This window comes from Streptomyces sp. NPDC030143, assembly GCF_055573695.1.
Genome location: NZ_JBVIAY010000003.1, coordinates 291,338 through 503,279, shown reverse-complemented (window position 1 = coordinate 503,279; position 211,942 = coordinate 291,338). Strand labels below are relative to the sequence as shown.

Genomic DNA, 211,942 nt, shown 5'->3' with positions numbered 1-211,942 from the left:
CCCCCCCCCCCCCCCCCCCCCCCCCCCCCCCCCCCCCCCCCCCCCCCCCCCCCCCCCCCCCCCCCCCCCCCCCCCCCCCCCCCCCCCCCCCCCCCCCCCCCCCCCCCCCCCCCCCCCCCCCCCCCCCCCCCCCCCCCCCCCCCCCCCCCCCCCCCCCCCCCCCCCCCCCCCCCCCCCCCTCCGGCCACCTGGGCTCACATCCCGCTACGTGCCCCCGGCAGGCTCGCCCGTGACCCCGCGTACGCGTCGCGCGCGTGGTCGGCGAGCGCGGCTGACGACGCCGGGTTCGCCGCGCCCATCGCTCCCGCACCGGCGCTCGCCGTGCGGCGGACCTGCGGCGGTACCCCGCTCTCCGGATGCAGCGACGGTACCGGGCTCCCGGAGGAACCCGCTGCCACCGGTGCCGACGGCTCGCTGTCCACCGGTGAGCGCTCCGCCTGCGGTCGGCGGGCCCGGTACGCCGCCCGGTACGCGGCCGGGGACGATCCCAGCTGGCGCCGGAAGTGACCACGCAGGGCCACCGGCGAGCGGAAGCCGCAGCGGCCGGCGACCTCGTCGACCGAGTAGTCGGAGGTCTCCAGCAGACGCTGCGCCTGCAGCACGCGCTGTGTGATCAGCCACTGGAGCGGGGCGCTGCCCGTCAGGGACCGGAACCGGCGGTCGAACGTCCGTCGGCTCATGTACGCGCGCGCGGCCAGCGTCTCCACGTCGAACTGCTCGTGGAGGTGCTCCAGCGCCCAGGCGACGACCTCGGCGAGCGGGTCGGCGCCGATCTCCTCCGGTAAAGAGCGGTCCAGGTAGCGCTCCTGGCCCCCGCTCCGGCGCGGCGGTACGACCAGGCGCCTCGCCAGCGCGCCGGCCGCCTCGTTGCCGTGGTCCGTCCGCACGATGTGCAGACAGAGGTCGATCCCGGCCGCCGTACCCGCCGACGTCAGCACGTCGCCGTCGTCGACGAACAGCTCCCTGGGATCGACGTGCACCGACGGATAGCGCTTGGCCAGCGTCGGTGCGTACATCCAGTGCGTCGTCGCGGGCCGGCCGTCCAGCAGGCCCGCCGCGGCCAGCACGAACGCGCCGGTGCACAGACCCACGATGCGGGCACCCTCCTCGTGCGCCCGGCGCAGTGCGTCGAGCGCCTCCGCCGGCGGCGGTGAGGTGATCGAACGCCAGGCCGGCACGACGACCGTGCCCGCCCGGGAGATCGCCTCCAGCCCGTGTGGTGCGGTGAGTTCCAGGCCCCCTGTGGTCCGCAGCGGGCCGTCCTCGCCGGCGCACACCAGTAGGCGGTAGCGCGGCACGCCGGCGTCCTGGCGGTCAATCCCGAACACCGACAGTGGAATGGAACTCTCGAAAATGGGGCCGCCGCTGAACAGCAGCACCGCGACGATCTCCTTGCGACGTCGCCCGGACAGTTTCCGGGCCGCGGCTTCCGGCGCGGCAGCGGAGTCGTGGCTCATACTGCTAAGCCCCCCTCGGTGGTCGCGGCTCCTCGGTTGTGTCGCTCCTGCACGTTTCCCCTCGGTCCTGCACGAGTCCCCCGCCGTAGACAGTCAAGATCGAATCTACTGTGTCGCGCGATGCCGGAGTGGCCAGTTCAGCACCCGGCATATTGTCGACATGGCAACTTGGCGTGAAGCATTCGATCACGAAGCGTTGCACTCGTGGGTCGTGCAGGGAAGTGCGCCTTGTGGCAGTGGCCAATCTCCGTAGGGTGCGCAGGGCCCCTGAGGCCCTTTCCGTGCAGGTCGAACGGGGGGTGGGGGGTGCTCACGGCAAGGGGGGCGCGGTATCCGGAAGTTGGCTGAAAACAGGTGGGCGCGTGCGTGAAAACCGGTCAGCCGACCGGTGTGGTTCCGCCGGGGTGACGACCGCCACGGTGCGACCCCGTTCCGGTGCGCTGACGCCGTCCGCGGTGCGGTGCGTGCGCCTCGTGGTGTTCGGTGAGCGGCCGGGCGGCGCACCGCTCGGAGCGGCGCAGCAGCAGCCGGCAGACGGCGGTGACGGCGGCGAGGCCGAGGGCGGTCCCGGCCGCGCCGGCGAGGGAGGTGCCGTACCAGAGGAGGACCACCGGGACGAGGACGCAACTGAAGGCCGCCCAGCGGATCAGGTCGGTCGTCCTGTCGTCGCCGACGGGGCCCTCGGGGTGGGGGCGGGACGGCGGCATGGGGCGGGCTCCTCTGTGGGCGGTGGTGCACCGTGATCAACGCCCGTTCGGCGGGTCGGTCACTGTCTCTGGCGGGCCGGTGTGAGTGAAGTCCGTGCAAACCGCCTGTACGGGACAGCAACCATTGCGTTACGGGCGCCCCCTCGTGCATGCTCCCTGGAACCCCCACGGACCACACGCGGGATCTGGGCGGACGAGGCGTGCCGCCGTACCCTGGAGGGTATGGGGTTGGGAAGATGATTCCCGGACAGCTCCGCCGCTCCAGCTCGTCCCACCCGTATAAGGATCGATACGCCGAGACAGCCATGGCCGGTCACGAATTCTTCGAACCCGCGGACCGCAAGCGGCCGGTCGCCGACCCCACGGCGGCCGATCCCCTGGCGGCGGAAGAGGCACGCCCCAGCTGCGATCCCGCCTTCAAGCACGGCGTGGTCGTGGGTTTCGACGGCTCCACCTCCAGCGAGCGCGCCCTGGCCTACGCCATCGGCATGGCCCACCGCTCCCGCGCGGGGCTGATCATCGTGCATGTGGCCAACCGGCTGCCCACCACGGTGTGGGCCGGCTGCGAGCCGCCGGTCTTCGTCGACGTGCCGGACCACCGCACCGAGGTGCTCGGGCTGGAGCTGGCCTGTGCGGACTACCTCGCCGAGGTGCCCTGGATCCTGGTCGAGCGCGGCGGTGACATCTGCCACGAACTCGAGGAGGTCGGCCGCGAGTACGAGGCCGACGCGATCGTCGTCGGCTCCACGCACGGCATCGTCGGGCGGATCTTCGGTTCGGTCGCCGGCCGGCTCGCCAAGCGGGCCAAGCGGCCCGTCGTCGTCATTCCGTAACTCGGCGTCCTCCCAGGTGAGATGAGCCCTGGGCACCCCCTCACCCCACTTGCCGCGACGCATGAACCTACTCGCGCGTAGAAGTGTTTGTGCCTTTGTGAAGGGCATATACCGGTCACCGCACCACAACTGCACACCGCATGAAGGGAGCCCGCCGTGGACAACGACGTCTCTGCGGGAAGCACCACCGCGACCGTCGGCCGACTCGCCCTGGGTGTCACCCTGTTGGCGTTCGGACTCGGGTACACCGACCTGATCGACGGCGTGACGGCGGCGGACGCCGTGCCCATCGCCCACTACATCGGCGGCGTCGCGCTGTTCGTCGCCGGTCTTCTCGCCCTGCGCGACCGCGACGCCGCCGACGGCACGGCGTACGTGGTCCTCGGCGCCTTCTGGTTCACCTGGGCGGTCTCCGCCGGAGCCCGGGTCTCCGACAACGCCGCGGGACTCTTCCTGCTCCTGTTCGCCCTCGTGGCGCTCTCCCTGACCGCGGCGGGCGGCGACCAACTCACGCGGGGCACCTACGGGTTGTTCCTGGTCGCGCTGGTCCTCATGGCCGTCGCCCGGTTCGCCGGCGGCGACGCCCTCACCAAGGTCGGCGGCTGGTTCGCCGTCGCGGCCGGGGCGGTGGCCTGGTACGCGGCGACGGCGGCGATGGCCCACTGGCCGACGGCGCTTCCGCGACGCGCTGCCCGCCCGGGGGTGACGGCCACGGGCTGACCGGCAGCCGTCGCCGGGGAGTCGGGCGTCCCCGGTGACAGGACGGACCCCCGCGTGACGGTCGGCATCACGCGGGGGTCCGTTGCGGTGGTCGGCCTCGGCGGGCGCGTCCTACTCGACCGTCACCGACTTCGCGAGGTTCCTCGGCTTGTCGATGTCGCGGCCCAGGGCCTTCGCCGTGTAGTACGCGAGGAGCTGGAGCGGGATGCCCATGAGGATCGGGTCGAGTTCGTCCTCGTTCTTGGGGACGACGATGGTCTGGTCGGCCTTCTCCTGCTCCTGGTGGGCGACCGCGAGGATCCTGCCGCTGCGGGCCTTGATCTCCTCCAGGGCGGCGCGGTTCTTCTCCAGCAGGTCGTCGTCGGGGACGATCGCGACCGTGGGCAGGGCCGGCTCGATCAGGGCGAGCGGACCGTGCTTGAGCTCGGAGGCCGGGTAGGCCTCGGCGTGGATGTAGGAGACCTCCTTGAGCTTCAGGGAGGCCTCGCGGGCCACGGGATAGCCGCGGACGCGGCCGATGAAGAGCATCGAGCGGGCCTCGGCGAACTGGTCGGCCAGCTTCCTGATCTCCTCCTCGCCCTTCATGATCTCGGCGATCTGGGCGGGCAGCCGGCGCAGGCCCTCGATGATCCGCTTGCCGTCGCGGACCGAGAGGTCACGGGTGCGGCCGAGGTGCAGGGCGAGCAGCGCGAAGGCGACGGTCGTGTTGGTGAAGCACTTCGTCGAGACGACGCAGACCTCGGGGCCGGCGTGCACGTAGATGCCGCCGTCAGCCTCGCGGGCGATCGCCGAGCCGACGACGTTCACGACGCCGAGGACGCGGGCGCCCTTGCGCTTCAGCTCCTGGACGGCGGCCAGGACGTCGTACGTCTCACCGGACTGGGAGACGGCGATGTAGAGGGTGTCGGGGTCGACGACCGCGTTGCGGTAGCGGAACTCCGAGGCGGGCTCGGCGTCGGCGGGGATGCGGGCCAGCTCCTCGATCATCTGGGCGCCGATCATGCCCGCGTGGTAGGAGGTGCCGCAGCCCAGGATCTTGACGCGGCGGATCTGGCGGGCCTCGCGGGCGTCCAGGTTGAGGCCGCCGAGGTGCACGGTGGAGAAGCGGTCGTCGATGCGGCCGCGCAGCACGCGGTCCACGGCGTCGGCCTGCTCGTGGATCTCCTTGTGCATGTAGGTGTCGTGGCCGCCCATGTCGTAGGAGGCGGCCTCCCACTCCACGGTGGTGGGCTCCGCGGTGGTGCGGGTGCCCTCGGTGGTGTAGGTGCGGAAGTCGTCGGCCTTGAGGGTGGCCATCTCGCCGTCGTCGAGGGTGACTATCTGGCGGGTGTGGGCGACCAGGGCGGCGATGTCGGAGGCGACGAACATCTCCTTCTCGCCGATGCCGAGGACGACCGGGGAGCCGTTGCGGGCGACGACGACGCGGTCGGGGAAGTCGGCGTGCATCACGGCGATGCCGTAGGTGCCCTCGACCACGCGCAGCGCCTCGCGGACCTTGTCCTCGAGCTTCTCGGCCTGGGAGCGGGCGATGAGGTGGGTGAGGACCTCGGTGTCGGTCTCGGAGAGGAACTCGACTCCGTCCGCCTCGAGCTTGCGGCGCAGGTCGGAGGCGTTGTCGATGATGCCGTTGTGGACGACGGCGACCTTGTGGTCGGCCGACAGGTGCGGGTGGGCGTTGACGTCGGAGGGGGCGCCGTGGGTGGCCCAGCGGGTGTGGGCGATGCCGGTGGTGCCCTTGAAGCGGGCCGGGACCCTGGCCTCCAGGTCGCGGACGCGTCCCTTGGCCTTGACCATCTTCAGACCGGCCGACTTCGGGGAGGAGACGACGATGCCCGCGGAGTCGTAGCCGCGGTACTCCAGTCGCTGGAGGCCTTCCAGGAGGAGGGGGGCGACGTCACGCTTCCCGATGTATCCGACAATTCCGCACATGTAGAGGTATCCCCAAGCTTCGGTTCAGCCGTAGACGATCCGCCGCAGTTGCCTGAGCGACAGCTCGGGCGGGGCGACCGCTCGGTATTGCAGGTCCGCCCCGATCCGTTCGAAGATCTCCGCGTTGACCAGGCCCTGGGCCTGGAGTTCGCGGTGGCGGCGACGGACGTAGTCCTCGGTCGTCTCGTCGAAGAAGGCGAGCACGTCCTGGACCACCCGTAGGGCCTCGCCCCGGTTCAGCGGTGTGGACCGCATCAGATGATCAAGGAGTTCGTCGTGCACCCGGTAGATCCTGGGGTACTGGCGCGACTTTCGCAAGAAACCTGCCCGATTTCGGGCAGACGTCTGAGGGGGATCTTTGGCGGAACATTGAACCTCTCATGAGTGCCTGTTCGTGAGCCGTCCATCCGGCGGCCCGCGGCTCGTCGCCCGGGGGGACGAGTTTCAGACGCCATGGACATTCCCCGCATGGGCGTACCCGCCCGGCTCGCCGAGCGCATGAGCATGGCCGAGCAGCACGAGTACCTGCGCTCCACGTTCTCCCGGCGCACGATGATCAGAGGCGGCGCCGTCACCCTGGGCGCCGTCACCGGTGGCGCGTTCGTGACGGGCGCCACCGCCCAGGCCGCGCCGCGCACCGCCCCGCGCGCCGAGCGGGTCGACGGAGCCCTCGTCGCCCCCTTCGGACGCCACCTCGCCTACGGCACCGACGCCCGCACCGAGATGACGATCTCCTGGCAGGTCCCGGTCGCCGTGGAGAAGCCCTTCGTCCGCATCGGCGCCCACCCCTGGGACCTCTCCCACAAGATCCCTGCCGAGATACGTACGCTCCACACCCCGGCCGGCGTCGGCGCGAGCGGCGACCACACCCAGTACTACGTCCACGCCGAGCTCACCCGCCTGCGCCCCGGGCGCACGTACTACTACGGCGTCGGGCACGCCGGGTTCGACCCGGCCGCCCCGCACCTGCTCGGCACCCTCGGCACCTTCACCACCGCCCCGGCGAAGAAGGAGCCGTTCACCTTCACCGCCTTCGGCGACCAGGGCGTCAGCTACCACGCCCTGGCCAACGACAGCCTGATCCTCGGCCAGAACCCGGCCTTCCACCTGCACGCCGGAGACATCGCCTACGGCGACCCCTCGGGCCAGGGCCTGAAGACCGACACCGGGTTCGACGCGCGCACCTGGGACCAGTTCCTCGCCCAGACCGAGACGGTCGCCAAGCAGGTCCCGTGGATGGTCGCGTACGGCAACCACGACATGGAGGCCTGGTACTCGCCCACCGGCTACGGCGGCGAGGAGGCCCGCTGGGTGCTCCCCGACAACGGCCCCGACCGGGCCCGCCTGCCCGGCGTGTACTCCTTCACCCACGGCAACACGGCCGTCGTCTCCCTCGACGCCAACGACATCTCCTTCGAGATCCCCGCCAACCTCGGCATCTCCGGCGGCACCCAGACGACGTGGCTGGAGACGCAGCTGAAGCGGTTCCGCGCGTCGCAGGACATCGACTTCGTCGTCGTCTTCTTCCACCACTGCGCCTACTGCACCTCCACCTCCCACGCCTCCGAGGGCGGCGTGCGCCAGGAGTGGGTGCCGCTGTTCGAGAAGTACGGCGTCGACCTGGTGATCAACGGCCACAACCACGTCTACGAGCGCACGGACGTCATCAAGGGCGGCCAGGTCGCCAGGAAGCTGCCGATCGGCGGCACCGCCTACCCCGAGACCGACGGCGTCGTCTACGTCACCGCCGGCGCGGCCGGCCGCAGCCTGTACGCCTTCAGCGCCGACCAGTCCTACGAGGGCCACGAGAAGGACGTCGAGTCCGTCCCCTCCTACGTCGTCCAGAAGGGCGGCAAGCAGAACGAGACCGTCGACTGGTCGCGCGTGCGCTACCTCGACTACTCGTTCCTGCGCGTCGACGTCACCCCGGCGCCCCGCGGCCACTACGCCACCCTGAAGGTCAGCGGCATCGCAGAGACCGGCGACCGGATCGACCACTTCACGGTGGCGCGCCGCGCCAAGTAGCACCGGGTGTGCCCGGAAGGCGGGGCACACCGCCTCGGGGGGCGGTCCTCACAGGCGTCCGAGGACCGCCTGCTTGGCGAGGGCGAACTCCTCGTCGGTCAGGACACCGTCGCGGTGCAGTTCGCCCAGCTCGCGCAGCCGCCGCAGCAGCGCGTCGTGCCCGTCGTCGGCGGGGGCGGCGGGCCCGGGGAGCGGTACGGCGTCCTCGGGGGAGGCGAAGGGGTGGGGGAGGCGGGCCTGGACGGCCGCCGCGACCAGGGCCATCAGGGGGTCCTTGCGGAAGCCCCACAGTTCGACGGCGTTGGGGTCGTACTTGGGCGGGGCCTTGGTGGCCGCCCCCCGCACGGTGAAGCGCAGATGGCCGTTCTCCAGGCCGACGGCCGGGTGCCAGTCCACGGCCGTGATCTCGGCGAGGGGCAGGGTGCGGGTGCCGGCGGCGGCCTTGGCCTCCTCGGTCTTCCAGTTCCACTCCAGCCGCACCCGCTCGCCGTCGAAGCTCGCGGTGCCGTCCCCCGCGGACGCCGACAGGGGAACGGACGGGCCCGGCAGCAGATAGGAGTCCACCGGGTCGGAGGGAACCCGGTCCAGCAGCAGCGCGTTGCGGACCTCGTCGACGAGGTACTCGGCGACCCCGTACCGGTCGCCCTCCACCAGCAGCCCGTAGGGGTCGTGGGTCTCCGGCAGCCGGCCCCCGGTCGCGTGCAGCAGCGGATCGGCGCCGTCCCGCAGCCGCAGCCTGAGCCGCCCCGACCTCTTCCCCTGCTCCAGGGAGATCCCGGCCAACGCCCCCAGGGGGACGACGAGTTCGCCGAGGGTCCGGCGTAACAGGCTGACGTTCTTGTCCCTTCCCGGGGTCAGCCGCACGGCGTCGCCGTCGAAGACCCAGGTACCGTCCTTCTGGATGATTTCCGCCATGCGGGGATTCTCGCACCGCCGGGCAGGGTGACGGGCGCCCCCGAGGACCGTACTCGGGGGCGCCCGTCCGTCCGGTTCAGAACCCGGCGATGGGGTTCCTCAGGGTGCCGACCAACTGGAGCGCCCCGGAGGGGTCCGCCAGGTCCACCATCTGCCGGTTGTCGCGCAGTTGCAGGCGGTTGAGGCAGGACAGGGCGAACTCGGGGGCGAACATGTCGTACTGGCGGAACCTGTCGGCCAGCTCGGGGTGCGCCTCCTGGTAGGCGCGGGTGACCTCGGCGACCGTGCGCCAGAAGCCGTCCTCCTCCAGGATTCCCTCGGCGGCCAGGTCCGCGGCGAGGAAGCGGAAGAAGCAGTCGAAGACGTCCGTGAAGATCGACAGGAGCTTCATGTCCTCGGGGACCTCCACGCGGATGCGCCGCACCTCGGGCGGCAGCACCGCGTCCGGGTCCATCACGGCGATCTCCTCGGCGATGTCCTTGTAGATCGCCCGCTGCACGACCCCGTCCCTCAGCACGAGGATCGTGTTCTCGCCGTGCGGCATGAAGACCAGGTCGTAGGCGTAGAACGAGTGCAGGAGCGGCGTGTAGTACGCCTGGAGGTAGTGGCGCAGCCACTCCCTCGGCGGCAGCGCCGACTGCTCGATCAGCGCGCCCGCCACAGAGCGGCCCTCGTGGTCGACGTGGACCAGGGAGGCCATGGTGGCGAGGGACTCGCCGTCCCGGAGCGAGGGCACCGGGCTCTCCCGCCACAGCGCCGCCAGCATCTTGCGGTAGGGCGAGTAGCGGTCCGTCGCCGCCTCGTACTCCAGGTGCCGGTAGCCGACGGCCGCCCGCTCCCGGATGATCGACAGGCCCGTCGACCTCAGCACCGGGTCGTTGTCGATCAGCTGGGCCAGCCAGTCGTTGATCGCCGGCGTCGCCTCCATGTACGCCGCCGACAGGCCGCGCATGAAGCCCATGTTGAGGACGGACAGCGCCGTCTTCACGTAGTGCTTCTCGGGGTGCGAGGAGTTGAAGAAGGTGCGGATCGACTGCTGCGCCAGGTACTCGTCGTCGCCCTCGCCGAGGCACACCAGGTTCCGCCGAGCGACCTCGGCGGCGAAGGTGACGGTGAGCTTGTTCCACCACTGCCAGGGGTGGACGGGGATGAGGAGGTAGTCGGCCGGGTCCAGGCCCTGCGCGCGCAGGGTGCCGTGGAAGCGCTCGACCGTCGCCGCGCCCAGCTCCTCCCGCAGGAACGCCTCGTACTCGATGCCGACGCCCGCCGTGAACGCCGCCCGCGAGCGGTGCGCGGCCAGCCACACCAGCCGGACCGGGCTCGCGGTCTCCGGGGCGTACGACAGGTACTCGTGGATGCCGAAGCCCAGCCGGCCGTTGTTGGCGACGAAGCAGGGGTGGCCCTCGGTCATCCCGGTCTCGATGGCCTGGAAACCGCTCCTCACCAGCTCCGCCGACGGGATCTGCGGTTTGGCGAGCTTGTAGCAGGTGCCGGAGAGGGTGGAGGAGATCTCCTCCAGGTAGACGGGGAGGATCTCGTCGCTCAGGCCGAGCGTCTTCCTCAGCTCGACGAAGAAGTCCAGCGCGGCGAGCGGGAGGTCGGCGCCGTCCCGGGTGCGGGTGAGGGAGTCGGCGTCCACCTGCCAGTGGTCCAGGGCGCGGCGCACGGCGGTGAAGCGGTAGGCCGTCAGGCCGTCGTCGCTGCGCACGACGTACCGTCCGCCCTGCTGTTCGGGGGTGATGAGCCGCTCGTGGGCGAACTCGGCGAGGGCCTTGCGGATCAGCAGGCGGTTGGCCCTCTCCCAGCGCTCGGGGGAGAGGTGGGACACGGCGTCGGCGAGAGTCACGCGCCCACCCCCGTCGCGGCGGCGAACTGTTCCCGCGTGCAGAAGCTCAGCAACGCCTTCTTCTCCGGCTTCTGGATCGCGCGCTCGGGCACGAAGCCGACGGCCTCGTTCAGCGCGTGGACGGCCGTGTTGGCGACGTCCGGCTCGACGACGACGCGGTGCGTGGCCGGGTCGGTGAACAGGTGCGCCATCACGGCGGTGATGACGGCGCGGGTGAACCCGTGCACGGGCCGGTCGGTGGGGGCGACCAGGAAGTGCATGCCCACGTCACCGGGCCGCGGCTCGTACAGGCCGACCAGCTCTCGGTGGCGCGGGTCGTAGTACTCCATCAGGAAGGCCGGCTCGCCGTCGTGCAGACCCAGCAGGGCGTGGTGGTGCTCGTCGGCCGCGATCTCCCTGTAGGCGCGCTCGACGTCCTGCGGTTCGGCGTCCTGCATCATCCAGTAGGCCGCCTTGGGGTGGGTGACCCAGCGGTGCAGCAGTGCGCCGTCCGCCGACGGGTCGAGGGGACGCAGGGTGAGACGGCCGACGGCGGTGTCGGCGGGGGCGGCGCGGAGCCCCTCGTCCGGGGCGGCGGTGGGTGACGGGTGGGCGCTCATGCGCTGAACTCCTGGAACGCGATGGTCTTCTCGACCGGGTAGTACTCGCTGCCGAGCAGCTCACGGATGATGTAGCTGTTGCGGTAGGCGCCCATGCCGAGGTCCGGGCTGGTGATGCTGTGGGTGTGCACGCCCGCGTTCTGCAGGAACACCCCGCGGCCCGTGGTGTCGATGGAGTAGTTGCGGGCGACGTCGAAGTTGCCCCGGGAGTCGTAGCGCAGTCTGTCGCGCACCGGCGCGAGGAACTCCGGCTCGGTGTAGGCGTAGCCGGTGGCCAGCACCAGCCCCTCGGAGGTCAGCTCGTAGTCCTTCTCCTGCTCCTCCTGGCGGAAGGACAGGGTGTAGGTGCCGTCGTCGTACGTCGCACCCTGGAGGGAGGAGTTGGTGAGCAGCCGGGTGGGCACGGGGCCGCCGAGGTTCTTCTGGTAGAGCAGGTCGAAGATCTCGTTGATCAGATCCCCGTCGATGCCCTTGAACAGGCCCTTCTGCTGGGCGGTGAGCCGGTAGCGGGTGGCCTCCGGCAGCTCGCGGAAGTAGTCGATGTACTCCGGCGAGGTCATCTCCAGCGTGAGCTTGGTGTACTCCAGCGGGAAGAAGCGCGGGGAACGGGTGACCCAGTTCAGCCGGTAGCCGTGGACGTCGATCTCGTCGAGGAGGTCCAGGTAGATCTCGGCGGCGGACTGGCCGGAGCCGACGATGGTGATCGACTGCTTCTTCTGGAGCTCCGCCTTGTTCTGCACGTAGCGGGAGTTGTGGAAGAAGTCGCCGCCCAGCCCGGCGACGGCCGCCGGGTAGTGCGGCGAGGTGCCGGTGCCCAGGACCAGCCGGCGGGCGCGCAGGACGTCGCCGGCCTCGGTGCGCACGGCGTACAGCTCGGCCCTCTCGTCGTACGTCACCTCGGTCACCGTCGTGGAGAACCGCACGCTGCTCAGCTTGCCGGCGGCCCAGCGGCAGTAGTCGTCGTACTCGACGCGCAGCGGGTAGAAGTTCTCGCGGATGTAGAACGAGTAGAGCCGGCCCTTCTCCTTCAGGTAGTTGAGGAAGGAGTACGGCGAGGTCGGGTCGGCGAGGGTGACCAGGTCCGACATGAACGGCGTCTGGAGGTGGGCGCCGTCGAGGAACATGCCGGCGTGCCACTCGAAGTCGGGCTTCGACTCCAGGAAGACGCCGTCGAGTGCGTCGATGGGCTCGGTCAGGCAGGCGAGGCCGAGGTTGAAGGGGCCGAGCCCGATGCCCACGAAGTCGTGGGTCTTTTCCGTGGTCTCAGCAAGCGCGGTCAAGGGACTCTCCCAGGTACTGCTCGGCGTGGCCGGCGATCAGGTCGAGGACGGCGGCCATGTCGTCGGCCGTGGTCTCGGGGTTGAGCAGGGTGAACTTCAGGTAGTGGCGGCCGCCCACCTTGGTGCCCGCGACCACCGCGTCACCGGAGGCGAACAGGGCCTTGCGGGCGTAGAGGTTGGCGCGGTCGATCTCGGCCGGGTCGGTGACGGCCTGCGGGATGTAGCGGAAGACCAGGGTGGACAGCGACGGCTCGACGACGACGTCGAAGCGCGGGTCGGCGGCCAGCAGTTTCCAGCCCTCCACCGCGAGGTCGCACACCTCGTCGAAGAGCTGTCCGATGCCGTCGGCGCCCATGACCCGCAGCGTCATCCACAGCTTGAGCGCGTCGAAGCGGCGGGTGGTCTGCAGGGACTTGTCCACCTGGTTGGGGATGCGTTCCTGCACCATCCTGCGCGGGTTCAGGTACTCGGCGTGGTAGGTGGCGTGCCGCAGCGTGGCGGCGTCCTTCACCAGCACCGCCGAGGAACTCACCGGCTGGAAGAAGGACTTGTGGTAGTCGACGGTGACCGAGTCGGCGCGCTCGATGCCGTCGATGCGGTCGCGGTACTTCACGGAGGCGAGCAGACCGCAGCCGTAGGCGGCGTCGACGTGCATCCAGGCGCCGAACCGCTCGCACAGCTCGGCGATCTCGGGCAGCGGGTCGATGGAGCCGAAGTCGGTGGTGCCGGCGGTGGCGACGACGGCCATGGGGACCAGTCCGGCCCGGACGCAGCGCTCCAGCTCGTGGGCGAGGGCGACGGTCTGCATGCGCTTGTCGTGGTCGACGGGGACGGAGACCACCGCGTCCTGGCCGAGGCCCAGCAGTTTCGCCGACTTCTTCACGCTGAAGTGGCTCGCCTCGGAGGCGAAGACACGCAGTTTCGCCAGGGAGGCCACACCTTCCCACCCGTCCGGCCCCGGCTTGGCCTCCTCGCGGGCCAGCAGCAGTGCCTGGAGGTTGGACTGGCTGCCGCCGGAGGTGAACACGCCGTCGGCGGCCGGACCGAGGCCGATGCGGGCGGCCGTCCAGTCGATCAGTTTCCGCTCGATGAGGGTGCCGCCGGCCGACTGGTCCCAGGTGTCCAGGGAGGAGTTGACTGCGGAGAGGACCGCCTCGCCCAGCACGGCGGGGATGACGACCGGGCAGTTGAGGTGGGCGAGGTAGCGGGGGTGGTGGAAGTAGATCGCGTCGCGGAGGTAGACCTCCTCCAGCTCGTCCAGCACGGCGGCGGTGTCACCCAGGGGCCGGTCGAGGTCGATCCCCTCGATGCGGGGCGCGAGGGCGTCGACCGTGACGCCGGTGAACGGACGGTCGGTGGCGGCGAGTTTGGCGGCCACCCGCTCGACTCCTTCGGTCACGGAGCGGCGGTACTGCTCCGCGGTGGTGTCATTGAGCAGGTGCGAGCGCATGGTGGGGGTCCTCCGGGGTGGGGACGGGTCCGCTGCGGAACGGACTCAGGGGCGGAGCCTCAGATTGAACTTAGGTAAGCCTAACCTAAGTCGGTTGGTCGGAAGTCGGCCCTCGCCGTGACGGTGATCACTTGGAATTCCGAACAGCAGGGGGGAGCTTCTTTGGTTCGGAGCTCTCGACCCGTCCCGGTCGTCACTCCGTCTCGCGGAGCTGCTCCTCCGTCAGGCCCCGGCGCCAGTAGCCGACGAAGGTGACCCGGCGCCGGTCGATGCCGCGCTCGCCGACGAAGTGCCGGCGCATCTGCTTCACGCACCCCGACTCGCCCGCGATCCAGACGTACGGACGCTCCGCGGGCGGCAGAGGGGTCTCCCGCAGGGTGCCGAGGGCCAGGGGGGCGGAGCTCTGGCCGCCGGTGCCCTCGCCCACCAGCCACGTCACCTCGGCGTCCGCCGGCGTCGCCAGGTCCTGGACGGTCCCGGCGTCGCGCACCTCCAGCCAGGCCCGCGCGCGCAGGCCCGCCGGCAGTGACTCCAGGATCGACGAGATCGCCGGAAGGGCCGTCTCGTCGCCCCACAGCAGCACCAGGTCGGTGTCCTCGGGCGCCCGGAACCGGATGGCCCGGTTGTCGGCGATCGCCGGCCCCAGCAGCACGACCCGGTCCCCGGCGACGGCCCGGGCCGCCCACGCGGAGGCGGGCCCGGCCGGGGTGTGCAGCACGAAGTCGACGTCGATCTCGTCCGTGCGCCCCAGGGGATCCCGGCGAAGGGCCCGCAGCGTGTACGACCGCATCACGGCCCGTACGCCGTCCGGCAGTTCGCGCCAGGCCTGCCACCACCCGTCCCCGAGCTCGTACGGCACCCGCGGCTCGCGCTGGCCCGGGTGCGGCAGGAACAGCGACAGGGACTGGTCGTACCCGTCGGAGAGGAAGTGCTGAAGGTCCTCCCCGGCGAACGTCACCCGCACCAGAGACGGCCCGAGCCGCCTCGTCCGTACGACCTGGAGGGAGAAGAAGCGGAACGGGGCGGCTACGGCCGTGGTCATGGGTGCTCCTGGGAGGTGGGGCAGGGGTGGCCGACCTCAGGGGCGCGGGGCGGTGCCGGTCTGCGGCTGCGCCGTGGGGCGCGGCCGCCCGCGAACGGCCCGCAGCCGCCCGTGCCCTTCGGCCGCCGAGGGAGTCAGGCGACCTTCTTCGCGCTCTCCAGCGCCTTCGCGAGGTTCTCGAGAAGCGGTACGCACTTGTCGTAGGACAGGATCGGCTCCGGCGACCGGGCGATGACCTGCCCGGCCTTCACCGCGGGCAGCTGCTTCCACGTCGGCTTGGTGATCGCCGCCGGCTGCAGCGCCTGCGAGCGGTCGTCCAGCATGATGATGTCCGCCGGGTACTTGTCGACGTTCTCCCAGCTGAGCGACTCGAACCAGCCGCCGCCGGCCGCCTTCGCGCTCTCCGGGGGCTCGACGAAGTTCACGCCGAGCGCCTTGAAGTACTCCAGGTCGATGGAGAGGTTGGTGCCGGAGACGTAGAAGAGCTGGTCGGCGGCGGAGCCGGCCAGGACCTTGATGTCGGGCTTGGCCTTGGCGGCCGCGCGCAGCCGGGTGGCCGCCGCCTCGAAGCGCTTCTTGGCGTCGGTGACCGCGGCCGCCTTCATGTCGGCGCCCAGCGACGCGGCCAGCTCCCACATGCGCTCCAGCGGAGCGGTGAGCTGACGGTCGTAGACGGAGATGCCGACGCTCGGGGCGAGCTTGGCGATCTTGTCCTTGGAGGCCTCGGGGACGTACCAGAGGGTGCCGGTGTTGTCGAACATCGTGGAGATGAGGACATCGGGGGCGAGTGCCGCGTACTTCTCGACGTTGAACTCGTCCCAGACGTTGCCCAGGATCTGCACCTTGGTGATGTCCATGTCGCCGGCCTGGACGTCGGGCTTGCCGTCGGTGGTCCTGGTCGGGCCGAAGACCCCCTTGACCTGGATGCCGTAGTCGTACAGGGCGGCGCCGACACCGGTGAACGCGACGATGTTCGCGGGAACCTTGTCGAGCTTCACCGTGGTGCCGCGGTCGTCCTTGAACGTCCAGGGACCGGACGGGGCGGAGGCGCTCGCCGACGCGTCAGAGCCACCGCTTTTCGCGTCGTCGTCCCCGCAGGCCGCGAGCGCGGCACCGAGGCCGAGGGCGCCGCCGGCGGCCAGGATGCCGCGTCGGGTGAGGTGGGTGGCACTGGCGTTGGACATGAGTGTGGTTGCCTTCGAACAGGGCGGATCACCGCCGGACAATTCGAAGATAGGTTAGCCTAACCTCAGCTCTTGTCCAGGGAGTGGGGGCCTTCTGTTCGAACCTGTGCGGGTCCTGTGATCTTTGAGGATGGGGGCGAAGCCCCCGATCCCCCTTCGATGCAAGGGAGTTGACGGATCAGCCCGCCAGTCCCAACTCCCTTGCGATCAACATCCGTTGGACCTCGCTCGTGCCCTCGCCGATCTCCAGGATCTTCGAGTCGCGCCACATGCGGGCGACCGGATACTCGTTCATGAACCCGTAGCCGCCGTGGATCTGCGTGGCGTCGCGGGCGTTGTCGACCGCGACCGTCGACGAGTACAGCTTGGCCAGCGCCGCCTCCTTCTTGAAGGGCTCGCCCGCCACCAGCCGGCTGGCCGCGTCCCGCCAGGCGAGACGGGCGGTGTGGGCCCTCATCTCCATGTCGGCGATCTTGAACTGGATGGCCTGGTTGGCGCCGATCGGACGGCCGAACGCCTCCCGCTCCTTGGCGTACTTCACCGACTCGTCCACACAGCCCTGGGCGAGCCCGGTCGCCAGCGCCGCGATGGCGATGCGGCCCTCGTCGAGGATCCGCAGGAACTGGGCGTAGCCCCGGCCCTCCTCGCCCAGCAGGTTGGCCGCCGGCACGCGGACGTCCGCGAAGGCCAGTTCCCGGGTGTCCGAGGCGTTCCAGCCGACCTTGGAGTACGGCGCCGCGACGGTGAAGCCCGGGGTGCCGGAGGGCACGATGATCGCGGAGATCAGCGGCCGGCCGTCGGGCTTGCGGCCGGTCACCGCGGTGACCGTGACCAGACCCGTGATGTCCGTGCCGGAGTTGGTGATGAAGCACTTGGTGCCGTTGATCACCCACTCGTCCGTCTCCGGGTCGAGACGGGCCGTCGTGCGCGTCGCGCCCGCGTCGGAGCCGCCGCCCGGTTCGGTGAGACCGAAGGCGCCCAGGATCTCGCCGGAGCACAGCCGCGGCAGCCACTGCCGCTTCTGCTCCGGCGTGCCGAACAGATGGACGGGCATGGCGCCCAGGGAGACGCCCGCCTCCAGGGTGATCGCCACGGAGGAGTCGACCCGGGCGAGTTCCTCCAGTGCGACGGCCAGCGCCAGGTAGTCACCGCCCATGCCGCCGTACTCCTCCGGGAACGGCAGCCCGAACAGGCCCATGCGGCCCATCTCGCGGACGATCTCGTAGGGGAACTCGTGCCGCTCGTAGAAGTCGCCGATCTTCGGCGCGACGACATCGTGCGCGAACTCCTCGACCGTGCGGCGGAGTTCTTCGAGTTCGGGGGAGAGACGGTGGTCCATCACTGCTCCTTGGGGTCCTCGTCGGCCTTGTGGGCCAGGGCTCGGACGGTTCGGGACGGGCTGGGCCGGCCCAGGTGGGCGGCCATCCACACGCTGGTGGCGGTGAGACGGCCGAGGTCGACTCCGGTGTCGATGCCGAGCCCGCGCAGCATCCACACGAGGTCCTCGGTGGCGAGGTTGCCGGTGGCGGACCTCGCGAACGGGCAGCCGCCGAGGCCGCCCGCGGAGGCGTCGACGGTGGTGACGCCGTGCTGGAGCGCGGCCAGGGTGTTGGCGAGCGCCTGCCCGTAGGTGTCGTGGAAGTGAACGCCCAGCGCGCCGACGGGGATCCCCTCCTCGTCGAGGGCCGCGAGCAGCGCCCCGACATGGCCCGGGGTCGCCACCCCGATCGTGTCGCCGAGGCTCAGCTCGTCACAGCCCATGTCCAGCAGGGCCCGGCACACCCGGACGACCTGCGGCACCGGCACGGCGCCCTCCCACGGATCGCCGAAGCACATGGAGAGATAGCCGCGGACGTGCACACCGTCCGCCTTCGCCCGCTCCACCACCGGGTGGAACATCGCCAGCGACTCGTCCACCGTGCGGTTGAGGTTGGCCTTGGCGAAGGACTCGGTGGCGCTGGCGAACACCGCGATCCGGCGCGCGCCGAGCGCCAGCGCCCGGTCCAGGCCCCGCTCGTTGGGCACCAGCACCGGCAGCTCCACCGGCAGGTCGGCGACGAGCGGGTACAGCTCCTCGGCGTCCGCGAGCTGCGGCACCCACGCGGGGTGGACGAAGCTGGTCGCCTCGATCGTCGTCAGTCCCGTGCCGGAGAGCCGGCGCAGGAACTCCGCCTTCACCGCCGTCGGCACGGTCGCCTTCTCGTTCTGCAGGCCGTCGCGCGCGCCGACCTCGTGGATCCGCACCCGGGTCGGCAGCCCGGGCGCCGGGACGGTCATCGGAAGTCCTCGCACGGTCATCCCTCCTCCTCGTGCGGCGCGATCACGGCCAGCACCTGGTCCATGGCGACGGTCGCGCCGGGGGCGACGTCCAGTTCGGCGACCGTGCCGGCGTGGGGGGCGGAGATGACGTGCTCCATCTTCATCGCCTCCACCACCAGCAGGCTCTGACCGGCGGCCACCTCGTCGCCGACGGCGACCTTCACCACCGTCACCGTGCCCGGCATCGGCGCGGTCAGCGAGTCGGCGCCCGCGTGCGCGGCTCCGGTCAGGGACGCCGCGACCGGGTCGTGGTCGCGCACCTGCCAGGCGTCGCCGTCCCGGCCGAGCCAGTCGCCGGCCCGGTGGAAGGTGTGCCGCACGCCGTCGAGGGTGACGTGGACATGGGTGTCGGTGACGGCGTGGGTGCCGCGCGGGACGTACTCCACGGGGTCCTGCACCCGCAGGTGGAAGCCGACCGGCTTCGGTTCGCCCCCGAGCCGCCACCCGCTCGGCACCGAGAAGGGATCCGTCCACCCCTCGCCCCGGGGCCGCAGCGCCTCCAGACGGACGGCGGCGGCGGCCTCGTAGACCTCCTGGGGGACGTCGGCGGGGGCCAGCTCGTCCACCACCCGCTCCACCAGCCCGGTGTCCAGGTCGCCCGCGACGACCGCCGGGTGGGCCAGCAGCCGGCGCAGGAACCCGGCGTTGGTCGCCACGCCCAGGGTGACCGTCTCCGCGAGGGCGGCCCGCAGTCTGCGCAGCGCCGTCGGCCGGTCGGGGCCGTAGGCGATCACCTTGGACAGCATCGGGTCGTACAGGCTGCCGACCTCGGTGCCCTCGTCGAGCCCGGAGTCGGTGCGGACGCCGTCGCCCTGCGGCTCGCGCAACCGCAGCACGGTCCCGCCCGACGGCAGGAAACCGCGCGCGGGGTCCTCCGCGCACAGCCGCGCCTCGATCGCGTGCCCGGTGAGCCGCACGTCGTCCTGCCCGAAGCCCAGCGGCTCCCCGGCGGCCACCCGCAGCTGCCACTCGACCAGGTCGAGCCCGGTGACCAGCTCGGTGACGGGGTGCTCCACCTGCAGGCGGGTGTTCATCTCCATGAAGTAGTAGGAGGAGGGGTCGCCGCCGGGCACGATGAACTCCACCGTGCCCGCGCCCCGGTAGCCGCAGGAGCGGGCCGCCTGCACCGCCGCCTCGCCCATGGCCGCCCGGGTGGCCTCGTCGAGGAGCACGCTCGGCGCCTCCTCGACGACCTTCTGATGCCGCCGCTGCAGGGAGCACTCGCGCTCGCCCAGGTGCACCACGTTGCCGTGGCCGTCGGCCAGGACCTGGATCTCGATGTGCCGGGGGCGGTCGACCCACCGCTCGACGAGGAGCGTGTCGTCGCCGAAGGAGGCGCGGGCCTCGCGGCGGGCGGCGGCGATCTCCTCCTCCAGCCGGGTCAGGTCCCGCACCAGGCGCATGCCCTTGCCGCCGCCGCCCGCGGAGGGCTTGAGCAGCACGGGCGCGCCGAGCTCGCGGGCGGCCTCGGCGAGGTCCGGGTCGCGGCCGCCGGGCACCACCGGCACCCCGGCCGCCCGCACGGTCTCCTTGGCGCGGATCTTGTCGCCCATGAGGGAGATCGCGTCCGCCGGCGGGCCGATGAACACGAGCCCCGCCTCGGCGCAGGCGCGCGCGAAGCCGGCGTTCTCGGCGAGGAAGCCGTAGCCGGGGTGGACGGCCCGGGCGCCGGTGCGGGCGGCGGCCTGAAGCAGCCGCTCCACCGACAGGTAGCTCTCGGCGGCCGGCGCCGGCCCGATCCGTACCGCGGTGTCGGCCTCCCGGACGTGCCGGGCGTCGGCGTCCGCGTCGGAGAACACGGCGACCGAGCGCACGCCCATCGCGCGCAGGGTGCGGATGACGCGGACGGCGATCTCGCCGCGGTTGGCCACGAGCACGGTGTCGAACATCATCGGTCCAAGTCCCCCTGTCACATCCGGAAGACGCCGAACTGGGGGTCACCCAGTGGCGCGTTGGCGCACGCGGTCAGGGCCAGCCCGAGCACCTGCCGGGTCTCCATCGGGTCGATGACGCCGTCGTCCCAGAGGCGGGCGGTCGCGTAGTAGGCGTTGCCCTGACGCTCGTACTGGGCGCGGACCGGCGCCTTGAAGGCCTCTTCCTCCTCCACGGACCACCGCTGGTCGCGGGCCTCCAACTGGTCCCGCTTGACCGTCGCGAGGACGGAGGCGGCCTGCTCACCACCCATGACGGAGATCTTGGCGTTGGGCCACATCCACAGGAAGCGGGGCGAGTACGCCCGTCCGCACATGGAGTAGTTGCCCGCGCCGTACGACCCGCCGACCACCACCGTCAGCTTCGGCACGCGCGTGCAGGCGACGGCCGTGACCATCTTGGCGCCGTGCTTGGCGATGCCGCCGGCCTCGTAGTCCCTGCCGACCATGAAGCCGGAGATGTTCTGGAGGAACAGCAGCGGGATGCCGCGCTGGTCGCACAGCTCGATGAAGTGGGCGCCCTTCTGGGCGGACTCGGAGAACAGGATGCCGTTGTTGGCGACGATCCCGACCGGGTGGCCGTGGATCCGGGCGAAGCCGGTGACGAGGGTCTGTCCGAACTCGGCCTTGAACTCGGCGAACCGGGACCCGTCGACCACGCGCGCGATGACCTCCCGCACGTCGTACGGGGTGCGGGAGTCGACGGGGACCGCGCCGTACAGCCCGGACGGGTCGACCTTGGGCTCGACCGCGGGGCGCACCTCCCAGGACGGGCGCCCGCCGGACGGGAGGGTGGCGACGACGTTCCGCACGATCCGCAGGGCGTGGGCGTCGTCCTCGGCGAGATGGTCGGTCACGCCCGACACCCGCGCGTGTACCTCGCCGCCGCCCAGTTCCTCCGCGGTGACGACCTCGCCGGTGGCGGCCTTCACCAGCGGCGGACCGCCCAGGAAGATCGTGCCCTGGCCGCGGACGATGACGGCCTCGTCGCTCATCGCGGGGACGTACGCGCCGCCCGCCGTGCACGAGCCGAGGACCGCGGCGATCTGCGGGACGCCCGCCCCCGACATCCTGGCCTGGTTGTAGAAGATGCGCCCGAAGTGCTCCCGGTCGGGGAAGACCTCGTCCTGCATCGGCAGGAAGGCGCCGCCGGAGTCCACGAGGTACAGGCAGGGCAGCCGGTTCTCCAGCGCCACCTCCTGCGCCCGCAGGTGCTTCTTCACCGTCATCGGGTAGTAGGTGCCGCCCTTGACGGTGGCGTCGTTGGCGACGATCACGCACGCGCGTCCGCTCACCCGCCCGATCCCGGCGATGACACCGGCGGCCGGGGCCTGTCCGTCGTACATCCCGTCGGCGGCCAGGGGCGCCAGCTCCAGGAAGGGCGAGCCCGGGTCCAGGAGGGTGTCCACCCGGTCCCGCGGCAGCAGCTTCCCGCGCGCGGTGTGCCGTTCGCGCGCCTTCTCCCCGCCGCCGAGCCGGGCGGCCGCCAGCTTGCCGCGCAGCTCCCCGACGAGGGCGAGGTGGGCTTGCTCGTTGGCCCGCCAGGCCTCCGACGCGGGGTCCGCCGCGCTCGTCAGCTCCGGTGCCTGATCCATCCTTGCGGTCCCCTCACCCAGTGATCGACTGTTAATGAGCGTTAACCATTTCCTCCAGGTTAACGAGCGCTAACCTCCCTGTCTAGAATTGTTCTCATGGCCACCAGAACCGACGCCCCCACCCGCCGCGAGCAGATCCTCAAGGAGGCCGCGAGGCTCTTCGCCGAGCGCGGGTTCCACGGCGTCGGCGTGGACGAGATAGGGGCCGCCGTCGGCATCAGCGGCCCCGGCCTCTACCGCCACTTCCCCGGCAAGGACGCGATGCTCGCCGAGCTGCTGGTCGGCATCAGCGGTCAGCTGCTGACCGGGGCGAAGCGGCGCCTGGGGGAGTCCGACGGGGTCGCTCCCGAGGCGGTCCTCGACTCGCTCATCGAGGGGCACATCGACTTCGCGATCGACGACCGTCCCCTGATCACCCTGCACGACCGGGAGCTGGACCGCCTCCGCGACAGCGACCGCAAGCTGGTGCGCCAGCTCCAGCGGCAGTACGTCGAACTGTGGGTGGAGGTGGTCCGGCGGGTGTATCCGGCCCTGTCCGAACCGGCGGCCCGCTCGGCGGTCCACTCGGTCTTCGGTCTGCTGAACTCCACTCCGCACCTCGGCCGTCCGGGTGTCCTGCCCGGCCGCGCGGCCACGGCGGAGCTCCTGCACCGCATGGCCCGGGGCGCGTTCACGGCGGCTGCGGCGGAGTGACGAGCGTTACGGCCGACCCCCTCTGGACTCCTCTCCCTACCCGCCGGTACGGTTGTCCCTGAGCAAGCGCTTAGCCAACGGGGACCGCGATGACCCATCGGGGAACCCGCACGGCGAGCAACCAGGTACGCGAGAGCGGCGCCGGTTCAGGCGCACAGAAGGGTGGCGGCGGTGCGCCGTACGGTGTTCAACGAGGATCACGAAGCGTTCCGGGAGACCATCCGGGCCTTCATCGAGGCCGAGGTCGTCCCCGTCTACGACGAGTGGTTCGCCGCCGGCCAGGCGCCGCGCGACTTCTACTACAAGCTCGCCGAGCTCGGCGTCTTCGGCATCCGCGTCGACGAGGAGTACGGCGGCGCCGGCATCGACTCCTACAAGTTCGAGGCCATCCTCTACGAGGAGACCGCCCGCGCGGGCGTCTCCTTCGGCGGCTCCGGCGTCCACGTCCTGCTCGGCCTGCCCTACATCAAGCTGCTCGCCACCGACGAGCAGAAGAAGCGCTACCTGCCGAAGTTCGTCTCCGGCGAGGAGATGTGGGCGATCGCGATGACCGAGCCGGGCACCGGCTCCGACCTCGCGGGCATGAAGACCACCGCCAAGCTCTCCGAGGACGGCACCCACTACGTCCTCAACGGCGCCAAGACCTTCATCACCGGCGGTGTGCACGCCGACCGCATGATCGTCTGCGCCCGCACCTCCGCGCCCACCGCCGAGGACCGCCGGCACGGCATCTCCCTCTTCGTCGTGGACACCAAGGCCGAGGGCTACTCCGTCGGCCGCAAGCTCGACAAGCTCGGTCTGAAGACCTCCGACACCGCCGAGCTGGCGTTCGTCGACGTCAAGGTCCCCGTCGAGGACCTCCTCGGCGAGGAGAACAAGGGCTTCTACTACCTCGGCCACAACCTGGCCTCCGAGCGCTGGGGCATCGCCTTCGGCGCCTACGCGCAGGCCAAGGCCGCCGTCCGGTTCGCCAAGGAGTACGTCCAGCAGCGCACCGTCTTCGGCCAGACCGTCGCCTCGTTCCAGAACACCAAGTTCGAGCTGGCCGCCTGCCAGGCCGAGGTGGACGCCGCCGAGGCCGTCGCCGACCGCGCCACGGAGGCCCTCGACGCCGGTGAGCTGACGCCCGCCGAGGCCGCCAGCGCCAAGCTGTTCTGCACCGAGGTCGCCCACCGCGTCATCGACCGCTGCCTCCAGCTGCACGGCGGCTACGGCTTCATGAACGAGTACCCCATCGCCCGCCTGTACGCGGACAACCGCGTCAACCGCATCTACGGCGGCACCAGCGAGATCATGAAGTCGATCATCGCGAAGGACATGGGCCTGTAAGCCGCCCGCGACCGCCGGCCGGTACAACCACCCCATGAGCCAGGCACTACAGGATCTCCTCGATCTGCTCGACCTCGAGCAGATCGAGGAGAACATCTTCCGCGGCCAGTCCCGCTCGGCCGTCGTCCCGCGCGTCTTCGGCGGGCAGGTGGCCGCCCAGGCACTGGTCGCCGCCGGGCGCACGGTCCCCGCCGACCGGCTCGCCCACTCCCTGCACGCGTACTTCCTGCGCATGGGCGACCCGGGCGCCCCCATCGTCTACAACGTCGAGCGCATCCGCGACGGCCGGTCCTTCACCACCCGCCGGGTCGTCGCCGTCCAGCACGGCCGGCCGATCTTCGCCCTGTCCGCGTCCTTCCAGACGGACGAGGAGGGCCTCGACCACCAGGCCCCGATGCCGCCCGCGCCCGACCCGGCCACCCTGCCCACCTCGCAGGAGCGGCTGCGCGGCTACGACCACCTCGACCAGGAGGTCGTCGAGCGGTTCCTCGAGGCCCGCGAGGCGATCGACCTCAGGTACGTCGACGAGCCGCCGTACGGGAGGTTCGGCGAGCCGCGCGAGCCGCACTCCCAGGTGTGGTTCCGCACCAACGGCAAGCTCGCGGACGACCCGCTGCTGCACGTCGTCCTCGCCACCTACGTCTCCGACATGACCCTCCTCGACTCCGTCCTGCTCGCGCACGGACGGGGCGGCTGGGCGGTCGGCGACGTCGTGGGCGCCTCACTGGACCACGCGATGTGGTTCCACCGGCCCTTCCGCGCCGACGAGTGGCTCCTGTACGACCAGGAGTCCCCGTCCGCGTACGGCGGCCGGGGACTCGGCCAGGCCCGCATCCACACCCAGGACGGGCGGCTCGCCATCTCCGTCATCCAGGAGGGCGTGGTCCGCGTCCCCCGGTGAGGGATCAGGCCAGCCCCGCCTCCGCCAGCAGGTACGCCGTCATCGGGTCGTAGTGGCGGGGGCTGACGACGTGGTCGTCGAGGGGCACCGTGACCTGCACGGTGCCCTCGGCCTCCGCGAGGAACAGCGCCGGGTCGTTGCAGTCGGCGTACCCGACGGAGTCCACGCCGTGCTGCCCGGCGTAGCCGGCCCAGCCGTGGTCGGCGACGACCAGGTCCGGCAGCGGGCGGCCCTCGCGCTCCAGCCCGGTCAGGATGGCCTTCATCGGCTCACCCGAGTGCGTGTGCCACAGCGTCGCCCCGTGCTCCAGCACCGCCACGTCCGCGAACTGCATGACGTACCCCTCGTCCGTCTGCAGCCCGTCCGGGATGACGACGATCTCGCAGCCGGCCGCACGCAGGGCGGCGGCGGTGGCCCGGTGCACGTCGAGCAGGCCGCCCGGGTGGCCGGTCGCGAACAGCACCCGCTGCCTGTCCTCGGCCGCCTTGCGCAGCCGGCCCGCGAGCCGGTCCAGGGCGTCGACCGTCAGCTCCGGGTCGATGGTGTCCGGCCCGTACCGGTACTCGGGGTCGTCGTTGACCCCGACGCGCTCCGCCATCACCGCGAGCACGTCCTGCTCGTCGCTCCAGCGGTCGCCGAGCTCCAGGCCCAGCCAGAAGTTTCGGACGCCGTTCGCGAGCTGGCGGTAATGGGAGAGGTTGTTCTCGCGCGGTGTCGCGACGTCCCCGGCGATGCGGGTGCGGACGAGGTGGTCGACGAGTTCGGCGCGGCTGGGCGTCCCGGGTATCGGCATGGGGTCCATTGTGGGGCAGTCCTCCGGCGCCCGTCTGCGCTGTTCGGGACGCTGGGACGTGGGTCACTCACTGTTCCGGGCGTGATCGCGCAGCGCGAACCACAACTCCATCCGTACGTCCGGATCGTCCAGGTCCGTCTCCAGCAGCGCCGCGCACCGCGCGATCCGCTGGCGCACGGTGTTGCGGTGCACGCCCAGCGCCACCGCCGTACGGTCCCAGCCGCCGTGCAGCGACAGCCAGGCGCGCAGGGTCTCCGTCAGGGCCGGGACGGCGGCGACCGGCGCGAGCAGCGCCCGCGCGTGGGCCCGGGCGTCCTCGGGGGCGACCAGGTCGGCCAGGGCGGGGCGCGCCCCGTGCCGGACCAGGGGCACCCGGGTGGCACGGGCCCGGGCCAGAGCCCGGGCGGCCTGGACGTCGGCGGCCGGCCAGCCGGCGGGCGCGGCGGGCGCGCTGAGGCCGACGACCCAGCCGGGCTGCGGGCCCGGCGCCCGGTCGGCGGGCACCAGCACCCGGACGACCCCCTCCGCGAGGTCGACCAGCGGCGAGCCGAGGGCCGCCCCCAGCGCCGAGGCGGCCACCGCGTCCGGCGGCCGGGGATGACCGGGAAGGGCGTGCACCACGACCCACCGCCCCTCGCCCAGCAGCGGGGCGACCTCCTCCGGCGACGCCCCCAGCAGCAGCCGGACCAGCGCCGACGACCGAGCCGCTCCCGAGCCGCCGTGGTGCTCCCCGGTGAGCAGGGAGAGCAGCACGGCGGCGACGGAGGCGATGGTGTGGTCGCCGGGCCCCCGGTGCGGGGCGGCGATCCCCAGCGTGAAGCCCCGGTCCGCGCCCAGCGCGTAGGCGGTGAGACGGGTCCCGGCGGCCGTCGTCTCGCCGGCGGTGGCCGAACCGCGCGCGCCCAGCACCCGCACCAGCTCGGCCAGCGGCCCGTCCACCGCGTCCTGCGGCCGGCGCCCCGCCCGTGCGACCGGCGCGCCCTCCGGCCCGTACACCACCGCCCACCCTCCGAGCCGCCGCGCCAGCTGCCGCAGCACCGAGGGCACCGGGTCCGGCCGGGAGGCGGCGGAGGCGAGACTCTGCTGGGCCTCGGTGACCCGGCGCAGCTCGGCGAGGCGGGCCTGCGCCATCAGCTGCCACACCGCGCGGGCCACCCTCGAGAAGGTGGTCCGCTCGGCCACCTCCAGCAGCGGGAGGCCGTGGGCGTCGCAGGCGGCGACCAGGGCCGGCGGCACGGTGTCGTGCACGGGCGCGAGCCCGAAGCCGAGCGCCGCGCCGCCCGCCGCCACGATCCGGGCGACGTACGCGTCGAACGTCCCCGCGCCGGCCCCCTCCGCGACGTGCGCACCGGCCGTCAGCAGCAGCTCACCGCCCAGCAGGTACGGGTACGGGTCGGCCATCTCCGAGGCGTGCGCCCCGTGGACGACGGTGCCCGCGTCGTCCGGCCCGGCGATCAGACGCAGGCCGAGGTCCTCGCGGGCCAGCAGCGCGGCGAGCGGCACGGGGGGCGTGGGGGGAACGGAGGGGTCCGGCATCGTGGACGTTTCTTCCGGTCGGTCGGTCTGATATGGAGGAAACGTACACTTCTGGCGCGCTCGCCGACCCTCTAGGGTCCGAGGAGAGTCGTGTCGGAAGAGCACCCGGCGCGGAGCGCACGGCGGTACGCCGGCGAGGAAGCGAAGGAAAGAAGGCAGACCCCATGAGCAGCAACGACACGCCCCGCGGCCCGGTCGACTCCTCGCGGATCCCCCGGTACGCCGGCCCCGCGACCTTCGCCCGGCTGCCCCGCCTCGACGAGGTCGGCCGCGCCGACGTCGCCGTGGTGGGCGTGCCGTTCGACTCGGGCGTCTCCTACCGCCCCGGCGCCCGCTTCGGCGGCAACGCCATCCGCGAGGCGTCCCGGCTGCTGCGCCCCTACAACCCGGCGCAGGACGCCTCCCCCTTCGCGCTCGCCCAGGTCGCCGACGGCGGCGACATCGCCGTGAACCCCTTCGACATCAACGAGGCCGTGGAGACGGTCGAGGCGGCCGCCGACGAACTCCTCGGCACGGGCGCCCGTCTGATGACCCTCGGCGGCGACCACACCATCGCCCTGCCGCTGCTGCGCTCGGTCGCGAAGAAGCACGGCCCGGTCGCCCTGCTCCACTTCGACGCCCACCTCGACACCTGGGACACCTACTTCGGCGCGGAGTTCACCCACGGCACGCCGTTCCGCCGGGCGGTGGAGGAGGGCATCCTCGACACCGAGGCGCTCTCCCACGTCGGTACGCGCGGCCCCCTGTACGGCAAGCAGGACCTCACCGACGACGAGAAGATGGGCTTCGGCATCGTCACCTCGGCCGACATCTACCGCCGCGGCGCCGACGAGGTCGCCGACCAGCTCCGCCAGCGCATCGGCGACCGCCCGCTGTACATCTCCATCGACATCGACTGCCTGGACCCGGCGCACGCGCCCGGCACCGGCACCCCGGAGGCGGGCGGCATGACCTCCCGCGAACTGCTGGAGATCCTGCGCGGCCTCGCCTCCTGCAACCTGGTCTCGGCGGACGTCGTCGAGGTGGCCCCCGCGTACGATCACGCGGAGATCACGTCGGTGGCCGCGTCCCACACGGCGTACGAACTGACCACGATCATGTCCCGTCAGATTGCGGAGGCCCGCGCGCAGTGACCCACGACCACGACCTGGTGCTCCGCCCGACGCCGGCCCAGACGGAGGCCGCGCTGAACCCTCCCCCCGGCCGCATCGGCGCGGACCTGGTCGTGGAGACCCTGGCCGGGCTCGGCGCGACCACCGTCTTCGGCCTGCCCGGTCAGCACGCCCTCGGCCTGTTCGACGCGCTGCACCGCTCCGACCTGCGGTACGTCGGCCTGCGGGTGGAGAACAACGCCGGCTTCGCGGCCGACGCCTACGGCCGGATCACCGGCGAGGCGGCCCCCCTGCTGCTGTCGACCGGTCCGGGCGCGCTGACCTCGCTGGCCGCGCTCCAGGAGGCGGCGGCGGCCAGCGCGCCGGTACTGGCGATCGCCGGCCAGGTCCCCACCGCCGGACTGGGCGGCGGCCGCCGCGGCTACCTGCACGAACTGCCGGACCAGGCGGCCTCCTTCCGGGGCGTGGTCAAGTCCGTCCACACCGTCCGCACCCCGTCGCAGATCCCCTCCGCCCTCGCACAGGCCTGGAAGTCGGCGCTGACCGCACCGCACGGCCCGGTGTGGGTGGAGATCCCGCAGGACGTGCTCATGACGCGGACGGCGATCCCGGTGGTGACGGCCCCGGACGCCACCCCGGAGGACCTGCCGCCGCGCCCCGAACTCACCGCCGTCGCGGCCGACCTGCTGTCCCGGGCCGCCCGGCCGGCGATCATCGCGGGCGGGGGCGTGGTCCGGGCGGACGCGTCGAAGAAGCTGCGGCAGCTCGCCGAGCGGCTCCGGGCCCCGGTGGTGACGACCTTCGGCGGCAAGGGCGCGTTCCCCTGGACGCACCCCCTGTCCCTCCAGTCCTGGCTGGAGGACCGGCACACCACCGACTTCTTGGAGGACGCCGACGTCCTGCTGGTGGTGGGGTCGGGCCTCGGCGAGCTGTCGTCCAACTACCACACGTTCAGGCCCCGGGGCCGGGTGATCCAGATCGAGGCCGACCTCGGCAAGCTGGAGTCCAACCACCCGGCCCTCGGCATCCACGCGGACGCGCGGCTCGCGCTCCAGGCGCTGCTGGAGACGGTGGGGGAGCGGGAGGACGAGACGGCCCCGCAGCGGGTCCGCGACCTGCTCGCCCGGGTCTCCGGACGCATCGCCGCCCAGGAACTCACCCTGGAACAACAGGTGCTGGCCTCGGTCCGCCGGGCCCTGCCCGCCACCTCCCCGTCCTTCTGGGACATGACGATCCTGTCCTACTGGGCGTGGTCGGCGTTCGACGCCATGGCCCCCAACACCATGCACTCCGCCCAGGGTTCCGGCGGCCTCGGCTACGGCTTCCCGGCCGCGCTGGGCGCGGCGGTCGCCGACCCGACCCGCCCGGTGCTGGCGGTCTCCGGCGACGGCGGAGCGCTGTACTCCGTCGCCGAACTCGCCACGGCCCGGCAGTACGACCTGAACGTCACCTGGCTCATCGTCGACGACGGCGGCTACGGCATCCTGCGCGAGTACATGACCGACGCCTTCGGCCGGGCCGCGGCGACGGAGCTGACCCGCCCGGACTTCGCGGCGCTCGCGGAGTCCTTCGGTGTCCCCGGGGTGCGGACGACCCCGGAGCATCTGGAGGCGGACCTGGCGAAGGCGCTGGCGGAGCCGGGACCGTCGGTGGTCGTCCTCCCGGCGGTGCTGCGGATGTTCGCCCCCACGCACCTGGGGTGAGGGGGCCGGCCCCGTGGTGGGCCCGGCCCCGTGGTGGGTCCGGCCCTGTGGGAAGTCTGGCCCCGTGGTGGGGGGCCGGGACCACCGGGACGAGCGCCGTCCACCGGACGGGTCCGGCCCCGTGAGGGGCCGGGACGGGACGCGCGCCGTCTACCAGATCGCCTCGACCCACTCCGGGTGGTCGACGAACGGGTTGCGGTTGTGCTGGTAGGTGTCGTAGATGACCTGGTTGCGGCGCTCCTCGAAGGCGTCCGGCGGGTCCTCGTCGTTCCAGGCCTTCAGCACGGAGAGGCGGCCGTGGTACGGGACGCTGCTGTTGGTGACGAGGTCGTTGGGCTCCAGGTTCGGCCAGCCGTCGCCGCCTTCGTAGCGGACGGCCATGTAGAGGATCATGCGGGCCACGTCGCCCTTGACGGCGTCGCGCGGCTCGAAGGAGTTGGAGTCGGTCAGGCTGCCGCCGGAGTTGGTGAAGCTGCTGCCGCCGTTGTCGAAGTCCTTGTTGCCGCGGATGGAGTTGACCGTCACGTCCTCGGGCCGGATGTGGTGCAGATCGGTGCCGGGACCGGCCGAGGTGCCGAAGTCTCCGTGCGACTGCGCCCACACGTGCTCACGGTTCCAGTTGCCGCTGTTGCCGCCGTTGAGCGACTTGCTGCGGGAGATGCCGGAGTACAGCAGCTTCACGTTGCCGCTGTTGTTCGGGTCCTGGTCGGTGACCTTCAGCGCCTCCCAGAGGGCCGAGTACGACAGCTTCGTCTGGGGGGTGATGATCGTGTGCAGGGCCGACTTCAGGCTGGTGCCCGTCTTGCCGACCGCGTTCTTGTAGTACGTCGAGTCGTAGGCCGTCGTGGTCGCCGCGGCGGGGGTCGCGGTGAGGGCGGGGGCGGTGAGGCCCACCATGACGGCGGCGGTGGCAAGGGCCACCGACTTCCATCGTCGGATGCGTGTCGCCAGCATGTGGGGTGTCCGATCTACGCGGGTGGACGGGAGGCGGCAATCGGGAGAGTGACATGGACATGCGACCTTGTAAATGAATCCGACATGTCGATCGGATGACGGGAACCGGCAAGTCGGGCGTTGTCTACGCGAGTTGACCCCCGGGGGCGGAGAAGCGGCCCCCGACCGGTGGGGCCGGGGGCCGCCGAGAGGGCGTCTCGCAGGGGTCAGTCGACGCCGGAGGGGTCCAGGCGGTAGACCGTCGACCGGCCGGTCTGCACGGAGGGGTCGGTGCCGGAGGCCGAGGTCGAGGTCGAGGACGAGGTCGAGGACGAGGTCGTGGTCCTGGTCGAGGTCGATGAGGTGGTGCTGTGGTCGCTCTCCTTCACCGCCGTCCCGTGCTTCTGCATCCACGCGGTCACCTCGGCGCTGACGGTGGAGCCACCGCCGGGGCCGCCGCCGGGGCCGCCCCCCACGCCCCCGCCGCCGATCTGGAGGTAGTGCAGCTCGCCGTACTACGACCGATGCCGGGCCCGCGGGAAGACCCACGCCCAAACCCTTCTCCGCCTGGCCCGCCAGTGGATCAACGTGCTGTTCGCGATGCTCCGCGACGGCACCTTCTACGAACCCGGAACCCCACGCCTCGCTTGACGAAAGACATAGAGGCACTCCCCGCACCCGCGGACGTGATCCTGGCGGGCTCGACGAGGCCGACGGCGACGGCATCCTCGTACTGGAGGCCTGCGCAGTGCACAACGGCGGTTCGACCTGGGCGAGTTGGGTCGCCCGACGGGGGAGATCCTCTGAGGCGAGGCGGTACCGGGTCCGTCCCCTGAAGAGTCCGATCGGGGCGCGTTCGTTTCTCCGTGACGAACCTGACGACTCGTACAACCTTTCACCCGAACTCGTGTGTCAACACGGACATGAATCACGGGATATCCAGACGGGCCAGACTTCTCGCGGCCGGCCTCACCGCCGGTGTCCTCGCCACCGGTGTGGCCGCCGCCGCCCCCGCCTCGGCCGCACCGCCGGCCGTCACGTGCACCTCGGCGAAGGCGGGGCTGGCCGCCAAGCTCAGGACGGACATCACGGCCGCGCTCGCCGGCCGCAAGGGCACCGTCGCCGTCGGCCTCTACGACCGCACCACCAAGACGACCTGCACCCTGCGCGCCTCCACCGCCTTCGACTCGGCCAGCGTCGTCAAGGTCACCGTGCTCGCCGCGCTGCTGTGGGACGCGAAGAAGCACAACCGCTACCTGACGGCCACGGAGAACTCGCTCGCCAAGGCCATGATCACCAAGTCCGACAACGCGGCGACCAGCAGCCTGTGGCGGCAGCTCGGCCTGACGAAGATCAAGGGTTTCCTCGCCGCCGCGAAGATGACGCAGACCAAGCCAGGGGCGAACGGCTACTGGGGTCTGACCCAGATCACGGTGACCGACGAGCAGAAGCTGCTCCAGCTCATCACCGCCAGGAACACCGTCCTCAGCGACAGTGCCCGCGCCTACATCCGCACCCTGATGAACCAGGTGGTGGCCTCGCAGCGCTGGGGCACGCCCTACGGCAAGCCCGCCAACGCGAACCTGCACGTCAAGAACGGCTGGCTACAGCGCGCCACGAACGGCTGGCGGGTGCACAGCGTCGGCACGTTCGACGGCAACCGCCACGACTACATGATCACCGTGCTGACCCACGGCAACAGCACCATGAACTACGGCATCACGACCATCCAGGGCGTGGCGAAGGTCATCCACCGGGACCTGGTGGCCGCCGGCGGCTGATTCTTGAACTCGTGTCCCACCCCGCTTCACCCGCGCGTCCTACGGTGACGGTCATGCGCCTGCGATCCGTACTCGCCACCGTCACCGCCTGCCTGGCGGCGGCCACCTGTCTGGCCGCCGCCGGGCCCGTGAACGCCCGGGAGAACCGGGACTGTTCACCGACCGTCAGCCTCGCCGGCTTCTCCGACGCCCTCGACAAGACGACCTACGACGGCACCTTCGTCGGCAACCTCTCCGCGCTCGCCGTGGACCGCCCCCACGCCCGGCATCGCTCGACCGGGGAACCCCCCACCGGGTCGCTCGCCACCCTCTCCGACCGCTCCGCGCTCTTCGGCCTGGACGCCCGGACCCTGAAGCCGACGGCCGCCGTGACCCTCGCCGACGAGAGCGGCGCCGCCCTCGACGCCGAGGGCCTCGCCGTCGACCGCGACGGCACCCGCCTGGTCACCTCGGAGACCGAGCCGTCCGTGCGCCGCTACTCCCGCACCGGCGCGATCCTCGAGCGGCTGCCAGTCCCGGACCCCCTGCGGGTCGCCCCCGCCGGGCGGGCCGTGTCCAACGGCACCTTCGAGGGCCTGACCCTGCTGCCCGGCGGCCGCACCCTGCTGGCGTCCATGGAGTACGCCCTCGCCGGCGACACCCCGGGCACCGTCCGCTTCCAGACCTGGCGGCGCGCGGGCGGCGGCCCCTTCCGGCTCGGCGCCCAGTACGCCTACCGTGCCGACGCCGGTCTGGGCGTCCCCGAGGTGCAGGCGATCCCCGACGGCCGTCTCCTCGTCCTGGAACGCGGCTTCACCGCGGGCGTCGGCAACACGGTCCGCCTCTACCTGGCCGACCCGCGCCGCGCGACGGACACCTCCGGCGTCGAGAACCTGACCGGCCAGGACGGCGTGCGTCCGATCGGCAAGACGCTGCTGACGGACCTCGTGACCTGCCCGTCACAGGGAGCGACGGCGAAGCAGCCGCAGCCCAACCCGCTCCTGGACAACATCGAGGGCATGGTGGTCACCGGGCGCTCCCAGGGCCGTCTGCGGGTGCTCCTGGTCAGCGACGACAACCAGAACGCGGTCCAGACGACCCGCTTCTACGACCTCCGGGTGCGTGTGTGACCCGCCCGCGCCCGGTGACGGAGGGATGAAATCCGCCCCGATCCCTGTTGGTGCCTTCTGGCAGATCAGGACCGACGGAAGGCACCGGCGTGGGACCGCAACGGGGATGGGCACGGAGACTGGCGAGCTACGCGTGGCGCCACCCGGCGGACGTCGTCCTCGCCCTCGGCTCCTCCCTGGCCGGGATGGCCGTCATGGCCGTCGTCCCACTGATCACCAAGGTGATCATCGACGACGTGATCGGCGGCCACAGCCGGGCCATGGCCCCCTGGGCGGGCGCCCTCATCGGCGCGGCCGTCCTCGTCTACGTCCTCACCTACATCCGCCGCTACTACGGCGGCCGGCTCGCCCTCGACGTCCAGCACGACCTGCGGACCGAGATGTACGGCACGATCACCCGGCTCGACGGCCGCCGCCAGGACGAGCTGTCCACCGGCCAGGTCGTCGGCCGCGCCACCAGCGACCTCCAGCTCATCCAGGGCCTGCTCTTCATGCTCCCGATGACCATCGGGAACGTCCTGCTGTTCCTGATCTCCCTGGGCGTCATGGCCTGGCTGTCCCCGCCGCTCACCCTGGTCGCGCTGGCCGTCGCACCGGCCCTGTGGTGGATCGCCAGGCGCAGCCGGACCAAGCTGCACCCGGCGACCTGGTACGCGCAGGCCCAGGCGGCGGCCGTCGCCGGCGTGGTCGACGGCGCCGTCAGCGGCGTCCGCGTGGTGAAGGGCTTCGGACAGGAGGACCAGGAGACCGGGAAGCTGCGGGAGGTCGGCCGGCGGCTCTACGCGGGGCGGCTGCGCACCATCCGGCTGAACTCCCGGTACACCCCGGCCCTCCAGGCCGTGCCCGCCCTCGGACAGGTGGCGATGCTCGCCATCGGCGGCTGGCTCGCCGTCGGCGGCCACATCACCCTCGGCACCTTCGTCGCCTTCTCCACCTACCTCGCCCAGCTCGTCGGCCCGGTCCGGATGCTCGCCATGGTCCTCACCGTCGGCCAGCAGGCCCGCGCGGGCACCGAACGCGTCCTGGAGCTGATCGACACCGAGCCGACCATGAAGGACGGCACCAAGGAGCTCCCCGCCGACGCCCCCGCGACCGTCGAGTTCGACGACGTCTCCTTCGGCTACGACGACGACCGCCCCGTCCTGCGGGGCCTGTCCTTCGAGATCCGGCCCGGCGAGACGCTTGCCGTCGTCGGCTCCTCCGGCAGCGGGAAGTCCACGGTCTCCCTGCTGCTGCCGCGCTTCTACGACGTGACCCGGGGCGCCGTCCTCATCGGCGGCCACGACGTCCGCGAGCTCACCCTGGACTCCCTGCGGTCCGCGATCGGATTGGTCCCGGAGGACTCCTTCCTCTTCTCCGACACCGTCCGCGCCAACATCGCCTACGGCAACCCGGACGCCACCGACGAGGAGATCGAGGCCGCCGCCCGCGCCGCCCAGGCCCACCGCTTCGTCGCCGAACTGCCCGACGGCTACGCCACCAAGGTCGGCGAGCACGGCCTGACCCTCTCCGGCGGCCAGCGCCAGCGCATCGCGCTCGCCCGCGCCCTGCTCACCGACCCCCGCCTGCTCGTCCTCGACGACGCCACCTCCGCCGTCGACGCCCGCGTGGAGCACGAGATCCACGAAGCCCTCACCCACGTCATGGAGGGCCGCACGACCCTCCTGATCGCCCACCGCCGCTCCACCCTCAACCTCGCCGACCGCATCGCCGTCCTCGACGACGGCCGCCTCGCCGACCTCGGCACCCACGAGGAGCTCCAGGAACGGTCCGCGCTGTACCGGCGCCTGCTCACCGACCCCGACGAGCTGGGCGGCGTCTCACCCGGCCACGCCCGGCCCGCCGCACCCCGCGAGGACACCTCCGTCCGCGAGGAGCTGGACGCCGAGTTCGACGCCGAGCGCGGCGTGACCCCCCGGCTGTGGACCGGTGACCGCGAGCCCAAGGACACCGCCCTCGCCGGCACACCGGCCACCCCCGAACTCCTCGCCCAGGTCGAGGCGCTTCCTCCCGCCACCGACACCCCCGACGTCGACGAGGCCCGCGCGGTCACCGCCGAGGAGTCCTACGGACTGCGCCGCCTGCTGCGCGGCTTCGGCCTGCCCCTCCTCGTCAGCCTCGGCCTCGTCGCCGTCGACGCGGGCATGGGCCTGCTGCTGCCGGTGATGATCCGGCACGGCATCGACGACGGCGTCACCCGGACGGCGCTCGGCGCGGTGTGGGCGGCCTCGCTCCTCGCGCTGCTGGCCGTGCTCGTGCAGTGGGCCGCGCAGACCGGCGAGACGCGGATGACCGGCCGCACCGGCGAACGCGTCCTGTACTCCCTGCGCCTGAAGATCTTCGCGCAGCTCCAGCGCCTCGGCCTCGACTACTACGAACGCGAGCTGACCGGCCGGATCATGACGAGGATGACCACGGACGTCGACGCCCTGTCGACGTTCCTGCAGACGGGCCTGGTCACGGCGTTCGTGTCGGTCGTCACCTTCTTCGGCATCATGGCCGCCCTGCTGGTGATCGACGTGCAGCTCGCCCTCGTCGTCTTCGCCACCCTGCCCCCGCTGATCATCGCCACGTTCTTCTTCCGCCGGGCGAGCGTGAAGGCGTACGAACTCGCCCGCGAGCGGGTGTCGACGGTCAACGCCGACCTCCAGGAGTCGGTGGCCGGGCTGCGGATCGTGCAGGCCTTCCGCCGTGAGCGCGACGGCGGGGCGCGGTTCGCCGAGCGCAGCGACAGCTACCGGCTGGCGCGCATCCGCGGCCAGTGGCTGATCTCGGTGTACTTCCCCTTCGTCCAGTTCCTGTCGTCGGTCGCCGCGGCGGCCGTGCTGATCGCCGGCGCGGGCCGCATCGACGACGCGACGCTGACCACCGGCGCACTGGTGGCCTACCTGCTCTACATCGACCTGTTCTTCGCGCCGGTCCAGCAGCTCTCCCAGGTCTTCGACGGCTACCAGCAGGCCGCGGTCTCCCTCGGGCGCATCCAGGAACTGCTGCGGGAGCCGACGTCCACGCGGTCCGCCGACGAACCCCTCCAGGTGCTCTCCCTGCGCGGCGAGATCGCCTTCGAGGACGTCCACTTCGCGTACGCGGACGACGAGGAGGCCCTGACCGGCATCGACCTGCGCATTCCCGCAGGTCAGACCGTGGCGTTCGTCGGCGAGACCGGCGCCGGCAAGTCGACCCTGGTCAAGCTGGTGGCCCGGTTCTACGACCCCACCTCGGGCCGGGTCCTGGCCGACGGCACGGACCTGCGCTCCCTGGACCTCACGTCGTACCGCCACCGGCTCGGGGTCGTCCCCCAGGAGGCGTACCTGTTCCCGGGCACCGTCCGAGACGCCATCGCCTACGGCCGCCCCGACGCCACCGACGCCGAGGTGGAGGCGGCGGCGCGGGCGGTGGGCGCCCACGAGATGATCGCCACCCTCGACGGCGGCTACCTCCACGAGGTCGCCGAGCGCGGCCGCAACCTCTCGGCCGGCCAGCGCCAGCTGATCGCCCTGGCGCGCGCCGAACTCGTCGACCCGGACGTCCTGCTCCTCGACGAGGCGACCGCCGCTCTCGACCTGGCCACCGAGGCCCAGGTCAACCAGGCCACCGACCGCCTCGCGGGCCGCCGCACCACCCTGGTGGTCGCACACCGGCTGACGACCGCGGCCCGCGCGGACCGCGTGGTCGTGATGGACCACGGCCGGGTCGCGGAGGACGGCACCCACGAGGAACTCCTGGCCCGCGACGGACACTACGCCCGGCTGTGGCGCACGTTCGTCGGGGAGGCCGAGCCGGAGGAGCCGGTCGGCGCGTCCCGGTGACGCCCGCGCAACCAACCGACACACCCCCTGCGTCCGTACATCAGTACGGGACGTCGTACGGCACATGCGGGAGGGACCGTGGGCAGGGGCGAGCGAGGTGGCATACACCGGCGGGTGGCGGGCGGACTGGCCGTGCTGACGGCGGCCGGGGTGCTCGCCGTCGCGGTGCCGGGCAGCGCCCAGGCCGCGCCCTCGACGTGCGCGGGACGCAAGGTGCGGACGCTGTCGTTCTCCGCCGGCCACGTGCAGGTCTACCGCAACAGCGGCAACGTCTGCGCGATCACCTTCCAGAAGAGCCCCGGCACCGAACGGCCGATCACGGTCAGTGTGCAGGCGCGCGGCCACGTCGCCGTCACCCGCACGCGGAACCACAGCCGCAGCTCCGTCCCGGTGACCGTCCGCGCCGGTCACCGCTGGGTGCTGATACGGGGCTGGGTGGGGCGATCCTCGGTCAGTTCGGGCTGGATCCGCTGCTGATCCGGGCCGCGTGACGCAAGTCCCTCTGGTGTGACGGGTGTTGCTCCGATAGCTTCCGGCGCACATCTGTCTCACAGGGAAGGGTGCACGCGCATGCGCAACGCGCTCAGATGGCTGCTGGCGTTCACCGTGCTCATAGGCACGCTGAGCACGGCGGGAGCCGCGACCGCGGCCGAGCCGGAGGCCACGGACATCAAAGACCGGCTGCTTTCCGTACCGGGCATGAGCCTGGTCCAGGAGAAGCCGTACCCCGGCTACCGCTTCTTCGTCCTGAACTACACGCAGCCGGTCGACCACCGGCACCCGGCCAAGGGCACGTTCCAGCAGCGGATCACCGTGCTGCACAAGGACGTCAGCCGCCCGACGGTCTTCTACACCGGCGGCTACAGCGTCTCCACCAACCCCGGCCGCCGCGAGCCCACGCAGATCGTCGACGGCAACCAGGTCTCCATGGAGTACCGCTTCTTCACGCCGTCCCGCCCCGACCCGGCCGACTGGTCCAAGCTGGACATCTGGCAGGCGGCCAGTGACCAGCACCGCATCTTCGAGGCCCTGAAGACGATCTACCCGAAGAACTGGATCTCCACGGGCGGCTCCAAGGGCGGCATGACGGCCACCTACTACGAGCGCTTCTACCCCAGGGACATGGACGGCGTCGTCGCGTACGTCGCCCCCAACGACGTCGTCAACCACGAGGACTCGGCCTACGACCGCTTCTTCGCCACCGTCGGCACCAAGGAGTGCCGCGACCGTCTGAACGCCGTGCAGCGCGAGGCGCTGGTGCGCCGGGAACCGCTGGAGAAGAAGTACGCCGAGTACGCGGCGGCCGAGGGCCTCACCTTCGCCACCATCGGCGGCCTGGACCGCGCCTACGAGGCCGTCGTCCTCGACTACGTCTGGGGCTTCTGGCAGTACAGCCTGCTCTCCGACTGCGACTCGATCCCGGCGAACGCGGCGGCCGCGACCGACGACGAGATCTGGACCTCGATCGACACGATCTCGGGCTTCTCGTTCTACGCGGACCAGGGCCTGTCGCCGTACACGCCGTACTACTACCAGGCGGGCACCCAACTGGGCGCGCCCACCATCCACTTCCCGCACATCGAGAAGAAGTACATCCGCTACGGCTACCAGCCGCCGCGCAACTTCGTCCCGCGCGACATCTCGATGCGGTTCCAGCCGTGGGCGATGCGCGACATCGACACCTGGGTCCGGCACAACGCCCGCCACATGCTGTTCGTCTACGGCCAGAACGACCCGTGGGGCGCCGAGCCCTTCCGCCTCGGCCAGGGCGCGAAGGACAGCTATGTCTTCACCGCCCCCGGCCTGAACCACGGAGCGAACGTCGCCGGACTCGTCGCCGACGAGAAGGCGCTGGCCACGGCCCGCATCCTGGAGTGGGCGGGCGTCTCGGCGTCGGCCGTCTCCCGGGCCAGGCCGCTGGCGAAGTTCGACGCCCGGCTGGACGTGCGCGACGTGGAGCGCGAGCCGACGCTGCGCCCGTGACCGCGTGACCGCGTGACCGCGTGACCGCGTGACCGCGTGACCGCGTGACCGCCCCGCGGGACGCCGCGCACCCGTGCGGCGTCCCGCCCCGCCGCCGCCCCGATTCCCGGTTGTCCGCCGTTCCGGCGCGGCACTACCGTGCCGCGGTGGACCTCTTCTCACGCGCCTGGACCGCACTGCTCACGGCCGTCGCCGACACCCCGGACGAGGACTTCGAGCGGCCCTCCGGCTGCACCGGCTGGCTCGTGCGGGACCTGGCCTGCCATCTGGTCATCGACGCCCAGGACGTCCTGATCACCCTGGTGACGCCGGCCGACTCCGCACCCACCGTGGACGCGGTCACCTACTGGGAGCTCCTGGAGGGACCGCCGACCGGCGAGGACCCGCTCGACGCGCTGATCCCCCGGCTGGCCGCCGCGTACGGGGAGCCGCGGTGGCTCAGGTTCCATCTGGACGACGTCGGGTCCGCCGCGGGCCGCGCCGCCGCGCTCGCCGACCCCGCCGCCCGCGTCGGCACCCGCGACCAGGTGCTGACCGTCGGTGACTACCTTTCCGCGTACGTGCTCGAATCCACGCTGCACCACCTGGACCTGATCGCGCACCGGCCGTCGGCCGACGGGCCGCCCGCCGAGACCCTCGCGGCGTCCCGCACGGCGCTGGAGAAGATCGCCGGGTCGCCGTTCCCCGCCTCCTGGTCCGACGGCGACGTGCTGCTGGTGGGCACCGGACGGCGCCCGCCGACCGGCGCGGAGCGGGCCGCGCTGGGCACGCTCGCGGCACGGCTCCCCCTCGTCCTGGGCTGAGGGGCCTTGCACTGTGCCCGCCCGGGCCGCGCGGACTGATCAGGCGCTCGTCGCGCAAGGACCCCTGAGCGGGACCGCCCGTACTCACCCGTACGTCAGGCCGTGGCCCATCGGGTACAGCACCCGCGCCGGGTCGTCCGCGCGCGGCACCGGCACGGGCAGTCTCCCGCGCGGCGCGACCGCGCCCGCGATCACCCGGGCGGCGGCGCGGAGTGCGACGTCGGTCCAGCAGTAGGTCGCCAGGCAGGCGTTCACCCAGGGGAGCCGCGCCGCGTCGTACGGGTTGCGGACCGCTGCCGCGACCACCGGCCGTCCGGTCGCCGCCAGTCGTTCCACCAGGGTCCGCTGGGGGCTGTCCGCCGTGACGTTGTACGTCGTGACCACCACGGCGTCGGCCTCGCGCGCTGCCGCCTCCGCCGCCGTGACCGTCTCGGGCGCGGGCGCCGTGCCCGTGGACAGGGCCGTCGCCGTGAAGCCCAGGTCGGTGAGGGCGGCGGCGAGGACCTGGGTGGGCGGGCCCGTGGTGCCGGAGGGGGAGGCCGGGTCGGCGCCCAGCACCAGGAGCCGCGGGTGGGTGCGGGGGGAGAGAGGGAGCACCGGTCCGTCGTTGACGAGCAGCGTCGTCGTCCGCTCGGCGAGCCGGTCGGCCGCCGCGAGGTGCGCCCGCGCGCCGACCGTCCGTCCGGCGTCGGCCACACCGACGTACGGCTCGTCGAACAGGCCCAGCCGCGCCTTCAGCCGCAGGATCCGCAGGACCGCCTCCTCCAGCCGCTCCCGCGGCAGCTCCCCCTCCCGTACGGCCGTCAGGACGGCGTTCCAGGCGACGGCCAGGTCGGGCGGGTTGAGGAGCTGGTCGACGCCCGCCCTGAGCGCGAGCACGGGCACACGGTCGTCGCCGTACTTCGTGCGCACGCCCGCCATGTCGAGGGCGTCGGTCACCACGACCCCGTCGTAGCCCAGGTGTTCGCGCAGCAGGCCGGTGACCACGGGACGGGAGAGGGTGGCCGGGTCGCCGGTGGCGTCGAGCGCCGGGACCAGGAGGTGCGCGGTCATGATCGAGTCGACGCCGGCCGCGATCGCCGCCCGGAACGGCGCCGCGTCCAGCTCCTCCCACACGGCGCGGGTGTGGGTGATGACGGGGAAGCCGAGGTGGCTGTCGACGGCCGTGTCGCCGTGACCCGGGAAGTGCTTGGCGGTGGCCGCGACCCCCGCCGAACGGTAGCCCTCGACCTGCGCGGCCACCAGGGCGGCCACGGCCCGCGGGTCGGCGCCGAAGGAGCGGACGCCGATGACCGGGTTGGCCGGGTCGACGTTGACGTCGGCGACGGGGGCGTAGTCCTGTCGGATGCCCATCGCGCGCAGCTCACGGCCCGACAGGGCGCCGAGCGTGCGGGCGTCGTCGCGTGAGCCGCCGGCACCGATCGCCATCGCGCCCGGGAAGAGCGTGGCGGGCCTGCCGACGCGGGCCACGGCGCCGTGCTCCTGGTCGGTGGAGATCAGCACCGGCACGCCGCGCGGCTGTCGGAGCGCGGCCCGCTGGATGCCGTCGGACAGGTCCGCGATCCGGAGCGGGTCGCGGGTGTTGTGCGCCCAGGCGAAGTAGATGATCCCGCCGACCCGGTAGCGGGCGATCAGCTCGGCGGCCGTGCGCACGCCCAGCTCCCGGAGGTTGGCGTCGGCGTCGGCCGGATCGGGAGCGGTGGCGGAGTGGCCGAAGACCCGGCTGACGAAGACCTGGCCGACCTTCTCCTCCAGGGTCATGCGGGAGACCAGCTCGCGCAGGCGGCGGTCGTCGGCGTGCGCGGTGCCGCCGAGGGCGAGGGCCGTGCCGAGTCCGGCGGTGGCGGCGAGGACGGTACGTCTGGAGGGCACGAGCGCTCCTTCCGGGCCGGTCGGGGAGCCTGCACGGTACCCGCGGGAGGGGCCGTCACCGGCGCATTGGAGGGGGGCGCGCCGATGACGGCGTGCTGCCGGCCCCGGTACGGCGGAGAGGGTGGTCAGCGATCGCAGCCAGCAGCGAGGGCCGACACCGCACCGAGGAGACTCGTCCGACAGCTCGCGGATGGGACGGTCGGAGGGCGACGCGGGTTCCCCCAACCGGCCGGCCGCCTCCGCCGAACGCACCGCCTTCCGCCGAGGCGGTCGTCCTGCGCAGGGTCGGGTGTCCTGCGCCGGGTCGGGTGTCGTGCGCGGGGTCGGTCGTCCTGCGCCGGGTCGGGTGTCCGGCGCGGGGTCGGGTGTCGTGCGCGGGGTCGGTCGTCCTGCGCCGGGTCGGGTGTCGTGCGCGGGGTCGGTCGTCCTGCGCCGGGTCGGGTGTCGTGCGCCGGGTCGGGTGTCCTGCGTCGGGTCGGGTGTCCGGCGCGGGGTCGGGGGTCGGTCGTCCTGCGCCGGGGCGGATGTCCTGCGCCGAACCCGCCGCCTCAGTCGAAGGCCGGTGTTCGTGGGCGAGTCGGTGAGCGGCCTGCGCTGGTGTGCGGCGGCCCTGCCGGCCCAGCTGGTCGGCGGGGTGGCCCTTGACCTTCCCGGCGCCCGCCCGCAGGCCCCGCCCCGCGCGTCCGGCCCGCTCCCGCGGCCCACCCCGCCCTCCGTCCATCCCGTGGACGAGCCCGCCCCGCGTGTCCCCGTCGCGGGATCATGAGGGCCATGCCCCTCGTCGACATCCCCGGCTCCAAGTCCATCACCGCCCGTGCCCTGTTCCTGGCGGCCGCCGCCGACGGAGTCACCACCCTCCAGCGGCCCCTGCGGTCCGACGACACCGAGGGCTTCGCCGAGGGCCTGGCCCGGCTGGGGTACCGCGTGGGGCGGACGCCGGACACCTGGCAGGTCGACGGACGCCCGCAGGGCCCCGCGGTCGCCCAGGCCGACGTGTACTGCCGTGACGGCGCCACCACCGCCCGCTTCCTGCCCGCCCTGGCCGCCGCCGGCCACGGCACCTACCGCTTCGACGCCTCGCCCCAGATGCGCCGCCGGCCCCTGCTGCCGTTGACCCGCGCCCTGCGCGACCTGGGCGTGGACGTGCGGCACGAGGAGGCGGAGGGGCACCACCCGCTGACCGTCAGGGCGGCCGGAGTGGAGGGTGGGGACGTCGTCCTGGACGCCGGCCAGTCCTCCCAGTACCTGACCGCCCTGCTGCTGCTCGGGCCGCTCACCCGCACCGGCCTGCGGATCACCGTCACCGACCTGGTCTCCGTGCCGTACGTGGAGATCACGCTGGCGATGATGCGGGCGTTCGGGGCGGACGTCGTCCGCGAGGGGAACGTCTTCGTCGTTCCGCCGGGCGGCTACCGGGCCACCACCTACGCCGTCGAGCCCGACGCGTCGACGGCGAGCTACTTCTTCGCGGCGGCCGCGGTGACACCGGGCGCCGAGGTGACCGTGCCCGGCCTCGGCCGGGGCGCGCTCCAGGGCGACCTGGGCTTCGTGGACGTCCTGCGGCGGATGGGCGCGCGGGTGGAGACCGGCGCCGACCGCACCACCGTGACCGGCACCGGCGAACTGCGCGGCGTCACCGTCACCATGCGGGACATCTCCGACACCATGCCGACCCTCGCCGCCCTCGCGCCCTTCGCCTCCGGGCCGGTGCGCATCGAGGACGTGGCCAACACGCGCGTGAAGGAGTGCGACCGGCTGGAGGCCTGCGCGGAGAACCTGCGGCGGCTGGGCGTGGACGTCACGACCGGCCCCGACTGGATCGAGATCCAGCCCGGCCCGATGGCGCCCGGCGCGCGGATCAAGACCTACGGCGACCACCGCATCGTCATGTCCTTCGCGGTGACCGGACTGCGCGTCCCCGGAATCTCGTTCGACGACCCCGGCTGCGTCCGCAAGACTTTCCCCGGTTTCCACGAGGCGTTCGCACGGCTGCGGAAGGACATCATCGGGTGAGTGCACCGCCTGAGGCGCCGGTTCTCCAGGGCGCGCTGGTGCGTCTGGGGCCGCTGGAGCGACGGCACGCGGCCGAACTGGCCCGGGCGGCGGAGGAGGACCGGGGCTCGTACGCGTACACCTGGGTCCCGCGGGCCCACGAGGTCGGCGCCTGCATCGACGCCCAGCCGGCCCGCGCCGCGACCGGACGCCTCGCGCCCTAACTCCTGGGCCCCGGGCGAGGACGGCCGCCTCCGCGACTCCGCGATCTTCTCGATCACGTCGCAGGAGCGGCCGCAACGGCGGGCGCGACTGGAGGAACGGGTGGCGCGCTACGCGGCGCGAACGGCACCCCGGCACCCGTCGCGCGGTGGGGCCTGAGGGGCGCCGGTACCCGTCGCGCGGAGGGGCCATGAGAGGCGTCGGTACCCGTCGGGCTGTCGGGCCTGAAGGTCGTCGGAACCCGCTGGCCGGCGAGATCTGGCGGGCGTTGGAACCCGCCGCCCGGCAGGAGTCAGGGGTCTCGGGGGCCCGACGTCGGGTGGGATCCGAGGAGTCGTCGTCGGCGGGTCACGGTGTCAGCGCGCCCGCCGCCGCCCGCAGTTCCTCCCGCACCGCCGCCACCACCGGATCGCCCTCCGACCCCGCCCGTACGGCGACGAAGACGTTCCGCGACGGCGGCTCGCCCTCGGCCGGGCGCAGCGCCAGGTCCCGGTGGGCGTACAGCGAGCGGACCAGACGGGGGACCAGGGCCACCCCCAGACCCGCCTCGACCAGACCGGCCAGTGCGGCCCAGTCGTCGACGGCGTGCCGGATCTCGGGCGTGAAACCGGCCGCCGCGCAGACCGAGCGGGTCACCGCACCGCAGCAGCTCAGCGCGTCGCCGACGATCCACGGGTCCCGGGCCAGCGCCCGCAACGGCACCTCGGACCGGGCGGCGAGCGGGTGGTCGGGCGGGAGGGCGACGTCCAGGAAATCGGTGAGCAGGTCCTCTCGGGCGTAGCGGCGGTCGGTGGACGGCGGCGCCGCCGCGAAGTCGACGGCCACCGCCACGTCGACCCGGCCGCCGTCGAGCGCGGTGAACAGATCGGGCGGCTCGGCCTGCACGACGTTCACGCGGAGGCCGGGGAGGCGGGCGCTCAGGGCGCGCAGCGCGGGCGGCAGCAGACCGAGGATGCCGCTGGAGAAGCAGCCGACGGTCACCGTGCCCCGGTGGCCCTCGGCGTAGGCCGCGAGGTCGGCGCGCGCCCGTTCGACCTGCGCGGCGATCACCTCGGCGTGCGCGAGCAGCACCCGCGCCTGTCCGGTGAGGCGCACACCCCTGCCGTGGCGTTCCGTCAGGGGGACGCCCAGGTCGCGGGCGAGCCCGGCGAGTTGCTGGGAGACGGCGGACGGGGTGAGGTGCAGGGCCTCGGCGGTGCGCGCCAGACTGCCCCGGCGCTGGAGCTCGCGCAGGACGGTGAGGCGACGCAGATCTATGGTGAAGGCAGGGCTTAACGGTTCCACGCCGGAAGATTAACTGGACCTTCCGTCCCGTCGCCGGGGATCATCGGCGCATGACCGATTCCGGCCTCTCGTCCGCCGCGTACCTCATCCTCCACGGCTGGCAGAACCACCGTCCCGCGGCCCACTGGCAGCACTGGCTCGCCGACCGGCTCGCCGGGCGCGGTCACTCCGTCACCTACCCGCAGCTGCCCGACCCCGACGACCCGTCCCTGGAGGTGTGGCTGGGCGAGCTGGCCCGCCACCTCGACGGGCTGGGCGTCCGGGCCGCCGCCGGCGAGCGGGTCGTCGTCGCCCACAGCCTCTCCGTCCCGCTCTGGCTGCACGCCGTCGCGCGGGGCGTGCCGGGGACCGACGCCGTCGACCGGGTGCTGCTGGTGGCCCCGCCGTCCGGCTCCGTCCTGGCCCGTCACCCCGAGGTCGCCGAATTCGCCGTCGCCCCGCTCGAGAAGCTCACGTCGCCCGCCCCGACCCGGCTCGTCGCCGGCGACGACGACCCCTACTGCCCGGAAGGCGTCCAGTCCGTCTACGGCGATCCGCTGGGCCTGACCGCCGAACTCCTCCCGGGCGCCGCCCACCTCGACCTGGACGCCGGCTACGGTCCCTGGCCGTCCGTGCTGGAGTGGTGTCTGGACGCGGACGCGCGGCTCACGGTCCGGCCGGGGCCGTAGCCGGGGGCTCCGGGGCGGACGAACCCTTCCGGTCCTCGTCGTCGTCCGCCGCCCCCCGCTTCCGCAGTTCCGGCGTGGTCGCGGCCACCGCCGTCACCGCGAGCAGGCACAGCAGCCCACCGGTGATCAGGGCGGTCGCGCCCGAGGACCACCCCGCCACCAACCCGCCGCGCAGACTGCCGAGGTGCGGGCCGGCCTGGCCGACGACGGTCTCGGCCGCCGTCACCCGGCCCAGCAGGGCGTCCGGGGTGCGGGTCTGCACGATCGTCGTCCGGGACAGGACGGCCACCGCGTCCGCCGCGCCCGCCAGGACCAGCATCCCGAGGCCGGCCCACGCGTTCGGCATCAGCCCGAACAGGGCCAGGGCCACGCCCCAGGTGGCGGAGGCGCACAGCATCACCGGCCCCGGACGGGCCGACCGGGTCACCGGACCGGAGAACGCGGTCGCGGCGACCCCGCCCACCGCGAGCGCCGACAGGAACAGGCCGAGGGTGTGCGGGTCACCGCCGAAGCGCTCCGCGTTGACCAGCGGGAACAGGCCGGTCGGCATCGCGAGGACGGTCGCGGCCAGGTCGGTCAGCAGCGCGCCGCGCACCACCCGGTGGCCGGTCAGGAAACGCAGTCCGTCCAGGACGCCGTGCAGCCCGGGCCGGGACTTCTCGCCCTCCGGCGGCAGCGCGGGCAGACCGAAGGCGCCGTAGAAGGACAGACCGAAGCTGAGGGCGTCCAGGAGGTAGCAGACGCCGATGCCCCACCAGCCGAGGACGACGCCGGCGACGGCCGGGCCGAGCAGCATCATCGCCTGCCCGGTGACCTGGTTCAGGGCCAGGCCCGCGGCCACCTGCTCCTTGGGCAGCAGCCGCGGCACGAACACGCCCGCCGCCGGCGCCCCCACCGCTCCGAACGACGCCTGCGCCGCGACAAGCGCCAGCACGACGGTCACCGGGACATGCCCCGTGAAGCCCTGCACGGCCAGCAGCACCGAACAGACCGCCTGCCCGACGGTGGCCGCCAGGTAGACCCGGCGCCGGTCGGCCCGGTCCACCCAGGCCCCCGCGAACAGCCCGAAGCCGATCATCGGCAGCGCCTGCGCCAGCCCGACCGCGCCGCTCCAGACCGCGCTGTGCGTCATGTCCCACACCTGGTACATGACGGTGACCATGGTCATGAAGCCACCGAGCGTGGACACCGTGCGCCCGATCAGCAGCCGCCGGAAGACGGGGGAGGAGCGAAGGGGCCGGACGTCGAGAAGACCCCGACGAAACCTCATGACTCCGACGACCCGACGACGCACGCGATACGCGCCCCACTCTGCTGATCCACGGCGCGGAGGCTATCCCGGCGCACGACGACCCCGCCAACGGATTTCGCCACGGGGCAGCGCCACCGCCGACCGGTGACGACCGCCCCGCCGCGACCGCCCTCGCCGCGGCCGCCCCGCCGCGACCGCCCTCGCCGCGGCCGCCCCGCCGCGACCGCCCTGCCGCGACGCGGCCCCACCACGTCCCGAGCTACCGGCCACACCCGCACCCGCACCACCGTGACCACGGGCGTCTGCGACCGTACGGCCGTGTCCGCCGACAGCGGCCGTGCTGTCGGGGCCGTCGGCGTCTGCGGCCGTGCCGCCGTGCCCGTCGGCCTCCGCGGCCGCGCCGCCGTGCCCGTCGGCCTCCGCGGCTGTGCTCTAGTGCCGGCCCGCGGCTACGGCCGCGCTACCGCTACCGCGAACCGATCACGCCGGCCGATGGCAGCCACCCCGCAACCGCGGAACAGCCCACGACCGCGGGCCGTCTCACGACCGCGGGCCGGCCCACGACCGCGGGCCGGCCCACGACCGCGGGCCGGCCGACGACCGAGGCCGCGAGCACGACCCGGGGAGCGCGAGCACGACCGCGGTCTGGCCCACGACCGGGGCCGCGCGAGCACGACCGCGGTCTGGCCCACGACCGGGGCAACGCGAGCACGACCGCAGGGAGACCGACGATCGCGCCGACCCCGGTCGCCCCGCTCACGCCGCTTCGTTGAGCAGGCGGGCGAGGTGTTCCCGTCCCGCGCTCAGGAGACCCTCCAGGGGTTCGGCGGACTCGTACCACCGCTTCTCGTACTCCCAGCACAGCCAGCCGTCCCAGTCGTGGCGTGAGAGCACCTCCACGCACTCGCCGAGCGGCAGCACCCCCGCGCCCAGCGCCAGCGGGGTCGTGTCGCCGGCCGAGGCGATGTCCTTGACCTGCACGTACCCGAGGTGGGGCGAGAGCGCGGCGTAGGTGTCCAGCGGCTGCTCGCCGCCCCGCCAGGTGTGCATGACGTCCCACAGCGCGCCGACCTGCCGGTGGCCGACCAGGCCCAGGACGCGCATCGCGTCGGCGCCGGTGGGGTGCGAGTCGTGGGTCTCCAGCAGGACGCGGACGCCGAGGTCGGCGGCGTACTCGGCGACGACCCCGAGCCGCCGGGCGGCGACCGCGTCGGCCTCGGCGGGGGACTGGTCCTCGGAGCCGCCGGGGAAGACGCGGACGAAGGGCGCGCCGAGGTCGCGCGCGAGCCCGACGAGCTCTCGCGTCTCCTCGATCACGGGTTCGTCCTCGCCCGGCGCGGCCATGCGCGCGTACCCCGCGACCCCGAGGATCTCGACCCCCGCCTCCTTGAAGGCGGCGGCGACACCTGACCGTTCGTCCGGACTGAGGCCGGGGTGGACCGGCTCCTCCGGGTGGGCGCGCAGTTCGACACCGTGATAGCCGTGCGCGGACGCGAGCCGCAGCACGTCGGCGAGCGGCAGACCGGGAACACCGAGGGTGGAGAAGGCGAGCTTCATGGTCACCACTGTGGCGCCGGTGGGCGGTACCGGTCCAGTCAGGGGCGATTTCCGCCGCTCCGCGACCCGGCCCGAGAGCCGCTCTTCCGCCGACCCGGCCGCCCGGGAACGCGTTCGTCACCCTCCCCCGGAACACCTCGGCCGACCGCTCCCACGGGGGCGGCAGGGCCCGACCGCCCGCCGCGACGGTCCGCGCCGCGACGGCCCGCGCCGTGACGCTCCGGCCCGTCCGGGGCCGCGCAACGACCCTCAGTCCCGAGGCCCCCCGGTCGACCCCCGCACCGTCAGCTCGCCCCGCACCACGGCGATCCCGCCGGGCGGCGCGCGACCGCCCCCGCCGCGACGCTCCGGCCCGTCCGGGGCCGCGCAACGACCCTCAGTCCCGAGGCCCCCCGGTCGACCCCCGCACCATCAACTCGCCCCGCACCACGGCGATCCCGCCGGGCGGCGGCTCCTCGCGGCCCATCGCGATCCGGCCGGCCCGTGCCCCCGCCTCCGCCAGCGGCAGCCGTACCGTCGTCAGCGCGGGCACCGCGTCGACGCTGAAGGGCAGGTCGTCGAAGCCGGCCACCGACACGTCCTCGGGGATCCGGAACCCGGACTCCCGCAGTGCCGCGCACGCGCCCAGCGCGACGGAGTCGTTCGCGGCGACGACCGCCGTCAGGGACGGGTCCCGCCGCAGCAGCTCCAGTGTGGCCTCGTGGCCCGCCCGCCGGTCGTAGCGTCCGTGGACCGTCCAGCGGGGGTCCTCCTCGATACCGGCGGCGGCCAGCGCCGCGCGGTGACCCTCCAGCCGGTGCCGGGTGGTGGTCCGCTCCTCCGGTCCCGCGATGTACCCGAGCCGCCGGTGGCCCAGCCCGATCAGATGGTCGGTGAGTTCCCGGCCGCCGCCCCGGTTGTCGAAGGTCAGCGCGATCGCCCCGGTGTCCGGCGCGGGCGGCCGCCCGCACAGCACCACCCGCGTCCCCGCCTCCGCCAGCTTGCGCAGCTTCGCCGCCACCGCCGCCGCGTGCGGCTCGTTCTCCATGGCACCGCCGGTCAGCACCACGGCCGCGGCCCGCTGCCGCTGCAACAGCGTCAGATACGTCAGTTCCCGCTCCGGCGAGCCCCCGGTGTTGCACACCACCGCCAGCCGCTCGCCGCCGGCTCTGCCGCCCGGCCCCCCGATCTCCGACTGGATCGCGCTCGCCATGATCCCGAAGAAGGGGTCGGCGATGTCGTTGACGAGGATGCCGACCAGGTCGGAGGTGGCCGCGGCCAGCGCGCTCGCCGGGCCGTTCAGCACGTAGTCGAGCTCGTCCACGGCCCGCAGCACCCGCTCCCGGGTGGAAGCGGCCACGGGATAGTTCCCGTTCAGTACGCGCGACACCGTCGCGGGGGAGACCTGCGCGCGGGCCGCCACGTCCGCCAGGGTCACCGTCATCTCGTCGTCCTCCGGTCGCGCATCTCGTCGTACGTCCGTTCTCGTACGACCACGTAGACAGCCCCGCCCGGGGCATGGTTCCGGGCGTGCCGAGCAGACCTTACGGCCCAGCACCCCGTTTGTTCGCCCCCTCGAACAACTCGGGATGGACACGGTCTTGTCCGGACCGCTGGTCAGAGGCTAGCTTCTCCCTGGATAGAAAGCGCTTGCTGTCACGCTGATCAGGAAGAGGCGTACGTGCGGCGCACTCACCGACGTACACGCCTACGAAGGGACCGACGTGACACGCAAGACGGTGCGTATCGCCATGAACGGCGTGACCGGGCGCATGGGCTACCGCCAGCACCTGGTCCGCTCCATCCTGGCCATCCGCGAACAGGGCGGACTCGACCTCGGTGACGGCACCGTGCTGTGGCCGGAGCCGATCCTCGTCGGCCGCCGCGAGCACGTGCTCAGGGCGCTCGCCGAACAGCACGGCCTGGAGCACGTCTCCACCGACCTCGACGCCGTCCTCGCCGACCCGAGCGTCGAGATCTACTTCGACGCCCAGGTCACCTCCGCCCGTGAGGAGGCGATCAGGAAGGCGATCGCGGCGGGCAAGCACATTTACACCGAGAAGCCCACGGCCACCGGCCTGGAGGGCGCCCTGGAGCTGGCCCGGCTGGCGACCGAGGCCGGCGTCAAGCACGGCGTCGTCCAGGACAAGCTGTTCCTCCCCGGCCTGCTCAAGCTGAAGCGCCTCATCGACGGCGGTTTCTTCGGCCGGATCCTGTCCGTCCGCGGAGAGTTCGGCTACTGGGTCTTCGAGGGCGACTGGCAGGCTGCCCAGCGCCCCTCCTGGAACTACCGCGCCGAGGACGGCGGCGGCATCGTCGTCGACATGTTCCCGCACTGGGAGTACGTCCTGCACGAGCTGTTCGGCCGCGTGAAGTCCGTCCAGGCCATCGCCACCACCCACGTCCCGCAGCGCTGGGACGAGAACGGCAAGCCCTACGACGCGACGGCCGACGACGCCGCCTACGGCATCTTCGAGCTCGAGGGCGGCACCATCGCCCAGATCAACTCCTCCTGGGCGGTCCGCGTCAACCGCGACGAGCTCGTCGAGTTCCAGGTCGACGGCACCGAGGGATCGGCCGTCGCCGGTCTGCGCAACTGCCGCGTCCAGCACCGCTCCGCCACCCCCAAGCCGGTCTGGAACCCCGACATCCCCGCCACCGAGGTCTTCCGCGACCAGTGGCAGGAGGTCCCGGACAACCAGGACTTCGACAACGGCTTCAAGGCGCAGTGGGAGCTGTTCCTGCGCCACGTCCACGCCGACGCCCCCTACCAGTGGGACCTGCTGGCCGGCGCCCGCGGCGTGCAGCTCGCCGAGCTGGGCCTGAAGTCCTCGGCCGAGGGCCGCCGCCTCGACGTCCCGGAGATCTCGCTGTGACCATCCGACTGCCGGACGGCGGGGGGGCCCTGCGGACCTACGACCCCCGCCCGGAGCCCCTCGCCCTCACCCCGGGCGCCGCCTTCACCTCCCGTACGGTCTTCTCGGCGGCGCACGTCGTTGCCGACCCGTACGCCGACGTGTCCCCCGACGCGCCCGCCGCCGTCGACTGGGACGCCACCCTCGCCTTCCGCCACCACCTGTGGTCGCACGGACTCGGCGTCGCCGAGGCCATGGACACCGCCCAGCGCGGCATGGGCCTGGACTGGGCCGGCGCGGCCGAGCTGATCCGCCGCAGCGCCGCCGAGGCCCGCAGCGTGGGCGGCCGCATCGCGTGCGGCGTGGGCACCGACCAGATCACCTCGGGCACGCTGGAGGAGGTCCGCGCTGCCTACGAGGAGCAGCTCGCCGTCGTCGAGGAGTCCGGCGCCCAGGCGATCCTGATGGCGTCCCGCGCGCTCGCGGCCGCCGCGTCCGGCCCCGAGGACTACCTGGAGGTCTACGGCCACCTGCTGCGCCAGGCCGGCGAGCCGGTGGTCCTGCACTGGCTGGGCCCGATGTTCGACCCGGCGCTGGAGGGCTACTGGGGCTCGTCCGACCTGGACACGGCGACGGACACCTTCCTGGAGGTGATCGCTGCGCACCCCGACAAGGTCGACGGCATCAAGGTCTCCCTGCTGGACGCCCAGCGCGAGGTCGACCTGCGCCGCCGCCTGCCCGACGGGGTGCGCTGCTACACCGGCGACGACTTCAACTACCCCGAACTGATCGCCGGCGACGCGCAGGGCTTCAGCCACGCCCTGCTCGGCATCTTCGACCCGCTGGGGCCCCTGGCGGCGCAGGCGGTGCGGGTGCTCGACACGGGCGACACGGCGGGCTTCCGCGCCCTGCTCGACCCCACCGTCGACCTCTCCCGCCACCTCTTCCAGGCGCCCACCCGCTTCTACAAGACGGGCGTGGTGTTCCTGGCCTGGCTGGCCGGCCACCAGTCCCACTTCACGATGGTCGGCGGACTCCAGTCGGCCCGCTCCCTGCCCCACTTCGCCCGCGCCTACGAACTCGCCGACGGCCTGGGCCTGTTCCCCGACCCGAAGCAGGCCGAGGAGCGGATGAAGACCCTGCTCGCCCTGTACGGAGTCACCCAGTGAGCAACCCGGACCTGTCCCGCTTCTCCATCAACCAGATGACGGTGAAGCAGCTGTCGATGCCCGAACTGGTCGACGCCTGCGCGGACCTGGGCGTGCCGGGCGTCGGCCTGTGGCGCGATCCGGTGGCGGCGTACGGCCTGGAGGAGACCGCGAAGCTGGTCCGGGACACCGGCCTGACGGTGACGACCCTGTGCCGAGGCGGATTCTTCACGGCGATCGACCCGGACGAACGCGCCGCGGCCCTCGCCGACAACCGCCGCGCGGTCGACGAGGCGGCCACCCTCGGCACGGACACCCTGGTCCTGGTCTCGGGCGGCCTCCCGGCGGGCTCGAAGGACCTGCACGGCGCCCGCGAACGCATCGCCGACGCGCTCGCGGAACTCGGCCCCTACGCCGAGTCCCACGGCGTACGGCTGGCCATCGAGCCCCTGCACCCCATGTACGCCTCCGACCGCTGTGTGGTCTCCACCCTCGCCCAGGCCCTGGACCTCGCGGAACGCTTCCCCGCACACCAGGTCGGCGTCACGGTCGACACGTACCACGTCTGGTGGGACGACCGGGCCCCCGAGCAGATCGCCCGCGCCGGGGCGGGGGGCCGCATCCACGCCTTCCAGCTCGCCGACTGGACGACCCCCCTGCCCGAGGGCGTCCTCAACGGCCGCGGCCAGATCGGCGACGGCGCGATCGACATGCGCGAGTGGAGGGCCCACGTGGAGGCCGCCGGCTACACCGGCCCGATCGAGGTAGAACTGTTCAACGACGCCCTGTGGGCCCGGGACGGACGCGATCTCCTCACCGAGACCGCGGAGCGGTTCGTCCACCACGTCCTCACGTGAACGACCACTGAGGTCCCCACTCGGCACCCACACCCCACCGGCCCCGTCGACGGAGAACTCGTCGAGATTCCCTTGGGGGCAGCCCGAGGGGCCCGGTCGGCAGACCGGGCCCCTCGCAGCGTCCCAAGGTCGTCGACCACACGTCACCCCACCGGGTGGCGGCACGTCGGCCCGGCCGCGGAGCCGGGCGACCGGGCATCACCCTCACCCACGCCCCGCTGACCACATGTCAGAAGAACACCCCGCACCGCAGCAGCACGTTCGCGTACGGTCGCGCCTCGCCCGTCCGGACCACCAGCCGCGCCCCCGCCGACAGCTCCTTCAGCCGCTCGTGGGGGACGAGCGCCAGCTCGGGGAAGTGTCCGTCCAGCAGCGCCGCGGCCGCCGGGTTCGCGGCCCGCACCTCCCGCGCCGCCGTCGCGCCCTCCACGACCAGCTCGGCGAGCAGGCCGTCGACGACCTCCGCGAACGACGGCACCCCCGCCCGGAAGGCCAGGTCCACGACCCGCGGCCCGTCGGGTATCGGCATCCCGGCGTCGCACACCAGCACCCCGTCGCCGTGCCCCAACTCGGCGAGCGCGCCCGACAGATGACGGTTCAGGATCCCCGCCCTCTTCACTGCGCGTCACCTCCCCGCAGCGCCTCGGGCGCGCTGTCCGGCCTCCCGCCGGGGGTCCGGAGGCCGCCCCGCGAGCCCAGGGCCTCGACCTCCTCCGCCGTCGGGAACGACTCCTGCGCGCCCCGCCGGGTGACGGCCACCGCCCCGACCCGGGCCGCGTAGGCCGCCGCCTCGGTCAGGGAGGCACCCGCGCCCAGCTTCCACGCCAGCGCCGCCGTGAAGGAGTCGCCGGCACCCGTGGTGTCCACGGCGTCCACCGCCACCGACGGCACGCGTGCGACGCCCCGCGCGGACGCCACCAACGCGCCCTCGGAGCCCAGGGTCACCACGACCGAGCGGGGACCCTTCGCCAGCAGCAGCCGCGCCCAGTCCTCCGGTTCCCCGCCGACGGCCGCCGCGCCGAGGACGACCTTCGCCTCGTGCTCGTTGACGATCAGCGGGTCGCAGGCCGCGAGCACCTCGGCCGGCAGGGGGCGCGGCGGGGAGGGGTTCAGCACGAACCGGCCGCCCGGTGCCAGGCCGCGGACGACCTCCACGACCGTCTCCAGCGGGATCTCCAGCTGGGCGGAGACCACTCGAGAGGCGTGGAGGAGGGCGGCCGCCGCCCGCACGTCCGCCGGGGTGAGCCGGCCGTTCGCGCCGGGCGAGACGACGATGCTGTTGTCGCCCGACGGGTCGACGGTGATCAGCGCGACCCCGGTCGGCGCCCCGCCCACCAGCACGCCCCCCGTGTCGACCCCGGCCGCCCGCTGCGAGTCGAGCAGCAGGCGCCCGTGGGCGTCGTCGCCGACCCGGGCCAGCAGTGCCGTGCGGGCACCGAGGCGGGCGGCCGCGACCGCCTGGTTGGCTCCCTTGCCGCCGGGATGGACGGCCAGGTCGGAGCCCAGCACCGTCTCCCCGGCCCCGGGCCTGCGCTCGACGCCGATCACCAGGTCGGCGTTGGCCGACCCTACGACCAGTAGGTCGTAGTCGTACATGAAAGAACTCCCCTGGTACGTGACGTGGGGCGGGCGGTCCCAGGACCGCCCGCCCGCTCGCCCATGTCAGCCGCTGAAGCCGGCCACGTTCTCCTTGGTGACCACCTTCACCGGCACCTTCACCGTCTGCTCGACCTTCTTGCCCTGAAGGGCCTTCAGCGCGTTGTCCACGGCGATCCTGCCCAACTGCGACGGCTGCTGCGCCACGGACGCGTACAGCGTGCCGTCCTTGACGGCGTTCAGTCCGTCCGGGGTGCCGTCGAAGCCGACGACCTGCACGGACCGGCCGGCCCTGGAGCCGAGTGCCTTGATCGCGCCGAGTGCCATCTCGTCGTTGGCGGCGATGACGCCTTGGACGTCCGGGTGGGCCTGGAGCAGGTTCGACATCACGTCGAGGCCCTTGGTGCGGTCGAAGTCGGCCGGCTGCTGGGCCAGGACCTGGATGCCGGGGTACGCCTTCAGCCCCTTGGCGAAACCTTCCGCCCGCTCCCGGGCGGCGGAGGTGCCCGCCTGGCCCTGGAGGATGACGATCTTGCCGGCGCCGCCGAGCTTCTCCGCGACGGTCCTGGCCGCCAGTTCACCGCCGGCGACGTTGTCGGAGGCCACCAGCGCGTCCGTCGTCGCCTTGTTGACGCCGCGGTCGACCGCGATGACCGGGATCTTCGCCTGGTCGGCGGCGCGCACGGCCGGACCGGCCGCGTCGGAGTCCACCGGGTTGACGATGACCGCGTCGAAGCCGGAGCTGGTGAAGTTCTGCAACTGGTTGGCCTGTTGCGAGGCGTCGTTCTGCGCGTCGGTGACGGTCAGGTCCACGCCCAGCTTCTCCGCCTCGGCCTGCGCGCCCGACTGGATCTGCACGAAGAACGGGTTGTTGAGCGTCGACAGCGCCAGACCCACCTTGGGGTTCGAGGCCGACGAGGAACCGCCGTGCAGGAAGGAGGTCGCGCCGACGATCGCCACGGTCACCACCGCCGCGAGGGCGTACGTCGCCCCCTGCTTCCCCTTCGCGCCGCCGGCGCCGGCCGCCGCCGGGGTCGCCCCGGCCTTGCGGCGCACGGTGTCCAGCAGCACGGCCAGCGCGATGACGACGCCGATGACGACCTGCTGCCAGAAGGCGGAGACGGACAGCAGGTTCAGTCCGTTGCGCAGCACCGCCAGGATCAGCGCGCCGATCAGCGTCCCGGACGCCTTGCCGGTGCCGCCGGCGAGCGAGGCGCCGCCGATGACGACCGCGGCGATGGCGTCCAGCTCGTAGCCGTCGGCGGCCTGCGGCTGGGCGGAGGACAGCCGGGCGGCGAGCACGACGCCCGCGGCGGCGGCGAACACACCCGACAGGGCGTAGATGGCGAGCTTCTGCCTCTTGACCCGCAGACCCGACAGACGCGCGGCCTCCTCGTTGCCGCCGATGGCGTACATCGAGCGGCCGATGTACGTCCGGCCGAGCACGAACGCCGCGATCAGACCCATCACGACCATGACCAGTACGGGCACCGGCAGCCAGCCGCCGAGCGTGTCGCCCAGGTGCGAGACCGAGTCGGGGAAGGCGATCGGGGAGCCCTCGGAGATCACCAGTGACAGACCGCGGCCCACCGACAGCATCGCGAGCGTCGCGATGAACGGCGGCAGCTTGCCGTACGCGATGAGGAACCCGTTCACCAGGCCGCACGCGATGCCGGTGACGACCGCCAGGACGACCGCCGCGGCGACCGGCACCCCCTGCTCGGTGGCGCTCCACGCCAGTACGGTCGCCGACAGCGCCGCCACCGAGCCGACCGACAGGTCGATGCCGGCCGAGACGATGACGAAGGTGACGCCGAAGGCGAGGACGGCGGTCACGGCGGCCTGGACACCGACGTTGAGCAGGTTGTCGGTGGTCAGGAAGTCGCCCGACAGCGCCGACATGGCGATGACGAGGACGATGAGCGCGGTGAGCGCCCCGTTGTCGAGGAGCAGACGGCGAACCGCCGCGGCGCCACCGGCGCCCGTTGTGCTCCTGAGCGTGTCAGCGGCCACGGCCGGCCTCCATCTCGGTTGGGGTGGGAGTACTGACGGCGAGCGCCATGACGGCGTCCTGGGTGGCCTCGTCGGCGGGGAGTTCCCCGGCGATCCGGCCCTGGGCCATCACCAGCACCCGGTCGCTCATGCCGAGCACCTCGGGCAGGTCGCTGGAGATCATCAGGACCGCGGCGCCGGCGGCCGTCAGCTCGTTGATCAGCTGGTAGATCTCGACCTTGGCGCCGACGTCGATCCCGCGCGTCGGCTCGTCGAGGATCAGCACCCTGGTGTCGGCCAGCAGCCACTTGCCGATGACGACCTTCTGCTGGTTGCCGCCGGAGAGCGTGCGCACGTGCTGGCCGAGGCCCGCCATCCGCACACCCAGCTGCTGTGCGATCCGGTCGGCGGCCGCGTGCTGGGCCCGGAGGTCGACGAGCCCGGCCCGGGTGGCGGACCGCATGGTCACCAGCCCGAGGTTCTCCTCGACGGAGGCGTCGAGCACCAGCCCCTGGCCCTTGCGGTCCTCCGGCACGAGCCCGATCCCGGCCGCCATGGCCGCGTTCACGTCGGACCGGGGGAGCCGTGCGCCCCCGACCGACACCGTCCCGCGGTCGTAGGGGTCCGCCCCGAACACCGCCCGGACGACCTCGGTGCGACCGGCGCCGACCAGACCCGCGACGCCGACGACCTCGCCCGCCCGCACCTCGAAGCTCACGTCGTGGAAGACGCCGTCGCGGGTCAGCCCCTCGACGGACAGCAGGACGGTGCCGGTGCCGGCGCGCTCGCGCGGGTACTGCTGCTCGATGGAACGGCCCACCATGAGCCGTACGAGCTCGTCCTCGGGCGTGGTGGCGGGCACCTGGCCGACCGACCTGCCGTCGCGGATCACCGTGACGCGGTCGCCGAGGGCGGCGATCTCCTCCAGGTGGTGCGTGATGAAGACGACGCCGACGCCGTCCTCGCGCAGCCGCCGCACGATCGCGAAGAGCTTGTCGACCTCCTCCGAGGTCAGCACGGCGGTCGGCTCGTCCATGATCAGCACGCGCGCGTCCAGGCTGAGCGCCTTGGCGATCTCGACCATCTGCAGGCGCGCGATGCCGAGTTCCCGCACCCGCGCGCGGGGCGAGACGCTGACGCCGACCCGTTCCAGCAGGACGGCGGCCTCGGCCTCCATCCGCTTGCGGTCGATCATCCCGAAGCGGCGCGGCTGGCGCCCCAGGAAGATGTTCTCGGCGACCGTCAGATCGGGTACGAGGTTGAACTCCTGGTAGATGGTGGCGATCCCGAGACGCTCGGAGTCCTGCGCCCCGTGGATGCGCACCTCCTCGCCGCCGACCAGGATCCGCCCGGCGTCGGGGCGGTAGGCGCCGGAGAGCATCTTGATCAGGGTGCTCTTGCCCGCGCCGTTCTCACCGAGCAGCACGTGCACCTCGCCCCGGCGCAGGTCGAAGTCGACGCCGTCGAGCGCGACCACGCCCGGGAAGGTCTTGCGTATGCCCTCGATGCGCAGCAACTCGTCCGGGTTGCTCACGACTGGCTCCTTTGTACGGGGGGCTGCACAGCGGGGTCCTGTGCAGGGTTCTCGCCGCACGAGCGGCGCACGACGAGACGGGCGGGGAGGGTGACGGACCGCGGGGTCCTTCCCTCGATGCGGTCGACGAGGGCGCGCACGGCGGCCCGGCCCAGCTCGCCCGTGGGCTGGGCGATCGCGGTGATCGGCGGATCGGTGTGCACGAACCACGGGATGTCGTCGAACGCGGCGAGCGCGATGTCGTCGGGGACGCGCAGCCCGCGCGCGCGGACGGCGTCCAGCGCGCCCAGCGCCATCAGGTTGTCCGCGGCGAAGACGACGTCGGGCGGCTCGGGCAGGTCGAGGAAGCCCTCGGTGACCCGCCGTCCGCTCTCGGCCTGGAAGTCGCCCTGCCCTGTGTGCGCGTCGGGCAGGGGGAGTCCGTAGGCGGCCATGGCGTCGCGGAAGGCCGCGACGCGCTCGCTGCCGGTGGTGGTGGCGGCCGGGCCCGCGATGATGGCGAGCCTGCGGTGCCCGAGCCCGTGCAGATGCGCCACCAGGTCCCGTACGGCGGCCTGCCCGTCCGCGCGGACCACCGGCACGTCGAGGCCCGGGATCCACCGGTCGACGAACACCATCGGCGTTCCCCCGCGCGCGGCGTCCAGCATCAGCGGCGAGCCGCCGTCGGTGGGGGAGACGAGCAGACCGTCGATCCGGCGGTCCAGCAGGGTCCGTACGTGGTGGTCCTGGAGGTCGGGCCGCTCGTCGGCGTTGCCGATGATGACGCTGTATCCGAGCGCACGGGCCTCCTCCTCGACGGAGCGGGCCAGTTCGGTGAAGTAGGGGTTCATCACGTCGCTGATGACCAGGCCGAGGGTGCGGGTCTGGTCGGTGCGCAGCGACCGGGCGACGGCGTTCGGGCGGTAGCCCAGCGTCTCGACGGCGGCCAGCACGCGGGTGCGTGCGTCCTCGCTGACCGACGGGTGGTCGTTCAGGACGCGGGACACCGTGGCGACGGAGACCCCCGCCTCGGCGGCGACGTCCTTGATGCCCGCCATCACCGGTCACCTCCTCGTGAACGAATGGAATCGATTACATCGACGTGCAAGGAGGATTGGAATCGATTACACGGGGTGAGATCAAGCCCCTGGAGTGGCCGAAATCCGATCGTGATGAAAGGCCGCTCGGACGAACGTGGTCGCGGGCCGGCGGCAGCGGGGTCACGCTGGAAGCACGAGGAGGTTCCCGAGGTCCCGACGGACCGGAAGAGGAGGAGCCATGACGTCCGCGACGCGCGACGACGTACCCGTGGCACTCGAGGGCGGCGGGGTGGAACTGCGGATGGAGCCGATCGGCGGGGGCATGTCCGTCGGCTACATCAGCCTTCCGCAGGGCGCCGACATGGGCCCGGCGCTCAAGGGCCTGCCCGACGACGCCTGCCCGTGCCCCCACTGGGGTTACGTCCTGAAGGGCCGGCTGCGGCTGCTCACCGCCGAGGGCGAGGAGGTCTACGAGGCGGGCCAGGCGTACCACTGGCCGCCCGGCCACGTCCCGGTGGTCCTGGAGGACTGCGAACTGGTCGAGTTCTCCCCGACCGAGGACTTCGAAAGGGTGATCGACCACGTGGTCGCCCGGTCCGGCTGAGTTGTCGGTGCCGGGCGGTACCGTCGGACCATGACCGATCAGGCGGGGGCCTCCCGGGCGGGAGAGCGGCGACTGGCCACACTCGAAGGCGTCCTGGAGCGCATCACGTACGCCAACGAGGAGAACGGCTACACGGTCGCGCGCGTCGACACCGGCCGCGGCGGCGGCGACCTGCTCACGGTCGTCGGCGCCCTGCTCGGCGCCCAGGTCGGCGAGTCCCTGCGCATGGAGGGCCGCTGGGGCTCGCACCCCCAGTACGGCAAGCAGTTCCTGGTGGAGAACTACACGACGGTCCTGCCGGCCACCGTCCAGGGCATCCGCCGCTACCTGGGGTCCGGCCTGGTCAAGGGCATCGGACCGGTCTTCGCCGACCGCATCACCCAGCACTTCGGGCTGGACACCCTGCAGATCATCGAGGAGGAGCCCAAGCGCCTGATCGAGGTTCCCGGCCTGGGCCCCAAGCGCACGAAGAAGATCGCCGACGCCTGGGAGGAGCAGAAGGCGATCAAGGAGGTCATGCTCTTCCTCCAGACCGTCGAGGTCTCCACGTCCATCGCGGTGCGCATCTACAAGAAGTACGGCGACGCCTCGATCTCGGTGGTGAGGAACCAGCCGTACCGGCTGGCGGCCGACGTCTGGGGCATCGGCTTCCTGACCGCCGACAAGATCGCCCAGTCCGTCGGCATCCCGCACGACAGCCCGGAGCGCGTCAAGGCCGGTCTCCAGTACGCCCTGTCCCAGTCCGCCGACCAGGGTCACTGCTACCTCCCCGAGGAGCGGCTGATCGCCGACGCGGTCAAGCTCCTCCAGGTCGACACCGGCCTCGTCATCGAATGCCTCGCCGAGCTGGCGCGGGTGCCGGAGGAGGGCGAGGACCCCGGCGTCGTCCGCGAGAAGGTGCCCGGCCCCGACGGCGGGGACCCGGTGACCGCCGTCTACCTGGTCCCCTTCCACCGCGCCGAACTCTCCCTCGCCGCCCAGCTGACGCGGCTGCTGCGCACGGGAGAGGACCGTATGCCCGGATTCGGCGACGTGGCCTGGGACAAGGCGCTGGCGTGGCTGAGGGGCCGTACCGGGGCGGACCTCGCGCCCGAGCAGGAGGCGGCCGTGAAGCTCGCGCTGACGGAGAAGGTCGCCGTCCTCACCGGTGGTCCCGGCTGCGGCAAGTCCTTCACCGTGCGCTCGATCGTGGAGCTTGCCCGCGCCAAGAAGGCGAAGGTCGTCCTCGCCGCCCCCACCGGCCGGGCCGCCAAGCGCCTCGCGGAGCTGACCGGCGCCGAGGCCTCCACCGTCCACCGCCTGCTGGAGCTCAGGCCTGGCGGCGACGCGGCCTACGACCGCGACCGCCCCCTCGACGCCGACCTCGTGGTCGTCGACGAGGCGTCCATGCTGGATCTGCTGCTGGCCAACAAGCTGGTGAAGGCCGTACCGCCCGGCGCCCACCTCCTCTTCGTCGGCGACGTCGACCAGTTGCCCAGCGTCGGCGCCGGCGAGGTGCTGCGCGACCTGCTCGCCGACGGCAGCCCGCTGCCGGCCGTGCGCCTCACGCGCGTGTTCCGTCAGGCCCAGCAGTCGGGCGTGGTGACGAACGCGCACCGGATCAACGCCGGGCAGCACCCGCTCACCGACGGCCTGAAGGACTTCTTCCTCTTCGTCGAGGAGGACACCGAGGAGGCCGGCCGGCTCACCGTCGACGTCGCCGCCCGCCGCATCCCCGCCCGGTTCGGTCTCGACCCGCGCCGGGACGTCCAGGTGCTCGCGCCGATGCACCGGGGCCCGGCCGGCGCCGGCACGCTCAACGGCCTGCTCCAGCAGGCCGTCACGCCCGGCCGGCCCGATCTGCCGGAGAAGCGGTTCGGCGGGAGGGTTTTCCGCGTCGGCGACAAGGTCACCCAGATCCGTAACAACTACGAGAAGGGGGAGAACGGCGTCTTCAACGGCACCGTGGGCGTGGTCACCTCGCTGGACCCGGTCGACCAGCGCCTGACGGTCCTGACGGACGAGGACGAGGAGGTGCCGTACGAGTTCGACGAACTGGACGAACTGGCCCACGCGTACGCGGTCACCATCCACCGTTCACAGGGAAGTGAATATCCCGCGGTGGTGATCCCCGTCACCACCGGGGCATGGATGATGCTGCAGCGCAATCTGCTCTATACGGCCGTGACGCGGGCCAAGAAGCTCGTCGTGCTCGTCGGTTCGCGCAAGGCGATCGGCCAGGCGGTGCGGACGGTCTCGGCCGGCCGGCGCTGCACGGCCCTCGACTTCCGCCTCGCAGGCCCGTCCGGCTCACCGCGCTGACCCCGCACGGGAGAAATGATCGATCAAACGAGTCGTGAAGGTCACAGAGCACTTCCGGAAGGCGGACGGAGGCGGCAGGATGAGCAAGTTGGCGGCACTGAGTGCCGTCGATAAGCCCAATGGTCGACCCCGAGTGCACTCACCTGCGCCAAATGGGGGATGGTAGAGACAGTCAGGGCAACCTCGAAGAAGAGGCACAACGTCGGTGAGGGATGACGTGAGCGACAACTCTGTAGTACTGCGGTACGGCGACGGCGAGTACACCTACCCGGTGATCGACAGCACCGTCGGCGACAAGGGCTTCGACATCGGGAAGCTCCGCGCCCAGACCGGTCTCGTGACCCTGGACAGCGGATACGGGAACACCGCCGCCTATAAATCCGCCATCACCTACCTGGACGGCGAGTCGGGCATCCTGCGGTACCGCGGCTACCCGATCGAGCAGCTGGCCGAGCGTTCGACCTTCCTGGAGGTCGCCTACCTGCTGATCAACGGTGAGCTGCCGACCGTCGACGAGCTGGCCTCCTTCAAGAACGACATCACGCAGCACACCCTGCTGCACGAGGACGTCAAGAACTTCTACCGGGGCTTCCCGCGCGACGCCCACCCGATGGCCATGCTGTCGTCGGTCGTCTCCGCGCTGTCCACCTTCTACCAGGACAGCCACAACCCGTTCGACGAGCGTCAGCGCAACCTCTCCACGATCCGGCTGCTCGCCAAGCTTCCGACGATCGCCGCGTACGCGTACAAGAAGTCGATCGGCCACCCGTTCGTCTACCCGCGCAACGACCTCGGCTACGTCGAGAACTTCCTGCGCATGACCTTCTCGGTCCCCGCCCAGGAGTACGACCTCGACCCGACCGTCGTCTCGGCCCTGGACAAGCTGCTCATCCTGCACGCCGACCACGAGCAGAACTGTTCGACGTCCACGGTCCGCCTGGTGGGCTCCTCGCAGGCGAACATGTTCGCCTCGATCTCCGCCGGCATCAACGCCCTGTGGGGCCCGCTGCACGGCGGCGCCAACCAGTCGGTGCTGGAGATGCTCGAGGGCATCCGCGACGCCGGCGGCGACGTCGACTCCTTCATCCGCAAGGTGAAGAACAAGGAGGACGGCGTCCGCCTGATGGGCTTCGGCCACCGGGTCTACAAGAACTTCGACCCGCGCGCCAAGATCATCAAGGCCGCCGCCCACGACGTGCTGTCCGCCCTCGGCAAGTCCGACGAGCTGCTGGACATCGCGCTGAAGCTGGAGGAGCACGCGCTCTCCGACGACTACTTCGTCTCGCGCAGCCTCTACCCGAACGTCGACTTCTACACGGGCCTGATCTACCGCGCCATGGGCTTCCCGACCGAGATGTTCACGGTCCTCTTCGCCCTGGGCCGCCTTCCGGGCTGGATCGCCCAGTGGCAGGAAATGATCAAGGAGCCGGGTTCCCGCATCGGCCGCCCGCGCCAGATCTACACGGGCGTGGTCCAGCGCGACTTCGTCCCGGTCGAAGAGCGCTGACGTACGTCGGCGGGGGTGCCGCGAGGGCGGTGCCCCGCGCCGGCGGTGACTCGCTGCCGCGCCGGCGCGCCCGGACAGCGTGAAGAGGGGCCGTCCGTTGCGGGCGGCCCCTTCCGCGTGCCGGGCGGCGTGGCCGTGCGCGGGCAGCAGAAGGCGCCCTGGTGCCTCGGTCCCCCCACGGGCCGACGACCAGGGCGCCTTCCCATGTCCCGGTGCGGATTCCCCCCACGGGATCCGGCCGGGCGTCTGCGAGGACACAGCGCCTGAATTCGCTGATGCCATATGCGGTTGTGGAGCGGCGACGGTGGCGGTCGAGCAGAACGAGCAGAACTCGTCGTACCCATGCCGTCGTGTGCGATCTGCCGGGACAGCGCACGCTGGGAGGGCCGCTCAAAGCTTCCCGGTGTGCGTGCCCCGGCAACGCATCTCTGAGGAAGTCCCCCAAGACATCCTCAGATGCCAGTCGGCGCCCCCCAAGACGCTTCCTGACACCGCCAACTTAGACCTTCGAACCCCTTCGATGGTTACGTTCACATCACTGTGATCTGCGTCTCTTGCGTATGTCCTGATAGATACGCAAGAGCCCGGATGCGGCGATCGACGTCCCCAGCGTAAGGAAGATGCGCAAGCCTTGTGAAGAGCTTATGTGAGGCTCGCGCAGGACTCCAGGGGCTCCGTCGTTCCGGATTCGCCTAACCCTCGGTAACTTCCGGCGGCTCCGGTCTCCACGTCAGCGGAACGTCCGCAGTCGCAGACTGTTCGTCACCACGAAGACGGACGAGAACGCCATCGCCGCCCCCGCAAGCATCGGGTTGAGCATCCCGGCGGCGGCCAGCGGCAGCGCGGCCACGTTGTACCCGAAGGCCCACACGAGGTTGCCCTTGATGGTCGCCAGGGTCCGCCGGGACAGCCGGATGGCGTCGGCGGCGACCCGCAGGTCCCCGCGCACCAGCGTCAGATCGCCCGCCTCGATCGCCGCGTCCGTCCCCGTCCCCATCGCGAGACCCAGATCGGCGGCGGCGAGCGCGGCCGCGTCGTTGACGCCGTCGCCGGCCATCGCGACGACCCGCCCTTCGTCCTGGAGCCGCCTGACGACGGCGACCTTGTCCTCGGGCAGCACCTCGGCGATCACCTCGTCGATGCCGACCTCGGCGGCCACGGCCGCGGCCACCGTCTTGTTGTCCCCGGTCAGCAGCACCGGCGTGAGCCCGAGCGCGCGCAGCTCCCGCACCGCCTCGGCGCTGCCGTCCCTGACCGCGTCGGCGACGGCGAGCACCCCGCGCGCGGCCCCGTCCCAACCGACGACGACCGCCGTGCGGCCGTCCCGCTCGGCCTCGGCCCGGGCGCGGGCCAGCTCCTCGGGCAGCGCGTCGAACAGCCGCCCCACGGTCACCTCCCGGCCCTCCACGCGGCCGCGGACACCGCGCCCGGGCACGTTCTCGAAGTGCTCGGCCGCCGGCAGGTGTCCGGTCCGCTCCTCGGCGCCCGCGGCCACCGCCCGGGCGACCGGGTGCTCGGAGGCGTGCTCCACGGCGCCCGCGAGTCGCAGCACCTCCCGCTCGTCGGTGCCGTCGGCGGCGTACACCTCCTGGAGGGTCATCCGGCCGGTGGTGACGGTGCCGGTCTTGTCGAGGACGACGGTGTCGACGCGGCGGGTGGACTCCAGGACCTCGGGGCCCTTGATCAGGATCCCGAGCTGCGCGCCGCGCCCGGTGCCGACCATGAGCGCGGTCGGTGTGGCGAGCCCGAGGGCGCACGGGCAGGCGATGATCAGGACGGCGACGGCGGCGGTGAACGCGGCGACGGCGTCACCGGTGATCCCGAGCCAGGCCCCGAAGGTGGCGGCCGTGATCAGCAGCACCACGGGGACGAAGACCCCGGCGACCCGGTCGGCCAGGCGCTGCACCTCGGCCTTGCCGCCCTGCGCGTCCTCGACCAGCTTCGCCATGCGCGCGAGCCGGGTGTCGGCGCCGATCCGGGTGGCCTCGACGACCAGCCGCCCGCCGACGTTCACCGTGGCACCGGTCACCGGGGACCCGGCCGTCACGTCCACCGGCACGGACTCGCCGGTCAGCATCGAGACGTCCACGGCGGAGACGCCCTCGACGACGGTCCCGTCCGTGGCGACCTTCTCCCCGGGCCGCACGACGAACCGGTCCCCGACGGCAAGCCGGTCCACCGGGACGCGCACCTCGCGGCCGTCGCGCAGCACGGCGACGTCCTTCGCGCCCAGTTCCATCAGCGCCCGCAGGGCCGCCCCCGCGCGCCGCTTGGAGCGGGCCTCCAGATAGCGGCCCAGCAGCAGGAACGCGGTGACGCCCGCGGCGACCTCCAGATAGATCGCGGAGGCGCCGTCGGTGCGGGAGACGGTCAGCTCGAAGGGGTGCCGCATGCCCGGCATGCCCGCGTCGCCGAGGAACAGCGCCCACAGCGACCAGCCGAAGGCGGCCAGCGTGCCCAGCGAGACGAGCGTGTCCATGGTGGAGGCGCCGTGCCGCAGGTTGGTCCAGGCCGCCCTGTGGAAGGGCAGCCCGCCCCAGACGACGACCGGCGCGGCGAGGGTCAGCGACAGCCACTGCCAGTTGTCGAACTGCAGGGCCGGGACCATCGCGAAGAGCACGACGGGCACGGCGAGGAGCGCGCAGACGAGGAGGCGGTGACGCAGGACCGCCGGCTCGGGACCGGTCTCGTCGGGAGTCTCCTCCCGTGCCGCCGGGGCGGGTTCCTCGGCCGTGTAGCCGGTCTTCACGACGGTCGCGATCAGGTCGGCGACTTCGATCCCCGCGGGATAGGCGACCTTCGCCTTCTCGGTCGCGTAGTTGACCGTGGCGGTGACGCCCTCCATGCGGTTGAGCTTCTTCTCCACGCGGGCCGCGCAGGAGGCGCAGGTCATCCCGCCGATGATCAGCTCGACCTCGGCCTGCTCGGTGGGTATCGGTGTGTCGGCGGTGGTGCTGGTCATGTCCGGACTCCAGGCGACGGGCCGGACCGTGCGGATCCGGTGTCAGCCGGTCCGCACGGCCCGGTCGACGAGCGCGTACGGGCTGTGCTCAGGCCCTGCCGACCAGCTCGAAGCCGGCCTCGTCGACGGCGGTGCGGACGGCCTCCTCGTCCAGGGCGGCGGCGGAGACCACGGTGACCTCACCGCTGGAGGCGACGGCCTTCACCGAGCTGACGCCGTCGATCCGGGAGATCTCACCGGAGACGGCGCCCTCGCAGTGGCCGCAGCTCATGCCGCTCACCTTGTAGACGGCGGTGACGGATCCGGGGGTGTCGGTGGGGGCGGTCATGTCGTTACTCCTCGTCGAGGCGGGTGGGGCTGAGGGTCCGCGGGGGCCCTTCCACTTCTCACGACATTATACCCCTAGGGGGTATTACTCCAAGGAGGGTCCTGTCGGCGCCCCGCCGCGCCGGGCTAGCGTTCGCGGTGATCCCGGGCGGTGGCGGAACGAAGGGCGGGGTGACGACCCATGCGGGCTGTGGTGTTCGAGCGGTACGGCGAGCCGGCCGAGGTGCGGGAGGTGGCCGACCCGCGGGCCCCCGGGCACGGGGTGGTGGTGCGCGTCGAGGCCACCGGTCTGTGCCGCAGCGACTGGCACGGCTGGATGGGCCACGACCCCGGCATCAGCCTGCCGCACGTCCCGGGCCACGAACTCGCCGGCGTCGTCGAGGAGGCGGGCGCCCGGGTGACCCGCTGGAGGCCCGGTGACCGGGTCACCGTGCCGTTCGTGTGCGGCTGCGGCGCCTGCCCGTCCTGTGCGGCGGGCGACCACCAGGTGTGCGAGCGCCAGACCCAGCCCGGGTTCACCCGATGGGGCTCCTTCGCCCAGTACGTGGCGCTGGACCACGCCGACGTCAACCTTGTCGCCCTCCCCGACGGGCTCTCCCACGGCACCGCCGCCTCGCTCGGCTGCCGGTTCGCCACCGCGTTCCGGGCGGTCGTACGGCAGGGCCGGGTCGCGGCGGGGGAGTGGGTGGCCGTGCACGGCTGCGGCGGCGTGGGTCTGTCGGCGGTGATGATCGCGGCCGCCTCGGGGGCGCGGGTGGTCGCGATCGATGTCTCGCCGCGCGCGCTGGACCTGGCGCGGACGTTCGGGGCGGCCCTGTGCGTGGACGCGCGCGACACCCCGGACACGGCGGCGGCGGTCCGCGAGGCGACCGGCGGCGGCGCGCACCTCTCGCTCGACGCCCTCGGCTCCCCCGCCACCTGCGCCGCCTCGGTGAACGGCCTGCGCCGGCGCGGCCGGCACGTCCAGGTCGGCCTGCTGCCCTCGGCGGACGGCACGACCCCCGTCCCGCTGGCCCGTGCCGTCGCCCTGGAACTCGAACTGCTCGGCAGCCACGGCATGGCCGCCCACGCCTACCCGCAGATGCTGGAGCTGGTCAGGGCGGGCGTGCTCCGCCCTGACCTGCTGGTGACGTCGACGATCACCCTGGACGCCGTACCGGACGCGCTGTCGGCGATGGGTACGGCGCCCGGGTCGGGGGTCACGGTCATCGAGCCGTGGTCCTGACGGTGGGAGCGGTCAGGAGGGTCTGCGCGCCCGGTTGCCGGGCCGGGAGGCGACCCAGGCGTGGACGGTGGCGGCGTACCAGTAGGGCTTGCCGCCCTCCACCCGGTCGGGCGGCGGCAGCAGTCCGTGTTTGCGGTAGGACCGCACGGTGTCCGGCTGCACCTTGATGTGCGCCGCGATCTCCTTGTAGGACCAGAGCCCTCGGTCGGTCATGGATGCACCTCCCTGGCCGCGCGGGCGGCGGCCGGGAGGCCGCCGGGGGGAGCCCGACGCTGCGCCGGCGATCACCCGGCCTGTGCCCGTTCGGCGACGCAGGGTGACACCGTGGAGGCGTCTGTGGGCGGCATGTGACACGAACGGGACTTTTGTGACAGGGGTGACTTCTGGGGCGGGAGGGCCCGGCCGGTCATGACCGACCCGTGCCGACCCGTGCGCGGGGCACGGCCCCCGATATCTCTCGAGGTTCCCCGCTCGCCCGCGGGGGCTACGCGCCGCAGGACCGCAGAAACGCCCGGGTCCGCCGCGCGATCGGCAGCGGCGCGTCCGGATCGCACGGGTACATGTCCTGCTCGACGATCGCGAACAGGTCGACGTCCAGCTTCTGCGCGGCCTCCAGCACGGGACCCAGCTCCGGCACGCCGGACGGCGGCTCGCACATCACGCCCTGCGCCACGGCCGGCCCGAACGGCGTCCCCTTCGCCCGCACGTCCGCCAGGATCCGCGGGTCCACCTGCTTGAGGTGCAGGTACCCGATCCGCTCGCCGTACGTCTCGATCAGCTTGACGCTGTCGCCGCCGCAGTACGCGTAGTGCCCGGTGTCCAGGCACAGCGAGACCAGGTCGGAGTCCGTGCCGTCCAGGAACCGGACGACGTTCTCCTCGCTGTCGACGTGGGTGTCGGCGTGCGGGTGGACGACGATCCGCAGCCCGTACCGCTCCCGCACCTGTCGCCCGAGCCGCTCGGTCAGCGAGGTCAGGTTCCGCCACTGCTCGGCCGTCAGGGTGTCCGGCTCCAGCACCTCGCCGGTCTTGTCGTCCCGCCAGAAGGACGGGATGACCACGAGGTGCGAGGCACCCATCGCCTGGGCCAGCGCCGCGTTGTCCGCGACGTGCGCCCACGTCTTCTCCCAGACCGCCTCGCCGTGGTGCAGCCCCGTGAAGACCGTGCCGGCCGACACCTTCAGGCCGCGCCGGGAGGTCTCCTCGGTGAGGACCGCCGGATCGGTCGGCAGATAGCCGTACGGGCCCAGCTCGATCCACTCGTAGCCGGACTGCGCGACCTCGTCGAGGAAGCGCCGCCAGGGGACCTGGGCGGGGTCGTCGGGGAACCAGACGCCCCAGGAGTCGGGGGCCGATCCGATCTGGATGCGGGACAGCGAGGGCTGAGGTGACAACGACGTCATGGCCGCCAGACTGAGGGCCCCCGCAAGGGGTGTCAAGGTCTGGTCCGAATGTCTGGACAAAACATTGACAGGGCTCGGGGTGCGGCATTACAACCGGGGGGAGTCGAAGCGAAGGGAACCCGATGGCGTACGACCTGATCACGATGGGGCGGATCGGAGTGGACCTCTACCCGCTGCAGACGGGTGTGCCGCTCCCGCAGGTCACCTCCTTCGGGAAGTTCCTCGGCGGCTCGGCGGCCAACGTCGCCGTCGCGGCCGCCCGCCTCGGCCGCAGCACGGCGGTGATCACCCGTACCGGCGACGACCCGTTCGGCGTCTACCTGCACGAGGCCCTGCGCGGTTTCGGCGTCGAGGACCGCTGGGTCACCCCGGTCCCCGGCCTGCCCACCCCGGTCACCTTCTGCGAGGTCTTCCCGCCGGACGACTTCCCGCTGTACTTCTACCGGCGGCCCAAGGCGCCCGACCTCGAGATCGACGCCCACGAGCTTGAGCTCGACGCCCTGCGCGACGCCCGGATCTTCTGGGTCACCGGCACCGGCCTGAGCGAGGAACCCAGCCGCACGGCGACCCTCGCGGCCCTCGCCCACCGCGCCCGGGCCGATACCACCGTCTTCGACCTCGACTGGCGCCCCATGTTCTGGACCGACCCGGACGCGGCCCGCCCGTTCTACGCCGAGGCCCTGAAGCACACCACCGTCGCGGTCGGCAACCTCGACGAGGTGGAGGTCGCCACCGGCGTACGCGAGCCGCACGCCGCGGCGCGCGCCCTGCTCGACGCCGGCGTCGAACTCGCGGTCGTCAAGCAGGGCCCCAAGGGCGTCCTCGCCGTCAACAGCGCGGGCGAGTCCGCCGAGGTCCCGCCGCTGCCGGTGAACGTCCTCAACGGCCTCGGCGCCGGCGACGCCTTCGGCGGCTCCCTCTGCCACGGCCTGCTCGCCGGCTGGGACCTGGAGACGACCATGCGCCACGCCAACGCGGCCGGCGCCATCGTCGCCTCCCGCCTGGAGTGCTCCTCGGCCATGCCGACCCCGGACGAGGTCGAGGCGGCGCTCGCGGCAGGAGCCGTCCGGTGACCGTCGACCTCGCGGAACTCGCCCACACCCGCAGCCGCCACCCCGAGGCCGTCGCCGAGGCCGCCGCCCGCCGCACCCGCCGGCCCCTGCTCGACGGGGACGGCCGGCTGATGATCGTCGCCGCCGACCACCCCGCCCGCGGCGCGCTCGGCGTCGGCGGCCGCAGGATGGCCATGGCCAACCGCGCCGACCTGCTCGAACGCCTCTGCCTGGCACTTTCCCGGCCCGGCGTCGACGGCGTCCTCGCGACCGCCGACATCCTCGACGACCTGCTCCTGCTCGGCGCCCTGGACGGCAAGGTCGTCATGGGATCGATGAACCGCGGCGGCCTCCAGGGCGCCCGCTTCGAACTCGACGACCGCTTCACCGGCCACCGCGCCGAGGACATCGAACGCCTCGGCTTCGACGCCGGCAAGCTGCTCCTGCGGATCGACTACGACGACCCGGGCTCCCTCGACACCATGGAGTCCACCGCCCGCGCGATCGACGCCATGGCGGCCCGCCGGCTGCCCGTCTTCGTCGAGCCGTTCATCTCCCGCCGCAGCTCCGAGGGACGGCTGCGCAACGACCTGTCGGCCGAGGCCGTCACCCGCTCCATCGCCATCGCCTCGGGTCTCGGCGGCAGTTCGGCCTACACCTGGCTGAAGGTGCCGGTCACCGACAACCCCGACGACATGGCCGAGGTCATGGCCACCTCCACCCTGCCCGCCGTCCTGCTCGGCGGCGAGGTGGGCGAGGACCAGGACGGCGCGTACGAGAAGTGGCGCGGCGCGCTGCGACTGCCCACCGTCCAGGGCCTGGTGGTCGGACGTTCCCTGCTGTACCCGGCGGACGGGGACGTGGCCGCCGCCGTGGACACCGCCGTAGGACTGCTGTGAGGGCCGCATGAGCGACGACCTGTACATCCCGCGCGGCGCCACCGCCGACGCCCACCACCTTCTGGACATCGACCCGAAGCGGGCCGGCTGGACCCACAGCAGCCTGCGGATCGTCGCCCTGGAACCGGGCGGCAGCCACAGCTTCACCACCGGTGACAGCGAGTGGATCGTGCTTCCGCTGGAAGGCGCCTGTACCGTGCGAACAGCGGATGAAGAGTTCCAACTCCTGGGCAGGGAGAGCGTGTTCGCGTCGGTCACCGACTTCGCGTACGTTCCCCGCGACGCCCGGGTCCAGATCGCCTCCGGCGCGGGAGGCCGCTTCGCCCTGGCAGGAGCGAAGTGCGAGCGACGACTCCCCGCCCGCTACGGCCCCGCGCCGGAGGTCCCCGTCGAAGAACGCGGCAGCGGCACCTGCGCCCGCCTGGTGCGCAACTTCGCCTCCGCCGACGCCTTCGACTGCGCCAAGCTCATCGCCGTCGAGGTCATCACCCCCGGCGGCAACTGGTCCTCGTACCCGCCGCACAAGCACGACGAGCACCGGCCGGGCGAGGAGTCGGAGCTGGAGGAGATCTACTACTTCGAGATCGACGGCCCGAACGGGTTCGGCTACCAGCGGGTGTCCCCTTCGCGCGCGGGCGGATCCGACGTCCTCGCCGAGGTCCGCTCCGGCGACGCCGTCCTCGTCCCCGACGGATGGCACGGCCCGTCGATCGCCCAGCCCGGCCACGCCATGTACTACCTGAACGTCATGGCGGGGCCCGGCGAGACGCGGGAGTGGCGGATCTGCTTCCACCCCGACCACGTGGAGACCACAGGGGGTTACCGATGACCGTCAGGCTCACCGTCGCCCAGGCCCTGGTGCGCTTCCTGGCCGCCCAGTACACCGAACGCGACGGCGTACGGCAGCGGCTGATCGGCGCCACCTGGGGCATCTTCGGCCACGGCAACGTCGCCGGCCTCGGCCAGGCGCTCGTCGAGTACGCCGACGTCATGCCGTACCACCAGGGCCGCAACGAGCAGTCCATGGTCCACGCGGCCGTCGGCTACGCCCGCCAGTCCAACCGTCTGTCCACGCACGCGGTGACGACGTCCATCGGCCCGGGCGCGACGAACCTGGTGACCGGCGCCGCCCTGGCCACCGTCAACCACCTCCCGGTCCTCCTCCTGCCCGGCGACATCTTCGCCACCCGCGCCCCCGACCCCGTCCTCCAGCAGCTCGAGGTGCCCTACGCGGGCGACGTGTCGGTCAACGACACCCTGCGCCCCGTGTCGAAGTACTTCGACCGCGTCACCCGCCCGGAGGCACTGATCCCGGCGGCCCTCCAGGCGATGCGGGTGCTCACCGACCCGGTGGAGACCGGCGCGGTCACCCTCGCGATGCCCCAGGACGTCCAGGCCGAGGCCCACGACTGGCCGGAGGAGTTCTTCGCCGAGCGCACCTGGGCGGTCCGCCGCCCCGGCGCCGACCCGGCCGAGCTGGCCGAGGCGGTCCGCGCGATCCGCGCGGCCCGGCGTCCGCTCCTCGTCGCGGGCGGCGGCGTCCACCACAGCCGCGCCGAGGAGGCCCTCGCCGCGTTCGCCGAGGCCACCGGCATCCCGGTCGCCTCCACCCAGGCCGGCAAGGGCTCCCTGCGCTGGGACCACCCCCAGGACGTCGGCGGCATCGGCCACACCGGCACGGCCACGGCGGACGAACTGGCCCGCACCGCCGACCTGGTGATCGGCGTGGGGACGCGCTACACCGACTTCACGACCGCCTCCCACACCCTGTTCGCGGGCGACGGCGTCCGCTTCCTCAACCTCAACGTCGCCGCGTACGACGGCCACAAGCTCGCCGGCCTCCCGCTGATCGCGGACGCCCGCAGCGGCCTCCAGGAGCTCACCCGGGCTCTGCGGACGCCCGCCCACCGGGTCGCGGACGCGTACGTCACCGAGTACACCGAGGACAAGGAGCGTTGGGAGCAGCGCGTCGACGCCTGCTACGAGGCCGAGGAGCCCGACGTACGGCCCACGCAGCCGCAGGTGCTGGGGGCGCTGGACGCGGTCGTCGACGAGTCCGACGTGATCATCAACGCGGCCGGGTCGCTCCCCGGCGACCTGCACAAGCTGTGGCGGGCCCGTTCCCGCGACCAGTACCACCTGGAGTACGGCTACTCCTGCATGGGCTACGAGATCCCGGCGGCGCTCGGTGTGAAGCTCGCCGCGCCCGACCGGCCCGTGTGGGCGCTCGTCGGCGACGGCACGTACCTGATGATGCCGACGGAGATCGTCACGGCCGTGCAGGAGGGCATCGCGATCAAGGTCCTCCTCGTGCAGAACCACGGGTACGCCTCGATCGGCGGTCTGTCGGAGTCGGTGGGCGGCGAGCGGTTCGGCACCGCGTACCGCTTCACCTCGGACGACGGCACCTTCACGGGCGCTCCGCTCCCCGTCGACCTGGCCGCCAACGCGGCGAGCCTCGGCATGCGGGTGCTGCGCGCGAAGACCGTGCGGGAACTGCGCGAGGCGCTGGCCGAGGCGCGCGCCGCCGACACTCCCACATGTGTCTACGTGGAGACCGAAACCGCAGACACTGTGTCGGGGGCGCCCCCGGCACAGGCCTGGTGGGATGTTCCTGTGGCCGAGACCGCGACCCGCCCGTCGGCGGTCAAGGCCCGTGAGCTGTACGAACGGCACGTGTCTACCCGACGCCGCCATCTGTGAAGGAGCAACTGGGCATGACGAAGATCGTCAACCACTGGATCGGCGGCAAGACCGCCGAAGGCGCGTCGGGTACGTTCGGGCCGGTCACCGACCCGGCGACCGGCGCCGTCACCACCAAGGTCGCGTTCGCGACGGTCGACGAGGTCGACGCGGCCGTCGCGGCGGCCAAGGAGGCGTACGCGACCTGGGGCCAGTCCTCGCTGGCCCAGCGCACGTCGATCCTCTTCAGGTTCCGGGCGCTGCTCGACGCGCACCGGGACGAGATCGCCGAGCTGATCACCGCCGAGCACGGCAAGGTGCACGGCGACGCGCTGGGGGAGGTGGCCCGCGGCCTGGAGATCGTGGACCTGGCCTGCGGCATCAGCGTGCAGCTGAAGGGCGAGCTGTCGACGCAGGTCGCGAGCCGCGTGGACGTCGCCTCCATCCGCCAGCCGCTGGGCGTCGTCGCCGGCATCACGCCGTTCAACTTCCCGGCGATGGTCCCGATGTGGATGTTCCCGATGGCCATCGCGTGCGGCAACACGTTCGTGCTGAAGCCGAGCGAGAAGGACCCGTCGGCGTCGGTCAGGATCGCCGAGCTGCTGGCGGAGGCCGGTCTGCCCGACGGCGTCTTCAACGTCGTCCACGGCGACAAGGTGGCCGTCGACCGCCTCCTGGAGCACCCGGACGTCAAGGCGGTCTCCTTCGTGGGCTCCACGCCCATCGCCCGCTACATCCACACCACCGCCTCCGCGAACGGCAAGCGCGTCCAGGCCCTGGGCGGCGCGAAGAACCACATGCTGGTCCTGCCCGACGCCGACCTGGACGCGGCCGCCGACGCCGCGGTGTCCGCCGCCTACGGCTCGGCGGGCGAGCGCTGCATGGCCATCTCGGCCGTCGTCGCCGTCGGTGCGATCGGCGACGAACTGGTCGACAAGATCCGCGAGCGCGCCGAGAAGATCAAGATCGGCCCCGGCAACGACCCGACGAGCGAGATGGGCCCGCTGATCACGGCCGTGCACCGCGACAAGGTCGCCTCGTACGTGACGGGCGCGGCGGCCGAGGGCGCGGAGGTGGTGCTGGACGGCACCGGCTACACGGTCGACGGCTTCGAGGACGGCCACTGGATCGGCATCTCGCTCCTCGACAAGGTGCCGACGTCCGCGAAGGCCTACCAGGACGAGATCTTCGGCCCCGTGCTCTGCGTGCTCCGCGTGGACACCTACGAGGAGGGCGTGGCGCTGATCAACAGCTCCCCCTTCGGCAACGGCACCGCGATCTTCACCCGCGACGGCGGCGCCGCCCGCCGCTTCCAGCTGGAGATCGAGGCCGGCATGGTCGGCGTGAACGTCCCGATCCCGGTCCCCGTCGGCTACCACAGCTTCGGCGGCTGGAAGGACTCCCTCTTCGGCGACCACCACATCTACGGCAACGACGGCACCCACTTCTACACCCGCGGCAAGGTCGTCACGACCCGCTGGCCGGACCCGGCGGACGCGCCGGCGGGGGTGGACCTGGGGTTCCCCCGCAACCACTGACGCGGACCGGCGAGCACCGCTCGCCCCGTGAAGCCGTCCGGGCTCCGGACGGCTTCACGTTTTTTCGGTATCCGGCCTGCGAATGCCGCACCTCCCAAGCCACCGAAAGAACCAGCCCCCTGCTGCTGTTTCCGCGATTCGAGCGGGATTCGATCTACGGATTCCGTAGCCAGACACCCTAGTTGACGTGCTGGTTTTTGTCGGGTTTCCATGCAGCCGCCGGGAGCGGACCACGTGATGCACCACCCAAGCCGCCGGAGGCGACAGCTCCCGAACGAAGCACCCCGTACACGCCCGCCTGGCGCACGCCCCTGTGGCCGGCCGTCCCGGTCCTGCTGATCGCGGTCCTCGCCTGCATCCTCACCCGGCAGGAGACCACCCACCTGCTGTGGACCGGGGGCATCGTCGCGACCGTCACCCTCTACTGGGCCCTCTGCCCACGCCCCCACCCGGCCACCCGCTGGCTGGTGTCGATCCCGGAGGACGCCCGCACCTGACCGCCGCCGACGTCCGCACCCCGCCCACGCGGGCAGCCGGGGGAAGCGTCGCCCGGCCGCCAGCGGACCGCTCCTCGGCGGACGGGCGGGCCCGCGCTGCCGCCCCCGGCGGCTTCCGGCCCGGGACCCGGCCGCGCAGCCCGCCCCGCGACGCCGGCCGGGTGCGGGCCCCGGGCCCCGCGATACCGCGACCGCGGTACGCCGCCCCCGCCGCGTACGCCCGCAGAAGCATGCGCACCTCGCTCTCCGGTCGACATCATCCCGACAGTTTCACCCCGTACCGTTGACGCATGGATCTTCGACTGTCCGGCCCGCGGAGACCGCGGCGGCTGCTGGCCGCCGCGGCCTCCGTCGTCGTCCTCGCCGGTGCCGGCACGTGGACGGCCGTCGCCTCCGACGACGGCGGACCCGCGGTGCGCCGCACCGACCGGGTGATGGCCGTGGACGGGGTACGCCTCGACACCTCCTACTTCACCGCCGCGGGCGACGGACGCCGCCCCGCCGTCCTCCTCGGACACGGCTTCGGCGGCAGCAAGGACGACGTCCGGCAGCAGGCCGAGGGCCTCGCCCGGGACGGCTACGCGGTGCTCACCTGGTCCGCGCGTGGCTTCGGCGGGTCGACGGGCCGGATCGGGCTGAACGACCCGAAGGGCGAGGTCGCCGACGTCTCGAAGCTGATCGACTGGCTGGCCCGGCAGCCCCAGGTGCAGCTCGACAAGGCCGGCGACCCGCGCGTCGGCGTGGCCGGCGCGTCCTACGGCGGCGCGATCGCCCTGCTGGCCGCCGGCCACGACGCCCGCGTCGACGCCATCGCCCCGGCGATCACCTACTGGAACCTCGCCGACGCGCTCTTCCCCGACGGCGTGTTCAAGAAGCTGTGGACCGGCATCTTCTTCAACACCGGCGGCGGCTGCGCCAAGTTCGAGCCGGCGCTGTGCGCGATGTACGAGCGGGTCGCCGAGTCCGGCACCCCGGACGCGGCGGCGCGCCGGCTCCTCGAGGAGCGCTCGCCGTCCGCCGTCGCCGACCGCATCAAGGTCCCCACCCTGCTCGTGCAGGGCCAGAGCGACTCCCTCTTCACGCTCGCCCAGTCCGACGCGGCCGAGAAGGCGATCGAAGCCAACGGCGCCCCCGTCGACGTCGACTGGATCGCCGGCGGCCACGACGGCGGCGACATGGAGACCGGCCGCGTCCAGGCCCGCGTGACCTCCTGGTTCGACCGGTACCTCAAGGACGACGCAAGCGCCGACACCGGCCCCGCCTTCCGCGTCACCCGCACCGGAGGCGTCGACTCCACCGACGGCGAGGCCCAGTTGCGGGGCGCGAGCGCCGACACCTACCCGGGCCTGGACAACGGCGACCGCTCCATCGCCCTGACCGCCCGCCGCGCCGAACAGAGCGTCACCAACCCGCCCGGCGCCAACCCGCCCGCCGTCTCCGCCCTGCCCGGCCTCGGCGGCGCCGGCGGCCTCGCCCGGCTCTCCTCCCTCGGCGTCGGCATCTCCCTGGACTTCCCCGGCCAGTTCGCCGCCTTCGAGTCCGCGCCGCTCACCGACGACCTGCGCGTCACCGGCTCCCCCACGGCCACCGTCCACGTGCGGTCCACGACCGACGAGGCCGTCCTCTTCGCCAAGGTGTACGACGTCGCCGCCGACGGCACCCGGCAGGTCCTGCCCTCCCAACTGGTCGCGCCGATCCGCGTCGAGGGCGCCCGGGCCGGCAAGGACGTCACGATCAGCCTCCCGGCGATCGACCACGAGGTCGACGAGGGCCACCGGCTGCGCCTGGTCCTCGCCTCCACCGACCTCGGCTACGCCTCCCCGGCCGCCCCGGCGATGTACACCGTCTCCCTGAAGGGCGACCTGAAGGTGCCCACCGCCCCCGCGGTGAGCACCGCCGCCGCCCCACTGCCGTCCTGGGTGTGGTGGCTGCCCCTGACGGCCGCCGCCGTCGCCCTCGGCCTGCTGCTGACCGGCCGCCGCCGCACCGCCGGCCCGGCCCCCGACCCGAAGCTCGCCGAGGTCCCGCTCCAGATCACCGACCTCGGCAAGAAGTACGCGAGCGGCGACCGCTACAGCGTCCGCGACCTGTCCTTCCGCGTGGAGAAGGGCCAGGTCCTCGGACTGCTCGGCCCCAACGGCGCGGGCAAGACGACCACCCTGCGCATGCTGATGGGCCTGATCACCCCGGACGCCGGTGAGATCCGCGTCTTCGGCCACGCCGTCCGCCCCGGCGCCCCCGTCCTGTCCCGCGTCGGCGCCTTCGTCGAGGGCGCCGGCTTCCTGCCCCACCTCTCCGGCCGGGAGAACCTGGAGCTGTACTGGCGGGCCACCGGCCGTCCGCCCGAGGACGCCCACCTCGACGAGGCCCTGGAGATCGCCGGCCTCGGCGACGCCCTGGCCCGCGCGGTCCGCACCTACTCGCAGGGCATGCGCCAGCGCCTGGCCATCGCCCAGGCCATGCTCGGCCTGCCGGACCTGCTCATCCTCGACGAGCCGACCAACGGCCTCGACCCGCCCCAGATCCGCGAGATGCGCGAGGTGATGATCCGCTACGCGGCCGCCGGCCGGACGGTGATCGTCTCCAGCCACCTGCTGGCGGAGGTCGAGCAGTCCTGCACCCACCTCGTGGTCATGGACCGGGGGCGCCTGGTCCAGGCCGGTCCGGTCGGGGAGATCGTCGGCTCCGGCGACACCCTCCTCGTCGGCACCGCCACCCCCGTGGAGGAGCCGGTCGCGGAGAAGGTGGCCGCGCTGCCCGGCGTCGCCTCCGCCGTCCGCACCGACGACGGGATCCTCGTGCGCCTCGAACCGGACGGCACCCCCGAGCGCCTGGTCGCCGACCTCGTCCGCCTGGACGTGCCCGTCCGCTCCGTCGGCCCGCACCGCCGCCTGGAGGACGCCTTCCTCACCCTGATCGGAGGTTCCGCATGAGCACGCTCACCGAGGTCGCCTCCGGCTACCGGGCAGGCCACACCCTGCCGCTGCGCGTCGAGCTGGTCCGCCAGCTCAAGCGCCGCCGCACGCTCGTCATGGGCGGCATCCTCGCCGTCCTGCCGTTCGTCCTGGTCGTCGCCTTCGCGATCGGCGGCGAGCCCGGCGGCCGCAACGACCGGGTGACCCTGATGGACACGGCGACCGCGTCCGGCGCCAACTTCGCCGCGGTCAACCTGTTCGTGTCGGCGGGCTTCCTCCTCGTCATCCCCGTCGCCCTGTTCTGCGGGGACACGGTCGCCTCGGAGGCCGGCTGGTCCTCCCTGCGCTACCTGCTGGCGGCGCCCGTGCCCCGGGCCCGCCTGCTGTGGTCCAAGCTCGTCGTCGGACTCGGCCTGAGCCTGACCGCGATGGTGCTGCTGCCCGTCGTCGCCCTCGCCGTCGGCACCGCCGCCTACGGCTGGGGGCCCCTGCACCTGCCCACCGGCGGCGCACTCGACTCCGGCACGGCGGCACAGCGCCTCGTGATCGTCGTCGCGTACGTGTTCGTGTCCCAACTGGTCACCGCCGGCCTCGCCTTCTGGCTGTCGACGAAGACGGACGCCCCGCTCGGCGCGGTCGGCGGCGCGGTCGGCCTGACCATCGTCGGCAACGTCCTGGACGCCGTCACCGCCCTCGGGGACTGGCGGCACTTCCTGCCCGCGCACTGGCAGTTCGCCTGGGCCGACGCCGTCCAGCCCACCCCCGAGTGGTCCGGCATGATCCAGGGCACCGCCGTCTCGGTCACGTACGCGCTCGTCCTGTTCGCCCTGGCCTTCCGCGGATTCGCCCGCAAGGACATCGTGTCGTAGGTCACCGGAAGATCACCCACCGGTCTCGAAGGGGGCCCGCCGTGCCCGCTTCGAGACCCATCCGCAACACCCCGTACCGCACGTTCGGGCCCCCCGCGCCGTCACAGTCACGTACACGACGCCGACGACCAGGGGGTACGAGAGATGGAGACCCGGCGGATACGACGACTGATCGCCTGCACCGCCGCGGCGGCGGTGCTGGCCACCGGCTGCGGCGCGGCCGGTGACTCCCGCGGCGGCAGCGCCGACGGCGCCCGCCGCGACGAGGGCTTCCCGGCGCCGAGCCGACCCCGCGGGGACACGGACGGCACGGCCCCCGACCCGTCCCCCGACCACCTCTCCACCTTCGCCCTCGACGTCGACACCGCCTCCTACGGCTACGCGCGCCGCACCCTCGCCGAGGGCCGCCTGCCCGACCCGTCGACGGTCCGCCCCGAGGAGTTCGTCAACAGCTTCCGCCAGGACTACGAACGCCCGGACGGCAACGGCTTCTCCGTCACCGTCGACGGCGCCCGCACCGGCGAGGACGGCTGGTCCCTCCTGCGCGTCGGCCTCGCCACCCGCGAGGCGGAGGAGGAGGGGGAGCGCCCGCCCGCAGCCCTCACCTTCGTGATCGACATCTCCGGCTCGATGGCCGAACCCGGCCGCCTGGACCTCGCCAAGGAGTCCCTCGGCACGATGACGGACCGCCTGCACGACGACGACTCCGTCGCCCTGGTCACCTTCAGCGACGAGGCCGAGACGGTCCTGCCCATGACCCGCCTCGGCGACCGCCGCGACGACGTCCACGACGCGATCGCCGGCCTGGACACCGAGTCCTCCACCAACCTCGGCGCCGGCGTGGAGACCGGCTACGACACCGCCGTCGAAGGTCTGCGCGAGGGCGCGACCAACCGCGTCGTCCTCGTCTCCGACGCCCTCGCCAACACCGGCGACACCGACGCCGACACCATCCTGGGAAACGTCTCCGACGCCCGCCGCGACCACGGCATCACCCTCTTCGGCGTCGGTGTCGGCAGCGACTACGGCGACGCCCTGATGGAACGCCTCGCCGACGAGGGGGACGGCCACACCACGTACGTGTCCACCGGCCAGGACGCCGAGCGGGTCTTCTGCGAGGAACTCCCGCGTCACGTCGACCTCACCGCCCGCGACGCCAAGGCGCAGGTCGCCTTCGACCCCAACACGGTCGCCGAGTTCCGTCTCGTCGGCTACGACAACCGCCGCGTCGCCGACGAGGACTTCCGCGACGACCGCGTCGACGGCGGTGAGATCGGCCCCGGCCACACCGTCACCGCCCTCTACGCCGTCCGCACCCGGCCCGGCGCCGAGGGCCGCCTCGCCACCGCCACCGTCCGCTGGCTCGACCCCACCACCCGCACCCCGCACGAGACCTCCGGCCGGCTGGAGACCGGCGCCCTGTACGACACCCCCGCCGACGCCCCCCTGCGGTTCCAGGTCACCGCCACCGCCGCCTACTTCGCCGACGCCCTGCGCCACGGCGAGGACGGCCCCCTCCCCGGCGCCCCCACCCTGACCGAACTCGCCGGCCGGGCAGACGCGTTGGCGCGGCGGACCGACGACCAGGAGGTGCGGGACCTGGCGAAGGCGATCACCCGGGCAACCCGCTCCGGGGACTTCTAGGGGGTGTTTCGCAAGTCCCGCACCGCACCCACGGCGCCCGCCACCCCCTCTCGCCGCACCGGACGAAAGCCCGAGTACCTCCAGTACGAGCACTTTCGTCCGGCACGCCGAGAGCACGCACCGGACACCGCGGGCACCGCACAGGACTTTCGGAACACCCCCTGGTACAACTTCTTACTTGCGAGTAAGTTGGCTTCACCGCTCGCAGCCGATGTCGCCACCGGGAGCCGTCATGGGCGTACGCAAGGATCTGAAACGGGCCGCGCGACGCGCCGACCTGGCCGACCGGGCGCAGGTGGAGGTGGTCCGGGACGCGACCGGCACCGTACGCGAGGCCCGCTCCGCCCCCCTCGTCCCGCCGCCCACCACCGGCAGCATCGCCGACCTGCCCCACACCAACGCCGCCGAGGCCCCCGACGCCGTGATCCTGCGCCGCCGGGCGGCGGACGGCAGCTGGCGGCCCGTGACGGCGGCCGCCTTCGCCCGTGAGGTCACCGACGTCGCCAAGGGGCTGATCGCGGCCGGCCTCGAACCCGGCGGCCGCGTCGCCGTGATGTCCCGCACCCGCTACGAGTGGACGGTCCTGGACTTCGCGATCTGGGCGGCCGCCGGCCGGAGCGTGCCCGTGTACCCCACCTCCTCCGCCGACCAGGTCGAGTGGATCGTCCGCGACTCCGGCGCCCGGTACGTCGTCACCGAGACCGCCGGGAACACCGCCACGGTCACCACGGGCACCGCCGGCCACGCGGCCGCCCCGACCGTCTGGGAACTGGACGCGGGCGCCCTCGACCGGATCACCGCCCTCGGGAGGGACCTTTCCGACGAGGAGGTCGCCAAGCGCCGCGCCGCCCTCACCCCCGACACGGTGGCGACCATCTGCTACACCTCCGGCACCACCGGCCGCCCCAAGGGCTGCGTCCTCACCCACGGCAACCTGCACGCCGAGTCCGCCAACCTCCTCGAACTGCTCTACCCGATCTTCCAGGCGGTCACCGGCGAGACCGCCTCCACCCTGCTGTTCCTGCCGCTCGCCCACATCATGGGCCGGACCCTGCAGATCGCCTGCCTGACGGCCCGCATCGAGACCGGCCACTTCCCGAGCGTCAAGCCCGACGAACTCCGGCCCGCCCTGAAGGAGTTCCGCCCGACCTTCCTCGTCGGCGTCCCCTACCTCTTCGAGCGCATCCACGACGCCGGCCGCGCCACCGCCGAGAAGATCGGCCGCGGCGCCTCCTTCGACCGCGCCGAACGCGTCGCCGTCCGCTTCGCCGAGGCCTACCTCGCCCGGTTCCTCGGCACCGGCAAGGGCCCCGGCCCCGGCCTCTACGCCGCCTGGGCCCTGTACGACCTGCTGGTCTACCGCAGGATCCGCACCGAACTCGGCGGCCGTCTGCGCTACGCCATCAGCGGCGGCTCACCCCTGGACCGCACCCTCAACCTCTTCTTCCACGCGGCCGGCATCGTCGTCTACGAGGGGTACGGCCTCACCGAGACCACCGCCGCCGCCACCATCGTCCCGCCCCTGGGGCCCCGCCCCGGCACGGTCGGCCAGCCGGTCCCCGGCACCGCCGTCCGCATCGCCGACGACGGCGAGGTCCTGATCCGGGGCGGTGTGGTCTTCGGCGCCTACTGGAACGACCCGGCCGCCACCGACGCCGTCCTCACCGACGGCTGGTTCACCACCGGCGACCTCGGCTCCCTCGACGAGGACGGCTACCTCACCATCACCGGCCGCAAGAAGGACCTCATCGTCACCTCCGGCGGCAAGAACGTCTCCCCGGCCGTCCTGGAGGACCGCCTGCGCTCCCGCACCCCGGTCGGGCAGTGCCTGGTCGTCGGCGACAACCGCCCCTTCGTCGGCGCCCTGATCACCCTGGACCCCGACGCGGTCGCCCACTGGCTGTCCGTGCGCGGTCTGCCCGCCGACACCCCGCTCGCCGAGGTGATCCACGACCCCCGCATGCGCGCCGACGTCCAACGCGCCGTCGACTACGCCAACGAGGCCGTCTCCCGCGCCGAGTCCATCCGTGCCTTCACCCTGGTCGAGGGCGCCTTCACCGAGGACAACGGCCTGCTCACCCCGTCACTGAAGGTCAAACGCCACGAGGTGACGGCCGTCTACGCCGAACAGATCGAGGAGCTGTACCGGAGGTGAAACGCCCGACGGCGGGTCACCGGGGAAACCGGTGACCCGCCGTCGGCGGCACGCGCGTGGGGGCTCAGCTGTCCTGCGCGCCGTTGCCCGTGAGGACCGAGATGTCGTCCAGGATGTGCGACAGCGGCTCGTCGCCCTTGGCCTGGGTGCTGTTCTCGACACACTGCTGGGTCTGCGGGGCGGACAGGATCGGGACGTCCTGGAGACCGATGTTGGCGACTCCGACGAGGTTCTGCACGTTGGCCTTGACCGGCAGACCGACGCACGGCTTGTTCAGCGAGCCCTGGACCAGCGACAGCTGCGGGCTCTGGTCACCGAAGGTGGCCGAGTTGCCGAACTCCGACGAGGCGCCGTTGCCGCTGGCGGACGTGGTGCCGCTGTCGTCGCCGATGGCGAGCGCCTGCGGAGCGGTCATCGCGGTGAGACCGGCCACCGAGACGGCGACAGCCGCGCTTGCCCACAGCTTCTTCATGTTCGTTCCCTTCGAAAAGAGCGTGCTCCGGGGGAGGAGTCGCATGATCGTCAACGGTGCGGACCCGCCGCTGGTTGCGGTGGTTGCCCCGATCGGCGCAGCGCACCGGCCCTGAGGTCCGCGCGCCCCTCACGCCCGTCGGACGCGCTCCCGCCCGCCCGGTCGCCGTCGCGCACCGGGCACACGAGACAGCGGGCCGCCGGAGGTCCGGCGGCCCGCTGCGGGGATGGAGAGCCCACCCCTGGGCTCGGCTCGGAAGGTGGGTGCCTTCGTCGCGTGGGGGCTCAGCTGTCCTGCGCGCCGTTGCCCGTGAGGACCGAGATGTCGTCCAGGATGTGCGACAGCGGCTCGTCACCCTTGGCCTGGGTGCTGTTCTCGACACACTGCTGGGTCTGCGGGGCGGACAGGATCGGGACGTCCTGGAGACCGATGTTGGCGACTCCGACGAGGTTCTGCACGTTGGCCTTGGCCGGCAGGCCGATGCAGGGCTTGTTGAAGGAACCCTGGATGAGCGCCATCTGGGGGCTCATGTTGCCGTAGGTGGCCGAGTTGCCGAACTCCTGGTGGGCACCGTTTCCGCTGGCCGACGTGGTGCCGCTGTCGTTGCCGATGGCGAGCGCCGGGGCAGCGGCGGCGGCGGATGCGCCGACGACGGAAACGGCGACCGCGGCGGAGGCCAGTACCTTCTTGATCACGTGTATGTCCCTTCTGGAGAAACCCCGTCCACCGGAGCGCCTTGGTCAACTGCGTCGGGCGGACTTGGTTGCTGGCGTTCACTCCGATGGCCCAGAGCGCGGGCGGGCCCCCGTCTGCTCGACAGCGCCGCGGCCCTTCCGTGCGCTCACCGGACCGCCGCACCGATCGAGTGAAGCGCCGCAACCAATTCCCGCGCCCCGGGTTGATGCGGGGGCGGGACCAAGCGTTCCGGCCCGGATCCAGGAAAGGAAAGCGAAATGCTGAAGAAGGCCATGGCTGCGGCGGCGGCCACCGCCTCCCTCGTCGGTGTCGCGGCGGCTGCCGCCCCCCAGGCGCTCGCCATCGGAAACGACAGCGGCACCACGTCGGCCAGTGGGAACGGCGCCCGCGAGGTGTTCGGCAACCAGGTGACGAAGGGGGACATGAGCCCTCAGGCCACCCTGGTCCAGGGCTCGCTGAACAAACTCTGCGTCGGCCTGCCGGCCAAGGCCAACGTGCAGAACCTCGTCGGTGCGCTCAACATCGGCGTCCAGGACGTCCCCGTCCTGTCGGCCCCGCAGACCCAGCAGTGCGCCGAGAACAGCACCCAGGCCAAGGGCGACGAGCCGCTGTCGCACATCCTGAGCGACATCTCGGCCGCCTCGGGCAACGGCGCCAGCGGCAGCTGACCCCGGCCGCCTCCGCGAACGGACGGCCCGTCCCTCGGGGACGGGCCGTCCGTCGTGTTTCCCCGGTGCGTCCTTACGTGTGGATTCTGCGAAGTCGTTCGAGTGAATTCGCTCGCGCCACGCGTTCGTCGGCTTCTCCCGCGTCAATCACTCGTTCTGCAGCCCGCAGGTCATGGCGCGAGCCCCTCCGGCTGTGCTCGCTCGGTTTTCGACCGTCATCGAGGCATGACCGCGGAGAAGGGAAAGTCATGAAGAAGACCGCTGCTGTCGTCGCGGGCCTGGTCCTGGCCCTCGGCGGGGCCGCTCCGGCCTTCGCCGACGCCGGTGCCAACGGTGCCGCCTTCGGATCCCCGGGTGTCCTCTCCGGAAACGTGGTGCAGATCCCGATCCACTTCCAGGCGAACGTCTGCGGGAACACCGTCAACGTGGTCGGCGTGCTGAACCCCGCGAGCGGCAACGTCTGCGTGAACGCCTGACGGCGCGTCCCACCAGCCGCACGGCTGAGTCGAGGCCGGCCTCGGGTTCCACGTTCCGGGGCCGGCCTTTCCCACTTCTTCAAGCAGGAAGACCACGAGATTGCGACAGACCCTGAGCAGGGGAATGGTCGCGGCGGCCGCCGCGACGAGCATGCTGTCCCTGTGCGGTGGCGCCGCCCTCGCCGACGCGCACGCGAACGGGATCACCGGGAAGGCGCCGGGCGTGACCGCGTGCGGTGGCCCGGCAGGCGGCGCCACCGCCTCGCCCTTCGGCGCCTGCGCGCACACCTCCGTGAGGGACGCGGACGACCACCGGCACCGAGGACGCCTCGACGACGGGGACTCCGGTTACGGCTCGGACGAGGAGGACTCCGGTTACGCCCCGGACGAGGAAGAGTCGGGTTACGGCTGGGACGAGGAGTCCGAGTACGGCTCGCACGAGGAGTCCGGTTACGGCTCGGGCGGCTGGGGCCACGGTCCGGAGGGCGAGGAGTCGGATCACGGCTCGGGCGACTGGGGCTACGGCTCGGACGAGGAGGAGCCGGGATACGGCCCGGGTGACGGGGACTCGGGTCACGGCTCCGGCTCGGGAGGCACGCCCCCGCCGTACGGAGGCGAGGAGACCCCGCCGACGGAGCCTCCGGCGAAGCCTTCGCCCAAGCCCCCGACCAAGCATCCGACGAAGCCTCCGACCAAGCATCCGACGGCTCCGTCCACGAAGCCGCCGACGGAGCCGCCGACGGAGCCGCCGACCAAGCATCCGACGAAGCCGCCGACCAAGCCGTCCACGAGTCCGTCCACGAGTCCCCCGACCAAGCATCCGACGAAGCCTTCGACCAAGCATCCGACGGCTCCGTCCACGAAGCCGCCGACGGAGCCGCCGACCAAGCATCCGACGGAGCCGCCGACCAAGCATCCGACGAAGCCGTCCACGAAGCATCCGACCAAGCCGCCGACCAAGCCGCCCACGACTCCTTCGACGAAGCACCCGACGAAGCACCCGACGGCTTCACCCACCACGCCGTCGGACCACTGGCCCAGCAAGCCCACGAAGCCTGCCGGGCGCCCGGAGCTGTCCCACACCGGTGATGACGGGGAGGTCCTGCTCGCAGTCTCCGGTGTCAGTGCCGCGCTGATCGCCGGCGGAGCGATCCTGTACCGACGAGGCAGGGCCGCGTCCCGTCGGTGACCGCACCGGTTCCACGGCGCCCGCCCGCGGCCGACGATCTCGGCCGCGGGCGGGCCGCTGCGTGAACCGCAACGATACGGCGGGGGCGCGAGCGTCGAACGGCGACACAAGGATGCCCCCGCGCCTCTTTTCTCCGGATTCTTTCGAGTCCGTCGCCGGCGTGCGCCGTCCGGCCACCCGAAAGCCCCAACGGCGGTGGCGCGACACTTCTTCGTATGACTTACATATGACTGAGTGTCAGTGGATTTCGTGAGAGCGGAGAAAGGAGCAGGTATGGCCCCACAGCAGCGACGCGGCCGGTTCCGTCGGTCGGCCGTCGTCGCGGCGGCGGTCCTGACGACGGCCGCCCTGGCATCCGGTTCCGGATTCGCCCCGGGCGCGGGGGCGGCGCGGGCCGTCGATCCCGCCGTCCCGACCCCGACCGCCGCACCCGCCGCCCCCGCCGCGGCCTCCACCGCCGCCCCCGTCCCGACCCCGACCGCCGCCCCCGCCACCCCTGCCCCGGCCTCCACCGCCGCCCCTGCCCCCGCCCCGACCCGGGGCGCCCCTCCCGCCTTCGGCGCCTACCTCGACTACGGAGCAGGCGGCGTGGCCCGGATGGCCGAACTCAGCGAGTGGCTGGACGGCACCGAGCTGCGGGTCGGCCACACCTACCTGCCGGGCGACCGGTGGAGCAACATCGAGGGCCGGCCCGGCTTCCTCGACGTGTGGGCCGACTGGCGCACCGAGAAGACCGACCGGATGCTCGTCCTCAACGTCCCCATGCTGGAGCGCAACGAGGCGGGTCTGTCCGACTTCCGGGTGCGCAGACTGCTGCGTCAGGGCGCGGCCGGGTGGTTCGACCACCACTTCCGCGCGCTGGCCGAGCGGCTCGTCGCGCTGGACGTGCCGGACACGGTGCTCGTGCTCGGCTGGGAGATGAACGGCCTCACCTACAGCCATCGCTGCGGGCCGGACCCTGAGGCGTGGAAGGCGTACTGGAGGCGGATCGTCACCACCATGCGGGCGGTGCCGGGCCAGCGGTTCCTGTTCGACTTCACCCCGAGCCGCGGCCGGGACGCCGTGCCGTGGACGCAGTGCTACCCGGGGGACGACACGGTCGACATCGTCGGGATGGACTCCTACGACCAGCCGGCCGGTCTGTCCTTCGCCCAGCAGGTGGCGGAACCGTACGGGCTCCAGGACCATGTGGACTTCGCGAGGAGCCACGGCAAGGCGATCTCGTATCCGGAATGGGGGCTCTTCCACAACGGCGACAACGCCGAGTACATGCGCGGCATGCTCGCCTGGATGGACGAACACCGGCCGCTGTACCACACCGTGACCGACTACTGCCCGCACGGCATGTGGCAGTGCGGGCAGAACCCGAGGGCGTCGGCGGTCTACCACGCGATGCTGGCCGGCCGCAGCGACGACCCGGGTACCGGACCCCTCACCCCGGCTCCCCTCACCCCGGCACCCGCCACGCCCGAACCGGTCACCCCGGTGCCCGGCACCGCGCCGCCGGCGGCTCCGAGGCCCACACCGGAGCCGGTGGTCCCGCCGCCCGCCGCTCCGCCGCCCCCGCCGGACTGCTCGCCGCTGGACCTCGGCGACTGGGTTGAGTACTGGCTCGGCGGCCGGGTGTGCCTGCGCCTGGACTGGTGGTCGCGCCGCTGAGGGGTCCTTGCACTGTGCCCGCCTGGGCCGCGCGGCGTGGTACCGCACCTCGCCGCGTTGCCGGAGAGCCCTGGTAGCTCCGCTGGCTCCGCTACCAGGGCTCTCCGGCGCCTTGCGATGCACGGCACCGGACCACGCGGCCTGACCAGGCGCTCACAGGGCAAGGAACCTTGAGCCCGCGGCGCCCGCGGCGCCCGCGGAGGCGGCGGGTCTGCGTCAGGACCCGCCGCCGCCTTCCCGCGTTCGTCCCTCTCCGCGCTCCTCCCAGCGCCGCACCAGCTCCTTGCCGCGCCGGCGCGCGGCCACCTCGCACACCACGGCCGACAACAGCGGGGCCGTGGGCCGGCGGGCCAGCAGCAGCCGCTGGTTGACGACCGGGTCGGGACGCCAGTGGTGCTTGTACGGCTCGTCACCGCGCAGCAGGCTCAGCGTGCGGCGCCCGCCGTCCCGGGTGTGCTGGGCGCACGCGTCGAGCAGCATCACCGCCACGTCCGCCTTGCGCTCACGCAGCCGCGGATGGGCGCCGTACAGGTAGCCGCCCGCGAGGCGGCGTGACAGCAGGGTCAGGTCGACGGCCACGACGTCGTCGTCGAGACGGAACTCGGTGACCACCGCGTCCCCGGAGCGCACCATCGGGCCGGCCGAGCGCACCAGGTGTTCGCAGAACCGCGACCGCAGGTGCTCGCCGGTCACCTTCCGGCCCTGCCACTGCAACCGGTGCAGGTCGAGGAGGCGGTGCAGGGCACCGTCCACCTCCTCGGGGCGGACCGCCTGGCGCTCGACGCCCAGCGCGGTCAGCTTGCGCAGCTTCGCGCGCACCCGCTGGGCCCGTGCCGACGGCAGCCGCGCCACCAGCTCGTCCATCGGAACGGCCGGCAGCTCCAGGCACACCGAGTCGCTCACCCGCCGCCGCGGTCCGCGCCAGCGCTCGTACACCTGCTCCACCGCGCCGCCCGGCCGTACCTCGCGGAAGTCGATCAGCGCGGTACGGGCGGCCGCCGCGAGGGCGTCGGTGAGCGCGGCGACGGCCCGCTCCCCGTGGGCGTCGTCGACCAGCACGTCCGCGTAGTCGGAGATCGCCCCGCCGAGCGGCACCAGCGCCGGCAGCGGACGGCGTACGGCCATCAGCGGGGCGGCCGCCACGAGGTCGGCGCCGCAGCGCACCAGCAGCAGCCGCAGCCGGCCGCGCCCGCCGTACGACAGCCACCACGAGTGCAGCCAGGCATGGCTCTGGAACGGGGTGGCCGTCGCGCAGCCGCGGTACAGCCGCTGCCAGGCGGGGGCGAGGGCGGCGAAGTCCTGTTCGTCGGTGACGAGTTCCGTCGTGTACACCGGTCTCACAGTGCTCCGTGGGCGTCGGCGGCCAGGGCCGGGCCCGGTACGGCGGCCGGCCGGCCGGGCTCCTCGCGGGCGCCCCGGGGCCGCACCAGCAGAGCGAGACCGCCGAGCAGCCCGCCCGCGCTCACGCCCACCAGCCCGGTCACCGCCGGGGACGCCGACGACGGCTCGGCCGGCTCGAGCGCGCGGGCGAACTGCTGGAGCCGGACGTGGGTGGCGGCCCGGCTGTCCTCGGCGTGCCGGGTCAGTGCCCGGGCGACCGCGTTGGCCATGTCGGCGGCCGTGTCGGGGCGCGAGGAGGTCGCGCTGATCGCGACCATCGGCGCGTCCGGCGAGGTCGCCGCCCGCACGCCCTCGCGCAGGGTCTGCGCCGGCACGCCCGCCGCCACCTGGGCGTCCGCCAGCACCGCGAGCTGGGTGGCGACCCGGCCGTAGGCCTGCGCGAAGCCCAGCGCGGACGCCGGGTCGGACTTCTCGGTGGGGACGGCGACGACGTACGCGGTGGCCGTGTAGACCGGCGGCTTCAGGATGCCGTACGTGCCGCCGAGGAGGCCGCCGGCGAGGGCGCCGACGGCGAGGAGCGACCAGGGCGGGAGCGCCGTGGCACGGCGCCGGGTGCGCGCCGGGCGGTCGGGCCGGGTGAGGTTGTCGGTCATGAGGAGGGGACTCCCTGGGTGGACGGGGACGACAGGGGCCGGCGGGCCACGGTGGCCGTGTACACGTCCATGAGCCGGTCGGCGCTGCGGGTGATGTCGTAGTGGTGGGCGGCGTCCGCGGCGGTGCGCGGGCGGGGGCCGCGCGCACGGGTCTCGGCGAGCGCCCGGGCGAACGCCTCGGCGCCGCCCGTCACGCGGTGCGCGCCGGGCGCGGTGTGCGCGGGCAGGTCCTCGACGGCGGGGCAGGAGGCGTACAGCACGGGCAGTCCCGACGCGAGGGCCTCCACGACCGCCAGTCCGAAGGCCTCCTCGGGGGAGGGGGAGGCGAGCACGTCCATCGCACAGACGAGGGAGGCCAGGTCTGGGCCGGGGGTGCCGTCGGGCACGCTGGGGCGTTCGCCGGTGAACAGGACGCGGTCGGCGACCCCGGCCTCGTGCGCGGTGCGGCGCAGCACCTGCTCCTCGGGCCCGCCGCCGACCAGCAGCAGCCAGTGGTCGTCGGGCAGCGCGGGCAGGGCGCGGACCAGGACGTCGAAGTGCTTGCCGGGGTGGAGGCGGCCGACGGCGCCGACGACGTGGGCGTGGTCGGGCAGGCCCAGGTGGTGGCGGGTGCGGTGGCGCCGGACCGGGTCGAAGCGGAAGCGGGCCAGGTCGATGCCGTTGGGGACGACCTCGATGCGCGGCGCGGGGACGCCCCACCGCTTGAGGCGGTCGGCGACCGTGGCGGAGACGGCGACCGTGGTCCGGCCGAGCCGCTCGCTGGCGAGGTAGAGGGAACGGACGCCCCGGGTGAGCGGCCGGCCTTCGACCTGCGAGTCGCCCAGGGAGTGTTCGGTGGCGACGATCGCCCGCACTCCGGCGAGGCGCGCGGCGAGCCGGCCGTAGACGCAGGCGCGGTAGAGGTGGGTGTGGACGAGGTCGTAGCGGCCGCGGCGGACGAGCCGGGCGAGGCGGGGCAGGGCCGCCAGGTCGCGGTTGCCGCCCATGCCGAGGTGGGTCACGTGCACGCCGTCGTCGGCCAGCCCGTCGGCCACCGCGCCCGGGTTGGTCAGTGTCACGACGTCGCAGTCGACCGGCAGGTGCCGCAGCAACAGCCGCAGTTGCTGTTCGGCGCCGCCGACGCCGAGCCCGGTGATGATGTGCAGCGCCTTCACCGCAGCCCCTCGACAGGACGCCGGCGCAGCCGGTGCAGCCGGTACTTCAGGAACAGCCGGGCGGGGGTGTCGTGCTGGCCGACGTGCACGCGGGGCAGGGCCAGCAGGCCGTTCAGCGGGTCCGGGTCGATCGCGCACGCGTAGGCGTACCCAGCGTCGCGGACGGCGTCCACGGCCCGGCGGTCGATCGCCCCGTACGGGTAGCAGAAGCCGTCGACGCCGCCGCCCAGCAGGTCCTTCAGGGCGGCGCGGCTCTCGGCGGTCTCCGCCGCGAGGGTGGCGTCGTCGGCCCGGGTCAGGTCGGTGTGGGTCATGCCGTGCGAGCCGATCTCGACGCCCTCGGCGGCGGCCGCGCGCACCCCGTCGGCGGTCAGCAGCGGTTTGCGCGGACCGAGCGGGTCCCAGTCGTTGTCGGCGCCGAGCCGGCCGGGCAGCACGAACAGGGTGGCGGTGCAGCCGTGCCGGCGCAGCACGGGCAGGGCGTGGGTGAGGAAGTCGGCGTAGCCGTCGTCGAAGGTGAGGGCCACCAGGTCGCGGCCCGCGCCCCGGGCCCGGGCGGCGAGCAGTTCGGCGACGGAGACACCCCTCAGCCCGCGGTCGCGCAGCCAGCCCAGCTGCCCGTCCAGCCGTTCGGGCGTGACGGTGATGCGGTACGGGTCGTCCGTGCAGTCGCCCACGGAGTGGTACATCGCCATCCAGGGGACCGGGCCGGGGCCCCGCGCCGGACGTCTTGCGGTGTCGACGGGATCGGGATCAACGGGATGGGACATGCGGCAGCCTTCGCGTCGCGGAACGGAGGAATCGGAGTGCGGTGGCGATGCCCTGGGCGCCCAGGGCCCAGCCGAGCAGGACGAAGACGGCGGTCACGGCGAGCGTTCCCGCGGCGAGAGCGGACAGCGGGCCGGTGACGCGGTCGGTGGCGAGCGTTCCGGCCGCCGTCGCCCCCGCGGCGGCTCCCACCGGCCGGCTCAGCTCGCGCAGCACCGACCGGACACCGATGGGGACGCAGCGCGTTCTGCCGTGCCGGGCGGTGCGCGGTGCGGCTCCGGCCAGCAGTGCCAGCGCGGTGACGGTGATGCCGGCGGCGTTGGCGGCGGCGATGCCGTGGACACCCCACGGCCCGACGGTCAGCGCGCCGAGCCACGAGGTCACGACGAGCCCCACGGCCATCGCGCCCAGCGGGTACCAGGAGGCGCGGCCCGTCGAGAAGTAGGAGCGGGCCAGCACGCCGACCAGGGTCTGGCCGAGCAGCCCGAGCGCGTACACCCTCATCACGCCCGCCGTCGCCGCCGTGTCGCCGGCGGTGAACGCGCCCCGCTGGAAGAGGAGTTCGATGATCTGCGAGGCGCAGGAGACGACCACGGCGGTGCCGAGCAGCACCACGCACGCGGCCAGCGCCAGGTCGCGCTCTACCCGGCTCCGCGCCCGTTCGGTGTCCCCGTCGGCCAGCGCGCGCGCCACCACCGGGAAGGTGACCGTGCACAGCATCAGTGACAGGATCATCGGCATCTGCGCGACCTTCTGCGCGTAGTTGAGGTGCGAGATGGCTCCGGCCGGCAGCTGAGAGGCGAGGAACCGCTCGATGAGGACCTGCGACTGCCGGCACAGCGCGAACAGCAGCACGGTCGCCACGACGGCCGCCCCGAGCGGCCGCGGCTCCTCCGCCGCCTCCGGCCCGTCCGGATCCGGTCGCCGCCTCAACTGCCGTAGGAGCGACGGCAGTTGCACGGCGACCATCAGGCACCCGCCGGCCGCCACCCCGGCCGCAGCCGAGCGCACTCCCCAACTGCCGCCGAGGACGACCATCCCCGTGACGATGCCGATGTTGTAGACCACGTAGATCGCGGCCGGCGCCACGAACCGCCGGTGCGCGCGCAGGGCCGCGCTGCAGTACCCGGCGAGCCCGAAACTCACCACGCAGGTCGCGGTGAGCCGGGTGCAGTCGACGGCGAGCCGGGGGTCGGGCAGACCCGGGGCGAGCACCTCGACCACCTGGGGCGCGAGCCCGACGACCAGGACGCCGACGGCGACGAACGCGCACGACAGCCGCGGCAGGGTCCCCGCCACCAGCGCGCGCACCGGGTCCCCGGAGTCGCCCCTGGCCCGCCGGGCCAGGGCCATGCTGAACGCCGGGATGAGGGCGAACGCCAGCCCGTCCTCGATGAGCAGCGTCGCAGCGAATTCCGGCACCGTCCACGCGACGAGGAAGGCGTCGGTGTCGCTGCCCGCCCCGAACAGCCGCGCCAGCGCCTGGTCCCGCACCAGTCCGAGCAGCGCCCCGGCCACCGAGAGCGCGGCGGTCACGAGGGCGGCCTTGACGAGGAACCGCCTGGAGGGCGCGCAGCGGTGCGCGTCGAGGTGCGCGCGGACGTGCGCGCCGCCGTCCGCGTCCGCCGCGTCGGCGCCGGGCGCCCCCGCGGGCTGGTCCGCGTTCGCTCGTGGGGCTCGCGAAGGAGTGACCGTCATCGGGGGAGCACCTCCTCGCGCCCGGGGCCGCCGATCAGCGCCCACCAGCCGGCGAGGCCCAGGCACACGGCGGTCAGGACGGTCGACGGGCCGCCGATGTCGGCGTACAGGAAGTCGGTGAGCTGCCACACCAGCAGGCCGCAGGCGACGAGGGCGCAGTCCAGGCCGGGCCGGCCGTCGCGGCGCACCCGGAACAGCCCGCGCAGCGCGCACACCAGCAGGGCCAGCCAGCCGCCCGCCAGCGCCAGCAACCCGACCAGCCCCTGTTCGCCGAGCACCAGCAGGTACATGTTGTGCGGCGACAGCAGCGGCTGCTTCCGGTACGAGGCCCCGGCGCCGTCGGTGTCGCTGCCGGCCGACAGCGCCAGCGAGGCGTGTGCGTCCCGGTGCTCGGGGAAGCCCTTCAGCCCGACGCCGGTCAGCGGCTGTTCGCGCCACATGCCGACCGCCGCCGCCCACATCGTGTACCGGTCGGTGACCGACCGGTCGGGGGCGTCGGCGACCTGCGTGATGCTGTTGACGCGCTCCTGGAGCATCGCCGTGCCGACTCCGAAGCCGCCCACCAGGACCACGCCCGCGGCGGCCGCGACCGCGACCGCCTTGAGAGCCCGCCGCAGTCCGGCCAGCGCCAGTTGCACCGCGCAGGTCACCGCCGTCGCGATCCAGGCGCCCCGGCTGAAGGACAGCGCGAGCGGCAGCAGGAGGGCGAGCGCGCAGGCGGTGGCGATTCCCCGCTGTCGCACCGGGCCGCCGCCGAGGGCGAGGCCCACCGCGCAGACCAGGCCGAAGGACACCACCGTCGCCATGCCCATCACGTCCTGCGCCCCGAAGGTGCCGACCGCGCGGATCGTCTCGCCCTGGTAGGAGGCGCCGGTGCCGGTGACGTACTGGTGGACGCCCACCGCGCCCTGCCAGCCCGCGAGCCCCACGAGTGACCACGCCAGCAGCCTGAGGTCGCAGCGGTCGCGGATCAGCAGCAGCACGGCCGCGGGGACCAGCACGAACACCTGGAGGTAGCGGCCCAGGCCGCCGATGCCGGCGCCCGGCGAGGACGCCCCCATCGCGGCGAGCGCGAGCCCGACGACGGGCAGGCCCACCACCACGGCCGCCGTACGGGACAGGGGACGCCGCCGCTGCCGCAGCAGCCGTACCGCGCAGAACAGCACGACGAGCGCGGAGAGCGCGTCGGCCGGGCCGGCGCCCTCGCCGCCGGCGGAGACCGGCAGCGCGAGCACGGCGACCACGGCGACGACGGGCAGGACCGGCGAGAGCGTCCGGGCGCGGGCCTGCGGCGGGGCGAGACTCATCTGTCGGTTCAGCTCCCGGTCGGCCGCACGACGGCGGCCGCGGTGCGCAGCAGGATGCAGACGTCCTGCCACAGCGACCAGTTGTCGATGTAGGCGTTGTCGAAGCGGGCCCGGTCCTCGATGGAGGTGTCCCCGCGCAGCCCCTGCACCTGGGCGAGGCCGGTGATGCCGGTCCGCATGCGGTGCCGGGCCGCGTAGCCGGGGTAGGTCTGGCTGAACTGGGTGACGAAGTAGGGGCGTTCGGGGCGCGGGCCGACCAGGCTCATGTCGCCCTGGAGGACGTTCCACAGCTGGAGCAGCTCGTCCAGCGAGGTCTCGCGCAGGAAGCGGCAGAACCGGCTCATGCGCACCTCGCCCGCCACGCTCCAGCGGGTCGCGGACTCGTGTGCGTCGACCGGGCGGTGGGTGCGGAACTTCAGCAGCGTGAAGGGGCGCCCGTCCTTGCCGATGCGCTCCTGCCGGAACACCACCCCCGGCCCGTCGGTCAGCCGCAGCACCACCGCGCACACCAGCAGCAGCGGGCTGACCACCAGCAGCAGCGTCGCGGAGACGGTGACGTCCAGCAGCCGCTTGCCGAGGCTGCCCCGGCGCCGCAGGCCGAGATCCAGACGCCGGCAGGAGAACCCGGCGAGTTCCTCGCGGCTCGCGCGGCCGGGGGTCTCGGCGTCGACCTCCCACACCGTGCAGCCCGACTCGGCGAGCGCCCGCAGCAGCGGGCCCTGCGCGGTGCGCACAGAGGGGTGGACGCACAGCACGTCCCGCACGCCGTTCTGGATCAGGGCACGCTGCACCTCCTGACCGGTGGTCAGCACGGGCAGTCCCTCGGCGCCGGTCGCGCGCCCGGGCCGCTCGGCGACGACACCGACCGGCTGCACCCCGTAGCGCGGGTGCCGCAGCACGGCCGCCGCCACGCGCTGAGCGGTCGCCGCCGGACCGACGACGAGCGCGGCGCGCGGGTGCCGCAGCAGTGCCCGGCGGCGCCGCAGGTGGACGACCGCACGGCCGGCGCATCCCGCGACGGTCTGGGCCGCGCACCCGAGGAGCAGGGTCCCCGCGGACAGGGCGTGCGCCGGCTGCCATGCGGCGACGAGCGCGCCGAGGGCCAGCCAGGTCACGACGACCCGGCCGCACACCAGGGGCAGTTCGTCCAGCACCCCGTGCACGGGCCGCGCCCGGTACGGGCGCACCAGCAGGGTCGCCGCCACCAGCAGGGCCGGCAGCGACGCGGGGCGCTGAGCTCCGGTCAGGACCGTCGCGGCCGCCAGCGCGGCGAGGCCGTCGGCCAGCAGCAGGGGCAGCGGCGAGGCGGGCCGCGCCGGGGGCCGCCGCGCCGGGAAGTGGAATCCCGCCGCGCTCTCGCGCCGCGGGATCACCGAGACCGGTGAGAACCCGGGCTGCGCGCCGGGGGAGGGAACGGTGCTTTCCGCAGTCACGAGTGGATGGACTCCCTGCACTCGGAGGGCACGACCCGCGGCACGGACCCTCGGCCCAGCAACTCGCGGTACACGCCCGCGACCGCCTCGGCCGTGCGCCGCACGTCGTGCGTGGACAGGACGTAACGGCGCCCCTGGTGGCCGAGCGACTCGCGCAGCAGCGGATCGAGCAGCAGGTCGGCGACGGTCGCGGCCAGCGCGGCCGGATGGCGCGGGGGCACCAGGCAGTGGGGTGCGAGCGCGGCCGGCAGGCTCTCCCGCGCGCCGTCCACATCGGTCACCACCACGGGCCGGCCGCAGGCCAGCGCCTCCAGCGGGGCCAGCGCCATGCCCTCCCAGCGCGAGGGCAGCACCACCAGGTCGGCGGCCTGGTACCAGGGGGCGGGGTCGGCGACGGCACCGGCCAACACCACGGACTTCGGCGCGCGGGCCCGCAGTTCCTCGCGGTCGGGGCCGTCGCCGACCAGCACCAGCCGCGCCCCGGGCACCCGGCGCAGGACCGCGCCCCACGCCCGCAGCAGCACGTCCTGCCCCTTCTGCCGGCACAGCCGCCCCACGCACACCACCAGCGGGGCGGCCGGGTCGGCGTCCGGCAGGAGCGCGGCGCGCACGGTGTCGACCGGCGCCGGGTGGAAGCGCGCGGGGTCGATGCCGTTGGGCACGACGGCCCACGGTCCGGCGATCCCGGCCCGCACCCCGGTCGTGCGCTCGGCCTCGCTGACACACACCAGCCGGTGCGCCCAACGGGTCGCGAAGCGCTCCCACTTCAGGGCGAGTGCGGAGGTGGTCCCGCCGACGGCCTCGAAGGACCAGGCGTGCGGCTGGAACACGGTCGGGATCCGCCCGCGCACCGCCAGCCGTCCGGCGAGCCCGGCCTTCGCGCTGTGGGCGTGCACCAGGTCGGGGCGTACCGTGCCGAGCAGGCGTGCGAGGCGCCGCACCTCACCGGGGAGCGCGCCTGTCGGAGCCCTGGTCGCCTCCCATCGCCGCACGTCCGCGCCCAGTGCGCGCAGGGTGTCGGAGAGGGGGCTGTCGGGGCAGGCGACGGTGACGCGCAGCCCGGTGGCGAGCTGGGCTCGCGCCAGGTCGGTCACGACGCGGGCGACCCCGCCGTCGACGGGCTGGGTGAGGTGCAACACCCGCGGTCCGACGTCGGTCTCTGGCTGGTGCATTGCGCGGTTTCCTCGCTCACGGTGACGCTCGGGACGGGCGGGAACGCGCGCCTACGGCTTCCGTGTGTCGACGGCGACGAAGAGCGCGCCGGCCCACGCCGCGTCCCGCTGGGGAACGAGCCGAACGGGTGGCTGGTCACCACCGCGACGCAAACCCGCGCCGGGATCGAACACGGCGAAGGCGGGGCCGGGGACCTGCGCGCACGCCGGTACACGCGCCTCGGGAGCCGCCCCGGGGCCGCTGATCTTTGTGTTCAGCGGATCGTCGGATGGGTCGACCGGTTCGCCGGGCGCCGCGGCGGGCCCGGAGCCCGGTCGAGCACTTGAGCGAAGCATCCGAACGGCCGCCGTCGTGGACGCGCCCACGACGGCGGCCGTCACTGCGATGACGCATCACCGGCGTCGCCCTTCCGCAAAGGTGTGATTTGCTGGCAATAAGGGTGTTGAGGGTGATCCGCAACTCTAGTGGCTATCTGGATCAATGCGGAGAAATCGGGTGAGTGTGTCGGATTCGTCAATCCCGGCCGGGGGTCGGTTCACTCCATCGGCCGCACAACCCCCGGCCGTGGCGCGCGTTGACACAGCGCCGGGCATCCCCGCCCGCGTGTTGTTGTCGAAATCCCAAGGAGCACCTCTCCATGTCGCGTATCGCGAAGGGCCTGGTCCTGACCTCCGTTGCCGCCGCGGCCGTCGCCGGAGCCTCCGGCATCGCCGCCGCCGACAGCGGCGCGCACGGTGTCGCCGCGCACTCCCCGGGCGTGCTGTCGGGCAACGTCGTCCAGGTTCCGATCCACATCCCGGTCAACGTCTGCGGCAACACCGTGAACATCGTCGGTCTGCTGAACCCGGCCTTCGGCAACACCTGCGTCAACGCCTGACGTCACCCCCCGACCGACGTCCCGACGCGCACACCGGCGAACGGCCGTCCTCCGTCCAGGAGGGCGGCCGTCGTCGTTGCCCCGAACGGGGGGAGGCGGCGACGGCCCGCCGGGTACGCCTCCGCAGGCCGTCCCACCAGCGCGGATGCGGACATCACGCCTGCCACGTGCGGTGACGGTTCGGTTGCGGAGGGTGGTGATGGCTCACACGGTGGGCTCAAGACCTGACGCAATCGAAAGGAACCCCCATGCGTGGTCTGCCCGTCCGGCGTGTCGCGTCCACCGCCCTCTGCGCCGGCTTCGTTCTCGGCCTCGCCGCTCCCACCGCCCTGGCGGCCGACGACGCCACCCGTGAGCGCACCCGTGCGGCGTCCCGTGCACCCGTCCCCGGCGCGGACACGCTGCTCGCCCGGGACACCTCCCTGAACGCCGTCGAGGCCGCCCTCGCCCCGGTCGTCGACCTGTTCGACACGGGTGTGACGGCGGACGACGGCCGGCTGACGACCATCGAGGCGCACCGGCTCGGCGCCGCCGTCAAGGAGGCCATCGCCCGGATCACGGCGACCACTTCCGCCACGGTGGCCACGGCGATGACCCCGGTGACCCCGCTCGCCCCGCTGCTCCCGGCCACCCCTGTCGTGGTCCCGGCCACCCCTGTGGTCCCGCTGCTCCCGGCGGCTCCGGAAGCCTCCGCGGCCCCGGCGACTCCGGCGCCCCCGGTGGTCACCCCGGCGCCCGGCACGGCGGAGATCCCGGCCACCACCCTGCCCGCCGACTCGGTGATCGTGTCGGCCAGCACCCTGCCCGCGCTGGACCGCAGCGGCGCCGCCGGTGCGCAGACCCGCGCCGCCGACGTCACCGACGCGGTCACCGCCCTGCTCCAGACGGTCCAGGACCTGATCGAGGACATCACCTCCGACGCCCTCGGCCAGGTCGTCCCCGCGATCACCGAAGTGATCGGCGGCCTGCTCGACCTGATCAACGGGCTGCTCAGCGGACTGACCACCCCGGCCGCGGCCGAGCCGCCGCAGTCGCCGGTGCTGCCCGCCACCTGACGGCCGGGCGGAAATGTTCCGCCCACGGGGTTTCCGCATCCGACGGGGATCGTTAGGCACGGCGTCAGAATTCCCCCGGAAAGGAACCCGATGAAGTCCCTGAAGGCTGCCGCTGTCGTTGCCGGGTCCATGGTGCTCGCCGGTGCCGCCGCACCCGCGTTCGCCCACAACCCCGCCGACCTCACGCCCACCAGCCTCAACGGCGCCCTGAACACGCTCACCCAGGGTCCCCTCAGCACGGCCGACGTGATGCCGCTCCAGCACCAGTCGCACGCGCTCGACACGGAGAACAAGGGTTCCGTGCTCAGCGCCGTCAAGGAGGCGACCGCCGCTCTCAACAACGACACCCCGCTCCTGGGCGGGCTGCCGCTGCAGAGCTGACGCGCTGTTCGGACGCCTTCCGGAGGGCCGGTCCCGTGCCGCACGGGACCGGCCCCCGGCGCTGTTCGAGCCCCCTGTGGGGCCGCGTCCCTCGTTCGTGTGGAGCACCGGCGTGGCGTCCTCCGCGCGGGTGAGAAGCCGCCGGGAGGCCCGCCACCGCGCCGATAGGGTCACGCGGTGACCTCAACCCCAAGCGCAACCCGCCCCTTCAACGTGGCCGACCTGGGCACCCTCGTCGTGATGCCGTGGAGCGGCGAGGCTCCCGACGGCAGCGACATGCCGTACCTGCTCGCCTACTCCCTCGGCGACGCGGCGGGCGGCCCCGGGACCACCACCGCCGCCGTCGAGCGCCTGCTCCGCGACCACGGCCTGAGCGTCGGCGGTGACGTCGTCGACGGCACCGAGAAGCCCAGCCTGCCGGTCAGTCTGCTCGTCCAGTCCGGTGCGGCCGTCCTCACCCTGCCGGGTCTCACCGCCCAGTGCGTCCCGCCGGCCGAGTGGCTCGACGCCGTCGGGAAGCGCGGGTACGCCTACCTCGTCCTCACCACCCGCCCCTGGCCCGAGGCCACCCCCGGCAAGGCCGTCGAAGCCGAGGCGCTGGCCGCGTTCGCGGGCGCCGAGGAGACCCTCACGGCCGCGGCGCACCTCGTCCTGCCCGCACGCCGCCTGCGCTGATGACCGCACCGGCCGCGGGCGCCGGACGCGGCCTCGCCCTGCTCCTCGTCCTCACGGGAGCGGCCGGACTGCTGGCCTCCTGGATCCTCACCCTGGACAGGTTCAAGCTGCTCGAGGACCCCGGCTTCACCCCGGGGTGCAGTCTGAACCCGGTGCTCTCCTGTGGCAGCGTCATGGAGAGCGACCAGGCCTCGGCGTTCGGGTTCCCCAACCCGATGCTGGGCCTGGTCGCCTACGGGACCGTCGTGTGCGTCGGAGCCGGCCTGCTGGCCGGCGCGGCCTTCCCCCGCTGGTACTGGCTCACCTTCACCGCCGGCTGCCTCTTCGGTGTCGGCTTCGTCAGCTGGCTCCAGGCCGAGTCGCTGTACCGCATCGACGCGCTGTGCCTGTGGTGCTGCCTGGCGTGGATCGCCACGATCTGGCTCTTCTGGTACGTCGTCTCCTTCGACGTACGCCGCGGCTTCCTGCCCGCGCCGCCCTGGCTGCGGACGTTCCTCGCCGAGTTCACCTGGGTGCCGCCGACGGCGCACCTCGGGGCCGTCGGCATGCTGGTCCTGACCCGCTGGTGGGATTTCTGGACGAGCTGACCATGCACCCGTCCCACTACTGAGGCACCCGGGGGAATTGTGCGCTGGTGGCGTTTCCCGGCTCGTTACCCGATACGCACGCACCGCCCGCCCCCGATCGCGAGAGGCCTGTACCCAGATGAAGCCGACCACCCGAGGAACCCTGGCCGCCGTGCTCACGTGCGTGGCGGCCGCGGCCGGCGCCGCCGCCGCGACCCCCGCCGCCGCGACCGGCACCGTCCCCGTCCCCGTCCCGCTGGGCGGCGTCGAGCACGCCCTCGGCGTGCAACTGCCACGGGTCGGCGGTGAGATCCCCCTGCCGACGACGGGCTCCCCCGAAGGCCCGCGGTACGTCGAGGGCCGGCTCCTCCCCGAGCGTGCGATCCCGCAGCTGCCGGTCGCCGCCGGGCTGCCGGGCGCGGAACTGCGCGCGCCCCTGTCCGAGGTCCTCGGGGACGACGTCCAGCCCGTCGGCGTCGACGTCCCCACCTCCGACCTGCTCGCCCTCGGCCCCGGTCTGGGCCTCGACGCCCCGCTCACCGCGCCCCGCCCCGACCACTTCGGCCTGCCCGGGGTGCAGCTGCCGCAGGCCGCCCCCGTCCTCCGGGCGGTCCGGACCGCCGACCTCGGGCTCGGCCCGGGACGGTAGGACCGCGGCACGCGCAGCCCCCGAGCGCGCGAGCCGCGCACGTCCCGCGGACCCCGCCGTGCGGGTGAAGGCCCGGCCACAGGCCCGGAAACCCCCGTCCGGGCCTGTCGACTTTTCGTGACCCGGCGGGCCGCCGGTCGGTTACCGGGGTGGACAACCGAACCGGACGAGGAGCACGCCCATGGTCGTCAGAGCCGACGCCGCACCCGACAGCGCACCGCCGAGAAGGAGAACCAGAGCCCGGCGGGGCCTGCTGCGCGGCGCGTTCGGTGCCCTCGCGGCCCTCGCACTCGCCCCGGTCGTCGCCGCCTCCCGGCCCGCCCGCCGCGCCGACGCCGCCGAGACGCCCGTCCGCGGCTCCTTCGACGAGATCTACCGGGGGCGCCGCGTGCAGGGCATGCTCGCCGCGACGGTGCACTTCGCCGCGGGCGGCGAGCGCTGGCAGATCACCATCGACGGCCGCCCGCTGCACCTCATGCGCCGCGCGGACGGCACCTGGCTGACCATGGTCGACCACTACCGCTCGTACGCCACCCCGCTGGAGGCGGCCCGCGCCGCCGTCGACGCGCTGGGTCCCGGCGAGATGCTGCGCTCCATCGCCGCCGCGGGCGGCCACCTGCACCCGGGGGGACACCATGGCCTACACCCGTAAGGACGTCAGCACCCTCACCGCCACCGAGCGGCGCCGCTTCGTCACGGCGCTGCTGGAGGTCAAACGCCGGGGCGAGTACGACGAGTTCGTGCGCATGCACATCAACTACTACGTCTCCGACGGCGAGGGCGGCCTGCGGACGGCCCACATGGCGCCGTCCTTCCTGCCCTGGCACCGCAGGTTCCTGCTGGAGCTGGAGAAGGCACTGCGCCGGGTCGACCCCTCGGTGACCGTGCCCTACTGGGACTGGACCCGGGACCGCACCGCCACCTCCGCCCCCTGGGCCGAGGACCTCCTCGGCGGCAACGGCCGTCGCTCCGACCTCCAGGTCACCACCGGGCCGTTCGCGTACGCCACCGGCAACTGGACCATCAGGGACGGCGTCACCGACCGCGAGTTCCTCACCCGGGACCTCGGCCGTGCCCGCGACCCGCTCGACCTGCCCACGCGGGCCGACGTGGAGTGGGCGCTGAAGGACCCGGTGTACGACGTCTCGCCCTGGGACTCCACGGTCACGCAGGGGTTCCGCAACAAGCTGGAGGGGTGGGGGAGCGGCCGGGGCAGTTCCGCCTGGCGCAACCACAACCGGGTGCACCGGTGGGTCGGCGGGGTCATGGTGGGCGGTGCCTCCGTCAACGACCCCGTGTTCTGGCTGCACCACGCCTTCGTCGACCTGCTGTGGAGCCGCTGGCAGGCCCGCCACCGCGACCACCGCTACCTGCCCGCCGAGCCGCCGATGCGGGGCAGCCGGCAGTACCGCCGGATCGTCGCCCGGCACGAGAAGCTGCCTCCGTGGGACGTCACCCCGGACCAGATGGAGGACGTCGGACGGATCTACCGGTACGCGTGAGGTCCGGCGCGGACACGGGGAGAGCCCCGGCGCTCGAGGTGCCGGGGCTCTCCAGGGGGCTGTGGGGCGCGGGTCAGCCGCCGTAGCCGGCGCCCGAGTGGTGCTCGCCGCCCTTGTCCTCGCCGCCCTTGTCACCGTGCTCGCCGTCGCTGATGTTGGCGCAGGTGTTCCCGAAGGCCGGGTTGAGCAGGGCGATACCGTTGACGGTGTTGCCGCAGATGTTGACCGGCACGTGGATCGGGACCTGCACGACGTTGCCCGAGAGGACACCGGGCGAGCCGACGGCCGCGGCGCCGGCGCCCGCGTCCGCCGCGGCCAGGCCGGCCCCGCCGACCATCACGGCACCCGTGCCGAGGGCGACAGCGGCCGCCTTCGCGATGCGAGACATCACGTTCTCCTTCTACTGACTCGGAACGTGCGGCGGCAGGACGCGCCCCCGCACTCCCCCTTCAACGCCGCCACCCGGGGCAGGTCACGGCGCCTTCGCCCGGATCACCCCTCGTGAACGGCGAGAGACCCGAGTGGAGTCAGTGACGCGGGAGGTGCCCGGTGACGAAATCGGTGAGCGTGGCGATGGACTGGAGGCTGTCCAGGCTCAGGTCCAGGGCGGCCACGTCGACGCCGTACCGCTGGTCGACGGCGCCCAGGAGCGCCACACCGGCCAGCGAGGTGAGGCCGATCCGCGGGCCGAACAGGTCGGTGTCGGCGGGGAGTTCCGCCACCACGGCCGGGTCCAGCCGGGCCGCCTCGGCGAGCATCGAACGGAGCTCCCGTTCCACCGTCGCCCGGTCGGTGGAGGAAGGGGTGCGGGGGGCGTCCGTCACGCTTCGGCGTCCTTTCGGGAGGAGACGTGCAGCCAGGAGGGCGGCTGGGGGAGATCGCCGTGCAGGGAGCGGGCGAGGACCGCCGAGTCCGCCGCGGGCCGTTCCACGGCGGTGGTCGCGGTGTCGTCCGCGCGGCGCATGCCCGCCTGGCGGAGCAGGAGGCGCATCTCCAGGTTGGCGTCGGTGGGGCGCAGGGTCACCCGGACGTCCTCGGCGCCGGCCGTGCGGGCCCGTTCCATCAGCCAGAACAGGAAGGCCGCCGCCGCGCCCCGGCCGGCCACCCGGCAGGACAGCGCCAGCAGCGGGACCGACCAGGTGCCGGGCGTGGCCCGGTCGACCAGCGCGGCCCCGATGATCCCGTAGTCGCCGAAACGGTCGCTCATCCGGGCGCAGTACAGCTCGTGTCCGTCGGACGCGGCCAGCGCGCGCAGCCGCTCGGGGCTCAGGCCGGAGGAGTTGAGGCGGTGGGTGCGGGCGGCGAGCTCCAGGGCGCGCGGCACCTCGGCGGGGCCGGCCGGGCCGACGGTGAGGCGCATGTCGCACCAGCGCAGGAACTCCTCGCGGGTGCCGTGGAAGCGTTCGCCCTCGGCGCGGCGGGTCTCCTCGGTGCGGTAGCGGCGCACCCGCTCGCGCGACTCGGGAGTGACCTGCCGGCCTTCGAACGCCGCGAGCAGCGCGGGCACCTCCCGCGGATCGAGGGTGCGCACGCCGGGCAGCAGGGCTTCGACCTCGGCCCGCTCGTACGGCGAGTCGTCGACCAGGACCAGCGCGTCGACGGCGATCCCGAGGTCCCCGGCGATCCGGCGCAGCGACTCGCTCTTGTCCTGCCAGGACACCTGCGGCGCCAGGAACCGCTCACGCAACTCCGGTACGGCGCTCAGCCGGTCGAGGACGGCCGGCGCGCTGCGGCTCGCGAGACTGCTGAGCACGCCGTGCGCCGCCAGCGTGTCGATCGCGGCGAGCATCTCGGGGCGGGGTGCGGGCAGCTCGTCGGTGGGCGACTCGACGGCGATCTCGTCCCAGAGAGTGCCGTCGAGGTCCCACACGACGCACTTGACCCGGTCCGGGTCGTACGAGGTCATGGCGTGTCTTCCTGGGGGAGACGCAGCTTCATGGTGAGGGTGGCGGGGTCGAAGCCGAACTTGCGGTAGACCGTGCGCATCGGGAGGTTGCCGACGTGGACGCGGCCGACCACCTCTGTGATGCCGTTCGCCGCGCAGAACTCCAGGCCCGCGGTGAGCAGGAGTTCCGCCACGTCGCCGCGGTTGTCCAGCGGTGCGACCGCGAGGGAGCGGAAGTTCGCGTAACGGTCGCCGGTCATCGCGTTCTGGTTGATGCTCACCCACAGCCAGCCGACGGCGTCCTCGCCCGGACGGTGGGCGACGAACATGCCCTCCTTCGACTTCTCCATGGCCCGGCCCAGCCGGGACGCCCACCGCGCGGGATCGTCGACGGCGTCCTCGCCGAAGGAGACCCGGGCGATCTCGGCCTCGAACTCGCCGATGGCGGGCAGGTCGCGTTCGTCGGCCCGCCGGATGGTGTAGGGCTGCGCCCGCTGTTCGAGGGCGGCGCGGTCGTCGGGAGCGGGGGGCTGCCAGCCGGCCGCGGGAGCGGCGGGGGTGGTGGCGGGCACGGACGCGGGGGCCGGCGCCGGAGCGGGTTGCGCGGCCGGGGCGGGAGCGGGTTGCGGGGTCGGGGCGGGTGTGGGGGGTTCCTCCACCGGTACCAGGCGGCCCGGGCGGAAGGGGCCCTTGCCGCAGTGCGGGCAGCCGTCGGCGCGCAGGGCGGCGACGGACGTCCAGCGGGCGCCGGGGCCGACGCGGACCTGGGCGCCGCACGCCACGCACGCGTACTCGCGCTGCCGGGTCCGCTTGTCGCCGGTGTAGAGGGGACCGCCGTAGTCGCCCTGCCGGGAGGCGGTCGAGCTGGTGGTGAGGAGGTGCTGGAAGAAGCCGACCCCGCCGAGGATGCCGCTGCCCTCGTACTCGTTGAAGTTGCGGATGTAGCCGTTGGTGACCAGGCCGAGGGCCATGATCTCCCGCTGGACCTCGAGCATCTCGTCAGGGCTCTTGCCGCCGAAGGAGAAGAAGACGCTGTGCGCGGGCCCGGGACGCAGGCCCTCCACGGCGCGCGAAAGGAACAGCCGGGCGCCTTCCGGCGTGTAGGGCGGGTCGGTCATCGCCACGTCGAAGCCGTCGTGCAGCTCGGCGGGGAGCGGCTGACGCAGATCGTGCTCGACGGTCTCCACGCGGGTGCCGAGGCCCGCCGACACCTTCCTGATGTACGCGAGGATCTCCGGGGAGATGTCGACGACGGTCACCCGCTCGACGATCGGGGCGCCGAGGACGTCGCCCACGACGGCGACCGCCAGGGAGATCAGGTCGTCGTCGCCGACCAGCAGCAGCGAGCCGCCGGGCAGCGCGCCCGCCGTGAGCAGCGCCAGGACCCGGCGGACCTTGGTCTCGGGCGTGCAGTGGGACTGGTCGATCGACATGTCGGCGGCGGGGCCGGACTCCATGACGGCGCGCAGCCGCAGCACGGCCTCGTCCAGCACGTCGGGGATCACCAGCTCGCGCCCGTCGCAGGTGGTGCAGGTGGCGTCGAGGGTGAGGTCCATGCCGAGACGGGCGACGAGGTCCAGGCCGGCCGGGGTCAGCCGGGAGGGACGCTCCTTGGTGAGCAGGTCCCGGCGGCGAAGCTCGTTGCCCAGGGCGGCCACGATGGGGACGGGCAGACCGGTGGCCCGGCTGATGTCCTTCGTGGAGGCGGGGGCCAGCCGGCGCAGGGCGCGCAGCACGGAACGGACCCCGGGCGGTCCCTCCTGGAGCCGGACGGCGTCCGCGACTTCCGTGAGCACTTGATCGACGGGGGTACTCCGGCGGTGTCGAGGCGCGTTTTTCACAAAGCTGCTCCGGGCGGGCTGACGGAATCCAGGACTATCGAGTATACGGGCTGGTCGGACGGCGGTCGGACCGCCCGCGGCCCCGGGAAATCAACCTGCGGAAAGCGAGGGCCGAACAATTCTTTCCGGATGGAATTCCGCAATGCCCGGCACATGTCCGGAAGACGGAACGGAAAGGGCCCGGGGTCCCCTTGTCGGCGTACGGAGGCGAGCCCCGGAGGTGCCCCGGATGCTACGCTGGACACGGCCGAGTGCCGGTTATAGGCCTCTCGAGCTTCCGCTTCATCCGTACGGACCAGCGCAGATCTATGTGAAAGGAGACGGGGGCAACGGCTCGCGACCCCCGGTTCCCCATGACCAACTCCTCCGACCTCGCCACCGAGGGCATAAACGTCGACGATTTGTGCTCCTACGCCGTAGACGTGTGGGTGAGCGACCACAGCATCCTCACCGACGAACAGCGCCTGCTCCAGGTGCTGCGCACGGCCGCCGAAAAGGGAAACGCCCAGGTGCTCGGTGAGGCCTCGCACGTTTTCCCCAATGGTGCCGTCACCGCCATTCTGCTGCTTTCCGCTTCCCATCTGAGCATTCACACCTGGCCGGAATTCAGCCTGGCCAACGTCGATCTGCTCGCCTACGGCCGTCTGAACGGCGAGCGGATGATGCAGAGCGTGGAGGTCGGTCTGTCGCCGACGAAAATCAATGTGACGCGAATGCTGCGCGCGGTTCACTGAACCGTCCGGCTCGAATGCGCATTCCATCCGCCCGGGGATCGCACGGGGATCGCACGGGGATCGTCCGGGGATCGTCCGGGGATCGTCCGGGGATCGTCCGGGGATCACAGCCATCCCGAGAGGGACGCGACGAACGCGTCGAATCGGTCCCGGTGGATGGCGTGCGGCGCGTCCGGCACCGTCCGCACCTCGAAGCCCCTGCGCACCAGTTCGGCCCGGGCCCGCGCGCTGACGAGGGTGCTCGGGTCCGACACCTGGACCAGGGAGGGGACCAGGGGGCGCGCCGGGGTGTGGTCGACGTGCCGGTAGGACGACAGGGCGAGGGCGCTGTTCTCGTCCCAGGAGTCCAGGGCCCGCCGTTCGGTCGACAGCCGCTCGGTGGTGCGGGCGGAGGCGTGCAGGAAGCTGGTCAGCAGGCGGGGGGAGCGCTTGAAGAGGGTGAAGACGGCCGGGTCCAGCGTGCCGTTCTCCCCGCCCAGCCGCCAGGCCGGCTCCGAGTAGACCGCGCGGGCCGGCGCCAGCTCCTCCACCGCGAGCGCCAGGGCCAGCGCGCCCAGCGAATGGCCCAGCGCCAGTTCGGGGCCGCGCGGGAGGGTGTCCAGGAGGTCCTCGGCGAACAGCCGCGGCGCGTACGCCCCGCGCGCGCTGGCTCCGTGGCCGCGCAGATCCACGGCGACGACCCGGTAGCCCCGTCCCGTCAGCACCGGGACCAGTTCGTGCCAGGTGCGGTGGTCCGCCATGATGCCGTGGACGAGGACGGCGAGACGCCCGCCCGTTCCCCACTCCCGTGTGTGCAGTCGCATCGGGCCGCAGTCTAGGGCGTGAACCGATCATCGGACCGGAGCGAGGGCTGTGACAGGGCACGCGGTACACGTCTGGTGGGCGCGGACGGGTGACGCCCACCCGGGGCTGCTGCGGCTGCTGGACCACGTGGAGCGCCGCCGGTACGAGGAGACCGCCGGCCCCGGCGACCGGGCCCGCTTCCTGGTCGGCTGCGCCCTCTCCCGCCACGCGCTCGGCGACCTGCTCGGCCTGTCTCCCTCCGAGGTCCCCCTGCGCCGGGTGTGCCCCCGCTGCGGCGGCCCGCACGGCAAACCCCGGCCGGCGCCGCCGACCGCCGCGGACGTCGACTTCTCCGTCACCCACAGCGGCGCACTGGTCGGCGTGGCCGTCTGCGTGGGGGCCACGGTGGGCTTGGACGTGGAGGAGGCGGTCGGGGGCGGTGTCGTTCGGGGCGCGGCGGAAGCGGGCGGGGGCGGTGTCGCGCCCGGCGTGCGGGGGGAGGACGAGGGCGGTGTCGCGCCCGGCGTGCGGGGGGTGGACGAGGGCGGAGGTGTCCCGGACGTCGACGCGGCGGCGCGCGTCGCCCTCTCCGACGCGGAGCGCGCGGCGCTCCTCGCCCGTCCGGCCGAGGAGCGGCGCTCCGCCTTCCTGCGCACCTGGACGCGCAAGGAGGCCGTGCTCAAGGCGCTGGGCCTGGGACTGCGCGCGCCGTTGCGCCGCCTGGAGGTGTCCGCCCCCGACGCGCCGCCGGCGGTCCTCACCTGGCCGGAACGGATCGCCGTGCCGGCCGCGCTGAGCATGGCGGACCTGACCGTCGACGGCGTCCACCCGGCGGCGGTCGCGGTGACGGCGGAGGGCGGGGTGCTGCTGCTCCGGCACACCGGGCGGCTCCGCGCGAAGTGACCTCGGGACCCGCTCCGAACAGCGAAAAGCCCTCCCGGAGGGAGGGCGGAGACTGGCGCCCCCGGCAGGACTCGAACCTGCGGCCAAGCGCTTAGAAGGCGCCTGCTCTATCCACTGAGCTACGGGGGCCGGGTGTGGTGGCCTCGTCCCTGGTGCCCGGGTGTGGGCTGATCCGTGACGTTGCCGGGGACAAGGATAGGGCTCCCGGTTCCTTGACCCTGTTGCTTCGCCTCCGTGGCTCGATGTGGAGGTTCAGTGAAGCGGTCCTGATAATCGCAGGCAGGTGCGAATCGTGCATCGCTTTTGGCGCCTCGGGCCCCGGGTGTTGTGCACTCGTTATGCCTGGGCTGCGCCCTTGTCCCAGTCGTACCTTCCGTCCCTTGTGTCCTATCGGCGCGCAGGCATGCCTATATGCTTCATAAATCCCCTGAAATTGGGCATTCTTCGCATGTGGTGACCTTGGACGTACGGCCTCAGCTGCTCGACGCACTCTCCGCCCTGCGCGACCGTGTCGCCGCCGCACGCTTTCCGCTGCCCCTCCCGGGGGCTCCACGCGCGCGTGCCAACCGCGACGAACTGCTCGCCCAACTAGACGACTACCTGGTGCCCCGCCTGCGGCAGCCCGAGGCTCCGCTGCTGGCCGTCGTGGGCGGCTCCACCGGTGCCGGCAAGTCGACGCTCGTCAACTCCCTCGTGGGGCGGCGCGTCAGCGAGGCGGGGGTACTGCGGCCCACGACACGGACTCCGGTGCTGGTCTGCCACCCGGAGGACCATCACTGGTTCAGCGGCATGCGGGTGCTGCCCGACCTCACGCGCGTGTGGGTGCCCCAACAGGAGACGTCGGAAGACCTGTTGCTCCCCGGTGAGGACGGCAGACGGGTCCTGCGCGTCGAGACGGCCGAGACGCTCCCGCCCGGCCTCGCCCTCCTCGACGCGCCCGACGTCGACTCGCTCATCGCCGACAACCGCGTCCTGGCCGCCGAACTCATCTGCGCCGCGGACATCTGGGTCATGGTCACCACGGCCGCCCGCTACGCCGACGCCGTCCCCTGGCACCTGCTGCGCACCGCCAAGGAGTACGACGCCACCCTCGTGACCGTCCTGGACCGCGTGCCCCACCAGGTGGTGGGCGAGGTCTCGCGGCAGTACGCCGCCCTGCTCACCAAGGCCGGCCTGGGCGACGTACCGCGCTTCACCGTGCCCGAACTGCCCGAGTCCGCCTGGGGCGGAGGGCTGCTGCCGGCCACCGCCGTGGCACCGCTGCGGGCCTGGCTCGTCCATCACGCCCAGGACCACGCCGCCCGCCAACAGGTGATGGCCCGCACCGCGTACGGCGTCCTCGACTCGCTGAAGTCCCGCATGCCCGAACTGGCCGGCGCCGCCGCCGCGCAGTACGCGGCCGCACTGCGGCTCACGTCGGCCGTCGACGGGGCCTACGACAGCGAGTACGCGCGCGTGCGGGGCCGGTTGCAGAGCGGTGCCGTGCTCGCCGGTGACGCCCTGAAACGCTGGCGGGCCTTCCCGCTGGACTGCACCCCCCGCGAACTCCTCGACGCGCTCGTGGAGAGTCTGGCGGCGCTCCTGGTGTGCGCGGTCACCGCGGCCGACGAACGCATCGACCAGGCCTGGCGCCGCGAACCGGCCGGGGGCGACCCGGCCCTCCTCGACCGCGAGATGTCCCTGGAGACCGCCGAACACCGCATCGGCATGGCTGTACGACGCTGGCGGCGCGAGGTGGAGGAGTACGCCGAGGAGGAGGTGCGCGACCTCGAACGCGGGGTGGCGCCCGACCCCGAGGTGGTCGCCGCGCTCGTCGTCACCGCCCTGCTGGGCGGTCGCCGGGCCCGGTCGGCGGGCGAGGGGCTCGCCGACCGCATCGGAGCCCACGGCGCGCTGCGGCTGCGCGACCGGAGCGGGCGGCTCCTCGCCGAGTACCTCGACCGCGTCATGCACGGCGAACGCGAACGCCGCCTCGCCCCGCTCGACGAACTCGACGTCCACGCCGAACCCCAGGCCGAACTCATCGCCGCGCTGTCGGTACTGCAGAAGGAGAGGTGACCGGTGACCGCCGTCACTGACCAGGACCAGACGGAACACCCCGACCGCACGGGGGACGAGCCGGCCCCCGGCGAACCGGCCACCGGAGACGCGGGGAGAGGCTCGGATGCGGAGGGGGGCGACCAGCCTGCGGCGGGGGCGTCCGTGGGAACTGCCGAGGAGCGGCGTCCTGCGCAGGGTCATCCTCGTACGGAGGCTGAAGCGGGCGGAGACCGATCCGGGACGTCCGAGGAAAGTGCGGTGCAGGGGAAGAGCACGGACAGCGGGGGAGAGAGGGCCGGTGAGGCCGGCGGGGTGGGGGAGAGAGCTGCGGTCGGCGGGGGCAGCGGGGACGGCAGTGACGGGGACGGCGGGAGAAGCGGCGACGGGGGGAGCCGGAAGGGCGGGGACGGTGACGGGGGCAGCCGGCACGGCCGGGACGGTGACAGGGGTAGCCGGCACGGCCGGGACGGTGACGGGGGGCGGGCGCCGGCTGACGCTGCTTCGGGGGAGGGGACTCCCGCGCGTGCGTCGGCGGAAGGCGCTTCGGCAGGTGGGCCGGTAGCAGGGGTCTCTTCGCGTCCGCCGGTGGAAGGGGGTTCTGCGCGTCCGCCGGTGGAAGGGGGTTCTGCGCGTGGTCCGGCTGAGGCTGATGCCGCGCGTGCGTCGGGGGAGTCTGCCGCGGGTGGGCCGGCGGCGGCACCAGCGCGTGGTCCGGTAGAGGCTGGGCCCGCGCGTGCGTCGGGGGAGTCTGCCGCGGGTGGGTGCGCGTCGGGGGAGAACGGTTCCCACGGTGTGGGGGCCTCGTCCGGTTCCGCCCGTACGGCGCCGGAGGGTTCCGGGCGCGGACGTGAGGCGCGAGAAGAGGGCACGCGCGCGCGTGCGCGAGCGGGGCATCGGGAAGGCCCCCGCGCGCGTGCGCGAGCGGACACGGCTTCCCGGCCGCACACCCGCGAGGCCGCGCCGGCCCCGATCGCCCCATCCGCCCCGCCGCCCCCGATCGCCCCGCCGGCTTCGCCCGCCCCGCCTGCCCCGTCGGCTTCGCCTGCCCCGCCGGTTCCGATCGCTCCGCCGGCTCCGACCGCCACACCCGCCCCACCGTCCTCTCCGCCTCCGACTCCCGCTGCAAGCCCCGCTCCCCCTCCTCCACCGTCCGCTCCTCCACCGTCCGCTCCTCCACCGTCCGCTCCTCCGCCCTCCGCTCCTCCGCGTTCCGCTCCTCCGCGTTCCGCTCCTCCGCGTTCCGCTCCCTTCCCTCCTCCACCACCCGTTCCTCCCGTTCCTCCGGTTTCTCCCGCTCCCGCACGCGTGCGGGCCGCCGCCCCCCGTCCGTCCGCTTCGCGTGTGCACGGGGGCGACCTCGCCGCCACCCCCCGTACCTCCGACTCGGGCGAGACCTGGGACGACGGTCTGATCGCGCGGCGGGTGAGCGAGTCCGATGCCGAGCAGGCCCTTGTGTCGGTGGAGGTCCGGTCCGGCGGGAGCGGCTCCCAGGCCGTGACCCCGCTCGCCTACGACGGCCCCCTGCGCTCCCGGCTGGAAGCGCTGCGCGAACTCGTGGGCCTCTCCCGGGCCCGCCTCGACAACAGGACGCTCGCCGAGGCGGGCCGGGTCCTCGAGGAAGCGTCGGCGCGGCGCAAGCTCTCCGGGCAGCACACCGTCGTCGCGATCGCTGGAGCGACCGGCAGTGGTAAGTCCCAGCTGTTCAACTCGCTGGCCGGGGTGACCATTTCGGAGACCGGCGTACGGCGCCCCACCACGGCCGCGCCCATCGCGTGCAGTTGGAGCGACGGCGCGGCGAGCCTCATCGACCGGCTCGGCATCCCGGGGCGGCTGCGGCGGCGCCCGGTGCAGAGCCCGGAGGCGGAGGCGCAGTTGCGCGGGCTCGTCCTGGTCGACCTGCCCGACCACGACTCGGCGGCCGTCCAGCACCGCGAACAGGTCGACCGCATCCTGGCCCTCGTCGACGCCGTCATCTGGGTCGTCGACCCCGAGAAGTACGCCGACGCCATCCTCCACGAACGCTATCTGCGGCCCCTGGCGGGTCACGCGGAGGTCATGTTCGTCGTCCTCAACCAGGTCGACCGGCTGCCCGGAGAGGCGGCCGACATGGTCCTCGACGACCTGCGGCGACTGCTCGACGAGGACGGCGTCGCCCTGGGCGAGTACGGCGAACCGGGTGCGACTGTGATGGCGCTGTCCGCGCTCACCGGGGACGGTGTCGACGAACTACGCGACACGCTGGGCCAGTTCGTCCGTGAACGCGGGGCGGCCGCCCGGCGCATCTCGGCCGACGTCGATGCCGCCGCGTGGGGGCTGCGGCCCGTGTACGCCACGGGACGCCGCGCCGGCCTCAGCGAGGAGGCGCGGGACGAGTTCGCGGCCCGGCTCGCGGACGCGGTCGGCGCCACCGCGGCGGGCGAGGCGGCCGAACGGGCCTGGCTGCGCAACGCCAACCGTGCCTGCGGGACGCCGTGGCTGCGGCTGTGGCGCTGGTACCAGGACCGTTGTGACCCTCCCACCGGCCGGATCCAGATCCGTCCGCAGGCCGACGAGGAGGCCACGGCACGCCAACGCGTCGAACAGGCGGTGCGGACGGTGGCCGACCGGGCCTCGGAGGGGCTGCCCGCGCCCTGGGCGCAGGCGGTGCGCGAGGCGGCCGTCCGCGGTTCCCAGGGCCTGTCCGAGGCGCTGGACGAGCTGGCGGCGCGGGCCGGGCTTCCGCCGGGCCGTCCGCCGCGGCCGGGCTGGTGGCCGGCGGCCGTCCTGGCGCAGGCGTCCATGACGGTTCTCCAGGTCATCGGCGGTCTGTGGCTGTTGGGGCAGATCGTCGGGGTGATGGGGCCGAACCTGGGCGTCCCCGTGCTGTTGATGGTGGCCGGCATCGGCGGCGGCCCGCTCGTCGAGTGGGCGTGCCGGATGGCGGCCCGCGGCCCGGCCCGCAGATACGGCCAGGACGCGGAACGGCGCCTGCGGGAGGCCGCCGCCGGATGCGGCCGGGCGCGGGTGCTGGACCCGTTGGCCGCGGAACTGTTGCGGTACCGGGAGGTACGGGAGCAGTACGGGCGGGTGACGGGGGTGGGCGTGGGATGAGCCGGGGCGGGCGCCGGGCACGCGGCGGCGGACCGGGGGTGTGATCTACAGGCGGGTCGGCGGGAGTCCCCCGTCCGGGTGACGATGTTGTCCCCACCGCGCCGGTGATCCACAGCGCCCGGCGGGCCCCGCCCGACGGAGGCAGTCTGGCTGCGCGGCGACCGCGAGGGACGCGGTCACCGCGACGGCGGCGGTGCGCTACGGCGCGACCGCGGCCGGCGGCGGTACGCGCTGACGCGGCCGCCGCGACGGACGCAGCCGTACGGGAGGGGCCCGTAGGCGTATCCGCCCGGCGTGCGTGCCGGGACGAGGGAGGGGTTCTCGATGAACGAGACGATGGTCTGCGCGGTGGGCAACGTGGCGACGCGGCCGGTGTACCGGGAGCTGGCGTCGGGTGCGTCGGCGAGGTTCCGGCTGGCGGTGACGTCGCGCTACTGGGACCGCGAGAAGAGCGAGTGGACCGACGGACACACCAACTTCTTCACCGTGTGGGCCAACCGCCAACTGGCCGCCAACGCCATGGCGTCGCTGAACGTCGGCGACGCCGTGATCGTGCAGGGCCGGCTGAAGGTGCGCACGGAGACGCGCGAGGGGCAGAACCGGACGTCGGCCGACGTCGACGCCGTCGCGATCGGCCACGACCTCGCGCGGGGCACGTCGGTCTTCCGCCGCGCTGGCAGGGCCGAGCAGGTCGCGGCCGGGTCCCCGGCGCAGCCGGAACCCGACTGGGAGACGCCGGCCGGGGCGGCCGGGGAGCACGACGCGTCCGAGCGGCGCGAGCCGGTCGCGGTGACGTGATGTCGGCAAGCGCCCCGAAGTGACCGGACAGCGGCTTATCGGCGGACCCGTCCCGAACGGCCGGGTGGATTTGTCGATAAGCCCTGCTCGCAGACGATCTTGGGGATAACGATTCCGAGTCGGATCGTCCATCGGATGATCTGACCGGGAAGCGTGGCACGCCGCCTCCATAGGATGCCGGACGTGGCTCACGGGGCTTCTGATTCTGCTGGTGGGACCGTACCCCCCACGTCAACCGGTCCTGCTCGAAGGGGAATTACGTGATTTCTTCGTTCTCCGCGTCGTTCGCGCGCAGGCGAGGGGCGGTCCGCCTCGCTGCCGGGGCGCTGGTGTCCGCACTCGTCACCGTGGGCGTCGTCGCCTCCACGGGCACGGCCGTCGCCGACGGGACGGCACAGGGTCAGGACGGGGCGACGGCGACCATAGGCGGCCTCAAGACGTACGGCGCGGCCGTGATCCACGGGGACGGCGGGGACCAGGAGGTCTCGGCGGGCCTGTTCGAGATGTCCGTCGAGGGCGGCGGCACCCTGCAGACCTACTGCGTCGACCTGCACAACCCCACGCAGAAGGACGCCAAGTACCACGAGACGCCATGGAGCGGCACCTCACTGGCCGTCAACGAGGGCGCGGGCCGGATCCGTTGGATCCTGCAGAACTCCTACCCGCAGGTCAACAACCTGGCCGCGCTGGCGAAGAAGGCCGGGATCAAGGGCGGCGGTTTCACCCAGCAGGACGCGGCGGCCGGCACCCAGGTGGCCATCTGGCGCTACTCGGACGGCGCGGACGTCGACGCGGTCGACCCGCAGGCCGAGCGGCTCGCGGACTACCTCCAGAAGGCCGCCCGTGACGTGGCCGAGCCGGCGTCCTCGCTCACTCTCGACGGGGCGGCGGTCTCCGGCCACCCCGGTGAGCTGCTCGGTCCGGTGACCGTGCGCACCGGCGCGAGCGTGGTGACCGTCTCGCCGCCGCTGGACGCCGCCATCAGCGGCGTGCGGATCGTCGGCAAGGACGGCAAGGTCGTCACGTCCGCGCGAAACGGCAGCCAGCTGTTCTTCGACGTGCCCGCCGACACTCCCGCCGGTTCCGCGGAACTGACCGTGCAGGCCTCCACCACCGTCCCCGTGGGCCGCGCCTTCACCTCCGACAGCCGCAGCCAGACGCAGATCCTCGCCGGCTCCAGCGAGTCGACCGTGTCCGCGACGGCGACCGCGACCTGGGCCGCGCAGGGCGCCGTCCCCGCCCTGTCGGCGGAGAAGAACTGCACGCGGTCCGGCGTGGACATCACCGCCGCCAACCGGGGCGACGCGCCCTTCACCTTCGAGCTGATGGGCCTCCAGCACAGCATCCCGGCCGGCGCCTCGCGGACCGTGACGCTCCCGCTGCAGGAGGACCAGGCCTACGACTTCACGATCGACGGCAGCCGCTTCACCGGCGTCCTCGACTGCAGGACCCGGGCCGCCGAGACGACCGGCCTGACCACCCAGACCCTCGCCGAACCCAGCCCCGCCACGGTCGGCGGCACCACCCCCACCGACACCAACCTCGCCGCCACCGGCAGCTCCCACGCCACGTCCCTCATCGCGGGCACCGCCATCGGCCTGGTCGTGATCGGCGGAGCGGCTCTGCTCCTGCTGGGCCGCAAGGAGAACGGCGCCCGCGACTGACGGGATCGCAGGGGGGCGCCCCCACCGCCCCTCCGCCGCCGTCAGACCCCAGGAGGAACCGGCTCGGCCCGGACGGCGCCGAGCCCGTCACCCCACGACGCCGCCAGCTCCCCCAGCGGAAGTGAGGCCAGCGACGGGACGACGAGGTCGGCCCGCGTCGCTGGCCGTCCCCGGGCCGTGGCAGGATGCCCGAGGCCACCCGGCGGTGACCGGCAGTGAGCGGTGGCATGTACCGTTCCGGCGCTAAAACCCCAGGTCACAGCCGCCCGCCCATACGGGTTTCCCCCCAGGGGTAGCCGTCCGGCAAGATGGGCTGTATCTGCCCACTGCCAGATTTCAAGCTGCCGGACGGTTTCTCTTGGCTGAGTACATCTACACCATGCGCAAGACGCGCAAGGCACACGGCGACAAGGTGATCCTTGACGACGTCTCGCTGAACTTCCTGCCCGGCGCGAAGATCGGTGTGGTCGGCCCGAACGGCGCCGGTAAGTCGACCGTTCTGAAGATCATGGCCGGGATCGAGCAGCCGTCGAACGGCGACGCGTTCCTGGCGCCGGGCTACAGCGTCGGCATCCTGCTGCAGGAGCCGCCGCTGAACGAGGAGAAGACCGTCCTGGAGAACGTCCAGGAGGGTGTCTCCGAGGTCAAGGGCAAGCTCGACCGGTTCAACGAGATCGCCGAGCTGATGGCGACCGACTACTCGGACGCGCTGCTCGACGAGATGGGCAAGCTCCAGGAGGAGCTCGACCACGCCAACGCCTGGGACCTCGACGCCCAGCTCGAGCAGGCCATGGACGCCCTCGGGTGCCCGCCCGGCGACTGGCCCGTCACCAACCTCTCCGGTGGTGAGAAGCGCCGCGTCGCCCTGTGCAAGCTGCTGCTGGAGGCGCCCGACCTGCTGCTCCTCGACGAGCCCACCAACCACCTCGACGCCGAGTCCGTGAACTGGCTGGAGCAGCACCTCGCCCAGTACGCCGGCACCGTCGTCGCCATCACCCACGACCGGTACTTCCTGGACAACGTCGCCGGGTGGATCCTCGAGCTCGACCGCGGCCGCGCCATCGGCTACGAGGGCAACTACTCCACCTATCTGGAGACCAAGGCCAGCCGTCTCAAGGTCGAGGGTCAGAAGGACGCCAAGCGGCAGAAGCGGCTCAAGGAAGAGCTGGAGTGGGTGCGGTCGAACGCCAAGGGGCGTCAGGCCAAGTCCAAGGCGCGTCTGGCCCGCTACGAGGAGATGGCCGCCGAGGCCGAGAAGATGCGGAAGCTGGACTTCGAGGAGATCCAGATCCCGCCGGGCCCGCGCCTGGGCAACGTCGTCGTCGAGGTCGAGAACCTCAACAAGGCCTTCGGGGACAAGGTCCTCATCGACGACCTGTCCTTCACGCTGCCGCGCAACGGCATCGTCGGTGTCATCGGCCCCAACGGCGCCGGCAAGACGACCCTCTTCAAGATGATCCAGGGCCTCGAGGAGCCCGACTCCGGCACCATCAAGGTCGGCGACACCGTCAAGATCTCCTACGTCGACCAGAGCCGCGAGAACATCGACCCGAAGAAGACCCTCTGGGCCGTCGTGTCGGACGAGCTGGACTACATCAACGTCGGCCAGGTCGAGATGCCCTCGCGCGCCTACGTCTCCGCCTTCGGCTTCAAGGGCCCGGACCAGCAGAAGCCGGCCGGCATCCTCTCCGGCGGCGAGCGCAACCGTCTGAACCTCGCGCTCACCCTCAAGCAGGGCGGCAACCTGCTGCTCCTCGACGAGCCGACCAACGACCTGGACGTCGAGACCCTCAGCAGCCTCGAGAACGCGCTGCTGGAGTTCCCCGGCTGCGCCGTGGTCGTCTCCCACGACCGGTGGTTCCTGGACCGCGTCGCCACGCACATCCTCGCCTACGAGGGCGACTCCAAGTGGTTCTGGTTCGAGGGCAACTTCGAGTCGTACGAGAAGAACAAGATCGAGCGGCTCGGCCCGGACGCCGCCCGTCCGCACCGCGCCACCTACAAGAAGCTGACCCGGGGCTGATCGATCTTGCGGCACATCTACCGCTGCCCGCTGCGCTGGGCGGACATGGACGCGTACGGCCACGTCAACAACGTCGTCTTCCTCCGCTACCTGGAGGAAGCCCGTATCGACTTCCTGTTCCGACCGGAGAAGGACTTCCAGCAGGGGTCCGTGGTGGCGCGCCACGAGATCGACTACAAGCGACAGCTCGTCCACCGGCACCGGCCCGTGGACGTCGAGCTGTGGGTCACGGAGATACGGGCCGCGTCCTTCACCATCGCCTACGAGGTGAAGGACGGCGACCAGGTCTACGTCCGCGCGTCGACGGTCATCGTGCCGTTCGACTTCGCGGCGCAGCGGCCCCGCCGGATCACCGCCGAGGAGCGCGCGTTCCTGGAGGAGTACCGGGACGACGACAAGGAGGCCGTCGCCGCATGACGGTGCTCCACCTCGCCGACGAGGGGGAGGCGGCGGACCTCGCGGCCTTCCTCTCCCGGTTGCTCCACTACGACCGTGGAGCCGCGGTCCGGCTGCAGGCGGCCGGCACCGCGCTGGCCGTCTTCGGACGGCCCCCGTCCTTCGAGGTCCTGGCGATCCGCGCGGTACGGCTGGCCAAGCCGTACGAGGACGGCCTCGACGCCGTGCTGGACGTCACCGTCTCCGCGGGCGAGCTGCTGGAGGCCGTCGACGAGAAGGCGGCGACGGCCGCCGTGCCCGCGGAGGTCACCGGACCGCCGTGGGCGGGGGTGCTGCCGCCGCGCGGCGGCTGGCGCCCGGAGACCGGGCTGCCCGCCCCGGACGCGCTGCGCGCGACGGTCGGCGCGGCCGTCGTCGAGTTCCGCCGCCGCACCGAGGAACTGCCGCCCGAGCGTCGCACCCGGGCGGAGCTCGACCGGATCGGACGCGACATCTGGACCAGGACCGTCGGCGACACCCGCCTGCCCGTGCGGGCCGTGCACGCCGCCCAGTCACTGGGCTTCCTGCGGCCGGCCGCCGGTGCCGCCCCGCGACAGGAGGAGGCCGCCCTGTTCTCCTCCGGCGCCTGGCTGCGACTGCGCACCCCGTACGGGTCGATCGCCGTGCGACGGACGGGACTCGGCGGGCTCGACGTCAGCGTCCGCTGAGCGCTCCCGGCGGGTTTCGGCGTCAGTGCGCTGGCCCCCCGAAGAGTCTCGGCGTCAGCGTGCGCCGAGAGCCCCCGGCGGGCACGGATCAGTCCGGCGCGTTCACCATCGTCGCCGCCGCGTACGTCAGGTAGTTCCACAACTGCTGCTCGTGCTCCTCGGACAGGCCGAGTTCGTCGACCGCGTCCCGCATGTGCCGCAGCCAGGCGTCGTGCGCCTCGCGGTTCACGGTGAACGGGGCGTGCCGCATCCGCAGCCGAGGGTGGCCGCGGTTGTCGCTGTACGTCGTCGGGCCGCCCCAGTACTGCATCAGGAACAGCACCAGCCGCTCCTCGGCCGGGCCCAGGTCCTCCTCGGGGTACATGGGCCGCAGGACCGGGTCCTCGGCGACGCCCTGGTAGAAACGGTGGACCAGCCGACGGAAGGTCTCCTCCCCGCCGACCTGCTCGTAGAAGGTCTGCGTCTGAAGCGTGCCGCGCCGAATCTCATTCACGCCCCCCATGCTCTCAGACGCGGCGACCGAGGTCCCAGGACTTAGGACCCCTGAGAGCTCAGTCGGGATGCGAGCTCCGTCGGAATGCGGCCACTCGCTTCCCGCAGCCCCGCGCCGCACAGTGGACGTATGGGCACACACGCGCTCGACGGGGAACTGGAGGAGGTCGCCGCCTCCGCGCGGGCCGCCCTGGTGCGGGAGATCGAGGAGAGCGGGGCCTTCGCCGCAGACCCGCTCTGGAAGGACGCCTTCGCGAACGTCCCCCGTCACCTCTTCGTGCCCTATTACTACGTGAGCGGCGTGGGCGGCTACGAACGGCGCTGGGGCGAGAGTCCCGACCGGGACACCCGGGAGCGCTGGGTGCGCGGGGCCTACGAGGACGAGCCGCTGGCCACCCGGCTGCGCGACGGCGAACTGGTCTCCTCCAGCAGCCAGCCCTCGCTGATGGCCCTGATGCTGGCCGAGCTGCGGGTGGAGGAGGACAGCCGGGTGCTGGAGATCGGCGCCGGCACGGGCTACAACGCGGCGCTGATGGCGTACCGCCTGGGGGACGACCGGGTCACCACCGTCGACCTGGACCCGGAGATCACCGAGTCCGCGCGCCGGCACCTCGCCGACGCCGGGTACCACCCCGCCGTCGTCACCGGGGACGGGGCGCGCGGAGTGCCCGAGCGCGCGCCCTTCGACCGGATCATCGCGACCTGCCGACTGTCGTCGATCCCGCCCGCCTGGCTCGCCCAGTGCCGTCCCGGCGCCCGCATCCTGACACCGCTGGCCACCGGCCTGGTCGCGCTGACCGTCCGGGATACCGGGCACGCCGAGGGGAACTTCCTGCACACCCCGGCCTTCTTCGTGCCGCTGCGCGGGTCCGACCGGGCCGAACCCGAGCCGGTGGCCCTCGGCGGCGTACCGCAGCGGGCCAGGGGCAGCGACCTCTTCCGGTTCCTGCTGGCCCTGACCCGGGAGAGCCTCGAGCCGCAGGAGACGTACGCCCTGTGGGAGCGCGAGGGCATGCCCGGGCGGGACCGCTACGGCATCACCGTCGGCGGTGAACACGCCTGGGCGTGGCTGGACGATCCGGAGGGGCCGTACGCCTGGCCCCTGCCGGGATCGTCCGGCCTCTGACCCGGCCGGGCGGGCTCAGAAGCCGGGCTCCCTTTCTGTTCGGAGCTCTCAGCCCCGTCTGATCGTGATCGTCGTCCACGCGCCGACGTGGACCCGGTCGCCGTCCTGCAGCGGCACGGGCACGAAGGGCTGGATCGGTTCGTCCGAGCCGTTGACCGTGGTGCCGTTCGTCGAGTTCTGGTCGACGACCGCCCAGCCGCCGTCCGGCTGCTGGACCAGCACGGCGTGCTGGTGCGAGACACCCGGGTCCTCCGGCGGGACCGACAGATCGATGTCGGGCGTCTCGCCGGTGGAGTGGCGACGGCGGCCGATGGTGATCTGGTTGCCGGTGAGCGTGCGCTGCTGTTCCGGCGAGTACGCGGGCAGGTTCAGGCCCGCGGCCTCGGGGCCGGAGCGGTGCATCATCGCCATGAAGTACTCGCGGTCGGGGCCTATCGTCGCCGTCCAGGTCGTCGGCTGCTGCGGGAAGGCCGGGCCGGGCGGGGGCGGCGCCTGCGTGGCACCTGACTGCGGGTAGCCGTAGTTGCCGCCCTGTGCGCCACCGGGGCCGCCGGGCGCGCCCGGAGCGCCGTGCGACGGCGGGGAGATCACCCAGTCGTCGTCACCGCCGCCGAAGGCCGGACCGGACGGACCGCCGTGGCCGCCGGGACCGCCCGGCTGCGGGCGGCCGGTCTCCTGCGGGTAGCCGGGAGGGGCCGGCGGGCCGGACGGCTGGAAACCCTGCGCGACACCGGGCCCGTTGGGCCCGTTGGGGCCACCGTGGCCACCGGGCCCGTTGGGTCCGCCGGGGCCACCGAAGCCACCCGGGCCACCGGGCGGGCCGGGCGGCGGGGGAAGCGGCCGGGACGGGTCGCCGCCGAAGCCCGACGGACCCGCAGGACCGCCGGGACCGCCATGGCCACCCGGACCACCCTGACCACCGGGACCGGGCGGCGGGGCCGGCGGCCCGGGGGGACGCCCGCCCGGGCCGGACGGCTCGCGTCCGAAGGGGTCGGCGGGTGCCCCCGAGGGCTCACGCCGGAAGGGGTCGCCGGGCGGGGGACCCGAGGGCATGCGTCCGAAGGGGTCGCCGGGTGCACCCGACGGCTCGCGCCCGAACGCGCCCGCGCCGGGACCGCCACCGGGGCCTCCCGGACCACCGGGACCATGTCCGCCGGGACCGCCGGGTCCCGGACCGCCGGGACCACCCGGACCGCCCCCGGGACCCCCCGGCCGCGACGGATCGCCGCCGAACGGCGGGCCCGGCGGGATGGGTTCCGCGGGACGGTTCACCTGGGACGGGCGGCTGCTCTGGTACTCGAAGGAGTCACTGCCACCGAAGGACGGGGGCGGCGGCTGGAACCGCCCGCCCGGACCGCCCGGACCACCGGGGCCGCCGGGGCCGCCATGACCGCCGGGAGCGCCATGACCGCCCGGGCCGCCCGGACCACCGGGAACGGCACCCGGACCGGGCGCCGGAGGGCGCGGTGCCGCCGGGGTGTACGAGGTCGCGGTGTTCGTCAGGAAGTTCCACCGGCACTCCTCGCAGAACGGCGCACCGCCCTCCCGGGGCGTGCGGCACTGCGGGCACAGCTCCGGCTCGGCGTTCGGTACCGCGGACACGTGTCGGCCGTCGGGACGGCCGCCGGGGCCGGGCGGGGGCGGAGGGAACCCGTACCCGCCCCCGCCGGCCGTCGGAGGCGGCGGGGGAGGGGGCGGAGGTACGGCACCGGCCATGCGGTGACCGCAGACCTCGCACCAGTCGTCGGAACCCGACTGGTGTCCGTTCGGGCAGGTCGGCATGTCGGCGCGTCCCCCTTTCCTTCCGTGTCCCACTAGGGTCCTTGTGTGGCCTACCAGGTCACTTCTTTACACGAACTGTCTTTGTGGACCGGGTCTCGAGGGTCATCTCGTCCGCCTCGGCGACCTTCGCCTTCAGTCGCACAGTACCTGCCGTGGCATCGACCACGTCCACCACCTTCGCAAGCAGTTTCGCAGTATCGGCGTTCCCCGAGGCGCTGGCGAGCTGAACGGCGCGGCCCAGTTTGGCCGTTGCCCCGTCCATGTCGCCCGCTTTGCGAAGATCCAGCCCCTGCTGGATGACCTGGGCCAGTTCCGCCTGGCCCGTGTAGTGCGCGACCTGCGGGTTGATCGAGGTGGAGGCCGCCATGTCGTCGGTCCACACGGCCCGTACCAGCCCCTGGGCGCCCAGGTTCTGCACGCTCCCTCCCCCGCTGTCGGCTCCGCCGGTGCGGGGGGTGCCCCCGGGCTGCGGGATGACCAGGGAGACACGGGCGGCCAGCATCTCCTGGCCGACGCTCGCCGCCGGGACCTCGACGCACACGTGGTAGTCGCGGGACTCGTCGCCCCAGGAGCCGGTGGGGTAGTCCCCGGAGCGCGGGCCGGACTCGGTGCGCCGGCCGGTCAGCTCCTCGACCGTCGGGGCGACCTGCTTGACGAACTTGATCGTGGTGCCGACCGGGGTCCACAGCCGCAGCGCGACGTCCGCGACCTCCTTGCCCATGGCCGTCTCCATCATCTGCGCGAAGTCGGCGGTGAGGCCGGCCGGGTCGGCGACGATGTCGGCGGTGCCGAGCAGGGCGGAGGCGATCCCTGTGACTTCTTTCACTTCCCAGTCGGTGCCCACGCCACGGGCGTCGCAGGTGAACCGGCCGGCGCAGGAGTCCAGGGCGGCCTTCAGGTCCTGCGGCGACTCGTGCTCGTTGCGGCCGTCGGTGAGCAGGATGCCGTGCCGGATGGCGACGTCCGTGGTGGACAGCAGCCGGTCGGCCAGGCGCAGCCAGGTGCCGATCGCCGTGCCGCCGCCCGCGCTGAGCCGGCGCAGCGCCTCCTTGGCCTGGGCGCGGGTGCTCGCGTCGGCGACCGCGAGGCGTCCGCCGCCCGGGTAGACCTCCTTGGCCACGTGGGTGCCGCCGATCACCGCGAAGTGCACGCCGTCGCGCAGGGTGTCGACGGCGGCGGCCGTGGCGTCCCGGGCGTTGCGCATCTTCGTCGGCGGGTAGTCCATCGAGCCGGAGCAGTCGACCATGATCGCCACGGCCGCGGACGGACCCTGTCCCGGCGAGTACAGGTGCGGTGCGGCGACGGCGGTGCCGATGGTGCCGCCGCCGGTGGCGGTGACCGTCACGATCGCGTTGACCTCGCGGCCGCCTTCGGGCAGGTACTCGTTCTGGTAGACGTCCACCGAGAACTGCGGCACGTTCGACTTCGAGAAATTGGCCATGCCTACTCAGATCCCCCTACGGAACCCACCGGGCGGTGGGTGCTGACAGTGGCCGGACCGGTCCCCTCCGGTCCGGTGAGGTTTCCCCGCTGTGCATGCCTCAGGCCGATCCTGCCCCCTGGGCGGGGGCCGGGAACGGCAGGAGGGCCACTGTTACGTTGTCGTGCCCGCCGCCGTCCAGGGCGTGCCCGACGAGGACCCGGGCGCCGTGCAGCGGCCGTACGGCGGCGTCCAGGGGAACCGCCTCGGCCATCTCCTCGGCGGCCTCCGCGTAGTTCCACAGGCCGTCCGTGCAGACGACGACCACGCCGGGCCGGTCCGGCTTGAAGGCGGCGGTGTGCGGATCCAGTTCGTAGGCGTCGGCGCCGAGCCAGCCGGTGATCGCGTGGGCGCGTTCGTCGGCGTAGGCCTCGGCCTCGCTCATCAGTCCGGCTGCGACCATCTGCGCGGCCCAGGAGTCGTCCTCGGTGAGCCGCGCCGGGGGTGAACTGCGGTCGGCCGGCACCCAGTAGACGCGGCTGTCGCCGACCCAGCCGACGACCAGCAGCCCGGCGGTGACGACCGCGCCGACCAGGGTGCAGGCGGGCGCGTTCTGGTGCGGGGCGTGCTCGTGGGCGGTGGCCGGTTCCCCGGCGAGCGCGTTGACGGCGTGCGAGGCGGCGACGATCGCCTCGTGCATCGCCTGCTGCGGGTGGACACCCTGGGGCAGGGCGGCCAGCAGCGACTCGCTGGCCGCCCGGGACGCGGCGAGCGAGGCCTCGTCCGGGCGGGTCGCGGAGGACACGCCGTCGCAGACGATCGCCACGAGCGCGGGGGAGCCGTCGGGCAGCGCGGTCCGTCCGATGCCGAAGGCGTCCTCGTTGCGGTGGTGGCGCAGGCCGCGGTCGCTGACGGCGGCGACGGGCCCCGACTCCCGCTCCATGTGGTCGCGTTCACGCGGCTGGGCGTGCCCACAGTTCTCGCAGTAGCCGTCGTCGTCCACACGTCCCGCGCGGCAGGCCACGCACACCTTCCCGGTCTCCGCGGGGACCGCGGCCTCGGCGGCCACCCGGGGGTCGGGCGCCTGCAACGGGTACTCCTCCGGCTCCGCGGGCCGGTCGAACCGCACCCCGGAGCCGGGAGCGGACACGTCGGGAGCGGCGGGAGGCGGGGGCGGAGGCGGCACGGACCCACCGGAGGGCACGGGCCCGCCGGGAGGCACCGGCCCACCCGGGGACACGGGCCCGCCGGGCGGAGGCACCGAGCCGGAAGGGGACACGGGCCCGCCGGGCGGAGGCACCGAGCCGGAAGGGGGCACGGGCCCGCCGGGAGGCACCGGCCCGCCGGGGGAGGGCACCGGCCCGCCAGGAGGCACCGGGCTGCCATGGGCGTACCGGTCGGAGGGGGACACGGGCGGAGGCACCGAGCCGGAGGGAGGCACGTGCGCGCCGGAGGGAGGCATCGGCCCGCCGGCCGGCGGCGCGGACCGCCCGGGCGGTGGCACCGGCCCGCCCGGCGGCGGCACGGAACCGGCCGCCGACACATGCGGCGCGGCCGACGGCGGCAAGGGGACGCCGGGCGGCGCCGGAACACCCGGAGGCGCCGGAACCACTGGCTGCGCCGGGAATCCCGAGGGCGCCGGAAGCACTGGCTGCGCCGGGAATCCCGAGGGCGCCGGAACCGACGGCCGCAGCGGTGGGCCGCCCGTCTCCGGTGCCCCGTGCATGGTGAGCGTGGGTCGGTCCTCCGGGCGCGGCGGCACGGCGGACAGGTCGAAGCCGCACGCGCCGCAGAAGCGGTCGCCCGCGTCGAGCGGTTCCGCGCAGCTCGGACAGGTCGGCAGGGCGGCCTGCCGGGGCATCTGGGACATCAACTACACCCACGTCCGGGGGCGGTAACGATTGGCACGTTCCACCAGGTCGATCCTCTCCTCACCGCCGGTCGCCAGCCGGGCCAGCGTGCGGTACGAACGCTCCAGGCCGAAGCGCAGCCCCCGCTCGTCCAGCTCGCTGCCGAGCAGCACCCGGCGGGCTCCCGGTCCGGAACCCCCGCCACCGGCGAGTATCCAGTCCAGGGCGCTGCCGAGGACCTCGGCGGACAACTGCTCACGCCGCGTCGGGTCCAGCCCGTACGCCTCCAGCGCCTCGACCTGGGCCGCACCGGCGGTCAGGTCCTCCAGGAAGGGTACGTCGGCGGCGGCCGCCGTCCGCTGCCGGAGCCGGGCGCGGACGGAAGCGACCCGGGCGGCCGTGTAGTGGATGGAGGACTCGGGCACCGACTCCAGCGTCCGTACGGCACCGGCGCGGTCACCCGCCGCCAGCTGGACGCGGGCCAGACCGAACGCGGCGCTCACATAGCTCGGGTCGGTCGACCACACCAGCCGGTAGTACTCGGCGGCGTTGTCCAACTGGCCGAGCACCTCCGCGCACAGGCCGAGCGCCAGCTTCGGCGAGGGCTCGCCGGGGAACGCGTCGTAGATCGCGTCGAAGGCCAGCGCGGCGCCCTCGTGGTCGCCGGTGACCAGACAGGCCACGCCGCGGTACCACACGACCCGCCAGTCGTCGGGCCGTTCACCCTCCAGCTTGGCCAGGGAGGCGATCGCGGCGTCGGAGTCGCCGTTCTCCAGCCAGGCGCGGACCTGCCGCAGCCGGGTCTCCACCGACGGCGCGGGGGCCGCCGTCAGGGCTGTGATCAGCTCGGCGGGCGCGGAGGCCAGCAGCCCGGCGAGGAAACCGGCGTTGGGGTCGGTGGGGTCGACGTGCGGCACGGGCAGCGCCAGGGCGGCGGCCGGGGCGTCGACGGGTCTGACCAGACCGGGGGCGGTGACGACCGTCGGCGTCCGGGTGCCCGCGCTCCTGGGCGCCGGGAGCGCCTTGGTCACACGCGCCCCCAGCCGGGAGACCTCCCCGTCCAGCCGCGGGAACAACTCGGTGTCGGTGACCCGCACTTCGGGGCCGAACAGCGTCGACAGGGCCGGCCGGGCCCGCCCGGACTGGAGGGAGACGACCTCGCGCAGCACCCCCGTCAGCTGTTCCGCCATCTCCTGCGCGGACGCGAAGCGGCGGACCGGGTCGGGGTCGGTGGCGCGGACCAGCAGCCGGTAGAAGGACTCGTACTGGCGGAAGACCTCGATGGAGTCGGGGTCGGGCAGGGAGTCGGCGTAGACCGTCGTGTAGCCCTGGAAGTCGAACGTCAGCACCGCCAGCGTCCGCCCGACGGTGTACAGGTCGGAGGCGACGGACGGGCCGAGTTCGGCGACCTCCGGCGCCTGGTAGCCGACCGTGCCGTAGATGGCCGACTCGTCGTCGTCCAGTCGGCGCACCGCGCCCATGTCGATCAGCTTGAGCTGGTCCTCGGTCTGGATCGCGTTGTCGACCTTGAAGTCGCAGTACAGCAGGTTGCGGCTGTGCAGGTGGCCGAGGGCCTCCAGAGCCTCGATGCCGTACGCGCAGGCCTGCTCCACCGGCAGCGGGTCGCGCTTGCCCTCGGGGGTGCGGCGGGCGTTGGCGATCTCCTTGAGGGACTTGCCGCCGACGTACTCCATGACGATGTAGCCGTCGAGCGAGCCGGTGCGCTGGTCGAGGTGTTCGACGAAGTTGTAGATCCGCACGATGTTGGCGTGCTCGATCTCGGCGAGGAAGCGCCGCTCGGAGATCGCGGCGGCCATCGCGTCCTGGTCGCCCGTGTCGAGCAGACCCTTGAGCACCACCCAGCGGTCCGACACCGCCCGGTCCACGGCCAGGTAGACCCAGCCGAGGCCGCCGTGCGCCAGACAGCCCACGACCTCGTACTGGCCGTGCACCACGTCACCCGTGTTCAGCTTCGGGACGAACGAGTACGGGTGGCCGCACTTGGTGCAGAACCCCTCGGTGCGGCCCGGGCGCTCACCGCGCGAACGGCCCACCGGCGCACCGCAGTCGGAGCGCGAGCAGAACCGCTTGCGTTCGGGCACCTCCGGGTTGTCGAGGACCATCACGCGCGGGTCGGGGCGCGGCACCTGCGGCACCGAGACCAGGCCGACGCCGAGCCGGGCGCGCGCGGAGGACCCGGCCGTCGAGCCGGAGCTGCGCACCGACATCGAACGGCCCGTCGACTTCCCCGACAGCGAGCGCGAGAGCCGCCCGGAGACCGAGCGGCGCGACTTCGCCGACTGGGACGACGTACGCGAACTGCGGGCGCTGGCGCGGGAGCTGCCGCTGCCCGCCGAGCCCCTGCCGCCGCCGGTCACGCCGGTCGGCGGCGACCCGACCAGGCCGCTCGAGGAGACGACCGGGGCCAGTCCGCAGGTGTCGCAGTACAGCTCGCCGCCGCCCACGTCCTCGTACGACCCGTCGCAGCCCGGCCGCTGGCACGTCTGTCCTGCCTGACTCATGACCCGTACTCCCCCCTGAGGTCCTGCCGTCCGCCCTGCTCGGGCACGCGCGGGGCGGTGAGCAGTTCGGCGGCCGCCTGCTGGTAGCGCAGGACGGCCTGTTCGGCGACGCGCAGGTCGCACGGCGCGCTCCACAGCATGCGGCGGGCGGCGTCGTACCGCTCGATGAGGAACGGGTCCTCCGCCAGACCGTGCCGGGCGACCTTCGCCTTGTACGCGTCGAGCCGGCCGCGCAGTTCCGCGCGGACCGCGAGCGGCGCGGTGACCGCGGTCAACGACTCGCGGGCGCGCAGCAGTTCGTCCTCCGCCTTCTGCTCCAGGGACTCCAGCAGCGGGGACAGCCGGTGCCACTGGGCCTGCCGGCGGTACTCGGCGGCCGTGGCGAGCTGCTCCTGGAGCGCGGTCGGCGGTCCGCTGACCACCGGCACCTCCGTCGCGGCGATCTTCGCCAGGACCTCGCCGCGCGCGGTGCGCGCCTCGGCGAGCGTGCGGTCCGCCCGCGACAGCACGTCCCGCAGCCGCACCAGCCGCTGCTCGGCGTCCTGCCGGACCGTCAGCACGGCGTCGATCTCGCGCCGTACGTCCTCCAGGGCGCGCGCCTCACGGTCGTACACGGTGGTGTCCGGGCGTCCGCCGCCCGGTGCCGAACTGCCCTGCGCGGGCACCCAGAAGGCGAGCGGGTCGGACACCACCTGCGCGCGCAGCCGGGTCAGCGTCCGCGTGATGCGTTCCAGGTCGTCGCCCGCCGGGTGCTCGCCCGGGCGGACGCCGACGGAGTGCGCGAGCTGCCGGGTGCGCTGGAGCTCCGCGGCCAGTAGGTCGATCCGGGCGGGCAGCGCCGACCACACGGCGTCGGCCGCGACGATCACGTCCAGCGAGGACGCGTACAGCTCGTTCATCCGGTCGACGAGCGCGGTCAGCGAGAAGCTCTGGCTGAGCTTGCCCGTGCCGTGCTGCGTGGGCGCGTGGGCGAGCGCCGACCCGGCGACCGTGACGGACTCGCCGCGCAGCAGCTCCGTCAGCTCCGCCAGGTCCTCACGGCTGGACCAGCGGCGGCGCGAGCGGATGTCGCGGGCGCCGCGCAACGCGTCCGCGTACGCGTCGAAGTAGGCCCACAGCAGGGTGATGGACACCTCCGCCGCCGCCCAGCGCTCCCGGGTGACGCCGGTGAGATCGGCCCCTTCGAGGAGTCTGCGGCCCGCGTGGTCCTGGAGGGCCAGCAGCGAGGTCTCGATCGCCTCGTGCTCCTGGCCGAGCCGCGCCAGCGCACGGTCCACCTCGTCCCGGTCCATCACCGGCCCGGGGGGTCCCGTGACGCCCATCGATCACCTCTCGTCGCTGTGTCGTTCTCTCGCTCGGTCCGTGGCCCGTCCGGCGGTCCGTCAACCGGTGCGCAGGTACTGGGGAGCGGGCGGCCTCGACGCCGTCGCGTCGCCCCCCAGTGTCGCCGACAGCCAGGTGTCGTACGACGCCTGCCAGCCGGCGGCCCGGTACTGCACGAGGATCTGGTTGACCCGGCGCACCAGATCGTCCGCGTCCTTCTTCATCGCCACCCCGTAGTACTCGGTCGTGAACGGGGTGCCCTTGAGTTCCACCGTGGGGTCCTGGGCGGCCTGGCTCGCCGCGAGCGCGCCGTCGGTGACCACCGCGTCGACCTCGCCGAGCTGCAACCGCACCAGGCAGTCGAGCTGGTTGGGGACGGTGGTGTCGATGTCGGTGTCGGCCGGCAGCCGGCCCGTCTTCCTGTCGTCGGTCAGCTGGGTGTTGGCGGTGGAGCCGGCGGCCGTGCACACCTTCTTCTTCGCCAGCGTGCCGTCGTATCCGGTGATCGTCGACGACTTGGGGGCGAGGACGGTCTGGCCGGTCCTGAAGTACGGCGCCGAGAACGCGACGTCCTTGATGCGGGCGCAGGTGATCGTCATGGTGCGCACGACCATGTCGACCCGGCCCTCCTGGATCGCGGGGATGCGCTGGTTGGTGGGGATGGCCTTGAACTGCACCGCCTTCGGGTCGCCGAGGATGTCCTGGGCGATGCGGCGCACCAGGTCGATGTCGAAGCCCTCCAGTTCGGCGCCGGAGTTGTTGGGGTCGCGGTAGCCCCAGCGGTAGCTGTTCTGGTCGACGCCGACGACCAGCTTGCGCTTCTCGCCCTGCCGCGCCTTGATCGCGGCGATCGTCGGGCCGTCGGCGGCCGCCGGGGGGAGGGTCTGCTTCTCCGGGGCCTCGCAGTCCGGGTCGGCCACCCGGCTGCCCTGGGCGACCCCCGCGCCGCCGACCCCGCTGCTGCCGTCGCCCTGGGACTGCGTCCGCGGCAGCAGCAGCACGAAGGCGAGCGCGAGGGCGCAGACGACCGCCATCGCCCCCACTCCGCCCCAGCCCTTCAGGCCGGCCCGCATCCGTCGCGCATGCATCGTCACGCCCCCTTTCACCGGTACTCCGACAGCCTGCGGCCGATGCCGAGGACCGCGCCCGCCGCGCCCAGCACGGCGAGGACGGCCGCGCCCAGCGACAACCCGCCCATCGCGTCCAGCCCGTCGCCGGCCGCCTTCTTGAACTCGCTCTGCTCGTGGTCGAGCGCGCTCGCCAGGTTGGCGTCGACCCCGTCGAAGCACTCGCCCGTCGCGTCCTTGCCGCCGATCACCAGGGCCAGCGCCTGCTCGTAGTTGCCGTTGTCGTCCTGGGAACGGGCCGCGGTGTGGCGCTTGCGCCACTCGGCCATGTTGCTCTCCGCCGAGGCGACCGGCTGCTCGCCCGCCCGGTCGTCGGCGAGCTTCGCGGCGGCGGCGAGGCCCTTGCCGAGGGTGGCCATGTCGGCCGTGAACTCGTGGTCGTACCTGTCGACCGTCAGCTCCTCCCCGTCGGCCGTCACCTTCACCGTCTCGGCGCCGCGCGCCACCAGGGTGAGGTTCTCGTTGCCGCGGGCCTTGAGGGAGGCGATGCGGGCGTCGTGCAGCACGTTCAGCGAGCGCACGCCGTGGTCGTAGGAGTCGTTCAGCCCCGCGCGGGCCACGCTGTGGCCGACGACCAGCCACAGCAGGACGACCGTGGCGGCGGCCGTGGCGGCGACCAGGCCGTGGTTCAGCACGCGGTTCGTCCGGCGGTAGTTGCGGTGCTGCGCCCAGGCGAGCGCGGCCAGCGCGATGACGCCCAGCGCGATCGCCGCCCACGGGTAGGGCGTGGCGTCCGCGTAGTCGTCCTTCAGGCGCTGGTTCTCCTTCTTGTAGAGGTCCTCCGCGGCCGGGAGCATCTCGTCCTGCATCTTCTGGTTCGCGTACCGCAGATAGGCGCCGCCGACCGGGAAGCCCTGCCGGTTGTAGGTGCGGGCACGCTCGACGAGGCCCTTGTACTCCGGCAGCAGCTTGTTCAGCCTGGTGATCGCCGCCGTGGAGGGGGAGCCGGGGTCGGCGTTGTTGGCCGCCGTGACGAGCTTCGCGGCGGCCGTGTCGATGTCGTCCTCGTAGCGCTCGCGGGACTCGGGCGTCTCCTGTCCGCCGGCCAGGAAGCCACTGGAGGCGGCCGTGTTGGCGTCGGCGAGGGAGCGGTAGATGTCGGCCGCCGCGGTGGTCAGCGGCTGGCTCTTGTGCAGCACGTCGTCGGCGGCGGCCGACCGGTCGGACGTCTGCCAGGCGGTGACGGCGCCGAACGCCACGACGAGGAGGGCGAGCAGGGCTCCGATGATCCGGAGCCGCCCCGGCTCTGTCGTCGCGGCGGCCCGCACCTGGTCGACGCCCTCCGCGAAGGCGGTGCGGCGCGTCGGCGGTGGCACTGTGCTGCTCGGTACCGGGTCTGCCACGTCTTCTGACCTCCCCCATGGTCATCTGTCACCGCAAGTATCGCTGGCGGGAGTGACATTCCGCACCGTGCTTCACGGGATCTTGATCAGATCGCAGTCACCTACGGTGGTGAATACGCGGTGGGTGTGTGTTCGGTTCCGTCGTGCGCCCCCCGTCCGGCGAAGAAGTCCCGCACCGTCGCCTGCGCCTCGGCGCCCGCCGCCACCTTGTCCAGCCCCAGCAACGCCGCCCCCAGCACCGGCCGTTCGCGGACCACCCGGGCCACCGCCCTGGGCGCGCGTGCCGCCATCAGGTCCCGCACCCGGTCGTCGAGCCCGGTGTGGCCCGCCGTCAGCACGCCTCCCCCGAGCAGCACGGGGGTCTCCTCCCTCAGCAGGTCCAGGCGGGCGAGGGCGACGGTGGCCATCGTGACGACCTCCTCGGCCAGGCGGTCGACCAGGGTTCGGGCCACCAGGTCCCCGTCCGCCGCCGTGGTGAAGAGGACGGGGGTCAGCTCGTGGCGGCGGAGCGGGGGGAGGTGCCGGAGGTGGAGGGCCTCGACGAGCGCGTACACGGAGGGCAGGCCGAAGTGGGCCGGGAGGGTGCGGGACAGGGCGGTGGGGGCGCCGCGGCCGTCCTCGGCGCGGGCCGCGTGCCACAGGGCCTCCTCGGCCAGGCCCCAGCCGCCGCCCCAGTCGCCGGAGATGCGGCCGAGCGCGGGGAAGCGGGCGGTGCGGCCGTCGGGGCGCATGCCGACGCAGTTGATGCCGGCACCGCAGACGACGGCGACCCCGCGGGGCTCGGCGACGCCGGCCCGCAGGAGTGCGAAGGTGTCGTTGCGGACCTCCACCGTCGCGCCCCACGCGCGCGCGTGCAGCGCGGCCGCCAGCCGTTCCTCCTCCACGGGGAAGTCGGCGTTGGCCAGGCAGGCCGACACGTGCGCGGCGGCGTCGGCGCCCGCGGCGGCGAGGGCACGGGTCACCGTCTCGGCGAGGGCGTCCACGGCCGCGGTGACACCCACCGTGGGCGGGCGGAAGCCGCCGCCGCGGGCCGTGGCGAGGACGTGTCCGTCGGCCGCCACGACCGCGACGTCGGTCTTGCTGTTGCCCGCGTCGATGGCGAGGACGCCTGCCGTCAGGCCCATGTGAGGTGCTCCCGGTTGTGGGCGATCAGCCGGTCGGTCAGGGTGTCGGCGTAGGCGTGCTGACCGACCAGGGGGTGGGCGAGCAGCGCGCGGTAGACGCGGTCGCGGCTCCCGTGCAGCGCCGCCCGGAGGGCCAGGTCCTCGTAGGCGGTGACGTCGGCCATGAGGCCCGCGAAGAGGGGGTCCGGTGGCCGGACGGGCAGCGGTGCGGCGCCCTTCGGGCCGACCGCCGCCTGGACCTCGATCACCGCGTCGTCGGGGAGGAAGGGCAGGGTGCCGCCGTTGCGGGCGTTCACGACCTGGCAGGGGCTTCCGGTGCCGGTGAGCAGGGCGGCTGCCAGGTCCACCGCCGCCTCCGAGTAGTAGGCGCCGCCGCGCCGGGCGAGCAGGTCCGGCTTCTCGTCCAGGGCGGGGTCGCCGTACATCTCCAGCAGCCGTCGTTCCATCGCGGCGACCTCGGCCGCCCGGGAGGGCTTGGTGCGCAGTTCCCGTACGACCTCGTCGTGCGCGTAGTAGTACCGCAGGTAGTACGACGGGACCACGGCCAGACGGTCCAGCAGGGTGCGGGGCAGCCGGAGGTCGGCGGCGATCCGGTCGCCGTGGCCGGCCAGCAGCTCCGGCAGGACGTCCTCGCCCTCCGGGCCGCCCAGACGGACCCCCGTCTCCCAGGTGAGGTGGTTGAGGCCGACGTGGTCGAGGTGGACGTCGGCGGGGGAGACGTCCAGCATCCCGGCGAACCTGCGCTGGAAGCCGATCGCCACGTTGCACAGGCCCACCGCCCGGTGGCCCGCGCGCAGCAACGCGCGCGTGACGATGCCCACGGGGTTGGTGAAGTCGATGATCCAGGCGCGCGGGCTGCGGCGGCGGACGCGTTCGGCGATGTCCAGGACCACCGGGACCGTGCGCAGCGCCTTGGCCAGACCGCCCGCACCGGTGGTCTCCTGGCCGACGCAGCCGCACTCCAGGGGCCATGTCTCGTCCCGTTCGCGGGCCGCCTGCCCTCCGACGCGCAGTTGGAGCAGGACGGCGTCGGCGCCGTCCACGGCCGCGTCCAGGTCGCCGGTGGTGACGATCCGTCCGGGGTGGCCCTGGCGGGCGAAGATCCGGCGGGCCAGGCCGCCGACCGCTTCGAGACGGTCGGCCGCCGGGTCGACGAGGACCAGTTCCTCCAGGGGCAGCCTGCCCCTCAGGCGGGCCAGGCCGTCGACCAGTTCGGGTGTGTAGGTCGAGCCTCCGCCGACCACGGTGAGTTTCATGAACGGCTCAACCCTTCACTCCGGCCGGGGTGACGGCCTCGACGAACGCTTGGGGTGGGTTCACGGGGCCCGAGGGACCCGCGGGGGGCGGCGGGCCCGGGTTCCGCGGCTCAGCGCGAGGTATCGAAGACCTCGTCGCGGGTGGCGGCGAGGGCGCTCTCCAGGGCGCCGCGCAGCACGGGCCGCTCGGTGACGTCGCCGACGACCAGCCGGGGCCGTGAGGCGGCCGGCTCGGCCAGCTCGGCCTCGACGAGGGCGCGCAGCACCTCGCCGCCGGCGGTCAGCGAGGCGCCGGCGAGGACGACCAGTTCGGGGTCGAGCATGGAGACGAGCGAGGCGAGACCGGTGGCGATCCGGGTCGCGTAGGTGCGCAGCAGCAGGCCGTGCAGCACGGTGTCCTCGGTGGCGGCCCGCCGTACGAGCGCGGCGGCGGCCTGCGCGTACGGCCCCGACGGGACGTCCGTCATGCCGAGCTCACGGGCCAGCCGGGGGATCGCCTGTGAACCCGCCAGCTCCTGGAAGCCGCCACTGTTGGCTTTGCTGACCCGTCGCACGAGGGGGGCGCCCGGAACGGGAAGGAAACCCACCTCCCCCGTGCCGCCGGTCCAGCCGCGGTGCAGCCGGCCGCCCAGGACGAGGGCGGCGCCGAGGCCGCCCTCGTTCCACAGCAGCACGAAGTCCTCGTGCCCCCGCGCCGCTCCGAGCCGGTGTTCGGCGACGGCGACGGCGACGACGTTGACGTCGTTCTCGTACTCGACCGGCATCGGCAACGCGGCGGCGAGGTCGTCGAGCAGCGCGGGGGAGTGCCGGCCGGGCAGGTGGGAGGCGTGGCGCAGGCGGCCCGTGGTGGGGTCGAAGGCGCCCGGGGTGGCCACCACGAGCCGCCGAACGTCGTCCCGGGTGAGCCCCCCGGCCTTCACCGCGCCGTCGAGCGCCTCGGTGACCTGCCGTACGAGGGCCTTGCGGCCGGGTGTGGGCACGATCGTCCGGCGATCGCCGGACGATTACGGTGAGGAAAGTTTCCTGTCTGAGTTTGGGCGCGTGAAGGTAGGTCCCTGGCCAAGGAGGCGTCAAGAGGGGGCGTCGACGAGAGGAAGGGGCGGCACCCTCATGGGTGCCGCCCCTTCCGCCGTTCCCGTACGCCGGCGGAGCCGACGAGGCGTGTCGGGAGGGGAGGGGCGTCCCCGGGCTGCGGGCGCGGCGATCCGGTCGGCGCCCGGGCCGTGGGAGGCATCGGCTGTGGGCGCGCGTGAGGGGCGGCAGGGCTGCGTGCGCAGCGAAGAGGTTGCCGGCGGGCGCGCGCAGGCGAAGGGCGGCCGGGGCGCGTATGCGAAGAGGTGGGCCGGGGCGCGCACAGCGAAAAGGCGGCGCCCGGGGAACCCCGGGCGCCGCCTTCAGCTTCCGTGCGCTACTTGGGCGCGCTCGGCGGGGCCAGGGGCGAGGCCGCCGCCGACTGCGGGGACCCCGAGTTGGAGTACACCGACGGGGCCGCGACGCCCGCCGTCGGGTCGGCGTCCGAGGGCTCCTCCGCGGGGACCGTCGCACCGCCGACGATCCGGATGTCGGCCGCGTCGAACGCCCGCTTGACGCGCCAGCGCAGCTCGCGCTCCACGGAGAGGGACTTGCCCGGCATCGTCTTCGCCGAGACGCGCACGACCATCGAGTCCAGCAGCACGCTGTCCAGGCCCAGCACCTCGATCGGGCTCCACAGGAGCTCGTTCCAGGGCTCCTCCTTGCTCATCTTGTCGGCGACCTCGTCGAGCGTGGCCTTGACCTTGTCCAGGTCCTCGGTGGCCTTGACGGTGACGTCGACACCGGCCGTCGCCCAGCCCTGGGAGAGGTTGCCGATCCGCTTGACCTCGCCGTTCCTGACGTACCAGATCTCGCCGTTGTCGCCGCGCAGCTTCGTCACGCGCAGGCCGACCTCGATGACCTCGCCGGTGGCGACGCCCGCGTCGATCTGGTCGCCGACGCCGTACTGGTCCTCCAGGATCATGAACACGCCGGAGAGGAAGTCCGTGACCAGGTTGCGGGCGCCGAAACCGATCGCCACGCCCGCCACACCGGCCGAGGCCAGCAGCGGGGCGAGGTTGATCTGGAACGTGGCGAGGATCATCAGCGCGGCCGTGCCGAGGATGAGGAAGCTCGCCACCGACCGCAGCACCGAGCCGATCGCCTGCGAGCGCTGACGGCGCCGCTCGACGTTGACCAGCAGACCGCTCAGGGCCGTGCCGTCGACCGACGCGACGGTGCGGTTCATCCGGTCTATGAACTTGGTGATCGCCCGCCGCACCATCACTCTGAGCACCGCCGCGATGACGAGGATCAGCAGGACCCTCAGTCCGATCGCGAGCCACGTCGACCAGTTCTCCTCCACCCAGCCGGCGGCGTTCGTCGCGCTCTCCTGGGCGTCCTGGAGCGTCGGGACCGTCACGGTCGGCGACTCCGAGGGAGACGGCGACGGCGACGGGCCGGCGGCCAGTAGGACGGCGGACAAGGACACGGCAGGTACCTCCAGGTGCAGCACTGCTCCGTCCGGCGCGGCGGTCAGGGGCGCGACGGCATCCAAGGTCACGAAAAGGTCACCGGACAGGCAGGACCACCACACTAACGGGGCATTGTGTGTGCTTCGCCGAGATACGTGAAGGTGGCCGGAAGGAGAGACGCCCCTCACCTGTGCTTGAACCGGTTGTCAAGTTGGGGAGGGTTGCGGTGTGGTCGAAAACACTCCCGGCCCGTTACCGGGAGATGGTGGCGCGTCCACCAGGCCAGAGGGGAAACTGACTGCAGATCGTCCCGGCGCGAGCCACGCGCCGCCGACGCCCAAGGAGGCATCCGTGCCGCATGTCCTGGTCCTCAACGCGTCGTACGAGCCGCTCGGCGTCGTACCGCTCCGCCGCGCGCTCGTCCTCGTCCTGGAGAACAAGGCCGTCTCCCTGGAAGAGTCGGGCGCCTTCCTGCACAGCGCGACCGTCACAGTCCCCGCACCCAGCGTGGTCCGGCTCAAGCGGTTCGTCCGGGTCCCCTATCGGGGGCCCGTTCCACTGACCCGCCGGGCGCTGTTCGCCCGCGACGGGGGCCGGTGCATGTACTGCGGTGGCGTCGCAACCAGCGTCGACCACGTCATCCCGCGCAGCCGCGGGGGCAAGCACGTGTGGGACAACGTGGTGGCGTCCTGCCGCCGCTGCAACCACGTCAAGGCCGACCGGCATCTCGTCGAACTCGGCTGGCGGCTGCGCCACAAACCCGCACCGCCGACCGGTCTGGCCTGGCGCATCATCGGGACCGGCCATAGGGACCCGCGCTGGCTGCCGTACTTGCAGCCCTACGGCGCGGACGACGCCCTGGCCCGGATCGACGGCATCTCCGCCTGACGGTCCGGGCTTTCGCGTGCCCCGCGGCGCGGCGCAGGCCCGGGCCGCGGGGCGGCCGCCCGGTCCGGCCCGCGTGTCCCGCCGGGACGCGCTCCACGCCCGGGACGCCATGCCATGATTGTCCCGTTCTGTACGGTTCATCCGGGCGTCGTGCCGGTCAGGAGATCCCCGGTGGGTTCCGGGGCATTCACGGGTGAGAAATGTGACGAGACGCGTGTGGTCCGCCTCCCGGACGTCTGCGGTCGCGCCCGCTGGGTAGGGCTGCGGTAACCCGTCAGACTCCGACACCCGACAAGGAGGCCACCGTGGCCGCGTCGATCCACCCCCTGCTCCCGGTCCGCTCCAAACGCCCGGCGGTGCCGACCGCCCGCTTCGAAGAACCGCGCCTGTGCGTGTTCAGCGCGGAGGGAACCTGCGCCGAGGCCCCGCTGACCAGCGAGCCGCCGCTGCCCGACGCCGAACCCCTCACCAGCGAGCCGCCCCTCGCCGCCGCGGACCACGACTCCACGAGGCCGTAGATGACCGAACCCCTCGGAGAGGACCTCACCCGGCTGGCCGCCCTGCACGGCGTCGCCGTCTCCTACCGGCCCTCACCGGAGCGCACGGTCATGGCCTCGGCCACCGCCGTCACCCGCGCACTGGCCGCCCTCGGTGTCGACGCCGGCACCCCGCAGGCCGCCCGGGCCGCGCTCGCCGCCCGGGAACGGGAGCTGGCGGCACGACTGCTGCCGCCGACGGTGGTGTCCTTCGGCGGCGGCCCGTCGGACGCCCTGGCCGCCCTCCCCGCGGGAACCCGACTGCGGATCGCCACCGAACAGGGCGAGACCCGTACCACGGCGGAGCGGCTCCCTCCCGGCGTCCACCGGCTGACCGCCACCGCCCCCGACGGCCGCGTCGGCGAGGCCCACCTGGTGGTCGCCCCGCCCCGGCTGCCGACGCCCGAGGGACGCTCCCACGGACTCCTCGTCCAGCTCTACTCCCTCCTGTCCCACCGCTCCTGGGGCATGGGCGACCTCGGTGACCTCGCCGAGCTGGCCGCCTGGGCCGGGCGGGCGCTCGGCGCCGGATTCGTCCAGGTCAACCCGTTGCACGCGGCCGTGCCCGGCGCCCCCACCGACCCCTCCCCCTACCGGCCCTCCTCGCGCCGCTTCCCCGACCCGGTGCACCTGCGCGTCGAGGACGTCCCCGAGTTCGCGTACGTCGACGAACCCGACCGCGTGCGGGGGCTGCTGGAGCGGGCCGGACGGCTGCGGGAGGCCGTTCTCGCCCAGGGCGCGCTCATCGACCGGGACGCGGTGTGGGAGCTCAAGCGCGAGGCGCTGGAGCTGGTCGCGCGGGTACCGCTCGGCCCCGGCAGGCGCGCCGCCTACTGCGACTTCCTCGCCGAGGAGGGCCAGGCGCTGGAGGACCACGCCACCTGGTGCGCCCTGGCCGAGGTGCACGGCTCCGACTGGCACAGCTGGCCGGAGGGTCTGCGCGACCCGCGGTCGGCGGAGACGGCCCGCGCGCGGGCCGCCCTCAGGGACCGGGTGGATTTCCACTGCCGTCTCGCCTGGCTCACCGAGGGCCAGCTCACCGCCGCCCAGCGCACCGCCCGCGAGGCGGGCATGCCCGTCGGGATCGTCCACGACCTCGCCGTCGGCGTGCACCCCGGCGGCGCCGACGCCTGGGCCCAGCAGGAGTACTTCGCGGCCGGCATGTCGGTCGGCGCGCCACCGGACGCCTTCAACGCCCGCGGCCAGGACTGGGGCCTGCCGCCCTGGCGTCCCGACCGGCTCGCCGCGTCCGGCTACGCCCCCTTCCGCCGGCTGCTGCGCGCCCTCTTCCGCCACGCCGGCGCCCTGCGCATCGACCACGTCATGGGCCTGTTCCGCCTGTGGTGGGTCCCCGAGGGCGAACCGCCCACCCAGGGCACCTACGTCCGCCACGACGCCGAGGCCATGCTCGCCGTCCTCGTCCTGGAGGCCTCCCGGGCGGGCGCGGTGGTGATCGGCGAGGACCTCGGCACGGTCGAACCGGGCGTGCGCGAGGCCCTGCGTGAGCGCGGGGTGCTCGGCACGTCCGTGCTGTGGTTCGAACGCGACTGGGACGGCGACGGACGCCCGCTGCCCCCCGACCGCTGGCGCGCCGACTGCCTCGCCACGGCCACCACCCACGACCTGCCGTCCACCGCCGCCCGCCTCACCGGCGAACACGTCGACCTCCGCGACCGCCTCGGCCTGCTCACCCGTCCACTGGAGGAGGAACGCGCCGAAGCCGCCGCCGACACCGGCGAGTGGCTGGAGCTGCTGGCCCGGCTCGGCCTGCTGAGGTCCGCCGGCGAAGACGGCGGCACCTCCTCGGAGGAGGCCGAGATCCAGGCCGTCCACCGCTTCCTGCTGCGCACCCCCGCGCGCATGATCGGCGTGTGGCTGCCCGACGGCACCGGCGACCGCCGCCCCCAGAACCTCCCCGGCACCTGGGACCAGTACCCCAACTGGCGCCTGCCGATCGCGGACGCCGAGGGACGTGCGGTGACGCTGGAGGAACTGGCGGCCTCGGCGCGGGTGCGGGCGCTGACGGACGTGTTCCGGGAGACGGCGGACGGATCCGGCCCGTCCGGCGGCTGAGGGGTCACCTCCGGCGCGTGAGGTGCCACGTCCGGTGGGTGGGGGCCTGGTCCGGCGGGTGAGGGGCCTCGTACGGCACCCCGACCGCGCGGCGCCGTCGGCCGTTCGCTAACTTTGACACCGTGGACAAGAAGAACGCCCTGCGCGCCGGCGCCCTGGCTGCCGGTACGACGCTGATGATGCTGCTCATGTCGTCCCCCGCGCTCGCGCTGACCCGCGACGACGGCGACGACCCCGGCCCGGGCCTGAGCGTCATCGAGACGCTGGGGCTCTTCGTGGTCGCCCCGATCGCGCTGTTCGCCCTCATCTTCGGCCTGGTCTGGGTGCTCGACCGCTCCAAGGACCGCCAGGACCCCACCAGCTCCAACATCACCGTCAGGGGCGAGAAGGCCAAGGCCAAGGCCTGACCCGGCCGCACACCGTCGAGGGCGCCGCCCCCGTCGCCGTACGCACCCTCGTACGGCGACGAGGGCGGCGCCCTCACGCATGAGGGAGGACCATGAACGGCGCCGTCCGCACCACCGCCTCCGTGATCGTCGTGGGCTGCGGCCCGACCGGTCTCCTCCTCGCGGGCGACCTCGCCGCCGCCGGGGTCGCCGTCACCGTCCTGGAGAAGCGCCCGCACCGGATCAGCAACCTGTCCCGGGCCTTCGTCCTGCACGCCCGCACCCTGGAGCAGCTCGACGCCCGCGGCCTGGCCGACCCCCTGGAATCCGTCGGCCGCCGCCTCGACCGCCTCCGCCTGTACCGCCGGCTCGACCTCCGTCTCGACACGCTCCCCTCCCGCTTCAACCACCTCCTGGTGATCCCGCAGTACGAGGTGGAGAAGGTCCTTGAGCGGAGGGCGGTGGAGGCGGGGGCCGAGTTCCGGTACGAGACCGAGGTGACGGGCCTCGACCAGGACGCGGACGGCGTCACCGTCCACACCCGCGCTCCCGCCGGGCGGACGGGGTCCCTGCGCGCCGGGTACGTCGTCGGCGCGGACGGCATGCGCAGCGCCGTCCGGGACGCCGTAGGCCTGCCCTTCCCCGGCCGTTCGGCGATCCGGTCCGTCGTCCTCGCGGACGTGCGGCTGGCCGAGGAGCCGGAGACCCTGCTCACCGTCGACGCCGTCGGCGACGCCTTCGCCTTCCTCGCGCCCTTCGGCGACGGCTACCACCGGGTGATCGGCTGGCACCGCGGCAGGAACGTGCCCGACGACGAGCCGCTCGACCTCGACGAGGTCCGGCGGATCACCCGCCTCGCCCTCGGCCGTGACTTCGGGATGCACGACGCGCGCTGGCTGTCCCGCTTCCACAGCGACGAACGCCAGGCACCCGCCTACCGCGTGGGCCGCGTCTTCCTGGCCGGCGACGCCGCGCACGTCCACACCCCGGCCGGCGGTCAGGGCATGAACACCGGCCTCCAGGACGCGGCCAACCTGAGCTGGAAGCTCGCCCAGGTGCTCCACGGCCGCGCGGACGACGCCCTCCTCGACACCTACCAGGCCGAGCGCCACCCCGTGGGCCGCACGGTGCTGCGCAGCAGCGGCGGCATCGTGCGGCTCGCCATGGCCAGGAGCCCCTGGACGCGCGCCCTGCGCACGGCGGGCGCCGTCGTCGTCAACGCCGTCGGGCCCGTCCGCCGCCGGGCGCTCGGCCAGGTCACCGGCATCGGCTACCGCTGTCCCGCCCCGCGCGGCGCCCACCGGCTCACCGGGCTGCGCGTCCCGGACGTCGCCCTCGCCGGAGGCCGCCGTCTCCACGAGGCCCTGCGCGGCGGCCGCTTCGTGCTCGTCACCCCGAAGGACACGGCGTACGACGGCCGAACCGACGCCCGCCGCGCCGGCCGGCTGGCCGGGGAGCACTGGGCGAGCGACCGGCGCACGGCGCTGCTGGTGCGACCCGACGGCTACGTGGCCTGGGCGGCCGACACCGCCGACCCGGCCGCGCTCGAGACCGCCCTCGCGGCGCACGTGGGCTGACCGGCCGTCGAGACGGGGCCGCGCTCCTGGTGCGAGGACCCTTCAGGGGAGGCGGCGCACGTACCGCACCCCGGGGCGGCCCGCGAGGTCGTCGATGTCCCCCACGGCGGTGAAGCCGTTGCGGGCGAGGACGGTCCGGGACGCCAGGTTGTCGAGCGTGGTGACGGCGGTGAGCTCGGTGAGGCCGTACTGCGTCGAGGCGAGCGCGCACACCTGCGCGACGACGGCCGTCGCGACGCCCTTTCCCGCCGCGTGCTCGCCGATCCGGTAGCCGAGTTCGGCGGAACCGCCGGCGACGTCGACCAGGTTGACGCGGCCGATGAGACCGCCGTCCCGGTCGAGGACCACGTGGAAGTGGCACGCGCCGGTGGCCTGCTCGGCGAGGCGGGCGGCGTGCAGGGCGGCGAACTCGGCGAAGTAGGCGTCCCCGCGGTCCGGGATCGACGCGGCGAAGTAGGCGCGGTTCTCCAGTTCGAACGCCAGCAGGGCGTCCGCGTGGTCGGCTCGAAGACGCTCCAGGCTTGTCACGCACGCCAGCATAGGAGGCGGGGAGCCGCGCCGCCCCGCCTCACCCGTCGGCCCCGACGCGCCTCGTCCTCCGACGCCGACGGGCCCGATGCGCGTCGCCCGGGGCACCCCGGGCGTGGAAGGATGGCGCAACCCACTCATATCGAGGAGATGACCGCGTGCCTGGCACAAACCTGACTCGCGAAGAGGCGCAGCAGCGGGCGAAGCTGCTCACCGTTGACTCGTACGAGATCGATCTCGACCTCTCCGGCGCGCAGGAGGGCGGCACCTACCGGTCCGCGACCACGGTGCGCTTCGACGTCGCGGAGAACGGCGCCGAGTCCTTCATCGACCTGGTGGCCCCGACCGTCCACGAGGTGACCCTCAACGGGGACGCCCTCGACCCGGCCGAGGTGTTCAAGGACTCCAGGATCGCGCTCCCGGGCCTGCTGGAGGGCCGCAACGTCCTGCGCGTCGTCGCCGACTGCGCCTACACCAACACCGGTGAGGGCCTGCACCGGTTCGTCGACCCCGTCGACGAGCAGGCCTACCTGTACACGCAGTTCGAGGTGCCGGACGCCCGCCGGGTCTTCGCCTCCTTCGAGCAGCCCGATCTGAAGGCGACCTTCCAGTTCACGGTGAAGGCGCCGAGCGGCTGGACCGTCATCTCCAACTCGGCGACGCCCGAACCCCAGGACGACGTCTGGGTGTTCGAGCCGACGCCGAGGATCTCGACGTACATCACCGCGCTCATCGTCGGGCCCTACCACTCCGTCCACAGCGTGTACGAGAAGGACGGCCAGTCGGTCCCGCTCGGCATCTACTGCCGGCCCTCGCTCGCCGAGTTCCTCGACTCCGACGCGATCTTCGAGGTGACGCGGCAGGGCTTCGACTGGTTCCAGGAGAAGTTCGACTACGCCTACCCCTTCCAGAAGTACGACCAGCTGTTCGTCCCGGAGTTCAACGCGGGCGCGATGGAGAACGCGGGCGCCGTCACCATCCGAGACCAGTACGTGTTCCGGTCGAAGGTGACCGACGCCGCGTACGAGCTGCGCGCGGAGACCATCCTGCACGAGCTGGCCCACATGTGGTTCGGCGACCTGGTCACCATGGAGTGGTGGAACGACCTGTGGCTGAACGAGTCGTTCGCCACCTACACGTCCATCGCCTGCCAGGCGTACGCGCCCGACAGCCGCTGGCCGCACTCCTGGACGACCTTCGCCAACTCCATGAAGACGTGGGCCTACCGGCAGGACCAGCTGCCGTCCACCCACCCGATCATGGCCGAGATCCGCGACCTCGACGACGTGCTCGTCAACTTCGACGGCATCACCTACGCCAAGGGCGCGAGCGTCCTCAAGCAGCTCGTCGCGTACGTCGGCATGGACGAGTTCTTCAAGGGCGTCCAGGCGTACTTCAAGCGGCACGCGTTCGGCAACACGCGCCTGTCCGACCTGCTCGGCGCGCTGGAGGAGACCTCCGGACGCGATCTGAAGGCCTGGTCGAAGGCGTGGCTGGAGACCGCCGGGATCAACGTCCTGCGCCCGGAGATCGAGACCGACGACAGCGGCGTCATCACCTCCTTCGCGATCCGCCAGGAGGCCCCCGCCCTGCCCGCCGGCGCCCAGGGCGAGCCGACCCTGCGTCCGCACCGCATCGCCGTCGGCTTCTACGTCCTCGACGGCACGAGCGGCAAGCTGGTGCGCGACGAGCGCGTCGAGCTGGACGTCGACGGCGAGCTGACCGCCGTACCGGAGCTGGTCGGCCGGCGCCGCCCGGACGTCGTCCTGCTCAACGACGACGACCTGTCGTACGCCAAGGTCCGCCTCGACGAGGCGTCCCTCGCGTTCGTCACCGAGCACCTCGGCGACTTCGAGGCGTCCCTGCCGCGCGCCCTGTGCTGGGCCTCGGCCTGGGACATGACCCGCGACGCCGAACTGCCCACCCGCGACTACCTCTCCCTGGTGCTGTCCGGCATCGGCAAGGAGTCCGACATCGGTGTGGTCCAGTCGCTGCACCGGCAGGTCAAGCTCGCCATCGACCTGTACGCCGACCCGACCGCCCGCGAGACCCTGCTGACCCGCTGGACCGACGCCACGCTGGCCCACCTGCGCACCGCCGGGGCGGGCAGCGACCACCAGCTGGCCTGGGCGCGCGCGTTCGCGGCCACCGCCCGCACCCCCGAGCAGCTCGACCTCCTCGAGGCCCTGCTGGACGGCTCGCAGACGATCGAGGGCCTCGCCGTCGACACCGAGCTGCGCTGGGCGTTCGTACAGCGGCTCGCGGCCGTCGGCCGGTTCGACGAGACGGAGATCGCCGGCGAGTACGAGCGTGACCGGACGGCCGCCGGCGAGCGCCACGCGGCGACCGCCCGCGCCGCCCGTCCGACGCCGGAGGCCAAGGCGGAGGCCTGGGCGCAGGTCGTCGAGTCCGACAAGCTGCCCAACGCCGTCCAGGAGGCCGTCATCGGCGGCTTCGTCCAGACCGACCAGCGCGAGCTGCTCGCGCCGTACGCGGACAAGTACTTCGAGGTCGTCAAGGACGTCTGGGACTCGCGCTCGCACGAGATCGCCCAGCAGATCGCGGTCGGCCTCTACCCCACGGTGCAGGTGTCCGAGGAGACGCTGCGCCGCACCGACGCGTGGCTCACCTCCGCCGAGCCGAACGCGGCCCTGCGCCGCCTCGTCTCCGAGTCCCGCGCGGGCGTGGAACGCGCCCTGAAGGCCCAGGCGGCCGACGCGCGGTAAGTCCCTACGGTGACAGGGGCGTCCGGTGCGACACCGGGCGCCCCCTCCGTGTCCGAGCACCACGTCCGGAACCCGCCGGTGGGTGGGGCGGGTGCGCGCGAGGCTGGACACATGGCCACCACCACGTACGCGCGCCCCGTCGCGCCCGCCGCCCTGAAGGAGCTGCGCGTCGCCGACGACGCCGGCCGCCCCGCCGTCCCCTTCACCGACGCCGAGGGCGGCGCCCCGCTGCGCTGCTGTCTGCGCCACAGCGAGCCGGGGGAGCGGATCGCCCTCGTCGCGTACGCGCCCCTGCGCCGCTGGGCGGCCGGCACGGGCGCCGACCCCGGCGCCTACGACGAGCAGGGTCCCGTCTTCGTCCACGCCGGCCCCTGCCCGGGCCCGGCCGACGACACCTTGCCCTTCACGGCGAGCCGCCGCACGGTCCGCCGCTACTCCGCCGAGGGCCGCATCCTGGGCGGCCGCCTCGTCGAGGAGCCCTCGGCCGAGGAGTTCGAGGAGGCCTTCCGGGAGGCGTTCGACGACCCGGCCGTGGCGCTCGTCCACGTCCGGGCCGTCGAGTACGGCTGCTTCCTCTACGAGGTCCGCAGGGAGGATCTCGCCGGGAACCGGGCGCCGGCGCGGCGAGAGGGCGCGCCGGGCGCCGTGGGTGCCGTGCGGGGCTTTCGATACGCCCCCTAGCCCTTCAGCTCGGCCGCCACCAGCTCCGCGATCTGCACCGCGTTCAGCGCCGCGCCCTTGCGGAGGTTGTCGTTGGAGATGAACAGGGCGAGGCCGTTGTCCACGGTCTCGTCCCTGCGGATGCGGCCCACGTAGGACGGGTCCTTGCCGGCCGCCTGGAGCGGGGTCGGGATGTCGGTGAGGACGACGCCCGCCGCCTCCGACAGCAGCTCGGTCGCGCGCTCGGGGCTGATCGGGCGGGCGAACCGGGCGTTGACCTGGAGGGAGTGGCCGGAGAAGACCGGGACGCGCACACAGGTGCCGGAGACCTTCAGGTCGGGGATCTCCAGGATCTTGCGGGACTCGTTGCGGAGCTTCTGCTCCTCGTCGGTCTCGTGCGTGCCGTCGTCGACGAGGTTGCCGGCGAGGGGGAGCACGTTGAAGGCGATGGGCCGCTTGTAGACCTGCGGCTCGGGGAAGTCGATCGCCTCGCCGTCGTGGGTGAGCCTGTCGGCCTCGGCGACGACCTTCTGCGCCTGGCCGTGCAGCTCCGCGACGCCCGCGAGGCCCGACCCGGACACGGCCTGGTAGGTGGCGACGACGAGGGCCTCCAGGCCCGCCTCGGCGTGCAGCACCTTCAGGACCGGCATCGCGGCCATGGTCGTGCAGTTCGGGTTGGCGATGATGCCCTTGGGGCGGTTCGCGACGGCGTGCGGGTTGACCTCGGACACCACCAGCGGCACCTCGGGGTCCCTGCGCCACGCCGACGAGTTGTCGATCACGACCGGGCCCTGGGCGGCCACCTTCTCGGCCAGCGCCCGGGAGGTCGCGCCGCCCGCCGAGAACAGCACGATGTCCAGGCCGCTGTAGTCGGCGATCGCGGCGTCCTCCACCGTCACGCCGTCCAGGACCGTCCCCGCGGAGCGGGCGGAGGCGAACAGGCGCAGCTCGGTGACCGGGAAGTTGCGCTCCTTGAGGATGCTGCGCATGACCGTGCCGACCTGACCGGTGGCTCCGACGATTCCGACCCTCACGGCGACTCCCTGTGTCTCGTTACGTACGCACTGCCTGGCCGAGGCCTTTCCATCATGCGGCCGACCCCTGGCAACCTGTCCAATTCTTTGGGTGCCATGCCCGAGGTGTGGGACGCCACGTTGTGACAGCCGGTTGCGGAACTGCCGCCCGCACCCCCGCTGAGCTGGAGAAATTCGTCCGGTGGCGGCCCTCGGCCGCAAGCTGTGCTGCCGTGCGCGGCGGTGTGACGTACACCTCTGAACGATTTCCGGCTGTGGTGCCGAACGTTTTCGCGCGCCACGACGTCCTAGGAGAAACGCGGCGAGGGGAGGGGTGGCCGTGCTGCGCAGAACGGTCCGCCGCGCCCAGGGGGACGGCCACGACGATCCTCTGGACGCGGCGCAGGAACGACGGGTGCGGGCGGTGCTCGCGCTCGGCGGGGTGCCGCAGGCGGACCTGCCGGACGGGGTGCAGCAGGTCCGTCTGCGGCTGCTGGAGCGCGCGGCGAGGGGCCACGAGGCGCCGCGTGATGTCTCCGCGTGGGCGGCGGTCGTCGCCTCCAACCTCGCCATGGACTGGCACCGCGCCAAGCGCCGCCAGGAACGCCTGGGCGAGCGGCTGGCCTCGCTGCGCCAGCACGAGCACCCCTCCGGCGAGGAGACCAGCGTGCTCTCCGTCGCCGTGGCCCGGGGCCTGGACGAGCTGCCCGACGCCCAGCGCCAGGTCGTCGTCCTGCGGTTCTACGCCGACCTGCCGGTGCGCTCGATCGCCGAGGAGCTCGGCGTCCCCGAGGGCACGGTCAAGAGCCGCCTGCACACGGCGGTCCGGGCCCTGCGCGCCCGCCTGCACGAGGACGAGGTGGTGTGACATGCCCGCCGGACACGAGGAACACGAGACGCACGACGGCCACGGCGCGTACGACGGCATGGACCCGCTGATGGCCGTGCTCTCCGACGCACCCCTGTCCCGGGAGGCCCGCGCCGACCCCGCCTACCTGGCCGGGCACCGCGCGGCGGCGGCCGACCTGGCACTGCTGCGCGAACAGCTCGGTGTCGTCGCGAACGCCCTGACGGCCCGGCCCGCCGGCGAGGAACCCGCCCCCGTGCGGCGGTCGCGGCCGGCCCGGCGCCGTCTGCGCCCGCTCGCCCTGCGGACCGTCGGGGTGGCCGCCGCCGGTGCCCTGGTCGCCGGGGCCGGCTGGCTGGCCGTCCAGGTGGGGCAGCAGGTGTCCGGTGGCGGGGACTCCGGCGCCTCCGACAAGAGCGCGGCCGACGAGCGGGCGTCGGCGACGAACCCGGAGACAGGCGCGGGCGCCGACGCGACCAGTCCGCTCGCCGACCCCGGGTACCTGGCCTGCGTCGGACTCGTCGTCGAGGGCGAGGTGACGGGCGTCGACCCGGTGTCCGGCAGCGCGCGGGAGCGGATCACCCTGCACGTCACCCGCGCCTACAAGCCGCAGCGGCCCGCGGAGCCCGACGTCTCCCTCGTCCTGGAGGAGGGCGCGGACCCGCGGGTGGCCGAGGGCGACCGGGTCCTGGTCGCGCTGGCGCGGGGCGCGTCCGCCCCGGACGTGTGGGCGGTCGGCGAGCGGGAGATCGCCGCCGAACGGGCGGCCCTGGCCGGGGCGCTGCCGCAGGCGCAGGGCACGGCCTGCGGGGAATGAGGAAGGGGCGGGCGTCCGCCGTCCGGACGCCCGCCCCCCACCCGGGGCACCTGGGTGCTACGGGGTGACCTTCTGGATGGCCACGCTGCCGACGCCCGCGACCGTGCCGCGCGCGTTCACCAGCTGGACCTGGCCGAAGAAGGACCGGCCCTCGGGAGCGGGGGCCGCGGCCGTGACGGTCGCGGAGACCGACGTCGAGGCGCCCGTGGCCAGCTTCACCGGCGTCGAACCGTCGACGGAGACGGTGCCGAGCGAGGACGAGAAGAACACGTCCTGGTAGTCGTACGCGGTGGTGCCGGCCGGAACCGCGTAGCCGACGACCTCGATGGTGTAGGTGCCGGCGGCCGGCTTCGGGATGGAGACCGACTCCTCCGAGTCACCGTCGGCGGACTGCGCGACCTGGGCGCCGTTCGCGTCGTAGACCGTCAGGTCCAGGTCGGCGGAGGCGTCGGAGACCTTGCCGATGGCGACGTCCAGCGACGTGGCGCCCGCGGGCACCTCGACCGTGGTGGTCTGCGTCTCCTGGTCCTTGATGGTCGGCCGGGCCGTCTTGGCCGAGCCGAGCGGGCCGCCCGCCAGCTTGCCGTCGACGGCGGCGAAGTTGTTCGTCACCTTCCAGGAGACGGCGGCCGGCTGTCCGACCTTCGCCTCGGGCACGGTCACGGTCTCCGGGTCGAAGGCCGCGCCGAACACGGTGACGTCCAGCTTGTAGGGGTTGTCGAGCAGCGGCGAGGTACGGCGCGACTCGACCTCGATCTCCCAGACGCCGGGCTGCGGGTCGAGGTACGACCGCGCGTCGGGCCGGCAGCCGTTGCCGTCGAGGTAGTTGTTGTAGCACTTGGTCGTGGCGCTGTCCTCGACGGCGACACCGTACGGGTGGAGGGAGATGAACCGGGTCTGGCTCTTGTCCTTCAGCCCGCCGATCGCGACCTCGAGCGACTTGGCGCCCTCGGGCACGGTCACGAAGTAGTGCTGCGAGCTGTTGCGCTGCACGGTGTTCTTCGCGGTGAACGTGTACGCCACCGGGGTGGAGACGACGACCGTGTTGAGGACCTGCTTGTCGACGCCCTCGGTCTTCGGGTCGTCCACCTCGAGGATGACGCTCTTGATGCCCGCGGACTTCGGCGCGGCCTGGACCTTGACGGTCACCGGCTTGTTCAGCGGCAGCTTCACCTCGTTCGGGCCGAGGATGCGGAAGGTGCCGGCCGCGTTGTTCTTCAGGCGCAGCTTGTGACGGACGTCCTTGTCGGCGCCGGACGTACGGGTGACGGTCACGTCGTACGTCTTCTTCTGACCGGCCTTCAGGCCGCCCTCGCGGTCGTAGACGCCGGTGCCGAAGCCCGGGGTCTTCAGGGCGAAGTCGAGCGCGGTGTCGACCGGGGCCTTGACCGTGTAGTCGTGGGCGGTGGCGCCGTCGACGATGGCGTCCCAGGCGGCCACGATGTCCATCGCGCCCGCGCCCTCCTCGTAGGCCTGCACGTCCTTGATGTGCTTGGCGGTCGAGGTGAGCGCCGTGCGCAGGGTGGCGGGCGTCAGCGCGATGCGCTTCTGCTTGGCGGCGCTCAGCAGCAGCGCGGAGGCACCGGCGGCCTGCGGGGAGGACATCGAGGTGCCCTGGAGCATGGCGTAGCCGGCCGGCAGGGTGTAGCCCGCCTCGGCGATCGGGGCGCCCGGCAGCCAGGTCTGGATCGTGTTGATCGCGGCACCCGGGGCGACCAGGGTCGGCGTGAAGCCGCCGTCCTCACGCGGGCCGCGCGAGGAGAAGGGCAGCAGCGCGTACTTCTTCTTCACCGCGGAGCCGTAGTTGGCGGCCCAGGTCTCCTTGGAGATGGCCGCGCCGACGGAGATGACCTTGTCGGCCAGGCCGGGGTCGCCGATGGTGTTGGCGCCGGGGCCCTCGTTGCCCGCGGAGATGACGAGCTGGACGCCGTAGGTGTCGATGAGGCGCGTGTACAGCTCGGCGCGCGCGTTGTTGCCGTCGTTCAGGCCGGGCAGACCGCCGATCGACATGTTGACGATGTCGACGCCGCGGTTGGCGACGAGGTCGATCATGCCCTCGGTGAGCGCGACGTTGGAGCAGCCGGGGCCGAACTCGCAGGCGCGGGAGGAGACGATCTTCGCGCCGGGCGCGGCGCCGTCCATCCGGCCGCCGAACAGGCCGTTGGCGGCGGTGATGCCGGCGACGTGCGTGCCGTGCTCGCTGGAGATGAGGCCGATGTTGGCGAAGTCGGCCTTCTTGCCGACCCAGTCGCCGCCCAGCGGGTCCATCGGGACGTCCTTGCGGATCTCCACGACGAACGGCTGCCGCTCGGCGACGTCGGTCGCCGGGTCGTCGGTGCCGAAGTACCCGATCTGGAAGCCGTTCTTGTACGGCTTCATGGCGGTGTCGTCCGTGAAGTCGCCGTTGGCGTTGACGTCGACGGTGACCGTGCCGGCCGCGGCGTCGTAGAGCACCCCCCAGACGTCGGTGGTGTCGCCGTCACGGTTGACGTCGCCCTGGGCGTCGCCCTCCGCGGTGGCCGACTCGCGGAACAGGTTGATGGAGTAGGCGCCCGCGGGCGCGGTCCAGGTGCGGCCGCCGTAGCTGAAGCTGGGCCCGGCCACCGAGTTCACCATCGCGCGCCAGCTGGCGTCGCCGTCGGTGAGCGGGTCGGTCGAGGTCACCCAGTCGACGATCTTGCGCTCGCCGGTGGTGGTCTTCTGCAGCGCGGGGTGCGCGAGGTCCACGCCGGAGTCGAGGACGCCGATGGTGATGCCGCGGCCGTCCGCCTTCGGGTGGTCCTCGACGAACTCCACGGCGCCCGTCTCGAAGGACGGGTTGTACGGGTTCTCGGCGGGGGTCCTGCGGTTGGGTGCCGGGTAGGTCTTCGCCGCGGCGGCGGCGCCGGCGCCCTTCGCGGTGTCCGCGCTCGGCGTCGGGTCGTCGAGGATGATCTCCTTGCGCAGGTCGATCGCGTGCACCGAGGACAGCTTGGCGGCGGCGGCGATCGCCGAGTCGGCCTTGGCGGTCGGGACGGTGGCGCGGACGTAGCCGAGCTTGTCGTAGGAGCGGCCCACGGAACCGCCCTTGACCGCGTCCAGCTCCTCGGCGACCTGCTCCGTCTGGCCCGGAGCGGTCGCGACCATCAGCGTGACGTTCTTCTCGCCCGCGGCCTTGGCGTCGGCGAGGAGGTCGGCGTCCTCGGAACCGAGCTTGTCGGCGGCGGACTTCACGCCCGGGTCGGCGGCGGCCGGGGCCTGGTCGGCCGCGAAGACCATCGGTATCGGCCCGGCCGCGGACAGCGCGGCCACCAGACCCGCGGCAACGGCTATGCGGGCCGCTCGTCTTGCGCCCGGTATCGGTTCGCGCTGGGGGGTGTGGGTCATCGGCATCCCTTGTTGGTAAAGGAACGAGCATCACGCGACCCGGCCGTTCCTGCCTGATCGCGAGCGTCCGGAATGTGAACCCGGACGACCGCACAGCTTTACCCAAGGGACGGATGTTTGGAGATAGTTGACCGAATCGATATGGATGTATGGGGAAAACCCGCGATGGACGAACAGGGCACGAGGGGACACCGGGGAGGAATACGACCACAGGGCCCCCGAACCCCATACGCGCACCAAGCCACCCGGTCTTTTTCCTGACGGCCGGGCCGGAACGGGTTAACGTCCTTGGGTGCGGAAGAAGTTGAGGGTGGCGGCCTACGCCGTCTGCGTCCAGGACGACCGGATTCTGCTGGCCCGTTCGCCCGGCCCCGACGGCACCCCGGAGTGGGTGCTGCCCGGCGGTGGCATGGAGCACGGCGAGGATCCCCACGACACCGTCGTGCGGGAACTGGAGGAGGAGAGCGGCTACCGGATCGAGGTGACCGGCCTGCTCGGCATGGACACCTCTCACCGCACCTTGCCCCGCGAGGGCCTGCGCGGCCCCGTCGACCACCACAGTCTGCGGATCGTCTACGAGGGCAGGGTCGTCGGCGGTGAACTGCGCAACGAGGTCGGCGGCTCCACCGACCTGGCCGCCTGGCACAACCTGTCCGCCGTACCCGCCCTCACCCGGGTGCGGCTGATCGACGTGGCGCTGCGCCTGTGGCGGGAGCGGCCGGTGAACGGGCGGGTGGGTGTGGCGCCGGAAGGCTGAGCGGCCGAAGGGCGGGCGGGTGAACCGGCGGCGGAAGGCTGCGCGGTTGGTGGGCTGATGGGTGGGCCTGCGGCGGAAGGCTGTGCGGCTGGTGGGCTGGTGGGTGGGCCTGCGTTGGAAGGCTGCGGCGCGGGGTGGCCGTGGCGTCACCCGGCCGAAGGGCGCGGCGTACGAGGAGGGGCCGCCGGGCGGACAGCCCGCGGCCCCTCCTCTCCCCTCCTGATCCCGCCCCGGGCCCGCCGGCCGCGGACTACCGGGGCAGCACCACGACGTACGCGGCCGGGTCGCGGTCCCCGGACGCCATCAGCGCCGTCCGCACCACCGTCGCCTGCTGCTCCATGAAGTCCCGCAGCTTCTTCGGCGTGATGTACACGACCGTGATGCCCAGCCGCTCCAGGTGCTCGCGTTTGCGGGCGTACTCCGACCACAGGGCGTCGTCGTCCTGGCGGGGCACGCGGGTGTCCAGCTCCACCGCCACCGCCTGCTCCGGCCAGTAGGCGTCCAGTCCGCCGAGATGAGGGCCGCCGGGCAGCCGGAGGTCCACGTTCCACACCGGGTCCGGCAGACCGTACTCGCGGACCATCGTGTACAGGCGGTCCTCCGTGATCGCCCGGCCCTCGGCGAGCAGGGAGTCCACGGCGTCCACCACGTGCGGCCGGGTCAGCAGCTTCGCCTGGTTCAGCTCCCGCACCACCGACGCCGGATCGCAGTGCCCGCCGCGTACCGCCTCCGACAACAGCCGCCGGACCGTCCCCGCGTCCGTCAGCCGCGCCACCGCGTCGGCCAGCGCGCGCGGCACCGGCGCCACCGGGACGCCCGTCGCCTGCTCGGGGTCCGGCAGCACCGCGGTGCGAACGACGTGCGCGCAGCCCGCGGAGCGCAGCCGGCGCAGCCGGGGGACCAGGACGTCGATCCGCTCCAGGGTGAGCAGCGCGGGCGAGGAGCTGAACCCGTGCAGGGTCAGCGCCGCGAGGCCCGTGATCATCGCGTCCACGTACACCGGCCGGTGCGGCTGCCCGGCGCCCGGCTGGACCGGCACGCCGGACGTCGACACCTCGCGGGCCGCGTACAGCAGCACCGCGTGCAGCCGCTCCTCGCTGGTCGGCGGTCCCGGGTGGAGCAGGAACACGCCCGGGAGGATCTGCTGCCAGGGCCCGCCGGGACGGCACTGCTCGCCAGTCTCGGCGGGCGAGACGCCGTGCGAGCGCAGCTGGGCGGCGGTCATGACGCGGCGCTGCACGTCCGAGAGGTGGCACACCGGGCGGGGGGAGGCCGGGGGGAGCGGGGTGTTGTGGTTCATGCTCCCGGCATTCCCGCCCCCGCTCCGCCCTTTAACCGCTGTTACACGCCCGTCGACAAATCCGGACAAGCTCGTCCTAAAGGACGGGTGTTCGGATGCCGAGTAGGGCCGAAACCCCCTGGTCCACCAGGTCGAAGCCGGGGGTTACGGTTCCGCCTGACCGAATTTCGTAACGGTCACCGACGGCAGAATCCCTGGCCAAAGCTGCCCGCCGAGGGCGCCCGCCCCCCGAGCGACCCGCCCGGCGTCCGCCCGAACGGCCCGCCGGCGGCGCCCGCCGACGAGCCTGCCCAAGGTGTCCGCCGACGACGCACGCGGACGACGCATGCCGAAGGCGTCCGCCGGAGAGGGCGTCCGGAGCGGTCAGCCGGCCTCGGCCCGCGCGTCACACGCCTGTCCGCGCAGCCCGCGCGCCAGGTCGTCCCACGCCTCCAGCACCAGCCGACGCAGCGCCGGCGGCGCCGAGTCGTGGGCCGCCAGCCACACGTCCGTCGCCACCAGGGTGGCCGGGGAGTCCTGGAGGGCGGGGTACAGCCCCTTGACGACGTTCATCGCGATCTGGATGGAACGCTCGGACCAGATGTGGGCGATCGAATCGAAGTACTTCTCGGCGTACGGTGCGAGCAGCTCCCGCTGCGAGGGCTGGTTGAAGCCCGCGATCGTCGCCTCCACCAGGGCGTTGGACAGCACGTCGGACTCCACCAGCTGGGCCCACGCCTGCGCCTTGACCGCCGCCGAGGGGCGGGCGGCGAGACAGCGGACCTGGTGGCGCTTGCCGGACGCCGTGTCGTCACGGGCCAGTTCTGCCGCCAGGGCGGCCTCGTCCGCGAAGCCGTGGGCCGCCAACGGCTCCAGGAACGCCCAGCGCAGCTCCTGGTCCACCTCCAGGCCGTCGACCTTCGCCGTGCCGTCCAGCAGGCCCTGGAGCAGCTCGAAGTCGGAGGCGGAGGACGCCGTCGACGCGAAGAAACGCGCCCACGCCAGCTGGTGCTCGCTGCCCGGCGCGGCCGCCCGCAGCTCCTTCAGCGCGCCCTCGGCCAGCAGTCGCTCGCCGGTCGCGCGCAGGGGCGGCGCCACGTAGTGCACCAGCGCCGACTCCGCCCACGCGTGCAGCATCTGCACCACGCCGATGTCCGACTCGCGGCCGCCGAACCGCAGCACCAGACCGATGAAGTCCCGCGCCGGCAGCAGCGCGTCCCGGGTGAGGTTCCACAGCGCCGACCAGCACAGGGCGCGGGCCAGCGGGTCGGTGAGGTCGCCCAGGTGCCCGCGCAGCGTGTCCAGTGACGTCTCGTCGAAGCGGATCTTGCAGTACGTCAGGTCCTCGTCGTTGACCAGGACCAGCTCCGGCGCCTCCCGGCCCGCCAGCTCCGTCACCACCGTCCGCGGGCCGTCGACGTCCGCCTCCACGCGCGCGTAACGCACCAGACGGCCCTGCTCCCGGCGGTACAGCCCGATCGCCACCCGGTGAGGCCGCAGCTCGGGGTGCTCCTCCGGCGCCTCCTGGAGCACCGTCAGCTCGCTGATGCGGCCCGCCGGGTCCAGCAGCACCTGCGGGGTCAGCGCGTTCACCCCGGCCGTCTGGAGCCAGGAGCGGGCCCACGCCGCCATGTCCCGCCCGCTGGTCTCGCCGAGCACCGACAGCAGGTCGCCGAGGCGCGTGTTGCCGTACGCGTGCCGCTTGAAGTAGCGCCGGGCGCCCTCCAGGAACGCGTCCTGACCGACGTAGGCCACCAGCTGCTTCAGCACCGACGCGCCCTTGGCGTAGGTGATGCCGTCGAAGTTGAGCTTGGCGTCCTGCAGGTCGCGGATGTCGGCGGTGACCGGATGAGTGGAGGGCAGCTGGTCGGCGCGGTAGGCCCACGCCTTGCGCCGGTTGGCGAAGGTGATCCAGCCGTCCGTGAAGCGGGTCGCGCCGACCAGCGCGAAGGAGCCCATGAAGTCGGCGAAGGACTCCTTCAGCCACAGGTCGTCCCACCACCGCATGGTGACCAGGTCGCCGAACCACATGTGCGCCATCTCGTGCAGGATCACGTTGGCCCGCGCCTCGTACGACGCCTGCGTCACCCTGCCCCGGAAGATGTACTCCTCCCGGAAGGTCACCAGGCCCGGGTTCTCCATCGCCCCCAGGTTGTACTCGGGCACGAACGCCTGGTCGTACTTGCCGAAGGGGTAGGGGTAGTCGAAGTGGTCGTGGAAGAAGTCCAGGCCCTGCTTGGTGACCAGGAAGACGTCGTCGGAGTCGAAGTGGGGGGCCAGCCCCCTGCGGCACAGCGCGCCCAGCGGGATCTCCAGCCGGGTGCCGTCCTCGAGCACCCGCTCGTAGGAGTCCGTGACGTAGTGGTACGGCCCCGCGACCACGCACGTGATGTACGTCGAGATGGGCTTCGTCTCCGCGAAGCGCCACACCCCGTCGGCGCGCTCGCCCACTCCGTTGCTCCACACGACCCACTCCTCGGGCGCCCGCACCTCGAACCGGAAGGGCGCCTTGAGGTCGGGCTGCTCGAAGTTGGCGAAGACCCGGCGCGAGTCGGCCGGCTCGTACTGGGTGTAGAGGTAGACCTCGCCGTCCTCGGGGTCGACGAAGCGGTGCAGGCCCTCGCCGGTACGGGAGTAGGCGCACTGCGCGTCGACGACCAGCTCGTTCTCCGCGGCCAGGTCCTCCAGCAGGACCCGCGCGCCGTCGAAGACCTGACCGGGGTCCAGATCACGGCCGTTGAGGGTGACCGCGGTCACCCTCGGCGCGACGAGGTCCGCGAAGCTCGACGCGCCCGGCTCGTTGCAGCGGAACCGGATCGTGGTGACCGAGCGGAAGGTGCGCGGACCCTCCCCGTCCCACTCGTCCATCGCCGACCGCACGTCGAGGGACACGTCGTACCCGTCGACGGACAGCAGGGCGGCCCGCTCCCGGGCCTCGTCGCGGGACAGGTTCTCACCGGGCACGGGCGCTTCTCCCTCAGAGGTGGTCGATACGGCTGATCAGGACCGATCCTGCCACGCGCACCTGACACAGACCGTCGGGAATGGGGTGGGCGGGGTCGGTGTTGCCCGGGGAAACACCGCGTTCCGAGGAGACCCATGTCCGAGACCGCCACCGCCGGCAAGACTCCCGTCGACTTCTGGTTCGACCCGCTGTGCCCCTGGGCCTGGATGACCTCCCGTTGGGTCCTGGAGGTCGAGAAGGTCCGGAACATCGAGGTCCGCTGGCACGTGATGAGCCTCGCCGTCCTCAACGAGGACAAGATCGACGAGCTCCCGGAGGAGTACCGGGAGATGCTCGAGACGCACGCCTGGAAGCCGGTGCGCGTGGTGACCGCCGCCTGGCAGAAGCACGGCGCCGACGTCCTCGGCCCGCTCTACACCGCGCTCGGCACCCGCTTCCACAACAACGGCGAGGGCCCGACCCTGGAGGCCATCGCCGGCGCGCTCGCGGACGCCGGCCTGCCCGCCGACCTCGTCGACTACGCCGAGCAGAAGGACTTCGAGTTCGAGGCCGAGCTGCGCGCCTCCCACAAGGAGGGCATCGACAAGGTCGGCCAGGACGTCGGTACCCCGGTCATCGCCGTGCCCGGCCCCGACGGTGAGCAGCTGGCCTTCTTCGGACCCGTCGTCACCCCCGCCCCGAAGGGCGAGGAGGCGGCCCGCCTGTGGGACGGCACCCTCGCGGTCGCCTCCGTGCCGGGCTTCTACGAGATCAAGCGCACCCGCACCAAGGGCCCCGACTTCAGCAACCTGTAGCCGGCGCCCGGGCAGCACCCTGTCGATGACCTGTCAGAGCTCCTCCGGCAGGGTGGCGCCCACCTTCCAGTTGTCCTTGCGCTGCACCCGGCGGCAGCCGTCCTTCGCGCAGCGCTGGTAGGCCGCCGCCACGAAGACCTCGTTCTTGCGCAGCGTCGGCCGCAGCACCTCCTCGGCCGCCGCGCTCTCCGCCCCGCTCACCAGGTTCCGGAAGTCCTGCATGGTGTCGTCGCAGTTCGGGCACCGCACATACGCCATCAACGCCTCCTCGGTGGACGACCTCGGCCGCCGACGGCACCGGACGACGCGCCGTGCGGGCCGGGAAGGCGTCCATGATGCCCCCGGCCGGCCGCCACGGCTCCCGCCACGCGCGCACGAACCCGTGAAACGGCCTGATCGGTGAGTGGGAGCGGCCGACCGGACGTATCCGCCCCAACGGCAGACGGCAGACGGCAGACGGCCGGCAGAGGGTTCGCCGCCGCCGGTCCGCGGCGGCCCGCGGCGTTCCGGTCGGACCAGGTCGGGCACCCCGGGTCTTCGCCCGGCCGGACGGCGGTGCCCGGGTGACATCCGTGGGGAGGGATCGGACACGGCGCTCGTGTCGTTCCCCGCGCCCCGCGCCCCGCGCCCATGCCCAGCGCCCCGCGCCCCGTAGACCATCCGTGCCCCACGACGTCGCCCCGCCGGGCTGCTTCCGCGGCCACCCCTACGGCGCCCACCACGCGAGTGTCCGCTCGGCGGCGCTCCGTTCCTTCGGTGCCGGCCGGGACGAGTGCCCGCCGGGCTGCTTCCGCGGCCGGTCCGTTCTCGTCGGCATCGGCCGGCGGGACGGACCGGCGAATCCCCCACGTGATGCCACGTGGGGGATTCGCCGGGGAAGCGGGGCCGCTCAGGCCCTCGCGCGCGTGCGCTGCCAGGCGTAGCCGACGGCCGCCAGGGCCAGCGTCATCCCGCCCGTCGAGTACAGCTGCACCCGCGTGTCGGGCTCCCGCGCCATCAGCACGAACACCGTCACCATCCCGGCCAGCGCGATCCACGTCAGCACCGGGAACGCCCACATCCGCACGACCAGCCTCTCGGGCGCCTCGCGCTCCAGCCGGCCGCGCAGCCGCAGCTGCGACACGGCGATGAAGATCCAGACGACCAGGATGACCGCGCCGATCATGTTCAGCAGCCAGGGGAAGACGTCGTCCGGCCGCCAGTAGCTGAGCAGGACGCACACGAAGCCGAAGGCGCAGGACGCGAGGACCGCGATCCTCGGGACGCCGCCCGACACCCGGCCCAGCGCCTTCGGACCCTGCCCGCGCTCCACCAGCGAGTAGGCGATGCGCGAGGAGCCGTAGATGTTGGCGTTCATCGCCGACAGCAGCGCGGCCAGGACGACCACGTTCATCAGCTGGCCGGCGCCCGGGATGCCGAGCTGGTCGAGGGCGGCGACGTACGGGCCCTTCGCCACGACCTCCTCGGAGTTCCAGGGGACGAGGGTGACGATGACCGCCATCGAGCCGATGTAGAACAGCGCGATGCGCCACATCGCCGTGCGCACGGCGCTCGCCACCCCGCGCACCGGGTCCTGCGACTCGGCCGCCGCGATGGTGACGGTCTCCAGACCGCCGTAGGCGAACACCGAGGCGAGGAGCCCGACGACCAGGCCCTCGCCGCCGTTGGGCAGGAAGTCGGTCAGGTGCGAGGCGCCGGGGGAGTCGGTGCCGGGCAGCAGCCCGGCGATCGCCAGCACGCCCAGGACGAGGAACAGGGTGATCGCGCCGACCTTCAGTGCCGCGAACCAGAACTCGAACTCGCCGAAGTTCTTCACCGCGGCCAGGTTCGCCCCGCAGAAGACCACCATGAACAGCGCCACCCACGCCCACTCGGGCGTGCCCGGCAGCCAGCCGGTGACGATCTTCGCGGCGCCGATGCCCTCCAGGCCGACGGCCGTGCAGAGCAGCACCCAGAAGGACCAGCCCGCGGTGAAGCCCGCCCACGGTCCGATCGCCCGCTCGGCGTGCGCCGAGAACGAGCCCGACGACGGGTACGCGGCCGACATCTCGCCCAGCATCCGCATCACCAGCATCACGAGGACACCGGAGAGGGCGTAGGCGAGGACGATCGACGGGCCGGCGGCGGCGATGCCCGCCCCGGAGCCGACGAACAGGCCCGCGCCGATGACGCCGCCGAGGGCGATCATCGACAGATGGCGCTGCTTGAGACCGTGGGACAGGGTGGCGTCCGGCTCCCGGGGAGCCTGGGCGGTGGTGCTGGGCATGGGCGCGGCTCGTCCAATGCGTAGAGGGCAAAAACGTCCACAGTCTGGGCGGCCCCTCCGCTCGCACGGAGGGGCCGCCCAGCATCCGGACACCTCGGACACGGTACGTGTCTACGCCGCCACGGACGTGTAGTGCGCCGCGTCCCCCTCCACCGACCAGCTCTCCTTGCCCTCGACGCCCACCGGCACGTCACCGGCGACGGTCACCCGGTGCAGACGGCGCGGCAGCCGGTCGTAGTTGTCGACGGCGTAGTGCTGGGTGATGCGGTTGTCGAAGACCACGAGCTGGTTCGGTGACCAGCGGTGGCGCAGCACGTTCTCCGGCCGCGTCACGTACGACTGGAGCAGGTCCAGGACCCTGCGCGACTCGCCCACCGACAGCCCGACGATCCGCTGCGCGAACCCCCCGATGAACAGCCCGCGTTCACCGGTCAGCGGGTGCACGCGCACCACGGGGTGGGCGGTGCGGTACGTGATGGACGTGAACCGGGCGCGCTGGGCGGCCCGCGCCTCGTCGATGTCCTCCGGGGGCACCGCGTAGTCGTGGTCGTTGGTGTGCTCCGCCCACAGTGTGTCCGCGAAGCGCCGCAGCGGTTCCGGCAGCTGCCGGTAGGCCGCGGCCGCGTCGGCGATCAGCGTCTCGCCGCCGTACGGCGGGAGCGTGATGCTGCGCAGGGTGCTGACCTGCGGCGGGTTCAGGACGAAGGTGACGTCGGTGTGCCAGTGGTTGGCGCTGCCCTGCTCGCTGTCGACCGGCAGCACGTTCGGGACGCCGTCGACGGCGGGCACCGTCGGGTGGGCGGTGGTGAGGTCGCCGAAGTGGCGGGCGAAGGCCTGCTGGCCCTCGTCGTCGAGGTCTACGTCGTCGAAGACCAGCGCCCTGTGCGTGTTGAGGGCGGCGCGCAGGGCGGTGACCGTGTCGTCGTCGAGCGGTTTCGCGAGGTCGACGCCGAGGACGTGGGCGCCGATGTGCGCGGTGACCTTGCGGATGTCGAGCGTCATGGGACGGTCCTTTCACAGCTCCGGACAACAGGGGAGGCCGAGCCGGGCTCCCCTGTTGTCCGGAGCTCTCAGACTCGGGCGGGTGCGGGCGTGACGTACTGGTTGGCGGGGCGCGGCAGGCCGTAGCGCTCGCGCAGGGTCTGCCGGGGGCCGTACTCGGTGCGCAGCAGGCCACGGGCGCGCAGGATCGGAACGACATGGTCGACGAAGGCGTCGAGACCGGAGGGCAGGACCGCGGGCATGATGTTGAAACCGTCGGCGGCGCCCCGTGTGAACCACGTCTCGATCGTGTCGGCGACCTGCTCGGGCGTCCCCGCGACGGTGAGGTGCCCGCGCCCGCCGCCGAGCCGCCCGATCAGCCGCCGCACGGTGAGACGCTCGCGCCGGGCCAGCTCCACCACGAGGGTGTAGCGGCTCCTGGCGCCCTCGATGGCGTCCTCCGGCGGCAGGTCGGCGGGCAGCCGCGCGTCCAGTTCGAGGGTGCCGGCCGGAAGGTGCAGCAGCCGCTCCAGGTGGGCCACGCCGTGCGTGTGCACGATGTGCTCCTCCAGAACCCGCTCGCCGGCCCGCGCCTCGGCCTCCGTGGAACCGACCACCGGCACGATCCCGGGCAGCACCTTGACGTGGTCGGCGTCGCGGCCGGCCGCGACCGTACGGGACTTCAGGTCGGCGTAGAAGGCCTGTGCGTCCTCGAGGGTCTGCTGCGCGGTGAACACCGCCTCCGCGTGGCGCGCCGCGAACGCCTTGCCGTCCTCCGAGGAGCCGGCCTGCACCAGCAGCGGGTAACCCTGCGGCGACCGCGGCACGTTGAGGGCGCCCTCGACCCGGAAGTACGTGCCCCGGTGCCGGGGCGGGTGGATCTTCGCGTCGTCGCCCCAGACGCCGGCCGCCTTGTCGGCGACGATCGCGTCGTCCTCCCAGCTGTCCCACAGCTTGAGGGCCACGTCGAGGAACTCGGCGGCACGGGCGTACCGCTCGGCGTGGGCGGGCTCGGCGTCCAGCCCGAAGTTGCGGGCGGCCTCCACCCCGGCGGTCGTGACGACGTTCCAGCCCGCCCGGCCACCGCTGACGATGTCCAGCGAGGCGAACTTCCGGGCCAGGTTGAAGGGGGAGTTGTAGGACGTGGAGGCGGTGGCGATCAGCCCGATGTGCTCGGTCGCCGTCGCCAGCGCCGTCAGCAGCGTCAACGGCTCCAACGCACCGGCCGGACGCTGGGCGACGCTGTTCCACAACTGAGGCCCGTCGGCGAGGAACAGCGAGTCGAAGGTGCCGCGCTCGGCGATCCGCGCCAGGCGGACGTAGTGCTCGAGCTCCACGTGCGCGTACGGGTCGCTCTCCGGGAGCCGCCAGGACGCCTCGTGGTGGCCGGTGTTCATCAGGAAGGCGTTGAGGTGGAGCTTTCTCACGGTCATCGGTGGTCCTCCGTGACGCCCAGCGCGCCCAGCAGCCGTTCCCGGTACGTGCCGAGCAGCGGGTCCCGGTACGAGCGCGGGTGCGGGCGGTCGATGGTCAGGTCGAGGCCGATCCGGCCGTGGTCGAGGACGAGGACGCGGTCGGCGAGCACGATCGCCTCGTCCACGTCGTGGGTGACGAGCAGCACGGAGGGCCGGTGCCGCTCCCACAGCTCGCGCAGCAGGGTGTGCATCCTGATGCGGGTGAGTGCGTCGAGGGCGCCGAACGGCTCGTCGGCGAGGAGCAGTTCGGGTTCGCGCACCAGGGAGCGGGCCAGGGCGGCGCGCTGGGCCTCACCGCCGGACAGTTCGCCGGGCCAGGCCCGCTCCCGCCCGGCGAGTCCCACCTCGGCGAGGGCCTCGCGGCCCTTGCGCTCGGCCTGCGCGCCGTCGAGCCCCAGCAGCACGTTGGCCAGCACCCGCCGCCAGGGCAGCAGCCGGGAGTCCTGGAAGACCACCGACACCCGCTCGGGGGCCGTGAGCCGGCCGCTGCCGGTGACCTCGTGGTCCAGTCCCGCGACCGCCCGCAGCAGCGTGCTCTTGCCGGATCCGCTGTGCCCCAGCAGCGCGACGAACTGGCCGGCGGGGATGTCCAGGTCGATGCCGTCGAGCACGGTACGGCCCTCGAAGGACCGGGTGAGCCCGCGGAGCCGGACGGCGGGACGGGTCAGTTGTTCAGTGTGCGGCGCCACGACAGCACCCTCCGTTCGACGAGACGGACCGCGCTGTCGGAGATCAGGCCGAAGACGCCGTAGACGACCAGGCCGACGAGGATGACGTCCGACTGGCCGTAGTTCGTGGCCTGGAACATCATGTAGCCGAGGCCGCTGGTGGCGTTGATCTGCTCCAGGACGACCAGGCCGAGCCACGAGCCGGTGACACCGAGCCGCAGCCCCACGAAGAAGCCGGGCAGCGCGCCCGGGACGACGATCTCCCGGATGAAGCGCGGCCTGGACAGACCCTGCACCTCGGCGAGCTCCACGAACCGGTGGTCGATGCCGGACAGCGCGGCATGCGTGTTGAGGTAGATCGGGATGTAGACGACGATCGCGATGATCGCGATCTTGAAGGTCTCGCCGATGCCCAGCCACAGGATGAACAACGGGATGAGACCGAGGGTGGGGATGGCCCGGTTGAGGTTGACCGTCCCGTCGATCAGGGCCTCGCCGGTGCGGGTGAGCCCGGACGCCAGCGCGAGCACGACCCCGGCGGTCAGACCGATCGCGAAGCCGTAGCCGGCCCGCTCCAGCGAGGTGAGGACGTCGGTGGTGAGCGTCCCGTCCGTCCACAGGTGGACGCCGGTCCTCAGGACCGTCCAGGGCGCCGGGATCGCGGCGGGGTCGAGCTGTCCGGCGGCGGAGGCGGCCGCCCACAGCGCGAGCAGCAGCAGCGGGCCGGTGAGCCGGGCTGCGGGCAGCCGCCTGCCCGGGGACAGGGACCGGCGCCGGCGCGGCCGGTCGTCGCGGTCGACGGCGACGGGGGCCGCCGTGGTCAGGATGGTGGTCATGGGAACGTCACTTCCGGTACTCGGCGGGTACGGACCGGGCCGCGATGCCCTCGAAGCGGTGGTCGAAGAGGACGCCGACGTCGAACTTCCTCACGAAGCCGCCCTCCGCGAGCAGATCGGCGGTCTCCTGCTCCCACGCGATGGCCTCGGACCAACTCGGCGGGAAGAGCGGCTTGTTGGCGAGCGCGCTGATCGACTTCGCCTGGGCGGGGGACAGGTTCTGCGTCTTGACGTAGAACTCCTCGTTCCAGACGTCCGGGTTCTCGTACTGCCAGACCTGGCCCTGCGCCCACTGCGGGATGTACGCGGCGATCGCCGCCGCCTGGGCCCGGTCGTTCAGCACCGACACCGGCGCCCACAGCAGGTTGAGCAGGTCGACGACATCGGTGGTGATCGTGCGGGCCCCCTCGGCCCGGTACTGCTGGAGGTAGGCGGGCGACTGCTGGTTGCCGAGCGGGGCGACGTCCACCTGGCCCGACTGCAGGGCGGTGAGGAACTGGTTGCTGGTCAGCGGCACGAGGTCCACGTCGTCGTAGGCCAGCCCCGCCTGCTTCAGCGCCCGCAGCAGGACCACGCCCTGCGCCTGCCCCTGCGAGAAGGCGAGCTTCTTCCCCCGGAAGCCGTCGACGTCCGTGATGTCGCTGCCGGGCTTCGTGGCGAAGACGTAGTTCGGCCTGCGCGTGACGTTGATCGCGACGATCTTCGCGTCGAAACCCTGGAAGTGGGCCTGGATCGGCGGGATCCCCGCGTTGTTGGCCAGGTCGAGGGAGTGCGCGCGGAAGGCGTTGATGACGTCCGGGCCGGCCCCGATGTTCAGCCAGCTCGACACCGTGAACGGCAGCTTCGGCAGACCCGCCAGCCTGAACTGGAGCTGCTGGGTGTTCTGGAAGGACGCGATCTTCAGGCTGGTGCCCGGCGGCACCTTGTCGGCGAGCGGCGCCGTGGAGGCCCCCTCGGCGCCGGTGGCCGCGCTGCTCTCGGCGCAGCCGCTGAGGCCGGCCACCCCGGCGGCGGCACCGAGCAGCGAGGCGAGGAAGAAGCGCCGGTCGACACCGGGCGCACGGGAAGCAGGCATGGGAGGACCCCCTGGGAAAAGCGGCGGAAATACCGTGGAAAGGTCGCAGAAAGGCTGCGGAAACGCCGCGGACAGGCTGCGGTGTAAGCGGGTGGCAGGACGCGCGGAATTCAGGGCGCGGGCAGGGCCCGGGAAAAGGAACTCACGCGGGAGAAGCCGGGGAGAAGGGCGCGCTCCCGGCGCGCCGGGGCGTCAGCAACAGAAGGTGCGACAGCTCATGGGGACGATGTTCCAGGTCACGCTCGACTCCTGTCAACATTCCGAGTTTCTGAATTAAGTCGACTGAGGTGACACGGTGAGCGGATCGCGGTAGAGCACGTCCAGGGCCACCGCGCCGCCCGCCACGGCCAGCACGGAATCCGGGAAACTCGTCGGCGTCACCGACGCGGCGCGCGCCGGCCCGACCTCCTCGCGCAGCGCGGCCAGGCAGTCCTCCCGGAACATCGCCCCCACCTCGGTGACGACCACCCGCTCCGGGTTGAGCACGTCCAGCAGCAGTGCCGCCGCCCGCCCCACCGTCCGTGCCCGCTCCCGCAGCAGCCGCGCGGCCACCGCGTCGCCGTCGGCCGCCGCCGCGACCACGTGCATCGGGTTCGCCCCCTCGATCACCCCGGCCTCCCGGGCCCGCCGGCACAACGTGCGCTCGCCCAGCTCCGCCTGGAGGCAGCCGGTCCGCCCGCAAGCGCACGGCTCGACCCCGCCGGCCAGCGGCAGATGCGCGATGCTGCCGGACTGCGACCGCGGCCCGTGGTGGACCTCGTCATGGGTGGCGAACGCCGCGTCGACGACATCGCCCACGAACAGGTGCAGCAGACTGCGGCTGCCGCGCGCCCGCCCGAACAGCCGCTCCGCGTTGACCAGCGCCCGCGCATGCCCGTCCACCTGGACCGGCAGCCCGGTGCGCGCAGCGACCGTCGCCCGCACCGGCACCTCCCGCCAGCCCAGCAGCGGATGCTCCACCACCGTCCCCGAGTCCCGGTCGACCCAGCCGCCCACGGCCACGCCCACCCCCAGGGGCCGGCGCCCCGGCGCCCCCGCCAACAGCGCGTCCAGCCCGTCGGCGGCCCGCCCCAGCACCTCGTCCGGATCGGTCCCCCGGTGCCTCGACTCCCGCCGCGCCACCACCCGCCCGCGCAGGTCGAGCAGCGCGACCGTGGTGTACGGCACGGCCACGTGCACCCCGCCCACCACGAACCGCCCGTCGTCCAGGTCCACCGGGACGTGCGGCCGGCCGACGCCGTTGCTGCGCCGCGGCGCAGCCGACTCCCGCACCAATCCCAGCGCGGCGAGCCGGGAGCAGTGGTCGGTGACCGACGCCGGGGACAGCCCGGTCAGGCGGGCGATGGTGCTGCGCGCGACCGGCCCGTGCTCCAGCACGGACCGCAGGACCACGCTGGCGCTGGTGCGCCGCCGGTCGCTGTCCGCGATCCGGGGAACGGGGGACGGGGCAGGCAGGGGAGCTGTTGCGGTACGGGACATGGGAACTTCCTCGGGGCCGGGCCGACACTGCGCCGTCTTCGTCCGTGCGGGACGTCTCGGAGGCGGCGTGCCGGACCGGCCGGCCGCCTCACACCGGACGGCGACAGGCGGCAGCGCCCACGCGTCGCAGGTCGACGTGGCGACGCGACGAGAAGTTCCGGGCCTGGGCAACCATGCGCCCGAAGCTAGCAAAGCGGCCCATGGCTGCCCAGACGGCGACCGACGGGCGAGACGGCCCCCGTCCACGCCCCGGCCGCGATTGGCGAAACCCTATAGACGCCCCTCACCCCTTCCTCGTATCCCGTGCCACGCCACCTGGGTGACCAGGGTCACGTCGTACCGGGTGTAACGCCCATCCTTTGTCCGGAGCCCACCACACCACCGAACAGCCGTTTGTCGACCACTGACGGTGATCGGCCCGCACACCCTGGGATAGCGTCACCGTGTCCCCGTACCGTCCGACCCCCGCGGAGTCCCCATGAGCACCGCCGCCGCCACCCCCGTCCGCACCGGACAGGTCCTCGCCGACCTGATCCCGGCCTCCCGCGTCAGGGACGCCGCGCTCGTGCTCGGCGGTGCCGCGCTCACCGGCCTCGCCGCCCAGATCGTGGTCCCCGTCCCCGGGTCCCCGGTGCCGGTGACCGGCCAGACCTTCGCCGCGCTGCTCGTCGGCACGGCCCTGGGCGCCGGCCGCGGCTTCCTCGCCCTCGCTGTCTACGCCCTGGCCGGCATCGCGGGCGTCCCGTGGTTCGCCGCCGGCACCTCCGGCGCCACCGCCCCCTCCTTCGGCTACATCCTCGGCATGATCCTCGCCTCCACCGTCGTCGGTGCCCTGGCCCGTCGTGGTGCGGACCGCACGGTGTGGCGCACGGCGGGCGCGATGCTGGTGGGCGAGGCGATCATCTACGTGATCGGCGTCCCCTACCTGGCCTACGCCGCCGACCTCTCCGCGTCCGCCGCGATCGCGGCCGGCCTCACCCCGTTCCTCATCGGTGACGCCCTCAAGGCGGCCCTGGCGATGGGCCTCCTGCCGACGGCCTGGAAGTTCGCCGACCGCTGAGATTCCGCCGCGCCGGACTCCCCGCGGGGGAGCGCGTTCGCCGGGGGCCGCACGAGACGCGGCCCCCGGCGACTGTCTCTGCGGTGCGGCGCGGTGCCGTACGGCCGACCGGGTCGCCGGTCGGCCGTACGGCCGTCCTCCCTCGCCACCGAGCCGGCCACCCGGACCCTCGTCACACCCGTGCACAGGCTGATCCGGCGGCCGTTCAGCCGTCCGTCCGCTCCGGGCGCCGCCGGGACCACCGGGTTCGTCGTCCCGAACGGCACCGGACCCTGCTGCCGGAACCGGCTGGTCCCGTCCTGGCTCTGCACGGGCAGACAGACTTTTCCGGTCCTGCCGAGATCGAAGGAACTCGGCAGGCGCGGAGAATTCGGGAAGCGCGGAGAATTCAGGAGGCGCGGAGAATTCAGGAGAGTCGCGGGAAACCCGGGGGCTACGGGAAATCCGAGGGATACGAGGACCGGCGGTGTTCCCGGTCTTCCGGTGGCAGGCCGCTACCGGCTGGCAGAAAGCACCGGCAAAAGGGGAATGGGACGGGTGTGGCGGGCCGCCGACGACATGCTCGACCGGCAGGTCGCCGTCAGGAAAATGCGCATCGACGGCCACGGCACGAGGACGCACCCGCCGCGAACGCACCCTGGGCGAGGCCAGGGCCACCGCCCGCATCGACCGCCCCCGCGTCGTCCGCGTCCACGACGTCGCGACGAGGGCGAAGGCCTGTCGACCGGCGTGGAGTCGGTCGCCGGCTGCGCAGGTACCAGCAGGCCAAGGGCAGCTTCACCGTCCTGTGAGCCGGTGCTGCGGCGGTACGCGAAGGGGGGCCCGCACAAGGCGGGCCCCCCGACGAGCCGACCGGCCGGGAAACAGGCCGGGTGCGGGACGGCTACTCGACGGAGTCCTCGACCCCACCGGAGACGGCCGGCGCCGGCGCGCCGCCCTTCACCCGGTTCTTCACCAGGGCGATGACCAGGACGACGGCGGCGACGAGCAGCGACAGCAGAACGGTCGAGCGGCCGTCGTGCTCGGTGTCGGTCAGCATGTAGCCGAGCACGAACACGATCAGCGCGGCGGTGGCCCAGGTCAGGTACGGGTACAGCCACATCCGGACGACGAGCTTCTCCGGCGCCTCGGCCTGGATGATCTTCCGCATGCGCAGTTGCGAGAAGCAGATGACGAGCCACACGAACAGGGCGACGGCACCGCTGGAGTTGACCAGGAAGAGGAAGACGGAGTCGGGGAACTTGTAGTTGAAGAACACCGCGACGAACCCGAAGACCACCGAGGCGATGATCGCCGCCATCGGCACGCCACGGCTGGTCGTGCGGGCGAACGCCTTGGGCGCGTCCCCGCGCTCACCGAGCGAGAAGGCCATGCGGGAGGCGGTGTACAGCCCCGAGTTGAGACAGGACAGCACGGACGTCAGCACGATGAAGTTCATGATCTGACCGGCGTGGGCGATGCCGAGGGAGTCCAGGGCGGCGACGTAGGAACCCTTCTCCTTGATGGAGGGGTCGTTCCACGGCAGCAGCGCCACGACGACGAAGATCGAACCGAGGTAGAAGACGGCGATGCGCCAGATGATGCTGTTGGTCGACTTCGTGACGGCCCGCTGCGGGTCCTCCGACTCGCCGGCCGCCAGGGTGGCGATCTCGCTGCCCATGAAGGAGAAGACGACGAGCAGCACACCGGTGAGGATGGCGCCGGCCCCGTGGGGCAGGAAGCCGCCGTGGTCGACGAGGTTGCCGATGCCCGCCTTCTCGCTGTCGACGCCCGGCAGCACACCGAAGACGGCGAGCCCGCCGACGACGATGAACGCGCCGATGGCCACGACCTTGATCCCGGCGAACCAGAACTCGAACTCGCCGTACGACCCGACGGAGACCAGGTTGGTGGCGGTCAGCACCACCATCACGATGAGCGCCCACCCCCACTGCGGGACGGCCGGTATCCACGACTCGAGGATCGCGGCCCCGGCGGTGGCCTCCACGGCCAGCACGACGACCCAGAAGAACCAGTACAGCCAGCCGATGGTGAACCCGGCCCACGGGCCGAGCGCCCGGTCGGCGTGCGCGGAGAACGAACCGGAGGTCGGGTTGGCCGCCGACATCTCTCCGAGCATCCGCATCACCAGCACCACGAGCGTGCCGACGAGGGCGTAGGAGAGGAGGATGCCGGGTCCGGCGGTGGCGATGCCGGAGCTGGAGCCGACGAACAACCCGGCCCCGATGACACCGCCGATGGCGATCATCGACAGGTGACGGTTCTTGAGTCCCGCCTGGAGTCCGGAACCGGGATCACCGGTGTTTCCGGGGCCGTTGTCGGCCTTCGTCAAGGTCGGCTGCGAGGTCATGGATGGAATTCCTTTGCGCCGCGTGAGGTCCTGCCCCGTACGAGCGGTGTACGGGTGATGACGTGGGGATGAGTGGGGGGTGTACGAGCCGGTCCAGTGAATCGGAGGCCCAGGAATTCGGAAACCTTTGATTCCGGATTGTTACCTGAGCTTTTCCTGAGGTTCTGTTGATTCGCTCACGCTTTTCGGGCACGGCACCCCGGGCTGCTACCCGGAGACCCCCGTGTCACACTCATCCCATGCGCGTGTATCTCGGCTCGGACCATGCCGGCTTCGAACTCAAGAACCACCTCGTCGAATGGCTGAAGGCGGCGGGTCACGACCCGGTCGACTGCGGCCCCCACATCTACGACGCCCAGGACGACTACCCGCCCTTCTGCCTCCGCGCCGCGGAGCGGACGGCCGCGGACGCCGACTCCCTCGGCATCGTGATCGGCGGCTCGGGCAACGGCGAGCAGATCGCCGCCAACAAGGTCAAGGGCGTCCGCGCCGCCCTCGCCTGGAGCGAGGAGACGGCCGCCCTCGGCCGCCAGCACAACAACGCCAACGTCGTCGCGGTCGGCGCCCGCATGCACACCCAGGACGAGGCGACGAAGTTCGTCGAGGCCTTCCTCGCCACCCCGTTCTCCGGCGACGAACGCCACATCCGCCGCATCGACATGCTGACCGCCTACGAAACCACCGCCGACCTCCCCCCGATCCCCCCGCACCACCCCCAGCAGTAACCCGCCCGCGGCGGGCGGACCCTTGCAGCGCCCGCCCCTGGGCTGCGGCGTCCCGGCGCACAGCGGTGACGTCGCAGCGGCGCAGCCGACGTGGGGCGGAGCCCCGGTTCTCCCTTCGTCCCACCGAGTCCGGTGGTGGGGCGCGGAGCCGGGGCGCAGGGACGCGGAGCCGGGGCGCAGGGGTGCGGAGCCCCGGCCGGGGGCCGGGACGGAGACCCAGAGGCTCCGTCCGCCATGACCGACCGAGTCGGGTGGGCCGGTGGGCAGGCCCCGGGGGCAGACCCCGCAACCCCCGCCTCGCGGCCGACGGCACAATGGACGGAGCCCCGCCCCCTGCCCCGCCCCCGGAGGACCCCGTGCCAGAGGGCCACACCATCCACCGCCTGGCCCAGGACTACGCCGCCCGCTTCTCCGGCCGAGCCCCGCACGTGACCAGCCCTCAGGGCAAGTTCTCCGACGCCGCCGCCCTCCTCACCGGCACCCCCCTCACCCGTACCGAGGCCCACGGCAAACACCTCTTCCTGGGGTTCGGTGACGCCGACCCGCACGAGACGCTCGACCTGTGGGTCCACATCCACCTCGGCCTCTTCGGCAAGGTCGCCTTCGGTGACGCCCCCGCACCCCCGCCCACCGACACCGTCCGCCTCCGCCTCGCGGACCGCACCGCCTACGTCGACCTGCGCGGCCCCACGACCTGCGCCCTGATCACCGACGCCGAGAAGCAGGCGATCCACGACCGCCTCGGTCCGGACCCCCTCCGCGCGGACGCCGACCCCGAGGCGGCCTACCACCGCATCTCCCGCAGCCGGACGACGATCGCCGCCCTTCTCATGGACCAGAAGGTCATCGCGGGCGTCGGCAACGTGTACCGCGCCGAGGTCCTCTTCCGGCACGGCATCGACCCCTACCGTCCGGGCAGGGACATCACCCCCACTCAGTGGAGGGCGATCTGGTCGGACCTGGTGGCCCTCATGCGCGAGGGCGTCCGCAACAACCGCATCGACACGGTCCGCCCCGAGCACACCCCGGAGGCGATGGGCCGCCCGCCCCGCGTCGACGACCACGGCGGCGAGGTCTACGTGTACCGCCGCACGAACCTGCCCTGCCACCTCTGCGGCACAGACGTCCGCACCGCGGACCTGGCGGCCCGCAACCTCTTCTGGTGCCCGACCTGCCAGAAGCCCTGACGCTCGCCAACGGCCCGGCCCCGCCGGGGACCCCGCCCTGCCCCCGCCGGCGACCCCGCCCCGACCCCGTCAGGACCTGTCCTGACCTCGCCCTGTCCCCGCCGGCGGTCTCACGCTGCCCCCGCCGGCGATCCCGCCCCGACCCCGTCAGGACCTGCCCTGACCTCGCCCTGTCCCCGCCGGCGGTCTCACGCTGCCCCCGCCGGCGATCCCGCCCCGACCCCGTCAGGACCTGCCCTGACCTCGCCCTGCCCCCGCCGGCGGTCTCACGCTGCCCCCGCCGGCGATCCCGCCCCGACCCCGTCAGGACCTGCCCTGACCTCGCCCTCTCCCCGCCGGCGATCTCACCCTGCCCCCGCCGGCGACCCTGACCACCAACGGCAGCTCTCCCGACCGGCAACGGTCAGGACTCCTGGCCACCCCTCAGAACCCGTGCGGCATCCAGGCCGCCCGCAGCCCCGGCCCGAACGCCACCGCCGCCTCCGCCAACGCCCCCCGCCGCAGTTCCCGCACCAGCCCGGCCGCCGCGAGCGACCCGAGGCTCACCCCGCCGAGATACGCCGACCCCAACTCCCGTACCGACACGACGAGATCGGCGGGGTCCGTCGTCCGCGCGCAGCTCGCCCCCTTCGTGTCCCCGCTCAGCCGCCAACGCCCCGCGTTCCACGGGCAGAAGGCGTCCTCGACCTCCAACACCACCTCCACGGGCGCCTGGTACGTCCGCGCCTCCAGCGCTGCCCCGACGTCCACCAGCCGCACGTGCAACGCGTCGCGCACCCGCAGCTGACACCGCCGGATGTCGGAGACCAGATGCCGCCACCCCTCGTCGACGGGCCGCCCCCGCACCTTCAACGAACTCGTGAGGTCGATCCCGAACAGGAAGCGCCACAGCGCCGCCTCCGCCACCGCGTCCACCGCGGCCAGGTCCTGGAGCAGCACCTGCCCGTTGTGCCCGGCGTGCGACCACCGTGGTTCGACCCGGAAACGGGCGTACCCGACGACCTCCCCGTCCCGCTCGCCGACCACGCACTGCAACGGCGACGCCTCACCGCGCTTGCTCGCCGGGTCCAGCACCCCCAGCCGCTCCCACCCCGGCCGGCGCGCCAGCATCCCGGGCCGCAGCGGCACGGTCCGCGCGTACACCGCCTCGCACGGGGCGAGGAGGTCGACGGGATCGGCGTACCGCAGCCGTACGTCGTCCGTGCCGTCCGGGACGGACAGCCGCACCCGCCCGGTGTCGATCTCGGCGTGCAGTCCGAAGGTCGCCGTGCCGTACCCGAACCGCCCGTAGATGCCGGGCTCGGAGGCGGTGAGGACCGCCAACGGCTCGCCCCACGCGCGGACGTCGTCCAACTGCCGCCGCATCATCGACGTCAGCACCCCGCGCCGCCGGTGCGTGGCGGCAACGGAGACCATCGTCACGCCCGCCGCCGGCACCGACGCCCCGCCGGGCACCGTCAGGCGGAAGTCGAACGCCCCGGCGGTGCCGACCACCTCGTCCCCGTCCCACGCCCCGAGGGACCGCTCGCACGGGGTGAGCCCCTTCCATAGCTCACGTTCCTCCGCCGCCTCCTCGACCCCGCCGAAGGCCCGCAGCAGAACGCCGTACCACCTGTCCCAGTCATCCGGCCGCAGGACCCGCAGGTCCGCCGCGAAGGAACCCTTCCGGTCGGTCACCTCAGTCGTCATGGATCCATGCCTAGCAGCCCAATGCGGGACGAGCCAGGGAATTTCTCCCTCTGCACGGCGCGAGCGCTTTCCGTGCCGTTCACTGTGAAGTTGAACCTCGGACGGGGGACAAGTGGGACCTCCCGTGCCAAGCGGCGGGTTGGATGGATAGGGTCCCGATCTAATGGCAGAAGGACGACAGCGGCGCGCGGAAGCCGAGACGTCGGCGGCCCGGTTGAGGCATCTGATGCACCGGGTCCGCACCGGCGTGCGCAGAAGCGCCGTCGACTACTTCCGCGGTGACGGGTCCGACTGGATCGCGCTGGCCGGCCTGCTGCTCACCGTCCCCCTCATCGCGGCCACCACGCTCGCCAACTCGGTGTGGTGTTCACCGGCCGCGCTGGTCCTGCCGATCGTCGCCGGCGGCCTGCTGCTGCGCCCCGCGAGCCTGCTCGGTCTGTACGCGGCGGCCGCCACGGCGCTGATCGTGGAGTCGGTACGGCTCGGCCCGTACACCGAGGGCCCCTCCCGGGTCACCCCCGGTGTCGTCCTGGTCGTCGCCGCCTGCGGTTTCTTCGGCCTGCTCATCGCGCAGTTCCGCAGCCGGGTCGGCGTGCCGTGGCGGCGCGGCGGCACCATGCTCTTCGACCTGCGCGAACGCATCCGGGTGCAGAGCAAGCTGCCCAAGCTGCCGCAGGGCTGGCATCGGGAGATGGCGCTGCGGCCGGCCGGGGGCCAGTCGTTCTCCGGTGACTTCGTTGTCGCGGCCCGCACCAACGGCGGCCGCACCCTGGAGGTCGTCCTGACGGACGTCTCCGGCAAGGGCATGGACGCCGGCTCCCGGGCCCTGCTGCTGTCCGGCGCCTTCGGCGGCCTCCTCGGCAGCCTGCCCCCGCACGCCTTCCTCCCCGCCGCCAACGGCTACCTCCTCCGCCAGGACTGGGACGAGGGCTTCGCGACCTCCATCCACCTCGTCCTGGACCTCGACTCGGGCGACTACGAGCTCTACTCCGCCGGACACCCGCCGGGCCTCCAGCTCAGCGCGGGCAGCGGCCGCTGGGAGGAGAAGGCGGCCGAGGGCCCGCTGCTCGGCGTGTACGAGGGCGCCCAGTTCGACCCGGTGAAGGGGGCCCTGCGCCCGGGTGACGTGCTGATGCTCTTCACGGACGGCCTGGTGGAGACCTCCGACCGGGACATCGTCGAGGGCATCGACCGCCTCACCGGCGAGGCCGACCGCTACGTCGCCGGCGGCTTCCAGGGCGCCGCCTGGCACCTGATCGAGGCGGTCGCCCGGGACGTCAACGACGACCGTGCCCTGCTGCTCATCTGCCGCGAAGGCCCCACGGCCCAGACGGCCCCACTCCGCTGACCCCCGAGAACCCCGAAAGGCGGTCCGCGTGCTCACCCTCGCCGAGACCGAAACGCTGGCCCGCGCCGCCCACGAGGGCCAGACCGACAAGGCGGGCCGCCCCTACGCCGAGCACCTCCAGGCGGTCGCGGAGGGCGTGCGGGCCCGCGGCGGCGACCCCGACCAGATCGCGGCCGCCTGGCTGCACGACGCCGTCGAGGACGACGCCCTCTCCGCGACCTGGCTGCGCGAGGCGGCCCTGAGCGAGCGGACGAAGGCCATCGTCCGCGCGGTCACCAAGCAGGCCGGGGAGGCACCGGAGGCGTACGCGCAGCGCATCCTCGCCACACCGGGCGCGCTGCTGGTGAAGGAGGCGGACCTGGCGCACAACGCGGACCCGGCCCGCCTGGCCGTCCTCGACGCGGCCACCCGCACCCGCCTGACCGAGAAGTACGCCCGCATGCGCGCCCTCCTCGGCCTCACGGACAGCCGGGGCGGCCAGGTGGCCGGACTCCCCGTGCGGTCGGACCCCTAAGCGTTCACCTTCTCGTACCGCCCCTGTTCCCGGGGCTGCCGTTCCCGCTCGCGGGCGAGTGCGGCGGGGTCCCGCCGGAACGCCCACTCCATCCGGGGCTCGGTCACGCACCGGAAGACCCGCCGGACGGGCGCGGTGCACAGCAGCGTGACGGTCGCGGCCGCCGCCACGGTGACCGCGACCGCCCCGAGCGGACCGTGCAGCCAGGCGTGGTCGTACCAGCCGAGCTTGTCGGCGGCCTTGATCGGGAAACCGTGCAGCAGATAGCCGTAGAGCGTGCCCGCGCCGAGCGCCGTGCACCACAGCGTGCGACCGGGCACCCAGGACAGGAAACAGGCGGTCAGCAGCAGCGAGCAGCCGAACAGGGCGAGTTGCATGACGGGCCCGGTCCACCACGGGGCGCCCGTCTCCTGCGCCGCGTCGCGGTGGTAGAGCCAGGCGACGTCCATCCGCGGCACCGCCCACCAGGCGAAGGCCAGCGCGAGGGCGAACACCGGTGCGGCGGCGGTGCGCACCGAGCGGCGGCGCACCAGCCGGAAGTGCTCGGGCTTCAGGCACAGCCCCAGCACGAAGAACGGCAGGAACTGCAGGACACGCTGGAGGTCGAGGTCGTTGCCGATGTTCGGGGAGACGGACGCGAGCATGGCGATGCCCAGCGCGAGCGGCAACGGGTGCCGGACCAGCTTCCACAGGGGCGTGGTCAGCCGCCACACGAACAGCGCGCACAGGAACCAGGTGAGGAAGAAGGGGTCGAGGAGGCTGACGTCCTGCCGGGGGTCGTGGGTGAGGTACCGCAGGAAGAGGGAGTAGGCGGTCTCGAAGACGACGTACGGCACGACGACGCCGGTGACCAGCCGCTTCAGCCGCTCCGGGCCGGCGTCGAAGTTCCGGGAGAAGAAGCCGGAGACGACGATGAAGGCCGGCATGTGGAAGGCGTACACCACCAGGTACGCGGCCTGCAGGGCCCGGCTGTCGCCCTTCAACGGCTCCCAGGCGTGGCCCACGGCCACCAGCACGATGGCCAGGAACTTGGCGTTGTCGAAGAACGCGTCGCGCCGCCGGGCGGGTCTGTCCTGCGACGGCCTGGGCTGGACTTTCCGGCTCGTGGACGAACTCGGACTCGGCAGGAGAGACGAAGGGGCGCGGAACATCTGAGGCACCCTAGCGTCGCCCGTGGGGATCGGTAAAACACTCCACGTCATAGCGTCGACGTGTGTGAATTCAAGGAAGTTGACGGTTTCCCTTCGCTCCTTCCGTCGCCCTGGATGTCACACTTCATCCCGACTGAAAGGTGCATAACGCCGGTTGTCGCGGGAGTCGCGAAAGGAGTTGACGCCCGCGTGTCGGCAATTCGAATCAGCTGCGCGCGAGTTGTGAATTTCCGTGGGGATTACGTCACCGAATTGTCGTCCGGCGCTCAGTCGAGAGGTGTACGGCCCCGCCCGTCGCGGCCGGTCGGTGTGGTCGATGCGTCACCGGCCGCATAGGGAGGCCGGGTTGGTGGCACGATGGTCTCGGGCGGGTGCGCGGGGTCGCGCCCCCGGGCCGGCAGAGCGGACCGACCGAGGGTGTGTGATGAGTTGTGGCCATTTCACTGTCAGTGGTGCTGCTGTTGGCGATCATCCTGGTCGTGATGATCAGAGGAGGGTCGATCAAGGCCGGCCCGGCCATCGTCGCCATCCTCTTCGGCTTCTTCCTCGCCTCCACCGGCATGGCCCCGTCCATCAACCGCTTCATGAACTCCCTGGCGGAAACGATCAACTCGATCAACTTCTGAGGAGGAACGGTCGGGCTCCGGCGCCGCGACATGTGGCGAAGCCGCCGCCCCGCGACCGGCGACCGTGCGCCGCCGTCGTCAGGGCCACCGTTGCTGATGGGACACGATCACCCTGTACCGGGATGCCGACCCCGGGTCGGCGGGGGCCTGGCGGGACCAGGCCTGCCTCGTGGGCGGAGATGGCCGCCTCCACCCTGTTGCGAGCGCCCAGCCTCGCGAATACCGAGCTGCCGTGGGCCTTCACCGTGCCTTCGCCGAGGTAGCCGGCTCGCGATCTCCGCGTTGGACAGCCCCGTCCCGAGTCCGGCCGGCACCTCGCGTTCCCGTTCCGTGAGCTGCTCTAGCGAGCGGTGGGTGCGCCGCCCGGTGCGCGCGCAGCCCCGCGATGACCCGGTCCGGCGACCCGCGGGGACAGACAGGCCCCGCCGCCTGCCACCGCCTGTACCCGTTGAGGAGTTCCCTCGGGTCGCGGGAACGGGAGATCGCCGACGCGGTGGACGACATGATCGTCAAGGTGTTCGAGCGCGGTCCCGGCCGGAAGGGGCACGCCAGGGCACGGGCGGCTGATCCGACCCCTTGAACGACTCAGGCCCAGGAGGCGGGGAAACACCCTCGCACCTGGGCCGGAGCCATGCTGGAGCGGGCGACGGGAATCGAACCCGCGTAGCCAGTTTGGAAGACTGGGGCTCTACCATTGAGCTACGCCCGCACGGACGCGCCGCAGGTCAGGTGACCGCGGCACTTCAGGCATCGTAGCGGGTCGGCCCCCGTCGCCGCACACCCCGTTTCCGGCCCGTGTCTCCGGACGCCCCCGCGCTCGGCGAATGCGGGGGTCGCGAGGCCTGCGGGCATGTACCCTACGTGTCGCACCAGACGGGGTGTGGCGCAGCTTGGTAGCGCGTCCGCTTTGGGAGCGGAAGGCCGTGGGTTCAAATCCCGCCACCCCGACCACCTGCGCGATCACGCCCGGCGCCTCGCCGGTGATCGTCTTTTGGGCCGTTCCTCGGCTGCGGTTACTATGCAAGCTGCGCGCCCGTGTGTCCCGGCCCACTCGGCCTCGAACTCTTCCGGGCGGCGAATCGCCGGACCTGTCTGGCTCCGGCGAAAACCAAGAAGTCAGCCACAAGGAGACCGAACCGTGAAGAGCGCCGTGGAGACCCTGAACCCGACTCGGGTTCGGCTCACTGTCGAGGTGCCCTTCGAGGAGCTCAAGGACAGCCTCGACGCGGCGTACAAGAAGATCAACCAGCAGGTCACGGTGAAGGGCTTCCGCAAGGGCAAGATCCCCGCCCGGGTCATCGACCAGCGGTTCGGCCGTGGGGCCGTGCTGGAGGAGGCCGTCAACGACGCGCTGCCGAAGTTCTACACCGAGGCGGTCAACGAGGCCGAGATCGACGTCCTGGGGCAGCCCGAGGTCGACATCACCGAGCTGAAGGACGGCGAGACGCTGAACTTCACCGCCGAGGTCGACGTCCGCCCCGCCCTGGAGCTCCCCGAGGACTTCTCCTCCATCGAGGTGGAGGTCGACGCCGTCGAGGTCACCGACGAGGACGTGGAGAAGTCCGTCGAGCAGCTGCGTGAGCGGTTCGCCTCCACCTCCCCGGTCGAGCGCGCCGCCGAGGACGGCGACGTCGTCACGGTGGACCTCGAGGCCAAGGTCGACGGCGAGATCCTGGAGGACGGCGTCGCGAGCGGCGTCTCCTACACGATCGGCTCCGGCGAGCTGCTCGACGGCATCGACGACGCCGTGAAGGGCCTGGAGGCCGGTGGCGAGGCCACCTTCACCTCCGAGCTCAAGGGCGGCTCGGCGGCCGGCAAGGAGGCCGAGGTCACCGTCAAGGTCACCCAGGTCGCCGCGCGCGAACTGCCTGAGCTGGACGACGAGTTCGCGCAGCTCGCCTCCGAGTTCGACACGCTGGAGGAGCTGAAGGCGGACAGCCGCAAGCGCCTCGCCAACATGAAGCAGTACGACCAGGCCACGCAGGCCCAGGAGCGCGTCCTGGAGAAGCTGCTGGAGCTCGTCGAGGTGCCCGTCCCCGAGAAGCTGCTCGAGGACGAGATCAACACCCGCAAGCACAACCTGGAGCACCACCAGCTCGGCCAGATGGGTCTGACCCTCGACAAGTACCTGGAGATCCAGGGCAAGACCGCCGAGGAGTTCGAGACCGAGACCCGTGAGGCCGCGGTCAAGGGCATCAAGACCCAGTTCGTCCTCGACGAGCTGGTCAAGCGCGAGAAGCTCAACGTCAACCAGGAGGAGCTCACCGAGCACCTCATGCGCCGTGCCGCCTCCTCCGGCATGTCGCCCGACCAGTTCGCCCAGGCGGTCGTCGAGGGCGGCCAGGTTCCGCTCCTGGTCGGCGAGGTCGCCCGCGGCAAGGCCCTGGCCCACGTCGTCGAGTCCGCCACCGTGAAGGACTCCAACGGCGAGGTCATCGACCTGGACGACGAGGAGGAGACCGAGGAGGCCGCCGCCGGGGCGGAGACCTCCGAGGCCTCCGAGGAGAAGAACGAGGCCTGAGCCTCGTCCCACCTCTGACGTGCGCCTCGACGGGCCCCGGGACTCCCTGTCCCGGGGCCCGTCGCCGTACCCCGGAGGGTGCGGCGAGTACGCCCCCGGCGAACACCCACCTCTCCGGGATTCCCCGAAGGGACCCGCGCGTTAGGGTCCATGAATACGGGGGCAGGGGAGTCCTCTGACGCCCCCCGGCAGGAACACGTGAGACGGCCCGGACGCCGTCGTAAGACGAGCAGGTGGATACGTGACGAATCTGATGCCCTCCGCCGCCGGCGAGCCTTCCATCGGTGGCGGCCTCGGTGACCAGGTCTACAACCGGCTGCTCAACGAGCGGATCATCTTCCTCGGCCAGCCGGTCGACGACGACATCGCGAACAAGATCACCGCACAGCTGCTGCTCCTTGCCGCCGACCCGGACAAGGACATCTACCTGTACATCAACAGCCCTGGCGGTTCGATCACGGCCGGCATGGCGATCTACGACACCATGCAGTTCATCAAGAACGACGTGGTGACCATCGCCATGGGCCTCGCGGCTTCGATGGGCCAGTTCCTGCTCAGCGCGGGTACGCCCGGCAAGCGCTTCGCGCTGCCGAACGCCGAGATCCTGATCCACCAGCCCTCCGCCGGCCTGGCGGGCTCGGCCTCCGACATCAAGATCCACGCCGAGCGGCTGCTGCACACCAAGAAGCGCATGGCCGAGCTGACCTCCCAGCACACGGGCCAGTCGGTCGAGCAGATCACCCGCGACTCGGACCGTGACCGCTGGTTCGACGCCTTCGAGGCCAAGGAGTACGGCCTCATCGACGACGTGATCCCCACGGCCGCCGGCATGCCGGGCGGCGGCGGTACCGGGGCGGCCTGACAGGGCCGGCAGGGCCCCGGGACCCCCACCCGCCGTACCCGCCGTCCGGTGGGCCTCCGAGGCCGTCACAGCCCCCTCCAGACCCCTCCAGTCACCGCCTCAGCCCTCTCTCCAGGAGACACCGTGAACGACTTCCCCGGCAGCGGCCCGTACGGCCGCGCGCATGCCGAGTACACCGGCCCGACGGCCGAGTCCCGCTACGTCATCCCGCGCTTCGTCGAGCGCACCTCCCAGGGCATCCGCGAGTACGACCCGTACGCGAAGCTCTTCGAGGAGCGGGTGATCTTCCTCGGCGTCCAGATCGACGACGCCTCCGCCAACGACGTCATGGCGCAGCTGCTGTGCCTGGAGTCGATGGACCCCGACCGGGACATCTCGGTCTACATCAACAGCCCCGGCGGCTCCTTCACGGCGCTGACGGCGATCTACGACACGATGCAGTTCGTGAAGCCGGACATCCAGACGGTCTGCATGGGCCAGGCGGCCTCCGCCGCCGCCATCCTGCTGGCCGCCGGTACGCCCGGCAAGCGCATGGCGCTGCCCAACGCGCGCGTGCTGATCCACCAGCCCTACAGCGAGACCGGCCGCGGCCAGGTCTCCGACCTGGAGATCGCCGCGAACGAGATCCTGCGGATGCGCTCGCAGCTGGAGGAGATGCTGGCCAAGCACTCGACCACGCCGATCGAGAAGATCCGCGAGGACATCGAGCGCGACAAGATCCTCACGGCCGAGGACGCCCTGTCGTACGGCCTGATCGACCAGATCATCTCGACCCGCAAGATGAACAACGCCTCGCTGCGCTGACGCGCGAGGGGGAGTATCGTCTGCCGCCCCTTGGCAGGGTGTGACACGGTCCGCGTGACGAAGCGCGGACGTGAACCGTGCCAAGGGGGGCCCGAACGGGGGGCCCGGCAAGGTACCGTCGACATAAGGCAGCACCAGGAGCCGCTGGACTCGAAAGACGTCCAGGCGTCTCCCAGGCGAAGGGGAAGCACACCGTGGCACGCATCGGTGACGGCGGCGATCTGCTCAAGTGCTCGTTCTGCGGCAAGAGCCAGAAGCAGGTCAAGAAGCTCATCGCAGGGCCCGGTGTGTACATCTGCGACGAGTGCATCGACCTCTGCAACGAGATCATCGAGGAAGAACTCGCGGAGACCAGCGAGGTCCGCTGGGAGGAACTCCCGAAGCCGCGCGAGATCTACGAGTTCCTCGAGGGCTACGTGGTCGGCCAGGAAGCCGCCAAGAAGGCCCTGTCGGTCGCGGTGTACAACCACTACAAGCGCGTCCAGGCCGGTGAGAACGGCGGCGCCCAAGGCCGTGACGACGCCATCGAGTTGGCGAAGTCCAACATCCTCCTGCTGGGCCCCACGGGATCCGGCAAGACCCTCCTCGCGCAGACCCTGGCGCGCATGCTGAACGTGCCGTTCGCGATCGCCGACGCCACGGCGCTCACCGAGGCCGGGTACGTCGGCGAGGACGTCGAGAACATCCTGCTGAAGCTGATCCAGGCCGCCGACTACGACGTCAAGAAGGCCGAGACCGGGATCATCTACATCGACGAGATCGACAAGGTCGCCCGGAAGAGCGAAAACCCGTCGATCACGCGTGACGTCAGCGGCGAGGGCGTCCAGCAGGCCCTGCTGAAGATCCTGGAGGGCACCACCGCCTCCGTCCCGCCGCAGGGCGGCCGCAAGCACCCCCACCAGGAGTTCATCCAGATCGACACGACGAACGTGCTGTTCATCGTGGGCGGGGCCTTCTCGGGTCTGGAGAAGATCATCGAGTCCCGGGCCGGCGCCAAGGGCATCGGCTTCGGCGCGACGATCCGCTCCAAGCGCGAGCTGGAGGCCAAGGACCAGTTCGAGGACGTCATGCCCGAGGACCTGGTCAAGTTCGGCATGATCCCCGAGTTCATCGGCCGTCTGCCGGTGATCACCTCGGTGCACAACCTGGACCGCGAGGCCCTGCTCCAGATCCTGGTCGAGCCGCGCAACGCACTGGTGAAGCAGTACCAGCGCCTCTTCGAACTCGACGGTGTGGAGCTGGACTTCGAGCGTGAGGCCCTCGAGGCCATCGCCGACCAGGCGATCCTGCGCCAGACCGGCGCGCGCGGCCTGCGCGCCATCATGGAGGAGGTCCTGATGTCGGTGATGTACGAGGTCCCGTCCCGCAAGGACGTGGCCCGTGTCGTCATCACCGCCGACGTCGTCCACTCCAACGTCAACCCGACGCTCATCCCGCGCGACGCCCGCGGCGGCCGCGGCCCGGGGGAGCAGAAGACGGCGTAACCGCCACCCGCGGACGACGAGGGGCCCCGGTCGACCGACCGGGGCCCCTTCGCGTCGCAGAGGTCACGCCTTGACGCGGACCTCGCCCCGCAGCTTCGTGGTGATGTCGATCGCCACGTCCTTGGTGATGCCCTTCGTGGCGTCACCCGGCGAGACCATGGCGATGGTGCTGTAGTCGGCCCACGCGCAGAACCAGTCGGTCTTCTCCTGCTTGGTGGTCGGGTCCGTGCCCTTGGCCGCCTGACACTTCATCACCGCGCCGTCGAGGTCGGCCTCCTCGGGCTCGCCGATCAGCTCGGTCTTGCTGCCCGAGGAGCTGTTGTTCGAGGAGCTCTCCTGGGAGGACTTCTTGAAGTTGGCGAAGAACGTGTCGAGCGCCTTCTCGGGGTCGGCGATCTCGCCGTACGCACCGGCGAAGGTGATGCCCTTGGCCGTCGCGAGCTCCGCCGCGTCGGGCATTGTGCTCGGGTCCTTGGGGTCGTAGCCGGTCAGGTCGGCCGTCGAGTAGACGCCGAGGACGGACTTGCCGTTCTTGACGCCGCTCTTCTCCAGGTCCGTCGCCGAGTCGTCGCCTGCGGTCGCGCCCTCCTTGGAGACCCGCTTGTAGTCGGTGACCACGGTCGCCGGCGTGGTCAGCTTGTGCGCTCCGTCGTCCTCCAGGCCGCCGCCGCCCCCGCCGATCACGAAGTACGCGCCCACCCCGATCGCGGCCACGACCGCGACCGCTGCGACGACGATGCCGGCCGTCTTCTTCCCGCCGCTCGGCGCCGGGGGCTGGGGAACGCCGTAGGGGGCCTGGCCGTAGGGCGGCTGCTGGCCGTACGGGGGCTGCTGGCCGTAGGGAGCCTGCTGGCCGTAGGCAGGGGGCTGCTGACCGTACGGCGGGGTCTGCGGCGGGGCGGCCTGCGGGGGCTGCTGGGGGTAGCCGTAGCCGGGCTGGGGGGCCTGCGGCGGCTGGCCGTACGGTCCCGGCTGGCCGTACGGGCCGGGCTGCTGCGGCTGCTGCCCGCCGTACGGGCCCGGCTGGTTGTAGCTCATTTCTGGGTTCCCCTCCAGATGCTTATGTGGTTTTCACATCCTGGCTCACCGGTGGGTGGCCCATGGCGGCGGGGCCCCCACCGTTACAGAACAAACGCGTTTCGGGACGGCGTCGTGACACCTCTAAACTGAGCCCGTGACCGAGAACGCTCAGCAGCAGCCACCCGCGCCCACGACCGAACTGCCGACCCAGTACGCGCCGGCCGACGTAGAGGGGCCGCTGTACGAGCGCTGGGTGGAGCGCGGTTACTTCGAGGCCGACGCGAAGAGCGACAAGCCTCCGTACACCATCGTCATCCCGCCGCCGAACGTCACGGGCAGCCTGCACCTCGGGCACGCCTTCGAGCACACCCTCATCGACGCCCTCACGCGCCGCAAGCGCATGCAGGGCTTCGAGACGTTGTGGCAGCCGGGCATGGACCACGCCGGCATCGCCACGCAGAACGTCGTCGAGCGCGAGCTGGGCAAGGAGGGCAAGTCCCGCCACGACCTGGGCCGTGAGGCGTTCGTCGAGCGCGTCTGGCAGTGGAAGGCCGAGTCCGGCGGCCAGATCTCCGGCCAGATGCGCCGCCTCGGTGACGGCGTCGCCTGGTCGCGCGAGCGCTTCACCATGGACGAGGGCCTCTCCCAGGCCGTCCAGACCATCTTCAAGCGGCTCTACGACGACGAGCTGATCTACCGCGCCGAGCGCATCATCAACTGGTGTCCGCGCTGTCTGACGGCCATCTCCGACATCGAGGTCGAGTACCAGGACGACGACGGCGAGCTCGTCTCCATGAAGTACGGCGACGGGGACGACACCATCGTCGTCGCCACGACCCGTGCCGAGACGATGCTCGGTGACACCGCCGTCGCCGTCCACCCCGAGGACGAGCGCTACAAGCACCTGGTCGGCAGGCTCATCCGGCTGCCGCTGACCGACCGTTCCATCCCGGTCGTCGCCGACGAGCACGTCGACCCCGAGTTCGGCACCGGTGCCGTCAAGGTCACCCCGGCCCACGACCCGAACGACTTCGAGATCGGCCGGCGCCACGACCTCCCGGCGCTGACGATCATGGACGAGCACGCGGTCATCACGGCCCACGGCCCCTTCCAGGGCCTGGACCGCCTCGAGGCCCGCTCGGCCATCGTCGCCGCGCTGCGCGCCGAGGGCCGGATCGTCGCCGAGAAGCGGCCGTACGTCCACAGCGTCGGCCACTGCTCGCGCTGCAAGACCACCATCGAGCCGCGCCTGTCCCTGCAGTGGTGGGTCAAGGTCGGCCCGCTGGCGAAGGCCGCCGGTGACGCGGTCCGCGACGGGCGCGTCAAGATCCATCCGCAGGAGATGGAGAAGCGGTACTTCGACTGGGTCGACAACCTCCACGACTGGTGCATCTCACGGCAGTTGTGGTGGGGCCACCGCATCCCGGTCTGGTACGGGCCGAACGGCGAGGTCGTCTGCGTCGGGCCCGACGAGCAGCCGCCGACCGGTGAGGGCTGGCGTCAGGACACCGACGTCCTCGACACCTGGTTCTCCTCCGGTCTGTGGCCGTTCTCCACGCTGGGCTGGCCCGAACAGACCGAGTCGCTCGCGAAGTTCTACCCGAACTCCGTCCTGGTCACCGGCTACGACATCCTCTTCTTCTGGGTCGCCCGGATGATGATGTTCGGCCTCTACGCGATGGACGGCACACCGCCGTTCCACACCATCGCCCTGCACGGCATGGTCCGCGACCAGTTCGGCAAGAAGATGTCGAAGTCCTTCGGCAACGCGGTCAACCCGCTGGACTGGATGGACAAGTACGGCTCGGACGCCCTCCGGTTCACCCTGGCCCGCGGCGCCAACCCCGGTGTCGACGTGCCGATCGGCGAGGACTGGGTCCAGGGCTCGCGCAACTTCGCCAACAAGATCTGGAACGCCACCCGCTTCGCGCTGATGAACGGCGCGACGGTGGAGGGCCCGCTGCCGGACGCGTCCGCGATGTCGGCGACCGACCGCTGGATCCTCTCCCGCCTCAACTCCGTCGTCGCCGAGGTCGACGCGTTCTACGAGGACTACCAGTTCGCCAAGCTGTCCGACGCGCTCTTCCACTTCGCGTGGGACGAGGTGTTCGACTGGTACGTCGAGCTGTCCAAGACGACGTTCCAGGCCGGCGGCGAGGCGGCCGAGGTCAGCAAGCGCGTCCTCGGCGAGGTGCTCGACGTCACGCTGAAGCTGCTGCACCCGGTGGTCCCCTTCGTCACCGAGACCCTGTGGACCACCCTCACCGGCGGTGAGTCGGTCGTCGTCGCCGCGTGGCCGAAGGACAGCGGTTTCCGGGACCGGGCGGCCGAGCAGGAGATCGAGGCCCTCCAGTCGGTCGTCACCGAGGTCCGCCGTTTCCGCGCCGACCAGGGGCTCCAGCCCGGGCAGCGCGTCCCGGCCCGCCTCACGCTGGACGGCACCCCGTTCGCGGCCCACGAGGCAGCCGTCCGCCAGCTGCTGCGCCTGCAGCCGGAGGGCGAGGACTTCTCCGCCACGGCGACCCTGCCTGTCGCGGGCGCCACGGTCGCGCTGGACCTCTCCGGCACGATCGACGTGGCCGCCGAGCGCAAGCGCCTGGCCAAGGACCTGGCCGCCGCCGAGAAGGAGAAGGCCCAGGCGAACGCCAAGCTCGGCAACGAGGCGTTCCTCGCGAAGGCCCCGGACAACGTGGTCGACAAGATCCGCACCCGCCTCGCCAAGGCGGACGAGGACATCGCCCGCATCCAGGCCCAGCTGGAGCGCCTGCCGCAGGCGTGAGAGGCACGATCGGCTCAGGCCCCCGGGACCAGCGCGGTTCCGGGGGCCTTCGCCTCCGTCCGTCACCGGTCGTCCGTAGACTGGCCCCGTGAGCGAGCTCCCCGGCAACCACGACGACCCGCACGACCCCCTCGACTCCTTCGACGAGATCATCGCGGCCGAGACCGACCGAGACCCCGACCTCGCCGTCATCGAGGCCGGCAGCCGTACCCTGCGGACACAGGGCGGCCCGCCGCAGGCCGACGCTCCGGCGCGGCCCGAGGACCCCGAGGTCGACAAGGCCCTGCGCGAGGTCGAGGCGGAGCTGGCGACGCGGTGGGGCGAGACCAAGCTCGAGCCCTCGGTCAGCCGTATCGCCGCCCTGATGGACGTACTGGGGGAGCCGCAGCGCTCGTACCCCTCGATCCACATCACGGGGACGAACGGCAAGACGTCCACCGCCCGCATGATCGAGGCCCTCCTCGGCGCCTTCGAGCTGCGCACCGGGCGCTACACCTCCCCGCACGTCCAGTCGATCACCGAGCGCATCAGTCTCGACGGCGCGCCCATCTCCGCCGAGCGGTTCATCGAGACGTACCAGGACGTCAAGCCGTACGTGGAGATGGTCGACGGCTCGCAGGAGTACCGGCTGTCGTTCTTCGAGGTGCTCACCGGCATGGCGTACGCCGCCTTCGCCGACGCGCCCGTGGACGTGGCGGTCGTCGAGGTCGGGATGGGCGGGTCCTGGGACGCCACCAACGTGATCGACGGGGACGTCGCGGTCGTCACCCCGATCGACCTCGACCACACCGACCGGCTGGGTGGGACTCCCGCCGCGATCGCCGCCGAGAAGGCCGGGATCGTCAAGCAGGACGCGACCGTCATCCTCGCCCAGCAGCCCGTCGACGCCGCCCAGGTCCTGCTGAAGAAGGCCGTCGAGGTGGACGCGACCGTGGCCCGGGAGGGGCTGGAGTTCGGGGTCGTCGCCCGGCAGGTCGCCGTCGGAGGCCAGGTGCTCACCCTGCGCGGGCTGGGCGGCGAGTACCCCGAGGTGTACCTGCCCCTGCACGGCCCCTACCAGGCGCACAACGCGGCCGTCGCGCTCGCCGCCGTCGAGGCGTTCTTCGGCGTCGGTTCCCAGCGCCCCGAACCGCTGGACGTCGACACCGTCCGCAAGGCCTTCGCCGCCGTGTCCTCCCCGGGCCGGCTGGAGGTCGTGCGGCGCTCCCCGACCGTCGTGCTGGACGCGGCGCACAACCCGGCCGGAGCGCGCGCGACCGCCGAGGCCGTCGGCGAGGCCTTCGACTTCAGCCGGCTGATCGGCGTGGTCGGGGCCAGCGGCGACAAGAACGTGCGGGGGCTGCTGGAGGCCTTCGAGCCGATCTTCGCGGAGGTCGTGGTCACCCAGAACACCAGCCACCGGGCGATGGACGCCGACGAGCTGGCCGCGATCGCCGTGGAGGTGTTCGGCGAGGAGCGCGTCCAGGTCGAGCCGCGGCTGCCCGACGCCCTGGAGGCGGCGATCACGCTCGCCGAGGAGGAGGGCGAGTTCGCCGGCGGCGGCGTGCTCGTCACCGGTTCCGTCATCACGGTCGGCGAGGCCCGACTGCTGCTGGGGAAGGGCTGAGACCCGAGATGCGTACGCTGTGCTCCTCGACCCTGATCGGCGAGTTCTTCATCATCGGCTTCGCCGGACTGGTCGCGATGAAGGACCCCGACCTGTCCATGTCCACGGTGTGGACGGTGTGCGGTGCGGCGATGGTGCTGAGCGTGCTGCTGTGCGCCGTGGTGACCCGGCGCGGGGGCGTCGCCCTCGGCTGGGCCCTGCAGATCGCGCTGGTCGCCTCCGGTTTCTTCGTGCCGATGATGTTCGTGCTCGGGGTGCTCTTCGGGGCCCTGTGGTGGGCGTCCGTGCACTTCGGACGCAAGATCGACGAGGCGAAGGCCCGCTTCGCGGAACAGGCCGGCGCGGCTCCCGCGGACACCGCTGACGCTGTGTGAAAGGCGCCCGGACACGCCCTGTAATCTCGTCCCACCGCACCCCGGCAGTAGAAGGAGCCCTCCGTGAGCCAGCGCACCCTCGTCCTCCTCAAGCCCGACGCCGTTCGTCGTGGCCTGACAGGCGAGATCCTCAGCCGCATCGAGCGCAAGGCCGGCTGGACGATCACCGCGCTGGAACTGCGGACGCTGGACCAGGACACGCTGGAGCAGCACTACGGCGAGCACAAGGGCAAGCCCTTCTACGAGCCGCTCGTGGAGTTCATGTCCTCCGGTCCGGTCGTCGCGCTGATCGTCGAGGGCGAGCGCGTCATCGAGGGCGTCCGTCAGCTGGCCGGTCCGACCGATCCGCTCGCCGCCGCGCCCGGCTCCATCCGCGGTGACTTCGGTGTCATCGTCCGCGAGAACCTCATCCACGCCTCCGACTCCGAGGAGTCCGCCGAGCGCGAGGTGAAGCTCTTCTTCCCCGGCCGGGCCTGAGCCGCGCCCGACGCCGGGCGGGGAGGTTTCGCGGATTTTCCTGAGAGACCGTCACCCCGCAGTCACCGGGCCCCGTCGCCCGACCAGGGACGGCCGTACCTTTTCGGCCGTCCCTCGGCATATGCGTGGCGATCGGGGGAACGCGTGCCCCCGATGGACCGTCTCCACAAGCGAGGCGCCACGGCATCTGCTGACAATGGCCAGGACCCTCGCGCAGTGTTCGTGCAGGCGCGTTTACGATGTAAGCCTTCACGTCACAGCACCCACCTCGCCGACCTGAGAAGCCCTCAAAAGCTCACGGGAAGGCCAGTCGAATCCTGATGGGGAACTCAATGTCGTTCATCGGCCGTGACATGGCTGTCGACCTCGGGACCGCCAACACGCTGGTGTACGTCAGGGGTCGCGGGATCGTACTCAACGAGCCGTCCGTCGTCGCGATCAACACCAACACCGGTGGCATCCTCGCGGTCGGTGCCGAAGCCAAGAAGATGATCGGTAGGACCCCCGGCAACATCGTCGCCGTGCGCCCGCTGAAGGACGGCGTCATCGCCGACTTCGAGATCACCGAGCGGATGCTCCGCTACTTCATCCTGAAGATCCACAAGCGGCGGTATCTGGCCCGTCCGCGTGTCGTCGTCTGTGTCCCGTCCGGTATCACCGGCGTCGAGCGCCGTGCCGTCATCGAGGCGTCGACCCAGGCCGGCGCCCGCCAGGTGCACATCATCGAGGAGCCCATGGCCGCGGCCATCGGCTCGGGCCTGCCGGTCCACGAGGCCACGGGCAACATGGTGGTGGACATCGGCGGCGGCACCACGGAGGTCGCGGTCATCTCGCTCGGCGGCATCGTCACCGCCCAGTCCATCCGCGTCGCGGGCGACGAGCTGGACAACGCGATCATCCAGCACATCAAGAAGGAGTACAGCCTCCTTCTCGGTGAGCGGTCGGCCGAGCAGATCAAGATCACCATCGGCTCCGCGTACGACCTCGACTCCGACGAGCACACCGAAATCCGAGGCCGGGACCTCGTCTCCGGACTGCCCAAGACCGTCGTCATCTCGGCCGCCGAGGTGCGCAAGGCGATCGAGGAGCCGGTCAACGCGATCGTCGACGCCGTGAAGACCACGCTCGACAAGTGTCCGCCGGAGCTGTCCGGCGACATCATGGACCGCGGAATCGTTCTGACCGGCGGCGGCGCCCTGCTGCGCGGGCTGGACGAGCGGCTGCGGCGCGAGACCGGCATGCCGATCCACATCGCCGAGGACCCGCTCGACAGCGTGGCGCTCGGATCGGGCAAGTGCGTCGAGGAGTTCGAGGCGCTCCAGCAGGTTTTGGACGCCGCGCCGCGCAGATGACGTAACGCTTCGATTCCGCCGTACGAGATGATCTCCTCTCGTGCGGCGGATCGTTGATATAGAGGCATAAGATCCTCAAGAGCCTCGAAGCACCCCATACCGCGCCTCCGGTATTCGTCCGGAGCCCACCCGAATTCCGCGAATTCCTACGAGGAAGGGCACGGCCGCCGCACGTGAGGGACACACGAGAGAGCCGGCTGCTCCTGGTGCTGCTGATCGCCGTCGCGTTCGCGCTGATCACGGTCGACATCCGCGGCGGAGAGGACTCCCCGGTCGACGGTGCCCGACAGGCCGCGGCAGCGGTCTTCGGTCCGATCGAGGACGGTGTGTCCTCGGCGGTCGACCCCGTCGGCAACGCCGTCTCCGCGGTCCGCGACTCCGGTGAGCGCCACGACCGGCTCGCGCAGCTGGAGAAGGAGAACGCGGCCCTCAAGGCGAAGCTCGGCAGCGACGACCGCAACCGCAGCCGCCTGGCGCAGCTCGACAAGATGCTGCGGATCGCCGGCGCCGGCCAGTACGGCATCAAGGGCGCGGAGGTCATCGCGATAGGAGCGGCCCAGGGCTTCTCCTGGACCGTCACCATCGACATCGGCGCCCACGACGGCATCAAGCGGGACATGACCGTCCTCAACGGCGAGGGTCTGGTCGGGCGGGTGACGACGGTGGGCCCGAACACCGCCACCGTCCTGCTCGCCAACGACCCGGACTTCACCGTGGGCACCCGGATGGAGGCCTCCGACGAGCTGGGCTTCGCCTCCGGACAGGGCGACCGCCCGCTGCGCGTCGAACTCCTCAACGGCAAGGCCGAGATCAAGAAGGGCGACCGGCTCGTCACCTTCGGCTCGCAGGCCGACAAGCCCTTCGTGGCCGGCGTCCCGGTGGGCGTCGTCTCCCGCGTCGACCCCTCCGGCGGCGACCTGACCCGCACCCTCTACGTCACGCCGTACGTCAGCTTCACCAAGCTCGACATCGTCGGGGTCGTCGTCGAGGCCCCGAAGAAGGACCCGCGCGACACGGTGCTGCCCGCCAAGCCCAAGCCGGTCCCCGCGCCGACGGTGACGGTCACGGTCACCCCAAACGCGAACACCCCCGTCGACGGCCGACAGCAAGAGCAGTAGGAGCTGACCACCCATGCGCGTCAACCGGATCCTGCTCTCCGTCCCGCTGGTCGTCGTCGCCCTGGTGATCCAGGTGAGCGTCCTCGCCCGCCTGCACCTGCCCGGCGCCGTCCCCGACCTGCTGCTGCTCACCGTCCTGGGCCTGGCCATGGTGTACGGCCATGTCAGCGGCGCCCTCGTCGGCTTCGGCGCCGGACTGCTCGCCGACCTCGCCCCGCCCGCCGACCACGCCGCCGGGCGCTACGCCCTCGTGCTGTGCGTCATCGGCTACCTCGCCGGGCTGGTCAAGCCGGAGACCGGGCAGATCAAGTCGGCCACCGGCCCGATGGTCGTGGTCGTCGCCTCGGCGGTCGGTTCCACCCTGCTGTACGCGGGCGTCGGCGCCCTCGTCGGCGACACCGCCGCCCGGGGCGTGGGCCTCACCGGCCTGCTGTTCTCCGCGGCCCTGTACGACCTGCTCCTCGCACCGTTCGTGGTGCCCGCCGTGATGTTCCTGGCGCGGCGCGCGGACAACGACCCGCTCGCCGACACCAACTCCGCGAAGGCGGCCGACATCTCCTCCGGCTGGCTCGCCTCCGGCACCGGGCTGCGCATCGGCGGTCAGCGCGGCGGGCTGCGCATGAAGGCGGTCCGGGCACGCACCGCGCGGGCCGGCCGCATCAAGGGGGTCAAGCGGCTGTGAGAGCGGGCGAGTTCACCCGAACGGAGGAGACTCCGGTGGAACGGGGTCTGCCGGGCCGGTCGTTCATCAGGAGTACGCACAGACGTCCACGCCCACAGGCCCAGGCACACCGGTCCGCGGACACGCGTCCGGACACGGAGAGGGGGAGGCAGCCGCAGTGACCAACATTCCCGAGACCGGGCGGACCCCGAGGGTCCAGATCAGGCTCGTCGTGATCCAGATCCTCGTCCTCTCCCTCCTCGGCACCCTCGGCGGCCGTCTGTGGTACCTCCAGATCCGCGAGGGCGACGAGTACGCCAAGGAGGCCTCCGGCAACCACGTCCAGCAGGTCGTCGAACCCGCCGTGCGCGGCTCGATCCTGGACGCCCGCGGAGTGCCGCTCGCCGACAACGAGACCCGGCTGGTCGTCTCCGCCTCCCGCACCGACCTGCTGAAGCAGAGGGACGACGGCAAGGCCGTCCTCACCAAGCTCGCCGGTGTCCTCGGCATGGCCCCCGCGGACGTCATGCAGAAGGTCCGCCTGTGCGACGCCGAGACGCCCCAGCCCTGCTGGAACGGCTCGCCGTACCAGCCCATCCCCATCACCGACGAGGCCACGCCCAAGCAGGCCCTGCAGATCCGTGAGCGGGCCGAGGACTTCCCCGGCATCACCGCGGAGCCCGAAGCGGTGCGCCGCTACCCGAGCCCCGGCAAGGCCAACACCGCCCAGGTCCTCGGCTACCTCTCCCCGGTCACCGACGAGGAGATCACCAAGGCCCAGGACACCGACTCGCCCTTCCTGCGCTCCGACCAGGTGGGCCGCAGCGGCGTCGAGCGCCAGTACGACAAGGAGCTGCGCGGCAAGGCGGGCGTGACCCGCTACGAGGTCGACAACCTCGGCCGGGTCATCGGCCAGGCCGAGGCCGACCCGGCGCAGCCCGGCTCCAACCTCGTCACCAGTATCGACGCCCGCGTCCAGCGGGTCGCCGAGTTCGAGCTGAACGAGGCGATGAAGGAGGCCCGCAGACAGCACGACCGCAACACCGGGGTCAACTACAAGGCCGACGCCGGCGCTGTCGTCGTGATGGAGGCCAGGACCGGCCGGATCGTCGCCATGGCGTCCAACCCGACGTACGACCCGAACACCTGGGTCGGCGGCATCTCCGCCAAGGACTACAGGAAGCTCACCGGGAAGTCCTCCAACTACCCGCTGCTCAACCGGGCCATACAGGGTCAGGCCGCTCCCGGCTCGATCTTCAAGGTGGTCTCCACGGCCGCCGCGGTCCAGGCCGGCTACGACTTCGACGGCCGCTACGAGTGCTCCAGCTCCTACGCGGTCGGGGGCCAGGTCTTCAAGAACTTCGAGTCGCAGAACCACGGCGCGATCAGCCTCGGCCGCGCCCTGGAGGTCTCCTGCGACACCGTCTACTACCGGCTCGCGCACGCGCAGTGGCAGAAGGACGGCGGCATCAACCCGAGGAAGGGTCAGCCCAAGGACTACTTCTACAAGGCCGCCCACCAGTTCGGCCTCGGCCGGGAGACCGGTATCGACCTGCCCAACGAGGTCTCCGGCCGTGTCCCGGACCGCGAGTGGAAGCAGTCGTACTGGGAGGCCAACAAGGACGCCTGGTGCAAGACGGGGAAGAAGGACGGCAGTTACGTCGAGAAGATCGCGTACGAGAACTGCCTCGAGGGCAACAAGATGCGCGCCGGTGACGAGATCAACTACTCGATCGGCCAGGGTGACACCCTCGTGACCCCGATCCAGATGGCCACCATCTACGCGGCCATCTCCAACGGCGGCACCCTGTACGACCCGACCGTCGGCAAGGCCATCGTCAGCGCCGACGGCAGGACCGTGAAGGAGATCGCGCCCAAGGCGCACGGCAAGCTGCCGGTCACCCGGCAGACGCTGGCCCAGATGGACGACGCCCTCGAAGGCGTGGCGACCCGTGGTACCGCCGCCTGGCGCTTCGGCGGCTGGCCCCAGGACAAGATCCCGATGCACGCCAAGACCGGTACCGCCGAGGTCTACGGCAAGCAGACGACGTCCTGGTTCGCCACGTACACCAGGGACTACGCCATCGTCATGACGATCTCCCAGGGTGGTACGGGTTCCGGAGCCTCCGGCCCGGCCGTGCGCAACATATACGACGCTCTGTACGGCGTCGCCGACGATGGCACGATCAACCCGAAGAACGCGCTGCTGCCCACCCCGCAGAAGACCCTGCCGACGATCAAGACGGACGGCACGATCGCCTCCCCGAGGATCTCCAAGGACCCGGCGAAGGAGCAGCAGGCCAGCCAGAAGGCGACCCCCCAGGGCGAGGCGTCCCCGAACGGCACGCAGCCGGCCGCGACCGTCGCCTCGCCCGAGGCGGACAACCGTGACACCCGGCGACGACGGCGGCGCGGGCGAGGAAGCCGGAGGACGTGCACATGACCGGCGCGAACAGCTTCTCCGTCTCCGGGTACGGACCCGAACGGGCCGGCTGGACACGGCTCTTCGCCCGCGACTCGATGGCGCGGCGCCTGGACTGGCCGATACTGCTGGCGTGTCTCGCGCTGTCGCTGATCGGCTCCCTGCTGGTGTACTCGGCGACCCGCAACCGCACCGAGATCAATCAGGGCGACCCGTACTACTTCCTGATCCGGCACCTCATGAACACCGGCATCGGGCTCGCCCTGATGTTCGGCACGATCTGGCTGGGCCACCGCACCCTGCGCAACGCGGTGCCCTTCCTGTACGGCCTCTCGGTCCTGCTGATCCTGCTGGTGCTCACCCCCCTGGGCTCCACGGTCAACGGGGCGCACTCCTGGATCGTGCTCGGTGGCGGCTTCTCGCTCCAACCCTCGGAGTTCGTGAAGATCACGATCATCCTGGGCATGGCGATGCTGCTGGCGGCCCGGGTCGATGCCGGTGACAAGGTGTACCCCGATCACCGCACGGTCCTGCAGGCGCTCGGCCTCGCGGCCGTGCCGATGCTGATCGTGATGCTCATGCCCGACCTCGGGTCGGTCATGGTCATGGTCATCATCGTGCTGGGCGTGCTGCTCGCCTCCGGTGCCTCCAACCGGTGGGTCTTCGGTCTGCTGACCGCGGGCGCGGCCGGTGCGGTCGCCGTCTGGCAGCTGCACATCCTCGACGACTACCAGATCGCCCGCTTCGCGGCCTTCGCCAACCCCAGCCTCGACCCGGCGGGCGTCGGCTACAACACCAACCAGGCCCGCATCGCCATCGGCTCGGGCGGGCTGACCGGGTCGGGGCTGTTCCACGGCTCGCAGACCACCGGCCAGTTCGTCCCCGAACAGCAGACGGACTTCGTCTTCACCGTCGCGGGCGAGGAACTCGGCTTCGTCGGTGCGGGTCTGATCATCGCGCTGCTCGGTGTCGTCCTGTGGCGCGCCTGTCGGATCGCCCGCGAGACGACCGAGCTGTACGGCACGATCGTCGCCGCCGGGATCGTCGCCTGGTTCGCCTTCCAGTCCTTCGAGAACATCGGTATGACCCTCGGCATCATGCCGGTCACGGGACTGCCCCTGCCCTTCGTCTCCTACGGCGGCTCGTCGATGTTCGCGGTATGGGTGGCGGTGGGGCTGTTGCAGTCCATCCGGGTGCAACGGCCCATGTCGGCGTAGGGCGGTGCGGGCCCCCTGCCGTCGTGGCGTGCCTGCCACTCGATGATGAAGGCAGAGCCTGCTGGGCGACCTCCGGGACAGCGGGATGACCCGCGAGGCCCTGCGCGACCTCGCCGGCCGGGCCCACGCGGCGGGTGAGAGCACCTTCACCTACGGACCGGTCCACGGCCGCGGGGAGCGCCGGGCGGAACGGGCCGGGGTGGCGTTGCCCGAGGTGCGGGAGACCGTCGGCGCGACCGGGGACGTCTGACGGTCGGGGACCACCTCCGACCGGGTTAGGCTTGATGGTCACCCCTGCCAGCTCACGAAAGTTCCCGCGATGTCTGTCGAGTCGGTGTTCCCGCAGCTCGAAGCCCTGCTCCCGCATGTGCAGAAGCCGATCCAGTACGTGGGCGGCGAGTTGAACTCCACCGTCAAGCCCTGGGACGACTGTGACGTCCGCTGGGCGTTGATGTACCCGGACGCGTACGAGGTCGGACTGCCCAACCAGGGCGTCATGATCCTCTACGAGGTCCTGAACGAGCAGGAGGGCGTCCTCGCCGAGCGCACCTACAGCGTGTGGCCGGACCTGGAGGCCCTGATGCGGGAGCACGACGTCCCGCAGTTCACCGTGGACAGCCACCGTCCGGTGAAGGCGTTCGACGTATTCGGGCTCAGCTTCTCCACCGAGCTGGGCTACACCAACATGCTCACCGCGCTGGACCTCGCGGGCATCCCGCTGGAGGCGAAGGACCGCGGTCCGGACGACCCGATCGTCCTCGCCGGCGGCCACGCGGCCTTCAACCCGGAGCCGATCGCCGACTTCATCGACGCGGCGGTCATCGGCGACGGCGAGCAGGCCGTGCTCGACATGACGAGGATCATTCGTGAGTGGAAGGCGCAGGGCCGTCCCGGCGGTCGAGAGGAGGTCCTCTTCCGCCTGGCGAAGACGGGCGGGGTGTACGTCCCGGGCTTCTACGACGTCGAGTACCTGCCGGACGGCCGGATCGCGCGCGTCGTCCCCAACAGGTCCGGCGTGCCGTGGCGTGTGTCCAAGCACACCGTCATGGACCTCGACGAGTGGCCGTACCCGAAGCAGCCGCTGGTGCCGCTGGCCGAGACGGTCCACGAGCGCATGTCGGTGGAGATCTTCCGCGGCTGCACCCGCGGCTGCCGGTTCTGCCAGGCCGGCATGATCACCCGTCCGGTGCGCGAGCGCTCCATCACCGGAATCGGCGAGATGGTCGACAAGGGTTTGAAGGCGACCGGCTTCGAGGAGGTCGGCCTGCTGTCGCTGTCCAGCGCCGACCACAGCGAGATCGGCGAGGTCGCCAAGGGCCTCGCGGACCGCTACGAGGACGACAAGATCGGCCTCTCCCTGCCGTCGACCCGCGTGGACGCCTTCAACGTCGACCTGGCGAACGAGCTGACGAGGAACGGCCGTCGGTCCGGCCTCACCTTCGCCCCCGAGGGCGGTTCCGAGCGCATGCGCAAGGTCATCAACAAGATGGTCTCGGAAGAGGACCTGATCAGGACCGTCGCCACCGCCTACGGCAACGGCTGGCGCCAGGTGAAGCTGTACTTCATGTGCGGTCTGCCGACCGAGACCGACGACGACGTCCTGCAGATCGCCGACATGGCGACGCGCGTGATCCAGAAGGGCCGCGAGGTCTCCGGATCCAATGACATCCGCTGCACGGTGTCGATCGGCGGGTTCGTCCCCAAGCCGCACACGCCGTTCCAGTGGGCGCCCCAGCTCTCCGCCGAGGAGACGGACGCGCGCCTGGAGAAGCTCCGCGACAAGATCCGCGGGGACAAGAAGTACGGCCGCTCGATCGGCTTCCGCTACCACGACGGCAAGCCCGGCATCGTCGAGGGACTGCTCTCGCGTGGCGACCGCCGCATCGGCGCCGTCATCCGCGCCGTCTACGAGGACGGCGGCCGCTTCGACGGCTGGCGCGAGCACTTCTCGTACGACCGCTGGATGGGCTGCGCGGACAAGGCGCTGGCCGACTTCGGTGTGGACGTCGACTGGTACACCACCCGTGAACGCGGCTACGAGGAGGTCCTGCCCTGGGACCACCTCGACTCCGGTCTGGACAAGGACTGGCTCTGGGAGGACTGGCAGGACGCCCTCGACGAGACGGAGGTCGAGGACTGCCGCTGGACGCCGTGCTTCGACTGCGGTGTGTGCCCCGCGATGGACACGCACATCCAGGTCGGCCCGACGGGCAAGAAGCTGCTGCCGCTGTCGGTCAAGCAGCCGGCGGGGAGTGGGCACAGCCACTGACCTGAGCCGACAGACGGAAGAGGGGTGTCCGATGGGCCGGTGGACCGGCCCGCGGGCACCCCTCTTCCGCGTCCGGGTCAGGTGCCGATGTCGGTCCCGCCGTTGACCGCGCCGGCGAGCGGCCGGAGGTTCACCTCGACCCAGGGGTTGGGGTCGTCGGTCTCGGGGTCGTCGCCGTCGGTGCAGTTCAGGATGGACACGTCGTTCGCGTTGGGGCTCACGGAGCAGGTGGTCTCGTAGACGCGTCCGGTGGTGGTGATCAGGGTGAACAGAACGCCGCCCGACGTCTCGTGCTCGCTCACGGCGGCGCCGCAGGGCAGGCCCTGGGCCCCGCCGGCCGGGTAGCCCGGGTGGGTGCTGAGGTCGGTCCACAGCATGTCGTTGGCGGTGCTGCCCGTGAGGTCACGGATGCCCGCGTAGAAGTTGCCGTCGGCCGCCGACAGCGCGGCGCGGAACTCGACGTTGCCCTGGGGCTGGTAGGCGTCGATGTCGGAGCAGGGGCCGGGTGCTCCCGGGGGGCCGGGCGTGCCCGGAGAGCCCGGCGCGCCGGGAGCCCCGGGCGCGCCGGCCGCTCCCGGGGGACCCGGCTCGCCCTGGGGGCCCGCCGGGCCGGGGGCGCCCGCCGGGCCGGCGGGCCCCGCGGGTCCGGGGGCGCCCTTCGGGCCCCTGGGACCTCTGGGGCCCTTGTGGATGACGTGCGGCTTGGGGTGTCTGCAGTCGCCCTTGTCACCGAAGGCCGAGGGGCCCGGCACCGACGCGCGGTGGCCCGGCTTGCACCTGTCGGCCGCCGAGGGCCCGACCGTGGTCGTGCGGTCCGTGTCGGTCTGTGCCGCCGCGCCGGCCGGTCCGGTCACGACGGCCGCCAGGGCCAGTGCGAGCGAGGCCGCCAGACCGGCCCGCCGGAACGCGCCGCGGGGCGGCGGTCCGAAAGGTGAGGGGGTCCTGACGTCAGGACTCATCTGTGTGCTCCTTGAGTCGCCGGGGTTCGGGTGAGATCCCGAACCTGGGTGCGAGCCTGACGGGAGCGCGCCGAACGGGGGCACGAAGCGGGGCATAACGTGGCCGATAATCGTCGTATCGGATGAACGCCGTGCGTGCTGATGGGTGATCGGCGGCGAAAGCCGCGGAGCGGGATCCGGAGCCGCGGCTGCTGCGTCCTCGAAGACATGGACCTCGACAGGACACCGGCCCGGCGGCCTGCGCACCAGCCCCCCGAGGGCTGTCTCGTCGTCGCGGTCCGGTTGCCCGTGCGTCTCGTCGTGCTCGTGCTGGTCGTACCCGTGCGCATGGCCTGGGACGCGCTGGTCGTCACCGCACGCTTCCTCCACCGGACGGTGCTGCGGCCCTGCGGACGGGCCCTGCTGTGGCTGGGCCGGGTGCTGGTCGTCCTGCCCCTCACCGGCCTGTGGCGGTACCTCGTCGTGCCGGTCGCCCGGGGGCTCGCCCGGCTCGGCAAGACGCTCGTCGCCGTCCCGCTGCTCTGGTGTCACCGGCATGTCCTCACCCCGGCCGGTCACGCCCTGCTCCGGCTGGCGCGCGGCACCGGCGCCGTGCTCGCCCGGGTGTACGTGCACGTCCTCACCCCGGCCGGCATCGGCATCGCCACGGCGGCGGCCTGGCTCGCCCGCCACCTCGTCGTGGTGCCCGCCCGGTGGCTGCACGACTGGATCCTCGCGCCCGTCGGACGGGCGATCGCCTGGTGCGCGCGCGGTGTCGGGCGGCTGTTCGCGCTGCTCGCCGCGGGCGTCGGCTGGATCCTGTACGGGATCGCCCGGATCCTGCTCGTGCTGCCGGCACTGGTGCTGTGGCGCTGGATCCTCGCGCCCGCCGGCCGGGTCCTCGCCGTCGTCGGACGTGAGGTGTGGGACGCCTTCGGCCACGCCTGGCGCGTCGCCGGGAGGATCTCCCGCGCCCTCGGGCGGTTCCTCGCGACCCTCTTCCGGTGGATCTTCGTGGAGCCGGTGCGCTGGGCGTACCGCAGCGTGCTGACACCCGTCGGACACGTCGTCCGCGACCTCGCCCTGCGTCCGGTCGCCGACGCCGCCCGCGCCGTGGGCCGGACCGCCCGCCGGGCGCTGACCGCCGCCCGTGAGTCCGTGCGCGAGGCCCGGGCCGACCTCCGTCGGATGCTCCTCGGAGAGCCGCGGCAGCGGGAGACGGCGGCCCGCGGGGAACCTTCCGGCCGAGCGGCACGTACTCTTGGTAGCAGTACGACCGCTCTCACGAAGGACTGAACGACACTGGGCAAGCGACAGCCCGAAGGCCCGCCGCCCGCACCCGCGGTGCAGCGCATCCGACTGCGTTACACCAAGCGCGGCCGCCTCCGGTTCACCAGCCACCGTGACTTCCAGCGCGCCTTCGAGCGCGCGTTGCGCCGTGCCGAGGTGCCGATGGCGTACTCGGCGGGGTTCACGCCGCATCCGAAGGTGTCGTACGCCAATGCCGCACCCACCGGCACGGGCAGTGAGGCGGAGTACCTGGAGATCGCGCTCACCGAGCCGCGTGACCCGCAGAAGCTGCGTGAGCTCCTCGACGAGTCGCTGCCCGCCGGGCTCGACGTCGTCGAGGCGGTCGAGGTCCGCACCTCGGGCCTGGCCGACCGGCTCACGGCCTCCGTGTGGGAACTGCGCCTGGACGGCGTGGACCCTGCGGAAGCCGACCGCGCGGTGGCCGCCTTCACCGCGGCCGACACCGTCGAGGTCCAGCGCATGACGAAGAACGGCGTCCGCACCTTCGACGCCCGTCCCGCCGTCGTGCGGCTGGAAACGCACGCTTCCCCGGCTGATAGGCCTATCGACCAGCCCTGTGCGATACTGCGGCTGGTTGTTCGGCACGTGACGCCTGCCGTACGACCCGACGACGTCCTGTCCGGTCTCCGCGCCGTGGCCGACCTGGCGCCGCCGGTCCCCGCAGCGGTGACCAGGCTGGCGCAGGGGCTGTTCGATGAAGAGACCGGTGAGGTGACCGACCCGCTCGCGCCCGACCGCGAGGCGGCGGAGGCCCGAACGGCCCCTCCCGCTGCCGCCGCGAAGGCGCCGGCGTAGGACGGTTCCGCGTAGGACGGACGTCGTAGCGCCGCCCTCGTACTCGGGAGCCACCTGGGTCGGGCAGCGCACCGACCACAAGACTTTCGCCAGGCCGTACGCAACATGGCGTACGGAACCGGCGAGACAGGACACAGAGAGCTCCCGTGCGGCGGCCGCGCCCCGGACGGCGGCACCGCGCACTGCGCGAGCCGCGGACGTCAACGGCGATCGATCCACGGTGATCGACGCCGGACCAGGTGCGGCGCCCGGGAGCCTGACGGGAGACACACCCGCATGCTCGAGCCGACCGAACCGACAGAGTCCGTGAAGGACTCCGACAACAACACCCCCAGCGACACCCTGCCGCCGCGTCGCCGACGCCGTGCCGCGTCCCGGCCCGCCGGCCCGCCGACCGCCTCCGCCGACGCCCCGGCCGAGATGACCGCGCCGGCCGTCGCCCCCGCCGATCTGGTGGCGGACGAGAGCGACGAGGAGAAGACGGACGAGACGGTCGAGACCGACGAGGCCGCCGCGACCGACGAAGCGCCCGCCGCCGAGGCCGCGGCGACCGCGCGTCCGCGTCGCCGGGCCACCCGCCGGGCGTCCGCTCCCGCCGGGGCTCCGGCCGACGCCGGGGCCGCCGAGACCGTGGTGCCCGCGGTCGCCGCAGAGGCGCCCGCGGCGCCCGTCGGCTCCGGCGAGGACGGCGAGGACGCCGCTCCGCGCCGCACCCGCCGCCGCGCCACGCGCCGCGTGTCCGCGCCGGCCGGGGCCGCCGCCGAGGGCGAGGCCGCCGAGACGGTGACCGCCGAGACCACCGAGCCGGAGCAGGCGGCCGCTGAGCCGGTCGCCGAGGCGCCCGCCGTGACCTCGGAGACCCCCGAGGCCGGACGTCCGCGACGCCGCGCCACCCGCCGGGCCTCCGCGCCCGCCGGGGCTCCCGCAGCGGTCGAGGCCGCCGAGACCGTGGCGCCCGCCGCCGAGGTCCCGGAGCCGACCGCCGCCGAGCAGGCCCCCGCGTCCGGTGAGGCCACCGAGACCGCCGAGGCCGCGCCCGCCGGGCGGACCCGCCGTCGCGCCGGTCGCCGGGCCTCCGCGCCCGCGGGCGCGCCGCAGGCCGTCGAGGAGACGCCCGCCGTCGCCGAGCCGTCCGAGCCCGCCGCGGAGCCGGTCGCCGAGACCTCCCCGGCCGCCGAGGCGCCCGAGCCCGCCGAAGAGGCCGCGCCGCGCCGCACCCGGCGCCGGGCCACCCGCCGTACCGGCGAGCCCGCGCCCGCCGAGGCCGAGAGCCAGGCCGTCGAGGCCGAGGCCCCCGCGGCTCCGGCCGCCACCGAGGCACAGACCGAGGAGGACGCCGGTCCGCGCCGCGGGCGCCGCCGCGTCGTCCGCAAGGCCGCCGTCGGCTTCTCCGAGCCCGCGCGTCCGGCCGGTGACGACGCCGGGGCGTCGACGCGTCCTGCGCGGCCCGCGGTCGCCGTGTTCCAGCCGCCCGTGTTCACCGAGCCGAGGTTCCAGACGCCCGAGCGGGCCGCCGCCGAGGCCGCCGCGGAGGCGGAGGCCGTCGAGCCGGTCGAGCCGACCGAGGTCGAGGAGCTGCCCGAGGAGCAGGCCGGGGCCCGGCGCCGTCGCCGCCGCCGCGGTGCCGCCGCCGAGGAGACCACCGAGCCCGCTCCCGCCGCCGAGCCCGTCCGTGCCCCCGAGCCCGCCGCCGCGGAGGACGAGGAGGCGGAGCCGGAGGACGCCGAGGACGCCACGGACGGCGACGACGAGTCCGAGGAGGGCGGTTCGCGCCGCCGTCGCCGCCGGGGCGGTCGCCGCCGCCGTCGGGGCGATGCCGGCGAGGGCGAGTCCGGGGAGGCCGACTCCGACGAACTCGCCGCCGAGCAGGCCGCGCAGGACGCCGAGGACACCGCCGAGCAGGACGAGGAGGACGCCGACGAGGAGCACGACGAGGCCGGCGGGTCCACCGCGGGCAGCCGTCGCCGCCGTCGCCGTCGCCGCCGCGCCGGGGACGCCTCCGTCGACAGCGAGCCGGGCGAGGGCGACCCGGAGCGCACGGTCGTCAAGGTCCGCGAGCCGCGCAAGGCGAGCGAGCCGTCCGACGAGGTGCAGTCCATCAAGGGCTCGACCCGTCTGGAGGCGAAGAAGCAGCGCCGCCGCGAGGGCCGTGAGCAGGGCCGCCGACGCGTCCCGATCATCACCGAGGCCGAGTTCCTGGCCCGCCGCGAGGCCGTCGAGCGCGTGATGGTCGTCCGCCAGCACGGCGACCGGACGCAGATCGGCGTCCTGGAGGACGGCGTGCTCGTCGAGCACTACGTCAACAAGGAGCAGTCGACCTCGTACGTCGGCAACGTGTACCTGGGCAAGGTGCAGAACGTGCTGCCGTCGATGGAGGCCGCCTTCATCGACATCGGCAAGGGCCGCAACGCCGTGCTGTACGCCGGTGAGGTCAACTTCGAGGCGCTCGGCATGGCCAACGGGCCGCGCCGCATCGAGTCCGCCCTGAAGTCGGGCCAGTCGGTGCTCGTGCAGGTGACGAAGGACCCGATCGGGCACAAGGGCGCGCGGCTCACCAGCCAGGTCTCCCTGCCCGGCCGCTACCTCGTGTACGTGCCCGAGGGCTCGATGACCGGCATCAGCCGCAAGCTGCCCGACACCGAGCGGGCCAGGCTGAAGACGATCCTCAAGAAGATCGTCCCCGAGGACGCGGGCGTCATCGTGCGCACCGCCGCCGAGGGCGCGAGCGAGGACGAGCTGCGCCGTGACGTCGAGCGGCTCCAGGCGCAGTGGGAGGAGATCCAGAAGAAGGCCAAGAGCGGCAACGCCCCGACGCTGCTGTACGGCGAGCCGGACATGACCGTCCGGGTCGTGCGCGACATCTTCAACGAGGACTTCTCCAAGGTCGTCGTCAGCGGTGACGAGGCCTGGTCGACGATCCACGGGTACGTCGCGCACGTCGCGCCGGACCTGGCCGAACGGCTGTCGAGGTGGACGTCCGAGGTCGACGTCTTCGCCACCTACCGGATCGACGAGCAGCTCGCCAAGGCGCTCGACCGCAAGGTCTGGCTGCCCAGCGGCGGTTCGCTGGTGATCGACCGGACCGAGGCGATGGTCGTCATCGACGTCAACACCGGCAAGTTCACCGGTCAGGGCGGCAACCTCGAGGAGACCGTCACCAGGAACAACCTGGAGGCGGCCGAGGAGATCGTGCGCCAGCTGCGGCTGCGCGACCTCGGCGGCATCATCGTCATCGACTTCATCGACATGGTGCTGGAGTCCAACCGGGACCTGGTGCTGCGGCGCCTGCTGGAGTGCCTGGGCCGCGACCGTACGAAGCACCAGGTCGCCGAGGTCACCTCGCTGGGCCTGGTCCAGATGACCCGCAAGCGGGTCGGCCAGGGTCTGCTGGAGTCGTTCTCCGAGACCTGTGTCCACTGCAACGGCCGCGGTGTCATCGTGCACCTGGACCAGCCGTCGTCCTCCGGCGGTGGCGGCAAGCGCAAGAAGCGCGGTCGCGGCGCGGACGGGCAGGCGCCCGACCACGAGCACGAGGCCGTGGCCGCCGAGACGGCCGAGGCCGTGGTGACCGTCGCGGAGGAGGCCGAGAGCGAGGCCGAGGTCGCCGCCGAGGCGGCCCTGCCGGTCGCGCTGGAGGCCCCCGACTTCGCGCTGGACGAGGAGCTGTACAGCAGCGTCGCCGAGGCCGAGGCCGCCGCCTCCCGCGGCCGGTCCCGCCGTCGGACGGGCCGTCGCGCGTCGGCCCCTGCCGGTGCGCCGAGGAGCGGTACGTCGAGGAAGGCCGCCGCTGCCGAGCCCGCCGACGCCGTCGTGGTGTCGGAGACCGAGGACGTGCCCACCGCGCAGGACGTCACCGCCGAGGCGGAGGCCGAGCGGCCGGTGCAGCCCGCCGAGGCGGCCACCGCGCACGCCGAGCCGGTCGCGGTCGAGGACCCGGTCGTCGAGGCCCCGGCCGTGGAGGCCCCGGCCGCCGAGGAGGCCGCCCCCAAGGGCCGTACCCGCCGTCGCGCCACCCGCAAGGTGTCCGCGCCGGCCGGTTCCCCCGCGGGAGCGGAGGCCGCCGTGGTCACCGTCGCCGAGACCGCGCCCGCCGCGGTCGGGGAGAAGGCCGCCGAGCAGCCCGCCGCGGCCGAGCAGCCCGAGCCGGTCGCCGAGAGCGCGGCTCCGGCCCGCCCGCGGCGCCGTGCCGTGCGCAAGGCCACCGCGCCGACCGCGTCCGAGGAGACGGCTGTCGTGGTCGTCCCGTCGACCGCCCCGGAGGCGGTGGAGACGCCCGAGGCCCCGGCCGAGGTGACCGGCGACACCGAGCCGGGTGAGGAGGCCGCTCCGGCGAAGAAGGCGGCCGCCCGCAAGACGGCCAAGAAGGCGACGGCCAAGAAGGCCGCCACCAAGAAGACCGTGGCCAAGAAGACGACCGCGAAGAAGACCGCGGCCAAGAAGACCACGACGAAGAAGGCTGCGGCGACGTCGAAGAAGACGGCGGCGGCGCAGCAGACGGTGGCGTCCGTCTCGGCCACGACCGACGACGACTGAGTCGCCCGCCGACGCCCGCGGCCTGTCCGCCTTCGGACAGGCCGCGGCCTTTTCGGGCCTCCCGGCCACGGAGGCGGACCACAAGGAGAGAACTGCGATGATCGGTGCTCGATCTGGAGGTGATCCGGGCGGCGCCGGTGCGGTTCGTGCGGGCGGGGATCGGTGATGCCGTGTCGAACGTGTCGGCGATCGCGGACTGGGAGATGAGATCAACCATGCGTTCGATCTGCTGTTTCCGCGGCGGGCGGCGGCGCATGGGGAGCAGTGCGGGCTGGGTGCGGCGTTCGCGATGTATCTGCGGGGGGCGCACGAGGAGTCGGCGCACATGGCGGGGGTGCTGCGCCGGCACGGGTTGCCGGTGCTGCCGCAGGAGATCGGCTTCACGGTGGAGGAGTTCGTGCGGGTGGTGGAGTTCGCTCCGGAGACCCGGCCGGGCCGGTACACCATCCTCGAGCACCTCGACCTCACGACCGAACAGATCAGGGACGCCTACACGGGCTACGCCCGGGCCCTCGGTGAGTGAGCCGGAGCCGGTTTGACCATTGCGGTCGAGGCCCCGTAGCCTGGGTCGTCGGCGTGTCCCTGTGCACGCCACATCCCCGTAAACCTCTTCCTTCCGGGCACGGGTCGTGACCGGGAGAGGCTGTCCGTGTGTCGTGCCGGGCAGCTGGCCTGCGGGGGTGCCGTTCTCCGAGCGAAAGAGAGATCCGCGTGTACGCCATCGTGCGCAGCGGTGGTCGCCAGCACAAGGTTGCTGTCGGCGACATCGTTGAGGTTGACAAGATTTCCACCGCCAAGGTTGGCGACACGGTCGAGCTCTCGACCCTGCTCGTTGTCGACGGCGACGCTGTGACCAGCGACCCGTGGGTGCTGGCCGGCATCAAGGTCCAGGCCGAGGTCGTGGACCACCACAAGGGCCAGAAGATCGACATTCTGCGCTACAAGAACAAGACCGGCTACCGCCGTCGTCAGGGCCACCGCCAGCAGTACACGGCGATCAAGGTCACCGCGATCCCCGCGGCTGCGAAGTAAGGACTGAGGAGAGATGGCACACAAGAAGGGCGCATCGTCCACCCGGAACGGTCGCGACTCCAACGCCCAGCGGCTCGGCGTGAAGCGCTTCGGCGGTCAGGTCGTCAACGCGGGTGAGATCCTGGTCCGCCAGCGCGGCACCCACTTCCACCCCGGCTCCGGCGTGGGCCGCGGCGGCGACGACACGCTGTTCGCGCTGCAGCCCGGTGCGGTGGAGTTCGGTACCCACCGCGGCCGCAAGGTCGTGAACATCGTTCCGGTCGCCTGATCGGACGCTTACGCGAGGCGGACCTCACTTCCCGGTCGGGAAGGCGGGTCCGCCTTTCGCGTGTTACCCCCACACCACAGACGTACGTTTTCTCCTGGAGGCACTGAACCATGACCACCTTCGTGGACCGCGTCGAGCTGCACATCGCCGCGGGTAACGGAGGCCACGGCTGTGCCTCCGTCCACCGTGAGAAGTTCAAGCCGCTCGGTGGACCGGACGGCGGCAACGGCGGGCGCGGCGGCGACGTCGTCCTCACCGTCGACCAGTCCGTGACCACGCTGCTCGAGTACCACCACTCCCCGCACCGCAAGGCCACCAACGGCAAGCCCGGTGAAGGTGGCAACCGCTCCGGCAAGGACGGACAGGACCTCGTGCTGCCCGTGCCGGACGGAACCGTCGTCCTCGACAAGGCCGGCAACGTCCTCGCCGACCTCGTCGGCCACGGCACGACGTACGTCGCCGCCCAGGGTGGCCGGGGCGGTCTCGGCAACGCCGCCCTCGCCTCCGCCCGGCGCAAGGCGCCCGGCTTCGCGCTGCTCGGCGAGCCCGGGGACCTGCAGGACATCGTCCTGGAGCTGAAGACCGTCGCCGACGTGGCGCTGGTGGGCTATCCGAGCGCCGGCAAGTCGTCGCTGATCTCCGTGCTCTCCGCCGCGAAGCCCAAGATCGCCGACTACCCCTTCACGACCCTCGTGCCGAACCTCGGGGTGGTGACCGCCGGATCCACCGTCTACACCATCGCCGACGTGCCCGGCCTGATCCCGGGCGCCAGCCAGGGCAAGGGACTCGGTCTGGAGTTCCTGCGGCACGTCGAGCGGTGCAGCGTCCTCGTGCACGTGCTGGACACCGCCACGCTGGAGTCCGACCGTGACCCCGTCTCCGACCTCGACATCATCGAGGAGGAGCTGCGGCAGTACGGCGGCCTCGGCAACCGTCCCCGCATCGTCGTCCTGAACAAGATCGACGTGCCGGACGGCAAGGACCTCGCCGAGATGGTGCGGCCCGACCTGGAGGCCCGCGGCTACCGTGTCTTCGAGGTGTCCGCCGTGGCGCACATGGGGCTCAAGGAGCTGTCCTTCGCGCTCGCCGACATCGTCGCCAAGGCGCGGGCCGCCAAGCCCCGCGAAGAGGCCACGCGGATCGTCATCCGGCCCAAGGCCGTGGACGACGCCGGGTTCACCGTCACCCAGGAGGACGAAGGCCTGTTCCGCGTCCGGGGTGAGAAGCCCGAACGCTGGGTGCGGCAGACCGACTTCAACAACGACGAGGCCGTCGGCTACCTCGCCGACCGGCTCAACCGCCTCGGTGTCGAGGAGGAGCTGATGAAGGCCGGTGCCCGCGCCGGGGACGGCGTCGCCATCGGCCCCGAGGAGAACGCCGTCGTCTTCGACTGGGAGCCGTCGATGATGACCGGCGCGGAGATGCTCGGCCGACGCGGCGAGGACCACCGCTTCGAGGCCCCTCGCCCGGCCGCCCAGCGCCGCCGCGACCGGCAGGCCGAACGGGACGAGTCCGAGCAGGAGTTCGACGACTTCGAGGCGTTCTGACGGCTTCGAGGCGTTCCAGGGCCGCCCGGCACGGCGAAGGGGCGGCTCAGCCCGCTCGCCACGGCTAAGAGGCTCAGCCC

The 211,942-nt window shown here is 72.7% G+C and carries 170 protein-coding genes, 3 tRNA genes and 5 pseudogenes; 99 read left to right on the top strand and 79 right to left on the bottom strand.

The window, feature by feature from the left end; translation table 11 throughout:
- Nucleotides 1-194: 194 nt before the first annotated feature.
- Both ACZ4YY_RS08340 and ACZ4YY_RS08335 read right to left on the bottom strand, forming a co-directional pair.
- Complete coding sequence (locus ACZ4YY_RS08340) at nucleotides 195-1,457, bottom strand: helix-turn-helix domain-containing protein (RefSeq protein WP_468285244.1); 1,263 nt, start codon at nucleotides 1,455-1,457, stop codon at nucleotides 195-197.
- A 377-nt stretch (nucleotides 1,458-1,834) separates the two neighbouring features.
- Nucleotides 1,835-2,164, bottom strand: a complete 330-nt coding sequence (locus tag ACZ4YY_RS08335) for a hypothetical protein (RefSeq protein ID WP_468285242.1) — start codon at nucleotides 2,162-2,164, stop codon at nucleotides 1,835-1,837.
- A 305-nt stretch (nucleotides 2,165-2,469) separates the two neighbouring features.
- Between ACZ4YY_RS08335 and ACZ4YY_RS08330 the strand changes: the two genes are divergently transcribed.
- Nucleotides 2,470-2,997 (top strand): universal stress protein, encoded by a 528-nt coding sequence (locus ACZ4YY_RS08330; protein ID WP_468285241.1) that lies wholly within the window; start codon nucleotides 2,470-2,472, stop codon nucleotides 2,995-2,997.
- Nucleotides 2,998-3,153: 156 nt separating this feature from the next.
- Entirely contained in the window at nucleotides 3,154-3,717 is a 564-nt protein-coding gene (locus ACZ4YY_RS08325; RefSeq protein ID WP_468285238.1) for a GPR1/FUN34/YaaH family transporter, read from the top strand.
- A gap of 111 nt (nucleotides 3,718-3,828) precedes the next feature.
- Here the strand turns inward: ACZ4YY_RS08325 and glmS are convergent, their stop codons facing one another.
- On the bottom strand, nucleotides 3,829-5,646 hold the full coding sequence (gene glmS / locus ACZ4YY_RS08320; RefSeq protein ID WP_468285235.1) for a glutamine--fructose-6-phosphate transaminase (isomerizing): 1,818 nt from the start codon (nucleotides 5,644-5,646) through the stop codon (nucleotides 3,829-3,831).
- 24 nt (nucleotides 5,647-5,670) lie between these two features.
- Complete coding sequence (locus tag ACZ4YY_RS08315; RefSeq protein WP_468285300.1) at nucleotides 5,671-5,928, bottom strand: hypothetical protein; 258 nt, start codon at nucleotides 5,926-5,928, stop codon at nucleotides 5,671-5,673.
- Nucleotides 5,929-6,114: 186 nt separating this feature from the next.
- On the opposite strand from ACZ4YY_RS08315, the gene ACZ4YY_RS08310 reads away from it, so the two are divergent.
- Nucleotides 6,115-7,671 carry a purple acid phosphatase family protein gene (locus ACZ4YY_RS08310; protein WP_468285297.1) on the top strand — a complete coding sequence of 519 codons (1,557 nt, stop codon included), beginning with the start codon at nucleotides 6,115-6,117 and terminating at the stop codon, nucleotides 7,669-7,671.
- Nucleotides 7,672-7,719: 48 nt separating this feature from the next.
- Here the strand turns inward: ACZ4YY_RS08310 and ACZ4YY_RS08305 are convergent, their stop codons facing one another.
- The 11 genes from ACZ4YY_RS08305 to ACZ4YY_RS08255 form a co-directional block, all read right to left on the bottom strand.
- Nucleotides 7,720-8,586 carry a DUF4429 domain-containing protein gene (locus ACZ4YY_RS08305; protein ID WP_468285232.1) on the bottom strand — a complete coding sequence of 289 codons (867 nt, stop codon included), beginning with the start codon at nucleotides 8,584-8,586 and terminating at the stop codon, nucleotides 7,720-7,722.
- Between the two features lie 76 nt (nucleotides 8,587-8,662).
- A complete protein-coding gene (locus tag ACZ4YY_RS08300; protein ID WP_468285229.1) occupies nucleotides 8,663-10,432 on the bottom strand; it encodes an IucA/IucC family protein in 1,770 nt (589 codons plus the stop codon).
- On the bottom strand, nucleotides 10,429-11,031 hold the full coding sequence (locus ACZ4YY_RS08295) for a GNAT family N-acetyltransferase (RefSeq protein WP_468285226.1): 603 nt from the start codon (nucleotides 11,029-11,031) through the stop codon (nucleotides 10,429-10,431). The genes ACZ4YY_RS08300 and ACZ4YY_RS08295 overlap by 4 nt, the downstream gene beginning before the upstream one ends.
- The gene (locus ACZ4YY_RS08290; protein ID WP_468285223.1) at nucleotides 11,028-12,311 is read right to left on the bottom strand and encodes a lysine N(6)-hydroxylase/L-ornithine N(5)-oxygenase family protein; all 1,284 of its coding nucleotides are present in this window, start codon (nucleotides 12,309-12,311) and stop codon (nucleotides 11,028-11,030) included. Before ACZ4YY_RS08290 ends, ACZ4YY_RS08295 begins: the two co-directional genes overlap by 4 nt.
- Complete coding sequence (gene desA, locus ACZ4YY_RS08285; RefSeq protein WP_468285219.1) at nucleotides 12,295-13,761, bottom strand: lysine decarboxylase DesA; 1,467 nt, start codon at nucleotides 13,759-13,761, stop codon at nucleotides 12,295-12,297. Before desA ends, ACZ4YY_RS08290 begins: the two co-directional genes overlap by 17 nt.
- A 193-nt stretch (nucleotides 13,762-13,954) precedes the next feature.
- Complete coding sequence (locus ACZ4YY_RS08280; protein ID WP_468285215.1) at nucleotides 13,955-14,803, bottom strand: siderophore-interacting protein; 849 nt, start codon at nucleotides 14,801-14,803, stop codon at nucleotides 13,955-13,957.
- A gap of 134 nt (nucleotides 14,804-14,937) precedes the next feature.
- Entirely contained in the window at nucleotides 14,938-15,987 is a 1,050-nt protein-coding gene (locus ACZ4YY_RS08275) for an ABC transporter substrate-binding protein (RefSeq protein WP_468285212.1), read from the bottom strand.
- Between the two features lie 178 nt (nucleotides 15,988-16,165).
- Nucleotides 16,166-17,326, bottom strand: coding sequence for an acyl-CoA dehydrogenase family protein (locus tag ACZ4YY_RS08270; protein WP_468285209.1), 1,161 nt, complete (start codon nucleotides 17,324-17,326; stop codon nucleotides 16,166-16,168).
- Nucleotides 17,326-18,285, bottom strand: coding sequence for a hydroxymethylglutaryl-CoA lyase (locus ACZ4YY_RS08265; RefSeq protein WP_468285205.1), 960 nt, complete (start codon nucleotides 18,283-18,285; stop codon nucleotides 17,326-17,328). The genes ACZ4YY_RS08270 and ACZ4YY_RS08265 overlap by 1 nt, the downstream gene beginning before the upstream one ends.
- Nucleotides 18,282-20,195 carry an acetyl/propionyl/methylcrotonyl-CoA carboxylase subunit alpha gene (locus tag ACZ4YY_RS08260; protein WP_468285294.1) on the bottom strand — a complete coding sequence of 638 codons (1,914 nt, stop codon included), beginning with the start codon at nucleotides 20,193-20,195 and terminating at the stop codon, nucleotides 18,282-18,284. Before ACZ4YY_RS08260 ends, ACZ4YY_RS08265 begins: the two co-directional genes overlap by 4 nt.
- Nucleotides 20,196-20,215: 20 nt before the next feature.
- The gene (locus ACZ4YY_RS08255; RefSeq protein ID WP_468285202.1) at nucleotides 20,216-21,832 is read right to left on the bottom strand and encodes a carboxyl transferase domain-containing protein; all 1,617 of its coding nucleotides are present in this window, start codon (nucleotides 21,830-21,832) and stop codon (nucleotides 20,216-20,218) included.
- Nucleotides 21,833-21,928: 96 nt separating this feature from the next.
- Between ACZ4YY_RS08255 and ACZ4YY_RS08250 the strand changes: the two genes are divergently transcribed.
- The 3 genes from ACZ4YY_RS08250 (at nucleotide 21,929) to tesB (ending at nucleotide 24,755) form a co-directional block, all read left to right on the top strand.
- Nucleotides 21,929-22,525, top strand: coding sequence for an SACE_7040 family transcriptional regulator (locus ACZ4YY_RS08250; protein ID WP_468285199.1), 597 nt, complete (start codon nucleotides 21,929-21,931; stop codon nucleotides 22,523-22,525).
- 171 nt (nucleotides 22,526-22,696) lie between these two features.
- Nucleotides 22,697-23,854 carry an acyl-CoA dehydrogenase family protein gene (locus ACZ4YY_RS08245; protein ID WP_468285197.1) on the top strand — a complete coding sequence of 386 codons (1,158 nt, stop codon included), beginning with the start codon at nucleotides 22,697-22,699 and terminating at the stop codon, nucleotides 23,852-23,854.
- A gap of 34 nt (nucleotides 23,855-23,888) precedes the next feature.
- On the top strand, nucleotides 23,889-24,755 hold the full coding sequence (gene tesB, locus ACZ4YY_RS08240) for an acyl-CoA thioesterase II (RefSeq protein ID WP_468285194.1): 867 nt from the start codon (nucleotides 23,889-23,891) through the stop codon (nucleotides 24,753-24,755).
- 4 nt (nucleotides 24,756-24,759) lie between these two features.
- Here tesB and ACZ4YY_RS08235 read toward each other — a convergent pair whose 3' ends face one another.
- Both ACZ4YY_RS08235 and ACZ4YY_RS08230 read right to left on the bottom strand, forming a co-directional pair.
- Nucleotides 24,760-25,548, bottom strand: coding sequence for a phosphatase (locus tag ACZ4YY_RS08235; RefSeq protein ID WP_468285191.1), 789 nt, complete (start codon nucleotides 25,546-25,548; stop codon nucleotides 24,760-24,762).
- A gap of 63 nt (nucleotides 25,549-25,611) precedes the next feature.
- Nucleotides 25,612-27,084, bottom strand: coding sequence for a PucR family transcriptional regulator (locus ACZ4YY_RS08230; RefSeq protein ID WP_468285188.1), 1,473 nt, complete (start codon nucleotides 27,082-27,084; stop codon nucleotides 25,612-25,614).
- A gap of 164 nt (nucleotides 27,085-27,248) precedes the next feature.
- Here ACZ4YY_RS08230 and speB point away from each other — a divergent pair, with 164 nt between their 5' ends.
- Both speB and ACZ4YY_RS08220 read left to right on the top strand, forming a co-directional pair.
- On the top strand, nucleotides 27,249-28,217 hold the full coding sequence (gene speB / locus ACZ4YY_RS08225) for an agmatinase (RefSeq protein ID WP_468285185.1): 969 nt from the start codon (nucleotides 27,249-27,251) through the stop codon (nucleotides 28,215-28,217).
- Nucleotides 28,214-29,899 (top strand): thiamine pyrophosphate-binding protein, encoded by a 1,686-nt coding sequence (locus ACZ4YY_RS08220; protein WP_468285181.1) that lies wholly within the window; start codon nucleotides 28,214-28,216, stop codon nucleotides 29,897-29,899. Before speB ends, ACZ4YY_RS08220 begins: the two co-directional genes overlap by 4 nt.
- Nucleotides 29,900-30,049: 150 nt before the next feature.
- On the opposite strand, the gene ACZ4YY_RS08215 is transcribed toward ACZ4YY_RS08220, so the two are convergent.
- Nucleotides 30,050-30,853 (bottom strand): endonuclease I family protein, encoded by an 804-nt coding sequence (locus ACZ4YY_RS08215; RefSeq protein WP_468285178.1) that lies wholly within the window; start codon nucleotides 30,851-30,853, stop codon nucleotides 30,050-30,052.
- A 270-nt stretch (nucleotides 30,854-31,123) separates the two neighbouring features.
- On the opposite strand from ACZ4YY_RS08215, the gene ACZ4YY_RS08210 reads away from it, so the two are divergent.
- From ACZ4YY_RS08210 to ACZ4YY_RS08175, 8 genes and pseudogenes are all read left to right on the top strand, one after another.
- Nucleotides 31,124-31,333: a hypothetical protein gene (locus ACZ4YY_RS08210; RefSeq protein ID WP_468285175.1), complete on the top strand. Its 210-nt coding sequence runs from the start codon at nucleotides 31,124-31,126 to the stop codon at nucleotides 31,331-31,333.
- Nucleotides 31,334-31,336: 3 nt separating this feature from the next.
- Nucleotides 31,337-31,483 (top strand): annotated as a pseudogene (locus tag ACZ4YY_RS08205) (IS110 family transposase); the annotation flags it as partial.
- 272 nt (nucleotides 31,484-31,755) lie between these two features.
- Nucleotides 31,756-32,613 carry a serine hydrolase gene (locus ACZ4YY_RS08200; protein ID WP_468285172.1) on the top strand — a complete coding sequence of 286 codons (858 nt, stop codon included), beginning with the start codon at nucleotides 31,756-31,758 and terminating at the stop codon, nucleotides 32,611-32,613.
- Nucleotides 32,614-32,666: 53 nt separating this feature from the next.
- Nucleotides 32,667-33,722 carry an esterase-like activity of phytase family protein gene (locus tag ACZ4YY_RS08195; protein WP_468285169.1) on the top strand — a complete coding sequence of 352 codons (1,056 nt, stop codon included), beginning with the start codon at nucleotides 32,667-32,669 and terminating at the stop codon, nucleotides 33,720-33,722.
- Nucleotides 33,723-33,811: 89 nt separating this feature from the next.
- Nucleotides 33,812-37,531 carry an ABC transporter ATP-binding protein gene (locus ACZ4YY_RS08190; RefSeq protein ID WP_468285166.1) on the top strand — a complete coding sequence of 1,240 codons (3,720 nt, stop codon included), beginning with the start codon at nucleotides 33,812-33,814 and terminating at the stop codon, nucleotides 37,529-37,531.
- Nucleotides 37,532-37,645: 114 nt separating this feature from the next.
- Nucleotides 37,646-38,008, top strand: coding sequence for a hypothetical protein (locus ACZ4YY_RS08185; RefSeq protein WP_468285162.1), 363 nt, complete (start codon nucleotides 37,646-37,648; stop codon nucleotides 38,006-38,008).
- Nucleotides 38,009-38,101: 93 nt separating this feature from the next.
- Nucleotides 38,102-39,514 carry a S28 family serine protease gene (locus tag ACZ4YY_RS08180; protein ID WP_468285159.1) on the top strand — a complete coding sequence of 471 codons (1,413 nt, stop codon included), beginning with the start codon at nucleotides 38,102-38,104 and terminating at the stop codon, nucleotides 39,512-39,514.
- Nucleotides 39,515-39,660: 146 nt separating this feature from the next.
- Nucleotides 39,661-40,317: a maleylpyruvate isomerase N-terminal domain-containing protein gene (locus ACZ4YY_RS08175; RefSeq protein ID WP_468285156.1), complete on the top strand. Its 657-nt coding sequence runs from the start codon at nucleotides 39,661-39,663 to the stop codon at nucleotides 40,315-40,317.
- An 84-nt stretch (nucleotides 40,318-40,401) separates the two neighbouring features.
- Here the strand turns inward: ACZ4YY_RS08175 and ACZ4YY_RS08170 are convergent, their stop codons facing one another.
- The gene (locus ACZ4YY_RS08170) at nucleotides 40,402-42,189 is read right to left on the bottom strand and encodes a glycoside hydrolase family 3 protein (RefSeq protein ID WP_468285153.1); all 1,788 of its coding nucleotides are present in this window, start codon (nucleotides 42,187-42,189) and stop codon (nucleotides 40,402-40,404) included.
- A gap of 771 nt (nucleotides 42,190-42,960) precedes the next feature.
- Between ACZ4YY_RS08170 and aroA the strand changes: the two genes are divergently transcribed.
- Together aroA and ACZ4YY_RS08160 are read left to right on the top strand one after the other, a co-directional pair.
- Nucleotides 42,961-44,202 (top strand): 3-phosphoshikimate 1-carboxyvinyltransferase, encoded by a 1,242-nt coding sequence (aroA, locus tag ACZ4YY_RS08165; RefSeq protein ID WP_468285151.1) that lies wholly within the window; start codon nucleotides 42,961-42,963, stop codon nucleotides 44,200-44,202.
- A complete protein-coding gene (locus tag ACZ4YY_RS08160) occupies nucleotides 44,199-44,405 on the top strand; it encodes a hypothetical protein (protein WP_468285148.1) in 207 nt (68 codons plus the stop codon). The genes aroA and ACZ4YY_RS08160 overlap by 4 nt, the downstream gene beginning before the upstream one ends.
- Nucleotides 44,406-44,751: 346 nt before the next feature.
- On the opposite strand, the gene ACZ4YY_RS08155 is transcribed toward ACZ4YY_RS08160, so the two are convergent.
- A complete protein-coding gene (locus ACZ4YY_RS08155; RefSeq protein WP_468285144.1) occupies nucleotides 44,752-45,687 on the bottom strand; it encodes a LysR family transcriptional regulator in 936 nt (311 codons plus the stop codon).
- Between the two features lie 50 nt (nucleotides 45,688-45,737).
- On the opposite strand from ACZ4YY_RS08155, the gene ACZ4YY_RS08150 reads away from it, so the two are divergent.
- On the top strand, nucleotides 45,738-46,355 hold the full coding sequence (locus tag ACZ4YY_RS08150) for an RBBP9/YdeN family alpha/beta hydrolase (RefSeq protein WP_468285141.1): 618 nt from the start codon (nucleotides 45,738-45,740) through the stop codon (nucleotides 46,353-46,355).
- On the opposite strand, the gene ACZ4YY_RS08145 is transcribed toward ACZ4YY_RS08150, so the two are convergent.
- From ACZ4YY_RS08145 to ACZ4YY_RS08135, 3 genes are all read right to left on the bottom strand, one after another.
- Nucleotides 46,333-47,625 (bottom strand): MFS transporter, encoded by a 1,293-nt coding sequence (locus tag ACZ4YY_RS08145; RefSeq protein WP_468285138.1) that lies wholly within the window; start codon nucleotides 47,623-47,625, stop codon nucleotides 46,333-46,335. The genes ACZ4YY_RS08150 and ACZ4YY_RS08145 overlap by 23 nt on opposite strands.
- Before the next feature lie 738 nt (nucleotides 47,626-48,363).
- A complete protein-coding gene (locus tag ACZ4YY_RS08140) occupies nucleotides 48,364-49,164 on the bottom strand; it encodes a sugar phosphate isomerase/epimerase family protein (RefSeq protein ID WP_468285135.1) in 801 nt (266 codons plus the stop codon).
- A 376-nt stretch (nucleotides 49,165-49,540) separates the two neighbouring features.
- Complete coding sequence (locus ACZ4YY_RS08135) at nucleotides 49,541-50,587, bottom strand: LacI family DNA-binding transcriptional regulator (protein ID WP_468285131.1); 1,047 nt, start codon at nucleotides 50,585-50,587, stop codon at nucleotides 49,541-49,543.
- Nucleotides 50,588-50,867: 280 nt separating this feature from the next.
- Between ACZ4YY_RS08135 and ACZ4YY_RS08130 the strand changes: the two genes are divergently transcribed.
- Genes ACZ4YY_RS08130 through ACZ4YY_RS08120 form a run of 3 tightly spaced genes read left to right on the top strand, consistent with a single transcriptional unit; the run spans nucleotide 50,868 to nucleotide 54,003 of the window.
- Nucleotides 50,868-52,019 carry a Gfo/Idh/MocA family protein gene (locus ACZ4YY_RS08130; RefSeq protein ID WP_468285127.1) on the top strand — a complete coding sequence of 384 codons (1,152 nt, stop codon included), beginning with the start codon at nucleotides 50,868-50,870 and terminating at the stop codon, nucleotides 52,017-52,019.
- Complete coding sequence (locus tag ACZ4YY_RS08125; protein ID WP_468285124.1) at nucleotides 52,016-53,167, top strand: dihydrodipicolinate synthase family protein; 1,152 nt, start codon at nucleotides 52,016-52,018, stop codon at nucleotides 53,165-53,167. Before ACZ4YY_RS08130 ends, ACZ4YY_RS08125 begins: the two co-directional genes overlap by 4 nt.
- Nucleotides 53,168-53,202: 35 nt before the next feature.
- On the top strand, nucleotides 53,203-54,003 hold the full coding sequence (locus ACZ4YY_RS08120; RefSeq protein ID WP_468285291.1) for a sugar phosphate isomerase/epimerase family protein: 801 nt from the start codon (nucleotides 53,203-53,205) through the stop codon (nucleotides 54,001-54,003).
- Nucleotides 54,004-54,232: 229 nt separating this feature from the next.
- Here the strand turns inward: ACZ4YY_RS08120 and rbsD are convergent, their stop codons facing one another.
- The 5 genes from rbsD to ACZ4YY_RS08095 form a co-directional block, all read right to left on the bottom strand.
- Nucleotides 54,233-54,622 (bottom strand): D-ribose pyranase, encoded by a 390-nt coding sequence (rbsD, locus tag ACZ4YY_RS08115; RefSeq protein WP_468285121.1) that lies wholly within the window; start codon nucleotides 54,620-54,622, stop codon nucleotides 54,233-54,235.
- Nucleotides 54,619-55,599 (bottom strand): ribokinase, encoded by a 981-nt coding sequence (locus ACZ4YY_RS08110; protein WP_468285118.1) that lies wholly within the window; start codon nucleotides 55,597-55,599, stop codon nucleotides 54,619-54,621. The genes rbsD and ACZ4YY_RS08110 overlap by 4 nt, the downstream gene beginning before the upstream one ends.
- Before the next feature lie 66 nt (nucleotides 55,600-55,665).
- Entirely contained in the window at nucleotides 55,666-57,612 is a 1,947-nt protein-coding gene (locus tag ACZ4YY_RS08105) for an ABC transporter permease/substrate-binding protein (RefSeq protein WP_468285115.1), read from the bottom strand.
- A complete protein-coding gene (locus ACZ4YY_RS08100; RefSeq protein ID WP_468285113.1) occupies nucleotides 57,602-59,125 on the bottom strand; it encodes a sugar ABC transporter ATP-binding protein in 1,524 nt (507 codons plus the stop codon). The genes ACZ4YY_RS08105 and ACZ4YY_RS08100 overlap by 11 nt, the downstream gene beginning before the upstream one ends.
- Nucleotides 59,122-60,162: a LacI family DNA-binding transcriptional regulator gene (locus ACZ4YY_RS08095; RefSeq protein WP_468285110.1), complete on the bottom strand. Its 1,041-nt coding sequence runs from the start codon at nucleotides 60,160-60,162 to the stop codon at nucleotides 59,122-59,124. Before ACZ4YY_RS08095 ends, ACZ4YY_RS08100 begins: the two co-directional genes overlap by 4 nt.
- Nucleotides 60,163-60,382: 220 nt before the next feature.
- On the opposite strand from ACZ4YY_RS08095, the gene ACZ4YY_RS08090 reads away from it, so the two are divergent.
- The 3 genes from ACZ4YY_RS08090 (at nucleotide 60,383) to ACZ4YY_RS08080 (ending at nucleotide 64,556) form a co-directional block, all read left to right on the top strand.
- The gene (locus tag ACZ4YY_RS08090) at nucleotides 60,383-60,748 is read left to right on the top strand and encodes a cupin domain-containing protein (RefSeq protein WP_468285107.1); all 366 of its coding nucleotides are present in this window, start codon (nucleotides 60,383-60,385) and stop codon (nucleotides 60,746-60,748) included.
- 30 nt (nucleotides 60,749-60,778) lie between these two features.
- On the top strand, nucleotides 60,779-63,049 hold the full coding sequence (gene recD2, locus ACZ4YY_RS08085; protein ID WP_468285104.1) for an SF1B family DNA helicase RecD2: 2,271 nt from the start codon (nucleotides 60,779-60,781) through the stop codon (nucleotides 63,047-63,049).
- A 217-nt stretch (nucleotides 63,050-63,266) separates the two neighbouring features.
- Complete coding sequence (locus tag ACZ4YY_RS08080; RefSeq protein ID WP_468285101.1) at nucleotides 63,267-64,556, top strand: citrate synthase; 1,290 nt, start codon at nucleotides 63,267-63,269, stop codon at nucleotides 64,554-64,556.
- 730 nt (nucleotides 64,557-65,286) lie between these two features.
- On the opposite strand, the gene ACZ4YY_RS08075 is transcribed toward ACZ4YY_RS08080, so the two are convergent.
- Together ACZ4YY_RS08075 and ACZ4YY_RS08070 are read right to left on the bottom strand one after the other, a co-directional pair.
- Nucleotides 65,287-67,518 carry a heavy metal translocating P-type ATPase gene (locus ACZ4YY_RS08075; RefSeq protein WP_468285098.1) on the bottom strand — a complete coding sequence of 744 codons (2,232 nt, stop codon included), beginning with the start codon at nucleotides 67,516-67,518 and terminating at the stop codon, nucleotides 65,287-65,289.
- An 88-nt stretch (nucleotides 67,519-67,606) separates the two neighbouring features.
- A complete protein-coding gene (locus tag ACZ4YY_RS08070) occupies nucleotides 67,607-67,846 on the bottom strand; it encodes a heavy-metal-associated domain-containing protein (protein ID WP_468285095.1) in 240 nt (79 codons plus the stop codon).
- A gap of 180 nt (nucleotides 67,847-68,026) precedes the next feature.
- Between ACZ4YY_RS08070 and ACZ4YY_RS08065 the strand changes: the two genes are divergently transcribed.
- Nucleotides 68,027-69,070 carry a zinc-dependent alcohol dehydrogenase family protein gene (locus tag ACZ4YY_RS08065; RefSeq protein WP_468285092.1) on the top strand — a complete coding sequence of 348 codons (1,044 nt, stop codon included), beginning with the start codon at nucleotides 68,027-68,029 and terminating at the stop codon, nucleotides 69,068-69,070.
- Between the two features lie 12 nt (nucleotides 69,071-69,082).
- Here the strand turns inward: ACZ4YY_RS08065 and ACZ4YY_RS08060 are convergent, their stop codons facing one another.
- Nucleotides 69,083-69,283, bottom strand: coding sequence for a helix-turn-helix transcriptional regulator (locus ACZ4YY_RS08060; protein ID WP_468285089.1), 201 nt, complete (start codon nucleotides 69,281-69,283; stop codon nucleotides 69,083-69,085).
- A 271-nt stretch (nucleotides 69,284-69,554) separates the two neighbouring features.
- On the bottom strand, nucleotides 69,555-70,472 hold the full coding sequence (locus ACZ4YY_RS08055) for a sugar phosphate isomerase/epimerase family protein (protein ID WP_468285086.1): 918 nt from the start codon (nucleotides 70,470-70,472) through the stop codon (nucleotides 69,555-69,557).
- A 122-nt stretch (nucleotides 70,473-70,594) separates the two neighbouring features.
- Between ACZ4YY_RS08055 and iolC the strand changes: the two genes are divergently transcribed.
- From iolC to ACZ4YY_RS08005, 10 genes and pseudogenes are all read left to right on the top strand, one after another.
- Complete coding sequence (iolC, locus tag ACZ4YY_RS08050; protein WP_468285083.1) at nucleotides 70,595-71,545, top strand: 5-dehydro-2-deoxygluconokinase; 951 nt, start codon at nucleotides 70,595-70,597, stop codon at nucleotides 71,543-71,545.
- Nucleotides 71,542-72,423: a Cgl0159 family (beta/alpha)8-fold protein gene (locus tag ACZ4YY_RS08045; RefSeq protein WP_468285080.1), complete on the top strand. Its 882-nt coding sequence runs from the start codon at nucleotides 71,542-71,544 to the stop codon at nucleotides 72,421-72,423. The genes iolC and ACZ4YY_RS08045 overlap by 4 nt, the downstream gene beginning before the upstream one ends.
- A gap of 7 nt (nucleotides 72,424-72,430) precedes the next feature.
- Nucleotides 72,431-73,252 (top strand): 5-deoxy-glucuronate isomerase, encoded by an 822-nt coding sequence (gene iolB / locus ACZ4YY_RS08040; RefSeq protein ID WP_468285077.1) that lies wholly within the window; start codon nucleotides 72,431-72,433, stop codon nucleotides 73,250-73,252.
- The gene (gene iolD / locus ACZ4YY_RS08035; protein ID WP_468285074.1) at nucleotides 73,249-75,126 is read left to right on the top strand and encodes a 3D-(3,5/4)-trihydroxycyclohexane-1,2-dione acylhydrolase (decyclizing); all 1,878 of its coding nucleotides are present in this window, start codon (nucleotides 73,249-73,251) and stop codon (nucleotides 75,124-75,126) included. Before iolB ends, iolD begins: the two co-directional genes overlap by 4 nt.
- 14 nt (nucleotides 75,127-75,140) lie before the next feature.
- Nucleotides 75,141-76,643 (top strand): CoA-acylating methylmalonate-semialdehyde dehydrogenase, encoded by a 1,503-nt coding sequence (gene mmsA, locus ACZ4YY_RS08030; protein WP_468285071.1) that lies wholly within the window; start codon nucleotides 75,141-75,143, stop codon nucleotides 76,641-76,643.
- Between the two features lie 287 nt (nucleotides 76,644-76,930).
- Nucleotides 76,931-77,140, top strand: a pseudogene (locus ACZ4YY_RS08025) (amino acid permease); the annotation flags it as partial.
- A gap of 290 nt (nucleotides 77,141-77,430) precedes the next feature.
- Nucleotides 77,431-80,073 carry a CocE/NonD family hydrolase gene (locus ACZ4YY_RS08020; RefSeq protein WP_468285068.1) on the top strand — a complete coding sequence of 881 codons (2,643 nt, stop codon included), beginning with the start codon at nucleotides 77,431-77,433 and terminating at the stop codon, nucleotides 80,071-80,073.
- Nucleotides 80,070-80,924, top strand: coding sequence for an ABC transporter permease (locus ACZ4YY_RS08015; RefSeq protein WP_468285065.1), 855 nt, complete (start codon nucleotides 80,070-80,072; stop codon nucleotides 80,922-80,924). The genes ACZ4YY_RS08020 and ACZ4YY_RS08015 overlap by 4 nt, the downstream gene beginning before the upstream one ends.
- A gap of 144 nt (nucleotides 80,925-81,068) precedes the next feature.
- Nucleotides 81,069-82,568, top strand: coding sequence for a vWA domain-containing protein (locus ACZ4YY_RS08010; RefSeq protein WP_468285062.1), 1,500 nt, complete (start codon nucleotides 81,069-81,071; stop codon nucleotides 82,566-82,568).
- A gap of 232 nt (nucleotides 82,569-82,800) precedes the next feature.
- Nucleotides 82,801-84,723: an AMP-dependent synthetase/ligase gene (locus tag ACZ4YY_RS08005; protein WP_468285059.1), complete on the top strand. Its 1,923-nt coding sequence runs from the start codon at nucleotides 82,801-82,803 to the stop codon at nucleotides 84,721-84,723.
- A gap of 64 nt (nucleotides 84,724-84,787) precedes the next feature.
- On the opposite strand, the gene ACZ4YY_RS08000 is transcribed toward ACZ4YY_RS08005, so the two are convergent.
- Complete coding sequence (locus ACZ4YY_RS08000) at nucleotides 84,788-85,195, bottom strand: rodlin (protein WP_468285057.1); 408 nt, start codon at nucleotides 85,193-85,195, stop codon at nucleotides 84,788-84,790.
- A 284-nt stretch (nucleotides 85,196-85,479) separates the two neighbouring features.
- Nucleotides 85,480-85,890, bottom strand: a complete 411-nt coding sequence (locus ACZ4YY_RS07995) for a rodlin (RefSeq protein ID WP_468285053.1) — start codon at nucleotides 85,888-85,890, stop codon at nucleotides 85,480-85,482.
- Between the two features lie 258 nt (nucleotides 85,891-86,148).
- Between ACZ4YY_RS07995 and ACZ4YY_RS07990 the strand changes: the two genes are divergently transcribed.
- The 4 genes from ACZ4YY_RS07990 to ACZ4YY_RS07975 all read left to right on the top strand — a co-directional run bounded on the left by ACZ4YY_RS07990 (nucleotide 86,149) and on the right by ACZ4YY_RS07975 (nucleotide 89,883).
- Nucleotides 86,149-86,559 carry a rodlin gene (locus ACZ4YY_RS07990; protein ID WP_468285050.1) on the top strand — a complete coding sequence of 137 codons (411 nt, stop codon included), beginning with the start codon at nucleotides 86,149-86,151 and terminating at the stop codon, nucleotides 86,557-86,559.
- Between the two features lie 248 nt (nucleotides 86,560-86,807).
- Complete coding sequence (locus tag ACZ4YY_RS07985) at nucleotides 86,808-87,035, top strand: chaplin (RefSeq protein ID WP_468285047.1); 228 nt, start codon at nucleotides 86,808-86,810, stop codon at nucleotides 87,033-87,035.
- 100 nt (nucleotides 87,036-87,135) lie between these two features.
- A complete protein-coding gene (locus ACZ4YY_RS07980) occupies nucleotides 87,136-88,224 on the top strand; it encodes an LPXTG cell wall anchor domain-containing protein (RefSeq protein ID WP_468285044.1) in 1,089 nt (362 codons plus the stop codon).
- A gap of 273 nt (nucleotides 88,225-88,497) precedes the next feature.
- On the top strand, nucleotides 88,498-89,883 hold the full coding sequence (locus ACZ4YY_RS07975) for a glycoside hydrolase family 26 protein (protein WP_468285042.1): 1,386 nt from the start codon (nucleotides 88,498-88,500) through the stop codon (nucleotides 89,881-89,883).
- A 216-nt stretch (nucleotides 89,884-90,099) separates the two neighbouring features.
- On the opposite strand, the gene ACZ4YY_RS07970 is transcribed toward ACZ4YY_RS07975, so the two are convergent.
- The 8 genes from ACZ4YY_RS07970 to ACZ4YY_RS07935 form a co-directional block, all read right to left on the bottom strand.
- Complete coding sequence (locus ACZ4YY_RS07970; RefSeq protein WP_468285039.1) at nucleotides 90,100-91,224, bottom strand: GNAT family N-acetyltransferase; 1,125 nt, start codon at nucleotides 91,222-91,224, stop codon at nucleotides 90,100-90,102.
- Entirely contained in the window at nucleotides 91,221-91,877 is a 657-nt protein-coding gene (locus tag ACZ4YY_RS07965; RefSeq protein ID WP_468285035.1) for a YveK family protein, read from the bottom strand. The genes ACZ4YY_RS07970 and ACZ4YY_RS07965 overlap by 4 nt, the downstream gene beginning before the upstream one ends.
- Nucleotides 91,874-93,031: a glycosyltransferase gene (locus ACZ4YY_RS07960; RefSeq protein ID WP_468285032.1), complete on the bottom strand. Its 1,158-nt coding sequence runs from the start codon at nucleotides 93,029-93,031 to the stop codon at nucleotides 91,874-91,876. Before ACZ4YY_RS07960 ends, ACZ4YY_RS07965 begins: the two co-directional genes overlap by 4 nt.
- A complete protein-coding gene (locus tag ACZ4YY_RS07955; protein ID WP_468285288.1) occupies nucleotides 93,028-93,720 on the bottom strand; it encodes a polysaccharide deacetylase family protein in 693 nt (230 codons plus the stop codon). The genes ACZ4YY_RS07960 and ACZ4YY_RS07955 overlap by 4 nt, the downstream gene beginning before the upstream one ends.
- A 64-nt stretch (nucleotides 93,721-93,784) precedes the next feature.
- Nucleotides 93,785-95,497, bottom strand: a complete 1,713-nt coding sequence (gene murJ / locus ACZ4YY_RS07950) for a murein biosynthesis integral membrane protein MurJ (protein ID WP_468285029.1) — start codon at nucleotides 95,495-95,497, stop codon at nucleotides 93,785-93,787.
- Entirely contained in the window at nucleotides 95,494-96,804 is a 1,311-nt protein-coding gene (locus ACZ4YY_RS07945) for an O-antigen ligase family protein (protein ID WP_468285027.1), read from the bottom strand. Before ACZ4YY_RS07945 ends, murJ begins: the two co-directional genes overlap by 4 nt.
- An 8-nt stretch (nucleotides 96,805-96,812) precedes the next feature.
- Nucleotides 96,813-98,237, bottom strand: coding sequence for an exopolysaccharide biosynthesis polyprenyl glycosylphosphotransferase (locus ACZ4YY_RS07940; RefSeq protein WP_468285024.1), 1,425 nt, complete (start codon nucleotides 98,235-98,237; stop codon nucleotides 96,813-96,815).
- Nucleotides 98,234-99,409, bottom strand: a complete 1,176-nt coding sequence (locus ACZ4YY_RS07935; protein ID WP_468285021.1) for a glycosyltransferase — start codon at nucleotides 99,407-99,409, stop codon at nucleotides 98,234-98,236. Before ACZ4YY_RS07935 ends, ACZ4YY_RS07940 begins: the two co-directional genes overlap by 4 nt.
- Before the next feature lie 638 nt (nucleotides 99,410-100,047).
- Here ACZ4YY_RS07935 and ACZ4YY_RS07930 point away from each other — a divergent pair.
- The 8 genes from ACZ4YY_RS07930 to ACZ4YY_RS07895 all read left to right on the top strand — a co-directional run bounded on the left by ACZ4YY_RS07930 (nucleotide 100,048) and on the right by ACZ4YY_RS07895 (nucleotide 105,115).
- The gene (locus ACZ4YY_RS07930; protein WP_468285018.1) at nucleotides 100,048-100,287 is read left to right on the top strand and encodes a chaplin; all 240 of its coding nucleotides are present in this window, start codon (nucleotides 100,048-100,050) and stop codon (nucleotides 100,285-100,287) included.
- A 248-nt stretch (nucleotides 100,288-100,535) separates the two neighbouring features.
- Nucleotides 100,536-101,342: a hypothetical protein gene (locus ACZ4YY_RS07925; RefSeq protein ID WP_468285015.1), complete on the top strand. Its 807-nt coding sequence runs from the start codon at nucleotides 100,536-100,538 to the stop codon at nucleotides 101,340-101,342.
- A 90-nt stretch (nucleotides 101,343-101,432) separates the two neighbouring features.
- Entirely contained in the window at nucleotides 101,433-101,723 is a 291-nt protein-coding gene (locus ACZ4YY_RS07920) for a hypothetical protein (protein ID WP_468285012.1), read from the top strand.
- A 177-nt stretch (nucleotides 101,724-101,900) separates the two neighbouring features.
- Nucleotides 101,901-102,398, top strand: a complete 498-nt coding sequence (locus tag ACZ4YY_RS07915; RefSeq protein ID WP_468285009.1) for a DUF5949 family protein — start codon at nucleotides 101,901-101,903, stop codon at nucleotides 102,396-102,398.
- A complete protein-coding gene (locus ACZ4YY_RS07910) occupies nucleotides 102,398-102,985 on the top strand; it encodes a vitamin K epoxide reductase family protein (protein ID WP_468285005.1) in 588 nt (195 codons plus the stop codon). Before ACZ4YY_RS07915 ends, ACZ4YY_RS07910 begins: the two co-directional genes overlap by 1 nt.
- Before the next feature lie 118 nt (nucleotides 102,986-103,103).
- Entirely contained in the window at nucleotides 103,104-103,613 is a 510-nt protein-coding gene (locus tag ACZ4YY_RS07905; RefSeq protein ID WP_468285002.1) for a hypothetical protein, read from the top strand.
- A gap of 181 nt (nucleotides 103,614-103,794) precedes the next feature.
- Entirely contained in the window at nucleotides 103,795-104,265 is a 471-nt protein-coding gene (locus tag ACZ4YY_RS07900; protein WP_468284999.1) for a tyrosinase family oxidase copper chaperone, read from the top strand.
- Complete coding sequence (locus tag ACZ4YY_RS07895) at nucleotides 104,249-105,115, top strand: tyrosinase family protein (RefSeq protein WP_468284996.1); 867 nt, start codon at nucleotides 104,249-104,251, stop codon at nucleotides 105,113-105,115. The genes ACZ4YY_RS07900 and ACZ4YY_RS07895 overlap by 17 nt, the downstream gene beginning before the upstream one ends.
- A gap of 73 nt (nucleotides 105,116-105,188) precedes the next feature.
- Here ACZ4YY_RS07895 and ACZ4YY_RS07890 read toward each other — a convergent pair whose 3' ends face one another.
- From ACZ4YY_RS07890 to ACZ4YY_RS07875, 4 genes are all read right to left on the bottom strand, one after another.
- Entirely contained in the window at nucleotides 105,189-105,503 is a 315-nt protein-coding gene (locus tag ACZ4YY_RS07890; RefSeq protein WP_468284994.1) for a chaplin, read from the bottom strand.
- A 139-nt stretch (nucleotides 105,504-105,642) separates the two neighbouring features.
- A complete protein-coding gene (locus tag ACZ4YY_RS07885) occupies nucleotides 105,643-105,939 on the bottom strand; it encodes an acyl carrier protein (protein ID WP_468284991.1) in 297 nt (98 codons plus the stop codon).
- Nucleotides 105,936-107,021 (bottom strand): HAD-IIIC family phosphatase, encoded by a 1,086-nt coding sequence (locus ACZ4YY_RS07880; protein ID WP_468284987.1) that lies wholly within the window; start codon nucleotides 107,019-107,021, stop codon nucleotides 105,936-105,938. The genes ACZ4YY_RS07885 and ACZ4YY_RS07880 overlap by 4 nt, the downstream gene beginning before the upstream one ends.
- Entirely contained in the window at nucleotides 107,018-108,796 is a 1,779-nt protein-coding gene (locus ACZ4YY_RS07875; RefSeq protein ID WP_468284984.1) for a GNAT family N-acetyltransferase, read from the bottom strand. The genes ACZ4YY_RS07880 and ACZ4YY_RS07875 overlap by 4 nt, the downstream gene beginning before the upstream one ends.
- 398 nt (nucleotides 108,797-109,194) lie before the next feature.
- Between ACZ4YY_RS07875 and ACZ4YY_RS07870 the strand changes: the two genes are divergently transcribed.
- Nucleotides 109,195-109,575, top strand: a complete 381-nt coding sequence (locus tag ACZ4YY_RS07870) for an S-adenosylmethionine decarboxylase family protein (protein WP_468284980.1) — start codon at nucleotides 109,195-109,197, stop codon at nucleotides 109,573-109,575.
- A gap of 104 nt (nucleotides 109,576-109,679) precedes the next feature.
- Here the strand turns inward: ACZ4YY_RS07870 and ACZ4YY_RS07865 are convergent, their stop codons facing one another.
- Nucleotides 109,680-110,378 carry an alpha/beta fold hydrolase gene (locus tag ACZ4YY_RS07865; protein WP_468284977.1) on the bottom strand — a complete coding sequence of 233 codons (699 nt, stop codon included), beginning with the start codon at nucleotides 110,376-110,378 and terminating at the stop codon, nucleotides 109,680-109,682.
- A 49-nt stretch (nucleotides 110,379-110,427) separates the two neighbouring features.
- On the opposite strand from ACZ4YY_RS07865, the gene ACZ4YY_RS07860 reads away from it, so the two are divergent.
- Nucleotides 110,428-111,261, top strand: a complete 834-nt coding sequence (locus ACZ4YY_RS07860; RefSeq protein WP_468284974.1) for a 4'-phosphopantetheinyl transferase family protein — start codon at nucleotides 110,428-110,430, stop codon at nucleotides 111,259-111,261.
- A gap of 53 nt (nucleotides 111,262-111,314) precedes the next feature.
- Here ACZ4YY_RS07860 and ACZ4YY_RS07855 read toward each other — a convergent pair.
- Nucleotides 111,315-111,390, bottom strand: a tRNA-Arg gene (locus ACZ4YY_RS07855).
- A 321-nt stretch (nucleotides 111,391-111,711) separates the two neighbouring features.
- On the opposite strand from ACZ4YY_RS07855, the gene ACZ4YY_RS07850 reads away from it, so the two are divergent.
- The 7 genes from ACZ4YY_RS07850 (at nucleotide 111,712) to ACZ4YY_RS07820 (ending at nucleotide 121,979) form a co-directional block, all read left to right on the top strand.
- Entirely contained in the window at nucleotides 111,712-113,319 is a 1,608-nt protein-coding gene (locus ACZ4YY_RS07850) for a dynamin family protein (RefSeq protein ID WP_468284971.1), read from the top strand.
- 1,323 nt (nucleotides 113,320-114,642) lie between these two features.
- Entirely contained in the window at nucleotides 114,643-116,391 is a 1,749-nt protein-coding gene (locus tag ACZ4YY_RS07845; RefSeq protein ID WP_468284968.1) for a YfjP family GTPase, read from the top strand.
- Between the two features lie 324 nt (nucleotides 116,392-116,715).
- Complete coding sequence (locus ACZ4YY_RS07840; protein WP_468284965.1) at nucleotides 116,716-117,189, top strand: single-stranded DNA-binding protein; 474 nt, start codon at nucleotides 116,716-116,718, stop codon at nucleotides 117,187-117,189.
- A 260-nt stretch (nucleotides 117,190-117,449) separates the two neighbouring features.
- Nucleotides 117,450-118,853, top strand: a complete 1,404-nt coding sequence (locus ACZ4YY_RS07835) for a Cys-Gln thioester bond-forming surface protein (protein WP_468284962.1) — start codon at nucleotides 117,450-117,452, stop codon at nucleotides 118,851-118,853.
- A gap of 358 nt (nucleotides 118,854-119,211) precedes the next feature.
- A complete protein-coding gene (gene ettA, locus ACZ4YY_RS07830) occupies nucleotides 119,212-120,876 on the top strand; it encodes an energy-dependent translational throttle protein EttA (protein WP_468284959.1) in 1,665 nt (554 codons plus the stop codon).
- Nucleotides 120,877-120,882: 6 nt separating this feature from the next.
- Nucleotides 120,883-121,293, top strand: a complete 411-nt coding sequence (locus tag ACZ4YY_RS07825) for an acyl-CoA thioesterase (protein ID WP_468284956.1) — start codon at nucleotides 120,883-120,885, stop codon at nucleotides 121,291-121,293.
- A complete protein-coding gene (locus tag ACZ4YY_RS07820; protein WP_468284954.1) occupies nucleotides 121,290-121,979 on the top strand; it encodes a DUF8185 domain-containing protein in 690 nt (229 codons plus the stop codon). The genes ACZ4YY_RS07825 and ACZ4YY_RS07820 overlap by 4 nt, the downstream gene beginning before the upstream one ends.
- Before the next feature lie 88 nt (nucleotides 121,980-122,067).
- Here ACZ4YY_RS07820 and ACZ4YY_RS07815 read toward each other — a convergent pair whose 3' ends face one another.
- The gene (locus ACZ4YY_RS07815; RefSeq protein WP_468284951.1) at nucleotides 122,068-122,481 is read right to left on the bottom strand and encodes a globin; all 414 of its coding nucleotides are present in this window, start codon (nucleotides 122,479-122,481) and stop codon (nucleotides 122,068-122,070) included.
- 120 nt (nucleotides 122,482-122,601) lie between these two features.
- Between ACZ4YY_RS07815 and ACZ4YY_RS07810 the strand changes: the two genes are divergently transcribed.
- On the top strand, nucleotides 122,602-123,597 hold the full coding sequence (locus ACZ4YY_RS07810; protein ID WP_468284948.1) for a methyltransferase domain-containing protein: 996 nt from the start codon (nucleotides 122,602-122,604) through the stop codon (nucleotides 123,595-123,597).
- Between the two features lie 48 nt (nucleotides 123,598-123,645).
- Here ACZ4YY_RS07810 and ACZ4YY_RS07805 read toward each other — a convergent pair whose 3' ends face one another.
- The 11 genes and pseudogenes from ACZ4YY_RS07805 to ACZ4YY_RS07755 all read right to left on the bottom strand — a co-directional run bounded on the left by ACZ4YY_RS07805 (nucleotide 123,646) and on the right by ACZ4YY_RS07755 (nucleotide 139,847).
- On the bottom strand, nucleotides 123,646-125,379 hold the full coding sequence (locus ACZ4YY_RS07805; protein WP_468284944.1) for an FHA domain-containing protein: 1,734 nt from the start codon (nucleotides 125,377-125,379) through the stop codon (nucleotides 123,646-123,648).
- 58 nt (nucleotides 125,380-125,437) lie between these two features.
- Nucleotides 125,438-126,820, bottom strand: a complete 1,383-nt coding sequence (locus ACZ4YY_RS07800) for a vWA domain-containing protein (protein WP_468284940.1) — start codon at nucleotides 126,818-126,820, stop codon at nucleotides 125,438-125,440.
- A gap of 100 nt (nucleotides 126,821-126,920) precedes the next feature.
- The gene (locus tag ACZ4YY_RS07795; protein ID WP_468284936.1) at nucleotides 126,921-128,261 is read right to left on the bottom strand and encodes a PP2C family protein-serine/threonine phosphatase; all 1,341 of its coding nucleotides are present in this window, start codon (nucleotides 128,259-128,261) and stop codon (nucleotides 126,921-126,923) included.
- Between the two features lie 411 nt (nucleotides 128,262-128,672).
- On the bottom strand, nucleotides 128,673-131,171 hold the full coding sequence (locus tag ACZ4YY_RS07790) for a serine/threonine-protein kinase (RefSeq protein WP_468284933.1): 2,499 nt from the start codon (nucleotides 131,169-131,171) through the stop codon (nucleotides 128,673-128,675).
- The gene (locus ACZ4YY_RS07785) at nucleotides 131,168-132,493 is read right to left on the bottom strand and encodes a coiled-coil domain-containing protein (RefSeq protein ID WP_468284930.1); all 1,326 of its coding nucleotides are present in this window, start codon (nucleotides 132,491-132,493) and stop codon (nucleotides 131,168-131,170) included. Before ACZ4YY_RS07785 ends, ACZ4YY_RS07790 begins: the two co-directional genes overlap by 4 nt.
- A 60-nt stretch (nucleotides 132,494-132,553) precedes the next feature.
- Nucleotides 132,554-133,582: a glutamate ABC transporter substrate-binding protein gene (locus ACZ4YY_RS07780; protein WP_468285285.1), complete on the bottom strand. Its 1,029-nt coding sequence runs from the start codon at nucleotides 133,580-133,582 to the stop codon at nucleotides 132,554-132,556.
- A gap of 14 nt (nucleotides 133,583-133,596) precedes the next feature.
- Complete coding sequence (locus ACZ4YY_RS07775; RefSeq protein WP_468284927.1) at nucleotides 133,597-134,964, bottom strand: hypothetical protein; 1,368 nt, start codon at nucleotides 134,962-134,964, stop codon at nucleotides 133,597-133,599.
- A 101-nt stretch (nucleotides 134,965-135,065) separates the two neighbouring features.
- Entirely contained in the window at nucleotides 135,066-136,088 is a 1,023-nt protein-coding gene (locus ACZ4YY_RS07770) for an N-acetylglucosamine kinase (RefSeq protein ID WP_468284924.1), read from the bottom strand.
- Nucleotides 136,079-137,344 (bottom strand): 6-phospho-beta-glucosidase, encoded by a 1,266-nt coding sequence (locus ACZ4YY_RS07765; protein WP_468284922.1) that lies wholly within the window; start codon nucleotides 137,342-137,344, stop codon nucleotides 136,079-136,081. The genes ACZ4YY_RS07770 and ACZ4YY_RS07765 overlap by 10 nt, the downstream gene beginning before the upstream one ends.
- A 110-nt stretch (nucleotides 137,345-137,454) precedes the next feature.
- A pseudogene (locus ACZ4YY_RS07760) lies at nucleotides 137,455-138,324 on the bottom strand (ROK family protein); the annotation flags it as partial.
- Between the two features lie 428 nt (nucleotides 138,325-138,752).
- Nucleotides 138,753-139,847 (bottom strand): mechanosensitive ion channel family protein, encoded by a 1,095-nt coding sequence (locus tag ACZ4YY_RS07755; RefSeq protein ID WP_468285282.1) that lies wholly within the window; start codon nucleotides 139,845-139,847, stop codon nucleotides 138,753-138,755.
- Nucleotides 139,848-140,181: 334 nt separating this feature from the next.
- On the opposite strand from ACZ4YY_RS07755, the gene ACZ4YY_RS07750 reads away from it, so the two are divergent.
- The 5 genes from ACZ4YY_RS07750 (at nucleotide 140,182) to ACZ4YY_RS07730 (ending at nucleotide 145,290) form a co-directional block, all read left to right on the top strand.
- Entirely contained in the window at nucleotides 140,182-140,718 is a 537-nt protein-coding gene (locus ACZ4YY_RS07750) for an HNH endonuclease (protein ID WP_018545075.1), read from the top strand.
- Nucleotides 140,719-141,023: 305 nt separating this feature from the next.
- The gene (locus tag ACZ4YY_RS07745; RefSeq protein WP_468284920.1) at nucleotides 141,024-141,236 is read left to right on the top strand and encodes a hypothetical protein; all 213 of its coding nucleotides are present in this window, start codon (nucleotides 141,024-141,026) and stop codon (nucleotides 141,234-141,236) included.
- Nucleotides 141,237-143,327: a 4-alpha-glucanotransferase gene (gene malQ, locus ACZ4YY_RS07740; RefSeq protein ID WP_468284917.1), complete on the top strand. Its 2,091-nt coding sequence runs from the start codon at nucleotides 141,237-141,239 to the stop codon at nucleotides 143,325-143,327.
- A 122-nt stretch (nucleotides 143,328-143,449) separates the two neighbouring features.
- Complete coding sequence (locus ACZ4YY_RS07735; RefSeq protein WP_468284914.1) at nucleotides 143,450-143,734, top strand: hypothetical protein; 285 nt, start codon at nucleotides 143,450-143,452, stop codon at nucleotides 143,732-143,734.
- A gap of 92 nt (nucleotides 143,735-143,826) precedes the next feature.
- Nucleotides 143,827-145,290, top strand: coding sequence for an FAD-dependent monooxygenase (locus ACZ4YY_RS07730; RefSeq protein ID WP_468284910.1), 1,464 nt, complete (start codon nucleotides 143,827-143,829; stop codon nucleotides 145,288-145,290).
- Between the two features lie 42 nt (nucleotides 145,291-145,332).
- Here ACZ4YY_RS07730 and ACZ4YY_RS07725 read toward each other — a convergent pair whose 3' ends face one another.
- Nucleotides 145,333-145,818 (bottom strand): GNAT family N-acetyltransferase, encoded by a 486-nt coding sequence (locus ACZ4YY_RS07725; RefSeq protein WP_468284907.1) that lies wholly within the window; start codon nucleotides 145,816-145,818, stop codon nucleotides 145,333-145,335.
- A gap of 158 nt (nucleotides 145,819-145,976) precedes the next feature.
- Between ACZ4YY_RS07725 and pepN (ACZ4YY_RS07720) the strand changes: the two genes are divergently transcribed.
- Together pepN (ACZ4YY_RS07720) and ACZ4YY_RS07715 are read left to right on the top strand one after the other, a co-directional pair.
- Nucleotides 145,977-148,544 (top strand): aminopeptidase N, encoded by a 2,568-nt coding sequence (gene pepN / locus ACZ4YY_RS07720; RefSeq protein ID WP_468284903.1) that lies wholly within the window; start codon nucleotides 145,977-145,979, stop codon nucleotides 148,542-148,544.
- 111 nt (nucleotides 148,545-148,655) lie between these two features.
- Nucleotides 148,656-149,225 (top strand): DUF1203 domain-containing protein, encoded by a 570-nt coding sequence (locus tag ACZ4YY_RS07715; protein WP_468284898.1) that lies wholly within the window; start codon nucleotides 148,656-148,658, stop codon nucleotides 149,223-149,225.
- On the opposite strand, the gene ACZ4YY_RS07710 is transcribed toward ACZ4YY_RS07715, so the two are convergent.
- Nucleotides 149,222-150,238 carry an aspartate-semialdehyde dehydrogenase gene (locus ACZ4YY_RS07710; RefSeq protein ID WP_468284895.1) on the bottom strand — a complete coding sequence of 339 codons (1,017 nt, stop codon included), beginning with the start codon at nucleotides 150,236-150,238 and terminating at the stop codon, nucleotides 149,222-149,224. The genes ACZ4YY_RS07715 and ACZ4YY_RS07710 overlap by 4 nt on opposite strands.
- Nucleotides 150,239-150,551: 313 nt before the next feature.
- Between ACZ4YY_RS07710 and ACZ4YY_RS07705 the strand changes: the two genes are divergently transcribed.
- Nucleotides 150,552-151,085: a sigma-70 family RNA polymerase sigma factor gene (locus tag ACZ4YY_RS07705; protein ID WP_468284892.1), complete on the top strand. Its 534-nt coding sequence runs from the start codon at nucleotides 150,552-150,554 to the stop codon at nucleotides 151,083-151,085.
- 1 nt (nucleotide 151,086) lies between these two features.
- The gene (locus ACZ4YY_RS07700) at nucleotides 151,087-151,881 is read left to right on the top strand and encodes a hypothetical protein (RefSeq protein WP_468284889.1); all 795 of its coding nucleotides are present in this window, start codon (nucleotides 151,087-151,089) and stop codon (nucleotides 151,879-151,881) included.
- Nucleotides 151,882-151,938: 57 nt separating this feature from the next.
- Here ACZ4YY_RS07700 and ACZ4YY_RS07695 read toward each other — a convergent pair whose 3' ends face one another.
- Entirely contained in the window at nucleotides 151,939-155,247 is a 3,309-nt protein-coding gene (locus tag ACZ4YY_RS07695) for a S8 family serine peptidase (RefSeq protein WP_468284886.1), read from the bottom strand.
- Nucleotides 155,248-155,539: 292 nt separating this feature from the next.
- Here ACZ4YY_RS07695 and ACZ4YY_RS07690 point away from each other — a divergent pair, with 292 nt between their 5' ends.
- Nucleotides 155,540-156,004, top strand: coding sequence for an NUDIX hydrolase (locus ACZ4YY_RS07690; RefSeq protein ID WP_468284883.1), 465 nt, complete (start codon nucleotides 155,540-155,542; stop codon nucleotides 156,002-156,004).
- A gap of 250 nt (nucleotides 156,005-156,254) precedes the next feature.
- On the opposite strand, the gene ACZ4YY_RS07685 is transcribed toward ACZ4YY_RS07690, so the two are convergent.
- Entirely contained in the window at nucleotides 156,255-157,304 is a 1,050-nt protein-coding gene (locus ACZ4YY_RS07685; protein WP_468284881.1) for a hypothetical protein, read from the bottom strand.
- 363 nt (nucleotides 157,305-157,667) lie between these two features.
- Entirely contained in the window at nucleotides 157,668-160,247 is a 2,580-nt protein-coding gene (gene pepN / locus ACZ4YY_RS07680) for an aminopeptidase N (RefSeq protein WP_468284879.1), read from the bottom strand.
- 135 nt (nucleotides 160,248-160,382) lie between these two features.
- Here pepN (ACZ4YY_RS07680) and ACZ4YY_RS07675 point away from each other — a divergent pair, with 135 nt between their 5' ends.
- The gene (locus tag ACZ4YY_RS07675; RefSeq protein WP_468284877.1) at nucleotides 160,383-161,042 is read left to right on the top strand and encodes a mycothiol-dependent nitroreductase Rv2466c family protein; all 660 of its coding nucleotides are present in this window, start codon (nucleotides 160,383-160,385) and stop codon (nucleotides 161,040-161,042) included.
- A gap of 33 nt (nucleotides 161,043-161,075) precedes the next feature.
- On the opposite strand, the gene ACZ4YY_RS07670 is transcribed toward ACZ4YY_RS07675, so the two are convergent.
- The 8 genes from ACZ4YY_RS07670 to ACZ4YY_RS07635 form a co-directional block, all read right to left on the bottom strand.
- Nucleotides 161,076-161,300, bottom strand: a complete 225-nt coding sequence (locus tag ACZ4YY_RS07670) for a hypothetical protein (protein ID WP_468284875.1) — start codon at nucleotides 161,298-161,300, stop codon at nucleotides 161,076-161,078.
- Between the two features lie 631 nt (nucleotides 161,301-161,931).
- Nucleotides 161,932-163,308, bottom strand: coding sequence for an amino acid permease (locus ACZ4YY_RS07665; RefSeq protein ID WP_468284873.1), 1,377 nt, complete (start codon nucleotides 163,306-163,308; stop codon nucleotides 161,932-161,934).
- Nucleotides 163,309-163,419: 111 nt separating this feature from the next.
- Complete coding sequence (locus ACZ4YY_RS07660) at nucleotides 163,420-164,310, bottom strand: TauD/TfdA dioxygenase family protein (protein ID WP_468284870.1); 891 nt, start codon at nucleotides 164,308-164,310, stop codon at nucleotides 163,420-163,422.
- Between the two features lie 68 nt (nucleotides 164,311-164,378).
- On the bottom strand, nucleotides 164,379-165,722 hold the full coding sequence (locus tag ACZ4YY_RS07655) for an LLM class flavin-dependent oxidoreductase (protein WP_468284868.1): 1,344 nt from the start codon (nucleotides 165,720-165,722) through the stop codon (nucleotides 164,379-164,381).
- Nucleotides 165,719-166,453 carry an ABC transporter ATP-binding protein gene (locus ACZ4YY_RS07650; RefSeq protein ID WP_468284866.1) on the bottom strand — a complete coding sequence of 245 codons (735 nt, stop codon included), beginning with the start codon at nucleotides 166,451-166,453 and terminating at the stop codon, nucleotides 165,719-165,721. The genes ACZ4YY_RS07655 and ACZ4YY_RS07650 overlap by 4 nt, the downstream gene beginning before the upstream one ends.
- The gene (locus ACZ4YY_RS07645) at nucleotides 166,429-167,268 is read right to left on the bottom strand and encodes an ABC transporter permease (protein WP_468284864.1); all 840 of its coding nucleotides are present in this window, start codon (nucleotides 167,266-167,268) and stop codon (nucleotides 166,429-166,431) included. The genes ACZ4YY_RS07650 and ACZ4YY_RS07645 overlap by 25 nt, the downstream gene beginning before the upstream one ends.
- Before the next feature lie 7 nt (nucleotides 167,269-167,275).
- Nucleotides 167,276-168,343 carry an ABC transporter substrate-binding protein gene (locus ACZ4YY_RS07640; protein ID WP_468284861.1) on the bottom strand — a complete coding sequence of 356 codons (1,068 nt, stop codon included), beginning with the start codon at nucleotides 168,341-168,343 and terminating at the stop codon, nucleotides 167,276-167,278.
- Between the two features lie 273 nt (nucleotides 168,344-168,616).
- Entirely contained in the window at nucleotides 168,617-169,822 is a 1,206-nt protein-coding gene (locus ACZ4YY_RS07635) for an ROK family protein (RefSeq protein WP_468284859.1), read from the bottom strand.
- Nucleotides 169,823-170,300: 478 nt separating this feature from the next.
- On the opposite strand from ACZ4YY_RS07635, the gene ACZ4YY_RS07630 reads away from it, so the two are divergent.
- Nucleotides 170,301-170,882, top strand: coding sequence for a biotin transporter BioY (locus ACZ4YY_RS07630; protein WP_468284857.1), 582 nt, complete (start codon nucleotides 170,301-170,303; stop codon nucleotides 170,880-170,882).
- Between the two features lie 528 nt (nucleotides 170,883-171,410).
- Nucleotides 171,411-171,629, top strand: a pseudogene (locus ACZ4YY_RS07625) (serine/threonine protein kinase); the annotation flags it as partial.
- 136 nt (nucleotides 171,630-171,765) lie between these two features.
- On the opposite strand, the gene ACZ4YY_RS07620 reads toward ACZ4YY_RS07625, so the two are convergent.
- Complete coding sequence (locus ACZ4YY_RS07620; protein WP_468284855.1) at nucleotides 171,766-173,232, bottom strand: amino acid permease; 1,467 nt, start codon at nucleotides 173,230-173,232, stop codon at nucleotides 171,766-171,768.
- Nucleotides 173,233-173,471: 239 nt separating this feature from the next.
- Between ACZ4YY_RS07620 and ACZ4YY_RS07615 the strand changes: the two genes are divergently transcribed.
- Both ACZ4YY_RS07615 and ACZ4YY_RS07610 read left to right on the top strand, forming a co-directional pair.
- The gene (locus ACZ4YY_RS07615) at nucleotides 173,472-173,957 is read left to right on the top strand and encodes a ribose-5-phosphate isomerase (protein WP_468284853.1); all 486 of its coding nucleotides are present in this window, start codon (nucleotides 173,472-173,474) and stop codon (nucleotides 173,955-173,957) included.
- 356 nt (nucleotides 173,958-174,313) lie between these two features.
- Nucleotides 174,314-175,144, top strand: a complete 831-nt coding sequence (locus ACZ4YY_RS07610) for an Fpg/Nei family DNA glycosylase (protein ID WP_468284851.1) — start codon at nucleotides 174,314-174,316, stop codon at nucleotides 175,142-175,144.
- 423 nt (nucleotides 175,145-175,567) lie between these two features.
- Here the strand turns inward: ACZ4YY_RS07610 and ACZ4YY_RS07605 are convergent, their stop codons facing one another.
- Nucleotides 175,568-176,833, bottom strand: a complete 1,266-nt coding sequence (locus ACZ4YY_RS07605; RefSeq protein WP_468284849.1) for a GNAT family N-acetyltransferase — start codon at nucleotides 176,831-176,833, stop codon at nucleotides 175,568-175,570.
- Nucleotides 176,834-176,996: 163 nt separating this feature from the next.
- On the opposite strand from ACZ4YY_RS07605, the gene ACZ4YY_RS07600 reads away from it, so the two are divergent.
- A complete protein-coding gene (locus ACZ4YY_RS07600) occupies nucleotides 176,997-178,181 on the top strand; it encodes a SpoIIE family protein phosphatase (RefSeq protein WP_468284847.1) in 1,185 nt (394 codons plus the stop codon).
- Nucleotides 178,182-178,209: 28 nt separating this feature from the next.
- Nucleotides 178,210-178,695, top strand: coding sequence for an HD domain-containing protein (locus tag ACZ4YY_RS07595; protein ID WP_468284845.1), 486 nt, complete (start codon nucleotides 178,210-178,212; stop codon nucleotides 178,693-178,695).
- Here the strand turns inward: ACZ4YY_RS07595 and ACZ4YY_RS07590 are convergent.
- The gene (locus ACZ4YY_RS07590) at nucleotides 178,692-179,846 is read right to left on the bottom strand and encodes an acyltransferase family protein (protein ID WP_468284842.1); all 1,155 of its coding nucleotides are present in this window, start codon (nucleotides 179,844-179,846) and stop codon (nucleotides 178,692-178,694) included. The two genes, ACZ4YY_RS07595 and ACZ4YY_RS07590, sit on opposite strands and share 4 nt — an antisense overlap.
- A 431-nt stretch (nucleotides 179,847-180,277) precedes the next feature.
- On the opposite strand from ACZ4YY_RS07590, the gene ACZ4YY_RS07585 reads away from it, so the two are divergent.
- Complete coding sequence (locus tag ACZ4YY_RS07585; protein WP_468284840.1) at nucleotides 180,278-180,472, top strand: hypothetical protein; 195 nt, start codon at nucleotides 180,278-180,280, stop codon at nucleotides 180,470-180,472.
- Nucleotides 180,473-181,107: 635 nt separating this feature from the next.
- Here ACZ4YY_RS07585 and ACZ4YY_RS07580 read toward each other — a convergent pair.
- Nucleotides 181,108-181,181: transfer RNA gene (locus ACZ4YY_RS07580), tRNA-Gly, on the bottom strand.
- 165 nt (nucleotides 181,182-181,346) lie between these two features.
- Between ACZ4YY_RS07580 and ACZ4YY_RS07575 the strand changes: the two genes are divergently transcribed.
- The 5 genes from ACZ4YY_RS07575 to clpX all read left to right on the top strand — a co-directional run bounded on the left by ACZ4YY_RS07575 (nucleotide 181,347) and on the right by clpX (nucleotide 186,143).
- Nucleotides 181,347-181,423, top strand: a tRNA-Pro gene (locus ACZ4YY_RS07575).
- Nucleotides 181,424-181,610: 187 nt separating this feature from the next.
- Nucleotides 181,611-182,993: a trigger factor gene (tig, locus tag ACZ4YY_RS07570; protein WP_468284838.1), complete on the top strand. Its 1,383-nt coding sequence runs from the start codon at nucleotides 181,611-181,613 to the stop codon at nucleotides 182,991-182,993.
- Nucleotides 182,994-183,246: 253 nt separating this feature from the next.
- Entirely contained in the window at nucleotides 183,247-183,855 is a 609-nt protein-coding gene (locus tag ACZ4YY_RS07565) for an ATP-dependent Clp protease proteolytic subunit (RefSeq protein WP_055570713.1), read from the top strand.
- A gap of 123 nt (nucleotides 183,856-183,978) precedes the next feature.
- A complete protein-coding gene (locus ACZ4YY_RS07560; RefSeq protein ID WP_468284836.1) occupies nucleotides 183,979-184,659 on the top strand; it encodes an ATP-dependent Clp protease proteolytic subunit in 681 nt (226 codons plus the stop codon).
- Between the two features lie 194 nt (nucleotides 184,660-184,853).
- A complete protein-coding gene (gene clpX, locus ACZ4YY_RS07555) occupies nucleotides 184,854-186,143 on the top strand; it encodes an ATP-dependent Clp protease ATP-binding subunit ClpX (protein ID WP_468284834.1) in 1,290 nt (429 codons plus the stop codon).
- A gap of 63 nt (nucleotides 186,144-186,206) precedes the next feature.
- On the opposite strand, the gene ACZ4YY_RS07550 is transcribed toward clpX, so the two are convergent.
- Nucleotides 186,207-187,181 carry a hypothetical protein gene (locus ACZ4YY_RS07550; protein ID WP_468284832.1) on the bottom strand — a complete coding sequence of 325 codons (975 nt, stop codon included), beginning with the start codon at nucleotides 187,179-187,181 and terminating at the stop codon, nucleotides 186,207-186,209.
- Nucleotides 187,182-187,317: 136 nt separating this feature from the next.
- Here ACZ4YY_RS07550 and ACZ4YY_RS07545 point away from each other — a divergent pair, with 136 nt between their 5' ends.
- The 11 genes from ACZ4YY_RS07545 to ACZ4YY_RS07495 all read left to right on the top strand — a co-directional run bounded on the left by ACZ4YY_RS07545 (nucleotide 187,318) and on the right by ACZ4YY_RS07495 (nucleotide 201,438).
- On the top strand, nucleotides 187,318-189,942 hold the full coding sequence (locus ACZ4YY_RS07545; RefSeq protein WP_468284830.1) for a valine--tRNA ligase: 2,625 nt from the start codon (nucleotides 187,318-187,320) through the stop codon (nucleotides 189,940-189,942).
- An 88-nt stretch (nucleotides 189,943-190,030) separates the two neighbouring features.
- Nucleotides 190,031-191,548, top strand: coding sequence for a bifunctional tetrahydrofolate synthase/dihydrofolate synthase (gene folC, locus ACZ4YY_RS07540; RefSeq protein ID WP_468284827.1), 1,518 nt, complete (start codon nucleotides 190,031-190,033; stop codon nucleotides 191,546-191,548).
- 8 nt (nucleotides 191,549-191,556) lie between these two features.
- Nucleotides 191,557-191,922 (top strand): DUF4233 domain-containing protein, encoded by a 366-nt coding sequence (locus ACZ4YY_RS07535; protein ID WP_468284824.1) that lies wholly within the window; start codon nucleotides 191,557-191,559, stop codon nucleotides 191,920-191,922.
- A gap of 63 nt (nucleotides 191,923-191,985) precedes the next feature.
- Nucleotides 191,986-192,399 (top strand): nucleoside-diphosphate kinase, encoded by a 414-nt coding sequence (ndk, locus tag ACZ4YY_RS07530; RefSeq protein WP_468284823.1) that lies wholly within the window; start codon nucleotides 191,986-191,988, stop codon nucleotides 192,397-192,399.
- Between the two features lie 332 nt (nucleotides 192,400-192,731).
- Complete coding sequence (locus ACZ4YY_RS07525; RefSeq protein ID WP_451526739.1) at nucleotides 192,732-193,751, top strand: rod shape-determining protein; 1,020 nt, start codon at nucleotides 192,732-192,734, stop codon at nucleotides 193,749-193,751.
- 173 nt (nucleotides 193,752-193,924) lie between these two features.
- Nucleotides 193,925-194,869, top strand: coding sequence for a rod shape-determining protein MreC (mreC, locus tag ACZ4YY_RS07520; RefSeq protein WP_468284821.1), 945 nt, complete (start codon nucleotides 193,925-193,927; stop codon nucleotides 194,867-194,869).
- A gap of 13 nt (nucleotides 194,870-194,882) precedes the next feature.
- Nucleotides 194,883-195,551, top strand: coding sequence for a rod shape-determining protein MreD (gene mreD, locus ACZ4YY_RS07515; RefSeq protein ID WP_468284819.1), 669 nt, complete (start codon nucleotides 194,883-194,885; stop codon nucleotides 195,549-195,551).
- Between the two features lie 157 nt (nucleotides 195,552-195,708).
- On the top strand, nucleotides 195,709-197,973 hold the full coding sequence (gene mrdA / locus ACZ4YY_RS07510) for a penicillin-binding protein 2 (protein WP_468284817.1): 2,265 nt from the start codon (nucleotides 195,709-195,711) through the stop codon (nucleotides 197,971-197,973).
- Nucleotides 197,970-199,169 carry a rod shape-determining protein RodA gene (gene rodA, locus ACZ4YY_RS07505; RefSeq protein WP_468284815.1) on the top strand — a complete coding sequence of 400 codons (1,200 nt, stop codon included), beginning with the start codon at nucleotides 197,970-197,972 and terminating at the stop codon, nucleotides 199,167-199,169. Before mrdA ends, rodA begins: the two co-directional genes overlap by 4 nt.
- A gap of 85 nt (nucleotides 199,170-199,254) precedes the next feature.
- The gene (locus ACZ4YY_RS07500) at nucleotides 199,255-199,419 is read left to right on the top strand and encodes a hypothetical protein (RefSeq protein ID WP_468284813.1); all 165 of its coding nucleotides are present in this window, start codon (nucleotides 199,255-199,257) and stop codon (nucleotides 199,417-199,419) included.
- Nucleotides 199,420-199,488: 69 nt separating this feature from the next.
- A complete protein-coding gene (locus tag ACZ4YY_RS07495; protein WP_468284811.1) occupies nucleotides 199,489-201,438 on the top strand; it encodes a TIGR03960 family B12-binding radical SAM protein in 1,950 nt (649 codons plus the stop codon).
- Between the two features lie 77 nt (nucleotides 201,439-201,515).
- Here the strand turns inward: ACZ4YY_RS07495 and ACZ4YY_RS07490 are convergent, their stop codons facing one another.
- Nucleotides 201,516-202,397 (bottom strand): hypothetical protein, encoded by an 882-nt coding sequence (locus tag ACZ4YY_RS07490; RefSeq protein ID WP_468284809.1) that lies wholly within the window; start codon nucleotides 202,395-202,397, stop codon nucleotides 201,516-201,518.
- 207 nt (nucleotides 202,398-202,604) lie between these two features.
- Here ACZ4YY_RS07490 and ACZ4YY_RS07485 point away from each other — a divergent pair, with 207 nt between their 5' ends.
- The 7 genes and pseudogenes from ACZ4YY_RS07485 (at nucleotide 202,605) to obgE (ending at nucleotide 211,862) form a co-directional block, all read left to right on the top strand.
- On the top strand, nucleotides 202,605-203,672 hold the full coding sequence (locus ACZ4YY_RS07485; protein ID WP_468284807.1) for a hypothetical protein: 1,068 nt from the start codon (nucleotides 202,605-202,607) through the stop codon (nucleotides 203,670-203,672).
- 48 nt (nucleotides 203,673-203,720) lie between these two features.
- The gene (locus ACZ4YY_RS07480; RefSeq protein WP_468284805.1) at nucleotides 203,721-204,482 is read left to right on the top strand and encodes a TIGR03936 family radical SAM-associated protein; all 762 of its coding nucleotides are present in this window, start codon (nucleotides 203,721-203,723) and stop codon (nucleotides 204,480-204,482) included.
- Nucleotides 204,483-204,758: 276 nt separating this feature from the next.
- Nucleotides 204,759-209,015 carry an Rne/Rng family ribonuclease gene (locus tag ACZ4YY_RS07475; protein WP_468284803.1) on the top strand — a complete coding sequence of 1,419 codons (4,257 nt, stop codon included), beginning with the start codon at nucleotides 204,759-204,761 and terminating at the stop codon, nucleotides 209,013-209,015.
- 104 nt (nucleotides 209,016-209,119) lie between these two features.
- Nucleotides 209,120-209,538, top strand: a pseudogene (locus tag ACZ4YY_RS07470) (dehydroquinate synthase/iron-containing alcohol dehydrogenase family protein); the annotation flags it as partial.
- Between the two features lie 188 nt (nucleotides 209,539-209,726).
- Entirely contained in the window at nucleotides 209,727-210,047 is a 321-nt protein-coding gene (gene rplU / locus ACZ4YY_RS07465) for a 50S ribosomal protein L21 (protein WP_100826193.1), read from the top strand.
- Nucleotides 210,048-210,060: 13 nt separating this feature from the next.
- Entirely contained in the window at nucleotides 210,061-210,315 is a 255-nt protein-coding gene (gene rpmA / locus ACZ4YY_RS07460) for a 50S ribosomal protein L27 (protein WP_401430484.1), read from the top strand.
- 110 nt (nucleotides 210,316-210,425) lie between these two features.
- Nucleotides 210,426-211,862, top strand: a complete 1,437-nt coding sequence (gene obgE, locus ACZ4YY_RS07455; RefSeq protein ID WP_468284799.1) for a GTPase ObgE — start codon at nucleotides 210,426-210,428, stop codon at nucleotides 211,860-211,862.
- Nucleotides 211,863-211,942: the final 80 nt, after the last annotated feature.

Bases quoted from the DNA above. Each gene is read 5' to 3' on its own strand.
- ACZ4YY_RS08340 (WP_468285244.1), bottom strand. From the start codon at position 1,457: ATGAGCCACGACTCCGCTGCCGCGCCGGAAGCCGCGGCCCGGAAACTG.
- ACZ4YY_RS08335 (WP_468285242.1), bottom strand. From the start codon at position 2,164: ATGCCGCCGTCCCGCCCCCACCCCGAGGGCCCCGTCGGCGACGACAGG.
- ACZ4YY_RS08330 (WP_468285241.1), top strand. From the start codon at position 2,470: ATGGCCGGTCACGAATTCTTCGAACCCGCGGACCGCAAGCGGCCGGTC.
- glmS (WP_468285235.1), bottom strand. From the start codon at position 5,646: ATGTGCGGAATTGTCGGATACATCGGGAAGCGTGACGTCGCCCCCCTC.
- ACZ4YY_RS08310 (WP_468285297.1), top strand. From the start codon at position 6,115: ATGGGCGTACCCGCCCGGCTCGCCGAGCGCATGAGCATGGCCGAGCAG.
- ACZ4YY_RS08305 (WP_468285232.1), bottom strand. From the start codon at position 8,586: ATGGCGGAAATCATCCAGAAGGACGGTACCTGGGTCTTCGACGGCGAC.
- ACZ4YY_RS08295 (WP_468285226.1), bottom strand. From the start codon at position 11,031: ATGAGCGCCCACCCGTCACCCACCGCCGCCCCGGACGAGGGGCTCCGC.
- desA (WP_468285219.1), bottom strand. From the start codon at position 13,761: ATGCGCTCGCACCTGCTCAATGACACCACCGCGGAGCAGTACCGCCGC.
- ACZ4YY_RS08280 (WP_468285215.1), bottom strand. From the start codon at position 14,803: ATGACCACGGCCGTAGCCGCCCCGTTCCGCTTCTTCTCCCTCCAGGTC.
- ACZ4YY_RS08275 (WP_468285212.1), bottom strand. From the start codon at position 15,987: ATGTCCAACGCCAGTGCCACCCACCTCACCCGACGCGGCATCCTGGCC.
- ACZ4YY_RS08270 (WP_468285209.1), bottom strand. From the start codon at position 17,326: ATGGACCACCGTCTCTCCCCCGAACTCGAAGAACTCCGCCGCACGGTC.
- ACZ4YY_RS08265 (WP_468285205.1), bottom strand. From the start codon at position 18,285: ATGACCGTGCGAGGACTTCCGATGACCGTCCCGGCGCCCGGGCTGCCG.
- ACZ4YY_RS08260 (WP_468285294.1), bottom strand. From the start codon at position 20,195: ATGTTCGACACCGTGCTCGTGGCCAACCGCGGCGAGATCGCCGTCCGC.
- ACZ4YY_RS08255 (WP_468285202.1), bottom strand. From the start codon at position 21,832: ATGGATCAGGCACCGGAGCTGACGAGCGCGGCGGACCCCGCGTCGGAG.
- ACZ4YY_RS08250 (WP_468285199.1), top strand. From the start codon at position 21,929: ATGGCCACCAGAACCGACGCCCCCACCCGCCGCGAGCAGATCCTCAAG.
- tesB (WP_468285194.1), top strand. From the start codon at position 23,889: ATGAGCCAGGCACTACAGGATCTCCTCGATCTGCTCGACCTCGAGCAG.
- ACZ4YY_RS08235 (WP_468285191.1), bottom strand. From the start codon at position 25,548: ATGCCGATACCCGGGACGCCCAGCCGCGCCGAACTCGTCGACCACCTC.
- ACZ4YY_RS08230 (WP_468285188.1), bottom strand. From the start codon at position 27,084: ATGCCGGACCCCTCCGTTCCCCCCACGCCCCCCGTGCCGCTCGCCGCG.
- speB (WP_468285185.1), top strand. From the start codon at position 27,249: ATGAGCAGCAACGACACGCCCCGCGGCCCGGTCGACTCCTCGCGGATC.
- ACZ4YY_RS08215 (WP_468285178.1), bottom strand. From the start codon at position 30,853: ATGCTGGCGACACGCATCCGACGATGGAAGTCGGTGGCCCTTGCCACC.
- ACZ4YY_RS08200 (WP_468285172.1), top strand. From the start codon at position 31,756: ATGAATCACGGGATATCCAGACGGGCCAGACTTCTCGCGGCCGGCCTC.
- ACZ4YY_RS08195 (WP_468285169.1), top strand. From the start codon at position 32,667: ATGCGCCTGCGATCCGTACTCGCCACCGTCACCGCCTGCCTGGCGGCG.
- ACZ4YY_RS08180 (WP_468285159.1), top strand. From the start codon at position 38,102: ATGCGCAACGCGCTCAGATGGCTGCTGGCGTTCACCGTGCTCATAGGC.
- aroA (WP_468285151.1), top strand. From the start codon at position 42,961: ATGCCCCTCGTCGACATCCCCGGCTCCAAGTCCATCACCGCCCGTGCC.
- ACZ4YY_RS08150 (WP_468285141.1), top strand. From the start codon at position 45,738: ATGACCGATTCCGGCCTCTCGTCCGCCGCGTACCTCATCCTCCACGGC.
- ACZ4YY_RS08145 (WP_468285138.1), bottom strand. From the start codon at position 47,625: ATGAGGTTTCGTCGGGGTCTTCTCGACGTCCGGCCCCTTCGCTCCTCC.
- ACZ4YY_RS08140 (WP_468285135.1), bottom strand. From the start codon at position 49,164: ATGAAGCTCGCCTTCTCCACCCTCGGTGTTCCCGGTCTGCCGCTCGCC.
- ACZ4YY_RS08135 (WP_468285131.1), bottom strand. From the start codon at position 50,587: ATGACGGTGACCCTGGCGGACGTGGCGGCCCGCGCGCAGGTCTCCCCC.
- ACZ4YY_RS08120 (WP_468285291.1), top strand. From the start codon at position 53,203: ATGACGGTGAAGCAGCTGTCGATGCCCGAACTGGTCGACGCCTGCGCG.
- ACZ4YY_RS08110 (WP_468285118.1), bottom strand. From the start codon at position 55,599: ATGTACGACTACGACCTACTGGTCGTAGGGTCGGCCAACGCCGACCTG.
- ACZ4YY_RS08095 (WP_468285110.1), bottom strand. From the start codon at position 60,162: ATGGCGGGCATCAAGGACGTCGCCGCCGAGGCGGGGGTCTCCGTCGCC.
- ACZ4YY_RS08090 (WP_468285107.1), top strand. From the start codon at position 60,383: ATGACGTCCGCGACGCGCGACGACGTACCCGTGGCACTCGAGGGCGGC.
- recD2 (WP_468285104.1), top strand. From the start codon at position 60,779: ATGACCGATCAGGCGGGGGCCTCCCGGGCGGGAGAGCGGCGACTGGCC.
- ACZ4YY_RS08075 (WP_468285098.1), bottom strand. From the start codon at position 67,518: ATGACCAGCACCACCGCCGACACACCGATACCCACCGAGCAGGCCGAG.
- ACZ4YY_RS08070 (WP_468285095.1), bottom strand. From the start codon at position 67,846: ATGACCGCCCCCACCGACACCCCCGGATCCGTCACCGCCGTCTACAAG.
- ACZ4YY_RS08065 (WP_468285092.1), top strand. From the start codon at position 68,027: ATGCGGGCTGTGGTGTTCGAGCGGTACGGCGAGCCGGCCGAGGTGCGG.
- ACZ4YY_RS08060 (WP_468285089.1), bottom strand. From the start codon at position 69,283: ATGACCGACCGAGGGCTCTGGTCCTACAAGGAGATCGCGGCGCACATC.
- ACZ4YY_RS08055 (WP_468285086.1), bottom strand. From the start codon at position 70,472: ATGACGTCGTTGTCACCTCAGCCCTCGCTGTCCCGCATCCAGATCGGA.
- iolC (WP_468285083.1), top strand. From the start codon at position 70,595: ATGGCGTACGACCTGATCACGATGGGGCGGATCGGAGTGGACCTCTAC.
- iolB (WP_468285077.1), top strand. From the start codon at position 72,431: ATGAGCGACGACCTGTACATCCCGCGCGGCGCCACCGCCGACGCCCAC.
- iolD (WP_468285074.1), top strand. From the start codon at position 73,249: ATGACCGTCAGGCTCACCGTCGCCCAGGCCCTGGTGCGCTTCCTGGCC.
- mmsA (WP_468285071.1), top strand. From the start codon at position 75,141: ATGACGAAGATCGTCAACCACTGGATCGGCGGCAAGACCGCCGAAGGC.
- ACZ4YY_RS08020 (WP_468285068.1), top strand. From the start codon at position 77,431: ATGGATCTTCGACTGTCCGGCCCGCGGAGACCGCGGCGGCTGCTGGCC.
- ACZ4YY_RS08015 (WP_468285065.1), top strand. From the start codon at position 80,070: ATGAGCACGCTCACCGAGGTCGCCTCCGGCTACCGGGCAGGCCACACC.
- ACZ4YY_RS08010 (WP_468285062.1), top strand. From the start codon at position 81,069: ATGGAGACCCGGCGGATACGACGACTGATCGCCTGCACCGCCGCGGCG.
- ACZ4YY_RS08005 (WP_468285059.1), top strand. From the start codon at position 82,801: ATGGGCGTACGCAAGGATCTGAAACGGGCCGCGCGACGCGCCGACCTG.
- ACZ4YY_RS08000 (WP_468285057.1), bottom strand. From the start codon at position 85,195: ATGAAGAAGCTGTGGGCAAGCGCGGCTGTCGCCGTCTCGGTGGCCGGT.
- ACZ4YY_RS07990 (WP_468285050.1), top strand. From the start codon at position 86,149: ATGCTGAAGAAGGCCATGGCTGCGGCGGCGGCCACCGCCTCCCTCGTC.
- ACZ4YY_RS07985 (WP_468285047.1), top strand. From the start codon at position 86,808: ATGAAGAAGACCGCTGCTGTCGTCGCGGGCCTGGTCCTGGCCCTCGGC.
- ACZ4YY_RS07975 (WP_468285042.1), top strand. From the start codon at position 88,498: ATGGCCCCACAGCAGCGACGCGGCCGGTTCCGTCGGTCGGCCGTCGTC.
- ACZ4YY_RS07965 (WP_468285035.1), bottom strand. From the start codon at position 91,877: ATGACCGACAACCTCACCCGGCCCGACCGCCCGGCGCGCACCCGGCGC.
- ACZ4YY_RS07955 (WP_468285288.1), bottom strand. From the start codon at position 93,720: ATGTACCACTCCGTGGGCGACTGCACGGACGACCCGTACCGCATCACC.
- murJ (WP_468285029.1), bottom strand. From the start codon at position 95,497: ATGACGGTCACTCCTTCGCGAGCCCCACGAGCGAACGCGGACCAGCCC.
- ACZ4YY_RS07945 (WP_468285027.1), bottom strand. From the start codon at position 96,804: ATGAGTCTCGCCCCGCCGCAGGCCCGCGCCCGGACGCTCTCGCCGGTC.
- ACZ4YY_RS07935 (WP_468285021.1), bottom strand. From the start codon at position 99,409: ATGCACCAGCCAGAGACCGACGTCGGACCGCGGGTGTTGCACCTCACC.
- ACZ4YY_RS07930 (WP_468285018.1), top strand. From the start codon at position 100,048: ATGTCGCGTATCGCGAAGGGCCTGGTCCTGACCTCCGTTGCCGCCGCG.
- ACZ4YY_RS07925 (WP_468285015.1), top strand. From the start codon at position 100,536: ATGCGTGGTCTGCCCGTCCGGCGTGTCGCGTCCACCGCCCTCTGCGCC.
- ACZ4YY_RS07920 (WP_468285012.1), top strand. From the start codon at position 101,433: ATGAAGTCCCTGAAGGCTGCCGCTGTCGTTGCCGGGTCCATGGTGCTC.
- ACZ4YY_RS07910 (WP_468285005.1), top strand. From the start codon at position 102,398: ATGACCGCACCGGCCGCGGGCGCCGGACGCGGCCTCGCCCTGCTCCTC.
- ACZ4YY_RS07905 (WP_468285002.1), top strand. From the start codon at position 103,104: ATGAAGCCGACCACCCGAGGAACCCTGGCCGCCGTGCTCACGTGCGTG.
- ACZ4YY_RS07900 (WP_468284999.1), top strand. From the start codon at position 103,795: ATGGTCGTCAGAGCCGACGCCGCACCCGACAGCGCACCGCCGAGAAGG.
- ACZ4YY_RS07895 (WP_468284996.1), top strand. From the start codon at position 104,249: ATGGCCTACACCCGTAAGGACGTCAGCACCCTCACCGCCACCGAGCGG.
- ACZ4YY_RS07890 (WP_468284994.1), bottom strand. From the start codon at position 105,503: ATGTCTCGCATCGCGAAGGCGGCCGCTGTCGCCCTCGGCACGGGTGCC.
- ACZ4YY_RS07880 (WP_468284987.1), bottom strand. From the start codon at position 107,021: ATGACCTCGTACGACCCGGACCGGGTCAAGTGCGTCGTGTGGGACCTC.
- ACZ4YY_RS07870 (WP_468284980.1), top strand. From the start codon at position 109,195: ATGACCAACTCCTCCGACCTCGCCACCGAGGGCATAAACGTCGACGAT.
- ACZ4YY_RS07865 (WP_468284977.1), bottom strand. From the start codon at position 110,378: ATGCGACTGCACACACGGGAGTGGGGAACGGGCGGGCGTCTCGCCGTC.
- ACZ4YY_RS07840 (WP_468284965.1), top strand. From the start codon at position 116,716: ATGAACGAGACGATGGTCTGCGCGGTGGGCAACGTGGCGACGCGGCCG.
- ACZ4YY_RS07820 (WP_468284954.1), top strand. From the start codon at position 121,290: ATGACGGTGCTCCACCTCGCCGACGAGGGGGAGGCGGCGGACCTCGCG.
- ACZ4YY_RS07815 (WP_468284951.1), bottom strand. From the start codon at position 122,481: ATGGGGGGCGTGAATGAGATTCGGCGCGGCACGCTTCAGACGCAGACC.
- ACZ4YY_RS07810 (WP_468284948.1), top strand. From the start codon at position 122,602: ATGGGCACACACGCGCTCGACGGGGAACTGGAGGAGGTCGCCGCCTCC.
- ACZ4YY_RS07805 (WP_468284944.1), bottom strand. From the start codon at position 125,379: ATGCCGACCTGCCCGAACGGACACCAGTCGGGTTCCGACGACTGGTGC.
- ACZ4YY_RS07800 (WP_468284940.1), bottom strand. From the start codon at position 126,820: ATGGCCAATTTCTCGAAGTCGAACGTGCCGCAGTTCTCGGTGGACGTC.
- ACZ4YY_RS07795 (WP_468284936.1), bottom strand. From the start codon at position 128,261: ATGCCTCCCTCCGGCGCGCACGTGCCTCCCTCCGGCTCGGTGCCTCCG.
- ACZ4YY_RS07790 (WP_468284933.1), bottom strand. From the start codon at position 131,171: ATGAGTCAGGCAGGACAGACGTGCCAGCGGCCGGGCTGCGACGGGTCG.
- ACZ4YY_RS07785 (WP_468284930.1), bottom strand. From the start codon at position 132,493: ATGGGCGTCACGGGACCCCCCGGGCCGGTGATGGACCGGGACGAGGTG.
- ACZ4YY_RS07780 (WP_468285285.1), bottom strand. From the start codon at position 133,582: ATGCATGCGCGACGGATGCGGGCCGGCCTGAAGGGCTGGGGCGGAGTG.
- ACZ4YY_RS07770 (WP_468284924.1), bottom strand. From the start codon at position 136,088: ATGGGCCTGACGGCAGGCGTCCTCGCCATCGACGCGGGCAACAGCAAG.
- ACZ4YY_RS07765 (WP_468284922.1), bottom strand. From the start codon at position 137,344: ATGAAACTCACCGTGGTCGGCGGAGGCTCGACCTACACACCCGAACTG.
- malQ (WP_468284917.1), top strand. From the start codon at position 141,237: ATGACCGAACCCCTCGGAGAGGACCTCACCCGGCTGGCCGCCCTGCAC.
- ACZ4YY_RS07730 (WP_468284910.1), top strand. From the start codon at position 143,827: ATGAACGGCGCCGTCCGCACCACCGCCTCCGTGATCGTCGTGGGCTGC.
- ACZ4YY_RS07715 (WP_468284898.1), top strand. From the start codon at position 148,656: ATGGCCACCACCACGTACGCGCGCCCCGTCGCGCCCGCCGCCCTGAAG.
- ACZ4YY_RS07700 (WP_468284889.1), top strand. From the start codon at position 151,087: ATGCCCGCCGGACACGAGGAACACGAGACGCACGACGGCCACGGCGCG.
- ACZ4YY_RS07695 (WP_468284886.1), bottom strand. From the start codon at position 155,247: ATGACCCACACCCCCCAGCGCGAACCGATACCGGGCGCAAGACGAGCG.
- ACZ4YY_RS07685 (WP_468284881.1), bottom strand. From the start codon at position 157,304: ATGAACCACAACACCCCGCTCCCCCCGGCCTCCCCCCGCCCGGTGTGC.
- ACZ4YY_RS07675 (WP_468284877.1), top strand. From the start codon at position 160,383: ATGTCCGAGACCGCCACCGCCGGCAAGACTCCCGTCGACTTCTGGTTC.
- ACZ4YY_RS07670 (WP_468284875.1), bottom strand. From the start codon at position 161,300: ATGGCGTATGTGCGGTGCCCGAACTGCGACGACACCATGCAGGACTTC.
- ACZ4YY_RS07665 (WP_468284873.1), bottom strand. From the start codon at position 163,308: ATGCCCAGCACCACCGCCCAGGCTCCCCGGGAGCCGGACGCCACCCTG.
- ACZ4YY_RS07660 (WP_468284870.1), bottom strand. From the start codon at position 164,310: ATGACGCTCGACATCCGCAAGGTCACCGCGCACATCGGCGCCCACGTC.
- ACZ4YY_RS07655 (WP_468284868.1), bottom strand. From the start codon at position 165,722: ATGACCGTGAGAAAGCTCCACCTCAACGCCTTCCTGATGAACACCGGC.
- ACZ4YY_RS07645 (WP_468284864.1), bottom strand. From the start codon at position 167,268: ATGACCACCATCCTGACCACGGCGGCCCCCGTCGCCGTCGACCGCGAC.
- ACZ4YY_RS07640 (WP_468284861.1), bottom strand. From the start codon at position 168,343: ATGCCTGCTTCCCGTGCGCCCGGTGTCGACCGGCGCTTCTTCCTCGCC.
- ACZ4YY_RS07635 (WP_468284859.1), bottom strand. From the start codon at position 169,822: ATGTCCCGTACCGCAACAGCTCCCCTGCCTGCCCCGTCCCCCGTTCCC.
- ACZ4YY_RS07630 (WP_468284857.1), top strand. From the start codon at position 170,301: ATGAGCACCGCCGCCGCCACCCCCGTCCGCACCGGACAGGTCCTCGCC.
- ACZ4YY_RS07620 (WP_468284855.1), bottom strand. From the start codon at position 173,232: ATGACCTCGCAGCCGACCTTGACGAAGGCCGACAACGGCCCCGGAAAC.
- ACZ4YY_RS07615 (WP_468284853.1), top strand. From the start codon at position 173,472: ATGCGCGTGTATCTCGGCTCGGACCATGCCGGCTTCGAACTCAAGAAC.
- ACZ4YY_RS07605 (WP_468284849.1), bottom strand. From the start codon at position 176,833: ATGACGACTGAGGTGACCGACCGGAAGGGTTCCTTCGCGGCGGACCTG.
- ACZ4YY_RS07600 (WP_468284847.1), top strand. From the start codon at position 176,997: ATGGCAGAAGGACGACAGCGGCGCGCGGAAGCCGAGACGTCGGCGGCC.
- ACZ4YY_RS07590 (WP_468284842.1), bottom strand. From the start codon at position 179,846: ATGTTCCGCGCCCCTTCGTCTCTCCTGCCGAGTCCGAGTTCGTCCACG.
- ACZ4YY_RS07565 (WP_055570713.1), top strand. From the start codon at position 183,247: ATGCCCTCCGCCGCCGGCGAGCCTTCCATCGGTGGCGGCCTCGGTGAC.
- ACZ4YY_RS07550 (WP_468284832.1), bottom strand. From the start codon at position 187,181: ATGAGCTACAACCAGCCGGGCCCGTACGGCGGGCAGCAGCCGCAGCAG.
- ACZ4YY_RS07535 (WP_468284824.1), top strand. From the start codon at position 191,557: ATGCGTACGCTGTGCTCCTCGACCCTGATCGGCGAGTTCTTCATCATC.
- ACZ4YY_RS07525 (WP_451526739.1), top strand. From the start codon at position 192,732: ATGTCGTTCATCGGCCGTGACATGGCTGTCGACCTCGGGACCGCCAAC.
- mreD (WP_468284819.1), top strand. From the start codon at position 194,883: ATGCGCGTCAACCGGATCCTGCTCTCCGTCCCGCTGGTCGTCGTCGCC.
- rodA (WP_468284815.1), top strand. From the start codon at position 197,970: ATGACCGGCGCGAACAGCTTCTCCGTCTCCGGGTACGGACCCGAACGG.
- ACZ4YY_RS07500 (WP_468284813.1), top strand. From the start codon at position 199,255: ATGACCCGCGAGGCCCTGCGCGACCTCGCCGGCCGGGCCCACGCGGCG.
- ACZ4YY_RS07495 (WP_468284811.1), top strand. From the start codon at position 199,489: ATGTCTGTCGAGTCGGTGTTCCCGCAGCTCGAAGCCCTGCTCCCGCAT.
- ACZ4YY_RS07490 (WP_468284809.1), bottom strand. From the start codon at position 202,397: ATGAGTCCTGACGTCAGGACCCCCTCACCTTTCGGACCGCCGCCCCGC.
- ACZ4YY_RS07485 (WP_468284807.1), top strand. From the start codon at position 202,605: ATGGACCTCGACAGGACACCGGCCCGGCGGCCTGCGCACCAGCCCCCC.
- ACZ4YY_RS07475 (WP_468284803.1), top strand. From the start codon at position 204,759: ATGCTCGAGCCGACCGAACCGACAGAGTCCGTGAAGGACTCCGACAAC.
- rpmA (WP_401430484.1), top strand. From the start codon at position 210,061: ATGGCACACAAGAAGGGCGCATCGTCCACCCGGAACGGTCGCGACTCC.
- obgE (WP_468284799.1), top strand. From the start codon at position 210,426: ATGACCACCTTCGTGGACCGCGTCGAGCTGCACATCGCCGCGGGTAAC.